Here is a 230,686-nt window from a genome sequence, read left to right as displayed (position 1 = left end):
TATGAACAGCTCCAAGGTACGGAAAATCACCTTTACCGGCTCCACCAATGTTGGGAAGAAACTGATTGAAGGTTCAGCAAAAACAGTTAAACGCGTCTCCATGGAACTGGGAGGCCATGCTCCATTTATCGTGTTTGATGATGCAGATATAGATGACGCCATTGACGGACTGCTGCGCACAAAATTCCGTTGTTCCGGTCAAATGTGTACATCCACAAACAGAGTTTATGTCCAGTCTTCCATTGAAGAGACTTTTTCAAAAAAACTGGCTGAACGGGTATCAGCGTTGAAGGCGGGCAATGGATTTGATGAAAATAATACCGTTGGTCCTTTAGTGGATGTACAGGCGATAGAAAAAGTGTCTTCCCAAGTGGAAGATGCCAAAAAGAAAGGTGCGAAGGTCCTGGCAGGCGGCGAGCGGTTAACAGGGGAAGGGTATGATCATGGAAACTTCTTCATGCCTACTGTTCTTGGCGGCATCTCTGAAGACATGCAGATCTATGAAGAGGAAACCTTTGGCCCAGTAGCACCGATTATCACCTTCGATTCAGAGGAGGAGCTGCTGGAGAAGGTAAATCATGAAAACTACGGTTTGGCTTCTTATGCCTACACGAATGACATGTCACGGATTATTCGTATAACTGAAGCCATGGAATACGGCATGGTTGGCGTGAATGACACACTGCCATTTACGGTCCAGGTACCATTTGGCGGAGTGAAGGAAAGTGGCATGGGAAGAGAAGGCGGACATCACGGGCTGAATGAATATTTGGAAGAGAAGATGGTATCGGTGAGGTTTAAGGTAAAATAATGAGGTATATACATTTTTGATTACTGGCTTTCCTAAGGGAAGTCAGTATTTTTTTTATGATCTTTGAAAACCCCCGGCTATGCCGGGGGTTCCAGAGAGCTTCTAGCGTGGGGTCAAAAAAAGCCTCGCTTCATGGTAAGATTAGGTAGGTTTCCCGACCACCAAAATCTCACCATAGAAGGAGGCACGTCCAATGAAGGACAAGAATAGTTTAGCACACACGCAGTGGAGATGTAAGTACCATATAGTTTTTGCACCAAAATATAGAAGACAAATCATATATGGAAAATATAAAAGAAGTATAGGAGAAATAATCAGAGAACTCTGCGAAAGAAAAGGCGTTGAAATACACGAAGCAAATGCATGCAAAGACCACATTCATATGTTAGTTAGTATACCACCAAAATTGAGTGTGTCTCAATTCATGGGATACTTAAAAGGTAAAAGTAGTTTAATGATCTTTGACCGTCATGCGAATTTAAAGTATAGATATGGTAATCGAAAATTCTGGTGTCGAGGATTCTTTGTGGATACGGTGGGAAGAAATAAAAATCAAATTCAAGAGTATATACGAAATCAGCTTAGGGAGGATTACATGAGCGATCAATTAACATTATTTGAAGAATTTGATCCGTTCACCGGTAAGAAAAATAAAAAGAAATAAGAGATTCTTTAAGAATCAGTGAGTAAGTGTGGTGCAAAAGGGAAACCCATTCAGTGGGCCTTTTAGGCCGAGGCCGGTAACATAGGCTTTCAGCCGCAGAGCAAACCACCAGTTCACACTGGTGGTTTTGATATTTATAAAGATTACACATCCAAAAGATTAGCGAACAAGAATAATCAACTCATTTAACATTAGGAATAAATAATTAAGATGTTTAATGACTTGTTTAAGCTTACTAAGAACATATAGGTTAATAACAACTGCAACAACGAATAATTTTAAAAAGTGAAAATCAAAAAATAAAATTTTTATTGACAATTCTAAAATCAAATTGTATACTGTATTCTAAATAAGGGATACTGAATATTGAATACTCAAAATGAAGGGAGTGAAAAAGTTGAACTTAGATAAGGCAATTCAAAAAGAAACATTGGCGGAACAAGGATATCGTATTATCAAACATGCAATAATTAATAATGTTATAAAGCCAAAAGAAACATTAGTAGAAGAAAAAATTGCTAGTGAATTAGGCATAAGTCGTACACCAATACGTAAAGCTTTAGATAAACTAGCTTTTGAGGGTCTAGTAGAAATACAACCTGGAAAACGCGCTAAAGTAAGTAGTATCTCTAAAAAAGACGTAAAGGATTATCAATTGATTCGTGAATTGTTGGAACCTGCAGCAACTGAACTTGCAGTGTCTTTAGCTACTCCAAAGCAAGTTGAATTTTTAAGAAGCATATGTTTTCAACAATCACAAGCTATTAATTTGAAAGATTTTAATTTATTTTTAGACCTTGATTACCAATTCCACACAAAAATAGCAGAGTATGCTAGTAATAGAAAATTGAAAGAGTTTATTGTTAACTTGAACAGTCAAATTCAAAGATTTCTTATATTATCTAATACTCTCCATGTAAGAGCTGAGGCTGCTATCGAAGAACATTACAAGATTGTTGAAAAATTCGAAATTAATGATGGTAATGGAGCAAAAAAAATGATGGAAAAACACGTCCAAATAGTGACCAAGGGTATTATTGATTAATTTACTTTTATATTAATAAGAGGTGATTGTTTGATTGCAAGTACAACAAAAAATATTTTAGATAGTCATGTAAAAGAGGTTAAAAAGGTATGTAATGAAGATATTCATATTTTTTCAAATATCCGTGAGATTGACTATAAAGCCAAACAAAATATAGAAATATTATTAACGTACGGTAATGATTTAAATAAATCGGAAATTATGAATTTCCCCAGACTTAAATGGGTTCAACTATTAAGTGCAGGAATTGAGGAACTGCCTTTTAGTACATTAAAAAAGAAAGAAATTATTATTACAAATGCTAAAGGAATTCATTCAATTCCGATGTCTGAATATGTAATCGGGACAATGCTTTATTTTGAGAAAAACTTCACTTATTTTTTGAAAATGCAGAAGAATGCAGTTTGGAAGCAAAAGACTGTCGGTGAGTTATATGGAAAAAAAGTATTGATTTTTGGTACTGGAGCTATAGGCAAAGAAATCGCTAAAAAGGCAAATCTGATGGGGATGCATGTAGATGGAGTAAACACAAAAGGGCAAACTCATCCACCATTTAGTCAAGTGTTTACACTAAGTGAATCATTTACTCATATTGGAAACTATTCATATATTGTGATTGTCTTACCCTTGACACCAACTACAAAAGGGATTTTTTCAGAGAGAGTTTTACAAAAAATAAATAAATCAGCTGTTCTTATAAACATAGGCAGAGGAGAAATAATTGATGAAAAGTACTTATATAAAATTTTAAAAGAAGAGAAAATCCGGGGAGCCGTTTTAGACGTTTTTCAAAAAGAACCTTTACCTGAAGAGCATCCCTTTTGGGGGCTAGAAAACGTCTTAATCACACCACACGTATCTTCTGAATCGGATAAATACATAGATCGATGTATTAAAATATTTAAAGAAAACCTTATAGCTTATAGAGGAGGAGCAATAAAGAAACTCATTAATAGAGTTGATTTAAATCGTTATTACTAAAAAAATGTATTTGCATGATTAGAAAGACTGTAATTTCTATCCTTATAATTATGAATTGAGTGAAAAACAAACAGATGCATTCACTAGTGATTATATATTCGGTTGAAAATCGGGTAGTATATAAAATCAATTACTTGTATCAATGAATAGGAGTTAATAATACTTTGAAAAACGTTAGAAATGAAAGCGTCATCATAACAATTATTAACAATTAATTTAAAGTTATGTCTGAAAACATGTAATAATCTGTACATTTTGATGAAAAGTACACGGAAATTAAATTTATTAAATTTCCAATATAGCGAAACTTAATTTTATATTGAAAAATATCCTTCATTGATGTACTAGCTGTCGATTTTGCTAATTAAAGTAAGATTGGTATTCGAGAGTGGAAAAGATTAAATCTAAGCCATTAATAGATAAAAAGATCATAAGTTGTTAACTGCAAAGGTTAATGGTAATTCAAAGAGGTTATTTAGGAGAATTAATTTGATAGGTTGTTTCAGAAGATATGATGATTAACTAGAACATTTTATCTAAAGGGGGGGGATGCTTATTATCCTATAAGACAGTAATATTTAGCACTATATAAACTATTAAAACATGGAGGGATGAAGTGTGAGAGTTAAGATATTGTTAATAGCGGTATTCAGTCTTCTTCTTATATTTACAGCAGCATGTGGTGATGAAAATGCTGGTGCAGATGAAAATGATGAATTAGTAATAGTAAGCTGGGGAGGAGCAGGTACTGAGGCCCAAACAGAAGCTTGGTTTGAACCGTTTTCAGAAGAAACAGGAATTGAAATAAATGTTGTAACACCTCCTTCAGCATCACAGATTAAAGCGCAAGTAGACAGTGGAAACGTAGAATGGGACATCGTTCTTTTTGATACACCAAATATAGATACACTAATTAATGATGGAGATTATTTGGAACCAATTCCGTATGAGGAAATGGATCAAAGCCTATTAGAAGGAATGCCTGAAAATTCAATGATGGAGCATGGAATCGGTGCTTATTATTGGGGTTGGGCATTAACATATAGATCTGATAGATTCGATGATCCTCCGCAAAATTGGGGTGATTTTTGGGATACAGAACAATTCCCGGGTCCAAGAACTATGCCAGACCAAGCCCATTCAAATATGGAAGTTGCATTAATGGCTATGGGTGAAGATGAAGAGAATATTTATCCTATTGATGAAGCAAAAGCTCAAAGGGCACTAGATAAAATTAGTGAGATTGAACCAGAGATCAGTACTTTTTGGAATGCCGGTGCAGAGGGTGTTCAAGCGTTAGCTGATGAAGAAGCTATTATGGGGAATGTATTTACGGTTCAAGCTGCTTCTTTAATACAAGATGGTGTACCTGTGGAAATTCAATGGAATGATGGAATCTATGCAATGGACTACTGGGTTGTACCTAAAGGACAGATGAGCGATGCAGTTATCCAGTTTTTTGAGTTCATCTCTAATCCTGAAAGACAAGCTGCTTTATCAAATATCCTACCTTACGGCCCTGTGCATACTGAGGCATTAGATTATGTTGATGAAGATATCAAGGAGAATTTAGTAACATACCCAGAAAACATTGAACAAATGATGGAATATAATAATGATGGTTCTTGGGGAGCCGTTTATAATGACTATGCTGAATGGTGGGAAGAATGGAAACTAGAACTAGACTAATACCAAGGAGGATATTTTATGAAACTAGTACATGAATTATTTGACGCTAATATTGTTCCGACTGATGATGAAGCATACCAAAAAAAGACTTGGGGAAATGTATGGGGATTAAATAATGATGTAGGTCAAATCAAAAAGGTTTTGATGAAGCGACCGGGAAAAGAGATTATAGAGAATATTAATAATGAAAATTGTGTGTTTGAAGAAGATTATGGTTCTTGGGTAAACAAAGATAAAAAGGGATATTGGATTTCCCCTGATAAATCTCTTCCAGATATAGAGCTCATGCAAGCACAACATGATCAACTTGCTCAAATCTTAAAGGATGAGGGGGCAGAGGTTATTTATGTAGATTACGATAATGAAGAAAGTAATTTTAGTAAGGCTGTCAATGTTCGTGATGTAATCTCGGTGACACCTGGTGGTGCTATTTTGAATCGAATGGCCCCAGCAATGAGACAAGGAGAGGAAAAATTTGTAACAAGAACATTGGCTGATATCGGTATGCCTATCAATGGCAGTATTATTGGAAAAGGGGTGTTCGAGGGGGGGAGCTTTGGTTTTTTAACTCCTAATTTAGCTTTCGCAGGTCATTCAAAAAGAGGTAATAGGGAAGCTATTAGTCAGTTGGAATCTATTCTTTCAACACAAAACATTGATTTAGTTACAATTCCTTTGGTTGGTCACTCATTGCACACAGACAGTGCTTTTACGATGGTTGATATTGATAAAGCAGTCATTATAAAAGAAAAATTACCTTACTGGTTTTTAGAAATGCTTGATGAACTTGGGATTAAAGGAATTGATATTGAACCTAATGAAAAGTGGGCAGTGAACTGTTTGGCTATTAAGCCTGGAAAAGTGGTAGTTGCGAAAGAAGCGAGCAACTCTATTGAAAATATGATCAAAGCAGGAATTGAAGTTATACCATTGGATTACTCAGAAGTTCAAAAAAATGGAGGGGGAATTCATTGTACGACAAACCCCATTATTCGAGATAGCGTTATATAGGATATCTGAAGGTTCACCATTGTAAGTAAAACAGTGGTGAACCCTCAGAATACGTAACTAGAGGGGAGCTTACAGTATGTTGAAAAAAAAGTTTTCAGTTGAGTTTTTACTTATCATTCCAGTTTTTCTATTTATGATTGTTTTTTATATTTACCCACTTATGAATATGTTAACAATGAGTTTTTGGGACGGTGGTTTTACGTTTAAAGAGTATTTAAACATTTTTCAAACTAATTTATATTACAATGTTTTTTTTAGAAGCTTACAGATTGCGGCATTAGTTACAATTTTTTCCTTATTGATTGGTTATCCTTTAGCCTATTATATTACATACTCTAAAAAGAAACTTTTATTATTCGGTATAGTTGCTATTTCAATGTTTTTAGGGATTATTATTCGGAGCTATGGCTGGATGGGGGTTTTAGGTGAAAATGGTGTTTTAAATTATATTATCAGTTCTTTGGGTCTGTCTACTCAATCTATGTTGTATAACAAAGGTGCTGTTATTGTAGGAATGATTCATATATTAATGCCATATATGGTGCTTCCAATTTTTGCTGTGATGTCGAATATCCCCGATAATGTTTTAAAAGCATCAAAAAGTCTAGGAGCCACTAATCCCTATACATTTATTAAAGTTTATTTCCCTTTAAGTTTACCCGGAATATTAGCTGGTAGTTTATTAGTGTTTATTCAGGCAATTGGCTTTTATATTACTCCTGCCCTAATTGGTGGAAGAAGTGAAGTAATGATTGCTCAGCTTATAGAATTACAGGTTAATGAGTTATTAAATTGGCCATTTGCCGCTGCATTGGCAACATCTTTAGTTTTAATTACCACCCTTTCGTTAATTATTGTCTCAAGAATTGTACCTCTAAACTTATTGTGGGGAGGGAAATAAAATGCTAATTGAAAATAAATACTTAAAACTCTTATTTACTTTATTAATAGTTTTGATTTTGATTTTTATTTTGTTGCCAATTATCACCATTATTATTATGTCATTTAATGCAAGTCGTTCATTATCATTTCCCTTGCAGGATTTTACGTTAGATTGGTACTTTAACTACTTTGAGTCTAAAACATGGCTAACAGCAACTGTTTATAGTTTGCAAATTGGATTTTTAACTGCTTGTTCTACTACTGTTTTAGGAATAATGGCTGCTTATGCATTAGTAAGAGGGAAATTTAGGGGAAAAGATATTTCTTACATTTTATTGGTAACCCCTTTAGTAGTACCGCCAATGGTATTGGCTATAGCTCTTTACTTTTTCTTTGTTAACTTACAAATGATAGGCTCCGTCTTTCCAATTGTAATAGGTCATACTATTATCACTTTTCCTATTGTATTAGTAACAGTGTCGAGCAGTCTTCAAGGTATTAATCCAAATTTAGAGAAGGCATCAATGAGCCTTGGAGCATCAAGATTTAAAACGTTTTATAAAATAGTTCTTCCACTTATTTTGCCTGGGGTTATAAGTGGGGCACTCTTTAGCTTTTTACTATCTTTTGATGAATTGTTAATTCCAATGTTTTTAGGTGGTGTACAAATATCAACCCTTCCAACTCAAATCTGGGGAAGTTTAACATATTCGGTGGATCCTACAGTATCAGCTGTTTCATCACTAATTATATTTACCATAATAATATTACTTTTAACAATTCAATATTTCACAAGAAAGAAGGAGGATGAATATGAAGCCAAATAATGCACCAATTTTAGAAATTAGAAATGCAACAAAAACATATGGTGATTTTCAAGCTGTTACGTCTGTTAACCTATCTATTTATGAAGGAGAGTTTATAACCTTATTAGGGCCTAGTGGATCTGGTAAAACCACAATTCTTCAAATGATTGCAGGGTTTGTTCAACCTACAGAAGGAGAAATATTACTAAGAGAAAAAAATATATTAAACACACCTTCACATAAACGAAACATGGGGTTTGTGTTTCAAGATTATGCTTTATTTCCTCATATGAATGTTTTTCAAAATATAGCTTATCCACTTAAGATCAGAAAATGGGACAAGAAAAAAATTGAGGAAGCTGTAAATGAAACAATGAATTTAGTGCAATTACAAGAATTTGGACATCGAAAGCCAAATGAATTAAGTGGAGGGCAGCAACAGAGAGTCGCATTGGCAAGGGCTTTAGTGTTTAAACCTGATTTGATATTAATGGATGAACCCTTAGGAGCATTAGATAAAAAACTTAGAGAGTACTTTCAACTTGAAATAAAAAAAATACAGAGTATTACAGGAGTCACTATTATTTTTGTAACACACGATCAAGAGGAAGCACTTGTTATGTCTGATAGAATCGCAGTAATGAATAGATCTAAAATGGTTCAACTCGGAAATGCTGAGGAATTGTATGAAAACCCAATAGATTATTTCGTGGCAGATTTTATTGGTCAAAACAACTTTATTAAAGGGTATATTTTTGAGGATGAGGATGAAAAACAAAAAGTAAAGCTACTGCAGGGTACAGTTATTGATTTAGATCCATCCGTGGCTACTACCGACAATAGTGAGGGAAGAGTTTACCTTTCTATACGTCCAGAAAATATTAGACTACTGGATATGGTCGAGGAAACTAAAAATAATAAAAATGTCACACTTAAAGGTCAGATAAAAAACAAAGTTTACTTGGGAAATAGCTATAAATATATTGTAGAAATAGAAGAAATGGACGAATCAGTGCACTTAACTACTATTAAAAGTAATGAACAAGAGTGGAATACTGGTGAAAAAGTACTAGTTAGTTTTTCATGGGAAGCCCTTAGAGTTTTGAACCAGTAAGTGTTTATGTATTTGTAGATAAATAAGTACAATCCTTGATAAAGGCAAGGTCAGAATTTATTTAACGGAAAACAACTTAGGTTTATATTTTAAATAACAACGAAAAGGATGATTATTTTGAATAAGAAAGAGCTAGAAAATCAATTCAGTGAAGAAGATATTATTACCCTGTGTCAGAAGCTTGTTCGGATTCCAAGTGAGAACCCACCAGGAGATACAAGAGAAATTGCAGAGTTTGTTTATGAATATCTTGTTTCCCGTGGGTTGCCAGCTAAGAAGATTGCTCCCCAATCGAAAATGCCAAATGTTGTTTGTACTGTTGAAGGGGAAGGTGAGGGACCGCATTTAGTGTTTAATGGTCATTTAGATACATATCCTGCAGGGGAAAAAACGAATTGGGATTACCATCCATATGAGGCAACCATAGATAATGGACGTATATATGGTAGAGGAGTAGCTGATATGAAAGCTGGTGTGGCATGTTCACTTTACGCTTTTACAATGCTAGCGAAAAGTGGGGGGTGGTCAGGCAAACTATCTATTACACTTGTCTCAGATGAAGAAACTGGAGGAACCTGGGGAACGGAATATTTATTAAGGGAATACCCAGAACTGAGAGGAGATGCATTATTAAATGGTGAACCTACGTCTTGTCAAATGGTATCAATGGGAGAAAAAGGTAATTATTGGATAAAACTTATTGCGCAGAATAAGGGAGGACATGGAGCATATATTTTCCAGAAGCAAAGTGCTGTTGATTCAATGTTGAATTGTTTAATAGATTTTAGAAAATATGAAACTTTGAAAGCGGAACTTCCAAGAGAGGTAAAGAAAGAAATGGAACAATCTGAGCAAGTATTTGATGCATTGAGAGGACAAGGTAGTACTAAGGCAGCACAAGAGTTTTCTATGAATATCGGTATGATAAATGGAGGGACAAATGTTAACACTCAAGCTGAATCATGTGAAGCTTACATTGACTTGAGAATTCCACCTGGGGGTACACTCGGCCAAGCTCAAGATTTTGTGAAAAAAACTTTAAAAGAACATCCGAATGTTAGTATGGAACTTATTAAAGAAACTAAACCGACTCTTTCTTCACCTAATAATAAATTATTTCAGGTAGTAAAGGAAAATGCTGAGTTAATTCGACAAAAACAAAGTATGTCTTGCTTTACTTTTGGTCTAACTGATGCTCGCTATTGGAGACTGTATAATATTCCAGCTGCCGTATATGGTCCCAACCATTATAATATGGGTTCAGCCAACGAATATATTGAAGTTAATGATTTAATTCAAGCAGGGAAAGTGCATCTATTAGCTTCATGGGATTACTTAACAAATTAGATTAGGTCTTCTCGAAGATAATCAACGTAATTGAAAGATACTGCAAAAAGGTAATTTGTGGCCAATTATTTAAACAAAACACTCATTATTTTCTCTTTGGCAGAAATGTAGTTCACTTGTATACCATGTATTTTAGCTTTGTAATACACATTTCAAGGTTAATGTTTGTGTATTTAAAAAGTTTTTGAAGGTATTTTAATTAGAGAGAGGGAGTAGTTAGCAATGGATTATAATAAATATAGGATTAATTTTTCAAGATTAAAGTCTGGAATAGAGAAGAGTTCCAAAGTTGGTGCCACAGAAAATGGTGGATTACACAGGCTTGCATTAACAAAAGAAGACAAAAAAATTAGAGATATTTTTGTTGATTGGATGCAAGAAGAAGATCTAGAAATTCGGGTAGATGATTTAGGGAATATATATGGAAGAAGAGAGGGTAAACAAAAAGATCTCCCAATTGTTATGGTTGGTTCTCATCTTGATACACAACCAAACGGCGGAAGATTTGATGGTGTATTGGGAGTTTTGGCAGGTCTAGAGATAATACGAGTGTTAAATGAGAACAATATTTCAACTGAGAGAACCATTGAACTTGTAAATTTCACAAATGAGGAAGGTGAGAGATTTACTCCACCTTTAGTTGGATCTGGTGTTGTCACAAAAAATTATACAAAAGAATTTGCCTACAGCCTTCAGGATGAACTAGGAATTACATATGAACAAGCATTAGAAACAATTGGGTATAAAGGACAGGAGAAAAATCGGTTACAAAATGTAGGTTATTTTCTTGAACTTCATGTCGAACAAGGACCAATTCTTGAACAAAGTAAAAAAGATATTGGTCTTGTCCGTGGAGTGAAAGGAATGACTAGATTTAATGTTGAGGTAAAGGGACAAGCCTCTCACGCAGCCCACCCGGTCGAAAATAGAAGGGATGCATTGGTAGCTGCTTCTGAAATGGTTCTTGCAATTGATGCTATAACGGATAACTATGAAAACTTGTCTACAACAGTTGGTGTATTTGATGTTAACCCTTCTGTTTATAATATTTTTGCTGGAAAAGTTAATTTTACATTTGATGCTAGAGATATAAACGATAAGCAAAGAAGAGAAGCGTTAAGTATAATTCATCAAAAGATAAACGATATTGCTACAAAGCGTCAAGTAGATATAACAATTGAGGAAACTTGGAATATTAATGGTACATTCTTTTCCAAAGAAGTGCTTGAAGTCATTGAAACATGCACTAAAGAATTAAATTATTCCTATCAGACAATTGATAGTGGAGCAGGCCATGATGCGAAATTTATGAATGACATTGCGGAAACAGCAATGATTTTTGCGCCAAGTGTAGGAGGTTTAAGTCATTGTGAAGAAGAACTAACACTTGATGAAGATTTAGAACAAACCTCAAATGTGCTACTTCAATCAGTTCTAAAACTGGCAAATAAAAAAACGTGAAATGTAACAGCTGAGGCTTTGCTTTTTTATCGAGGTATGAATTTACTAAACCATTAACTTTATTTTAAAGATAGTGCTGAGAAATTTCAATCACTATAATTAAGAAGAGGTTATAACTTAAATAAAATGTGTTCGCAGTAAGATTATATGATAAAGGGATTATTTTCTGTTTTACTATTACAATCCTTAGGTACCAACATTGTTGTAACTGAAACAACTTTTTTAAACAAAAATATATATTTGACTCTAACATTAATAAATAGTCATAACAACCTTAGATTAAGATATATGATCTCAGTAATAACTAGCTCTAAGAGAGAGAGGATGCTTGTATGGCTAGAAATAAAATTATAGTACTATTAGAAGGTCATGAAAACATAGCAAGCGAAGGGATTAAGTTATTAGAAAAAAAGAAATACGAATTATTATTTTCTAATAATGTAGAAGAAATACTTTCTGATGATGAATTAAGAACAAGTAAAGCTATATTAGTAAGAGGAGCGCTTATTGATCAAATACTAATTGAGAGTATGCCTAACCTTAAAGTTATTGCTAGAAGTGGGGTCGGGACAGATAACATTGATATTAAAGTAGCGACACGCCAAAAAGTTTTCGTGTGTAATGTTCCTGAGGCAAATTTTATATCTGTTGCAGAACATGTAATCGGTATGCTTGTTTCTTTATCACATCAAATTGTTAACGGAGACAAAGCAATTCGGAAAGAACAATTCAATAATAGGCATAGGTATGTGGGTTCAGAATTAAAGGGAAAAACCATTGGTATAATAGGATTCGGAAGAATTGGGCAGTTAGTAGCTAAGAAATGTGTACATGGACTTGATATGAATGTTTTGGCTTATGACCCATATGTGAAAAAAGTTGATCAAGAAGGTGTCCGGTTGTTAAACTCACTTGATTATATATTAGAAAATTCTGATTTCATTACTCTTCATTTACCATATACCCAATCCCTTCATCATTTTATCAATCAAGAGGCTTTTAATAAGATGAAAAAAACCTCTTATATAATAAATTGTGCAAGAGGTGGTTTAATCGATGAAGTTGCTCTTGTAGAAGCAATTGAACAAGGAGAGATTGCAGGAGCTGGTTTAGATGTATTTCAAAGTGAACCACCAGCAGCAGATCATATAATATGGAATGCTAAAAATGTTATTTTGACACCACATATAGGGGCCTCAACACATGAATCGCTAACTCGTATGGCTGTTGGCGCGGCAAAAGAAATTATTCGGGTACTAGATGGTGAACAACCAATAAATGCAATAAATAAATTTGAATAAAATTGTGGTCTGCGGATTTTAGGGCGATTGGTAGATTTTGTAATATCATCATAAAGGTCATAAGATATAGCCGCCAAAGTCGGCAAAAATATTGATGATTTTTCTTTTTAACTTTTCTTATATACCCAAATCTATCTTAAGCTTTGGCTAGTTTGGTAACTAAAGAATTATTTAGTGATTTATAAGAAATAAAAATGTATAGAAATGGAGAGATCAACATGGAAAAAACGCAAAATAAAAAAGCAGAACTCGTAGAGCTGGATAAAAAACATTTTTTACACCCGACCTCATCGATCCAAGCGCAGCAAGAAAGTGGTGCACCGCTTGTTTTCACTGAAGGAGAAGGGATTTATTTGAAAGACATGGACGGGGATACTTATATAGATGGCATGTCTTCCTTATGGAATGTGAATATGGGCCACGGAAGAAAAGAATTATCCGAGGTGGCAAGCGAGCAGATGACGAATCTTGCCTTCAGTTCCACTTTTTCCGGCTTCACTCAAGAGCCGGCGATCCGTCTGTCCAAAAAGCTGGCAGACTTGGCTCCCGATAGTTTAAATGTCAGCTTCTTTACTTCCGGAGGCTCTGAAGCAAATGACTCTGCGATTAAGCTTGTGCGGCACTACTGGAAAGTAAAAGGCTTTCCGGAAAGAAAGAAAGTCATTACTCGTAAACGGGGGTATCATGGTGTATCTATGGGATCGACTAGTGCCACGGGTATTCCGGAATTTCATGCGATGACGACATCGCTGGCACCGGATTTCCTTTACGCACCAACACCGTATATTGTGGAAGGTCCTTATACAGATGAAGACCTGATGGCAGCTGCCCGGGAAGTTCGCAGCATGATTGAAGCAGAAGGTCCGGAAACTATTGCCGCCTTTATGGCTGAACCAATTCAGGGAGCCGGCGGAATTATTATCCCGCCTGAGGGGTATATGCAGGAAATCCGCAATATTTGTGATGAATACGGCATTATTTTTATTGCCGATGAAGTGATTACCGGATTTGGCAGAACAGGAAAAATGTTCGGCCTGGAAAACTGGAATGTCGTCCCGGATGTTATGACACTGGCAAAGGGTATTACCAGCGGCTATGTTCCATTAGGCGCAGTCATGATCAATGACCATATTCACGAGGAGCTCATTAAATACTCAGAGGGGATTCTATTTCACGGGTTTACTTATAGCGGGCATCCGGTTGCCTGTGCGGTGGCACTGAAAAATATTGAACTGATGGAAGAAGAACATATAGTAGAGAATGCCGCCAACATGGGTGAAGTGCTGGCTAAAGGATTGAGAGAACTGGAAGATAAACATTGGTCTGTCGGCAGAGTCCGTAATGTAGGTCTATTAGGTGCATTTGAATTATTGGCTGATAAGGAAAAGAATCAGCGATTTGATGCTTCCCAGGGAGTAGCCGGCAAAGTAGTCAAGGAATGTTTGAAAAGAAAACTGATTGTACGTCCCGTTACTTACGAGGGAACGGATATCATCGGCATCGCCCCGCCATTAATTATTAATAAGGAAGAAATAGAAAAAATGATTTCCATTTTTGATGAAGCGGTTACGGCAGTAGAAGCAGCATTAAGCTAATTTTTAAGGAGAGGGAGTAGATAAGTATGTATATTAATGGAAAATGGATTAAGACAAATGACACATTAAAGGTAAAAAGCCCGGCCACACATGAAATCGTCTCCGAAGTTCCCCTCGGAGATGCCTCTCATGTACAGCAGGCGATCGATGCAGCAGATGCAAGTTTTCCGGCTTGGTCGAAAACGACTGCCCAGGAACGTTCCGATTATTTATTCGGCATTGCCGAGAAAATGACAGAAAAGAAGGAAGAACTTGCTTCCATGATAACGAGGGAAATGGGCAAGCCAATTGGAGATGCGCGCGGAGAGGTTCAGCAATCGATAGATTATTATCGCTGGTTCGGTGAAGAAGCCAAAAGAGTTTACGGGGAAACGATCCCTTCAAGCAGTATGGATAAGCGGATTATGGTAATCAAACAGCCAATTGGTGTGGTTGGTGCCATTACGCCTTGGAATTTTCCGATCTCCATGCTTGCAAGAAAACTTGGGCCGGCGCTGGCCGTTGGTTGTACGGTTGTCGTAAAACCGGCTTCCCAGACGCCCCAGTGTGCCATTGAACTGTTTAAAATATTTGAAGCGGTCGGGCTGCCGGCGGGTGTGTTGAATTTAGTTATCGCCAAAGCTTCCGACGTCTCGGACACATTCATGAACAGTGCGAAAGTGAAGAAGCTTACTTTCACCGGTTCCACAGCTGTAGGAAAGAAATTGATAGAAGGATCAGCTAAAACAGTGAAACGTGTCTCTATGGAACTCGGCGGCCATGCCCCATTTATTGTTTTCGACGATGCCGATATAGATGACGCGATTGACGGGCTGCTGCGTACAAAATTCCGCTGTTCCGGTCAAATGTGTACTTCCTCAAATAGAGTGTATGTGCAGTCTACCATAGCGGAAACCTTTTCCAGCAAACTGGCTGAGAGTGTATCTGAGTTAAAAGCGGGCAATGGATTTGATGAAAATAATACGGTTGGTCCCCTGGTGGACGAACAGGCTATTGAAAAAGTGGCATCCCAGGTGGAGGACGCCAAAAAGAAAGGTGCACATGTGCTGGTAGGCGGAGAACGGCTTTCCGGTGAAGGATACGACAATGGGAATTTCTTTATGCCAACCGTTCTCAGCGGCGTTTCCGAGGACATGCTGATCTATGAAGATGAAACCTTTGGCCCTGTAGCACCTATTATCTCATTTGATACAGAGGACGAACTCCTGGAAAAAGTGAACCATGAAAAGTATGGATTGGCTTCTTATGCTTATACGAATGATGTGGGAAGGATTATTCGGATCACAGAAGCAATGGAGTATGGCATGGTAGGTGTGAACGATCCGCTTCCATTTACCGTTCAGGCTCCATTTGGCGGAGTGAAGGAGAGCGGCATGGGCAGAGAAGGTGGGCATCATGGATTGAATGATTATTTGGAGGAGAAGATGGTGTCGGTGAGGTTTAGGGTGTAGTGATATATAATTTATCTGAGATTATAAGATTAAGATTCCTTTATGGGGGGATCTTAATCTTTTTCTTGTAAACTTGTATTTCCCCGAAGTGAAAACCAGTAAAAGGTGAAATATTTAACAAGCAACCAGTTATATTTGAATTTATACAAAATGTACAAAAAGCCTATAAACATTATGATAAAATGGATAATGACTCTGCTATCGAAATATTGTTAATATATAATTGAATTATTAATTTTAGATTTATTTTATGTCAAAGTGAAAAATCATTCATCCAATGTACATCGTTTTGGCCTTTAAAAAAACAAGTGGGAGGTAATAAATGTTTCAGATTTTTATTTGATCATCCAACCAGGTATAGCCATATACAAAAACTCAATAGAAAAGCTACTTTAGAAAACTCATTTTGTAAGCGCTTTAAAACGCGTATTACGGACCAATGAAGACTGATTTTGTGTAAGCATATGAGATGTAATGCTTATTGTGCCCACAAACTCAGTGCACACTTCTTTTTCTCATTAAAAACTGGTAAGTCAGGGAGGTTTGTTCATGTCCTTTTGGGAACTTTTTACCGAAACGTTGCCAGGGTATTATGACGCTATTTGGGCAACAATCCAAATTACATTATTAGGTATAGTAATAGGGGTCCTCATTGGATTAATATTTGCTTTTATGAAGGTTTCCAAGTATAAAATATTAATATTTATTGCAGATCTATATATTAATATTATTCGTGGAACGCCGCTTGTCGTTCAGATTTTTGTCTTGTACTTTGGTCTTGTTCAATTTGTGGATTTAGGCAGATTTTTATCCGGGGGGATTGCTTTAGGTGTGCATAATGGTGCATATATTGCCGAGATTTTCAGAGGATCAATACAATCGGTGGATCGAGGACAATCCGAAGCTGCCCGGAGTCTGGGTATGAATTATAGTTTGTCGATGCGGAGAATTGTGTTGCCTCAGGCGTTAAGACGCTCCATCCCACCGCTTGGAAACCAGTTTATCATTGCGCTCAAAGATTCTTCTCTTGTTGCATTTATCGGATTTCAGGAATTATTTAACCGTGCGCAAAGAATTCAATCTTCAACAGGGTTAGCGATGGAGTCGTATCTCATTGTCGGTATTTATTACTTAGTGCTTGTTTTAATATTAACTTTTATTGTAAATCGGGTTGAACGGTATTTATCAAGAAGTGAAAGAGGTGCGAAGGAATGAGTGAAGAAAACATGATGATTGAGGTGAAAAAGTTAAACAAATATTTTGGAAAGCTGCATGTATTAAAAGATGTTGATTTTGACGTAAAGGAAAAAGAAGTAGTCTGCCTGATTGGAGCAAGTGGTTCCGGGAAAAGTACACTCCTCAGATGCTTAAACTTTCTGGAAATCAAACAAAGTGGATCTATTGCTTTGGAAGGCAAAGAAATAGATTTAAAGAAAGATGATTTAAATAAAATTCGCACGCGTACCGGGATGGTGTTCCAGCATTTTAATCTATTTCCGCATATGACCGTTATGGAAAATGTGATAGAAGCGCCTGTCTATGTGAAAAAAATAAAGAAGGAAGAGGCAATAAAGATAGGTGAGGAGTACCTGGAAAAAGTAGGTCTGTCAGATAAGGCCAATGTCTATCCGAATACATTATCGGGTGGTCAGCAGCAGCGTGTGGCCATTGCACGGGCACTTGCGATGAAACCGAGAATTATGCTGTTTGATGAACCGACATCAGGCCTTGACCCTGAACTAGTTGGGGAAGTACTTGGTGTCATGAAAGGACTTGCGGAAGAAGGAATGACAATGGTGATCGTTACGCATGAAATGGGTTTTGCCCGGGAAGTGGCTGATCGTGTAGCCTTTCTGGATAAGGGCAAGATTGCTGAAGTAGGTTCACCAGAAGAAATATTTAATAATCCAAAGGAGGAGCGGACGAAGGAATTTTTAAGTAAAGTGTTATAGCTTTCGGGGTGATTTTCGTAAAGATCCCCGAACCGGACATTTCAAGAGTCTCTTATCTCAAAGGTAAGAGACTCCTCCGTTCACTCCAATACCCCCACTAATCTATAAGCCATAACACCCAATTCCAATTTAAGTCTATCGTCTGCCGATTTAATATTTAATCCTGTTCTCTCTTCAATTTGATTCAGCCTGTATCTCAATGTATGACGGTGGATGAACAGTTCTTCCGCCGTCTGCTGGATGCTTTGATTATTTTTAAAATATATCTGGATGGTATCAATTAAATCAATTTCCTTATCCGATTTTTTCAGCAAACCGCTAATATTTTTTTCGTAAAAATCCTTTAGATTAATGCCGTTTTGTTTCATTTCCAGAAGTAAGTCATACATGCCGAGGTCTTCATAGTGGATAATATTTTCTCTTGGAGCGATTAAATCGCATAATTGAATGGCATATTGTGCTTCGCTTTCACTCTGCCCCAACTTATCAATTTGATCGTAATACTGTCCAATCCCGATCATGATACCGTTATCCGGAAAATGGAAGTCCCATTCTTTCATTAACTCCTTTGCCAGCGAAATACAATGATGATATTTCTGCTTACTTGTGGAGCCAACGACACTCGTTAGAAAGGTGATCGCATTATACTTTATTTGAATCAAATGTTGTTTGTCCTTTTGAATAAGCAACTGTTCTGTAATATAGTAGAGTCTATCGATTAGTTTTGTATCCGTATCTTTTGCTTCATTCAATGTAATGTGAAAAACAGCCTGGTTCAGGGAAAGATCATAGTTCAGTTTTAGCGCACGGTCTGTAATGATTTGCTCGTTGGCATAATTTTTATTAAAAATATCATCGAGAATGCTGCTGTGGATCCGGATTTGCGTTTCCTCTATGGCTGCTTTTTTCAAAAATTCCATCGCATAAATGGTTGACGCCCGTTCTATCGCCATGTCATTCAGTTTCCGCCAATCTTCTACCGGCTTAACCATCACAATCCAGCCAAAGCATGTCCGCCTTGCAAGAATTGGATAGATGGTGAGCACGTAATGATCCAGATTGAGAACTACTTTGGTTTCCTTTTCTAAACTGGATTTTAAGTGAGGCGCCAGATTCGATACATGCTGATTAACTTTAATGCTGGTGTGGGATATTTCGATATAGCTGTTTTTATTTTGATCGTAGTGCGAGTGAATAATATCGTACAGTTCATTGTAGATAAAAATGGTTGAGGCGGTTAACTCAGACAATCGTTCTGTTACTTCTTTTAAACTTTGGTCATTTAATATTAAATCGGTCAGTTCGCTGTGAATCTTATCCGATTGCTCCAATAAATGTAATTGACTATTGATGATTTGCTCCAAAATCGCCTTTGTTATTTGGGAAAAATTAATATCTGTCGGAATTTCAATGAGCGGCAAGTCGTTTTCTTCTGCCAGCTCAATAAAACTGTCTGGAATACGCTCCATATAGAAACTTGTATAAATAGCTACGCCGGATAGAAAATTGGACTTGAGCAAATCATGGAATATTTCCAGTCTCTCTTGATCTTCCAGCAATTTAAATCCTGTTGTAAGCAGAAATTCTCCTTTTTGCAGTCGCTTAATATCTTCGAGCACTTCAATAACGGTTACCCATTTTATATGATTGTCGATACCAGCATGTCCGGCTCTTAATTTCGTATTTTTCATAATCGGCAGCTGCAACGCATTTTTTACAGAAATAGCCATTCTTTTCCCCCTTAACAGCAAATTTGGATAACACCACTATACATGTTGTATAAAAAATCATCTCCTTTTTTAAAAGTTAGGAGAATGGATTGCCATAATTATATTCGGTATAATCTCAGTATACAGAATTTTTTATTAATCGTACAGACTCTTTTAAATTATGAAGTTGGATTTTAGTTTTTCAGAATGAAAACGCTGTCACTATTTTAAAAGTATTGTAAAGTAGGGAGTAAAGATGAATTTGTCGTTGGAATAGCTACTGTTTCAAATTTTCCTCAAGGAGGTGGCTTTCACTGCATTTTAATTGGAAACAGAAATTATTTTACAAAGGGGAGTAAATAGGATGAAAAAATATTACTTTTATATTTTCGTAGGGTTACTTTTAGTGGGTTTACTGGCTGCTTGCGGAGAAGATGGAGAGACCGGAGCGGGTGATCCAGTTGATGCAGAAGGTGAAGAGACGGGGGCTGAAGAATCAGAGGGTGCAGCGGTTACGACGATAGAAGAAGGCGTATTGACATTTGGTGCCAGTGGTCTTTACAAGCCATTTAATTTTGAAGGTTTGGATGGGGAAGAAACCGGGTTTGAAGTCGATCTTGGAATAGCGATTGCAGAAGAAATGGGGCTGGAACCCAACCCTGTTTTTACGCAGGATTTTGGTGCCTTGATGGAAGAAGTGAACACAGACAGAATTGATATCATTATGGGAAGCTTAACTATTACGGAAGAAAGAGCGGAAGCGGTAGATTTTTCAGAGCCATATTATACATCAGGTCCTGTCTTTTATGTCCATGAAGACACGGATGATATTGAGACGTGGGATGATTTGGACGGCAGGGAAGTAGGGGTAATTGCCAGCAGTGTTTATGAGGATACGGTGCTTGAGCATATTCCGGAGGATCAATTATCCACGTATCAATCGGATACGGTAGCACTTCAGGATCTGGCTGCCGGAACGGATCGCCTTCACATGGTGTTAACGGATTATATCGTAGGACTCGTGCAAATCGATGAAAGTGATTTAGATATTAAACCTGTAGGCGACCTTCTTTTTGAAGAGAAAATTGGTGCGGCAGTGAGGAAAGGAAATCAGGAGCTGCTGGATGAATTTAATCGTGCGCTGGAGGCAGTTATTGAAAATGGGACGTATGAGGAAATAAGCATGGAATGGTTTGGAGAAAATATTTTGGAGTAATTGATGTGGAAGTGTATGTGCGCATGGCTGTCGTGCGCACATATTTTTGATTATGCAGAAGAAATATTATCTTAATACCGGGATTTTTAGTCGTTTCTAATAAAAGACCTTCTTCAGTTAATTTCACTTTCATCTATTTTGAAGTTCCACCTATTCTGCTTCATATTATTTATACACAAAGTACAATAAAACGCGCCAATTTTTAATACTTAGTCGAATAGATCCTGAATCATGCACTCGATATAATTTAATTAAACAAACACTTTGTAATCGCTTACGTATCGTTTTTAAAATTAATATTATATTGAGGTGACATAAATGACAGTATCCTATCTTATAAAACCAATGCTGGATCACGAATACAAGACGATTACCCATGGAGAAGGGATTTATTTATACGACGAAAACGGAAAGGAATATATCGATGGTTCTTCCGGAGCGGTAACGGCCAGTATTGGTCACGGTGTACAAGAAATTATGGAGGCGATGGAGGCGCAGTCCAGGAAAGTATCCTTCGTTTACCGTTCACAGTTTACGAACAGTCCTGCGGAAAAGCTGGCAAAAAAGATGCGTGATATCGCACCAGGTGATTTGAATTGGTCGTTTTTTGTAAACAGCGGGTCTGAAGCGACGGAAACAGCGATGAAAATTGCACTGCAATATTGGCAGGAAAAAGGGATGGAAACAAAAAATAAAATTATTTCCCGGCGGATGAGTTATCACGGCATGACCATGGGCGCCTTAGCGATGTCAGGGCATTTCGAAAGGCGGGAGCGGTTTGAAAGGTTACTGGAAAAATATCCATCTGTCTCCACGCCTTATTATTACCGCCATGCCCATGGCAGGACAGTAGATCAATGTGATGATTTTTATGCGGCGGAATTGGAAAAAGAAATCAACCAGGTTGGGAGTGAAAATATTGGTGCATTCATTGCAGAACCAATCATTGGTGCAGCAGGTGGCGTTATAACCCCGTCGGATCATTATTTTAAGAAGATAAAAGCGGTTTGCGATCATTACGATATTTTGTTCATTGCCGATGAAGTGATGACAGGGCTTGGCCGAACAGGGAAAATGTTTGCGATGGAACATTTCGGCGTCGTTCCGGATTTAATGGCAACAGGTAAAGGGATGAGTGCCGGCTATACGCCCATAGCAGCAACCGTCATCAGTGATAAAATCATGGAGCCTTTTTTTAAAGGATCAAAACAAATATTAACCGGGCATACGTTTAGTGCAAATCCCCAGTCCACAGCTACGGCACTGGCCGTTATAGAGTATATCGAAAAACATAACCTTGTAAAAAGTTCTGCGGAAAACGGTATTTATCTAAAAGAGAGAATGGAAGACTTGGCGCAGCATAGTGAAATTATCGGTGATGTACGAGGGAAAGGGCTATTCATTGGAATTGAATTTGTAAAAGATAAACAGACGAAGGAACCTTTTTCCCGCTCATCAAACGTTGTGAAAAAAGTAGTTCAGGCAAATTTTGAAGAATGCCTGCTTGTTTATCCGGCAAAAGCTGGTGTCGATGACTTGAATAGCGATGCGGTTATTTTGGCACCCCCGCTAACCATTACAAAATCGGAAATGGATGAGCTGGTGACACGGTTCACTAAGAGCCTCGCCAAAGTTGAAAAATTATTAGGAAAGGAGTTGACCCCATGACAAAGGTTCAATCCGTTGCAAAAGCAGTTTCCTATATAAAAAATGGTTCCTCCCTGATGTACGGCGGGTTTGGAGGTATCGGAAATCCGCCGACATTAATCAAATCACTGCTCGATAATGGAACGAAGGATTTAACGCTGATTGGAAATGATGCAGGGTTCCCGCAAGTGGGGATCGGCCAGCTCATTTCTGCCGGAAGAGCGAAGAATCTGATTGCCTCGCATATTGGATCGAATCCAAATGCCGGAAAACAGATGCATGATGGGACGTTAAATATCGAATTTTCCCCACAGGGAACGCTGGTAGAGCGGATTCGTGCAGGAGGTGCAGGGCTTGGCGGCATATTAACAGATATCGGCATTGACGGACTGGTTGCAGAGAAGAAGCAGAAAGTTGATGTCGATGGCAATGTTTTCTTACTCGAAAAGCCGCTTACAGCTGATGTAGCCATTGTATATGCAAAAAAAGCGGATACATTTGGCAATTTAATTTTTGATAAAAGTGCCCGTAACACAAGTCCGTTGGTAGCGATGGCAGGTGAGGTGACAATCGCGGAAGCAGAGGAAATTGTTCCTGCAGGAGAGCTTGATCCAGAAGAAATTGTAACCCCCGGGGCATTTGTGGATATCGTGGTACAAAGTGAAGGAGTGAATTGGAAATGGGTGTGGGAGTAGATGTTCGTCATTTGATCGCCAAAAGGGCAGCAAAAGAAATTAAAGACGGTATGATTGTCAATCTGGGAATAGGGATGCCGACATTGGTTGCCGATTATCTTCCGGAAGATATGCATGTTATTTTCCATGCAGAAAACGGCGTACTGGGAACTGGGCCTACGCCAGCCAAAGGAGCGGAAGACGAGAACCTTTGTAATGCCGGCGGACTGCCGATTACCGTCGTGCCGGGAGCATCCTATTTTGACAGTACGTATGCATTTAACATTATTCGTCGCGGGCTGCTTGATGTCACGATACTGGGCGCATTTGAAGTAAGTCAATTCGGGGACCTGGCAAACTGGATTGTGCCTAATAAGGTTGTTTCCGGTATGGGTGGTGCGATTGAGCTTGCGCAAAAAGCAAGAAAAGTGATTGTACTGATGAATCATACGGATAAATACGGGAATGCAAAAATTGTCCATGAGTGTGCGTTGCCGCTGACAGCAAAACGCTGTGTCGAACTAATTATTACGGATATGGCGGTAATGGAAGTTTCTACGGAAGGTTTACATTTAATTGAAGTTATGGACGGCTATACGGTGGAGGAAGTGATACAGGCAACCGAAGCACCACTTATCAATAATATTAGCGAGGCGCTAAACGGAAAGGAGTAATGAATGATGTCAATAAAAGAGCAAATAAACGAATGGATTGACGAAAATAAACAAAAAAATATTGACCGTTTAAAAGAAATGGTACAACAAGCCAGCACACAAGGTCATGAAAAAGGTGTCCAGGAAGTGGTGGCCGGCATTTTGAAGGAATTGAACCTGGAAGTGGATGTATGGGATTTGGATGGTGACAGACTGAAAAAGCATCCGTATTTTTATTCCACTCGTGAAACTTTTAAAAACAGCCCGAATGTTGTCGGCGTGTTAAAAGGTTCTGGTGGCGGCAAGTCTATCATCTTAAATGGCCATGTCGATGTCGTTCCGGAAGGGGATCATGCGCAATGGAATCATGGGCCGTACAGTGGGGAAATCATAGATGGAAAAATGTATGGACGCGGTGCAACCGACATGAAGGGTGGGAATGTAGCTTTACTGATGGCGATTGAGGCAATTCAATCCCTTGGAGTTCGTCTAAAAGGGGATGTGATTTTTCAAAGTGTAATAGAAGAAGAGAGTGGGGGAGCCGGGACACTTGATGCTATATTGCAAGGGTATAAAGCAGATGCAGCGATTATTCCCGAGCCGACGAGCATGAAAATTTTCCCGAAACAACAAGGCTCCAAATGGTTCCGCTTAATTGTGACCGGACAGACTGCACATGGCGGAACACCGTATCTTGGCGTCAATGCCATTGATAAAGCAATCCTTGTTAATCAACATTTGAAGGAACTGGAAAAGATACGGAATGACCGGATTACCGATCCACTTTACGACAATGTACCGGTTCCGGTTCCAATCAATATCGGAAGTATCAACGGAGGTGACTGGCCGTCTTCGGTTCCGGATATTGTAAAGCTTGAAGGACGCATCGGCATCGCACCGGGTGAAACAATAGATGAAGTTCAATTGGAGCTCGAAAGGTGGATTGGCGCGTTGGGCGAAAAAGATAGCTGGTTTAAGGAACATCCGGTAAAAGTAGCGTGGTTTGGTGCCAGGTGGATCCCGGGAGAGATTGATACCAACCATCCATTGTTAGGAGCGCTGACGCATAATTTTACGGAGATTATGGGAGAAGCGCCTGAAGTTGTAGCATCACCGTGGGGGACGGATGGCGGATTGCTGACGCAGGTAGCGGGAACGCCGACCGTCGTTTTTGGTCCGGGGATCACACATCTTGCCCATTTTCCGAATGAAGCGATTGAGGTGGAGAAGATATTTGAGGCTGCGAAGGTTATTGCTGGGAGTGTTGTGGATTGGTGTGGGGTGGAATTAAATGAGAATGAGGACTTTTCCTCTAATTTCTTTGATCTTAAAACTCAGTGAATAACTTATTTATATTGATTATATTTAATCACTTTGTAGACAGTCTGAAGATGATAACAACATTCATACGAAACTTTACGGTAAAATCCTCTTAGTGATTGCTGTATTCATTTCTTAATAAAAAACTGAACTATGAAGGAATCCACCTTCATAGTTCAGTTAACAATTCAACCCAGACGGTCTTTCCCAACTCATCGAATTACCCGTTCTTCCTCTTCATTCTCATACCTAATAACTCTACTCATTTCCCGCTCCATATGCGCATCCGTATTTTTCTTCCCATATTTAGACATAGATACCATATATAAAATGGCTCCTAATACCGTCCAGCCAAAGATAATCATCCATTCGTAAGGCCAGACAAGTGAGGAAGGCATACCCGGGAAGTATAAAACAGCTACTCCTATCGACATAAATGTAGCAATCCAGCCAATTGTTGTGCCGCCTTTCAACTTGAATGGGCGATCCATATGAGGTTCTTTTTTGCGTAAAATAATAAAAGAAATGGCAACCATCAGCCATGCGACAACCAGCCCTAATCCACCTGCATCAACAAACCAAACCAGTGCAGGCCGACCCAGTAATGGAGCCAATGTGGATAAAACGGCTATCAATAATATGGCTTTATGTGGTGTATTATATTTCGGGTGCAGTTCACCTAAAGCCTTCGGAAGCATACCTGCCTTTGCAAGTGCATAGATCGCACGGCTTCCCCCTACATAAAATCCGATCCAACTAGTTAAAATACCTCCAATTCCTCCAAGTACAAGAATGTTCCCCATCATCTGACTGCCTCCAAATGCTTTGGCCATGGCGTCTGCTGTTACAAGGTTTGATACAGCCATTTCTGAAGGAGTCATTACCATGGAAACGCCAAAAATAATGGCTATATACCATATGACCGCAAGCATGACCGATAAAATGAGCAGCTGGCCTATTCTTTTTTTGGGCAGATTTATTTCTTCAGCCGCCTGAGGGATGACATCAAATCCAACAAACATGAAAGGTGTCATGATTACCACGACTAAAATTCCGGAAATGCCAGTTGCAAATAGCGGATCCATTGTTTGAATGTTGCCGGAAACCCCGCTTCCGGTAATCAGCAATATACCGGCTATAATAATTAATGCTGTTAAAATAAAATTAATTGCTGTTGAGAGTTTAATTCCTCTGTAATTAATCCAGGCAATTAAAATCGATCCCAGCATACCCACGCCAGCCCAAGTGATTGTTACATCCCAGCCTGAAATAGTATATAAGTATCCTACGCTGTAATTCGGAATTAAGTATTCAAATACAGTAGGAAGCGCAACTGCTTCAAAGGCTATAACAGAAACATATCCAAGAATTACTGCCCATGTGGCAATGAATGAGGCAACCCTTCCCATTGCTTTAAAAGTATAAAATAATTCGCCCCCGGCAAGCGGGATAGACGAAGCTAATTCGGAATAGGTAAGACCTACTAAAATTACCAAAGTACCACCGATTGCAAATGCAACAATTGCTCCTAACGAACCTGCTTCAGAGATCCAAAGTCCTGTTGTAACTACCCATCCCCAGCCAATCATAGCACCAAAGGCAAGAGCCAAAACATCTCTGTTTCCGAGTATTTTTAATAAATTTTGATTTTTCACCAGTTCTCCCCCTTGTTTAATTTAGTTTTACAAGTGATGTTTAGACCAATATGCTGTTGATGTTTTTTTCTACCTCTGTTAACGCATCGTGCAACCTTTCTATCAATGTATTAATCTGCAATGCATTTATTACTAAAGGAGGTGCAAAACAAATGATATTAGACCCTTCATAGGTTACCGCCCTGCAAATCACACCACGCTGATGAAGTGCTTCAATTGCTTTAGGTGCTACTTGTAATTCAGATGGAAATGGTGTATTTGCTTTGTGGTCTTTTACAAGTTCAACGGCTCCCAGGAGACCAAGCGTACGAACATCTCCAACTATATTCACATCATTCTTCATGTCTTGAAAACCTTGCAGTAATTTTTCTCCCATTTTTTTGGAGTTTTCCACTAAATTGTCACGTTCCATAATTTCAATATTTTTCATTGCTACAGCTGCTGCGGCAGGGTGGCCGCTGTATGTATAGCCGTGGAATAAAGTACCTTCCGACTTCTCCTTAAAAACTTCATGTATTTGATCAGATACGATTACACCGCCAAGTGGGATATATCCACTCGTAACTCCTTTGGCAAAGGTGATTAAGTCGGGTGTTACTTCCCAATGTTCCACTCCGAACATTTTCCCTGTTCGTCCAAACCCAGTGATCACCTCATCGGCAATATATAAGATGCCAAACTCATCGCATAGTTTACGTATTTCCTGAAGAAAGTCTTTTGGTGGGATTAGTACTCCCCCTGCGCCTTGCACTGGCTCTGCAATAAAAGCTGCGATCGTTTCGGATCCTTCTTCTGCAATCAAATTGCGAAGAGAATCAATGGTTGCCTGAGTATCATGCATGTAGGGTGACTCAGCATGATACATGTCTTTCATCATATGTCCGGCCATTTTCCAAAATTCCGGTATCCCTGTAGCGCTTGTTGATCCTGCAGCAACCCCGTGGTAACCCCGTTTCAATGCAATGATTTTCTTCCTTTCCGGTTTGCCTTGTATTCTCCAGTAATGCCGAACCAGCTTAATTGCAGTATCATTCGACTCCGAACCACCAGAAGTGAAAAATACTGCATTCAATTTGGCTGGTGATAAGGAAGAAATCTTTTCAGCTAGTTTAATTGCAGGTTCATGACTAAACGTTGAAAATGTTGAGCTGAATGCAAGCTTTTTCATTTGGGCTGCAGCTGTGTCAGCAAGCTCTTCACTGCCATGACCAATATTCACATTCCATAATGAAGACATAGCATCAATGAAAACGTTACCATTATTATCAGTTAAATATATACCATCTCCTTTTTCTGCAATTATTTTTGGCCCCATCTTCTGTTGTTGTTGAATCGATGAAGTAGGATGGATAAAATGCTTTTTGTCTAATTCGATTAGATTTTCCATAAAAACTGCCTCCTTAATCAGTTAATTAAAAAAACCAGCAATATATACAGGAGAGTAAGAAATATGGTTCTCCTGTAAATACTACTGGTTTCATCTAAGGTTTGCTCTATTGCGGGTAAAGTGAATAGAGTCAATTAGATAAAGAGCTTTATATTTTTCAGTTATTTCTAAATTTAGCATAAGTAAAGATTTCTGTCAATGACTTTTATAATTGGAGAGCTTAATATAATCACTCATCACAAAAATAAGAATTCTAATTACAATTCTTTATTAGACGAATTAAATCATATGAATTCACCTGTTAAGAAAAAATCAACAGCCTCTAAGTATGTCTGTAAATATTAGTATTTTTCTCAAGATCTATATTATTGGAGGAACAGGGCCCTCTAATTATATATAAAGTCATCTAATCTTGTAACCTTATTTATATTCAATCTATAATCCAATAATTGCAACAGGTCGGGCCCAAGCTCCACTTGCTTGTGAGATATTAACCGGAAATGCTGCAATTTTAAAACCATTCGGAGATGGCAAGCGATCTAAGTTTGCTAGTTTTTCAATTTGACAATATTCTAATTCTTTTCCAACATAATGTGCAGCCCATATTATGTTAGGGTCACCTGTCTTCTTATACTGCTCGGCTTGAACTTTGAAAGGAGTGTCCCATCCATAAGCATCAGTTCCCATCACTTTTATTCCTTGGTGAATCAGAAACCTTGTTGCAGCTGCAGACATGCCCGGGTGAGTCTCTGCATAGTCAGGGCTATATAGGTTTTTATCACTACCAGTACGGATTAATACTATTTCCTTAGGTTTAAGTTTATGATTAATCCTTTTCAGCTCTTGAATAATTTCATCCATAGTTATTTCCGTTCCAGGCTCTTTCCAAGTAAAGTCCAATACTACCCCGTTTCCAAAAAACCAATCCAAAGGTAATTGATCCACAGTCTTTGCAGGTTTATTGCCTGTATTAAACCAATAATGATAAGGAGCATCAATATGAGTACCGGTATGCGTTGAGAGGGTTATCTTTTCTGTAGCCCAAGCCTTTCCCTCTGGCCAATTTTCTGGTGCTATACCAAAAGCATTTGCTGCTCTATTTACTGATTCACTATGATTCATATAAGAAATGTCTGGTGGAAATGGTTCTTGTGAATTATTGTCCATAGGTACGCTCAGATCAATGATTTGAATTGTCATACAATCACCTCATTTTAATTATTAGATATTAAATCCATTAGCATATAGTATGCTCTTGTTTTATGTTCAACCATTATATCTTTTGCTAGTAAAGCATCGCGTTTTTCAAGTGCCTTAAATATTTTCTTATGTTCTTTAATAGATTTTTTATAATCCTCTACGGTTTGAAATATGGCCGGGTAGCGTTTTGAATTATCCCATAAATCTGAGATAATCGTAAACATTCTCTTATTATTTGCATGGAGATAGATATACTCGTGAAACTCTCGGTTTAGTTTGTCATATTCTTCTAAATTATTAATACCCTCGCTTCTTAATAAGATTTCTTGTAGGTGTTTTAAATTTGAGTTAGATAAGTTGTCAACTGCTAATTCGGTAGCAAGGCCTTCTAGATTAATACGTAATTCAAATATTTCTCTTACATCTTCTGGAGAAATTGATTTTACCATCGCTCCTACATGCGGGAGGGATTCTAAGTATCCTTCTGAAACTAACTGTTGTATTGCTTCCCGGACAGGTATTTCACTAACGTTATATCGTTGAGCTAATTTAGTGATAATTAAACGTTCATTGGGTTTTAGTATCCCTTCCATAATATCTTTCCTTAACAGCTCATAGGCTAATACTTTTTTAGTTATCTTTTTTTTAACGGTCATAAAAAGGTCCTCCATATCAAGATCTAATTTATATTATATACACATCTTTAAAAAGTTATCAATTAATAAATTACAATTTTTTAAAAAAACTAATTATATATTATTGACAAAATAATATATTACGTTTAATATACATCACAAGGTGAGGTGTATAAAAATTGAAATTTGTAAGATTTATTCTAAGGGAAGATGTCTATAAAAATGAACGTCTAGGGATATTAACAGAGGAGGGGGTAGTTGATTTACAGTCTGCCTATAAAAATTGGTTGGAATTAAACAAAAACTGTTCTGCCAAATCTGCTAGAACAATCTCTGAAATTATCTTTTCAGATGATTTGGTTAACTTTTTAAATTATGGTGATCTTTCTCTAGAATACACAAGAATAATTTTAGAAGACAAATTTCTATGTGAAAAGTTTTCTTTCTCAGAGGATAAGATCATTTTATTGGCTCCCATAACCAATCCACCGGGAATACGTGATTTCATATCTTTTGAAGAACATATTAAAAATACAAGAAAGAAAAGAAATTTAGAAGTGCCACCTAAGTGGTATGAGATACCAGCTTACTACAAAGGAAGTACAGCAACCATAAAAGGACCTGATGAGAATATTATTTGGCCTAATTACACAAGAAAGTTGGATTATGAGCTAGAAATTGCTTGTATTATTGGTAAAAAAGCTGAAAGTATATCAAGAGAACAGGCAGGTGAGTACATATTTGGTTATACAATCATGAATGATTTTAGCGCAAGAGATATTCAAATGGAAGAAGTGTCAATTGGATTGGGACCAGCTAAAGGAAAAGATTTTGCTACATCTTTAGGTCCGTATATAGTAACCAAAGATGAGTTTTCCAATCTTTATGACCTAAAAATGTCTGCTTTTGTTAATGGAGAAAAATGGAGTGAAGGTTCTACCAAAACTATGTTCAGAAAATTCGATGAATTAATTGAGTATGCCTCAAAATCTGAAAAGTTACTGCCAGGAGATATTTTAGGATCGGGAACAGTCGGATTAGGGTGTGGCTTAGAACTTGATCGTTTTCTAAAACCCGGGGATGTTGTTGAATTAGAAATTGAAAATATTGGGAAGTTGAAGAACAAAATTATAAAAACATAAACGGAGGAAAAAGCTATGCGAAAGTATTTGATTTTATTGAAACTATTGTTAGTTACTTTGATTTTCATGGTTGCATGTGGTTCAACAGAAAATTCAGGTGCAGAAAAAGATGTACTAGTTTTAAAGACCAGTTCTCAAGCTCCGCCTTCTTCTCCTTTCTCTGAGGGCTTTGATGCGTTATTAGATGAAGTGGAAGAGCGGTCTGACGGGAAAATAGAGTTTGAAAGGTATTATTCAGAGTCCTTGGCTAAAGCAGACAATAAATTGAATGCGCTTTCTACAGGGGTGGCTGATGTTGCTGTATTTGTGCCTACTTATTCCCCAGGTAAGACGCCATTAGCAACAATTTCATCCAACCCAGCTGTATGGGAGGATTCCTGGGTAGGCGCAAAAGCAATAAATGAACTTTACCGAAATACACCTGAAATGCAAGAAGAATTAGAGAAGGAAAACGTAAAATGGATAGGCCAATATGCTTTACCTAGTTATTACGTGATTTCTACTACAGATGTGTCTAGTTATGACGATTTAGAAGGGTTAAGATTGATTGCAACAGGTCAGATGTCGATTCTTGCTGAAGAACTCGGAGCTACATCTGTAGGAATGCCAATTACAGATGCGTATGATGCTATGCAAAGGGGAACAATTGACGGTGCAATCTATGGTTATACCTCGTCAGTAACTTATGGATTAGAGGAAGCAGCTGAATCAGTATGGGAACTACCTGTAGGTAGTACTGGTGGATTAATAGGAATGAATATGGATTCGTGGAATGAATTACCCGAAGATATTCAAGAATTATTTCAAGAGGTAGCTTCAAATACCCACCCAGAAGCATATCATGAGATATATCAAATAGAAGGAGATCAGGAAGCAATAGCACAGTTTGAGTCACAAAATGTGAAATTTAATAATGCTTCTCAAGAAGATATAGAAACGTTAAATAAAATTGCTGAAGAAGCAGTCTGGGAAACATGGATTAAAGAACAGGAAGAGAGAGGCTTGCCTGGCCGAGAAATTATGGATAGTCTCATAGAATTAGTTGAAAAATATAGTGAGGAAAATCCATATGAACAGTAAAGTATAGGTGGTATCAGGGTTTCAACCCTGATTCCCACTTTATAATAGAACCAGGGAGGAAAGAAAATGGAGAAGAAAGTGTCTTTTTTCTCAGCAATTCTTAGAAAAGTAGAGATTATTTTGGCACTATTAGCAGGGGGAATAGTTATTTTTACAATGATTCTAGTTTCCCTTGATGTTTTCTTGCGTAATTTCTTTAACAGTCCTATACCTGGAGTTTATGAAATGGTTGGTTTTCTCTTTGTATCGGCTGTTGCCTTAGGTTTATCTTATACCCAGGCAGAAAGGGCACATATAAACATAAATATAGTAACAAGATATTTTTCAGGGAAGTTTCAAAAGTTTATTGTTTCTTTCGGTTATTTGATAGGGATAATAGTTCTAGTTATTCTTGTGTGGCAAAATGCCACAGAATCTTGGGGTTCTTTTGTGGTCCAAGACTTTACAATGGGGATAGTTCGTTTTCCTCTTTGGCCTGCAAAGGCGACTTTAACCCTTGGGTTAGGGGTTTTATTAATTAGATTTGTTTATGATTTTATCACTATTATAAAAGATAAAAAATTTGAAGAAGACCACTTTTAATATATGGATTAGGGAGGGAAGATATTGAGTTCAGAGATGATTGGTTGGATAGGAATCATTGTAATGTTAATATTACTCTTTGCAAGAGTTCATGTTGCCTTTGTGCTTGCATTTGTGGGCTTCTTAGGTTATTGGTATATTAATGATCTAAATTCAGCATTGAGTATTATGGGTGATACACTTTATTCAGTTATAAATAATTATAATTTTAGCGTTGTACCTTTATTTTTGCTTATGGGATACTTTGCTTTTTATTCTGGTATTGTTAGTCAATTATTTAATTCTTCAAAGAAATGGGTTGGCCATTTTCCTGGTGGCTTAGCTCAAGCTACAGTTGTAGGGGGGGCGGGTTTTGGAGCTGCCTCAGGTTCAGGTTTTGCTTCAACTGCCACCTTAGCACGAATAACAATTCCTGAAATGATAAAGTCTGGAGTAGATCCTAAATTGGCATATGGGGTAGTGGCATCTGTTGGACCGTTAGCTCAAATGATCCCACCTAGCATTATGATGATTATGTTTGCAATTATTGCAGAACAACCTATCTCAAGCCTACTAATTGGTGGTATTTTCCCCGGGTTATTGGCTGCTGGAATTTATATGTTAGTAATAATAATCTTAGTAAAAAGGAAACCGAGCTTAGCACCTGTAATGAAAAAAGCGTCAATAAAAGAACGGTTTGTTTCTCTGAAAAATATTTGGGGCTTTGTATTATTGGCGTTAATAATCATAGTAGGTATATATTCAGGGATATTTACAGCTACAGAAGCAGGAGCCATTGGAGCTTTAGCAGCTTTAATTTTAACTTTAGTAACAAAACGGTTTAATACAAGTGTGCTTAAAGATTCCATTTTACAAACGATTAAAACCTCCAGTATGGTATTTCTTATTGTTGGGAGTGCCTTTATATTTGGTTATTTTTTAGGTATTACAAGAATACCCGTAAATTTATCGGAATTTTTAGTTTCATTGGATGTTCCCAGGATTTATATATTGATAGGAATTATCATTATGTATCTAATTTTAGGGATGTTTATGGACATGCTTGCAGCTATGTTTTTGACTTTACCAATTATACTCCCCTCTGTAATCGCTTTGGGGTATGATCCAATATGGTTCGGTGTATTATTGGTATTTATTGCAGAAGTTTCTTTAGTTACACCACCTTTTGGCTTAAGTCTTTTTATTATTAAAGGAAGTGTCCCAAACGCTGACATAAGTGATGTAATACGAGGCAGTATACCTTTTATTTTGGGTGGCTTTTTGGTGATAATATTATTAATAATTTTTCCGGAAATAGTCACATTTTTACCTAGTATGATGAATTAAATTGCTTCTTCACTATTTAGTCTAATGTTTCATAAAGCTGCCTATAAGGTAATGCTATTTAATTTCTTGGGACCTGACTGCGTTATGAAAACTTATCAAGATTAGTATGAATATTCCAGTTTGCCTTAGAAATATCTGATAAGTAAACAGCCTCCTAAAAGAGGCTGTTTACAATTGAAATTATTTATGATTCTACCTAAAAATAGAATTAGGCAAAAACGCAGACACCAAACAATTCGGCTGATTTACAATTTCACTGATCCGCAAGTCCACAGCAAGACTGCAAAGCATATAAGCCTCCACTTCACTCATCCGATACGTGTCCACCAAATGCTCAATCATATACCGAATGGCATTTTGAGCGGCTTTATACAGATTTTCCCCGTGTCCTGTCGTTACATAATATCCTCTGCTGTCTGCTTCAGGCGTAGGCGGCCCTGGGATCTCGTACCTTGGTTCCGCGATGGATTTTCCTTTATGCAGCTTAAAACGCACTGTCGTTTCCATCGAAGCTTCCACAGCAGTACCGCAAACTTCGCCGTCCCCCATGACAGCATGGGTATCCCCAATGGAAAATAATGCGCCCTCTACCCAAACCGGGAGATACAGCTTCGTACCACGGGTCAGGTGGCGGGTATCCATATTTCCACCGTTTTTTCTGGGAGGGACGATGCTATGGTTGCCAGGTTCCGGCAAAGCAACGCCAACCGTTCCCGGGAAAGGCTTCATGAACAGGTCGATGCCATCAAGGAATTCCATTTTATTTTTTCCGGTGAGATCGAACGTCTTAATGGCAGGTTCTTTAAAGTCATCTGCAAGCAGCCCAAACCCCGGGATTAGTGCAGTCCATCCCCAATCGAGCTGGGTAAAATTGAGCATTTCAACTTCCAAAGTGTCCCCGGGCTCAGCTCCTTTTATATAGATGGGGCCTGCTACAGGATTAATTTTCCCGAAATCCAGGTTTTCGACATCTTTTTTTGTGGATTGCTTTGTAAATTGTCCGCCGGAAGCTTCTGTCAGTTCATACGTAATGGTCTGGCCAGAATCCACTTCAGCAATCGGTTTTAAAGAATTATCCCAACCGACGTGGCTGTGGGATTCAAAATCGTGAATGGTCATATACGGGTGATTGTGTTGGTGAATGCTCATGTTTACATGTCTCCTTTACAATAAAGTAATAATATTTGGTATAATGAAATGACTCAGTAATAAAAATTGCCAGAAACTAAAGTGCAATAAAACGATGAAACTATGTTTTTTTATAACTTTTCTTATAATGATAGTCTACTGTTTACCAGGCTTATAATCAAATAAACATATACACGTGAAAGGCGCCGAAAAAATGACCAACACCACAACAAGCAAAACAAAACAACCATTTCAATCAAACAGTAAAACCGTCTATCCAATTCTATTCATCATCGGAATATGCCACCTATTGAATGACACGCTTCAGGCTGTCATTCCTGCGATGTTTCCCATCCTGGAAAATTCACTGGGTCTGACATTTACGCAGCTGGGCTTTATCGCATTCACGTTAAATATGGTAGCTTCTGTCATGCAGCCTGTCGTTGGCATGTATACGGACAAGCGGCCGATGCCTTATGCTTTGCCGATCGGTCTTGCCAGCAGCATGGTTGGCATGTTCGGTTTGGCTTTGGCGCCGAATTTTTGGGCCATCCTCGTGAGTGTATTATTTATCGGCCTCGGTTCTGCCGTATTTCATCCGGAAGGCTCAAGGGTGGCATATCTCGCAGCAGGTCCGCGCAGAGGATTGGCTCAATCAATCTATCAGGTTGGCGGCAATTCGGGCCAGGCACTGGCACCGGTCATTACTGCACTTGTCCTGGTGCCGCTTGGTCAGTTTGGTGCGATATGGTTTACGCTGATTGCCGGGTTGGCAGTGGTTTTCTTAATGTATATTGCCAGGTGGTATCAGACACAGGTCGGTCATCCGGTAAAAGTGAAAGCACCAAAGGCTGGTAATGAACGGGATAAAAATCTGTCGAAAGCAATAAAAGCTGCACTCATTGTCCTTATATTTATCGTTTTTGCCCGCTCCTGGTACCATAGTGTTATTGCCAATTTCTATGCATTTTTTGCGATTGATAACTACGGAGCAACGATAGCCCAATCTCAGGGGTATATCTTTACTTTCCTGCTGGCGGGGGCGGTCGGAACGTTTCTTGGCGGTCCGTTTGCGGATCGGTTCGGCAAGCGGAATGTCATTTTATTTTCCCTGCTGGCTGCTGCTCCACTGGCGCTTATTCTGCCATTTGCCGGGCCGGTAATGGGGATTGTTTTACTTGCATTGATTGGTGTCATTGTGCTGTCCAGTTTTTCGGTAACTGTCGTCTACGCCCAGGAATTAATTCCCGGGAAAATCGGGACGATGTCCGGGCTCATCGTCGGTTTGGCGTTTGGTATGGGGGCCATCGGTTCTGTCGTGCTCGGTACTTTGATTGATTTCATCGGTCTTACGCCTACGATGATTGCTACTGCATTTCTTCCGCTTTTTGGGCTGCTGGCATTCTTATTACCGACGGATGAGAAGATCAGGGAGTGGTACAGGTGATGGGGGGCGATCACCCTCCCCCTTAAAACGCCTGCTCCATTTCTCTGATTCTCCGGTAAAGTTCATCATTCACCGGCGTCTCCACGCCATGTTTTTTGCCCATTTCGATCACCGTTCCCGCAAATAATTCCAGCTCACTTTTTCGTTTAGCTTCGGTGTCCTGGCGCATCGATGGTTTGCCTTGCGGGCTGAGTTTTCCAATTACATCAAGCCAATACTGTACATCCTCTTCGCCTAAATTTATCACTTCATACCTGGAAAGTGTCATGACCTCCCGCATGGCGGAAATCATCATATCCCGCGCTTTTCCTTCTTTTTGAATTTCCCCGTAATCACTTGCAAATACAGCGACCGTCTGATTCACTCCAACATTGAGCATAAATTTGCCCCATTGGCGTTTGATCATATTTTCATCCAGCTCATATGGCATATCCATTGCTTTGAAAAAGTCGGCAATCCGCTTTACTTTTGGTGTATCAATTCCTTCTTTTTCACCAAAAACAAGTGTGCCGAAATTATGATAGCTCTGGCGGTTTCCTTCTTTCACCGCATCCATTCCCTGTGCCACGCAATATAATAGTTTATCAAAACCAAAATATGTACCAATTGCCTCTTCACTGGTAATGCCATTTAACGTGGACAGAAAGACCGTATTTTCCCCAACATGGTTTTTCGCAGCATGGATGGCATCCTGCAGTCCATTGTACTTTACGGCAAAAATAATTAAGTCCGCAGGCTCCACGTTCTGTTCAGGAGTGACATATTGAAAATCGCAAAGCTCCCCGTTGCAGTAAATTCCTTCGCGCTCATACTTTTCAATACGCTCCTGATCCGCAATAATCCGCAAGTTTTCTTTCGGCATCTTTTTCGATAAATGGTGTCCATATAAAACACCCAACGCACCCAATCCAATAATAGATACATTTTTCACTTCCATAAAAAATCCTCCCCTTTGTGCCGTTATGTAAAAAAGACTCTCTATTCCTGAGAGTCTTTTAAGCCTTTTCTGATGAGCATCCTGATAGCTTCATTATGTGATTGAATATTGTTTTCTTCCTGAAAGGCTTTGATTTCCTCCACTAAATCGTTGGGGAACATAACGAATGCACTGATTGTCCGATTTTTCGCAGGCATTTCTTCACCTCATATTAATTATGGACCAAAAAGGTTTAAATAGCAAGGGAACAGGGTTTGCGGCTGATAAAACAAATAGGAAGTTTGCAGATCACCCTGCAGACTATTATAATTTAACATAGATTACATAAAACAATATAGAAAGGTATTTTGCCATGAAAATAACAATCGCAGGAACCGGCTATGTCGGTCTGTCCAATGCTGTTCTTCTGGCACAGCAGAATGAAGTTATTGCGCTGGATGTTGATGAAGAAAAAGTAAAGATGATCAATGATAAAATTTCTCCCATTGTTGATGAGGAAATTCAGCAATTTTTAAAGGAAAAAGATTTGAACCTGACAGCTACGACGGATACAAAACAGGCGTATAAAGAAGCGGAGTATGTTGTCATTTCCACGCCAACGAATTATGATCCCGACCAGGATTACTTTGATACAAGTACAGTGGAAAATGTGATTGAAACTGTTCTATCCATAAATCCGGATGCGGTCATGGTCATTAAGTCGACGATCCCGGTTGGATATACGGAATCGGTGAGGGAAAAATACAATACGGAAAATATCATTTTCTCTCCGGAATTCTTAAGGGAAGGTAAAGCACTTCATGATAATCTGTATCCATCCCGGATCATTGTCGGTGAGCAGTCGGAAAGAGCAAAGACATTTGCGGGTTTGCTGGCCCGGGGGGCGGTAAAAGAGGGTATACCTGTTCTTTTCACTGACTCCACAGAAGCCGAGGCAATTAAACTATTTGCGAATACATATCTTGCCATGCGGGTGTCTTTCTTTAATGAACTGGATACATATGCGGAAATGAAAGGGTTGAATGCACAGCAGATTGTCGAAGGAATCGGACACGACCCAAGAATTGGGGATCATTACAACAATCCATCCTTTGGCTACGGCGGGTATTGTCTGCCGAAAGATACGAAGCAGCTCCTCGCCAATTTTGACGGCGTGCCGAATAACATCATCCAGGCGATTGTGGATGCAAACAGCACCAGGAAAGATCATGTTGCCGAACAAATTATGAAACAAAACCCAAAAACTGTTGGCATCTACCGGCTCACGATGAAAACTGATTCCGATAATTTCAGGCAATCCGCTATTCAGGGTGTCATCGAACGGCTTAAAGAAAACAGGGTGGACATTGTTATATATGAACCGTCGCTGAAGGAAGATACTTTTGAAGGGTTTAAAGTAATACAGGATTTTGAAGCATTTAAAAATACAGCCGATGTCATCGTAGCCAATCGTCTGTCCGATGAGTTAAAAGAAGTGAGGGAAAAAGTGTACACAAGAGATCTGTTCAGCAGGGATTAGTAAAATAGAGGGTGCAGGTAACTTGTCTCCGTAATTGTATTTTGCGAATTTGGGACGCGGTACCTGGGGCTGCGCTAAATGCCCGCCCACCGAAAAAAATGTCTCTCCTTCCCTCTTGTTTATTAAATAGTATCTTATGGAATAATAATCCTAAGAGGTGGATAAAAATGTTGAATTCAAAATCCCTGTTAATGGTGCTGTTTCTTTTAAGTTTTACCTTCATACTGGCAGCTTGTGCAGACGAGACATCTACAGAGAATGGAACGGATGAAAATGGCTCAGGAGAAAATGAAGAGGAAAGTACAGGAGAGGAGGCGGCCGAAATTTCAAAAGATGGGTTGGTTTATGCGTTAACACCTGTATCCGTGTCAGCCGAAAATACTGTGTATGAATTTACGATCACCAATGAAAGTGACGAAGAAAAAGAACTTTCTTTCAATACAAGCCAGCGTTATGAATATGAACTGCGGGATCAGGATCAGGAACTGGTCAAACGTTTTTCCGACGGGATGGCATTTATGCAGGTGCTGGAGGATATTGATCTGCCTGCCGGAGAATCGCTGAGCTATGAACTGAAGCTTCCCGAACTGGAGCCCGGGGAATACACGTTGACAGCTTATTCAGTAGCGAAGAGTTTAAGCGGGAATCAGGTAAATGTGACATTTACGGTTGATGAGTAACAAATCAAAAAAATTCAGATTAGGCTCACCTGCGTAAAGGTGGGCTTTTTGTAATGCATAAAATAGGTAAAAAGAATCACCGGTCATTTATAAAACGGTACTTTTTTACCTTAGGAAAAACTGGAAATTATTTTACAATAGTTGGTAATTGGTTTAACTTAATGAGGTGAAAGAGTGGGTGAACGGTCTGTATCCAATGGATGCACAGAACGGTACTACTTTGAAGAATGTAAAAAATACAAGGCAGATATCAATCTATTAAGCAGAGAGAAAGAGATTTGCAGACCGTGATTACCAGCATGGAAACCAAAGTAGAGAAAAAAACTGGGTAATTTTTCTGGAAAATAACCTGACATCTCAACAATGAAGATGAAAGATTTTATATAACAAAGAAGAAAGGAACTGCTGAATAATGAGTAAAGAGATTAAACTGGAAGACGCACCTGTTCAACAATCACTAAACGAATTAAAAAATAAGATTGAAACAATGGAAACTGCTATTTCCAAGAACAATTCGGGAGACAGTTCTATAGACGTAGCGGTTAAGCTTCAGCAGATGAAACAGCAGCTGGAACTTATTAATATGACCTATCAAACTGCACTTCGGGAAAATACGGAATCGGCAAATCTTGTAAAAGAAAAGCTGAAGGAAACAGATCAAACTGCGGCTTCTTCTTTTCAGCTTTTAAAATAAGGACAGATGGAAGGAGCGGGAGTGGTGAATGTATGAATCTATAAAACAGGATAGGGGATATCATTTCCCGGTTTTCATCGAGGAGAGCAATGAGGTCGAAAAGTTTATAAGGAATGAATTGTATAAGGGATCCATTATCTGTAAAAAATTTTTGGCTAAGTGAAAATTACGTTAAAGCTTGTCTAGATATAAAGTGATCGTAATAAAGTCTTACGGAAAACCGATACCTGAATCTAAGGTATCGATTTTTCCTGTTTAATCATTTTGTAGGCGTCTTATAATCCTGAATATTTAAAATACCTATAATCGTCGGGTATTTTTTTGGTTGTGGGGACTATACAATTAGGTAAATATATAACATCAGGAAGCTGGTTTAGTAAGGATCAGCTGAAAAGGGGGTTTTGCTCAATAGATTTGAAATTATGGGTGGCTGCCCTGGGAATTACAGATCACTGCATACACGTATATCAAAGAATGAATAGCCATTCATTTTTATAATTTTAAATGTGGAGGGGTATTATGAATGCAATCCGATTGTTTATGGAAGAACTGAGAGCCTTGCTCAAAGGAAGAGCTGTCATCATATCGGTTCTTGCTGTTATTCTTGTCCCATTGGTTTTTGTTGGAATTCTGTTATCTCCAAAATGGGGACCTTATGATAATTTGGACAATCTGCCGGTTGCTGTTGTAAACAACGATCTTGGTGGAGAGTCTTTTGGTGAACCATTGAATGCCGGCGATGATTTAGTTGCCAACTTGAAAAGTAATAGGGAATTAGGTTGGGATTTTGTTACATCGGAGGAAGCACAAAGAGGATTAGACAATATGGAATATTTTATGGTTATTGAAATCCCGGAAAACTTCTCTGAAAATGTCACTACTGTATTGGATGACTCCCCTCAGAGAGCGGAACTTAATTATATTCAGAATGAAGGCTTGCACTTTATGGCCAGACAGGTTACGGATAGTGCAATTGAGACTGTTCATTCGCAATTATCTACAGAAGTGACACAAACATATGTTGAAAGTCTCTTTTCTCAACTTGGTGAAGTAACAGACGGATTTGATGAAGCAGCTGATGGATCAGGCCAAATACATGATGGTACGATTCAACTGAAAGACGGTACAACAGAAATATTGGATTCTTTGAATGAAAGTTCTGATGATATTTCAGAGCTGGCTGATGGTTCTAAAGAATTGGAAGATGGTACACAGGAAATCCTTAATTCTTTAACTGAAAGCGAAGGGGACATTGCAAGACTGGCTGAAGGCGCCATCGAATTAAATGATGGGACAGGAGAAATACTGCAAAACCTGACCGGTAATGCAGGTGATGTATCTGAACTGGCTTCAGGCGCTGAAGAAGTGAATGATGGGACAGCGCTCTTATTAAGTACACTTCGCGAGCAGTCCGGTGATATTCAGGAGCTTGCTGATGGAGCGCAGGAGCTGGAAAGTGGTACAGAGGATTTACAAGCTGGAGCTGAGCAAATATCTCAGGGACTGGCATCGGCTGAAGATGGAAGTGGAGAACTCGTTAATGGTCTCGAAGATCTTTCAGAAGGTGCCCAAGATCTTGCCCACGGAGTTAACAGAGCACTTGACGAATTGGATCCTTTACTTGATCTGTTAGAATTACTACCAGAACCGCCGGATGGTTTAGATGAGTTGGATAATCTGAGAGCAGGTGCCAATGAGTTAAATGAATATTTACAACCAGGAGGCAGTTTCTATGATGGTTTGCATGAATTGGACAGTGGTATAGAAGAATTAGTTGCCGGACACTCCGAATTACAAGCAGGTGTAAACGATCTCAACGACGGTGCCGGACAAATTACAGATGGTACTGCTGCTGTCAACAGCGGCTGGAATGAGCTGGAAGAAAATGTTGCGATATTACATGATGGTACTACTCAAATTGCTGATGGAACGGCCACAATAGAAACGGGCTGGTATGAACTGACTGATGGGGCAAACCAACTGCATGCCGGTGCCTCGGAAATTAATGAAGGAAATCAAACGGTGAATCAAGGCTGGCAGGAACTTACCGCAGGTGCAACCCAACTGCATGATGGGGCAGTACAGATAAGTGATGGGAATGAAACAGTTGAAACAGGCTGGAATGATTTGACTGATGGCGTTGTACAAGTAGATGATGGAGTAAGTGAACTGCAAACCGGAAGCAATGAATTACTTACAGGGTTAACAGAAGGTGCAGAAAGTGCAACTCAGCTGGATGTGAATAATGATAATATGACGATGTTTGCTTCCCCTGTAAATTTAAGTGGGGAAGCAATAAATGAATTTCAATATTACCGTGATTCAACGGTGCCATATATCATGTCATTAGCATTATTTGCAGGTGTTATTGCCATGTCCTTTATTGTTCACTTCAGAAGGCCAGCTGTTATGCCGGCGTCGGGTGCAGCATGGTTCCTAGGAAAAATATTGAACCTTTCAGCACTGGCCGTTTTACAAGCTGTCGTCATTTCCCTATTTGCATTACTCGTTTTACGGGTGCAGGTAGAGAGCAGTATTTTATTTATTCTATTCTCCATTGGAGTTAGCCTGACGTTTTTAATGATTGTCACTTTTCTGGTTGTTCTTGCAGGAAATATTGGCCGATTCATTGCACTGGCTGTAATCGTCCTGCAATTATCGATCACCGGGTCGGAGCTTCCCATTGCGATGCTGCCGGAAGGATTCCGTACCTTAAGCACTTACTTGCCATTGACCTATTCCATTGATGGTTACACAAGTATTGTCTCACTTGGCAATTTCTCTAATGTGTGGGCAAATGCTGGTATATTATTTATCTACTTTGCCGTATTTGCCATCTTAACCATGATAGTATTTCTGGCCAAATACAAGAAGGGCTTGCCTGAAAACGAAGTATTAACAACAAATGAAGAAGTGAGTTAATGGAATAGATTTTTTCCTATCCAAAGGAGGGGGAAGAGCTGCATAAAGTTCTTCGTCCTCTTTTTTAAACTTTCTTACTGCAAAAGATGAACTAAGGTTGTCACCTAAATGCTTGGTAATAATATGTATCATGTTTTTTACCTTACACTTCATACAATCTTCGTCATTCGTTGTAAGGCTACAGCGAATACCCGACATATTACGGACTATATTTTCTGTGTTGTAAAATTTATTCTGTATATATACGAATCAATTTCATAATAGAGAAGTTAGTATAGAAATCCGAACAAAGTTGATTTCCGCTCCAGACGGACGCTTTCCACGGGCTCTGCCTCAGCCTCCTCGCTACGCTGCGGGGTCTTCGGCTATCGCTGTTCCCGCTGGAGTCGCCGTCTTCCGCTCCAATCAACAGGCTAGCGTTCTGTATTATCAAATGATAACATATTTTTATTAATTAACGTTCGGATACTTAGTAAAAATAAGCAATTATGAAATTTACTAATACCATTAAAAATTTTTAAATTATTTGAGGAGGAAGAAGTAATGGCAGAACTAAGAGAAATTTTCCGGGAGATTGATACAGCGATTAATGCTGATCCAAGTTATGCAAAAGGGGTTGAAGCAATTTATCAATTTAACTTAGACGGGGATGAGTCTGGCACGTATCAACTCGTTTTAAAAGATGAAAATAGTTATGCAGCAGAAGGGGATGCTGAGACGCCTGACTGCACATTGAATATGAAAGCAGATGATTTCAAAAAGATGGTAAATGGTGAACTGAATGGGACGCAGGCATTTATGAGCGGACGTCTTAAAATTAAAGGTAATATGGGTCTCGCCTTAAAACTGCAGGATATTCTTACATCTTACAATCAGGCAGCAAAGTAATCAAGACATGGTTTTTCCAGAAGTCAGAGGAAAGGTTGGAAGAAATCGGCGAAACAGCCGATGATCTATACTTCTGCCTTGATTCGTAGAAAGATTGTATAGATACTTTCTTTTTAAAAGGAGGAACATCTGTGATTTCATTTCGTGCTACAGAGGACGAGGCTACATTTACGGAAGTAGCAAAAAATATTGCTAAAGACAGGGTGCGCCCGATGGCTCGTGAATGTGAAAGTGCCCGGCAAGTAGATAAAAAACTTATAGAAGATGTACAGGATTTAGGCTTCTTGTCGCTTGAGCTCCCAGAGAATTGGGGCGGACTAAATTTGCCATTGATTACACAGGTTCAGGTTTTGCAGGCGCTTAGTTATGGAGATCTTGGAATAATACAAGGATTACCGGGGACTGGTGATACAGCCTCTTTCATACGATTGAGTACGGACCATTCATCCCTTGAATTGTGTAAAGAAGATCTAATGAAAAAAGCAGCTGGTGCATTTATCGATATGAATGAGGATTGGGGAGAGAACCTGACGCTCCGGCCCAACGATGGTGGGTATATTTTGCAGGGTGAATCAAAACCGGTACGGATGGCATTATTTGCTGATTATGTCATCGTTGCGGGGAAGGATACCCATGGAAAATATGTGGTTCTCCTGTTGGATCACCCCAATGATTGGAAGATCGAAAAAGGAGATTATCGTCTGGGATTACTTGCATCAGGTCTTGGGCGATTTTTATTTGATGATGTTCAAATTTCGAAGCGTAAGGTGCTGTCTGAAGGGGAAAGTGCCGAGGATTGGATTCGTCACGCCCGTACGCGTATTTATCTATTGGAAGCAGCGAAAGAAGTCGGCTTAATGGAAGCAGCACTGGATTATGCAACAGCATATACAGCGGAACGAAAAGCTTTTGGACAGGAAATTGCGAAATTTCAAGGTGTGTCATTTCGTATCGCTAAAATGGCGATAGAAACAAAAGTTGCCAGAAACCTGATATGGGAAGCAGCTATCAAAGCAGATGAACAGGATACAGTTTCAGAAGGACTTGCGCTAAGAGCACTTTACCGAGCGCATCGGTCTGTTCGTTATGTTACCGATTCAGCTGTGCAATTGCTTGGAGGTCATGGATTTGTACAGGAGTTCCCGGTAGAAAAATGGATGCGCGATGCGCAAGCTCAAGTAGCCTTATACGGCAGGGAAAAAGATTTTCTTACGCAACGCGGTAAACAAATTATTGCTGAAGCAAAGGAGGTGGCTGCCACATGATTTCATTTGAATTATCTGAGCAACAAAAACAGATTAAAGAAATGACCCATTGGTTTGCGGAAAATGAAATACGTCCAATTGCCATGGAAGCAGACAAAATGGAAAAAGTGCCGGATGATTGGCTGGATCAAGTGAATAAAATGGGCATTCATTTAAATACTTCTGCTTTCGGTGGGGGTGGAAGTGAAAAGAAAAGTACATCAAGCAGGAAAAAAGAGCGGGAAGGGAACCGGATGGGCGTACTCGCAACAGAAGAGATGGCGTGGGGAGACCCTGCGATTACATTATCCCTTCCTGGTGCCGGTCTTGGCGGACCTCCTGTACAGAGCAGTGGTACACCGGAACAAAAGGAACGCTTTCTATCCATTTTCACTAAAGATAAGCCTCGTTGGGGAGCTTACGCCTTAACAGAGCCTGAAGCAGGATCGGACGCCTCAGGTGTTCAAACCACCGCAAAGAAAATAGACGATGGGTATATTTTAAATGGGCAAAAAATATTTATAACAAATGGAGGGCGTGCCTCCTGGGTTGTCGTATTTGCAACGGTTGACCCTAAGCTTGGTAAGGCTGGACAGCGTGCTTTCGTTATTGAAAAAGGAACGCCCGGTTTTCGGTGCAGCAGAATATCAGAAAAAATGGGACTGCGGGCAAATGAGACAGCTGAATTGGTCATGGAGGACTGTTTTGTACCTGATGAAAACTTGCTTGGTGGCGAAGCACTCTATCAGTCCAGTGACTCTAAACGTTCGGGCTTTCAAGTTGCGATGAAAACATTTGATAGTACACGCCCGATAGTAGCTGCGATGGCAATTGGGATTGCACGTGCAGCTTATGAATACACGCTGGATATCGTAAAGCGGGAATTTCCGAAACAGGGAAACATGTACCGACTGGCGACTGAATTACTGGCAGAGGCGGAACAGGATATTGCTGGAGCCCGGCTATTAACCTGGGAAGCAGCATGGAAAGCAGATCTTGGTTTAGCCAATGCAAAGGAAGCTGCTATGTGCAAGGCTTATGCAGGTCAAATGGCACTCGATGTGTGTGCGAAATGTCTGGAGCTTCTCGGGCCGATTGGCTTAAATGGGCATTTGGTGGAAAAGTTGTATCGTGATGTAAAAGTATTCGATATTTTTGAAGGCACGAACGAGATACAGCATCTGATCATTGCCCGTCGACAATACGAACCGTATGGAATCAAAGTATAAAAGGAGGGATAGGGTGTCCTATCAAACGATTACGATAGAAAAACGAAATAAAGGAGTTGCTTGGATTACGGTGGATCACCCACCAGCCAATGCCATTGGGGAAGAACTCATGCTGGAGCTGGAGGCAGCTGTAGATGAGCTTGGTAAGGATGATGAAGTAAGAGTAGTCGTGCTCACTTCCAGTCATCCCAAAATATTTCTGGCTGGAGCGGATTTAAAAGGCATGATTCAAAATAGCGGTGATTATGCGGAAGAAGAAAATATGATCGCCAAGCAAAGCGCCAGGATGCAGGCATGTTTTAACAGATTTGCTGAATTGCCAAAGCCGGTTATTGCTGCCATAAACGGGCATGCCCTTGGAGGCGGGTGTGAACTCGCATTGGCATGTGATTTCAGGATTATGGGAAGGGGTAAAATCGGCTTGACTGAATTATCGCTTGGACTGATCCCGGGTGCTGGAGGAACCCAGCGGATGACGAGATTATTGGGACGTGCGAAAGCAACGGAATTAATTTTCAAGGCAAAAAAGCTGGAAGCAAAAGAAGCAGAAAACGCAGGACTTATACATCAGGCTGTGGAACCGGAAAATTTGGAAGCGGATACAACGGCGTTTGCCGAAGAACTTGCAGAGGGTGCTGTCCATGCCATGGGACTGGCAAAACGTGCAATGAATGCTGCAGAGGGATCATTGGAAGAGGGATTGAACGTGGAGGCTCAAGCATTTAGTGAAACATTTCTAACAGATGAGCCGAGTATTGGGCTTGCCGCATTTTTTCAAAAAGAAAAGGCAAAATTTATTAATTAATAGTATGTGAAAAGGGAGGGGATTTCATTGTCATCATGGAACGAACTGTTAAAAGGTAAAGTAGCTGTTGTCACCGGTGCTTCCCGTGGGTTAGGACGTGCAGATGCACTTGCTTTGGCGGATGCCGGAGCAGATGTGGTGATTACAGATATTTTAATAGAATCAGATGAAACAAACGAACAAGAGGCAGCACGATTTGGGCCCATTGCCCAAGTCATGCAAAGTACAAATGTCATGTATGCAGAAGAAACGGCACAGGAGATACAAGCAATGGGACGCCGGTCTTTTGCCATGAAAATGGACGTTACGAATCGAGAGCAGGTGCAGGAAGTTTTTGCAAAAGTAAAAGAGGAATTCGGCAGCATTGATATTTTAGTCAATAATGCCGGCACACTCGATCATGTATCACAATTGGAAAACCAAAATGATGAATTTTGGGAACGTGATTTAAATGTGAACTTAACCGGTTCCTATAATTGTACAAAAGCAGTTTGGCCGTATATGAAGGAGCAGCAGTACGGGCGTATTATTAATATGGCTTCGGTAGCCGGTACCCTAGGCGGCTTTGGTCAGGCAAGCTATTCCGCTACAAAAGGGGGGCTGTTAAGTTTTTCAAAAAGTATGGCGCTGGAAGGGGCAAAACACGGTATTAATGTGAATGCAATTGTACCTGGAATCATTGGCACAGAGGCATTTAAAATGGGGAACCCGAAGATGAATGATCGTATGATTAATCGAACAGCATTTAAACAACCTGGTGAGCCGGAAGATATAGCAAACGCCATTACATTTCTTGTTTCGGATAAGGCGAAATATATTACAGGAATTGGTCTGAATGTGTCCGGAGGTATTGAACTGTTTACATTTTAAAGGGAAGGAGGTCTATCCATGAGAGAAGTAGTGATCATAGACGCATTACGCACGGCTGCGGGACGGAGGAAAGGAGCATTATCTGAGACACATCCGGTTGATATACTTGTGCCGGTTTTAAAAGCATTGGTACACCGGAATGATCTGGATGCCACAGTTATAGAGGATGTTGTTACAGGCTGTGTCACGATGACGGATGAACAGGGCGGGAATATTGGGAGAATGGCAGTCCTTGCTGCGGGATTTCCTGTAGAAGTGCCTGCCTTTTCATTAAATCGGATGTGTGGATCAAGCCAGCAGGCGATCCATAATGCCGCGCAAACGATTTTAGCAGGGGATGCGGATGTAGCGATAGCCTGCGGCGTGGAAAATATGACACGTGTGCCAATGGGAAGTGACATGGGTGGTTTTAGTAATGATTTGCTTGAGAGATTCAATATTATACCCCAAGGTTTTTCTGCTGAAATGATTGCCCAACAATGGGCGCTTTCCCGGGAAGAATTGGACGAATTTTCACTGGAAAGTCATCAACGTGCAGCAGAAGCAGCAGATAACGGTTTTTTTGACAGGGAAATTTTGCCGATTGATGTTGAAATAGAAAAAGGAAAAGAAACTTTTCGGCTCGATGAAGGGATACGACGGACGACTTCGATGGAAAAATTGGCAGGCTTAACGCCTTCTTTTCAGCCGGATAATGGGGTGATAACCGCCGGTAATTCAAGTCAGATCAGTGACGGAGCAGCAGGATTACTGCTGATGTCCGGTGAAAAGGCAAAAGAACTTGGGATAAAGCCAAGGGCACGTATTATTACTCGTGTGGTGGTTGGTGAGGATCCTGTCATGATGTTGACCGGGGTAATTCCTGCCACGAAAAAAGCCTTGAAAAAAGCAGGTTTAACGCTGGATCAAATGGATGCGATTGAAATTAACGAAGCATTTGCCTCTGTCGTAAAAGCGTGGGAAAAAGAACTGCAGCCTGATATGTCCAAAGTGAATCAACGGGGCGGTGCCATCGCTCTGGGTCACCCGCTTGGCGCAAGCGGCGCAAAGCTTGCAACAACACTACTTCATACGTTGGAAGACGAAGGTGGAAGGTACGGACTCCAAGTCATGTGTATTGGCTTTGGAATGGCAACGGCAACGATTATAGAGCGTTTGTAAAACTATTCTTTTTCCTTTTCTAGAGGAAATAGGGAGAAATCCGGGGGTTTTAAAATGAAATCAAATAATTTGGTGGAAATGCTTAATCGCACAGTAAATAAGTTTCCGAAAAAAGATGCCTTTATGTGGAAAGAGGGAGGGAAGTATATAAGCATTACCTATGAAAAATTTTGGGGCCGAATATTCAATGCAGCATCTGGGTTTGCTCAATTAGGCATGGGAGAAAATGACAAAATAGCCATATTGTCAAATAGTAACCCAATGTGGGGAATCACGGATTTTGCCTCCGCAAGTATTGGAGCAGTGAGTGTACCTGTATATCCGACAGTACCTGTAGAGCAGGCTGCATATGTATTGAAAAATGCAGACGTCCGAACCGTAGTGGTGGAAAATGAAGAGCAACGGCAAAAAGTGTTGGCTGGTGATGCCGATGTGGAATACATTATCACCATGTATCCGGATGATTCCTTTTCATCATCCGAGAATGACTTGTCCTTTGAACAGTTGGAAGCGATTGGCAAAGATAACCCGATCTCCGGCTGGGGAGCGTATTGGAAGCAAATCGACCGTGATCAACTGGCAACTATTATTCACACCTCGGGCACAACCGGCAAACCGAATGGCGTTATGCTCTCCCATGGGAACTTCCTGGCTAATGTGGAAGCGGTACAATTTTGGTTAATTGAACTGGTACCGGAGGACCTGGCGCTTTCCTATTTGCCATTATCCCATGTTTTCGAGCGGATGGCAGGTCATTATACCCCGTTGTCTGTAGGGGTGACGATTGCTTACGCGGAAAGTATTGAAACGATACAGGATAATCTGCAGGAAATCCGTCCAACGATTATGACAAGTGTGCCGAGACTGTTTGAAAAAGTATACGCCAAAGTGCGTGAAGAGATAGAAAACGGTTCACCGGTAAAACGAAAAATATTTAATTGGGCAGTGGAAGTGGGCCGGGAGCGTTATGAACGCTACTTGAATGCTTCAGTAAATGAATTGGTGCTTGGGAAAGCAATGCCGAAAAAATTTTTAAGAAAATGGAATCTGGCTGATCGGCTCGTCTATCAAAAGATTAAAGCAAAGCTGGGAGGCAGATTACGCGGTATGGTGTCCGGAGGCGGAACATTAAATTCGGAAATAGCCAAATTTTTCTGGGCACTGGATGTACCAATTCTGGAAGGTTACGGTTTGACGGAAACCTCTCCAGTAGTGACAACAAATCCGATGTTGCGGGCTAAAGCCGGGACAGTTGGAAAAATAATGCCGAATCTGGATGTCCGGATTGCTGAAGATGGAGAAATACTCGTAAAAGGTCCGAGTGTCATGCAGGGATATTATAATAATGAAGAGGCAACAGCAAGCGCTTTTGACGGTGATTGGTTGTTTACTGGGGATATCGGTGAATTGGACAATGAGAATTACCTGAGGATCATTGACCGCAAAAAACGTATTTTGGTATTATCCACCGGGAAAAACGTGGCTCCGCAATTGATAGAAAATGCTATGAATGAAAGCAGTTTTATCGAGTATTCTCTTGTAATCGGAGAAAATCAAAAGTATATTATTGCACTGATTAAACCGGATGCTGAAAATGTGATGGACTGGGCAAAACATCATGGAATTACCTCTAATTCCCTTCAGGAAGTTTACCGTAACAAGAAAGTGCAGGAATTAATTCAGCAGGAAGTGAAAAACCAGACAAAAACTTTTGCCGGCTTTGAAATACCGAAAAAAATAGTGATTGCAGAAGATGAATGGAGTGTGGAAAACGGTGAGTTAACCCCTAAATTGTCGATGCGGATTAACTTTATACAAGACAAATATAAGCGGCTAATCCAGGAAACTTACGGCGAGGATTATGCTGGTGCACAAGTCGGTTCGGAAGCAGTGGTGGAGAGCGGATAATAAGAAGAAAGAGTTGGGATGCAAGTGGGATATTTACTCCCGAAACAATGTTGATTTATTAACTCCGGCAAGATAGTGAGCCTGCTGGGCCTTACACACCCTGAGAGGGTAATCAATTTCACCAGAGAGGGCAATGTTGCCGGAGCAGGCGTGTTTGCTTATCATTCGGCTTTCCTTTTGAGTATATACTATTGTCCCTGACTCTTTCTTTGTCCGTATTAAATTAATCCTTCACGAATAGCTCTGGCAACAGCTTCCGTTCTATTGCGAGCTTCCATTTTCTGCATAATGGCAGATACATAATCACGAACGGTATATTCACTTAAATTTAACTTGCCCGCAGCCTCGTTTGTGGAGGCTCCTTCTGCCATAAGTTTAAGTACATCAATCTCCCTTGGCGATAAATGCAGCCCAGGGGATTTCTTATGTTCATCAAGATAGCCTGCCAGTATTTCACCGGCACTTTGTCCGAATTTCTTCAATGCAGAAAACGTTTCTTCTGTAACTTTGAAATATCTTCCTGGTCCCTGATCTAAAATAGCGGCTCCCAAAAATGTATTGCATGCTGCCAGAAAGATGGGTGCCACGACGATGGAACGCAGGTTGAATTGTTGCACATATTGGTCGGGGAGCCCGTCTGCTGCATTTTTCATGTACATCGGTTGCAGGTAATCCATGCTTTTTCCAAAAAAATTTAAGAGCTGCATGTTATTCTGAATTAACGGTAAATGGTTCATATCTGCTGTTATACTTTGAATCGCTTTATTATCAAGCTGATGTCCGTATAGTCCAAAGCTCATCTGTTCATTCACAGAATAAGAGAATAATGCACATCGTTCGAAAGGTAAATAATCCACAAATCCAGCAGTTATACTTTCCACGGCCTCATGGTAATTCCGTGATTGGATTATTTTTTCATTAAACATAATTACCGAATCCTTCCAATGCTGTTCCTGCTTTGTAACTTCAAACGTATCTTTTCCATTCTGGAAGATCTGCAATGCATGCGTGATAAATGGCATGATATAAGAAGTATCTTCCTGACGGCTGCAAAACAGCAGGGTAAAGTCATCATGGGGGACAGGCAATACATTATATTTTCTTCTGTTTTCTTCGGAAGTCCGGCTGAGCAGCAGTTCGGACAACGCATATATTGTATCCGCTTTCAAAACGTCATTACCTAATATGGAAGTCTGATTCAAATGATTAAACCATTTTTTCACCATGTAGTAATCGTTGTTTTTGCTGACGACAGCAGCCCATTCAATTGGTAATTGATTGGAGAACACGAGATTTTTTAAAAAGGAATCTATGGAAAAATATTGCTCATACGGCTGTGTCAATAAATCATCACTGATGGTTGAAAAGAGATATTGCACTGCCTGCCGTTCATGGTATGTATGGTCTGAATTTGTCTGTATAACTTTATGTACGGCGTTTTCAAGCAATGTAATAATAAATTGATTTGTTTGAAAGGATGTATTGTGCCGGGATGCTGCCAGCCGGTCTTCCATATCTTCTTTTTCCTCTGATAAAAGGACGTTGGAAAAGTATGTGATTGTTTTCTGCAAATTGTCTGCTGTTCTGCGGCCTGAGTTTTTTAAATGCGTATATATATTTTCCCACTCCTGCAAAACTGCTTTTTCATGCAACTTGATTGTCTTCAAACCATTTTGAAACAGGGTATCCATTTGCCGGTCCAACGTGAGAGACATGATTTTCTCCTTTCTTAAATAGGTTGAAAATTGTTAAACGATTAAAACTGGTTATGTCTTCGGATCAATTTATTATATAACAGAAGCTTATTTGAATTTACCCACCTCTTTACATTCTTTCGTTATAAATTAAATGTTTATGTGTGTACTGGAAATATATTCAACAATTAGATCGATAATCCTTTCTGCATTCAATATTGAAAGAATCCTTTAAAGATAATGTTATTATAAGTCATATTCTGACAAAACACAAATAAATACGAATTATAAAATTATTTATATGCAACACGTTTCTTCTTTTATTACTCTCTTTTGAAGTGTAGTTGTAAGGCTATATCAATAGAAACATACAAATGTCGGTAGTAAAAAATGAGTTTAAAAATATTCCTATAATTATAGGAATTGGTACAAGTAAGCAACTATTTTACACTGTATGATAACAGCAAAATAGCTGAACTGACATCATGGATGAATACTTATTCAGTTGTTGTGGGGAGGTGGAACCTAACAGAGCATAGATCTTTGTCAGAAAGAAAGAAGTAGAAAACTAAAGAATGGAGGCGTTTACAATTAGTGAGTTATTTAAAAAAGTAGCAGCTGCCATGCTGGTGGTTCCGATGTTTATGATGTATGCAACCGGTATGGGGGTTAGTGCGGCAGAGGGTAGTTTTAGTTATACATGTGAATTACCTCCAGAATTAGCCGGTTTTGTTGATCCCCTAGATATGCAAATTGAAACTAATAGTGTTGTGCCAGACTCTGTAGAACCTAATGAGGAATTTAATCTACAGGGATTTTATTCAGAAGTTAATTTGGAAATTCCTTCAATTTTGACTACACTACTTGATGAACTTGAAGGAGAAGTTAGCGATTTTAATATAACAACTACAAATACGGACTCAGATGATCCAAATATAACGGACCAAGGGGATTTTTCGTTTTATGAACCCTTTGATGAAAATACGGAAGAAATCAATTTCATTGTACCAGCTGAAGAAGGTGGAATTGACGTTAATTTCACTGCTGCTGACGAAGGTGAAGTAGTAATATCTGCTGGTCAAGTTGTAACAACGATAGCAACACCTTCATTTGGTGAAATTCCTGTTACTTGTGATCCTGATGAAGATGTTAATGTTATAGCAACCATCCCAATTGAAGAACAAGAAGAGGATACCGAAGCACCAGTAATCACGTTAAACGGTGAAAACCCAATGGAGTTGGAAGTTGGCCAAGAATATGATGAGCCAGGTGCAACAGCAGAAGATAATGTAGACGGAGATTTAACAGATGAAATTGAAATTGATAACAGTGAGGTAAATACAGACGAACCAGGCGAATATACTGTTACTTACACTGTATCCGATGCTGCAGGAAATGAAGCTGAAAAAACACGCACGGTACATGTTGTCGATCCGGATGAAGATGGAGAGGACACCGAAGCACCGGTGATTACACTTAACGGAGATAATCCAATGGAACTGGAAGTTGGAGAAGTATATGAAGAGCCGGGTGCAACAGCGGAAGATAATGTAGATGGAGACCTGACAGATGAAATTGAAATTAGTGGCGAAGTAAATACAGAAGAACCTGGAGAATATACTGTAACTTACACTGTATCCGACGCTGCAGGAAATGAAGCAACAGAAACACGTACGGTACATGTTGTCGAACCTGATGAAAATGGGGAAGAACAAGTACCAGTTACCCCAGGTGAGGAAACAGAGGTTAATAGTGGAGATACTGTGATTATAGAAGAATCCGGTACTGTTGTAACATTGCCATCTGATTTGCCGGAGGGCACTACTTTGACGGTTACGGATGCAAGTGATACAGACGCTGAAGGATTAGCGCTTGCTGGAGACATATATAATTTTAGTTTTACTTATCCGGATGGTGCAGAGCCTGCCGAATCATTTACATTGGAAATGGAATATGATTCAGAAAGCTATGAAGCGGATGAAGTAGCCATCTATTATTATAATGAAGAAGAAGGTGTTTGGCTTGCTCAGGAAGGTACTGTTGATGAGCAGTCCGGAACGATCACCATTGAAATAACCCACTTTTCCACTTATGGGGTTTTTGCTGAATCAGAGGAAAGTGAAGAACCCGGAGAAGAAACCGGAGGAACTTGGTTTGCAGGTGAAGGTGAACCAGCTGCTGAACTAGGCGAAGAAGGTGATCTTTATCTTGACACAGCTACATTCAATGTGTACGGAAAAGATGAAGATGGCTGGGAACTCCTTGGTACATTAAGAGGAGAAGATGGTGTTGATGGAGCAACTTGGCTGACAGGAGAAGGAGCACCGGAAGAAGTTGAAGGTAACTATGGGGACCTCTATCTTGATACAGTGTCCGGTGATGTGTATCTTTATTCCGTGGAAGCAGACGGGTGGGAAGTAGTAGCTAATCTGCAGGGACCACCTGGTGAAGGTGTAGAGGAGGACGTACAAGAAGAAGAGGCTGAGAACGGAAACGGCGCTCAGGAAGATAATGGAACCACCGATGAAGATGAATCCGAAAATGGAACAGCAACGTCCGGTAGCGGAGGACAACTGCCTGATACGGCAACAAACAATCCACTGCTTATGTTAATTGGTTCCCTCCTGGCAGTTGCCGGTGGAGCAATCGCTTTTGTACGAAAAAGAGTGTTAAGCTAGGGTGACTTTTTAATGAGAAAGTTAGGGATCGTATGCATGATTGCCGGTATCGTGATGACAAGCTGGTATGGGTATCAATTTTGGAGTAGTGTACAATCTGTAGAAAATGTGGATGGCCATGTTGTCAAAGCATTGGATCATGATAGCAGTGAAAATATTTCCTATAAAGATGAGCCGGAAGTTTTTGAACAGATTTTTCATCAGTCCCAGTTGGATCTGATAGATTACCATGATGGAGATGAAATTGCCAAACTCATTATACCGGCAGTAGATTTAGCTTTTGATGTATTCTGGGGCACTGGTGATGAGGCATTGGCAAAAGGTGTCGGCATGTATGAAAGTGAGTGGACTGCTCCGCCGGATCATGGCCGACATACGGTATTATCAGGACATAGGGATAGTGTATTCCGTCCGGTAGGGGATTTACAGGAAGGTGACTCTATATATGTCAATTACCAGGGTGAAGACTATGAATATCAAATTAATAAAACCTGGATTACCGATGCCGATGATCATAGTGTGATCGTTGATAAAGAGGAACCAACCTTAACATTATCCACTTGCTATCCATTTCAGTTTATCGGCAGTGCGCCTGACAGATATATTGTACAGGCAGAGCTGATCAGAAAAGGCGATCTCTTAAATATGAATTAATCTTTGATTAAAAGGCACGAATACCATGGTATTTGTGCCTTTTCTTAGTAAATATTCAGTTTTTCAATTGAGGGGGAATATAAAATATGCAATTTATGCAAAGGTCTATAAATATACTTATACTTCTTTTACTTGCTCTATTTACTTTATCACCGCTAAGTGTGATGGCAGAGTCAGAAGAACAGAAAACATTAGAATATACAGCACTTGGCGATTCTTTGGCAGCAGGTTATTTAAATGAACCGGATGAATCGGGGAACAGGCTTGGTAATGGTTATCCAGTATTTATTCAGCAAGGTATTGAGGATGAACATGACTATGAAGTTAATTTGACAAATGCAGGTGTGGGCGGATTTACTACAGAAGATGTTTTAGATCAGTTATTAAACAATACAAATAATATTTTACAATCAATAGAGGAAGCTGATCTTATCACAATTGGAGCAGGAGCCAATGATTTATTACAGGCCGTCGACTTGGAAAACCTTGACCCGGAAAATTTAGAAGAAATTATAGGGGATGCCCAAGAAGCAATAGTTCAAGTTGAAACAAATATGACGGAAATATTTGAGGAAATAAACAATAAAAATCAGGATGCACCAGTTTATGTGCTTGGTTATTATAATGCTTTGCCTTATTTGGAAGACATGCAGGATCCTATCGTTTTGATGATAGACTTATTGAATGAAACGATTAAAGGAATTGCAATAGAAAATGGAGCAATATACATTCCAACATTTGAAGCTTTTGATGGAAAACATGAATTATATTTACCAAACCCTGATGATATCCATCCAACCGAAGAAGGCTACGAAGTAATTGCTGATCTTTTTCTTGAGGAAATTTTACCCATTGAACCTATAGATCGGGAGGAACCTGTTATCACGCTAAATGGTGATAACGAGATGGAACTGGAAGCAGGTGAAGACTATATTGAACCAGGTGCAGCGGCGGCAGATAATGTAGACGGTGATTTGACAGATGCTATTGAAATTGACGGTGAGGTACATACAGATGTGCCCGGGGAGTACATAGTGACTTACACCGTTTCCGATGCTGCAGGGAATAATGCTGAAGTAAAACGCACAGTTGTAGTAGTGGACACTGAAGCCCCGGTGATTACGTTAAACGGCGATGAAGAATTGCAGTTGGAAGCAGGCGAAGAATATGTTGAGCCAGGTGCGACTGCAGAAGATATAGTAGATGGAGATCTGACAGAGCAGATTACAATAAGCTCGGATGTAAACACTGAGAAAGCCGGGGAATATATGGTTACTTATTCAGTCTCTGATACTGCAGGAAATGAAGCAATCAGGATACGTACTGTAAATGTAATAGAACCGGAAGGGGAACAGCGTGACCCTGGAGAAAACCTGGAAGAAGAGGAAAAAGACAAAGATAAAGAAGGTCAGATAAGTCAGCATGATAAAAATGGAGATCACGAAAAAATGAAGGATGGGGATGTACAAGCAGTTGATACTTACAAATCAGGTGGAGGCGGTGAACTGCCTGATACGGCTACAAACCATCCATTATTTATGGTGATTGGTACATTGATGGTCTTCGTTGGTGGTGCAATAGCTTTTATTAGCAGAAAAATTGTATCTTAATTAGGATCAAGGAGTGTACCTGATTAAGCTGCTTTGTATATTGTTTCAGATACAAAGCAGCTTTTAATTTAGAGATCATCCTTTAAAAGATTTCCAAATAAATATTTACTCGGCTAAAAATTGCTCCACCAAAGCTTTAAATTGATCTCCATACTCCCAAAACATCATATGCCCGCCAAGTACTTCTATTTGTGAATCCGGGTAATTTTTATTAATATAGGACGTCGCTGTATCAGCCCAGTGTTCCGCTACTACGGTTAGAGTCGGAACGGCTTTGCTTGCCGCCCTGGCTTCTTCGCGATAATCGGAAAACATGCCTGATGCAAAAAGGTTTCCGGCTATATAGTATGGAGTTTTCAGCGATTGCTCAACAAGCCAGGTTAATTCCACGGGCTGCAATTCCCGTTGCACCATCACCTGGGTGATATAGTCAGTAATGAAGGCCCGCTGCCCTTTCGGCTCACGCAAATAAGTGGTGTAAATACCGGCAATGTCATTCAGCGAACCTTCCACCCAATCTTCCTGATCGACGGAAAGGGATTTCGGCGGCATATCTATCATAACCATGGCTTTTATATTGGAAGCACCATGCTGTTTGAAGTATTCCCAGACAGTCAGACAACCGAAAGACCAACCAACGAGCGTGACATTGTTCAGGTTCAGCTGCGCTAATACGCCTGCGAGATCTGCACCATGGGTGACATAATCATTTCCGTGTAAAACCTTGGTGGATCTCCCGTGGCTCCTTGGATCTATTACAATCACCCGATTTGTTTTTGAAAAAAATTCCACCTGTTTAGAAAAGACTTCTGTAGTGAAAGTAAAACCCGGGATAAATACGATAGGATCTCCGTCCCCGGCTTCCTGAACAAATAATTCCACGCCGCTGTCGACTTCCACATACAATTCCTTCATTGATACCAAATGTTTCAGCTCCTTTGTGAAAATAATAATTAATTATTTATATTCCCAAACGCATTGAGAGAGAATCTGGGCTGATTTTTCCTGGATTAGAAGCGGCTCCTGGAACATAGTAGGTTAGCTCTTAAAGATTTCTTCTACGTCAACTTCAAATCCTTCTATAACTTTTGATTTTACGATACCCTGTTTTTCGTTCTCAGCTAACCGGTAGTGCTGATTATCTCCCATGGTGTAAACCATAATGTTGGAAAGCATCGGATTAATAATCCAGTATTCTTTCACCCCAAACGTTTGATATAGATTTGTTTTATAGATAAGATCATGGGATTGATTGGAAGGGCTCAGTATTTCTATAATAATTTCAGGCGGACCAACATATCTGTTCGCTGTAAAGCTGTTTTTATCACAAATGACGGATAGGTCAGGAATTACAATATTTTTTTCATCCTGCCGGTCATCAGATAATTCGATATCATAAGGAGCGGCAATTACTTCACAATCTTTATTTTCCAATATACGGTACAAAATTGCTGACAATTTCATTGAAATTCGTTGATGTATGGTGTTTGGGGGTGCTGACATAAAAACAGTACCGTTTATATATTCCAGACGTTGAGCCGTTTCCTCACGCAACCTTTGGTACTCTTCGAATGTTTTATTTTGTTCTTCCGGTGTATTCAAATTAAACACCACCCTTAAATCATATTTATCTTTATTATAATTTATTTGTTGGAATTAACAAATTATTTTCGATGCAATATATGTTTTAAACCATATAAGGTGATCTATAAAATAAAACGGTAGAGGGATAGAGAGATGTGAGCCATCTCCCCATAAACATCATCATGTTCACACTTCCTTCGACGAAACAGGCAAAAACAGCTTAATTCCCCGTTTATTAAAAGGCAGGAATTTACTGTCCGTCACAAGGTGGCTGATATAAGCGGCAAGACAGGTATAAAAGACACCCTCCATGCCGATGGAAGTTTCAAGTCTGGATACAATCATGCCAAAAAATATAACCCCTAAGATCGAATGCGTGTAACCGCGATGGGAAACGACAGATGCAATTAAAATATAAACGGCAAAAAGAGTGAGCCAGCTTTCCTGGAGTGAAATACCTCCGGCCAAGACGCCGATCCCTGTCAGTGTGAGCATATGTTTTTGTTTGAGTCGTGAAGAGAACAACAGGATCGCCAGCCCGATTCCTGCTCCCACAAATGTGGTAGCTTCCGTCCCTTCATAAAAGCTGTAAAAGATCATAAACACACCAATAAACTGAGCTATTGTTCTCAGCAATTTATGTGATATAGTGATTCTTCCACGAAGCTTTCCATCAATGTCTAAATCAGGAACCAATGCGGAAACGGCACCAAGTCCTATCAATAAAACGGTTGCTGATGGGGGAGATCCCATGTTATTTGCTGCTATGTAACCGATCGCCCCTCCCACTGCCGCATGAAGTGTGCCATTCATGATATCTAACTCCTCTAATCTACTGGTTTTGCTATTTTATCTCATATAAATATAAAGGGGGTGTTGAGAGCAACTGTGACAAGGGAATCCTGTATTTTCATCTAATAACAGAATGGACCAAAAATAAGCTGCTTAGCTATTCGTATTTTATTCAGCAGAGTTCGCTATACACTAACTTTCTCCGGATCTTTTCTCACAAAACAAAGAATGCCTGCTGCCAAATAAAAGAGAGATTGAAAGAGCATGCCGGAGAACATGAGCCAGCTGCTTATGACAGCAGCCGCAATAAACAGTCCGCCTGAAAGTTTCGGGCTGCCGGAAACCTTAATGACAGCAATCAGTCCGAGGACAAAGCTGACAAAAGAACTAATGACGGGAATCCATAAAGCACCCAAAAGCACTAATAAAAAGCTGCTCAACACATCATCCAGATATCTTTCCATTCCTGACCAGCCAACACCAATATTAATAAGCAAAAGTAAAATACCGAGACCGATAAAAAAGATAAAATCAATCGCCGTTCCAATAATCCCCAACACCAATTCAGCGGTACGTTTCATACAGCAGCCTCCTCGAATTTTCTCTTCTTAATAATATAGCAAAAAATTAAAAGGTATGAGTCATAGAATTTTCATCAAAATAAAACCCACTGCATAAAAAAGCCAGCTTCCCTGCAATAAAGCCGGCTTATTCTATCTTTCGCAATGTACTGTAAGAAATATTACAATTTCCCAAGTTCATCAAGCAACTCATCTTCCCCCACCCATAAATGAAAATGTTCTTGTACATAGGCAATCGCTTCACTGTCGTCACCGATGCCAATATACGCTGGTTGTTCTTCGGGAAGTTCTTTTTTGGATAACAGGTAGTCTTTCACGTAAGGATTTTGTTTATCTGCTTCCTTTAATAGCGTCTTCGTTTTATTTGTCATTCCTTTTGTCATGTAATGAATGAGGGCTTGACTGAATTTAAAAGCTGCTGCATTGTCTTTTTCGTATTTATGCATTAATTGCTTTGCTTTTTTAAATTGTTCTTCTTCCATATAAATGAGTAATAGCGTGTACCGAATTCCCTGATTATCGTTCGGATTAAGTTCGAGCATTTCCTCAAATTCACTTGCCGCTTCTTCAACCAATTCCATGTTATGCAATACAGATCCATAAGCAGCTTTGGCCCGCATGAATGGTCGTGTTTCAGGTAATCCCCAGAAATAGCCTTTATTTTCCCGGAAAAATTCCTCCCCCAAATCTTTTTTCCCTGCAATGATGGCTTGATGGATGAGATGATGATATTCCCGAAATGATTTCGCATCATTTGCCAGCAGGAGAAAGGCATCCGGGCTGTTCGGGTGAATTCTCAATGCTTCTTTAATTAGTTTTTCCCTTTTCCTGGCATATTGCGGACCTTTCATTCTCTCTGCCTCTTTCAACTTTTCCCTGGCCTTATAGCGGGGATCATTCGAGGGAGGTGAAGGAATTTCCCCGCTTGATAATATTTGATCCAAAAATGCATTCATTTCTTCCTCTGATTGAAAATCCTGTTCTTGCATGACTTTTTGGATATCGTGTAATATATCTTCCATATTTTCATTTTGACCTATCAAAGTGCCATTTTCTTCCGACGGTTCTTCCATTTCATTCATGATCAATTCCATTTTCTCATCCATGACTGCGTTTATGTTCCGTACGGTTTTTGAGATGGTGCCAGGGTTTGTATCATAATCCTTTGCAAGCTGGTTTTGCGTAATATAATCTTCGCCGCCCCATTTATTGCGCACCAAATATTCGAGGGAAGCGGCATAGGGTCCAATTTTCTTTATGGAAGGATTTTTAAGCTGGCAGTAATAATACCAGAGTAAAACGCCTGCTTCAATCATATCTTCTTCTAACTCGCCCAGCTCATTCATCCTGTTGGAAAAATGGGCTGCCACCATTTCATGTGCAGGGTTGCTCCACTCCAATGCTTTGGCTGGAGGAAGTAAAGTCAGTGCTTCCACTAAAAAATCGGAATAGTATTCTGTCAGATTGCCATCCTGGGCAATGTAAGCCTCAGCTAACTCTATAAGTTTCTCTTTCATCATACTGTCAAATTCAATTGTTTCAAAAAGAAATTGGTGATTATTAGTATAAGGTAGCAGCATGGCAATTAGGATATTCCCCTTGCTCCATTCAGTTTCACCTTCCACGGGAACTTCAAATGTTTCTTCGTTTATGACATCTTGCAATAAGACTTTACCAGGTGATTCTCCAGTAACGGATACAATTTCATATATAGCGGGAGCGCTGTTTGCCCACGCTTCAAATATTTTTTTCGTTCTCGTACGCTTGATTTTGGGGTGCTGTGTTTGAAAAAATGCATCGAAAATTGTTTGATTTGTGCCGGGCATGGTTTCATGGAAAACGATGTATGGAAGCAATCCCGCCATATACGTATCTATTAAATCTTCGTTATCGTATAATTCCGGGAGAGTGTTTTCCATGTAAATATCCTTTATTTCTTTCTCGTAGTTTACAATTGCAAACTCTGCCAGCATTTCCTGGAGATTTTCCAATTCCCTATCGTACAGCACGGGGCTTAATTCAACCACATTTGAAGCTCCGCAACATTTTTTATATTTTTTTCCGCTGCCGCATGGACAAGGATCATTTCGTTTAGGCTTGCTCATCATCATACACTCCGCATTAAGATTTGATAGTTTTAGTATGCAGGATTTCGTTGATTTTCACAAGGGATGGGGCGTCCGCTGTCCCAACTGCTCTTCTTTACCAAGACGAACGAAATTGCGACCTTGATGGTGGAAACAGTAATCTGCGTGGTTTACCCGGTCATATTTTCATTAGCACTCATATAAACTCAAAAACCGCTAATATCAATAGAAAAGAAACGCGGACAGGTGAGCTGCGCCCAGCCCCAGTGTGGGAAAGCTCACCTGTCCCTTTGTTCCAAATTTTTACGGTGGGACGAGCATTTAGCGCAGTCCCAGTTCTTCCAGGATCTCTTGATTATGCTGGCCGAGCAGGGGAGCGGGTTTTGTCAGCTTGCCTGGGGTGGCTGAGAATTTGGCGGGGAAGCCAAGTGTTTTCATATTGCCGCCGATGGGGTGTTGATATTCAAGCACCATATCCCGGCTTTGGATATGTTCATTGGCCAGTGCTTCATCATAGGGTAAAATAGGCCCGGAAGGAATCTGATGTTCTTCCAGCAATGCCAGCCAATAGTCGCTCGTTTCCTGTTGAAATTCAAGTTCAATTTCCTCTTCCAGTGCTTCTCTGTTTTCTGCGCGCAGAATGTTGGTAAGAAAACGGTTGTCCTCGATCCATTCCGGTTTCTTCACGACATGCCGGCAAAACTTCTCCCAAAGTTTTTGATTGCCTGCTCCTACTAAAATATACCCGTCTTTGGTGGCAAATCCCTGATAGGGGGCAGACACCCGGTGAGCTGTTCCGTTTCGGGAGGGAACTTCTCCTTTACCGAAATAGGCAGCAGCTTCCCACACCGTCCAGGCGAGCCCGGCTTCCACAAGGGATACATCAATAAACTGTCCTTCTCCGTTTTTCAGGCGATGAATATAGGCGGATAAAATCGATTGAATGGCTGTCTGGGCAGCAGCAATGTCATGAATGGCTATGCCGGTTTTCACCGGTTTCCCGTCCTTTTCCCCGGTCATATCCATCATGCCGGATAGTCCCTGAGCCATAATGTCAAACCCGCCTTTATTTCTGTACGGGCCTGTCTGCCCATAGCCGGAGATGGAACAATAAATGAGTTTCGGGTTAATCTCTTTTAATGTGTCATAATCAATGCCGAGTTTTTTTACTACACCCGGACGGTAGTTTTCCACGAAAACATCTGCTGTTTCCACTAATTTATATAAAATATCCAGTTGTTCTTTTTCTTTTAGATTCAGCTGCATGCCGCGTTTGTTGCGGTTTACCATCATGTACATATAGCTTTCCTCATCGATATAGGGTCCCATGGTGCGGGTGTCATCTCCGTTGGGGTGCTTCTCTATTTTAATGACATCTGCACCCATGTCTCCGAGTACCATCGTGCAATAAGGTCCCGCCAAAACCTGGGATAGATCAATGACTCTCATGCCTTCCAATGCCTGATTCATTTGTGTATGCTCCTTTCTGTTGCTGTCGATTGCAAAAAAGATGGCAGTCATCTGCCATCATCAATCCCTTACTACACGCACCTGTTTTGCTGTTTGAATGCTTGTTGCTCCCGCCAGTGCGAGGGATACCCGTGTTTCCTGAATGAAGTTGGAAAGTACCTGATCGACGCCTTCCTGGCCTGCTATCGCCAAACCGTAGACATACGGCCGGCCGAGCAGCACAGCATCCGCACCCAATGCCAGGGACTTAACCACATCCGCTCCACGGCGTATGCCACTGTCCAGAATTATTGGAAGCCTGCCGTTTACTTCATTTGCAATTACCGGCAGGGCATCCAGACTGGATAAGACTCCGTCCAATTGGCGTCCGCCATGATTGGAGACAATAATGCCATCAATACCCGCATCGATTGCTTTTTTGGCATCATGCGGGTTAAGAATGCCTTTTAACAAAATAGGCAGCGAAGTTCTCTCTTTCAACGCAGTCACGTCCTGCCAATGTAATGACGGGTGATGTATATTTTGTAAAATTTCCTGGATGACCGTCTCATCCTTTTCATCGGCGACAGAAGCCCGGAAGGCGTCATCCGTGACATAGTTTGCTTTTCCGTAGCCTTCCTTTAATGGAGAGAATTTATTTGTCATATCGGTTTCCCGCCAGCCGAACATGGGTGTATCAATCGTTAAAACAATCGCTTTATATCCGGCTTTTTCCGCCCGTTCCACCATGCTGTAGGATATGTCTTTATGATTGGACCAATAGAGTTGGAACCAGTTCCGGTTTTCCCCGGAAGCAGCAGCGACTTCCTCGATGGAATAGCTGGATACCGTGCTTTGGATAAAAGGTACCTGATGGTTTGCAGCAGCTCTGGCTACCGCAAGATCCCCCTCCGGATGTCCGAGCTTCATCATTCCGACTGGTGCAAGTAAAAATGGATGGGGATAAGTTTCACCAAATAAGTCTACACGCGTATCGAGTTGGGAGACGTCCTGCAAATAGGAAGGCAGGATGGAATATTTTTCAAAAGCAGCTGTGTTTTTGCGCAGGGTTTCCTCCGCTCCTGCACCTGACTGAATATAGCCGAATGCTGCTTCATTTATGCTCTTTTCAGCTGCCTTTTCCAGGTCTTCATAACGAAAGGGAACGGCAGAGGTTGTTGCCATGCTGCCGATCAACGCATCCTTGTTGTTGGTTGTGGACAAATGAATCACTCCTCGTAATGGTTAAACGAATTTCGGTTTTCTTTTTTCCAAAAAGGCCTGGATGCCTTCCTCATAATCCTCCGAGCTGTAAGAGTCAAGAATTACTTTTTCAATTTCTTTTGTTTCCTCATTTTCACCGTCAATAATGGACTGGATGACCTGCTTGATTCCTGCGTTGGCAACAGGAGACTTTTCAAGAATTTGTGCTGCAAATTCCAACCCTTTCTCCTCCAGTTTTTCCGGAGGATGTACTTGATCAATCAAGCCGATTTCATTGCCTTCTTCGACAGAAATCAGTTTGGCTGTATATAAAAGTTCTTTTGTTTTTGCCGGGCCGATCAGATTGTACAACCGCTTGGTGCTGGACAAATTATAAACAATCCCGATGTTTGCGGAAGTAATACCGACTTTGCTGCCGGATGCGGCAAAGCGGAAATCACAGGCATTGGCAAGTTCCAGTCCGCCGCCGATAGCCAGAGAGTGGATAAGGGCAATGGTCGGCCGTGGAAAACGGTATAATTTTTCTATCGCGCCAAGGGCAAAATCGTTGTATGCTTTCGCTTTTTCCGCGTGCCAGCGCACTTCAAGAAATTCCGTAATATCCGCACCGGCAGAGAAGGCGGATTGGTCCACTCCCTTTACAATGAGAAGTTTTACAGTGTCATCTGCTTTCAATTCATCGAGCAGTTTTTCCAGCTGCTGAAACATGGAAAGGGTAAAGGAATTCTTTTTCTCCGGGCGATTGATAATAATGGCAGCGATGGCGCCGTCTTTTTCTACATACAGTTCATGGGACATATGTTCACTCCTCCGTTAATCTTTCTTTAATCTTGCTGCAAGCCTGTTTCCAATGGACTGAACCCCTTGGACTAAAATAATTAAAATAATGACCGTGGCGTACATGACTTCTGCTTCATATCGTAAATGACCATAACGGTAGGCAAGATCCCCGAGACCGCCTGCGCCGACCAGACCGGCCATGGCTGTCGCACCGATCAGGCTGACGGTTGCGATCGTAAGGCCAAGGATAATCGATGGGCGGGCTTCCCTGAGCATTACACTCCAAATAATCTGGCGCTTTTTAATCCCCATCGCTTTATAAGCTTCCACCACACCGCCATCGACTTCGAGCAGTGATGTTTCCATTAATCTCGCTATATATGGGGCCGTATAGAGGACAAGCGGAACAATGGCACCCTGCACGCCAATCGTAGTACCGACAATAAATTTCGTAAAAGGCAAAATGAAAAAGAGTAAAATAATAAATGGAATCGACCGTACAATATTAATAATGAGATTAAGGATCTGGTACACCCATTTATTTTCCAGGGCCTGCCCCGGACGTGTCAGTACGACCAGTATTCCCAGGGGGATACCAATCAACGTTGCCAGCAAAAGAGCGATGCTTACCATTTGAAATGTTTGGATGGTTGCTTCCCATATAATCGGGAACCAATCTTCAATAAATTGATTCATGTCAGTTAGCCTCCACTTCTTCCGTTCGCACGCCTTTTTCCTTTAAAAAGATAATTGCTTCTCTTGTTTTCTCCTGTTCCCCGACAAGGTGAATAACCAGGTTTCCAATGATGCCGTTCTTCAGTTCCATAATATTGGCCGTTAATATATTCGGCTGAACATTAAACCGCTGACTAACCTCTGCCAGGAGCGGTTCTCCCGCATTCTCCCCGACAAAGGTAAGTCGGGAAACTGTCCCCTCCAGCTGTAGCTGCTCAATGAGGGAGGACGATAATTTTCGCTGGGATATCGTATTTAAAAACCGCTTTGTCGTCGGTTCAACAGGATGTGTAAATAAATCAACCGCGGTTCCATCTTCAATAATCCGCCCATCTTCCAGGACGTACACATAATCGCATATCTTTTGAATCACATTCATTTCGTGCGTAATGAGGAGAATCGTAATACCGAGCTCCTGATTTATTTTCAGAAGCAAGTCAAGAATGGAATTGGTCGTTTCCGGATCGAGTGCGCTGGTTGCTTCATCACTTAAAAGAACTTCCGGTTCCTGTGACAAAGCCCTCGCGATGGCGACCCGCTGTTTCTGTCCGCCTGACAATTGGGCGGGATAGGCATCTTTTTTATCGGACAGATCCACAATCTGCAAATATTTATCGACCTTTTCCTGCACTTCCTGTTTACTGTAGCCCAATAGTTTTAGAGGAATAGCCACATTATCAAAAACCGTGGCTGTTTTCAGCAGGTTAAAATGCTGAAAAATCATGCCGACCTTTTGCCGGGTAACCCTAAGCTCCTCATCGGACAGGGCAGTCACTTCTTTTCCGGCGACATGCACTTTCCCGTCTGTTGGCTTCTCCAGTGCATTCACAAGCCGGATCAACGTACTTTTCCCGGCACCACTGTAGCCAATTACACCATGGATCTCTCCCTTGGGAACATGAAGGCTCACCTCATCGACCGCCTTCACGCCACCACTTTTAGAAGAAAAAACTTTAGAAACACCCTCTAACCTTATCATCTCAACATGACATCCTTTCACTGCAACACCGGGACGGTTCTCCAGTTGCAAAATTTACTTCAACGTCTGGCAGTGGCGGGCATGCGGTTGGCAGGACAACGAGCTGTCACTATAGAATAGATGCCCATCCTTTCCACACAATGTGCGGGCTGAATCGCGGGGTGGAGTCGTGAAATGCTGATGTCCGGGAACACCTTCAAGATTCGTAACCCCGCCTCATGCACAGAAGTTAGTGCACATTCCCGCATGCTCGCCACATATTAACATTTACTCATCCCAGCTCGGAATAATAGAACCTTCAAATTCTTCTTCAATAAAATCTCTGACTTCTTCAGATTGGTAGGCATTGATAAAACGTTCCACTGTCGGATCATCTTCGTTCCCCTCGCGAACAACGATGTAATTCACATATGGGGAATTGGTGGATTCCAGTAAAATAGAATCATCCCTCGGGCTCATACCCGCTCCCAGTGCAAAGTTTGTGTTGATGGCCGCCGCGTCCACTTCACTTAATTGATTTGGAATTTGTGCGGCATCCAGTTCGATGAATTCCAGGTTTTTCGGATTTTCCACTACATCGTGAATGGACGCTGTTTCTGCTTTATCTTCATCAAGCTTGATAAATCCTGCTTCCTCCAATATGAAAAGTGCCCGTGATCCATTCGTCGGATCATTCGGCAATCCAAACTGCGCGCCATCCGGCAAGTCTTCAACGCTCTCATACGTATCGGAATAAACCCCCATTGGATTCAAAATAGTTTCCCCGACAGGTACCAGATTAGTGCCATGGTCATCATTAAATGCATCAAGAAACGGTTTGTGCTGATAGCTGTTTACATCCAGATCTCCTTCATCAAGTGAAGTGTTTGGTAAAACATAATCGGAAAATACTTTCAAATCAATTTCCAGTCCGTCTTCCGCGGCTATTTCTGCTGCAACCTCAACGATCTGTTCATGCGGTCCGGCTGTAACCCCGACCACTAGTTTATCTTCATCCACTGCATCGCCCCCATCTGCAGAACCTGTTCCACAAGCACCAAGCAACCCGATAATTAAAATGAGACTAAAAATAAATACTGCTTTCTTCATTTTCCATTCCTCCCAATTTTGTATTTTCTAGTTGATAAATAGAAAAAGCCTCTCTTTTTAAAAGAAAGAGAGGCTTGTAATCCATACAATTTCCTCTCTTATCTTCCAAAACATGACGTTTTGCAGGAATTAGCACCTTTTTATGCCGAACGCATAAAGGTTGCCGAGCTTCATCGGGCCAGTCCCTCAGCTACTCTCGATAAGAGATTTGCTTATTCGTTTATCAAACATAATGTATACAATATATCATAATGGTAATTCCGTCAACCGTTAAATTAAAAAAATCAGGGGAGAATGTGTTGCTAAAGGTGCTCAGCCTGGCAACAACTTTTTGATATTGAAATGATCAGTTAGAGGGGAGGCGCGTTATTCTGTGCCTGAGCGGCAGTATGAGTCTCGTTCATTGTTTGATCGGGTGGTGAAGATTGAAAGTGGATAAAAGTTGAGTAAAGCGATCTTCATAAAGGTGATGAAGAACGAAAATATAAGAAAGTCGAGGGGAAACGATCTTCATCCAGGCGATGAAGGTCAAAAATGTAAGAAAGTCGAGTAAAGTGATCTTCATAAAAGCGATGAAGATCGAAAATGTATAGAAGTCGAGTAAAGCGATCTTCACCTAGGCGATGAAGATCGAAAATGTATAAAAATCGAATAAACCGATGTTCAACCAGACGATGAAGATCAAAAATGTATAGAAGTCGAGGGGAAACGATCTTCAACCAGACGATGAAGATCGAAAATGTATAGAAGTTGAGTAAACCGATCTTCACAAGCGTGATGAAGATCAAAAATGTATAGAAGTTGAGTAAAGCGATCTTCATAAAGGCGATGAAGATCAAAAATGTAAAAAAGTTGAGTAAACCGATCTTCACAAAGGCGATGAAGATCAAAACTATATAAAAATCGAATAAACCGATGTTCACCCAGACGATGAAGATCGAAACTGCAAAAAAATTCGAGGAATCCGATCTTCATATCGTCTGCATCATTGAACGAATGAAAGAACAACCATCTCGTTCACTACCAGATCGACTGTATCAGTAAATAAACGAGAGGAAAACTCCATCCTTCATTGACTTAAAGCATCCCCTGTCCCATCATCTTAAATACACCCTAGATTAACTATCCCCATCAACCGCACCCTCATTTATATTCTTTTACCCCGCACACCAAAGCCATAACCTGCTTTGTCTGCTTCGTTAAAAGTTCCGCGGCGTTTTCCATGCATTCCTCCAGTGTGAGCGGCCTATTCGTAATGGAAAAACAACCGGAAAAACTCTCCAGCAAAGCATCTGCATTCCCACCCAGACTGCCGGAAAGGAGAACAGTCGGCACCCGATGTTTTTTCGCCAATGAAGCAACATATCCCGGGGCTTTTCCATATAGTGTCTGCTCATCACTTTGCCCTTCTCCGGTGAAGACCAGGTCTGCCTTCTCAATGGTTTTCTCCAATTGACTTGCCTCTGCAACCAGTTTGGCGCCTGACATGAGCTCACCACCCAAGGCCAGCAATGCAAATCCAAGTCCGCCGGCCGCGCCCGCGCCTGGTGAATCCATAAATTTCCCCGCAGTTTCCTTCTCTACCAGTTGCCCAAAATGTGCCATGGCTTGATCATACGCTTCCAGCTGCCGGGGAGTTGCTCCTTTTTGCGGTCCGTACACATAGGTGGCTCCGTGCTTTCCGCAAAGTGGATTGTCAACATCAGCCGCCACTTTAATGGAGATATGCTGAATTCGCGGATCCATCCCGGAAAAATCAACTGCCTTCACTCGTTGTAGGTCTTTCCCAAAAAAACCGACATTTTCCCCATTGCTGTCAGTTGCTTTCATTCCCAATGCCTGCAGCATCCCCAGCCCGCCGTCATTCACAGCGCTTCCGCCAAGTCCGATAATGAGTTCCGTGCAGCCTTGGTCCATCGCATCCAGGATAGCTTCTCCGAGTCCAAAAGAGGTGGTGTGATCCGGGTTTCGCTGAGGCGCCGGAACCTGTGTCAGCCCAGCAATGGCTGCACATTCGATAACCGCTGTTTTTCCACCGGTAATGGCATAGGCGGTACTGATTTTAGTCCCCAAAGGTCCGGTTACCTCCAAAGGTATTCGTTTTCCCCCAGATGCCATAAGTAAAGCGTCCACTGTACCTTCACCGCCATCTGCCATTGGTTTCTGCATTACCTCTGCTTCCGGTATTTTTTTATGTATGCCATTTGCCATGCACTGTGCTGCCTCCACAGATGTCAGGCTGCCTTTAAATGAATCAGGTGCGACAACAATTTTCATTGCGTTCTCCTTTCAAAATTTTAAAATGTTATCCATACTATACCGCATAAATGTAATTATTCCTATACTCCTAGATACATAACCGGGACATGCTGAGACATAATAAAATTGAAGAATGACAAGGAGGTTTTTAAAATGGGTGAAATCAGTCAATTTAAGGGCGGGGAAAAAGCACCAAATAACGGAATTTATATTGAAGTAGGCAGGGAAGGCGGTGGAGTGGAAGAGCCGAGGCAAGTGGAAATGTCAAAAGGGGATAAGTTTCCCGAAACCTCAAATAATGACCGTTTTTGGAAGTCCAAACGGAGTCTGTCACGTCCAAGCCCGAACAACAGCAGGCATACATCGAATTAAAAAAGTGGGGGCATGAAAGACAGCATGCCCCCTGGTCCAGCTTATCTTTTTTCAACGACAGCTACCGTACATCTGGAGACACAGATCAGTTTGTTTTCCTCATCTGTAATTTTAATATCCCAAACCATGTTGGTTCTTCCTTTATGCAAAGGAGTGGCAGTGGCGGTCACCACACCATCCCTCTTTCCTCTTACATGATTGGCATTAATTTCTATACCGGCCGGAAAATGTGTTTCCGGATTAATATTTAATGCCGTCCCAATACTGGCAGCTGTTTCGGCAAGGGCAACAGAAGCACCTCCGTGCAAAAGCCCCATTGGCTGAATGGTTTTCGGCCCCACCGGCATTATACAGACAACCCGATCCGGTGTTAATTCTTCATGGGTAATTCCCAGCGCACCTACCAGTGTTTCACTGGAATCGATTCCATTTAACAGACTGGTATACTCCATTATTCTCCCCCTCAAGTATTTTAAAAAGGAGGACCACGATCATCCGCGGTCCACAACCCTAATCAAAAAGATATATTTTTGCTTGTTCTTGTTCCTGATTAATTAAATGAAGTTCCTGCATATGAAAATCCAACGCTGCCAGCTGCAGCACATTTTCAAAATCACTAATATCAGTTTGGGCATCAGGTGAATTGTAGTGAACCTCTGCAATTGCATCATGTACGCTCACATCGATAATTTCGATTCCTTCACTAATCCCGGAGTGGTAAGCGGCACTATCCTGCACGCTTTGCATCTTGTTCACCGTTTCCGCAAAGTCCATTAAATCTCCATCATCATTTGTCATGACTTCCTCAGCTGCAACGCCGCTAATATACCTTCTTGTACCGTCGATGTCACCATATACGTAAAAGCCCCTGCTTTTCGGTGCCTCGACTTCAAGGGTTTCAATTCTGCCTGTTTGTCCAAAGTCAATCCCCGGTTCATCTCCCACATAGAAGTGTAATGTATCAATGCCATACAGCGAACTGATATCATAGAGCATATCCGTAAAATATAACTGCTCTGCGGAAGCCATCGATTTCAGTTGCTCATTTTCCGTAAAATAAAGGGAGGCGGCAGTTCCCTCCGCGGAAATGCGTTCCAGTTCCTCGAGCTTGTCCGTTTCAACACTTTCTTTCAGCGAAGCCATAAATCTGTCTTCCAATGGAAGTTGCTGCTCCGATCGTTGAAATGAGAAAACAATTAACTCTTCATCGGCATCGAAATCCCTGTGCCCATACACTTCATATGAGCCATCGATAATTTCTTCTGTCATGACTGCTTCTTCTTCATTTGCGTCTTCTGAAGCGGATGGTTGTTCCTCTTCACTTTCTGCTTCTTCGGTTTCTGTATTTTCATTCTCTGATGCTTCGTCTTCAGGTTCTTCCTCGACAGCCGTCTCTTCCGTGTCCGTCCCGTTTTCTGTTTCCTCTAACTCCTCATCCGTTTCGGTCTGCCCGCATGCCATAAGTAAAGATAGCATCCCAACGATGATTAGCAGCCAAAATGTTTTCTTCATGTGTAAAGACCCCCTCTTGCAGAATAATGCTTCCTGTCTGAATGACAAATATAAATAAGCCAATCACTATCTACAGTATAACATTGGGAAGCAATATAATCTTGTCAGGGAATATCGAAATGTCTGCTGGCATGCAAATGTGGAGGAGAAAACCGCAGAGAAGCTGGTGGAATTCTATTTGTAAATAGAAAATTATATATGCAAATAAGCAGCTGCCAAAGATAAAATGCGGAAACTGTTAATCTTTGGCAACCTAGAAAAAGATGTCATTAAAAAGCTGCTACTGTAATTTATGGTGCGATTTCCGACGAATAAACTCCTGTACTTCCTGTATGCTAAGACCGATAGACTTTGCCTGTGTAATTAATATGATCCATTCAGGATCCAATTTTTTCATTACCGGAGCATGAACATCAGTCAATATCTGAAGCCTCCTTATATTTCATCATGTATTGTTGTTTTATAATACAACATATATAAGGATTACTTCTGTTAACTACTTAACGAAATCGGATTTTTTATAGCATTTTGATTTACTTGGATCGTTTTCCGGCCGCTACTCCGGATAAATCCTTCTCGTTTCAGCTGGTGGATATTGGTTGATACGGATTCCCTTGTGACACCAAGCATATTTGCTATTTCCTGATGGGATAATGGAATAGGTATCGTTACAAAAGTACATTCTTCCTTTCCGTAGGTGTCTGCCATGGAGAAAAGTAAATGCTTCAACTGTTCTTTCACATTTTCAGTCGCAATGATTTCAAGCATTTTTTCACGTTTTTTCAGCCGGTCGCTTAAAAGCTGCATTGCTTTTGTCAACAGCTCAGGATAGGTCTGAAGTAAGGTGGTAAAATCCTTCTCGGAGATGGAGCAAAGATGCACTTGGGAAAGGGTCTCTGCATAAACCTGCTCGGTCCCCAATGAAAAGAGGCTGATTGATCCGTACGTACTGTAAGGGCCGAGTAAGCTAAGGGTAAAAATGCTCCCATCCTCTTTCATATCATATATTCGGATCGCTCCGGTTTTTACAAAGTAAAGCTTTTTCTCGGCTGAATCTGGTGTTTGGATGATGGAATTCTTCGCGATATTATTATGTACAATCATAGGGGCTATTTTTTTCACTTCATGCAAAGGTAAGAAATCAAAAAAACCAATTTTGGAAAGATACCACATTTTATCTAATGGACAATCTGCAGCCATAGGATCACCTGTCTTAATATAGTTGTTTTAATTTTAGCATTATTTTTAAATGTTTTCTATAGAATTAAGCTATTTTTTTCAAGTTATGCCCCTGCTAAACCAACTCCCGAAACGGATGAAAGGCCAGTCTTACAAACAATACGAGGAAAATCAAGGCGGAAAATATAAATAAAACTGGAATTGGCAGCCACTCTGCCCACAACCCCGCGATAAATAATCCAAGGGGCAATGTCAACTTCATGAACATGGAGGAAGTTCCTGCTACACGTCCGAGCAGATGGTTTGGTGTAAACTCCTGTCTGATCGTAAAGTAAACGATATTTGAAAGTGTTGTTGAAAAGGTTCTTACAGCAAGTGAGATTCCAATCAACCACCATGTTGGAGCGAAAATTAAAGCTGTCATTGCCAGTACATCTATAAAAAGACAAGCTGTAAAAATAATCCCCCTGCCAACATGCTGTCTAATCCGGCTGATGACCAAAGCACCAACCAAACCTCCTATTGCGGAAATGGAAAACATAAGCCCGACCTGGGATTCTGTAGCATGAAGCTGATCGGTAACATAGAAAACAAGGACGCCAATTACCAGACTGGATGCAAAATTAATAAATAAAATGGTGATCGTTGGCACCAACAACGTTTTATTTTGAAAAAGTTCCGCCAGCCCTTCTTTCATTTCATTCTTAAAATTATGCTCTTTTTTTACACGGATCTTTCCATTAGAAGGCAACTGCACAAAATGGATACAAAGAAACATTGCAAATAAGCACACTGTATATATCGTTAAAATGGATGAATAACTAAAAACAGCAAGCAGTATCCCTGCAATACCTGGTCCGGCAGTCTGAATCAATGTACCGACAAAGCTCATTTTTGCATTGGCAGAAGTTAATTGTTGCTTCGGTACTATCTGCGGCAATACAGAGTGGTGTGCATTGCCAAACGTGTAACCGGCAGAAGATAAAATAAAACCCAATAAATATAAATGCCAAAGCTGCAGTTCATGTGAAATAAGAAGCAAAACGATGCCTGAAGCTGAGATTGCCTGGATCAGACTTGTCCACTGCATCATTTTTTTCCGGTTAAAGCGATCAACAAATACACCGGCAATTATCCCCAACAAAATATTTGGAAAAAAATCTATCGCCCGCATCGTACTCATCGCCAGAGCCGATTGACTCATACTGTAAATAAGTAAGGGAATTGCAATAATATACATTTGCATGCCGAAACTGGAAATGGCAGACCCTCCCCAAATCAGCATAAAGTTTCTGTTTTTCCAAAGTATTTGTTCACTGTTGTTTGTTTCATTTACTGCATTTACCGCCATTTACACACACCTCATTTTGAATTGCTGCTGGCTAAAGTGTAGAATAAAAAAAGAGGAAGAAAAAGTGATGATATCATTTATGGAAACTTCACCTTTTTCATGGGAGGAAATCAACGATGAAATATATGGAATACGCACGGATATTGATTAACTCCTTTCATAAAAATCAACAATCGAAAACAACAATTGCCGAACTTGCCAATTTGTTTCATTGTTCGGATAGACATACAAAAACAATCATTCATTATTTGAAAGATAAAAAGTGGGTTAAATGGAAGGTGCAGCAGGGTAGGGGAAAGAAGCCTCAACTTACGCTTCTTTATAGTATGGATGATCTTTTATATGAGGAAGCATTATATAAAGCGAAACTGGAACAGTATCAGGAAGCGTTTCTGATTATTAATCGGTTGGATACTGCCCACCGGGAAAAATTTCAATCAATGTTCCAGCATTCTATGGGAATATCTACAGTAAGGACAGAAGCTGAAACATCGATTGATGTGCTCAGATATCCCTTTTATGATACGGATCTGAATATGGATCCCTTATATTCCAGGTCCAGACATGATTCTCATATGATTAAGCAGATTTTTGACCGGCTGGTTGAATTTAATTCGGAAACCGGTGAGTTGGAACCATGTCTTGCCCATTATTGGGAAAGCATTGATGGTAAACGCTGGATCTTTTATCTTCGTAAAGGTGTCATGTTTCATCACGGAAGAGTGATGACCAGTGAAGATGTAAAATTAACTATCCTCCGATTCTCCAAAAACAGCCCGATAAGACGGAATTTGATGACAATCGAGGTGGTGGATGATACGACTATTGTATTTCATCTTGAAAATAAGGATTATTTATTTCCGGAATTACTGGCGGGGTTGGGAGGGTCCATTGTGCCCATGGAGGTAGTTGAACAGGAAGAGAAAGCATTTCAAACAAAACCGGTAGGAACCGGGCCGTATATGCTGACTGCCTATAATGAAGAGATGATTCGATTGGATATATTCCCTGACTATTATGGTTTTCGCCCCTGGCTGGATCGTATAGAGATAATCATTACGCCTGAGGAAATCTCAAAAAAACAAGACCATCCTTTACTGTTGGATAAGCCGGATACAACCTGGCTGGAAATAAAGGTGCGTGAGGAGGGAGCAGATTATATTACCTTTAATTGCAGAAAGTCAGGTCCTTTACAGGAATGGGAGAATCGACAATGGATAAGTTCGGTTATTGAGCCACGGGAATTTTGCCTCAAAGAGAGGGATGAGACAGTTGCGCACAGTTTTATATCTGAAAAGTCCAGTAAATTATCCGAAAAAAAGAAGCTTAAGGATCCGAAAGGAAATAAATGGGACCTAAAGATTGCCGCACAGCAAATTCGTGCAGGGGTTAATCATGAAAGAGAAGCACTTATATTGCAGAAACAGCTGAAAAGGGCAGATGTTGAAACGACAGTGGATATTGTGGATGTTGAAAATCTCCAAAATCAAAACATAGTAAATCAATATGACCTGGTAGTGGCAGGGATTGCCCTGTCTGAAAACAAGCTGCTGTCTGCAGTTACCAGCATGATTTCCAATCAACTTACCATCTATCGTTCTTTAACAGACGAAATGAGGGAGTCAGTGGATGCGCATATTGCAGCCATTAAAGAAACCCCTGACCCTGAGAAGCAGTGGGCGCTTTATTTTCAACTGGAGGAATTTTTAAAGGGAAACGCCTGTATTTTCTTTTTAAACCACCGAACCCATACGATTTATGAACCGAAGAATAGTGATTATGAAAATATCGCGCTTGACAGTAATGGAAGAGTGGACTACCGCAGGGTGTGGAAGCGAAAAACAGAATGTTATAAATGAAAGTGGATTTGATCATTCAGAATGGCCATGTACTGATAGTGAAAGGAAAATGGGCAGGCTTGCAAAACATGCCAATCCAGGGGGAGAGGGGATATGGAATGCGGATAGTGATATGCTGGAGATCAGGAAGGAGGAGACGCTTTAAGTATTCATTTTGCAGTGTAAGCAGCTTTTAAATTTCCGCTCGATTTTGATAAAATATAATCATTCATGCGTACGCGCAGTGGTAAAGTCAATCATTTTATGCTATTAAATGCAGTAATTTTTATGATATACTTAATATTGCGATAGTTAAGGATTACTCATGGGTGGTCAGCATGCTCCCGAAAGGGGGTGATGCTGTGACAGTTTTTGAAGCTTTAATGATTGCAATTGCTTTTGCAAGTCTCATTTTAGCACTGTCAAATGACCAAAAAAAATAACCCACCCCTGAGTTAGCCACTCGGTGGATTATTTATACACTGCTGCCGGCCCCCTTGAAGGGATCCAGGCTATTGTATGCCGTTAGTGTTGGTAGCACTAGCGGCCTTTTATATTATATGATTTTCTCCTTTAATTATACCCTAAACCACTTCTTTTGAAAACCACATACGTTATATTTTTGCAGATGAAAGCAAAAACCTATTAAAGAAACGCCGGCAGTGAGAGCGAAAAGTTGACTAAGTCAAAGAACGGAGATGAAAAAAGGTTTTCCTGAAATAAGCTAAACAACATTTTTGCGTTCTTATACCCCTTTACGCAGCAGCTTTAGCTTCTCTCTTCCTTCCAAAATAAACGATCAGATAGGCAATCGGGGTATCAATCAACGCAATCAATAACTTAAATACATACTGTGTTGCGATCATGCCGAGTAATACACCGCCCGGAACCGTTCCCCAAAAAGCGATGGTAATAAAAATAGTTGTATCCACAAGCTGGCTCGTCATGGTGGAAAGATTATTCCGCAGCCAAAGCTTGCCTTCCCCATGTTTGGACTTCAGGCGGTGAAATATGGTCACATCCAAGTTTTGGCTTGCAAAATAGGAAAGCAAACTGGCCAGAATGACACGGAAGCTTCCGCCTAAAATTTCTTCAAACTGTAATTGGGATTCAAATACCGGGGCTGGCGGCAGCTGAATGGCAATGAATATAAAAATGAGCGCTGCAATTTGTGTAATAAATCCAGCCTGCACGGTTTTCCTGGCAGCATCTTTTCCGTATAATTCTCCAATCACATCCGTAATCAAATACGTCACAACGTACACTATGACAGCGGCGGGTAAAATAAATCCCCAGATGCTGATGAGTTTGACGGCCAGCACATTCGAAATGATTAAAAGACCGACAAACATGGCACTTAAATAAATATACATTTTTACTTCTCCTCTTCCTTCCAAGTCAGCTGTGTGCTGCACGGTGTAAATACAGACAGAAAAGGATTAAGCAGACCCTCTAAGGTTAGCGATTATCTATTTTTTCCGGATACAGATCATGGTTCATCATCCGATGATCTGCCATTTTTTCAAATTTCGTTCCCGGTTTTCCGTAATTGCAGTACGGATCAATGGAAATGCCGCCACGTGGCGTAAACTTTCCCCACACTTCAATATAGCGCGGATCCATCAATTCAATTAAATCGTTCATAATCGTATTGATGCTGTCTTCATGGAAACCACCGTGATTTCTGAAACTGAACATATATAATTTCAATGATTTGCTTTCTACCATTTTTATGTCCGGGATATAGCTGATATAAATCGTGCCGAAATCAGGCTGCTTTGTCATCGGGCAAAGCGTGGTAAATTCAGGTATGTTGAATTTCACAAAGTAGTCTCTGTCCGGATGCTGGTTTTCAAATGTTTCCAGCACTTCCGGTGTATAGTTAAAATGATATTCCGTGTTCTGGTTGCCAAGTAAGGTAATATCAGTGAGTTCTTCCTCTTTTCTTCCGGCCATTGGTAATCCTCCTTACCATATTTTTCAGGTTTGTGATAGGATGAATCTATCAGAAAATAAAAAAACCATGGCCCTAAGGCACATGGTTATAATCGCATCATCTGTCCTTAGTTTTTTATAGAGGGTTGAAGCTAAGAACCTCTTCTGTCAGTCATTAACAGATATTAAATTCACTTGATCTATTATATAAGGGGGCTGTTGGATTGTCAATGGTTCGCTCGACCTCCAGGGGGAGTGGTTGATCCCGTGAAAAAATCGCTCGATCTCTCATGGAACTCGCTCGACCATCTTCAACTTTCGCTCGAACTCCAGCAAAATCGCTCGACCTCTTCAAAATTCGCTAGAGCCCCTTCAATTTCTCATCCCTTCCCGTATCACATTCATCCCTGCGTTAACTATCTTTTAAAATAGCACTTCCTGCTCATTGACTTGTATATGTAAAACAAATATACTTTAATGAATATATGTGAAAAACATATACACTTGCAATGTATATCCGAAACCATATACAAAACCATTCTGGAGGTGACTAAAATGTCCGAAACATTTGCATGTATTGCTCTTGATATCGTTGATTCACGCAAGATGGAAACAGCAAAATTGGAAAAGCAGCTTAACGCACTGACGGAGGAGTTAAATGATCATTATTCCAACGACATGCTTCTTCCTTTCACCATTCGCAATGGCGATGAAGTCATAGGAATATTTTACCGTTATACCACCGGTTATCAGGCAATGGACTATCTCCTGGAAAAAACCGGAAGCTTAACTGTTTACGCAGGATGCGGGTTTGGTGAAATCCATAAATCAAAGTCGATTGATGTGCACAGGTCCAACAGCCCTGCAATTATTTATGCCATGGAAGCAAGGGATCAGTTCCTGAAAAATAACAGGAAGGAAGCGGCCATATGGAATAAGGAGTTTTCCAATAAAGCATTTTTTTATGGGAGCCGACCTTTTCCTTATCAGGCCATCAACAGCCAGTTTTATATGATTCGTTCCTATAAGCGGAAACGCAGTGACAAGCAGCGTCAGATCATTAAGGAAATAAATAGGCATCCACGGAAAACATATGAGGAAATCGGCAGGCTTTTTCACTACAAAAATCCGCGGGCAAGTATAAGCAATCATCTGACTGCTGCCAATTATGATCTGGTCAACGAGATGGAAAACAGTTTGGCTCAATTGCTAAATGTGTTGCAGGATGAAGTGGAGGGAAAACCATGACGTATTTTCTATTATTCAGCTTTGCGCATGTCATTGCCGATTTCCTTTTGCAACCAACTCAGCTTGTGGAACAGAAAAAAGAAAAATCAACGAGGATAAAAGCGTTGGCGATCCACGCAGGCATTCATTTGCTGCTGTATGTTTTATTATTGCTGCCTTGGTTTATATGGGAAAACCCATTGGACATGTCCTCTGTACTTGTTTACATCGGAGTTATTTTATCGGTCACAGTCATTCATTTTATCATTGATTATTTCAAAGAGGTAAGTTCAGAGAAGGCGACATCCCAAAAGCAGCATGCATTCATTTTTGCAGTAGACCAGTTGTTGCATGTCATCTCAATAGTAATGGTTCTGCGCATGTTTCAAGTGGTTAATTTTACATTCACTGAGCTGGCGGGAGATATATATGATTATCTTTTTCATGGCATTTCCCTGACGGAGCTGGAGACCGTGCTGGGACTTGCTGTTCTGTTGGTGATCGCCACCTATGGCACTTCCTACTTTCTTGCCATCGTCCTTAAAAATCTGGCACCGGGGGATTCGGTGATCAATACAAAACAGGAAAGGCAGAAAAAAGAAGCGTTTAATAGAGTTACGAGTACGACGATAACTACACAAGTGTCCCTGGCATACCCTAGGCAAAATAAAAGTATAGGACGATATATTGGCATGCTGGAGCGTATGTTAATCATTATTCTGGTTGTAAACGAGGCGCTTACCGGTATTACAATTCTGGTAGCAATTAAATCCATTACCAGGTTCAAGCAATTTGAAGACAAGCGGTTTGCCGAGTATTATTTGATTGGAACGCTATTCAGTATCGTGATCGCTGTTTGTCTTGGATTTTTGGCATTGCGCATCATTTAAAGACTGCAGTATGAAGGTTCGTACAGTCATTTCATCTAAAGATTAAGTTTTCCCATTTGCAATCCGGTAGGTTTTCCAAACATAATAAAAAGGAACGATAAAGATAATAATGGTCAGCATCATGATGCCCGTACCAAGGCCGTCACCGTCCCCCATCGCGGTTTGGATGGTTCCAAACAGGATCCAGCTGAACATGATACTTATAATCAGGTTAATCACTGCCATCATTCTGGCCATGTTTTGTTTAATCAATTTTAATTGCCTTTTTGTTAATTCTTCTTTCTTAATAAAAGGCATATTGACAAATTGAATCATGTCTTTTTTATCTTTTTTTATAATTAAAAAGTAGTTAATCATAAATGCCTGGAATAAAATAAAACCATAGATGACAAGCAATCCAATGAGGAATCCTTTTCCTCCCCAGGCATCGGGCTCACCGGCGATATTATAATGCCTCGGAATCTCTTCCGGCAGCCGGCCATATTGCGAAATAACGTAAAACACACTCAAAACGAGAAGCGAAAAAGAAATCACATCCACAAACGGAGAATAATACTTACTAATCCTGCCCCACAAATCCCATCACCTCTGCATGGGGTCTGACCCCTCAATTCGGACAATTCTGTTTTTTTGGTTGCCAGGTTTATTATAACATGTTGGTTTTGTTTTTGGGGTGGGGAAATTTGATTTTTTTAATAAATGCAAAGAGGAAGAGAGGGACGATAATGAAGCTTTCGGTAATATATGGCATGATCGTACTCACACTGACTTTAAAAACACCGCTCGTTACGATAATGGATGAGCAGGAGTGGATACCGGCAGCCGGAGATGAAAATATAATTATCGTTGACAGTCATATTGATACGTTAATGAAGGTAGCGGATGATGAAACAGGCATGCCAGCAGTGGACATTGGAGAAAATACCGATTTTGAAGTAGATATTCCGAAACTGCAGGAAGCCGGGCTGCAAGTACCATTCATGGCTGCCTTTACTGCCGGCTTTCATGACGACCATGCAAAAAATATAAGTGATACGCTGGCTTCGATCCATGCTTTATACTGGACAGCAGAAAATAATAGGGAGACTTTCGCCATCACTTCCACATGGCAGGATATCCTTCAGACGGTCCAGGAGGAGAAAATTGCCGCAGTACCTGCCATTGAAGGTGCCTACTCCCTGGCAGATGACCATGCCGTGGAATTGTTGCATCAATACCATGACCTTGGCATTACATCAATCGGTTTTACATGGAATTACTCCAATGCACTTGGGGAAGGGGCAAACCGGGTATATAATGATGGAATTAATACACCCTCTGATGGTGGTCTGACGGAGCTGGGGGCAACGATTGTAAGGGAGATGAACCGGCTTGGCATGCTCGTGGATGTTTCCCATATAGATGAAGGAACGTTTTGGGATGTGCTGGACGTAACTGTAATGCCGATTATTGCCACCCATTCCGGTGTGGACGCATTACGTTCCCACCCAAGAAATTTAACCGATGAACAGCTGGAAGCATTGGCTGATAACGGCGGGGTGATCGGCATAGTATTTTACCCGGAGTTTTTAACCGATACCGGGGAGGCAACCGTGGCCGATATTGTGGATCATATTGATCACGCCGTGCAGGTAATGGGGGTGGACCATGTGGCGATCGGTTCTGATTTTGATGGAGCAACCTTGCCTGCGGATATGCAGGATGCGACTGATATTTCCAAAATAACCGAAGAACTAAGAAATCGCGGTTATTCCCAAGCAGACATTATAAAGATCATGGGAGCAAATACACTGCGGCTGCTGCATGAAGTGCAGGCTGGTGCCGCCCCGGATGCGGTAACACAGGCAGACGGGATCGAGCTTTATCCCAACCTGGAAATGGGGGAGGGAGTGGAAAGCAGGACTCCCGAATTAAGCGCCAAAATAGAAACAGCGGCAGTCGATGAAAATGCACTCCGGATGATTATTGATGGCCGGGCGTATGAGCCGGAATATGATGAAGAATCCCAAACGATGACTGTCCAGGTGGAGGAAGCATTGGAAGAAAAATTTCATGTCGTCACCTTTGAAGTCCGTAATGAAGATGGTGAAATAAAAAGAGAGACAAGAATATTTCATATAAACAATTAGGATGATGGAACCATTTGTATAAAAAAGTGGCCATACGCAAGGAAATAACAGTCGCCATGACGAAAAAACACAGTAAACTGGCCATATTCCAAAAAACTGTTTTGTTTCAGCTTATGTTGAAACAAAACAGTTTTTTATTTCCTTCTTGACGCATACAGGCATTACTTCATCTTTCATGTGCCAGTATTCCCATACATATCCATTCTGCAACAAAAGAACTGCACGGTGTTACAAGGGTATGCATGATTTTGTCGTTTAGTAGAAAAGTCTCTTTTATTATGGGAACATATGTTCTATAATTGGTGTAAGGTTTTTGGACAGCCTGTTTTTTATTTCACGTTAAGAAAGCTGGGAAGTCAATTTGAGCAAGTTAAAATTTTTAAGTATTAATTGTAAGAAAAACTGATGCATTCACTAAAAGATAAGCGGATGCGAGTTTTTCTAATATGCCACCTGGGAGGGACGTGTTTCGAATAGTAATTACAAAAGCTGGTGGGGGTAGTATCAATGACGGAAAAGAAAAAGAAACGCATAACTTTTGAGGAGATTTTCGAACAGAATGAAAGAAGGATTTACTACCATATGCATAAGCTGCGGGTGAGAGATCCGGAGCGTGAGTTTTACCAGGAAGGTTTGGTTGCCATGTGGAATGCCTATGAAAAGTATGAGCCTGACAAAGGACCGATGGCAACTTATTTTAATTTTACGATCCGTAATCGAATGATTGACTTGATACGGAAAAAAGAAAGGGAAAAGGAGGGGTTTCAGAAATTTTCACAGGAAATGATGGTGAAGGAAACAGATGGAAATTATTATAAAGCTGGTGGCATTTCCAATCCAATCGTCCAGGGAACGGAACTACACACTTATGACGGGGAATTTTGGCGTGAAATCAGGTCAGGTTTAAGTGAGAATCAATGGAAATGGGTGAAGCTGTTTGTGATGGAAGGCATGCCGATGAAAGAAATTGCCGACCAGGAGGGTGTTTCACCGGATGCCGTGAAAAGCTGGGGAAGGGAAGCGAGGAAAAAACTGAAGAAAAAATCGGATAAATTAGCTTCTTATTAGATGTGAAAAGGGAAGCCGGCTGCAAGCCCAACTTCCCTTTTCATGTTACCATTACGGCCCTCATGGATGGTGCAGCAGGAATTTATTCAGACACTGTTTTTTCTTTTATTTTTTCAAAAGTAAATTCATCACCTATGGCTAATTGGTCTGTAACAATATTAACGTTAGCCTGATGGCCTTTGTGAAAGGAAGGACCATAATTGATGGATGCACCGCCTGAGACTTTGTTTATCTTTTTAAAGGCGATCCGGTTTACGTGACCAAACTTCTTCATGCTGAGCCTCCTTTCCCTATAGTTTATGTACCCGGGACAAGCTGCGTATGGATGGTTAACCGGGTGATGCAGGAAATGTGTGCCTGTGCAAAGGCGGCATTTATTAAACACTTCGAATCTAGTATAATTGATTCATAGATAACATATTGAAAAGAAGTTCATTCCTGAGGAGGAGAAAGACAGATGAAATTTTTCCACACGGCTGACTGGCACTTGGGAAAACTGGTGCAAGGGGTCTATATGACAGAAGATCAGGATTACATACTCAAGCAATTTATGCAGGATATAGAAAAAGAAAAGCCGGACGCGGTTATTATTGCAGGTGATCTATATGACCGGGCCGTACCGCCGATCGAAGCAGTTCATTTGCTCGATTCATTTTTGGATAAGGTGGTCATGCAGCTGGGAATACCGGTGCTGGCCATTGCCGGGAACCATGACAGCCCTAGCAGGCTCAATTTTGGCAGCAAAATTATGAAGGACAGGGCGTGTCACATTACCGGTACGCTTTCCAAAAAGATGGAACCGGTGAAATTGCAGGATGCGCATGGGGAAGTTCATTTTCATCTTGTACCCTATTGTGATCCGAGCATGGTGCGACATGTGCTGGAGGATGATGAAATATGCTCGCATAACGATGCGATGAAAAAAATAACAGAGCAAATCCGTGAAAAAATGGATCCGGAAGCAAGACATGTATTTGTCGGACATGCTTTTGTCACGCCTTACGGAGAAGAAAAAGCAAACACAAGTGAATCGGAGCGTCCGTTGTCGATTGGCGGGTCCGAATACGTGGATGCAGGACATTTTTCTCCGTTTCATTACACGGCACTCGGGCATTTGCACCAGGCGCATTTTGTAACGGAGGAAGCGATCCGCTATGCCGGTTCGCTGCTGAAATATTCGGTATCCGAGGAGCACCATAAAAAAGGTTATTTCATTGTGGAGATGGATGAAAAAGGGGATGTGGAAATAGAGAAACGTCTGCTGGAGCCGAGAAGGGATATGCGGACGGTGGAGGGAACGCTCAATGAACTACTCACGCATCCGGTGAATGAAGATTATGTATTTGTCCGCCTTACAGATGATAAGCCGGTTTTATCCCCGATGGAAAAGGTGAGGTCCGTCTATCCGAATACGATGCATATCGAACAGACGATGAACAGTCTGCCCTTTCAAAAGGAGGAAGGTTTCGCCTCCCCGGCCCGCACGGAAATTAATGATCTTGAACGCTTCCAGGAATTTTACCGAAAAGTAAAAGGGGTGGAAGCAACAGAAGAAACAGAGGAGATTTTTAAAGAGGTGCTGGAAGATTTGTTAAAAGATAAAAATGAAACCGGGGAAAAAATACTTCACGTTTAGAATAGGGGGGAACAAGTGGTGAAGCCAATTACACTGACGATGACAGCTTTCGGTCCGTATAAAGACAAAGAAACGATTGATTTTAATAACTTGGACGGGCACAGTCTGTTTGTCATATCCGGAAATACGGGAGCCGGAAAAACGACAATATTTGATGGAATCTGTTTTGCATTATACGGAACGGCAAGCGGGCAGGACAGGGAAAATAATACGATGCTCCGGAGTGATTTTGCAGCAGATGACGTAAATACATCTGTTGAGCTAATTTTTGAGCTGAAGGGGAGAACATACCGGGTACTCCGCCAGCTGGGTCATGTGAAACAGGGGAATAAGACGAAAACGGGGGAGCGTTACGAGTTTTTTGAAATCACCCGGGATGGGGAAGTTCCATGTGTGGACAGGCAAATGGTTTCCGAAATTGATAAAAAAGTGGAAGAATTAATCGGCTTAACGAAAGACCAGTTTAAGCAAATCGTCATGCTGCCACAGGGTGAATTCCGGAAATTGCTCACTTCCAAAACGGAAAATAAAGAAGAAATTTTACGGCGGCTGTTCAAGACAGAACCGTATAAACAGATTACCGAGCGGCTGCGTGAAAAGAAAAATGCAGCAGATGATGCGTTCAACCAAGCAGCACAAATGAAAGATAATTTTATCCGTGAAATTAAGAATACATTGCCGGAAAGGGAAAATTCGATTATTTACCAAGTGCTTTCCGGGGAATTTCACAATGTAAGGCAGATTACAGATGGTCTTACTGAAGAAGTGGCTTTTTATGAAAAAGAGATGGAACAGGACCAGCAAAGCTATCAAAAGGCATATAAGGAACATGATGATAAACAAAAAGAATATCATCAGGCAGTGGCATTGAACGAGCAATTCGATGATTTGGAGAAAAAAGAGTTCCATTTAAACCAATTGAATGAGCAGGTACCTGTGTTTAATGAAAAAGAGAAACAGCTGACAGCTGCGGAACAGGCCGGGTTGATTTTGCCCTATGAAAAGCAGCTGGATGACTGGGTTCAGGATGAAAAACAGAAGCAAACAGACCTCGAGCAGGCAAAGCAAGCCATGAAATCAGCAGAAGAGAAGCTGGGAAAAGTGCAGCAGCGTTATGTGCAGGAGGAAGCGAAGCAGAACGAACGGGAAAATGTAAGTAATACGCTTGATCGTCTGCAAAGTTTTTTGCCGGTGGTCGAGGAAATAGATGAACTAAAAAAGGAACTGAATGAGCTCATCACCAAAGGAAAAAAGGCAAATCAGCAACTGGATAAAGCAGATGTGGAGCTGAAAAGAAAAACGGAAGAAACAGAACAATTCGATGCCGAAGTTAAAAAGATGGATGCGTTGGTCGGAGAATTGCCGGACAAACAGGAAAAATTTGAGCGCATCCGTGAACAGAAGCGAATTTTCAAGGAGTATATAGACTTAACACGTCAGCAAAACAGCCTGGAAAAAAAGCTTCAAACAAGCAAAACCCAGGCGGAAGAGACGAAGGCTGCATATGCCAAACTGGAAAGCTCCTGGCTGGCAAATCAGGCGGTTGTTCTGGCAAGCCATCTGCATGACGGGGAAGCGTGTCCGGTTTGCGGGAGCCATGATCACCCGAATAAGGCGGTCCATCAGGAAGAAAGTGTTTCAAAAGAACAGCTGGAGAGCCTGAAGAAAGAGCTGGATGAAAAGGACACTACATACCGGGAGACGCTGGCAAAATACAATGAGATACAGCGGCAGCTCCAAAAAGCCGAACAGGAAGCTGCGGGATATGCTGTTTCCCCGGAAAAATGGGAAGAAACGTATAAAGAAGTTTTACAGGAAGAAAGGGCCCTGGAAACGGAAGTAAACAGGTTGAAAAACATGCGCCAGCAGCTGCATTCCTTAAAAAAGAAATATGAACAGGAAAGGGAAGCTTTAAAGCAGTTTGAAAAAACACGGGAAGAATACAGGGAAAAGCGTGATCAATTGCGTACTAAATATAAAGAAAAGCAGGGAGAATATAAAGGAAAAGTACAGCCAGTTCCTGAAGAAATGCGTGAACTAACAGCCCTGAAAAATGAAATAAACAAAACTGAGAAATGGAAAGAAGAGCTGGGGAAGGCATGGGAACAGATCCAACAAGAACTGGAACAAGTAAAAGATCAGCATAGGAAGTGCGAGGTCAACCTGGATCATGCTTTTAAGCAAATGAAAGAATCTGCGGAAAAGAAGGAAAAAGCTGCGCAACAATTTGAAGAAGCGTGGAAAGGGCATGACTTTGCTTCCAGAGAAGCCTACGAACAGGCAAAAATGAATGAGCAAGAGCAGCAGAAAGTCAAGAAGGAAATAGAAAGCTTTAAAGAGGAAAGAGCAGCATTAGTCCGTCATGTGGAAGAAATGAAAACGAATCTGCAGGATAAGCGCAGAATGGATGTAACGGCTTTGGCTGCACAATTGAAACAATTAAAGGATGCTTACGAAGCTGCTTTGGAAAAATGGAACCGATCTGAGCGCTATTATAAAGATGCCAGCAAATTGAAAAAGAATATAGCTGATGCAGAGGAAGCAGTAATGGAAAAGGAAGAAGCATTACGAACGATTACTGATTTATATGATGTGATCCGCGGGCAAAACCATCAAAAAATCTCTTTTGAACGTTATTTGCAAATCGATTATTTGGAGCAAATTATTGCTGCAGCCAATCAGCGGCTGAAGCGGCTTTCCAACGGTCAATTTTATCTCATGCGCAGTGACCGGCAGGAATCCCACGGAAGACAGAGTGGATTGGCACTTGATGTCTATGATGCATACACGGGCCAGACCCGGGATGTGAAAACACTCTCCGGCGGCGAAAAGTTTAATGCTTCGTTATGTCTGGCGCTCGGCATGTCTGATGTCATTCAAAGTTTCCAGGGAAGTATTTCGATTGAAACAATGTTTATAGATGAAGGGTTTGGCACACTGGATGAAGAATCACTGAACAAAGCGATAGATACGCTGGTTGAATTGCAGCAATCCGGCCGCATGATCGGCGTCATCTCCCACGTCCAGGAATTAAAAACCGTATTTCCTGCGGTTCTGGAAGTGCAAAAGCAGAAATCAGGTTCCAGCACAACGAGATTTATAACGAAATAAATTTGCTCATCTTACTCATACTATTTACCAAGGAGGGTGAATAGTATGAGTAAAGGCAAAAAGAAAAAGAACAAGTCCAAAGAAGAATTGAATGATATGAAGGATAATAAAAAGTATCCACAAAACAGACCGCCGAGATAATAAAAACCGCCTTTTGTAAAGGCGGTTTTTTCCTGGCGAGGTTGGAACATAACTCTCGTATGATAGCGATTCTATTGGACAAGTCACACATTATTATAACGTGTTAAGTCAAATAGAATTGTTCTCAAGGCCGACTCATCTGAAAAAAGGTTAAGTTAAGTCCAATAGACCGCTTCTCAAGGCCAATTCAAATGAAAAAAGGTTAAGTTAAGTCCAATAGACCGCTTCTCAAGTCCGATTTAGCTGAAAAAAGGTTAAGTTAAGTCCAATAGACCGCTTCTCAAGTCCGATTTAGCTGAAAAAAGGTTAAGTTAAGTCCAATAGACCGCTTCTCAAGGCCAATTCAAATGAAAAAAGGTTATGTTAAGTCGAATAGACCGGTTCTCAAGTCCGCTTCACTTGAAAAAAGGTTATGTTAAGTCGAATAGACCGGTTCTCAAGTCCGTTTCACTTGAAAAAAGGTAAGGTTAAGTCCAATAGAGTGGTTCTCAAGTCCGCTTCACTTGAAAAAAGGTTAAGTTAAGTCCAATAGACCACGCCTCAAGGCCATACACCAGAACAATGGTTAGTTAATGTCCAATAGAACACCTCAATAGACCTGAAAGAAAAGGTTATTTTTGGTTAATTGAACGCTTCTGTTATGCAATAGCTCATTTATATCCAGAACGTTATGATAGGTCCTAATTCTAAAAGAGAACCCCTTACTCTGTCAACTGGCTTTTTTCCTTCACTTCCCGGCCATCCTTCACATAAACCCGGGGAATCCGCTTTCCAATCAGGCAGGTGGTCTCATAATGAATGGTGCCCATCAGATCAGCCACTTCCGCCATGGGGATATGGCCTGCTTTTTCATCTCCAAAAATACTGAATACTGTTTCGTGGTCTACATGATCAATCCCTGTAACATCTATCATCGATTGGTCCATGCACACACGGCCGACGATGCGGGAACGCTCTCCATTTACCATGACATCTCCGCGGTTGGACAGGAGGCGGGAAAAACCGTCTGCATACCCTATGGGGATCGTGGCAATTTTGGAATCCTGTTCGGTAGTAAAAGTACAGCCGTAACTAATGGATTCCTGCGGCCGCAAATTCTTAATAAAGACAGGCTTTGTTTTTAACGTCATGGCCTGTGTCAGATCAATGATTTCTTTCATAAAATCTTCCGGATATAATCCATACATGGCGATGCCGACCCGGACCATATCCAGATGCTTGGATGGATGGGCAATGGTGCCGGCACTATTACAGCAATGCCTGATAGGAACATCGACCCCATGATCCTTTAAATAATCTGTTATTTCCATAAAGCTTTCAAATTGTTTATCCGTATAGGATGTGTCTTTATTATCGGCATCAGCAAAATGGGTAAATATTCCTTCGATAATAACATACTCCGATGACAGGGAGCGGGCGAGATCGAGTACATGGTTTTTATCTCTCAGACCGATCCGGTTCATCCCCGTTTCTGCTTTAATATGAACACGGGTCTGTTTTTCCAGTTTTCTTGCCATATCTTTCACCGCTTCTGCAGCTTCCGGTGTGAAGACAGTCAGAGTAATATCATTTTTAATGGCTGTTTCGATTGCTTCCGGAGGGGTATATCCCATAACCAGGATCGGTGCCTGAATCCCGGCCTCCCGGAGTAAAATCGCTTCATCCAAAATGGCGACAGCAATATAATCCGCTCCGGCCAATAATGCTTCATTGGCAATTTCTGCTGCTCCATGTCCATAGCCGTCAGCTTTGACAACTGCCATATATTTTGTGTTATTTCCAATATGCTCCTTGAACGCTTTTACGTTATGGTGAATAGCATCCAATGAGATTTCCGTCCAGGTTTCCCGGTAACTTCCATGATGCATGCCTGTGACTCCTCCTTTATGATGGAAAAACTGTTTTGTTGGTACAGAATAGATTGCCCATCCAACTTCAAAAAGTACCCTTCCAGTCAGGCTTAAGAAGGGTACTTGAAAGAATTGCACTGTTCCATTTTATAAAAAGATTAATGGAAAGTTATACAAACCATATTATTTCCATGCATCTTTTACAGCAACATAAGGGTAATCCAAATCATTTGCAACCGCTTCGTAAGTTACATGACCGTTCATGACGTTGATCCCGCTTTCGATGGCCGGGTTATCCTGCACTGCTTTTTCCACGCCTTTGGAAGCGATCTGTACGGCATATGGTACCGTTACATTTGTCAGTCCGACAGTTGCAGTTCTTGGGACGGCACCCGGGATGTTGGCAACCGCATAATGCAATACATCATGTTTTTCATAAATAGGATCAGCATGTGAAGTTGGATGATCCACTGTTTCAAAGTTTCCGCCCTGGTCGATGGCCACATCAACGATAACACTGCCGGGCTGCATGGATTTTACCATTTCCTCGGAAACCAGTTTCGGTGCTTTTCTTCCTGGGATCAATACGGAACCGACAACAAGGTCAGAATTTTTTACTGCCTCGGCTATGTTAAATGGATTGGACATAAGCGTTTGCACTTTTGATCCAAAAATATCTTCCAGTTCGCGAAGTCTTGCCGGATTCAAGTCAATAATATTTACATTTGCTCCAAGGCCAAGTGCCATTTTTGCAGCGTTCGTTCCAACGACACCACCGCCGATAACTGTAACAGTACCACGGCTTACTCCCGGAATACCGCCAAGGAGGATACCTTTGCCGCCTTTGGATTTCTCGAGGTATTGTGCACCAAGCTGCGTAGCCATTCTACCGGCTACTTCACTCATTGGTGTAAGCAATGGCAATGTGCCGTTTACTGTGATCGTTTCATAAGCAATAGCAGTTACTTCATTTTCCACAAGTGCTTTCGTAAGTTTTGGCTCAGCTGCTAGATGTAGGTAAGTAAATAAAATTAATCCTTTACGGAAATAATCGAATTCAGATGGCAGCGGTTCCTTTACTTTCATGACCATGTCTGCTCTTTTCCAAACATCGGCAGCATCTTCCACAAGTTCCGCTCCTGCTTCTTTGTATTCTTCATCCGGGAAGCTGCTTCCAAGTCCTGCACCTTTTTCCACAAGAACGGTATGGTTGGCGTTGCGTAAATTTACCACACCGGCCGGCGTCATGGCAACACGGTTTTCGTTGTTCTTTATTTCCTTTGGTACACCGATAATCATGTACATCTCTCCTTTAAACGTATTTATCCCTATCGTATCTCTTATAAAACAATTTTACCTTATGAAAAAACATAAAAATAGTCGGAAGGCTTTGTAGTTTTACACAAAGCCCTCTTAATTCATTTTTTCCATAATCAGTTCAATGTAAACGGCTGTTTTTTGTACAGGATCTTTTAAATCCAACCCGCTTACCTCACTGATCCGCTTCAGCCTGTAATTCATCGTATTCTGATGAATAAACAATTGCTTTGCGGCCCGGTGAACATTGGAATCGGCCTGTAAAAAATAGTAGAGCGTCTTCAACAGGGAAGTCTGATTTTTACCATCATATTCTTGCAGCCTCCTTATATATTTGTTTTTCTTGCTTTGTTGTTTCCATATTTTATATAGATCATCGATAAACTTATATATACCGAGATCTTCATAAAGGAAGGTATGCTCTAATTCATCGGGAATATAGCTTTGCAGATGAATCGTGTGCATGGCTTCTTTATAGGAATGGTTCATATGTGTCGCTGCATCGTAAACGAGGCCGGCCGCGCCATTTATTTTCTGCAGTTTCAATTGGGTGCTGATTCTGTGTATAAACTGTTCTATGAATTCATTCAGCCGATCGGTAACTTCTTCGCTTTTGATGATGCGAACAAGCAGGATAAACTCATTTTCATCAAAAAGCCGGAATATGACCTGTACCTGTGTTTGTGTTTCCGCTAAATAGTAGGCATGCTTTTCCATTTGCTCGGTAATTTTATCGGAAAAACGGAAAACAACGACAGTGAGATTGTCTTTGAGGGTGACATTAAAGTGTCTTGCCTGTTTGTGAATTTCATTCGGGTCTTTTTGGCTGCCTGTCAGCAGCTGCCAAAAGAAATCCTTGTAATTTTCTTCTGCATTTCTTTTCCCCGATTGTTTTGCCAGCAACAGTTTCTTCACTTGTTCCGATGCTTCTTTTAAAAGAGACAGGGCTTCTTGAGTAAGTGTTTTATCACTTGTATGAATCCAAATAAACCCAAGCACTTCACTCTTTTTCCAAATGGAAATCGCTACCCGATTACCCAGGCCGATTTCTGTTATTTCGGGTATAAGGACAGGTTCATTACTATCTATTAATTTTGGCATGACGCCATTTTTCCACAGACCATTCAATACTTTATCCGGTACTTTTCGGTTCATGATCGTGGCTATTCTCGCTTCATCAACATTCTCCTTATGTTTGCTGTAGGCAACGACATGATGGTTGGCATCTTCAATCGTGATGGGGCAATCAAAAAAATCACCAATATAATCGGCGAGCTCATCCAGTGAATCGAAAGTCTGGTTCAGGTGCATATGATGTCCTTGAACATTCGGGGTGTGCTTCATTTAATCTAACCCTTTCATTTATAATACATCCAGGTTTTTTGCAGATAATAAGGTAAATCAGTACGGTTATCTATCGTTCGACAGATTTCTATATGTGGTATACACTCATGAGGGAGTATTTATTTGGAAAAAAACACAAACATACCACTTCCTATTTTAGTATAATCACAAACAGATTTCATCCTTTAGCATGTATAATGAGTAATGACATAAAGGAGGAAGACATGATGAAAGCAACAAGTAAAAGAACATGGAAGATTGCAAGCGCTTTTACCGGAATTATTGTCGGGGCAGGTTTGGCATCAGGGCAGGAAATACTGCAATACTTTACAAGCTTCGGACTTCTCGGTATTTTGGGCGCTATTGTTACTACCGCTTTATTTGCGTTTACAGGAATGATGCTTGTCTATCTTGGCAGCCGTTTGCAAACGAATTCACATAAAGATGTGATTTATAAAATCAGTGGAAAGTATCTTGGAACAATTATTGACTATGTACTTATTTTTACTACATTCGGCGTCGGGGTCGTCATGATTGCTGGAGCCGGTGCTAACTTAAATCAGCAGTTTGGTGTGCCGCATGTCGTTGGAACCGCCCTGATGACGATTATTGTTTTACTTGTCGGCATGTTAAAAGTGAATCGTGTCGTTGGGGCAATAAGCAGTGTGACACCATTTCTCATTTTATTCGTCGTTATTGTTTCTATTTATAGTTTCTTTACGATGGATAGCTCATATGCAGAACTGAACGAAATTGCACAGGGTCATGAAAGTACTTTGCCAAACTGGTTTGTTGCTGCGCTGAATTATGTCTCATTTAATATTTCAGTTGGGGCAGCCATGGCTATTGTCATGGGAGGCGATGAGAAAAATACAAAGGTTGCAGCAAGAGGTGGACTGATCGGTGGTTTAATGCTTGGTATCATTATTATGATGAGTCATCTGGCCATTTTCTCCAAGGTTGAAGAAGTCGGTCATCTGGAGATGCCTACGCTGGGTATTGTAAACGATATCTCTCCGGTACTGGGTGTCATCATGGCGATCGTTCTATTCGGTATGATATTTAATACTGCAATCAGTATGTTCTACTCTTTCACAGCAAGATTCGTTACAGTGGAGACGAAGAACTTTAAAATCTTCCTGGCAATAACATTGGCCGTTGGATTCCTGCTGAGCTTTGTTGGTTTCACGGGGTTAGTTGCTTATTTCTACCCGCTTATCGGTTATCTTGGACTCGTACTGATTGGTGTGCTGATCGTTACACCATTTAGAATAAAAAGACTCAATGCATTAAAAGAAAGAGAACAGGAGTAAATGGGAGAGGAGAACAGGTCTACTGTCCCTACCGTTTATTCTGAGGGGTTGTGCAGTGCTGACTATGGACACTGATGATCCCGGCCGAACTCGAACATATCATAATAATCACTGATTAAATATAATTAATAAGCTGAGCTGTCAGCGGAAACGGCTGTTTTAAGCAATTAAAAAAGATTCCTTCTCAGAAATGAGGAGGAATCTTTTTATCTGGGTGAAAGTTGTCTGCCGGGTTTACAAAATAAGATGTAATAGAATCAAAAAAATGAGGACAATTCCTAATCGTAAATGTGCCATTCTCTTTTTGCCTGTTGGTTTAAATCGACGCATCCAGCCGGTAATTACAACACTTGCGAGAACAATAACTGCGAACAACCCACTGATCATTTTCCAGTTTCCCCAGTGAAAACCTAATTGTTGTATGACTGTGGAAGCATGGAATAGAACGACAAACAATGCAGCTGTACCGGTCCACCGGTGAAAAGGCATATCTTTCTTTATCAGCTGGGCAATTTTTATTTTCTTCTTGCGATCATGGGAGTTACGGATCGTTGAATACATAGCATGGCGTGTCCAATTAAAAAGAATAAGCATCAGCCCCAGCATTCCAAGGCTGATATGAAGCCTTAAATTCGGAAAAGAAAAGTGGGTCAAAACATTCCAGAAGGCCAATATCAAAACAAACAGATTAATATAAAACCACTTATTCATCATGATCCTCCAAAATAGGGGTAATTTTACTCCACGGGGAATTATACCATGTTTTAAGAGTACGGGCAGTGAGATAAAGCATGATATTATATTAATTGGAAGCTGAGCGGGGGAAGGCAGTGGAAGTATATAAAGGGATGGGGGAGACGGATCGGGCAATGATATTGCCCGGTTTACCGTCATCCTGATGGTGGTATGTAGCACAGTCCTGATCAGTGCCCTTCCCGGTATGAAACCTGAGAGCTGTATTTACTAAAAACGGAGAAACTATTCCTTATGCCAATCTGTTGTTACGTCGACGCCTGCGTCCTTCAAAAGATTGTAAATTGGACAACGCTTTTCTACTGTTTCCTTTAATGCCAGGATATTTTCATTGCTTTCTTCGGTTTCCAGAATAACGTTTATATTGACTGTTTGGAAGTACGTAGTTACGCCTTCTACCCCTTTAAATCCCCTTGGGTCCAAGGTGCCTTCAGCTGAAAAGCGAACACCGTCATACCGGAAATCCTGCTCTTTGGCAGCATAGTTAATAATAATGGAAGTGCAAGCCGAAACTGCCCCTAGTAAATATTCCAATGGATTTGGTCCTTCGTTTGTACCACCAAGTCGTTCAGGCTCATCTACGATAAATGGGGAGAGGTCCCTTACCTGAATTTCACTTTTCAGATCACCTGCAGATTTTCCTTCTACTTTTAATGTTGCCAGATTTTGTTGTGTCATTGCTGTTCCTCCTGTAGTATAGTTCGTACACTTTTACTTTAGGGAAGCAAAGTGAATTTGTAAAATAAAACATACCAGAGGAAAGCATGAATTTTGAATCAGAAAGGTACGCCTTTGGATAGGAAACATATGGAAATTAAAAAAAGGCTGGGACATAACTTTAATGTCTAGAAGAAAATCCGAACAAATCATGGTGATAGAGTATCATCGGCCGCTCCGGGAATACACTTCGCTTTCACCACGGGCACAAGTGCGACATCTGGGACTGCGCGTAAATGCTCGTCCCACCGAAAAGCATTAATCAAACTCCCGTTGGTCGTTTTCTCAGTGTCTTCTTTGCCGCAGGCGGCTGATGAGCCTCCTTGCCCCGACAAGAGGTATGCCGACGTTGCCCGCAAAGGGCGTTTTTAGTCGGCCTTCATTAATGTTGCCCTGCAGGGTCTCATCGATGCCTTTTATCCTGCTGGACAAGCAGCATTACATCTTCGTGAGAAAATGCATAGCATTTTCAAGGAGTCTCCGTATATTCCCGGAGCTGGGTAAGTGGTTTGTTTGGCTTTTTCTCCAATACAATTAGTTATGTCCCAGCCTCTTGGCACATACTTATTTATAAAACTTCGGCACTCTGCTGGAGAATACCGGCACATCCTCCCGTATTTTCGGAACAATGGAAAGGTCAATGGAAACGGTAAGGGTTTCTTTTTTACTTGGATCACCAAAGGCCAGTTCATTTCCCCAAGGATCAATCACCATGGAATTTCCGGCAAATTCCGTGTTGTCACAGTAACCCACTGTGTTGGAGGAAATGATGAATTGCTGGTTCTCAATGGCTCTGGCCAGCTGCAAATGCCTCCAGTGGTCTTTTCGTGCTTTTGGCCATTGAGCTACAATATGCAGGACAGTCGCTCCATCCAGCGCAAGCTGCCTTGCCAATTCCGGAAAGCGGAGGTCATAACAGGTGATCAACCCCATTTTAATTCCGTCCAGTTCAAAAACTTCCGCCTGACGTTCGCCGCCATTGAGGAAATGATGCTCATTCAGCATGGGAACGAGATGGATTTTATCGTATTCATACACCAATTCGCCATCACGGTTAAAAACGAAGCTGCTGTTAAATAATTTTCCGTCCTTTTTATTGCCGACGGAACCGCCGATAATATGGATGCCATGCTTTTTGGCAAGAGCCCCCAAAAATGCTTTGGTACGTTCTCCGTTAATATCCGCTTTTTCTGCCAGCGTATCAAGAGCATAACCCGAATTCCACAGCTCCGGAAGCACAATCGTATCCGGTTTTTCAGCCTTGACAGTATCCTCTGTCCATTGACGGATCTGTGCTTCATTGGCCGCCGGGTCTGCAGGAATAATTTCAGTTTGGAAAATAGCATATTTCATTATAGAATCCTCCTTCGCACCGGAAAGATGGGTGTCCGGTTTAATTCTTCTTAAACTTACTGCCACTGCTTTTGTTTCTTAATTTCTTCATCAGCGCCGATGATTTCTGTGCCTGCTCCTCCGTTGTCGTCTCATCTATCGCTATGATATTATAATCCTTATTATTTTTTTTCATAGTGAAATAGGTGTTTACGTCACTCCCGGGAGGCAGGTTCTCACGATACGTGACCCATTCTTCCTTTGTTTCTTCAATCAGAATAACTGCTTTATTTCCTTCAAATCTGTCCAGTATGCCTTTCATTTCAGTCCTCCTCCACACAGGCGATTCCCTCGGAAATGATCTCATCCAGCCTGGCCGGTCCGATGCCATTAATTTTATCAAGTTCTTTTACTTGATTGTATGGTCTTCCATCGATAACATCCTGCGCCCGCTCCGGACCAATATGAATGATTTCCTGCAAGTTTTCCGCAGATGCAGAATTGATGTTGACACAACCGGTTGCTTCAGTTGATGACTGGGCATCGGAATCCTGCTTGGACTGTTGTTCCGAATGTCCGGAACTTCCCGTGCTTTCCGGACTGATGGTTCCATCTTTGCTTGTATCTATTCTATAAGATTCCCCATCTGATGTCACAATAATTGTTCCGTGTGTATCTGTTCCCATTAGCATTGCATTAATTTATCAACCATTTTGTCAAGCATTACATCTAGTAAAAAATATTCCCAATATAGGTAATAATACTTACAATTGCATAAAAAAAGCCTTATAATTAGGGTAGTAGTTCTTGTCCAAATCCCTAATTATAAGGAGCATCACATGGACAAGGATAACACAAAAACAACAATAAATGAATTATTAAAGATAATAAACGAACAAACTTTTACGAAATTAATCAATGTGATCGATCTTGATAAGTACGTTAAAAAACTGACAGCTCATAAATTTTTACAGTTGCTTATCATAGCCCACATAAATGAGGTTGATAGTTTAGCGCACCTTACCCAAAAGGTGAAAGATGATGACAAATTAAACCGCCATATGGGATTTGATATTAGCACCTCTCAACTTTCAAGGAAGCTGGGAGCTTTATCACCAAAAGTTTTTGAGAAGGTCTTTCACCATCTTGTTTTTAACATCCATGCTCGGCAGAAAGGGCAGCCTATTTCTCAACAAATCTCAAGACTTCATGTCATTGATTCGACAACGATGAGTATGTCCCTGACGCAATATCCATGGGCAACATTCCGTAAAACAAAAGCCGGCGTTCGGCTTCATCTTCAGGTAGTTGTTACAAAAGACATGGTATTGCCTGATAGTGGTGTACTTACACCAGCCAAGCATGCAGATCGAACACAGATGAATGAACTTATTGAAATCGTACCTGATGCTGTCTATCTATTTGATCGGGGTTACAACGATTACAAACAATTTGATAAGCTTTGCATGGAAAAAGTTCGTTTTATTACACGGTTGAAAAAGAACGCTGAAGTAAAAGTACTTCAAGAATATGAGGCAAATCCAGACTCTCTCATATTTAAGGACCAGAAAGTTATCTTAGGAAAAGGAAAAAACCAAATGACTAGATCATTAAGGTTAATTGAAACAGAAGATAGTGAAGGTAATACGGTTATCATTATCACAAACTGCTTCCATCTTTCCGCTAATGAGATTGGTGACTTGTATCGCTACCGATGGAAAATAGAGACCTTTTTCAAATGGATGAAACAGCATTTACACCTGAAAACATTCTACGGAAAAAGCGAGAATGCCGTTTACAATCAAATCTGGATTGCGCTCATTACATACTGTTTAGAACTTTTAATGCAGCGAAACTTACATCATAAAGGATCATTATTAGACGTACACCGAAAGTTGCAAACCAACTTATTTGAAGGACTGGATAAATTCATTCGTTCCCTCTTTAGAAAGCCTGAACGCACGTCAAAAGGACGGCGAGCAAATCGTTGGGAGAGAGAATTTAAGTTCATAGAGCGTCAATTTGCACTTGAGGAGGTGAGTCATTTAAACGATTTAACGTTTGATCCTTTATTTTAATTACTTTTTAATATAATTCAAATTATCTGACAAGGACTACACTTATTCCTGTATTAACTTTTTTTCACTGTTCGGAATGAGGTGCAGTCAGAATATTGCATCATATTAATGTTACTTATGAAATCTTTGCTTGACTTTAATTTTTAGGTTTTATGCAATGCTAATGATCTGTTCCATATAAATCAATACCGAAATCCTGGACAAGTGTAACGACTTCCGCGTGTGGATGGCCGTAGCTGTTGTCTTTTCCGGCACTGTATATGGCCACTTCCGGATCTATTGCTTCCAGAAAGGCTGGATCAGTGGACGTATTGGAACCGTGATGGCCAAGCTGTAAAACAGTTGCGGATAAATCCCCTGCATGTTGTACCATTTGCCGTTCTTCCCGTTTCCCGGCATCCCCGGTAAGAATAAAATCATGACTGCCATAGGAAAAATGCAGTGCCACTGATTCTTCATTGCTTTTTCCGGTAATGTTTTCCGGATATAATACGGTAATCTCCATGGGACCGATGGAAAATTCCTCCCCGGTTCTTGGTTCGTGATAATCAGCCTCACTTGCCAGAATGGCTTCAATGGACCGCTGGAATGTCTGGGAGGAGCTTTCATTTCCTGACATCCACACTTCCCCGACCTCAAAGGTAGAGACAATTTCAGCCAGTTGGCCGATATGGTCTGCATCCGGATGGCTGGCGATGACCAAATCGATTGAAGATACATCCATTAGACTTAAGTAATTTACGACATCATTTCTTTGCCAGTCTCCTGTATCATACAGTATGGTATAGCTGTCTTCTTCATCCGCGTAAAGAAAAAGAGTTGCATCAGCCTGCCCGGCATCAATATAATGGACTTCCAGTTCTCCAGATGGTGTTTGATCTCCATAATCCTCTTCCTCGTTTAATGGCGGATCGCTTGCCGATGCTTCAGTTTCCTGGTCAGAGGAATCCTCTCTTTCCCCGTCATCTATGGTTTCCTTTTCCGCCTGGGCCGTTTCTGCTGTGCCATGTTCCCCTGGTGTTACTTCCTCCTGATCAAAACTCTGACCGCAGCCTGTAAGTACAAAAAGAAGTATAATAACATGTAAAAATCTGTGTTTCAATTTCTTTCCCCCAAAGTCTTCTATTCTATGATGTAAAGATGTTCACTTTTAAATCGTATCAGATTGAAAGAAGCAAATCTATATGATAAAGGTGTGAAATGATATTTTGCGAAGTATTTTCTGTATGAAAAACTAAATTTACTGTATGGGAAATTCAGTTTCAGGGAGTGATTTATCCGCAGATTTTGCATTTTGGCGATGTGCATTTCTTTTGGAAGCCTGTCATACTTGGGAAAAAAGAAGGAGGAAGGGTTGTGTATTATTATGTTCCCATTGTATTAGGCATGTTTGTCGCAGGTTTTGGCATGTATATGTATATCGTTGCAGAACCAGATATAGGGGAAAGCATGTATACCACCGGAGTTTTTGATCGCATAGAGGATGGGGGCCAGGCCGTTATTCTCTTGGAAGCATGGAAAAAAGAGTACAAGGTGCCAATAGAGACACTTCCGCCCGGCAGTCAAGTCCATATGTGGTTTGATGTTTGTGTAAAAGAAGATAATATTAAGATGCTCAGAATCAATTACCGTGAAACAAAAAATGCGCGGGATAAGATAAGCAAGGGGCAGGAGAAGTTAAGAAAATAATACGCACAGACTTCTTAAATTACCTGCCCTTCAAAAAATTTAGTCCTGAAAGTATTCTTTCAGTCCATTTATTAAACCATCTGCTACTTTTTCTTCGAATCCGGATGTCTGAATTGCTTCCAGATCGTTTGCATTGGTGATAAATCCAAGTTCCAACAGGATGGCCGGTTTGTTATTATGCCGCAGCACATAATACCCATTCTGTTTGGCTCCACGGTCTGCCAGATTCAATTTTTCATGAACCGAAGACTGGACGGTACGGGCCAAATCCTTTGCCACACTTGAACTGTAAAATGTGGTCAGCCCATTGGCTCCAGAGTCTTCATGTCCATCATAATGAATGCTGATAAAGACGTTTGCGTTACTTGAATTGCTCATATGCACCCGTTCATCCAAAGAAATAAAGGAGTCATCCTCTCTGGTAAGGGATACAGTCGCCCCTTCTCCTTCCAGTTTTTCAGTAATAACCTCTGTTGTGGAAAGGGTCAAGTCTTTTTCTTTCACACTGTTTAACCCAAGCGCACCTGCATCCTTTCCGCCATGACCGGCATCAATCATAAAATGGTAATCAGCCAGGGTTTGGCCGATTTCATGATTGGCAATCTCGGTAGACCCTGATAATTTTCTATTGTTTTCTATACTTTTCCATTCTGTTGAAATAGTAATCTCTTTCCCATTTTCATCAAGAACGGTAACTGGATTTGCAGATTGTACTTCTTCTTTATCTTTATGTTTGTCGTCTATTTCTTCTCGATCGACTTGATCGACCGGAATGAGAAAATACAGTGCCACCCAAATTGGCTCTCCCTTAAAATAGGACTTCCCCCAGCCGTTTTTTTCTTCAAAAATAGTAATCCTGTCGCCTCTATTTAAGTAACCAATGTGGTTGCTCTCCTGGTATGGTGCCTCTTTCATGACCAGAGAGTCCGTTCCGACTATAAAGGTTTCCCCGCTGCCTGCCTGCAGTGCTGTCGGGAAAACAGACAGGATGAGCAATAAGCCGGATAGTGCAATACCTATTTTTATGAGTTTCATAATCACTCTCTCCTAAATTAGTAGATTGTTAATATACAAGCTAACCAGGATTCATAGAAAATATACTTGATTATGGGAAAATTAATAGATTAACCGGGTGAAAAATTTTTGACAGTACAATTGTGCTAGTACTATAGAGTTGAAAAAGGTCATTAAATAAGAAGGATATTTTCAATAAACCCGAAGTAATGGTACATGATTACTCGTTTACAAATAGGAATTTGTATATGTGTTGAAAGATCTCCATATTGAGAGGCCTATTTTACTTTCTGTTGAAGAGGATTTTTCTCATCGGTTAAAATCGTTTACAGAAGAGGAAAAAAGTGAGGCAGATCGATGAGCAGATAAATGGGGGTTGGACTCGCTGGAAGTACCTGTTTCATTCATAGGAACAAGTACTGATCAGAATGAAGCTAATACTAATGGGATGGCGTTCGCAGCTGAATTATTGGGCATTACTGTGCCGGAAGTAGTGAATAGGGCAGCAAGTATGGAAGTCAGACGTCACGCAGGCATCGTAAAGGTAAACATTCCAGGCACTAATGACATACCGTGAGAAATAAGATTACAAGTTAAAAGGCTGTCCCTATTGTTTTGGACAGCCTATATATTTGGTATTTGATTTTCAAGTGATTATTGTTTACGTACTATTTACATATGTTTATACGAGGATGTACATGTAAATGAAATTACTCATATTGCTTTTTATGCTGGAGCATTTATTATTTGGAAGGTGTATATTCTGCAGGTCTCATATTTCTTATTTTCCCTTCTTGCTCAATGGAGCGAATCGAGAGTGTTTCCATTATTTTTTCCAATCTATCATTTTTTGTATTATATTCCTGGAGTTTCTCAGAGTTGGCTGCTATTTGTTTGAAGTTGCGGTCAATTTTACCATCGTGGTCGTCCAACTTTGTTTCAAGCCGTTGTATATCATCTTTCGTAGCCATGTTATCGAAGTCATATTTGGAAGCCATGCCGGCTAAGTCATCTTTGGTGGCCATGTTTTTGATGTCATCTTTGGTGGCCATGTTTTTAATGTCGTCTTTCGTAGCCATGGTGGAATTTATAACTTCTACCTGTTTCGCTAATCCTTCCACACTTTTAATTAGGTTCATTAATATTTTCTCTATATCCATCTTGCTTCCTCCTTTCTTTTAAATGTTTGGATTGCTAATAATATACCATTACTTTAATGTACAGGCAAATAGGTAAAAATGGCATTTGCTGCTTCATTTTATGCTTTTTTATACATAGATTTTTGTTTTTATATTAGAAAAATGCATTTTCCCAATTAAAATTATGGGAAAATGCAAAATTACGTTATTTAAATTTTATTGTAAAACTCATTCTAAAATTTTCTCATGCGTGAGTTTAACTGAAAGAAAAATGCACCTCTACTGCATTTATTTTCTATTTACCGGTGGTACAACCTCTTGTGGAATTGGTGAAACATAGCTTTTGCCGCCGAGCTTTTCGTTCAGTTCCTGTTTTGCCTGTTCGATCAGTTCAGGGTCCTGCATGACTTCCACGGCTGTAGCTGCGATGACTTTTGCTGCGTGAAGCATTCCTTTTTCGCCAATGGAAGAGCCGCCTTGTGCCACAACCTGCCAAGTATGAAGGGAAGTACCATTTGCCATGGTGACTGCATGTGCCTGGCTGGTAGGTGTTACATTGCTTACATCTGCAACATCGGTAGAAGCAAAGGCTTCTTCATCGGTTAATGGTAAAATAATGTCGGAAAGAATTTGGCCCTTCATACGGTCATCCCACAGCGTGTTTAATTCATCTTCAGTTAACGTATCCTGAATTTTCTTGGCAAATTGGATTTCTTCCTCGGTAAAAACGGGTGTGCCCAGTTTATGAAAATTATCCAGCATGACACGGTCGATGGTTCGATTTTTAATTAAATCCGATGTGCCGCTGTCAAATTCCACTTCCATCTCTGTTTCCGTCATAAGGGCTGCCCCTTCTGCAATTTTAATTATGCGCTGGTAGATTTGTTCCACCTGATCCACTTTGGGAGCACGGATTAAATAAAGCACTTCCGCATCCGACTGTACCACGTTTGGCGAATAACCACCCGTGTTTGTGACAGCGTAATGGACTTTTGCCTGGGGAATAATATGTTCGCGCAAGTAATTGACACCGACATTCATCAGTTCCACAGCATCTAGTGCACTTCTGCCAAGATGGGGAGCTGCTGCTGCATGTGCGGAACGTCCTTTAAAACGGAAATAAACCTGATATGTTGCCAGGGCATTCATGGCACTTACCGCATTTGCCGGTGCCGGATGCCATGTAAGGGAAAAATCAACATCATCAAATGCGCCATCACGGACCATAAATGCTTTAGCATCCCCATTTTCTTCTGCAGGACAACCATAATACCGGACAGTACCGGGAAGATTATTTTCCTGCATATATTCCTTGACGGCTACCGCAGCAGCGAAAGCTCCAGTACCGAGCAGATTGTGTCCGCAGCCATGGCCATTTCCGTTTTTTTCGATCGGTTTTTGTTCCGCCACACCTGCTTCCTGGCTGAGCCCGGCAAGTGCATCGTATTCACCCATAATGGCAACTACCGGTTTCCCGTTGCCAAAGGAACCAATAAAAGCTGTAGGAATATCCGCCACACCACGTTCCACTGTAAAGCCTTCCTCTTCCAGATTCTTACAAAGCAGGTCAGCAGATGCCGTTTCTTCATAACTCTTTTCAGCAAGCTCCCAAATCCGCTGGCTGACAGAAATAAACTTAGCCCGTTTTTCTTCAATCAGCACATTCATTCTCTCCGAATGATGCATTCTAACCACTCCTTTCATTAAAACAACGGGACGGTACTCCCGTTGCTGCAAACTACATTTTAAGGCGAAGAAATAAAGTTACATTTTATTTTTCGTATATAGTTTTAGAATATCATCTTGAGGATTTCAGGTTATTACATTAATATACATTTCCTTCCATGTTACTGGAAGGGGAATACGGAGTGAACATAGTTTATCATATTCAGCATGGAAGTGAAAATACTGTGCTGCATTCTATTGGACGTATTATTTTAATATGGAGGTAATGATATGCCTTGAATTCCATTGACCAAATGAAAGAGTGGTGATTGGATATTTTTTTGGGAAGAAGTGACGATGAATTTCGTCAACAGACAAGCCTTGCTGATGCAATTCAAGCACTTCGCCGTTCAGCTGCTGCAAATAATCCAATTTTTCCTGCAGCTTTTTTCTCCCGTCTTTTAGGTAACCTGCGTGCTGGCAAAATACTTCATCGAAATCATAGGTCAACACATGCTTCAGGGATTGTATGATTTGCGGAATGGACTCATCTTCCATGACAACTTTTGTTTTCCGCTGTACATACAGATCACCGGAAAACAGTTGTCCGGTTGTGCTGTTTAACAGAGCCATATGGTCATAGGAATGCCCGGGTGTGTAAATACTGATCCAATCTCCGTTTCGTGAAGTGAATTTTTTTGGCATGGGAGATGGGTGGAAGGCTTTTCGTTTTCCCCAAAACATCCTGCGGTAGATTGGATATTTGCCATTCTTTCCAGCTTCAGTGATGGATTTTTCATGTATATAAACTGGCACACCCACTTTTTCGCTAAACCAATTTGCATTACCTGTATGGTCTTCATGTATATGCGTGCAATAGAGTGCATCAATTTCATGCTTTTCCCAAAATGGGATTAGTGCTTTTTTTAATGTGTTAGGTCCTGCGTCCACGGCGATGCCATCGGAAATAAAACTGTATACATTCATACGGACAGATTGAAATCTGATGGTGCCGTTGGCCATGTGAACGTTATTTACTGTGTTATAATCTATATGTTTCTTGAAAAGCATAGTATTCCCCCGTAGAACATGAATGAATAGTCATTCACTTTTATTTTCTATTTTATACGAGTCCTGCCCGCAAATGCAATATATATTTGCAGGTAAAAAAAGAATGCTCCATTAAGTAGCATTCTTTGCACTTGTGCCTGCTGTCACTTTCGTATTTTCTTCCTGCCAGCCTTTACAAATGTCCACCCACTCTGTGGCAAATGAATACTCAAATAGTTCATCACATGTTAATTTAATTGCCGAGTTTGTACTGCCGCAAGCCGGAAAAACCAGATCAAATCTCTTCATGGAAATATCCAGGTAGACATCAAGGTCATTTGCCAATCCAAATGGACAAACACCGCCGACTTCATGTCCCGTTTGCTCAAGCACTTCTTCGGGACGGAGCATCCGGGCTTTAAAACCAAATGTACGCCGGAACTTTTTATTGTCAATTTTAGCATCACCTGCAGCGACTATGAGAATCGCTTCATCTTCCTTTCCTCTGAAAGAAAGCGTCTTTGCAATTTGTGCCGGGGCAACGCCGATCGTGTCAGCTGCTTGCTGTACCGTGGCACTGGAGCTGTCAAACTCCATCACATCCGATTCCCGGTTCCATTGCTTAAAATGTTCCTTCACACTTTTAATAGACATGTTTATCCCCAACCCTTTCCTATGTATTTTAATATGCATCATAACATGCTTTAGCACGATAAAGCAAAAGAGCATACATCACTTTTGCGCAGCACAGACGAATAAGCAGAACGATTTCTGGCACAATATAAGTAGAAAAGCAGCAAAAGGGCGGATCGTAATGAAAATAATAATGACGATTACTTTTATGATGTTCATATTCCCTTTGTCTCTTGCCATCCCGACGAGTGCAGCAGTGGATCATATAGCATCGGAAACGAACGGTTCTACCCATAATTGGGAAGAATACAGCACAAGCCACGAAACAATTGAAGTAGGTACCCATGAATATTCGTACTGGAAAAATTTAATCCGGCATACGCGTACCTGTCATATTTCCCACGTCATTAAAACGGTTGTATATTATTGTGATGAACATGACCATACAAAAATTGAAACAGAAGTGGTCGAAACGATTCACAGCGGAAATCATAATTAACTGGAGGGTTTTCAGTTATTCCCGTGGCCCCATGGGATAAGGACAAACGGTAGTTATTTATAACTTCATAATGGAAATGGAAAGGTGATGAAAATGGAAAGGAACCATTATGATCCGGCCAACCTGTCGGATGAAACACTGCAGCAAGTTCGTTCATTGGAAAAAACACTCAGCAAAGAAAAAGGAGAAGAGATAATCCTTATTGCATATGAAAATAATATGAAAGACATGGGGGAAAGCATATACAAAGGGTAGCTGTTCAGCTGCCTTTTATTTTGGAAACCAACAGGTAGCATATGCTTTCCCATGTTCATATTCTCTTTTTTCTCCGTTCGATCAACCAAGCCTCCAGACCGCCGGAGCCGAAAAGGACACCGGAAACAATAAAGATAAGCCCGATAAAATGTGAAAATAAGATAACCTCATTTAAGAAAATGGCAGCTCCAATGATGGAAAAGAATGTATTTAAATTCAGGAAAATAGATGTTTCCGCCGGTCCTAATTGACTGATGGCATAATTATATGCCATATGACCGACACCGGTTGCGATGACAGCAGAAAATAGAAATACAAACCATACGGTAGAATCAACATTACTTAAAGAATTGATCCCATTTGGTTCTCTCCACAAACTGATGAGAAACAGGGCGACGGATCCAATTATTAACATGTACCCGGTAAGCAGTCTCGGATCCATGGTTTGCGCTGCCTGCTTGATGACTATAAAACTTAGTGCCTGGGAAAGAATCGATAATAAAATATAAAAGTCACCCATATTAATGGCATCAACCCCGCCACTGCCGGCCAAAACGGTAAAACTTACCCCAATAAATCCGAAAATAAAACCGGTGAGTTGAAGCTTCGTAGGTTTTCTTTTTAAAATAACCGTAGCAAATATTACGGTCAACACCGGGCCCATTCCTAAAATCAATCCTGTGTTGGCGGCGCTTGTCATCGTCAGGCCGGATGCTAAAAAGTAGTGGTGCAATACAACACTGAAGACTGCTCCTCCAGTTACATAGAACCATTCTTTATTTTTGGGAAGCCGCACTTTTCCCGAAAAAGCCAGAATGATAAATACAACCAAACCGGCCGTGAGAATTCGAAGGGAAGTAATCGTAATGGGCATGAAGTTTTCCACGATCACTTTTAGAGCAGATACATTCATTCCCCACATAAGCATAACGAATATAACGATAAGATAAATATTGCGTGTGTTTTTGTTCAACTTAAAAAAGCACCACCTGTATATACTGCTGAATCTATGAAAAGGCTTGTTTGCCGTTAACTATAGTATAGTAATGTAAGTAAGTCTATCATATTTTTTGTAGCGGGTGAATAAACATGACTTTCTATTATTGGAGGCTGTGAAATGAATAAATAGAAATGAAAGTTGACGGAAAAAATTCTGTCGATTATAATATAGGTAATTGAATACGGAAAAACAGGTTGATTTACACAGACTGCTGTAAATCATCAATAGGGAAGTCCGGTGCAAATCCGGCGCGGTCCCGCCACTGTAAATGGGAGTTTTCTATTCATATACCACTGTCCATCGATGGGAAGGTGATAGAAAACGAGGAACATGAGCCAGGAGACCTGCCTGTTTTTTACGCCATTCAACCTACGAGGATAGGGAGGTGTGTCAGCGCATGATATCATAATGTTTTTAATTCGTACATATATGCCGTGAACACATAGTTAAGTAAACATCTTCTCGTTGTTGAGAGGATGTTTTTTTGTTGTGGAAATTCTATTGATATGGAGGAAACGCAGTGATTAGATGTAAAGGAATCAAAAGTTCATTTATTGTTTTAATAGCAACCATTTTATTAATTGCACAATCCAGTATATATACTATTCCAACAGTTTTGGCGGAGACCTTGACAAATGGAGTTACCATTACGGCAATTGATGAAGAAGGGGAATATGTAGTTGAAACGGAAGCTGTTTCATTTGATGAAGGGGATACAGCGTTAGATGTACTGGAAGAAGCAGCAGATGTTGATTATGAGGAAACGGATCATGGTCAGTTGATAGCAGGCATAAATGACTTAAAACCCGAAGCCGGATATTACTGGGGATTTTTTGTCAATGGTTCATCAGCTGACGTGGGCGCAGATGGATATGGGCTGACTCATGGAGATAATCTATTATTTAAGGTGGTCGATGAAGATATACGGCCACATGCCACGATAGACGTAAAAGTATCTGCTGTTGGCTTGGATGATGAAGAAGTTCTGCCGGAAACGAATGTGGATATAGTTGAATTTGCTACTGCTTATGATGCATTGGTTCAAGCCACAAATAAAACGGGGATAGACCTCGACGTTACAGTTGATTCCGCGTGGCTGACTTTTATCAATGATCTTGACGATAGATTGGATGATTCAGCCTACTGGGGCATGTACTTAAATAAAGATTATATGGAAACAGGTCTTGTTGGACAACAAATGCAGGAAGGGTACCACCTGGAATTAATCGCAGAGCGCTTGGATGATGGAGAGCCCGAAGAAGAACAAAACAATGATGAAGATGCAACAGAAGAACAAGAAAGTAATGGAGATAATGAAGACGATCAGGGAAGCAATGGTCAAACAGAAGAAGAACCAACAAAAGACTTCCTGATCGATGACTCTGAAAGTGAGAATCTGCAAGAAGTAACTTCTGCGTCTATTGAAAAATCTGCTGATTACCTGATAACAACCGACAATCTGGGTTGGTATGGTTTTATTGCATTGAACGCTTTGGATAAAGAAGTTTCTCAGGAAATAGCCAAAAACTCGGTTGACAGTGTTGTAAGCAATGAAGGGGACTTTCGAAATGTAACGGATACAGCCAGAAACATTTTAATTCTCACTGCAGCAGGTAAAGATGCTACGGATATTGAAGGGTATAACCTGATTGAAAAGTTAACCAATCATGAAAGAATGGAAAGTCAAGGGAATAATGGACCCATTTATTCACTGCTGGCACTGAATAGCGGTAATTATGAGGTGGCAGATGATGCAATATGGACAAGAGACCGTTTGATTGAACGCTTGTTTGATGAACAATTGAATAATGGCGGATGGGCATTGTTTGGCACCGCCACCAGTGTGGATTTAACAGGGATGGCTCTGGCTGCACTGGCTCCGCATCAGGAAAATGAAGATGTTAAAGATGCTATTGACCAAGCGGTAAACTACTTATCTAATCGTTTTGTTGAGGAAGGGGGATACCCGGACCAATGGCATGGGGGGGACTCCAGTCCGTCAGTAGCCATGGCGCTGATCGGTATGGCATCTGTTGGAATGGATCCTGCCGGTGCTGAGTTAACGACAGAAGAAGGCGTTCATTTAGTGGAGCACTTGCTGAAATTCCAAAAAGAAGATGGAGGTTTCAGCCAAAACCTTGATGGTTCTTCCAATGGTCCAGCTTCCAATCAGGGGTTACTCGGTCTTGCAGCATATGATAAATACGTGAATAATGATGGAACAGTATTTGATTTTAGCGTTGCAGAGGAAGAAGACAAGCCGGAAAATGACGGGGAAAAAGCAGATGAAGAAGAAAAACCGGAAGAAGAGAAATTAAGCGGTAAAACAGAAAAAATTATTAACCCAACTATCACAATAAACGAAGAGAAAAACGAAATGTTTACCCGCATAGGTGCTGATGATATTTCCGGAATAACTGAAAATGAAGTAATCATTCAGTCCGAAAATGCTCCTGAACAGTTGGTATTTGATGTGGAAATAAGTAATGAAGCATTAAATATATTAGTTGATACGAATAGTGATTTAACAATTGACAAAGGAGATGTTAATTTACACATCCCGAACCTGGTGTTACAACAAATCCTTAAAGAAGCAGGAGATCATCCTGTAAATATTAAATTGGTAAAATATGAAGCCAGTCATGCTTTGGGACCTGTTTATGATTTCACTATTACTTCAGGGGGCAAATCCATTACCGAATTTAATGGAAATAAAATTACATTAACTTTCCAGGTGGATCAGGAGCTGGCAGCAAATGTGGATCCCGACAGTATAAAAGTATTTTATTTTAATGAGGAAACGAGTGGATGGGAAGTATTGGAAAATAGTGTTTACGACCCAGAGACGGGTTTGGCTACTGCAAAAACAACACATTTTAGTATATTTGGTGTATTTGAACTCGGTACAACGACAGATGTTGAACCGACTGTTACTGAACCAGTTTCAACTGTTGTTGAAGATGAAACGGATGAAAACGGGGAGACAACGGACCGTCCTTCTGATGACAATTCAAAAGAACAAAGTGAAGCAGAGGCTGCAACAGATAAAGCCGGAAGCAAACTGCCGGATACAGCTACCAATCTATTTAACTTGATGTTAATCGGAGCAGTTCTGTTTTTAACCGGAGTCATTATCTTCATTGTAAAAAGAAGAATGGAGGTCCATTCATAAAATGAACAGGGTAATCCGGCTCTTTCCGGATTACCCGATATTTGCGTTATAGAGGAGGTTTACAATCATGAAACGCACAATTTGTCTGCTTGCTTTAGGGGTTTTTCTTATATTTTCAGCAGGATGCAGCATGGGGGAACCACAGCATGACCAGGAAGCCATAACGGAAACAGAAGAATCCGCAGAATTTGATGAAGCAGAAAATCACCGATCAAGGGCACATGACATTATAGATAAAATTTTAAAAGATTACGAAGGGAAACAGGAAGAACAAACGGAAGAAACCGAAGAGACAAGTGCGTCTGAAGATGTTACGGAAGAAAATGAAAGTGATGTAAATGAAGCAGAAAATGATCGTAACGATGAAGATGAAAAATCTACTGCTTCGAATGAAACAGCAAGCCAATCAAATACTTCAAATAATGCTTCAAATGATAATTTTTCAAGTAATAATGATTCAGGTAATTCATCCAAAACATCCTCTTCCAATGGGAACTCAGCGCAATCAAAAAACACCAGTAAAGAAACCAATGAAAAATCAAATAAGAACAGCGATGAGAAATCCAATGAAAAACCAAAGGAAGAGCAAAAGAAGGAACCAAAAGAACCGGAAAAAACAGTGACTGTTTCCATAAAAACCGGGGATGTAAAAGGAACCATACTATCTGAAACTGAAGTTCCGTGGAATGATGGAGATACTGTATTGGATGTCACTCAAAGAATTGTACAGGAAAGAGGTATACAAATTAGTGTCCGTGGTTCGGGAGCCAATGCTTATGTGGAAGGAATGGATAATTTATATGAATTTGATGAAGGTCCATTAAGTGGCTGGCATATACTTGTCGATGGGGCGATGATTGACAGAAGTGCCGGAGCATACCCGGTCAGCGAAGGGCAGTCCATTGACTGGAACTATACCGTAAATTATCTGGAAGATTCCCAATGATAAGAGGCATTCGTTCTTTCCACCCATTTGTATTATCTGTATATTATGTGTTTGTCATCATTGGTATCATGCTGTACCAGCACCCTGTATATCTGGCTGCAGCTGTATTGCTGATTCTTTTCTTTCATTTCATGTTGGATAAAGGAAAAAGGTTGAAAAAATGGGGTTGGATGATTGCGCTTATGTGCACACTGATCATCCTTTTAACCCCGCTATTCAATCGCAGAGGGAATCATATTCTATTTTATTTCATGGATAATCAAATTATGCTTGAAGCAGTGATCCAAGGTATCATGATAGCTCTTACACTTGCTGGTATTTTAAGTGTTTTCGTTACTTTTAATATTGTGTTAACAGCTGATAAATTTTTGTTTTTATTTTCAAAGGTTTTTCCTCAATGGGCACTGCTTACCATGCTTTCGATGAGATTTGTTCCATTACTGATGCGGAAAATTCAAGATATGCAAAGTATCCAGCAGGTTAAAGGACTGTCATTAAGCCAAGGTTCGATACGGAGACGTGCCAATAATGGAATGCAGCTAGTACAAATGTTGTTAACCGGTGCCTTGGAAGATTCCATTCAGGCGGCGGATTCCATGTCAGCGAGGGGCTATGGTCTGCAAAAAAGAAGTAATTACCAAGCCTATTATATGAAGCGGAGGGATTGGAGTGCACTCTGCTGTTTGCTTTTCGCTGGTCTTTTTCTTTTTTATGGCTGGACGCGTGGTAATGGCGTATTGCAATTATTGCCTGTATTGGAACCATTAGCCTTGAATGGAGGAGATCCGTTTTATTTTATGATCTGGCTGTTATTTATTGGGTTTCCAATCCTGGCGGAAGGGAAGGAGGTTCTTCATTGGAAATTATATCAGCGAAGAATATAACGTTTTCTTATCCCGATTCGAAAGAACCAGCATTAAAAAATGTTGAACTGTCCATAGAAAAAGGTGACTTTACTGTACTTTGCGGGACATCGGGGAGTGGAAAATCCACGTTACTTCGGTTACTTAAATATGATATAGCCCCGCATGGAAAAAGGCAGGGGGAGATATTTTATAAGGGAGTAAACGTGCAAGAAATTTTACCACTCACCAGGGCAAAGGAAATCGGGATGGTTTTTCAGGACCCTGATTATCAAATTGTTATGGATACAGTAATGGATGAATTGTTATTCGGCATGGAAAACCTCGGTTTCTCCACAGAGGACATGCGCAAGAAGATGGCAGAAATGGTTCATTTCTTTGGGTTGAATAACCTATTAAGAAAGAAGACAGAGGATCTGTCAGGAGGGGAAAAACAACTGGTCAATCTTGCCTCTGTATTACTGCTTGACCCGGAAGTCCTGTTGCTGGATGAACCAACGGCACAGCTGGATCCCATTGCTGCTAAAGAATTTATCCATACGCTGGAACGGTTAAATGATGAATTTGGGATAACCATTATCTTGGTCGAACATCGGTTGGAAGAGCTTTTTGCCATTGCCGATCGTGTGTTCATTTTGGAAGAGGGTAGTATTTCTTACATGGGTTCTCCGAAAGAAGTGACAGAAGTTCTAGTCAATCATCCAACACTGCATTGTTTTTTACCAAGTGCAGCCCAAATGTATTTACATTTTAACGGATTTACTAATTACAAACAAATTCCGGTAACCGTAAAAGAAGCAAAACGTTGGCTGGATGAACAGAAAATCCACAAGGAAATTTTGCCGGAAAGAGTTGCATTAGAAAAAGAAGTACTTCTTGAGCTGAAGGAAATTGATTTTCAATATGATAAAGGTGCTTCCCCCGTATTACATAATTTATCTCTTAAAGTGAACAGGGGAGAATGGCATGCCATTCTTGGGGCGAATGGAACCGGGAAATCCACCCTTTTAAAGGCCATTGCGGGGATAGAAAAACCACTGCATGGTACCTTGAAATATGAGGGCAAAAAAATGAAGAAGATTGATCTTACAGAAATAAGCTATCTTCCACAAAATCCTGCCTTGTATTTTGCAAGAGACACACTAATGGAGGAATATACAGCCATTGCGAATCATTTTAACATTGAAAAAGCAGATAGCAGGATTGATAAGCTACTCGATTTATTGCAAATAAGTCATTTAAAGAACAGACACCCGTATGACTTGAGTGGAGGGCAACTGCAAAAGGCAGCACTGCTTGGAACGCTGCTGACAAACCCATCTCTTTTACTGATTGATGAACCGACGAAAGGATTGGATGCTGATTCGAAAAGCAAGCTGGCAAATATTCTAAAGGGGTTAATGGAAGATGGGTTAACAATCCTGATGGTATCCCATGATGTTGAATTTGCTGCAAGCAATGCCACTACATGCAGTATGCTGTTTGAGGGACAAATAACAGTAACAGAAAAAACAAGGCCGTTTTTTTATGAGAATATGTATTACACTACGGTGATGAACCGGATTACGAGAAAATCCCATGTTTCCTCCGTAGTAACGCTGCAGGAGGCAAAACACAAATGGCGCATGCAAAAGGATTTATAATTACATTAAGTATCATTGTTTTTATTCTGCTTGTAAGTATGCCGTTATTAAGTGCTCGTCATTATATGATCTTCAGTTTACTGATGATGCTCGCCACTTTTTTACCTTTTATGATTCGCTTTGCGCAGCAGAAGCTGTCCAGCCGGGAGTTGGTCATGCTGGCAATACTTGGAGCCATTGCAGCGGTAAGCAGAGTTCCGTTTGCTTCTTTACCCAGTGTCCAGCCGACTACCTTTGTCGTGATCATCACAGGAATAGCGCTTGGTCCCCAAAGCGGATTTGTTGTCGGTGTACTGGCAGCTATTGTGTCCAACCTGTTTTTGGGCCAAGGTCCCTGGACACCATGGCAAATGTATTGCTGGGGAATGATTGGTTTAATTGCCGGGCTTTTGAAGAATAGATGGCTGATGAAAAATAGGCTCGGACGATGTACATACGGCTTTATCGCCGGCATATTGTTTGGCTGGGTGATGAATTTATGGTTTGTTGTTGCAGTCATCCAGGAGTTTGATTGGAACGCAATTCTGCTTTATTACAGTGCCAGTCTTTGGTTCGATGTTGCTCATGCTCTTTCAAATGTTTTCTTTCTCTTCTTTTTTAGTTACGCTTGGATTAAAATATTGGAACGATTTAAGCAGAAATATGGTTTATTTGAAGGAACATAGAGTAAATATATTGGGATGACAATGACACTGGTCCGTGCCGGTGTCATTATTTTTTGTGTTTGATATTGTTTGTTGATTTTTTATCGTCAATATATATAGTATCTTTATCTGAGTTCGGACACTGTATATCGTGGTTTAGGGGTGTTAGATTGGTTGACTGACCATCATATGTCGAACTTAGTCGAACGAAATGCAAAAATTCAATTTTGGCATGCAAATAGCACCGGATTTTGCTAAAATAGCCGCAAAAACGTATGATTTGCTGGTAGAATTTTGTCGAAACCACAGCAGAAATTCAAAAATGGTAATTAGACTTTTTCTTGGCTTGCTGATATAAATAGGATAATAGTACTAGAGAGTGGACCGAATACATGAAAAAACAGGGCTTAAGTATGAAAGTGTATAGAAATGAAGAAGAGGATAAACCGGTTCACTCTCTGCACTATCATTCTCGCACTTGAAAAGGCTTTAACTTTTCAAATGTTTCCTCGTTGTCCTCATCCAAAGAGCAGCTCATCCCCGGGCTGCTCTTTATAATTCTTTAGAATAGGTATAGATTAGAATAAAACCAAACACGGTCTGATTTTGTTTTGCCCACAAGAATGTTATATAATATCGAGAAATAGTTGTTATCAGGGTGATGAAAATGGATTTAGAGAGGATAAACTATTGGATAGAACTTGCAGATTACGATTTAAATACAGCAAAAGTGATGTTAGATTCAAAACGATTTTTATATGTGGGATTCATGTGCCATCAGGTGATTGAAAAATTGCTGAAAGGGTATTATGTTTCATTTAAGAATGAGGTTCCACCATACACGCATAACCTTGCTTACTTAAGTTAGCTTACAAAGCTCAATGAAGAATTCACAGATGAACAGAACAATTTTATTGATTTATTGGTACCATTAAATATACAATCCCGATATCCGGAAGCAAAAGATAAGGTTTTCAAAAGCTTGAATGATGAAAAATGCTCCCAAATCTATTTGGGAACAAAGGAGTTGCCTGAATGGATAAAGTGCGGTTGAGAAATTAGTTGAACAATATGCGCAAATTGTACTACAGGAGTTTCGTGTGGAAATGATTGTTTTATTCGGTTCCTATGCCAAAGATCTAGCCCATAAACACAGTGATATTGATGTTGCTGTTAGTGGACCATATTGAAGGGGATTACCTTGAGCAAAGCACAAGGTTATTTCAATTAACGAGGAAGGTTAATGTACTTATTGAACCCGTTCTTATAGAAAAAGATTCGTACAGAGGTGGGTTTTTGGAAGAAATCATGAAGACCGGCAAAATTATTTATCAACATCCAGCTTCTGCTTAATTTTCTGAGAGAAGATAAAAAAGCAGGTTCCTTAGATCATCTTAGCAGTGGTATATATCACCTCCTGTTTTTCACAGCCCCGTCTTTCTATAACTCAGCAAGAAAACCCAACCTGTCGAACTTAGTCGAACGAAATGCAAAAATTCAATTTCAGCATGCAAAAAGAACCGATTTTTGCTAAAATAGCCGCAAAAATGCATGATTCCCTAGTAGAATTTTGTCGAAACCACAGCAGAAATTCAAAAATGGCAATTAGACTTATTCTTGGCTTGCTGATATAAATAGGATAATAGTACTGGAAAGTGGGCCGGGTACATGAAAAACAGGGCTTAAGTATGAAGGTTTGTATAAATGAAGAAGAGGATAAACCGGTTCACTTTCTGCACTATCATTCTCGCACTTGAAAAGGCTTTAACTTTTCAAATGCTTCCTCGTTGTCCTCATCCAAAGAGCAGCTCATCCCCGGGCTGCTCTTATATTTTTAAAGCATCATCTTTACATATTGCCTTTGACAATACATTTCCCGGGAAATACATATGTTCCTTTTGTGTTCCAATAGCTATGATAACAGTTGTTGTCATACTCGCCATTATACATGCATGTCCTTACTACCTGAATTATGGTAAAGTTAATGGTAGAATTCCACTTTAAACTTAATTCATAAGCAAGTCTTATATAATCTAGTGATCTGTCATTCTCGTTTTTAACACATCAGCTGGGCAAGCTGGAATATCAAACATAAAACATAAGCAGACAAGAAAGGAAGGGTAGCCAATGAACCAAACATTGAAACCGATTCATGTGTACCGTGGGGACTATGTGGAAAGCGCACATGATGTACATATCGCTGTTGTTTCACCACAGGAGGATTTGCTGGCTTACTATGGTGATCCAAACAGACTTACCTTTGCCCGTTCATCCATGAAACCATTTCAAGCGGTACCCATTGTGGAGTCCGGAGCGATGGAAGCGTATAACTTAACAGACAGGGAGCTGTCCCTTTTTTGTGCCAGTCACAGCGGGGAAGCTTTTCACCGAAATGGGGCAGCGGAAGTTTTACGGAAAATTGGTTTAAAAGAAAGTGATTTGCAGTGTGGAACCCACATACCAAGGGATATAGAAAGCTATAATCAGCTTATGCGGGAAGGGAAACAGCTAACCCCGTTTTTCAGCAACTGTTCCGGAAAGCATGCCGGGATGCTTGCGGGAGTGAAGAAACAGGACATGGATGTTGCTTCCTACCGGGAGTTATCGCATCCGTACCAGCAGCAGATTTTGGAGGTTATAGCCGACGTCTCTGATTTTGCCAAAGAGGAAATTAAAATCTCTGTGGATGGATGCGGCGTGCCAGTTCACCGAATTCCGCTGAACCAGCTGGCACTCGCTTTCAGCAGGCTTGCTGCTCCGCAGAAGTGGACGCGTGGTTCCGAAAAAAGAAAGGAAGCGCTCAAACATATTAGAGATGCTATGGTGAATTATCCGGAAATGGTTGCCGGGACAAAGCGCTTCGATACGGATTTGATGAATGTTTTTCAAGGCAGAATAGTGGCAAAAGGCGGGGCAGAAGGTGTTCACTGTTTTGGCGATCGGGAAACAGGGGTAGGAGTTGCTGTAAAGATAGACGATGGCAATGCGAGAGGGACGAGCGTTGCATCCATGGAAGTTTTAAGGCAGCTGAACATAGGAGATCCATCCGCCTGGGATCAATTGGATACTTATTATCGTGCTCCGGTGCTGAATGCCAGAGATGAAAAAATCGGAGTGGTCCGCTCAGCCTTTGAATTAAATGTTTTACAGCAAATGAAAGTTGAAAAATGATTATCGCGCAAAAGATGATGCGCCAGTCTGCATAGAAAACTGTCAACGAAGAGGTGATGGAATGCTGAAACAAGCCAGGATGGTACTTGCCATGGTCGTAATTGTTTTATCTTTAATCAGTTTGCTGACAAATAATATGAATATATTTCCGTTTACATTACTGGCCGTTTCATTGTTAATGCTGGTGCTTGGCATTATTGAATTTCAGAAGGGAAAAACATGGCTGGGGATTGCATGTGTGGTGATATTCGTATTTTTGGTTTTTGTCGTAATTCAGGGTTTTATTATTAATTAGCAAAGCTGCAGTATAGGAAAACAATAGGCTGAAAACCGAGAGGATGGATAACATGTTAATTCTTTCCGAAAAAGATATACAGGAAAATTACTTCATGAAGGACGCCATAGCAGATGTGAAACAGTCATTGAAGTCGAAGAAAGCAGGAAAGATTACGAATCCGCACAGAACCGTAATTGATGTGCCGAAATATCAGGCATCCGCTTTGTACATGCCCAGTGCAGACCTCGCGCAGGAGATTGCTTCTGTGAAGCTCGTGTCCATATTTCCGGAAAATCCGGCAAAAGGAAAGCCGACCACACAGGGTGTGATCATGCTGACGGATGCTGCAACCGGGGTGCATATTTGCATGATGAATGCTTCTTTTTTAACACGGTTGCGTACAGGTGCTTTAAGTGCGATTGGAACAGAAAAACTGGCTCGGAAAAACGCAAGCAGGCTTGGGGTAATAGGAACCGGCGGCATGGCGTTTGAGCAGGTGCTGGGGATGCTGGCAGCAAGAGATGTCGACCATATTATGCTATTTAACCGGACGAAGGAAAAAGCGGAACGGTTCAAGGAAAAAATAGTGGATAGTGGAGTGGGACAATCTGTTGAAGTAGTGGAAAGTGCCAAAGAAGTAGTACAGGAATCTGACATTATATGCTGCAGTACAAGGTCAAATGATCCAGTATTCAATGGCAATGATTTAAGAGCAGGTACCCATATAAACGGAGTGGGATCCTACTTGCCTGATATGAGAGAAGTGGATGAAACCACGATTCAAAGAGCAGCAAAAATTGTGGTGGATGATTTAGCCAGCGTGAAAGAGGAAGCGGGAGAACTTATTCATGCAGACAGGCAAGGTGCTTGGCGTTTTTCAGAGGTGTACGGGGAACTCAGTGATTTGAAAGTGGATGAAGCTAAGCCCGTTCGTGAATCTGATGAGGAAATTACCTTTTTTAAATCAGTTGGAGCAGCCTATTTTGATCTTGCAGTGGCGAAGGGGATTTTTGAAAAAGCAATGGAGAAAGGGTTTGGAAGGCGGATAGAGCTGTAGTTGAAATGAACAGTTTAAAGTGCAGTTAACCTGATGACATCTGCATTTTTTCGCGCCTTGGGAAAATGTTTTAGCTGAGAGGTGGATTAAAGTTTTTTAGGAAGAACTAACGTATTCACTAAAAGATAACTAAATGTGAATTTTCTATAATTCCGTCGCATTCGTTGCTGAAATAAGGAACACCTTTAAAATCGAAACCTTTCTAAATCTATAAATTTAGTTTATCCTTATAGGAGAGAAAGTTAACTGCAGGGAGAAACTGATTCATGAGCAAATGGGGAGTAAGTATTGGCATAAGTGTTTATGCACTTTTGCATTTTATTACATATTTTTATTATAACGACATTTTGTTGTTTTTCTTAATGGCCAGCGGTTTGGTCATATTGGTCTTTGCACTTTTCAATTATAAACCCGGCCGTTTTAAATTGCCTTTGCTGTTATTTTTGAGTGGATTTATTATTTTCCTGGTCTCGGATACAGAGCTGCTTTACGGTTTTACAGGCGGTCTTTTGCAAATGCGTGATGTGATCGGACTGCTCGTTATTGTGCCGATGATCAGCTGGGTCCTAAAAGAAGAGTTTTATATGGAAGCAATTGTTGCTTTTGGGCATAAATTGCTTGATTCAAGCCGGAAATTTTACGCTGGAATGGTATCCTTTACCCAGATTATTGCCTATTTCCTTTTATTTGGTGCCATACCTATGATGTATCAGTTTGTGACAATGATACTGAAGGATGAAAAAGGAGAAGCATGGGAGAATTTTAAAGGAACAGCACTTTTGCGCGGATTTGCCTTATCGACGCTATGGGTAATTAGTATCCCAAGCTTTGTATTTGTAGTCGATGTCATGGAGGCATCGTTGTTCATTTCCATTTTACAGGGTATGGGGATGGCTGGTGTTGGTGTAGTTCTGGCAGTAATTTTTTCTTACTTTGAGGAGAAGCGTTACGGTGTCGATTTGACAGCCGGACTGCAAAATGAAATAGAGGAAGTGCTGCGGGAATCGGAGAATCAGGAGGAAACAAATAAAAATGTCATTGAATTTGTGATTTTGTTTATATCTTTGTTCGGAACGATCTTTCTATTATACAGTCTGATTGATATAGAATTGTTAATCCTGATTCCTTTAACCATTATTGTTTGGACCATCGTTTACTTCATGGCAAAAGGGAGAATGAACCACTTTTTTGCTGATGGAAAAGCCCATATGAAGCAACACATCGTCGGGCAGTCCTATCAGCTCTGTGTCATGCTTGGTGCAGGCATGCTGATTTTTTCTTTGAACCAGACAGCTTTTGCACAAACTGTGGTGGATGGTATTTATTCGTTGCAGGAAATGGTGCCATTTTTAAATCTGCTTTATTTTCTTCCTTTTATTATTATCATTCTTGGCTTTTTCGGGCTTGGCCCGTTGACCGTGCTTGTACTGGTTGGCGGAATATTGGGAAGTATTCATCTGCCCTATCCGCCTGAATTAATCGTGCTCGCAGTCACTTCGGGGAGTGCGATTTCCATTCTGCTTTCCCCGTTGATTATGCCGGTTATTACACTGAGTGGATCCAATGGGTTGAACGGGTTTACGAATGGGATACGGTTTAACTGGAAATATGCGCTCTCGTTGTACGTATTCGTGCAAATATATGTGCAGTTACGCATTTTTATAGGGTGACTTCAGGACATAAGTGTGCTGTAGTCACCTTTGTATTTTGTATGTGATTTAATCCCGCAACACTTCCTCCAGATCTTCCATGTTATCGTCCGGCACAAGGATATACAGAATATCTTTTTTTTGCAGCACTGTACCGGCAGTCGGCGGAATGGTTTTTCCGTCACGAATAATGAGGATAATATTCGCTTTATCAGGAAGGTTAATCTCTTCAATGTTTTTGCCAACGACACTGTATTTCTCGTTAATAACATATTCCACGATTTCCAGATCTTTTTTCCCTACAGACAGTAAATCCATCGTATGCAGGGGAATCACATCATCCGAGGTCACAAGTCCGAGCTTACTTGCCACAGGCTGCATCGTTGTTCCCTGAATCACGACGGATGTTAAAACAACGAAGAAAATAACGTTAAAATAGAGCTGGCTGTACTCAAGGCCGGCAAGCATCGGGAAGAGCGCCAATACAATTGGCACAGCACCACGTAAACCTGCCCAGGAAAGAAAAATCTTTTCTTTTATACTGAATTTCATGCCAGCTACAGAAATAAATGCAGCAATTGGACGGGCGATAAACATTAATATTATCGACAGCAGCACTCCCTGTAAAATAACAGTCATGGAAAATAAATCACCGGGAATCACAATAAGTCCCAGAATGAAAAATAAGCCAATTTGAGCAATCCAGGTAAAACCTTAATTAAAACGAAGAATCGCATTTCTCTGTTTTAACCCTGAATTACCGATCACCAGTGCACTTACATAAACTGCGAGCAACCCACTGGCATTTGCCAGTTCACTTATACTGAAGGCCAAAAAGGCAAAGGAAATGGCAAGCAAAGGATATAGTCCACTGGAGGACAGGTCAATCCGGTATAATGCTTTACTGCCAATTTTTCCAATTACTAAGCCGAGAATCAGTGCAACTCCCATTTGCCAGAAGAAGTCTCCGATAAATCCCATAATGCCAGTTCCGTCTGCCGTGATCATTGCGATAAAGGAAGTGGTTAAAAATACGGCCATCGGATCATTTGCACCGGATTCTGCTTCCAACGTTGCTTCAAGCCGCTTTGTAATATTCTTTCCCTGAAGCATTGCAAATACGGCTGCAGCATCTGTTGAACCGACGATCGCCCCCATGAGAAGTGCTTCCGGCCAGGTGAAATTAAATATAAATTTAGCAGCCATTCCGAGAATAATGCTTGTAATAAGTACACCCAAAGTGGCAAGGGACAGTGCAGGGAAAGCTACCGGCCGAATGGTTTGCCAATTTGTTTTTATTCCCCCGTCAAAAAGGATGATAACAAGTGCCATCATCCCTATCAGCTGCGCAATCTGCGGATCGTCAAACGTTACGAGATCAAGCAGATCCCCACCGACAATCATACCTAAAGCGATAAAGAAAATGAGTGAAGGTGCATTGATACGTATGGAAAATTGGACGCTGAGAATGCTGATGATAAGTATAATAGAAATAGCGAGAATAATTAGATTGGAATCAAGTAGCTCGTCCAGCGTCACTCACCCCTTTAAATAACATACTAAAAATATATATACCCATAAATAATCAATCGTACACACTAACGGGGGTCAGACCCCTAAATTCTGAATAATTTGGTATAAGACGCTAAACTTGGGGTCTGACCCCTCAATTCTAAATAATGAAAAAGTTGTCGTGAACCAGGGGGAAGATTTTCTTGGGGTTTTTTTATTTAGGGGCGGGTATGTATAATATAGGTGTTAAGATAGATAATTTCGGATGGAGGATTGAAAAATGATTAAGCATCTGCAGGATACGCTGACGTTGAATAATGGGGTCAAAATGCCGGGCTTTGGTCTCGGTGTGTACAAGGTGAAAGATGGTGATGTCGTATACCAGGCGGTGGAGGATGCATTGGAAACAGGGTACAGAAGTATTGATACCGCCTCCTTTTATTTCAATGAAAAAGGCGTTGGCCGGGCTGTTAAGGACTCACGTGTACCGCGGGAAGATATTTTTATTACTTCTAAGGTGTGGAATGATCAGCAGGGATATGAAGGCACATTAAAGGCATTTGATGAAACACTGGAAAACCTGCAGACCGACTATTTGGATCTTTATTTAATTCACTGGCCGGTAAAAGAAAAATATAAAGACACGTGGCGCGCCATGGAAAAACTTTATAAAGAAGAAAGAGTAAAGGCAATTGGGGTAAGCAATTTCCATATCCACCATCTGGAACATTTGCTGGATGGCTGTGACGTGAAGCCTGCGGTTAATCAGGTGGAATATCATCCCCATTTGACACAGGAGAAACTGCATGCTTTTTGCAAACAGCACGGTATTCAACTGGAAGCGTGGTCTCCATTAAAAAGAGGACAACTTCTGGATGACCCATTGTTAAATGAGATCGGAAGAAAGTATAACAAAACTGCGGCACAGGTGATTCTGCGCTGGGATGTCCAAAATGAAGTGATTACAATACCGAAATCAATAACGGATAAACGGATAAAAGAAAACGCGGATATTTTTGATTTTTCTCTGACAGCGGAGGAAATGAAACGCATTCACGGGTTGAATAAAAATGATCGGGCAGGCACAAACCCTGACAGCTTTGATTAATGTACAAACATGCCGAATCAATGGATAAATTTCTTTAAATAACGATGTTTCTGAAACACACGGATTTATTGAGTGATGTGCACCCCTGAAGTTAGACCAAAATCTAACCTCGGGGGTGTTTTTTAAACAAGTATTATGGGAATAAGATAATAACAGAAGCTAATATTCTTATAGATAACGTAATTTTTTCAAAAAAGTTAAAAAAAGATTGACAGCAAAAATTTCTATAGACTATAATAAATATACTTGAATGCATGTCGACAATCGACAATAAGAAAAAATAGCGACATTGCATGTGCCACAGCATAAAATATAATAACAGCAATTATCATTAAATTCTTCCAATTTTCACTTCTTTATTTGTCCTGAAGCAATAGTCACCATTTACGCAGTAAGTATATGACCAATACCTTCACTTCCTATTTTGCAATCGATTTCAAAAAAATATAAAAAGAGATATGAGAGGAGAGGATTTCCATGTTGGCCTTTTCCATTACTGAGTATAAGGAAAGACTAGCTAAAACAAAAAAGAGAATGCAGGATAAAGGGATTGATGTCCTTCTTGTGACAGATCCTGCAAACATGAATTATTTAACAGGATATGATGCATGGTCTTTCTATGTGCATCAGGTGCTAGTAGTTAACCTGGAGGATGAACAGCCCTATTGGATAGGAAGGGGGCTGGACGCCAATGCAGCCAGGCATACGACATGGTTGGACGATATGCATGTTTTACCTTATCCCGATCACTATGTACAATCTGATGTAAGACATCCCATGGACTTTGTAAGTGGATTTTTAAGACAGCAGCAATTGCATAATATAACGATCGCCGTTGAAATGGATGCTTATTATTTTACTGCCCGAAGCTATATCCATTTAACGAAGGGGTTGCCGGATGCAACGTTTAAAGACGGTACCAATTTGGTTAACTGGATAAGAATAATAAAATCCGATCAGGAAATTGAATATATTAAAAAAGCAGCAGCTATTTCCGAAAAGGCAATGGAAGTAGCGTATGAGCGGCTGAATGAAGGTGTGAGGGAATGCGATGTAGCAGCAGCCATTTCCCATGCTCAAATCAGCGGCACCGAGGATTACGGCGGTGATTATCCGTCAATTGTTCCTTTATTGCCAACCGGGGAGAAAACGTCAGCATGTCATCTTACGTGGACAGATGAAACTTTCCAGGAAGGTCAGCCTGTCATTATTGAGTTATCCGGCTGCTACAGAAGGTACCACTCACCTCTGGCAAGGACAGCAGTTATTGGAAGAGCAAATGAAGAAATTCAAAGGTTAAGCGAAATAGTTATGGAAGGAGTAAGTGCAGCGCTGGATACGGTGAGACCGGGTGTCAGCTGTGAGGAAATAGAGTTGGCCTGGAGGGCATCCATTGACAGGAACGGGATACGAAAGGAATCCCGGATCGGTTATTCAGCCGGACTGAATTATCCGCCTGACTGGGGAGAGCACACAGCAAGCCTGCGCCCGGGGGACAAAACCGTCCTGGAACCAAATATGGTCTTCCATATGATACCAACTATTGATCTTGGTCATGTCGGAATGGAAATCAGCGAATCCTTCCGCGTCACTGAAACAGGTGTAGAAGTTCTTGCAGACTTTCCGAGAGAACTGTATGTAAAACCAAATATTCGTTTAGCATGAATAAAAAAGGGACGGTTCTGCTGTTACAGTACAAAAGCAAAACCGTCCCGCTGTCTTTATCTTTACCAAATTAAACTTGGCGGTGTTTTTCCATTTAAGCCGGCTTCAAGATTTTCGGCGGCCAACTGTGACATTTTTAATTCGGTTTCGTGGGTGGAAGAGCCGATATGCGGGGTTGTTACCACATTTTCCATCTGAAGTAACGGGTTATCCGGGTCGGTCGGCTCATTTTCAAAAACATCCAGGGCTGCACCTGCAATTTCTCCCTGCTGCAGGGCCTGTATTAAGTCATTTTCCACAATTGTTTTTCCCCGGGAAGCATTAATAAAAATAGCCGAATCCTTCATTTGTTTAAATTCTTCCCGGCTGATCATTCCTTCTGTTTCCTTCGTCAGGGGAGTCATCATGCAAACAAAGTCAGCCTCCCGCAACAGTTCGGGGAGTGTGCAATATGTGGCTCCATAAGTTTCTTCCGCCTCTTTCTTTCTGCTCCTCGTATGATATAAAACATCCATATGAAAACCAAAATGCGCTCTGTTGGCAATGGCCATTCCTATATTTCCAAGACCAATGATGCCGATCTTCTTATGGTGCACATCCAAACCGAAATACTCCGGACCGATGGCCTCTTCTTTCCATTCTCCATTTTTGACAAACCGGTCCAGTTCCGTAATTCTTCTGGCAGCAGCAAGCAGAATGCCGAACACGACATCAGCCACCGTATCATTTAATACATCCGGCGTATTGGTAGCCATGATATTTCTCTTTTTCAGTTCATCGATATCGAGGTTGTTGTAGCCGACAGATACATTACTGACTATTTTCAGGTTGGGAGCATGCTCCAGCAGTTCTTTATTCACGGGAAGCTCCAGCCCGATAATCCCTTCCGCTTCTTTTAAATGCTCCCGAAAAGCAGGATCATTCAACGGTTCAGCACTGTTAAAAAAACGCACATCATATTTCTGTTTTAAATTATCCAATACAGGTTTTTCCACGCGGTTATAGGCAATTATCTTCTTTTTCATGCCGACACTCCTTTGATCATAGTAACACTCTCATCTTCTGTGCCCTTATTCTAAATAACAATTTAAAATTATGCAAATCTTTCAGGGGCAAGGTGCTATTGTACCGCAGCTGTAAATTATCATTGACATTGGAGAAATTCTGAATTATGATTAGGGAAATGGTGATTGTCGACAATCGACATCAAATATTGTGTAAAGGTTTAACTGCAGCAAAAGTCGGGATGGTATTTTTCAGAGAGCTGTATGGGAATACCTAATCTGTCCCATAAAAAACGTAATGAAACAGTAGAACGGTCCCCTTGTTGCAAAAGAAGGAGAGAGTTGATGGGAAATAATGAGTATGCGATTATGCAGAAGCCGTTGAGTGAGTTAATTGCGGAGCAGTTGCGGTCGCGGATTTGGGATAAGGATATTGCATTCGGTGAACGTTTGCTGGAAACGGATCTTGCGGAGGAATATGCGGTCAGCAGGAGTACGATTCGGGAAGCGTTAAAGATATTGGAAGCGGAAGAGCTGGTTGTCAGTCAAGCAAGAAAAGGAACGTATGTCTCCGATTTTACGGCGGAGGATTTCAATGAAATGATTGAACTGAGGACGCTGCTGGAGACAACAGCCTTCAAAAAAGCACTCCCGGAACTTGATGATGAGCACTTGTTGAAGCTGGAAAAGATCATTGAAAACATGAGGCAAAAAGCAAAGGACAAAGATTGGCATGGATTATTTGATCTGGATACAAAGTTCCATAGCTATGTCGTTGATTTATGCGGGAACTCCCGTATTGTAAAAATCTATCAGTCTCTTCAAGTACAAATCCGTACTTTTCTCATGCACCTTGATAAATATTATACCAGTCATCAATCCTTTTACGAAGAGCATAAGGATTTATATGAGGCATTGGCATCCAAGGATGTAAAAAAAGTACAGGAAAAAGTGCGTACACACATTGAATATGTGGAAGAGAAACTATTGGATGGAAATTACAAGTAAATTTTCAAGGAGGTTCTTATGATGACAAAACAATTTGCACGCATTCAGACCGAACTGCCGGGACCAAGAGCAAAGGAATTACTGGAAAGAAGGCATGCCACAGTGCCGCACGGATCGGGCTATGGTGTACCTACATTTGCCGAATCTGCCAAAGGTGCACTGATCAGGGACGTGGACGGCAATCAGTTTATTGATTTTGCCGGAGCCATCGGCGTAATTAATGTGGGCCACAGCCATGATGAAGTTGTAAACGCTTTACATGACCAGGTGGATAAATTTATTCATACCGGTTTTAATGTCATGATGTATGACTCCTACATCGAGTTGTCGGAAAGGATTGCGGCACTCGCACCAGGGAGTTTTGATAAAAAAGCAATGTTTTTCAACAGTGGAGCAGAAGCGGTGGAGAACGCCGTTAAAATAGCCCGGAAGTATACCGGAAGAAAATCCATTGTTTCTTTTTCCGGCGGGTTTCATGGACGCACTTTAATGGGAATGTCATTAACAGGGAAGATTCACCCATATAAATATGAATATGGACCATTTGCGCCTGAGGTTTATCATGCCCCGTTCCCGTACCATTACCGCCGTCCAAAAGAAATGTCCAGAGACGCCTACAATGAATATATTTTGCAGCAAATTGAAAATTTCTTTATTACGGAAGTTGACCCAAATCTTATCGCGGCGTTTGTTATGGAACCGGTGCAGGGAGAAAGCGGTTTTATCGTACCGGATAAGGAGTTTGTGCAGGGCGTGTATGACCTTTGCAAAAAGCACGGCATTTTATTTATCGCTGATGAAATACAGACCGGATTTGGCCGAACGGGAAAGTATTTTGCCATGGAACATTACGGGGTGGAACCTGACTTGATAACCATTTCCAAATCAATGGCAGCTGGAATACCAATCAGCGGTGTCATCGGCCGGGGTGAAGTTATGGACAGCGCCAATGCCGGTGAACTTGGCGGGACGTATAATGGAAGCCCTCTCGGGTGCAGAGCGGGACTCGCAGTACTGGATGTGATGGAAAAAGAAAATCTTAATGAGCGGGCGGAACACATCGGGCAAAAGGTATTGAAACGTTTTGAAAGCATGTATGACCGCTTTCATGTTATCGGCGATTACCGGGGACTGGGCGCCATGTGCGCATTGGAGTTTGTGGAAGACCGTGATAAGAAAACCCCTGCAAAGGATGTTACCGGCCAGGTGCTACAGGCCGCACATAAGCGGGGACTTATCGCACTTAAAGCAGGTATGCATGATAATGTTGTCCGCCTGCTTATGCCGCTTGTCATAACAGATGAGCAGCTGGAGGAAGGCCTCACCATCCTTGAGGAAGCGATTGAAGAGGTTGTTGCCGGCGTAAAGGCATAATGGCACCCGTTTAGATGAAGTATGTAGAGTAAGCTGATCCATGCAGGAAGAAATAAAGATGGGAGTGAACGGAAGATGAGCGAAGCAAAAAGATATTTGATAAACATTAACGGAGAATGGACGGGGGAGGACCTCGATACAAAAGAAGTAATCAACCCGGCAAACCAGGAAGTGGTCGGTACCGTCCCGCATGGCGGTGCCAAAGAGGCGGAACAGGCCATAGAAGCGGCAAATGCAGCATTTTATTCATGGTCCCGCCTTACTCCCTATGACAGGGCAGGATATTTGAAAAAATTTCACCAGCTGATGCTGGACAACAAAGAAGAACTTGCCGAAATGATGACACTGGAAATGGGAAAGCCAATTGAAGAATCGAGAGGGGAAGTTGTTTATGCAGCTTCTTTTGTGGAATGGTTTGCAGAAGAAGGAAAACGGATTTATGGATCTGTAACTCCAACCCATGCCAATGATAAGCGGCTGCAAACATGGAAAAAACCAGTGGGAGTAGTAGGTGCAATCACCCCATGGAATTTTCCCGCTGCCATGCTGACAAGAAAACTGGCACCGGCACTTGCCGCAGGATGTACGGTTATCATGAAGCCTTCCGGAGACAGTCCGCTGACTGCGGTGAAAATGATGGAGCTGTTTGAAGAGGCAGGTTTTCCAAAAGGAGTCGTTAATTTATTGACCGGCTCATCTTCTGAAATAGCCGAAACGATGATGAAAAACGAAAAAGTAAGCAAAATTACATTCACCGGTTCCACAGAGGTTGGAAAACTATTAATCAAGCAAAGTGCCGACCAGGTAAAAAAACTATCACTTGAACTTGGCGGCCACGCTCCATTTATTGTATTGGAGGATGCCAATATTGATCAGGCGGTAAAAGGTCTGATTGCTTCGAAATTCAGAAATTCCGGCCAGACATGCATTTGCGCAAACCGTGTCTATGTTCATGAAAAAATCTACGATGAATTTGCCGATAAATTTGCGGAAGAAGTAGAAAAGCTGAAAGTAGGCAACGGCATGAATGAGGATGTAAAGATCGGTCCATTAATTAATAAGGACGGCTATGATAAAGTAAAACGCCATGTCGATGATGCACTGGAAAAAGGGGCGGAAGCTGTGACAGGGGCAAAACCTTATGAAAGTGATACGGATGGGTTCTTCTACACCCCAACCGTGCTGAAAAATATTGATCCTTCCATGGTGGTCATGCAGGAGGAAACCTTTGGCCCTGTGGCACCGATCCAGAAAATAAGCTCGGATGAAGAAGGTGTGAAATATGCCAATGACACACCTTACGGATTGGCGGCATATGTTTATACAGACAATGTAGCCAGGGGAACCAAATTCATTGAGCAATTAAACTTTGGCATCGTCGGCTGGAACAGTGGAGCTCCATCTGCTGCACAAGTGCCGTTTGGCGGCATGAAGGAAAGCGGACTCGGCAGGGAAGGCGGTCATGAAGGAATAGAGGCATTTGTTGAATCGCAATATGTAGCTATTGGAATGGAATAGAGAGGAAATAGAAACAGGCTGTGACGCAAGTACGTTTAAGCGAATGTTTCAGACATCAGCTCCGGTAACATACGGACACTTTTGCGGGAGGGGAAGCACCGGTGAAATGACTTGGGCGCTATGCGTCTAAGGGGATTCACCAGCCGCCTGCAGAATGTGGAGGATCTTGCCGGAGCCGATGGTGTCTGCTAAGTTTCATCGTTATTTTTCAGGCTCTTTCTTCCCACATGAATGTAAAGCGGTTACATACCTTTTAAAAGGGGGGGGTTGCATGGCAAGTGAAGCGGTAAGCCTGCAGGATATTTGGCAGGCAAAAAAGCGTATATCAGCCAGTGTGCATAAAACGCCGCTCCTGTATTCACCCGTTCTGTCGAAAGTGGCGAAAGCAAATATTTATTTAAAACTGGAAAACATCCACCCGAGTGATTCCTTCAAAATCCGCGGGGCAGCAAATAAACTGTTAACACTGACACCTGATGAAAAGGAGAAAGGAGTGGCCACTTTTTCAACCGGAAATTTTGGGAGAAGTGTTGCATATATAGCGAACAAACTGGGAATCGCCTCCACCATTTGTATTTCAAAAAGGGTTCCTGAAGCTAAAGTAAAGGCACTTCAAAAAACCGGGGCAAACATAGAAATTGCCGGTAATTCACAGGATGAAGCGGAACAGCGATGCTACGAATTGCAGAAAAAACATGGATTAACGGTAGTGCATCCGTTTGACGACCCCTACATGATTGCGGGAAATGGAACGATTGGCCTGGAAATATTAGAAGAACTGCCGGAGGCGAATATGATTATTTCCGGATTATCAGGCGGAGGCCTGCTTTCAGGTGCAGGCATTGCCATGCGGGCAGCAGACAGAGACATGAGAATAATCGGTGTATCCACGGAGCAGGGAGCTGCTATGTACGAAAGCATTCAGGCAGGCAAGCCCGTCCTGGTAGAAGAAGCGGATACGTTGGCAGATAGTCTGCTTGGAGGCATTGGTCTTGAGAACCGGTATACGTTTGAACTCGTACAAAAATATGCGGATGATATCCTGCTCATCAATGAAGAGGAAATAGCAGATGGTATCGGCTTCATACAGGATGAACATCGTATGGCTATAGAAGGAGCGGCAGCGGCAGGTGTCGGTGCCATTCTTCACGGAAAAGTGTCTGCCGGTTCCCATACCGTCATTATAATCAGTGGTTCCAGCATTAATACCGAGGTGCTGCTGGATGTAACAAATCATTATTTGTTGCGGAAATCCAATATTTTGAGGGGAGGATTTTTACATGAATAAAATATTGTTCAATGATGAAGTTGTGGACAGGGATTATGTCGTCGATATTGAAGACAGAGCCTATCAATTCGGGGATGGGATCTATGAAGTTATAGGCGTTTATGATGGAAAACCGCTTATGATGAAAGAACATCTCATTCGATTGGAAAGAAGTGCAAGGGAGCTGCAACTGAACCTTCCACTGTCGGCGGAGGAGCTGAAAGAAAAACTGGAGAAGTTAGTAGAAGCCAATGAATTGAACGAAGGAATCATTTATTTGCAGGTTTCCAGGGGCACTTCGCCAAGGTGGCATGAGTTTCCTCCTGCCGAAACTACACCGGTGACAATCGGCTATACAAGAGAGGAGCCCCGGATGAGTGAGGTGGAGGATAAAGGAGGCACTGCGGTGCTGACCGAGGATATCCGCTGGCTGCGCTGTGACATTAAAACATTAAACCTCCTGCCGAATGTGCTTGCAAAGCAAAAAGCGGTCGAACATGATGCGGTGGAAGCAATTTTGCATCGCGGGGACATAGTTACGGAAGCGAGCGCATCCAATGTGTTCATCGTGCGTGATGGTGCCTTATACACACATCCGGCAAATAATTATATTTTAAATGGGATTACAAGACAGAAAATCATTGAGTTATGCGAAAAACTCCAACTGGATGTTCATGAAGAAACTTACACAGTTGAAGAATTACTGCAGGCGGATGAAGTATTTATCTCAGCAACAAAGTCGGATATTATTCCCATTTTAAAAGTGGATGATCATACGATTGGCAACGGAAAGCCCGGTGAGGTCACCAAGTCGATTATTCAGGAATTCCGTAAACTTTATAGCTAGGGCGTTTGTATTTTTCAAATTCCATTTTATGAGGAAGGGAGTGTGTGTGTTGCAAATAAAAGCAAATCAATTAACCACCCACCACCCTACGGTAGCTGTCATTGATTTACAGGCATACCGGGAAAATATCGCCAAGTTGAAATCGCTGACGAAGCACAGTGAATTCATGGCAGTTATTAAGACGAATGCATATGGGCATGGCATTGTAAAGATGGGTTTTGAAGCAGTGCAGGCAGGCGCTCACAGGCTTGGTGTGACCAGTATAGAGGAGGGAGTATTGCTCAGGGAAAATGGCATTACTGTTCCCATTCACTTATTAAGTGCCGTCATGCCGGAGCGTGCTGTGGATATTGTGGCACATAACCTGGTCGCTTCCATTTCTTCCAAGAAACTGGCAACAGCAATAAGTGAAGAGGCTGTAAAGCAGGGGCGGACCGCTGCGGTTCATCTGAAAATTGATACGGGACTGCACCGTTTTGGGCTTCACCCGCAAGAAGCTGTGTCATTTTGCAGAGATGTTTATCATTTGCCTGGACTGTTATGGGAAGGAATCTATACCCATTTTTCCAGTGCGGATGAAGGAGAGTGGGATAAAACGGAAAAGGAATTCACGTTATTTAAAGAAACGGTTTCCAAACTGAAAGAACATGACTTTTATTTCCCTGTGCAGCATGTGGGCGGTTCCACGATAACGATGGAAAAACCGGAAATGCATCTTGATATGGTGCGGCCCGGGATCGCGCTTTTTGGCTATCCGCCAGATGTCCGGCAGAATGAACTGATTGATTTGAAACCGGTCATGACATTAAAGACAAAAGTTCTCCTTGTCAGAGAATTGCCGCCAAACATGCCCATCGGCTATGGCGGGAGCTACATTACTTCCGGAACGGAAAAAATAGCTGTGATTGCCATTGGCCACGGAGATGGTTACCAACGTACCTTTTCCAATAATGGAGAGATGCTGATTGGTGGAAAACGGGCCAATATTATTGGCACGATATCTTTGGATCAGACAATGGTGGATGTTACACACGTCCCAGATGTTCAGGAAGGGGATGAGGTTATTATTATTGGCAGACAAAACAAGGATGAAATTCATGCACGGGAAGTAGCCGGCTGGGCACATACCATTGTCGATGAAGTACTGGCGAGTCTGCTGGAGCGGATTAAACGGATCTACATTTAATACAGTATTACCGGGCATGGAAGTGCGATGGGCGGCGTTTGGAGTCATACACTCATGCAGCACGGGAGAGCAACTGCTAAAAGTGTATTTTTTCTAGATGTCGAGAATGGGATGATTTTATATAATATTTTTAAAAAAAGCCAAACTTCCGTACTCATAACCCGCCAGCCTGCTACGCTTTCACGCCTCCGGGTACAAAGGGACATGTCTTCAAACTCTATTTGGGGGAGTGAAGTCATGTTTACTCTGTTTTGACGTGCAGCTGGTGAGTCTCCTCATGCTGTAGCACTTGCTAGGACTCACTGATATCTTCCATCCAGAATGAGTTACCGTATCTTGCCGTGCCCAATGTGTAAATGACTGCTTGAGTAAATCATCTTATATGTATTCCAACTAATCATTTCGTTGTTTACAGCCTGGCTCCCCGTAGCCATTTACTATGATACGTCATTTTGTTATTTTTACATGATGCCAGCGTATAGAGTTCTTCAATGGTATGTCATCTAAGAGTAAGCACATGATGACAGCACATAGAGTCCTTCAATGGTATGTCATTTAAGAGTAAGCACATGATGACAGCGCATAGAGCCCTCCAACGGTATGTCATTAAAGAGAAAGCACAAAATGCCAGCGCATAGAGCCCTCCAATGGTATGTCATTAAAGAGAAAACACAAAATGCCAGCGCATAGAGCCCTCCAATGGTATGTCATTAAAGAGAAAGCACAAAATGACACCCCATAGAGGCGCCCAATAGTATGTCATTCGCCAGTTATATAAAACGACCACCGCGTACAGCTGTGCCATTTTATAAACAGCATATACAGCAACATTTATAAAGTGTACCGTAACGAAATATGATAAAAGCTGCAACTCTTGCATGACCAGTCCATATGTCATTAAGTGTTCACTTGTAATATACAATACCTGCGAATTACTGTTACAAGTTCTCATTTTCTAGATTTTCCTCTCACTTTTTCGAGTCAAAATACAATAATTCATTGAATTATTTAAAAAAGAAGCATATAATATTTCGTTAAAGAAAGGTGGGGATTTTAAGATGAGTAAGGATACAGATGTGAAAGAAAAAGATTTGCGTGTGAAAAGTCAGGTTTATGACACGTCGGAAGCCATGCGGGCACCAAACCGGGCGATGCTGCGTGCGGTTGGACTGACGGATGAGGATTTTACAAAGCCGATGATTGGAGTTGCCAGTACGTGGAGTGAAGTAACGCCTTGCAACGTACATATTGATGATCTGGCGCTTCAATCAAAGAAAGGCGCACAGCAGGCAGGGGGTGTCCCGCTCGTTTTCAATACAATTACCGTTTCTGACGGGATTTCCATGGGTACACAGGGAATGCGTTACTCTCTGCCAAGCCGTGATGTTATTGCTGACTCGATTGAAACTGTTGTAGGTGCAGAGAATCTGGATGGTCTGGTGACGATTGGCGGCTGTGATAAAAATATTCCCGGCTGTATGATTGCTATCGCCAATGCAGAGGTCCCCGCTGTATTTGTTTACGGCGGTACGATTGCTCCCGGTTCTCATCGTGGAAAAGATATCGACATCGTTTCCGTGTTTGAAGGGGTCGGAAAGCATAATAACGGATTGATTGATGATAAAGAACTGAACGCCATCGAATGCCATGCCTGTCCAGGAGCAGGTTCCTGCGGCGGCATGTACACAGCAAATACCATGGCTTCTGCTGTAGAAGCGATGGGGATGAGCCTGCCGGGCAGCTCTTCGAATCCCGCGGAATCAAAAGAAAAGGCGGAGGACTGTGCAGCAGCAGGTGAAGCTGTTTATCATTTGCTGGAAAAAGGTATTTTTCCAAAAGATATTATGACAAAAGAAGCTTTTGAAAATGCAATCACTGTTGTCATGGCACTTGGCGGATCCACCAATGCCATCTTGCATCTTCTGTCGATTGCTCATGCATTGGAAGTAGATTTAACGATAGATGATTTTAATAGAATGCAGGAGAAAGTCCCGCATCTGGCTGATCTGAAACCAAGCGGGAAATATGTTATGCAGGACCTGCACCGTGTCGGAGGGGTACAAGCTGTCATGAAATTGTTGTATGAAGCGGGATACCTTCACGGGGACTGCATGACGGTTACAGGGAAAACAGTAGCTGAAAACCTGGCGGAAGCTCCATCCCTTACAGAGGGACAGGATGTCATTATGCCGTTTGATAATCCGAAACGTAAGGATGGTCCTTTAATCGTGCTGAAAGGAAACCTGGCACCAAGCGGGGCCGTTGCTAAAGTATCCGGTGTCAAAGTAAGCAGGCATACCGGCCCGGCCAGGGTGTTTGATACGGAAAAAGAAGCGACTGCAGCGGTGATGGATAATCAAATTAATGAAGGCGATGTGCTCATCATCCGCTATGTCGGACCAAAAGGCGGACCGGGCATGCCGGAAATGCTTTCGGTCTCATCCATCCTTGTCGGGAAAGGACTTGGAGAAAAAGTTGCCCTATTAACCGATGGCAGATTTTCAGGCGGGACGCATGGACTGGTTGTCGGCCATATTGCACCGGAAGCCCAATCCGGCGGACCGATCGCTTTTGTGAAAGAAGGAGACATGGTAACAATCGACTCTGATAAAAAAGAAATATCTTTTGAAATTAGTGAGGAAGAACTGGAAGAACGGAAAAAAGCATGGACGGCACCACCGCTTTATAAAAAGGGTGTGCTCGGAAAATATGCCCATAATGTTTCCTGTTCATCAAAAGGAGCAGTTACTGACTACCTGGATTCAAAATAGACTTATAGTTTAAATCGACGGTAGCGACCCACGAAAGTTAGAGTAGAAAACTAACTTTCGTGGGTGTTTTTTATATCAAGTAATATATTGTCACTTTTGCAATCTTATAAGTAAAAATAACCCTATTTATGGCACTATCGCAGAGGGTAATATATTTGTCGGGTATGAACCAGTTTTTATTTTTAGATTTGTTTGCTGCAAAAATAATTCTACTCAGGTTAATCCCCACCATATACAATAAAACTTTAAATTAAAAGTAATAAATTGGAAATAAATACGCAAAAACCTATGCGATATATCGCAGGAATAAATTGTAATCAAACTGTAATATAAAAATAGAAAGGTTTATCTGACAACAATGTAAACGCATACAATTTTATTGACTTATCTAAAGTGTCAAAAAAATAAAAAATAGCTGTTGACTACTTGGAAAAAACGTTATATGATTATCGGCAATATCAAAGATTCATAAAAAAGCAATAAAATAAAAAGTAATGAAGCCAATACAAATGAACTCGATGACGGGAATAAAGAAACAATAATAATGCAGCTTACAGAGATCCGGGGTTGCTGGAAGCCCGGAAGTGCACATTGTTTCGACATCATCCCTGAGTGCTGGGATCGAACGGTATACCAATTAGACCCAGCCAGGTGCATCCAAGTTGTACCTGTTATCCATTCAAGCTGATACGTCAGCTTGCAAGACAGTATTCGCGAGGATGCTGTAAACCTGGGTGGTACCGTGAAAAGAGGACTCTTTTCTCCCCAACAATTCTGTAAACATGTGCGCAGATAGGGAGAAGAGGGTCCTTTTTTATTCAGTAAAGTAGAGTATTCCGTTGGGTAAACCCGGTGTTGGCAATTAAAGTCAGGGTTTAACATATCAATTTTTAGCATTAAGGAGGCATGTAGTAGTGAAGGTTGAAGCGAAGCGAGAGATGGAAAGCAAGACAAAAATGATAACGGGGGCCGATCTGCTTATTGAGTCTTTGACTGACGAAGGAGTGGATACGATTTTTGGTTACCCTGGTGGGGCTGTGCTGCCTATTTACGATGCACTATACCGGAACGAGACACCGTTTGAACACGTGCTTACCCGCCATGAACAGGGTTCTATTCATGCAGCGGAAGGCTACGCCCGGGTCACGGGGAAAGCAGGTGTGGTGCTTGCCACATCAGGTCCGGGAGCAACCAACTTAATTACCGGGTTAACCGATGCCATGATGGATTCCATTCCCCTTGTTGTTTTTACCGGTCAGGTTGCCGATAGTGTCATCGGTACAGATGCTTTCCAGGAGGCAGATGTTATGGGGATCACCACGCCGGTCACGAAGTACAATTACCAAGTTCATCATACAGAGGAATTGCCGAGTATTGTGAAAGAGGCTTTTCATATAGCTACTACAGGCAGACCGGGTCCGGTAGTAATTGATATCCCGAAAAATATATCTGCAGAGACAGCAGAGGTAAACGTAAAGAAGGACTTTTACTTGCCGGGTTACCAGCCGAATAAACATCCAAACCCGTTGCAGATTACGAAATTGGCGCAAGCAATCAGCCGCTCGAAAAAACCAATTATTTTAGCAGGTGCCGGTGTACTATTTGCGGATGCAACAGAAGAGCTAAAGAAATTTGCTGTTAGATATAATCTTCAGGTAACGAATACGCTTCTTGGTTTGGGAAGCTTTCCCGGAACCCACCCATTATCGCTTGGAATGGCGGGGATGCATGGAAGCTATGCCGCAAATACAGCATTATATGAATGCGATCTGCTCATCAATATCGGTGCCAGATTCGATGATCGGCTGACAGGCAATTTACAATCTTTTGCACCGGATGCAAAGGTAGCTCATATTGATATAGATCCTGCAGAGATTGGGAAAAACGTGACGACAGAAATCCCGGTGGTAGCTGATGCAAAAGAAGCATTAAGCAGATTGCTTGAAATTGATATGGAGCCTCCAAAACAGGAAGCATGGCAAAAAACATTGGAGCAAAACAAACAAAATTTTCCGTTTTGGTATGATAAGCCGGAGCAATTACTATCACCGCAATGGCTGATCGAAGAGATCTATAAGTCTTCAAAAGGGGAAGCGATTGTTACAACGGATGTAGGTCAGCATCAGATGTGGGCAGCCCAGTACTATGCATTTGATAAACCGAATCGCTGGGTAACCTCAGGCGGACTCGGAACGATGGGCTTTGGGTTCCCGGCAGCAATCGGCGCCCAATTGGCATTCCCTGAAGATCTCGTTATCGCATTGGTCGGTGACGGCGGCTTTCAAATGACATTGCAGGAACTATCGGTTATTCAGGAAAGGAACCTGCCCGTAAAAGTGATCATTGTAAATAATGAGGCGCTCGGTATGGTGAGACAATGGCAGGAGACCTTTTATGAAGAAAGATACTCTGAATCTATCCTTTCTTCCAATCCGGATTTCGTAAAACTTGCAGAAAGTTACGGAATCCGGGGGATGAAGGTGGATAAGGAATCGGAAGCAAGCGAAATGCTGAAGGATGTATTTTCCTCTAGAGAACCGGTAGTGGTGGATTGCCGGATTGCCCAGCTGGAAAAGGTTTATCCGATGATCGCCCCTGGAAAAGGGCTGAACGAAATGATAGGGGTGAAGAAATGAAACGGATTATCATCGCAACGGTGCAGGACAGAAGCGGGGTATTAAACCGGATTACCGGCATGCTGTATAAACGGCAATTCAACATTGAGAGTATTTCCGTCGGTACATCTGAAACCCCGGGTGTTTCCAAAATGACTTTTGTTGTCGACGTGGATGATGAGCATAAGCTTGAACAATTAACAAAGCAGCTGAATAAGCAAATTGACGTGCTGAAGGTACAGGATATTACAGATAAAGCCATTGTAGCGAGGGAACTTGCACTGATTAAAGTGGGTGGCAGCGGCGGGTTAAGGGCCGAAATACAAGGAATCATTACACCGTTTCGTGCTTCCGTCATTGATGTCAGTAAAGACAGCCTGACGATTCAGGTAACCGGCAAGCCGGATAAGGTGGAAGCACTGATTTCCCTGCTTAAACCATATGGCATTAAAGAGTTGACAAAAACTGGTGTGACCGCATTCCTGCGAGGCCAGCAGCCGGAGAGAGTTGCAGAAATTAATTCACATATCATTTAGGAACAATCAGAGCATAAAGTCGGTTCATCCAACCGGCATAACAATGAAATGGAAACAAAACGGGCACAACAATATTTTAAATATATTTAAATTTATAACTTTACTTGTGGAAATTAACAAAAATAGGAGGAATGGAAAATGACAAAAGTATTGTATGAGAAGGATATTCAAACAGAGGTATTGAAAAACAAAAAAATTGCTGTAATCGGATATGGTTCCCAGGGTCATGCGCATGCACAGAATTTAAGAGAAAGCGGATATGATGTGGTGATTGGTCTGCGTCAGGGCAACTCGCAAAAAAAGGCAGAGGCAGATGGGTTCACGGTTGTTTCCGTAGCAGAAGCAACAAAACAGGCGGATATCGTTATGGTGCTCCTGCCGGATGAACAGCAGACTCACGTGTATAACGAAAGTATTAAGGACAATTTGGATGCAGGAAATGCACTTGCATTTGCTCACGGATTTAACATTCATTTCAGCCAGATTGTACCGCCGTCCGATGTGGATGTATTCCTTGTAGCACCAAAAGGGCCTGGACATCTGGTAAGAAGAACGTATGAAGAAGGAGAGGGAGTTCCTGCTTTATACGGTGTATACCAGGATGTGACCGGGGAAGCGGCGAAAGTGGCACTGGCTTATGCACAGGGCATCGGGGCAGCCAGAGCGGGCGTGCTGGAAACAAGCTTCCAGGAAGAAACCGAAACCGACTTGTTTGGAGAGCAGGCGGTGCTTTGCGGCGGTGTGACCAGCTTGATCAAAGCAGGGTTTGAAACATTGACAGAAGCAGGCTATCAGCCGGAAGTGGCATATTTCGAGTGTTTGCATGAAATGAAACTGATCGTAGACCTTCTTTATGAGGGTGGTCTCGAAAACATGCGTTATTCCATTTCCGATACAGCCCAGTGGGGAGACTTTGTATCCGGGCCGAAAGTGATTAATGATGAAACGAAAGCTCGTATGAAGGAAGTGCTGGAGGATGTGCAATCAGGTAAATTTGCACAAGGGTGGATCCTGGAAAATCAGGCGAACCGTCCACAATTTAACGCCATTAATGCAAGAGAAAACAAACACCAAATTGAAAATGTGGGAAGGGAGTTACGTGAATTAATGCCTTTTGTCAAACAACCATTGCAAAAACAACCATCAAAACAAAAGGATGTGAAAGTTCATGTCACAAATTAAGATATTCGATACAACACTTAGAGACGGGGAACAATCACCCGGTGTAAATCTGAATCAGATAGAAAAACTGGAAATTGCAAAACAGCTGGAGCGGCTTGGGGTGGACCGGATGGAAGCAGGATTCCCTGCTTCCTCCAAAGGAGATTTCCAGGCGGTGAAAGCTATTGCCGACACAATCAAAGACACTTCCGTCATAGGGTTGGCCAGAACAACAAAACAGGACGTGGATATTGCCTGGGAAGCGTTGAAAGGAGCAGCATCACCAAGCCTGCACCTTTTCCTGGCAACGTCCCCGATCCACATGACATATAAGCTGAAAAAAACGCCTGATCAAGTGATAGATACAGCAGTATCAATGGTGCGATATGCCAAGCAGAAATTTTCCGAGGTGGAATGGTCTGCAGAAGATGCTTCAAGATCTGACTGGAAGTTCCTGGCTCAGATTATCGAACAGGTAATTGACGCTGGCGCAACAGTCATTAACCTGCCGGATACAGTCGGCTATACGACACCGAAGGAATATGGCGACATGTTCAGGTATATGAGAGAGAACGTGCCGAATATCGATAAAGTTCAGCTTTCCTGCCATTGTCATAATGACCTTGGAATGGCGGTTGCCAACTCCATTGCTGCCGTGGAAAACGGGGCTACCCAAGTGGAGGGCACGATTAACGGAATTGGAGAAAGAGCGGGAAATGCCTCTTTGGAAGAAGTGGCATTGGCTTTGAAAATACGTTCTGATTTTTATCCTTATCATACGAATCTTCAATTAAATGAAATTAAACGGACGAGTGACATGGTTGCCAAATTTACAGGTATGTCCGTACCCGGCAATAAGGCAGTGGTAGGTCGCAATGCTTTTGCCCATGAATCAGGAATTCACCAGGACGGCGTTTTAAAAAATACGGAAACCTATGAAATTATTACACCGGAAATGGTAGGTGTGAAGTCCAACACCCTATTTTTAGGAAAGCACTCCGGCCGTCACGCTTTTAAAGATAAAGTGGAAGAATTCGGCTATGAACTGTCGGAGGAAAAATTGAAAGAAGCGTTTGATGCATTTAAACAATTGACGGACCGTAAAAAAGAAGTGACAGATGACGATATTTTCACCTTGCTGACTGATATTCAAACAGATACAGTTGCTGCGAGAAAATATGAAATGCAAATGTTCCAGGTCCAGTACGGAACAGTGAACATACCAACAGCCACTGTCTCCATGAAAACACCTGAAGGGGAGATCGTCCAGACAGCATGTACCGGGCAGGGAAGTGTGGAGGCACTGTATAAAACACTGGATGAACTGATTGAAGAAGATGTCAAACTGGTAGATTACCAGATCAGTTCTGTCGGAGGTGGAAAGGATGCGCTGGCAGAATCCCATGTACAGATGATGGTCGATGGTGAAGTGGTCAATGGCCGCGGTTCGGCGCAGGACGTGGTGGAAGCTTCAGCAAATGCCTTTATTAATGCGGTTAACCGGCACATTGTCCAGCAAACCAATCGTAAAAAAGAAGTTGTCCGTTCCTAGTTTTTTTAAAAAGAAAAGTTATAGCGTATGAAAAATAAACAGCGAAAGAAAAATCCTGGAGGAGGAAGCGTGATGAATAAGCAGATAGTTTTATTGGCGGGAGACGGCGTAGGAAAAGAAATTATGGAATCGGCGAAAATTGTCTTAAATTCCATTGCAAATGAATATGGACACCGTTTTTCATATCACGAGCATGAAATTGGGGGGGAAGCCCTGGATAAATATGGCACACCGTTGCCTGAGGAAACATTAGACGCATGCAGGGATGCAGACGCAGTTTTACTTGGCGCGGTCGGTGGACCAAAATGGGATAATTATCCGAGTCATCTGCGTCCGGAAAAAGGATTGCTTGGTATCCGCAAAGAACTCGGCCTATTCGCCAATTTGCGCCCTGTAAAAAGTTTCCGTCCACTGCTTCACGCTTCCCCTTTAAAAGAGGAAACGGTAATAAACAGTGATATTATGATTATCAGGGAGCTTACCGGCGGCTTGTATTTCGGGGAGCCGAGTGAAAGAAGAAACAATGGAAAATCAGTCGTGGACACACTTGCATACTCAAGGGAAGAAATGGAACAGATTGTGGATAAAGCCTTTGAAAGTGCAAGCGTAAGAAGAAAGCATCTTACTTCCGTGGATAAAGCAAATGTCCTTGAATCCAGCAGGATGTGGAGAGAAGTAGTGGATGAAAAGGCAAAAGATTATCCGGATGTACAGGTAGAACACTTGCTTGTGGATGCAGCAGCGATGAAGCTGATTACCAATCCATCCGATTTTGACGTGATGGTGACGGAAAATTTATTTGGGGACATTTTAAGTGATGAAGCATCTGTATTAACTGGATCTATCGGAATGCTGCCATCAGCCAGTGTCCGTGCTGACGGTTTCGGTATGTATGAACCGGTTCATGGTTCCGCACCGGACATAGCCGGAAAGGGAGTTGCCAATCCGCTTGGCATGATATTATCCGCTGCCATGATGCTGAAATATTCATTTGGCATGGAGGAAGAAGCCTGCGAAATGGAAGAAGCAGTTAATCAAGTGCTGGAACAGGGATATCACACGCCGGATTTGCACGTAAAAGGTGGCAAGACAGTAGGGACAAAAGAAATGACAGAAGTTGTACTGGATACGTTAACTACGAGAAGTGTTTCAGACAGTATTTGCAGTATGTACGCGTAAACGGGGGGATTTATCATGGGGAAACCTGAGACGATAGTTGAAAAAATATGGAAAAGGCATGTAGTGCATGCAGAGGAAGGCAGGCCTGATTTATTATATATTGATCTGCATTTAGTGCATGAAGTAACCTCTCCCCAGGCTTTCGAGGGACTGCGGCTGAATAATCGCAAAGTGCGCCGGCCTGATTTGACCTATGCAACGGTGGATCATAATGTGCCAACCAGAAACAGGGATGTCATTAAAGATGAAATCGCAAAGAAACAGATGGAAACATTGAAACAGAATTGTGAGGAATATGGAATTCCGTTGGCAGACATGTACCATCCGGATCAGGGAATCGTTCATGTTATTGGTCCGCAGCTTGGTCTGACTCAGCCCGGCAAAACGATCGTCTGCGGGGACAGTCATACTTCCACCCACGGTGCATTTGGTGCACTGGCTTTTGGGATTGGAACGAGTGAAGTAGAGCATGTGCTTGCCACTCAATCCATCTGGCAGGAACGTCCAAAAACGTTAAATGTGAAAGTGGAAGGGAATCTTGGTCCGGGTGTTACTGCCAAGGATTTAATTTTGGCGATCATTGCCAAGTTCGGCGTAAGGTTCGGTACCGGCCATGTGATTGAATATACCGGAGAAGCGATTCGCAATTTATCCATGGAAGAACGGATGACGGTTTGTAATATGTCAATCGAAGCAGGAGCAAGAGCCGGCTTAATCAGTCCCGATGAAACGACAGTGGAGTTTTTAAAAGGAAAAGAATATGTACCGGAAGGAGCTGCTTTTGAGGATGCTGCAAAATCCTGGCTGGACTTGGCAACGGATGATGGTGCAGCATACGACAAAACAGTCGTTATTCATGCAGATGAAATTGAGCCGCAGGTTTCCTGGGGAACGAACCCGGGCATGTGTCTCCCGGTAAGTGCTGCAACTCCTTCCCTGGATGAAAGTGAAAACCGGGAAGATGTGAAACGCGCCCTGGAGTATATGGGGTTGGAAGAGAATCAGCCGATCAGTTCGATTAAAATTGATCATGTGTTTATCGGATCCTGCACAAACTCCAGATTAAGCGATCTGCAAAAGGCAGCAGCCATTGTGAAAGGGAAAAAAGTTAATGACAATGTGAGAGCCATCGTAGTTCCCGGGTCCTTCAGCATTAAGCTGCAGGCAGAAAAAGAAGGGCTGGATCAAATATTTAAGGAAGCCGGATTTGAATGGCGGGATGCCGGATGCAGCATGTGTCTGGCGATGAATGACGACGTCGTGCCTCCCGGCGGCAGATGTGCCTCCACTTCCAACAGGAACTTTGAAGGAAGACAGGGAAATGGAGCGAGAACTCATTTGGTGAGTCCGGAAATGGCCGCAGCGGCAGCCATTGAAGGACATTTTGTCGATGTTCGTCAGTTTGCCGGTGCAGTCAGTTAAAGGGTGACGGCAAAGAGAGAGGGACGCTTTCTGTTATCAAAGGTAAAACGATGATGATAGGAGGTGGTTTCTCAAAGTGTCAACACGGATGGTAAGGAGGAACGCTAACGATGGAAGCAATTGAAAGTCACAGAGGAAGTGCTTATCCACTGGACCGGAGTAATGTGGATACAGATCAAATTATTCCAAAGCAGTTTTTAAAAAGAATCGAACGTACAGGATTTGGTCAATTTCTTTTTTACCATTGGCGATTCGATGATAAGGGAAAAATGAGAGAAACGTTCAGCTTAAATGAGGAAAAATATAAGGATGCGACAATTCTGTTGGCGGGAGAGAATTTCGGCTGCGGCTCTTCCCGGGAACACGCGCCTTGGGCATTGCATGATTATGGATTTAAAGTAATTATCGCCCCGAGCTTTGCAGATATTTTTTATAATAATGCCCTGAAAAATGGATTGCTGCTCGTAAAAATGGATGAGGCACAGGTAAAGCACTGGATGAGTAGGGCAGAGGATGGCGCATTGGAATTATTTGTTGATTTAAAAGCGCAGCAAATTACAGATGAAAAGGACCATGCAGTAGCTTTTGATATTCCCGAATATCATAAACAAAAGCTGTTGAATGGCTGGGATGATATTTCACTGACATTGCATCATGAAGCGAAAATTGAGGCATATGAAAATGGAAACTAAACTAAAGGTACAGGGAGAGTGAACCTTTTGGGGATTGCTTAACAGGCGAAAAAGTGCATACGGCAATGGGTCGATTAAGACCGATTGTCCATCGCACTCCTTTACTGACATCAGAAACGACCAATCGAATAGTAGGTAAAAACGTTTATTTTAAAATGGAAAATCAGCAGAAGACAGGTGCATTTAAATTTCGGGGAGCAACGTTTAAACTGATGCAGCTGCCGAAAAAACAGTTAAAAAGAGGTGTGATCACTGCCTCAGCAGGCAATCACGCCCAGGGTGTAGCCTATGCATCAGCCAAATTGGGTGTAAAAGCTACAATTTATATGGCTGAAAAAACACCTGCTGCCAAAGTGGATGCTACCCGAAATTACGGAGCTGAAGTAATTTTAACGGGAGAAACTTTTCAGGAAGCATATGAGGCATCATTGAAAAAGCAAATGCAGACCGGTGCTGTGTATATCCACCCGTTTGATGACCATGATGTTATGGCCGGGCAAGGTTCAATTGCCATGGAGATGCTGCGCCAGGAAGACCGCATGGATACGATGATCGTTCCCATTGGCGGAGGAGGACTTATCAGTGGAATTGCCGTTGGTGCCAAGCACGTCAACCGGAATATGAAGATTATTGGCGTGCAGGCAGAGGGTGCTCCGGCCATGTATAAAAGTTTTCATCAAAATCGCATGAAGGATATTTCATCCGTGGACACCATTGCGGAAGGTATAGCCGTGAAAAAACCAGGTGAGCGTACACTGCCGATCATCCAGGAATACGTAGATGATATTGTTACCGTATCGGATGCGGAAATTGCATCAGCTATTCTTTACATGCTCGAGCGGAATAAAACATTAATTGAAGGAGCAGGTGCGGCGGCAATCGCAGCATTATTTGCTTATAAAGATGAGATTAAATCAAGGCATTGCGGAATCGTGGTCAGCGGGGGCAACATGGATATCAGCATGATGCCAAAAATCCAGAATCTTGCAAAAAGTTTTCATCATTCGGCTTGATTGAATGTATTGCATGTAAATGGTGATACGATATGAAACGAAGCTGGGACATAACAAAAAAGTTTATAAAAAAGCCGAACAATGCACCACATTAGCTCCGGCAATATACGTAGACTCCTTGAAAATGCTGTGCATTTTCTGCGTGCGATGTAATGCTGTCGAAGCTTTACTTGTCCTGCGGGAGAAAAGGCATCTGTGAGACCCCACAATGCGACATTAATGAGGGCCGACTAAAAACGCCCTTTGCGGGCAACGTCGGCATACCCCTTGCCGGGGCAAGGAGGCTCACCAGCCGCCCGCGGCAAAGAAGACACTAAGAAAACGACCAACGGGAGTTTGATTAGATGTCGCACTTGTGCCCGTGGTGAAAGCGTTGTATATTGCCGGAGCGGGTTATGTGCGCTTAAGTTCGGCTTTTCCTTTGAATATTATGTTATTGTCCCAGCTCGTTTTTTTAAGTTTTGTCCATCCTTCATTTAGTTTGTGAATACTGATAAAGCTATGGTCCAGTAACGGCCATATGTATCACTTCGTTATGATCCTGATGTGCTGAATGAAGCTAAATTAAGAACTGTAAGCGTCAGAAAGAAGACTCATAATTTCTGTCCGTAATACTTGTCCAACGTAAAACCACGGCCGAGAATTTCTGATGCATTAATAAAAATAACGAAGGAATCCGGTTCTTCTTTTTGCAATATCTTCCTTAACTGCACAGCTTCCTGATTTTCGGTGACACATAGGATCATTGTTTTATCTTTATTGGAATATCCGCCAACGGATCGGACTTTCGTTAGACCCCGATCTATTTCGTTATTGATGATCCGCTGGATTTTTTCTTCATTTTCGGTAATGATCATAATAAGTTTGGTGGCTGACGTGCGCAGTTGCACTACATCAATGGTTTTACTTGTAATATAGATACACATTAGCGCGAATAAGGTCAGCTCCAGGTTAAATACAATAATAGAAGAAATGACAACTATGCCATCTACAAACAGTTGGGAATAACCGCTGGACAGGCCGGTAAATCTTTTCACAATCTGTGCAATGGCTGCCGTACCCCCGGTTGACCCGTTGCCTTTATAAACAATTCCAAGGCCTGCTCCCAAAATAATCCCTCCGTAAATAGCTCCGAGGAGCGGATTAGTGACGGTGAATGGCACATCGGCGGTAAGCCAGATAACAAAAGGTACCCAAAAGGTTCCTAGCAATGTTTTCCAGCTGAAATCTGATCCCAATGCAAGCCAGCCGATAATGAAAATTGGAATATTGATCATAAATTGCGTGAAAGCAGGGCTCAGTGCGTACAATTCGAATAATATCGTGCTTATACCTGAAATGCCCCCGGCTGCCAGTCTGGATGGCAATAGGAACAGGTTATAGGAAAAGCCTACAAGGGTGGCACCAATAATAATCTGTCCATATTCAATTGTTGGTTTATGCAGTTTATCCGTTATTTTCGTCATGTGGTGAAATCCTTTCAAAAGAGTAAACTATGTATTTTTATCATGTGAAATTAAAAAAAGTTGCCTGCTTTATTCTATCACTCCAGGTTGCTGGAGTAAACAGGATCAGTCTGCTGGCATTGTTTACATAAAAAGACTCTTCACCTTGTTTTGTGAAGAGCCATCACTAATATGAAATTAACTTACTCCTGCTGTTTTTTGTCTCATCATATTATCTGCCACTCTTTCAGTAAACCGTTTAATTGTTTTTGGGAGCAGGGTTTTTAATATTGGGTTGATCATTGGCCCGGCAATACCTTTTGCGGAAATTTGCAAGTACCCTGTCATTTTAATGGATTTATTACTAAGTGTGCGGGCTTCAAAATAGCCGTCCCCGGACACGTTTTCGTTGATGCCTCTTACCGAAAAAGAAACTTTTGTCGGTTCTGTCCACTCCTTAATATCAATTCTCAAATGAACCGTTTTTTGCACAATCCCCGCATCACCTGAGAAGGTCCATGTCGATTGTCTCTCATTCAGCTGTTGATGCCCGGCATATCCGGGGACAAGGGGAGCCCAGTTGTTCATATCTTTTACAAAATCCCAGGCGTGGTGGACAGGGATGTTTAAATCCATTTCATGAAGAGCACTTGGCATACTGCTACCTCCTCTTATGTATGCTTTTTCACATTCTTCATTATATGCAGCGAACCCATTTATAGAATCACCTTACATTATATTTTAAAGGATTTTTTCCTTCGGGTGTCGAATAAATACATGTAGAGAATTTTAGGAGGTTGACATACATGAATCAGAAAGCAACTATCTTGAACGAAGGGGATAAGCTGATCCAGGAGAAAGCATCAGTAAAACAGTATGTGGAGTGTGCAGCGGGAGATTTTTGCACGCTGCTGATCGATGAGGCTTTTACGGTTGTTGTCAAGGGAATAAAAGAAAAAGATCAGACCGGTGAAAAAGTAAGGATGCTTGCCGGAGATATCGCACGTACATTAGGAAAAAACAAGGTGGAAGCAGCCACTGTAAATGCAACTGTTTTACAGGAGCTGTTTCCTGAAATAAACATAGACAAGGCCGTGACAGCATTTGCAGAAGGGTGGCATTTGGGGCAGTACCAATTTTCACCGTATAAATCTGAAAAAAATCATCATCATACTGTATTACATGTAACAGGGGATGGAGGAACAGATACCCTTTTGGAAAAGGGGAAAATCCGCGCCGAAGCTACAGCTTTTTCCCGGGATTTAATGAATGAAATTCCGAGCGCGCTGAATCCTTCTACCTTTCCTGGCGTGCTGGAGGAAGCATTTTCAGGTACAGATGTACAGATTAATGTATGGGATAAAAAAATGCTCGAGCAAAATGAAATGAATGGCGTGTTGACTGTTGGCCGGGGAAGTATCCATGAGCCGGCATTTGTGGAAATGACATATCGCGGCGATGATACAAAACCGCTGATTGCGCTGGTAGGGAAAGGTGTGACTTTTGATACCGGGGGAATCAGTCTGAAGAAAGGCCGGGATTTAAGCAGCATGCGGCATGATATGGGTGGAGCAGCAGCTGTTGCAGGAGCCATGAAACTGTTATCTGCATCCAAAGCAAAAGTAAATGTGGTTGCCCTCATTCCTATTGTGGAAAATATGCCTGACAGCAAATCCGTTATTCCGGGTGATGTTATCCGCTATAAAAACGGGCTTCATGTCCAGGTGGGAAATACAGATGCGGAAGGAAGGTTGATCCTGGCAGACGGATTAATCAGGGCAGGAGAGCTGCAGGCGGAATATGTGGTAGATATCGCTACATTAACCGGTGCCATCATAGGTGCACTGGGAACAAAGCTGGCCGGTGTTTTTGGAGATGAGCAGCTTTCCTGGGAAATGAAGCAAATTGGCGATGAAAACGGCGACTTTAACTGGCCGATGCCGCTGGTTGATGCCTATGAAAGCTATATTGCCAGTGATTACGCAGATTTTAATAATACCACTTCGAAAGTTGAAGGTGCCTCCATTGTTGCAGGCCTGTTTTTGCGCCGTTTTGTACCTGAAAATGTAAAATGGCTGCATGTGGACATGGCCGGCAGAATGCGCAGTGAAGAGGGTGGTTATTATGCAACTTCGGCAACCGGATTCGGAGCGAGGTTGCTGGCTGATTTTACCGAGAAAGTTTCGAAATAATTTTTGGTAAGATTTAAAATATAAGAACCTCTTACTTCATCCTGAAAAGGGAGGAAGTAAGAGGTTTTTTGGCACTGAAAAACATAATAACGTTCATACCGTATAAGTCCATGGAGAGCGGAGGAAATTATTCTGTTCACTTATCTCGGCATAAGGTCACGAATGGCGGGGGATTCTCTCCATTCGTGAACAGATGAAAGGAAAACAACGTCACTCGTTGCCTGACAGGCCAGATGAGTGAACGAATGGAAGAAAATCAGCGTCATTCATTGCCTGATAGGCTTGATGAGTGAATGAATGAAAGAATAATAACGTCATTCGTTGCCTGACAGGCCAGATGAGTGAGCGAATGAAAGAAAATCAACGTCATTCGTTGCCTGATAGGCTTGATGAGTGAATGAATGGAAGAAAATCAGCGTCATTCGTTGCCTGATAGGCCAGATGAGTGAATGGAAGAAAATCAGCGTCATTCGTTGCCTGATAGGCTAGATGAGTGAACGAATGGAAGAAAATCAGCGTCATTCATTGCCTGATAGGCCAGATGAGTGAGCGAATGAAAGAAAATCAACGTCATTCGTTGCCTGATAGGCTAGATGAGTGAATGAATGGAAGAAAATCAGCGTCATTCGTTGCCTGATATGCCAGATGAGTGAGCGAATGAAAGAAAATCAACGTCATTCGTTGCCTGATAGGCTAGATGAGTGAATGAATGGAAGAAAATCAGCGTCATTCATTGCCTGATAGGCCAGATGAGTGAACGAATGAAAGGAAATCAACGTCATTCGTTTACTGATATGCCAGATGAGTGAGCGAATGGAAGAAAATCAGCGCCATTCGTTGCCTGATATGCCAGATGAGTGAGCGAATGAAAGAATAATAACGTCATTCGTTTACTGATATGCCAGATGAGTGAGCGAATGGAAGAAAATCAGCGTCATTCGTTGCCTGACAGGCCAGATGAGTGAGCGAATGAAAGAAAATCAACGTCATTCGTTGCCTGATAGGCCAGATGAGTGAATGAATGAAAGAATAATAACGTCATTCGTTGCCTGACAGGCCAGATGAGTGAGCGAATGAAAGAAAATCAACGTCATTCGTTGCCTGATAGGCTTGATGAGTGAATGAATGGAAGAAAATCAGCGTCATTCGTTGCCTGATAGGCCAGATGAGTGAACGAATGAAAGAAAATCAGCATCATTCGTTGACTCATCTCATCAGGCTTAATAAACGCAGAACCCAACAGAATCCGTCGCCTTTCTTCACTTATGGGATTAATAAGATCCCGAACCAACATCTTCTTTCACAACCCACCAGGCGTGTTGCTTGTACTTAAGAACGCCCGACTATACCACTTCATATAGCCGAATGCGAAAAGGTGAATCCCTGTGCTCAAATGTTTCTTGCAGTTCCAGCCCTGTCTCTTCACTGTTTTCAATTGGCACGGCTGAGAGAATGTAATCCCCGCCGAGTTCCTTCAAAGCATCGGTGTTAATATCCAGTTCTTCAATGGTCCCTTCTTCTTCCCGGTCTTTCGTAAACATATAATCCTGCCCGTGTTCGGCGACATACATGTAAAGCCTGCCGCCCCACGTGTCAAAATAGTTTTTCAACGAAGGACTTTTTTCCAGTTCCCCTGCGATCACTTCCCTGAAATCATGCTTGTATTCCAGTGGAAAACTATTGTTGTACGTATCCAATGTGTAAAATCCATTATACTGGGCGATGGTTGGATGCATGCCGATGCTCACCACCCTGTATTCTGAAGGATCCATACCGATATAATCCTGTACTTCTGCAAACAATTCCTCCGAATAAAACTCCTGAAAGGTCGAGCTCCCGGCAACGCTGTATTTTGATTCTTCATTCAGACCAAACAGGATGGCACATTGCAGGATGAGAAGGGAAATAACAATCACTTTTCCATACCTGAATGACATCCATAGTATAACTAACGCCAATGCGAAACTGATATACCATATGGGAGGGTCGAAAAAGTGAATCCGTGCAAAATTAAAGGTGTTCGCTATCGAAAAGTTATCTTTTACAACGCGCCAGCCTTCCCAATACCAGAAAGCATACCAGACAGAAAGGGCGAAATTAAATATAAATAGGCCGAACAGCAGCTTGACGTTTAATTTTCGAATAGCGGCAACAATGAAAGCAACCCCGATGACAGGAACAATCACCCAAATATGTTCAGCCAAATCATGGGTATGATCAAACAAAAAATTTTCAAAAGAGAGCTCAATGCTGCGCTGAAAAGAATTATGGCCAAGACTCATTTCCTCCCGGTGGGAAACAAAGCCATCATCGAGAAACATGGAAAAGATGAGCAAGTATTCTTTCACCACGTAAATGGCTGTCATCGAAGCTACGGCAGTGAAGAAAATCCAGTCCGGACGCTTCCTGCGTATCCAGTCGAACAGCCAGAAACCCCCCATCATCGCCAAAAAGAATACAAATGTTAAAACAAAATTCGAAAAGAAAGGGATCAGTAAAAGCGTAAGCCAATAATACCATGGCGTTTCTCTTCCACGCTTTTTAATCGTCAAAAAGATATGCAATGCAAGGGGAAGCCCCGCAATGGACAACATTCCAGATGGCCAGTAAGGAAGCATGGCAAAGGCCACAGAAGCACCGACGACGATCATATGGTATTTTCCCTCGCGGATGATATGGCGTTTCAGCAATAAATACATTCCGATAAATGCGGCAAAACGCATGATCGTCTGTCCAATCGTATAGGCAGTCATCGGTTCAAAAAGCACGTACAGCCAAACCATCGCATCCAGCCCGGAAGGAAGGGTGCTTCTCGGCAGGCCATTAATGACATTCGGCAATGTCGTGTCCGTTAAAGTGAAAATCTGTCCGCTTTCTGCGAGCAGTTTATACCAGACGATATTGGAATCCAAATTATCATGTTCGCGGATATGGGTGTCCACTCCCAATATATAATAGGGCATCAAGTATAAAATAATAATAAATAGTCCAATACCAATGATGATATTATGCTTTGTAAAAAGCTTTAATCTGATCGATGACATCATGAACAGCCTCTTCTCCCATGTCATAATACAACGGCAGGCGAAGTAATCTCGCGCTATCTTTCGTCGTATATTTATCCTCGCCTATAAATCTTCCGTATTTTTTGCCCGCTTTTGAATCGTGCAGCGGAACATAATGTGAGGTGGCCTGCACCTGGTTTTTGCGTAAAAACTCCATCAGCTGATGGCGTGTTTCTTCATCTTTTGTTTTAAGAAAAAACATGTGTGCATTATGACCGGATTCATCAGGTATATAGGGAATTTCGAACAGGCCTTTTTCAGCAAGACCTTCCAAACCCTCGTGGTATAGTTCCCAGGATGTCATTCTGTCCTCGAGAATAACATCTGCATGCTCCAGCTGCACGGATAAATAAGCTGCATTTATTTCACTTAATAAATAGGAAGAGCCGAGATCCTGCCACGTGTATTTATCGACCTCCCCGCGTACAAACTGGGAACGATTGGTTCCTTTTTCCTGTAAGATTTCCGCCCGCTCCGTAAAAGCGGCATCATTAACGATCAGGGCCCCGCCCTCCCCACAAGTATAATTTTTTGTATCATGAAAACTGAACGTGGCAAAATGCCCGATGGCGCCCAAATGTTTATCCTTATATGTACTCATTAACGCCTGGGCAGCATCTTCAATTACATACAGACCATGACGGCCGGCAATGTCCATAATCTTATCCATATCACAGGCTATACCAGCATAATGGACAGCCACGATCGCTTTCGTCCGATCAGTGATTGCATCCTCGATAAGTGCTGGATCAAGGTTCATGGTCCGGGGGTCCACGTCGATAAAACGAATGTCTGCACCCTGTAATACATACGCATTGGCGGTGGACACAAATGTATAGGAAGGCATGATTACTTCATCACCATCCTGAATATCCATTAATAGCGCGGTCATCTCCAAAGCATCCGTGCAAGAAGGCGTCAGTATTGCTTTTTCACATGTCAATTGCTCTTCCAGCCACTTTGTACATCGATTTCCAAAGGATCCGTTTCCGGAAAGCTTGCCATTTGTCAATGTCTGCTGAATCGCAACGGATTCCTTTCCGGTTACACATGGTTTGTAAAATGGTATCAAAACTAATCACCTCATTATGATAATTCCTAGCACGATAAGTGAAAAACCAGCTATTTTCTGAAATGAAACTGGTTCACCGAATAGAAATGCCGATAAAATAAATACAAGGACAAAGGACAAACTCATAAACGGATATGCATAGCTGATATCAAATTTGGTCATTGCAGCCATCCAGCTCAGGGCAGCCAGAAATGCAGCAAAAAACCCCGAGATGATCCAGGGATTTAAAAGCAGCTGCAAAAGAAATGTAATCCGGTCCCAAAACTCCTCAGGCAGGCTTCCATATTGATCAATTTTCCATTTTAAGATTAATTGTCCATACACGGTAAAAATTATGGTGCCAAAGATATAAAAATAGCCCATCATGCCCCTCCGACCGGTAATGAACCATTCAATTTATGGTATACATCCACTGCGTTTTGCGGGCGGAAACCAAGGGTTAAAAATAAATTTAATGATGTTATATTGGAAGCCGAGATGGAAGTGGTAAGCATATCGTAATCTCCCTGTTCAAACTGGTTCAGCACAGCCTGGCTGGTAAACGGTTTGGCCAATCCCTTGTGCCTGAACTCTTTTTTTATCGCAAGCAGCAGTACTTTGTTATTTGCCTGGCCGTAAAACCCGGCAAGCGTTCCATTAAAATACAGTCCGATAATCATATCTTTCATTATCAAATCATTGACCCAGTTCATGTATCGCTGGTCCGCCATAAAATCGGGAATATGGAAGTCCCGGTGAAAGCGCCCGCCTTTAAAGGCTTCTTTTGCAATCTTGAGCACTTCATCTTTATCAAAATCGGTGGAAATTTGTATTCCTTCTTTGCTGAATAAGTTCAGCTTTTCTCTTTTGCAGGCTGGTTCTAATAATGTATCAACATAATAGAAACCATATTTATTCAGATTTTCTGTATTGGTGGAAGGATCCACTTTAAGTGTAAAATGTCCTTCCGTCTCATTGGTGGACTGTAATGCAGCCTCGGTAGCTTCAGCCAATTCAAATGTTTCCACATGGAAATTTCGTTTATCCCATGGGGTTGGTCGCAGATACCCATCTATTAATTCCATTTTCCATTCCTCCACTTTCCTGTGATATATTATGTGTTCTAAGATTTTTCCTCATCGTCCGTTGTTTCCCTGATTAAGTATAGAGGCCGGCTCTTTGTTTCATTAAATACCTTTCCAATATATAAGCCGAGCACGCCGAAATTAAAGAAAACAAGCCCTCCGATAAAATAGATGGAAACCATGACACTGGTCCATCCCTGTACGGGTTCGTCAAGAAAAAAATACCGGCCGAACAAATACAGACCATAAATGAATGATACGGAAGCAATCAGGAAGCCGAATTGAATGGACAGTCGGAGCGGCTTGTTTGACTGGGAAATAATCACATCTGTTCCAAGTGTAATCAGTTTCCTAATGTTATAGGCAGACTTGCCCTGTTTTCGTTCACTGTGATTGATTTCCACGGAAGCAGTCTTATATCCCATCCATTGAATGAACAGTGGATAAAAGCGATTCTGCTCCCCGATGCGTCTAAATCCCCGTACTACTTTTTTGGAAATAATGCTGAAATTGGCTACGGTATAATCTGTGGAAGCACCGGTAAAATAATCATAGATACGGTAAAAGAACTGGGAGGATTTCTTCTTCAGCCAGTTATCCTTCCGTTCTGCACGTTTGCCAAAAACAACTTCATAGCCTTCAAGTGCCTTTTCGTAGAGCTTAGGTATTTCCTCCGGCTGGTCCTGCAAGTCACAATCCATGACGACGGTCCAATCACCCTCCGCAAGATCCAGACCGGCTGTAATAGCGTAATGCTGCCCGAAATTCCGGGCTAAATCAATTCCTTTAATCCGTTTGTTTTTTTTATAGAGATCTTTAATTGTTGTCCAAGCATCGTCCGGGCTGCCATCGTTTACCAGGATGATCTCATAATCGGCTGGAATGGATGTTAACGTTTCGTCCAAACGGCTGCACAATTCTTGCAGACAGGTTTCGCAGCCGTAAACAGGGACGACGACGGAAATTAGCGGGTGAGCTGCGGCAGCCATTTGCTCACATACCAGTCTACTGTTTTTTGCAGCCCTGCAGTCAGGCTTTCCTGCGGTGTCCAGCCTAAATGATTTCTCAATTTGGTAGCATCAATGGCATATCTCCTGTCATGTCCCAACCGATCTTCCGTAAATGAGATTAATTCGCTAAAACTTGTCAGTCCTTTTTCCCGCCTAATACTTTCCTGCTTTTCATCCAATATATTGCATATGGTGTTGGCAATTTCTATGTTTGTTTTTTCATTGTTGCCGCCAATATTATATGTTTCCATTGGGTCCGATTGATGGAAAATAACATCCAGTGCCTGGCAATGGTCCGCGACATACAGCCAGTCGCGAACATTTTGCCCATCCCCGTAAATTGGAATCGGTTTTCCTTTTAATGCATGAGATATAATAGTAGGAATCAGTTTTTCTTCATGCTGTCTGGGCCCGTAATTGTTCGAACAGCTCGTGATAATGACGTCCATTCCATACGTATGTCCAAAGCTTTTAACGAGCATGTCCGAACCGGCTTTGGAAGCACTGTACGGGTTGCGTGGATCATAAGGTGTTTTTTCCGTAAACTTTCCGGATCCTCCGAGGGAGCCATATACTTCATCTGTGGAAATATGATGAAAACGCCTTTCTTTGAGGACACCGTCTTTTTCCCATGCATTTTTGGCAGCCTGGAGCAGTGTCATTGTTCCAACGAGATTTGTTTCCGTGAAGACTGCCGCATCCTCGATGGATCTGTCCACATGTGACTCAGCAGCAAAATGGACGACACCGGATATATCGTATTCGTTGAAAATGGCGTTTACTAATGTACTATTTTTAATATCTCCCTGGATAAAAAGGTAGTTATCGTTACCCTCAGCCTCCAGTAAATTTGACTTAGAACCGGCATAGGTTAATTTATCCATATTAATAATCTGGTATTCCGGGTAATGATGCAGTATATAGTGTATAAAATTGGAGCCGATGAATCCTGCTCCCCCGGTAATGAGCAGTGTTGGATGTTGTTTCTTCATTATTTAACCATTCCTATCATTGGATGTTGATCAGTATGATCCCAGTATTGCTGTGTGTGCTTTCTTTTAGCTATTTCCAGTAAATATTGGCCATAATCATTTTTTTCCATGGATTTTCCTCTTCTGTATAACTCATGCTGAGATATATAGCCGAGGTAATAAGCGATCTCTTCCAGACATGCCAGTTTAAAGCCTTGTCTCTGCTGGGTAATTTTAACAAACTCCGATGCCTCAAACAGAGACTCATGAGTGCCGGCATCCATCCAGGCAAAACCTCTCCCAAGAAGCTCCACATCCAGTTGTCCCCGTTTTAAATATTCTTTGTTCAAGTCGGTGATTTCCAGTTCCCCTCGGTCAGAAGGCTCCAGATTTTTTGCGATCCGTGCTGCTTGATTATCATAAATATAGAGACCGGTTACAGCGAAGTCAGATTTTGGATTTTTTGGTTTCTCTTCAATGGACATTACCTTCTGGCTTTCATCAAACTCGACTACGCCAAAACGTCTCGGATCTTTCACCCGATAGCCAAAAACAGTAGCATGCCTATGGGTTTTCAGCGCATTTCTGAGAATGGTCGTGAATCCCTGTCCGTAAAAAATATTGTCTCCCAGTATGAGGGCAACATCATCCGAGCCGATAAAATCTTCTGATAGTGTCAGCGCTTCCGGAATCCCGTTTGGGTCCGCTTGTTCCTTGTATTCGAGAGAGATTCCCAGTGATGATCCATCACCAAGCAGCTCTCTAAATCTTGATTTATCTTCAGGTGTACTAATAATCATAATTTCTCTTATACCACCAAGCATAAGAACGGAAAGGGGATAATAAATCATTGGCTTGTCATACACCGCAAGCAAATGTTTATTAATGCTGTCCGTACTTGGGGCAAGTCTCGTGCCGCTGCCGCCAGCCAATATAATCCCTTTCATAAACAACACCTCTTTTCAAAAGTTAACAAAACTGCTTAAGACAGAAGACAGGAAGTAGTTCCTGTGCCGTAAGCGCCTGTTATTCCACAAAATTCGGGGAGTGGCAATTTTTTCGGTGGGACGAGCATTTAGCAAAGTCCCGGATATTTCTTTCGGCGCAGCTTAGGGCACTCCTCGTGCAACCTACTTCTACAGTATAGCCTAATTGGTTACTTCCCTTTTTATGCTGAGTTAATCTTACAATTTTATTTCAAGTTTATTTCGGATTTTACAAAAAATGGTCTTATTTAACGACACGCTGGGTGGACTGGTGGGAAAGTAGTGGTTTACAGCGCAATAGTTTGGGGTGCAGACTTGATCAATCAGGGAGACATTTACTAGTGTTTTTTAAGTTATCCTTAAGGCTTTTGACCTGTAATTAAAATAATAATTCCCTTATCACAGCATTCCAAAACCCCTATGAGATTAACACATATAAGGAAAATAGTAGCAGAATAGGGCAAAAATATTAAAAAACGTATTGCTTTTTCACTGCACTACGCCTTATAATTACAAGTACATATTACAATTTTGTTAAATTTTTATTTTATTTCAACTATGAAGCAAATATCGATTTACAGGGATAATAGTTGTAATTTCATTACATATCATTTGAAATCTATAAAACCTGGCTTAAACTCTGCCTGTATTTTTCAGAAGAAATAAAAAAACGGATTAAAAATTTTAGCGAAAATAATTTGAAACTTCACAGGATAATTTTAATTTGTAACCTTTAGTGAAGACGGAATTAGGGGGATTACTTTGAGTGAAGAATTAGTAAAAATACAAAATCTGAAAACATCGTTCAGAATAAAAGATGATTATTATGCTGCTGTGGACGATGTATCATTAACCGTCAATAAAAATGAAGTACTAGGCATTGTGGGGGAGTCCGGTTCCGGGAAAAGTGCGCTCGCTTTTTCGGTAATGGGGTTGCACAACCGGGCAAAAATAGATGGTGACATCTATTTCAAGGATCATAATATACCAAAGCTCTCCCCTGCCAAACTGAATAGATTGCGCGGAGACGACATGGCTATGATCTTTCAGGATCCTTTAACGGCATTAAACCCATTAATGACCATTGGCGATCAAATTTCCGAAACATTATTGCTGCATAATAAAAAACTATCAAAAGAAAAGCGCAGGCAGCGGGTGATAGATTTATTGAATGAGGTCGGAATTCCGCGCCCTGAGTATATTTATGATCAGTATCCTCATGAGCTGTCAGGGGGAATGCGCCAGCGGGTCGTAATTGCCATTGCGATTGCCAATCAGCCGGAACTGTTAATTGCTGATGAACCGACTACGGCGCTCGATGTGACCATTCAGGCACAAATTCTTGATCTGATCAGAGACTTAAAGAATGATATGAATGCCGGAATTATCCTCATCACCCATGACCTTGGCGTGGTGGCGGAAATGGCGGACCGGGTAGCGGTGATGTATGCAGGGCAGATTGTGGAAATTGCTGATGTGCATTCCCTGTTTGAAAATCCGCTGCACCCTTATACGAGATCCTTGCTGAATTCTGTTCCCAATACCGACGAAGCTCAGGATAGACTGCATGTGATTCAGGGTATTGTACCATCCCTGCAATATCTGCCAAGGGAAGGATGCCGTTTTGCGCCGCGAATACCGTGGATTGAAGAATCAGCGCATGAGGAACATCCTGAACTTCATGAAGTAACACCGGGTCATTTTGTGCGCTGCACATGCCACAGTCAATTTTACTTCCCGGAAGAGAAGGAGGAGCAAACTGATGGCATTTCTTGATGTAAAGGATTTAAGAGTACATTTCCCGATTAAAGGCGGGGTATTGCAACGAACTGTCGGACATGTCAGGGCCGTCGATGGGGTGTCCTTATCCATTGAACAGGGGAAGACATATGGACTTGTTGGAGAGTCAGGCTCCGGAAAAACAACGACGGGCAGGGCCATTATCGGCTTAAATAAAATAACATCGGGTGAGATTACTTTTGACGGCCGGGACCTTACTGCGGTCAGCAGAAAAAAGTCAAAGGAAGTCCGCCGGGATATACAAATGATCTTTCAGGACCCTTATTCTTCCTTAAATCCCAAAAAGCGTGTCATCGATATTGTGGCTGAGCCGATACGAAACTATGAAAAGCTGACCAAGCTGGAATTAAAAAAGCGGGTACAGGAACTTATGGAACAGGTAGGCCTAAGTCCCGAGAGCATTTTAAAATATCCTCATGAGTTTTCAGGGGGGCAGCGCCAGCGTATCGGTGTGGCCCGGGCGCTTGCTCTGAAGCCAAAGCTGATTATTGCCGATGAGCCTGTTTCGGCGCTCGACGTTTCCGTCCAAGCTCAAGTTCTGAATTTTATGAAGGATATCCAAAAGGATTTGGGACTCACATATTTATTCATCAGCCATGATCTCGGTATTATTAAGCATATGTGTGATGATATAGGAATTATGTATCAGGGACGCTATGTGGAAGAAGGGACGAGAGATGAAATATTTAACAGTCCCCAGCACATTTATACGAAACGGCTGGTCGCAGCGATACCTGATATAGACCCGAAAAAGCGGGAAGAACACCAGAAGTTCAGACAGGAAGTAAAAGAAGAATATGAGAAATCATATAATGATTATTTTGACAACGATGGATTAGCGTATAAGCTGCAGAACATATCAGATACACATAAAGTAGCTTTACCGGAGAAAGGTTGAATGGGATATGTGGAAGTTTATTGTAAGAAGAATTTTTATAACATTTCCTCAAATAGTTGTTTTAAGTATATTGGTTTTTCTCATGGCGGAAATGATGCCCGGGGATGCGCTGACAGGGCTGATTGATCCGAACATTGACCCGGCTGCGATTGAAGCGCAGAGGGAAAGGTTGGGCTTAAATGATCCATGGCATATTAAATACGCTGATTGGGTAAGCGGGCTGGTTCAAGGAGACCTGGGGCAGTCCTTCAGATATAAAATGGATGTCAGTGCTTTGGTCTGGGATAGATTAGTTAATACATTCTGGCTTTCGGTGGCAGCGTTAATATTTACATATGCACTCGCACTTCCACTTGGGATCATAAGCGGACGATGGAATGATACCTGGGGAGACAGGTTAATAACAGGATATACATATGTTGGTTTTGCCGCACCATTATTTATTACGGCACTGGTCATGCTTTGGGTATTTGGTTTCCAGTTGGGCTGGTTCCCAACCGGAGGCAGTGTTGCACCAGGGCTGGAACCGGGGACATTTGATTATTTTGTCAGTAAAGTACAGCATTTATTATTGCCTGCATTTTCCATGGCAGTTATTACGACCGTCTCCACCGTTCAATATTTGCGAAGCGAGATCATTGATACGAAACAAAAGGATTTCATTATTACTGCCAGGGCCAAGGGTGCTCCTGAATCGCGGGTGTATAACCGCCATATTTTCAGGAATTCCCTCGTTCCGATTGCCGCCTTTTTTGGCTATGAAATCACCGGTTTAATCGGAGGATCTATTTTTGTTGAAAATATATACAGTTATCCGGGCATGGGGCAGTTGTTCCTTGAATCAGTGCTGCAGCGGGATTTCAGTACCGTAACAGCCGTCGTATTAATTTTTGGAATTGCGGCGATATTGGGTGCATTAATCTCCGATATTATATTAAGCATAGTGGATCCTCGTATACGGATTAAATAGAATTGAAAGACGCTGAGGTGAAATAAAATGGAAACGACCAAGGTAAATGCAGAGCTCCAAACACAGGATTCAACCAGCAGTCCTTCCGGGTTAAGGATATTGTGGCGGGAAATAATCAGGGATAAGATTGCATTAATATCGCTCATATTTCTAATTCTTATCAGTGCTTTTGTATTTGGTACTTCTATATTTCTTGATCAGGATGAAATAGTAACTGTTGATTTATTTGCGATTCATGAACCGCCGGGTGATGACTTTATATTGGGTACGGATTATGGCGGCCGTGATGTATTCGGGCAGCTGATCATTGGAACAAGAAATTCCTTATCTATCGGTATCCTTGTCACACTTATGGCAGGTTTTGCAGGAATATTAATTGGGCTGCTTTCAGGTTATTTTGGCGGCCATATCGATAATGCGTTAATGCGTGTGGTGGACTTCTTTATGGTACTGCCTACCTTAATGATTGTTATTGTATTTGTTACGATTACGCCGGATTACAGTATATGGGGATTCTCTATTATTATGGCTGCGTTTCTGTGGATGGGGGTTGCCAGGCTGATAAGATCCAAGGCATTAGCCGAGAGGGAACTTGATTATGTGCAGGCTTCCAAGACATTGGGTTCTTCCAATTTCAAAATTATGTTTACCCAAGTGCTGCCAAATTTAACTTCTATTATTATCGTAACGATGACATTGCAACTGGCAGCAAACATCGGGATTGAATCGGGCCTCTCTTTCCTTGGCTTTGGTTTTCCGGAGAGTACACCGAGCTTGGGAACTTTAATCAGTTATGCGACCAATCCGCAAACACTGGAATACAGATGGTGGATCTGGGTGCCGGCTGCTGTATTAATTCTTTTGTTGATGCTTGCGGTAAATAATGTCGGGCAGGCCTTGAAACGCGCTACCGACGCGAGACAACGCAGAGGTTAACTTTAAGGAGGTGAGGCAAAGGGGAAATTGTTATAATATTTTAATACCTGCATTGATAAGCTATAGTAATAGCGATATTAATGCTGAGTATAAACACCGGTCCCTGGAAGGACTGGCAAAAGAAAGGGAATAAAAAAGGGAGGTTAAATGAATGGGAAAGACAAAATGGTCTAGAGCGCTATTTGCGCTGCTGCTCGTATTGTTGCTTGCACTTGCTGCATGTAACGGGGGAGATGAGGAGGACGCGGATACCGGTACAGATGACGGGGCGGACTCCGAAGAGACAGAAGAAGCTACAGAGGAAGAAGATGACGGGGAAGATGCAGGAGAAGACGATGGATTATATTCCATTGAAGATTTTGATCAAATTAAAAACAATGAAGGAGAAGCCATTGATGGAGGTACACTGAATTTCGGTCTTGTATCTGATACACCATTTGAAGGTACATTAAACTTCGTTTTTTATTCCGGAAATCCCGATGCACAAATTCTTGAATGGTTTAATGACCCTTCATTATTAACCTGGGATGAAAACTATGTGTACACAAATGATGGGGCAGCAACGTATGAAGTAAATGATGAAGGAAATGTGTTTACATTTACGATTAGAGATAATGTGAACTGGCATGACGGAGAGCCGGTAACAGCGGAAGATTGGCTGTTTGCCCATGAAGTTATTGGACATCCGGATTATGACGGGCCGCGTTATGGTTCCGATTTTACGATTATTGAAGGTATGGAAGAATATAGAGCTCAATTCCTGGATGAGGACGGCGAGACGATTGATTTAGCAATAGAAGACGCGGAACCCATTTCCGGTATTGAAGTGATTGATGATAAAACATTGGAAATCACGTATAAACAAGCCAATCCATCTCTTTTGACAGGAACTGTCTGGACACATCCATTGGCTAAGCATATCTTTGGCGATATGGAAGTGGCCGATATGTCTTCCTCACCGGAAGTACGTGAAAACCCTATTGGGTATGGACCATTTAAAGTAGAAAGCATTGTGCCGGGTGAGTCTGTAACAATGAGTAAAAATGAAGACTACTGGAGAGGGGAACCAAACCTTGATGAAGTAGTTGTAAGAGTAATCGATCCAAGTGTAGTTGTTAATGAACTGGAGACCGGCGGTGTGGACACTGTTAGTTCCTTCCCGGTTGATCAATTCCCGGATAATGCTGATATGTCCAATGTGGAATATCTGGGCGTAATTGATCGTGCTTACACATATATCGGTTTTAAATTGGGAACGTGGGATGCCGATGCTGCTGAAGTAGCTACGGATCCAGATAAGAAAATGGCGGATCCGGCCCTGCGTCAAGCTATGTGGCATGCGGTGGATAATGACGCAGTCGGCGAGCGTTTCTATCATGGACTTCGCTGGAATGCGACAACACTTATTCCGCCATCCCATCCGGAATTTCATGATGAAACAAATCCGGGAAGGACCTATGACCCTGATGAAGCAAATCGTCTTTTGGATGAAGCAGGATATGAAGATGTAGATGGAGACGGGTTCCGTGAAGATCCGGATGGAGAAGAGCTTGTGATTAACTTTGCTTCCATGTCCGGTGGAGATACGGCAGAACCATTGGCACAATATTACATTCAATCATGGGCAGAGGTTGGTTTAAATGTTCAGCTTATTGATGGGCGTTTGCTTGAGTTTAACCAATTTTACGATCGTGTAGGGGAAAGCGGAGATGATGACCCTGAAATTGATATTTACCAGGGTGCCTGGAGTGTAGGTATCGATGTTGATCCTAGAGGTCTGTATGGAAGAGACGCTATCTTCAACTTCTCCCGCTACTCCAGCGACAGAAATGACGAATTGTTGGAAGAAGCGGTATCTGAAGAGGCATTCGATGTAGAATATCGTCAGCAAGTTTATAATGAGTGGCAAGAGTTTATGGTAGAAGAAGTACCAGTATTCCCTACGGTATACCGTGCTGAATTGGTACCTGTTAACAACCGGGTTCACAATTACTATATCGGTGACGGAACAGGCATGTACCGCTGGGAAATTGCTGTAACGGAAGAAGAAGCACCTGCAGCTGATTAATTAATGAAGCAAAAAAAAGACCCGCCATTTTCGGATGGCAGGTCTTTTTTGCTATTAAGGCAGTCGGTGAATATGCTCAATATATGGTTAGTGAGGATATATATTTTTTCAAAACATTTATCTCCATGGTCGCCTCCCAAATTGGTACCATAGGAATCTTTTTGATATTTTGGAACTATTGCGGATCCTGTTTTTTATAAAAGGATTGAAAAGATATGATTAATGGCTGTTGCTGTATTCAGGAGTTCAACAAGTGTGCGCCAACAGGAGATTAGCTCGACTTTCTATAGGTTTTTTTAAAATGTACAAGATCTTGTGGAATGATATAATGGAGTCAAATTAGCTGAAAAGAGGGACAGAAAATGAAGTATTTTGCAGTATTTCTGCCAATGGCCGATGAAGAAAAAAGCCAAAAATGGAGGCCGGATCATCTCGATTATTTAAAACAAAAAGCAGAAGAGGGAAAGGTTTTTGCCAAAGGCAGGTTTACGGATGGTGCCGGCGGTCTGGTGATTTATAAAAGTGAGAGCCTGGCTGCAGTGGAAGCATTGGTGGAAAAGGATCCTTATGTTATTCATGGTGCCAGAACCTATGAAATTCATGAATGGGATATGACTTTGAGTGAATAATCCTGGAGTACAGATGAAAAACAGGGGGGAATTTGATGAGTAAATATATTTTATCCATTGATCAGGGGACAACAAGTTCCAGAGCCATTCTTTTTAATCATGACGGGGAAATTGTTGAAACGGCGCAAAGAGAGTTTGAACAGTTTTTTCCAAATCCGGGCTGGGTGGAGCATGATGCGGAGGAGATTTGGACCTCGGTTTTAAGTTGTATTGCTGATGTATTGAGGAAAGCGGATATCTCGCCGCAACAGGTAGCGGGAATCGGCATCACGAACCAGCGGGAAACAACGGTGGTGTGGGATAAAAATACAGGGAAACCAGTATATAAAGCGATTGTCTGGCAATCCCGGCAAACGGACCCTATTTGCAAAGATCTGATTGAAGCCGGCTATAACGATATTTTCAAGAAAAAGACAGGGCTGCTGCTGGACCCTTATTTCTCCGGAACAAAGGTGAAATGGATCCTGGACAATGTGGATGGTGCGAGGGAAAAAGCGGAAAAGGGAGAATTGTTATTTGGAACAATTGATACCTGGCTCGTACATAAACTCACCGGGGGAGAAACACATATTACCGATTACTCCAATGCCTCCCGTACATTGATGTTTAATATTTACGATTTGCAGTGGGATGACGAGCTGCTGGATATTTTACAAGTACCTAAATCGATGCTGCCTGATGTCCGTCCGTCATCAGAAATTTACGGAAAAACGGTCAGCTACCATTTCTTTGGAGAGGAAGTACCCATCGCCGGCATTGCGGGTGACCAGCAGGCGGCATTATTTGGGCAGGCTTGCTTTGAAGAAGGAATGGCAAAAAATACGTACGGTACCGGCTGCTTTATGCTGATGAATACAGGAGAAAAAGGAGTCACTTCAGATCATGGGTTATTGACAACGCTTGCCTGGGGCATTGACGGAAAAGTGGAGTATGCCCTGGAAGGTAGTATTTTTATTGCGGGTTCTGCGGTTCAATGGCTGAGAGATGGGTTGAAGATGATTGAGGATGCGCCGCAAAGTGAATATTTTGCCACACAAGTGGATTCCACAGATGGCGTTTATATGGTGCCTGCGTTTGTTGGGCTTGGCACCCCTTACTGGGATAGTGATGCAAGAGGGGCTGTATTTGGTCTTACCCGCGGGACGACGAAAGAGCATTTTATTAGAGCAACCCTCGAATCGCTTGCATATCAGACGAAGGATATGCTGGATGCCATGACAGCGGACGCCGGCATGAATGTGAAGACATTGCGTGTGGACGGTGGAGCCGTTAAAAATAACTTCCTCATGCAATTTCAAAGTGATATGATCGGCGTGCCGGTTGAGCGTTCTGCCATTCAGGAAACAACTGCCCTTGGCTCAGCCTATTTGGCAGGGTTGGCAGTAGGTTTTTGGAAGGACAAGGAAGAAATATCCAGGCAATGGAAAAATGAGCGCATATTTCAGGCGGAGATGGATGAACATAAGCGGAAAGAACTGTATACCGGCTGGAAAAAAGCAGTGGAAGCTACTCGGGTGTTTAAATAATGATGAAGAGCTGCTTTTATAAAACACAGGAAGCGGGGGATATAGGATGGTAACCATAGAGGATATCCAAAAAGCACATGTGGTCATTGCCGATACGATTAATGAAACGCCCATATTATCTTCCACCCAGCTTTCGGGACTGGCAGGCAACCGGATGTTTTTTAAGGGAGAGCATTTGCAGCGGACCGGGGCATTTAAAATCAGAGGTGCGACAAATAAAGTAAAACAGGTAGTGAACGAGGGAGCAACATATGTTACCGCTGCTTCCTCCGGCAACCATGGGCAGGCTGTTGCCTATATTGCAAATCAACTGGGGATTAATGCCACAATTGTGATTCCTGAGGATGCTACCGAGAGCAAAGTGAATGCAATTCAGGCATATAATGGTGAAATCGAGAAATGTGGCACCACTTCTGCAGAAAGATTGCCACGTGCTGAAGAATTGGCGGAGGAGCATAACGGTGTTTATATCCCACCATATGATGACCCTTGGATTATTGCCGGACAGGGAACCGTCGGGCTGGAAATTTTGCAGCAGTTGGATGATGTTGATGTGGTCGTTGTACCGATTGGAGGCGGGGGACTTATTTCGGGGATTTTGACGGCGATTAAGGAAACAAAACCCGCTGTACGCGTAGTAGGTGTAGAGCCGGAAAGTGCAAACGATACCTTATTATCCTGGCAGAAAGGGGAAGTTGTGCAAATTCGGGAAACGAAGACGATGGCAGACGGCTTACGGACAAGTGAACCGGGCTCCATGACTTTTCCGATTGTACAAAAATATGTGGATGATATCGTAACTGTCAGTGAGGATGAAATCCGGCAGGCATTGTTCTTTGTACTGGAGAGAATGAAACAGCTGATTGAGCCATCCAGTGCTGTTGCAGTTGCAGCCGCTATGTTTGGAAAGCTGGGAGTAAAGGATAAAAATGTGGTGTGTGTTCTATCCGGCGGGAATGTGGATGTGCGGAAGCTGGGAGAATTGGTTTAACTGACGTGGTAAGGAATTGAGTGTGAATACATTGGAAAAGCCTCGCTTAGTATTAAAGCGTTGATACTGCAATAAATATAAAGTGTACAAAATTTTTATTCGTGGTATAATAAACATAGAAAACGCATCAAGGCATATAATAATAAAGACCGCCCATGCGGTAACATGGAGCGGCCGCAACAGACCGAACCCCGTCAAGAGGGGTAGGCAGCTTGGGGAAATAATCCCTCACTAACCTGCTAAAGTGCATGAGGGATTATTTTTTATGGTTATGATCAGAAACGATAAACGCCACTAACATACCGAAGGAAATCATAAGCGTCAGCGCACTGACAATGTCCATAGGCAAACACCTCCCTCCCCGGGAAGTCTCCCACCGAAGACTACCGACGAGCGACAGCGCTGCCAAACCCCTCATGCGAAGCCAGTCTATTGTACTTTTATTATAGCATAATTAACTCCAATTCTTTTTAAAATTCCAATTTTTTATTATAATTATTTTTTGATTCCAATGAATCTGAATGTTTATCTGAAGCTTCTTTAACCCCACTCAGCTCCTGTGTTTGCAATCATGATCATACATAAAATCAGTATGGCTCCTTCTAAATGTCTATATCGGTTACCACTATCCCTAAAAATTTTTTGACAAAGCTCCAAGACTGCAGGCAGACTTTAAAGCTTATAACCCGTCCGGCTTTTAAACCGCTTCAATATAACAGAACTTTCCACCCTGGTAATCCCTTCCACTGAATAAAGTTCATCATTAATAAAGGCTTCAAGCTTAGTAAAATCTTCCACGAGTACATGGGTGTGCAGCGTACTTGGTCCCGTCATTTGATAAATGCTGGCCACATTTGGATTGTCAGCAAGGTTCTGGGCTACTTCCTGCAGCATCATTGGTTCTACATCAACTTCAAAGAAAGCAGATACTTTCTTGCCGATCTTCTCCGAATTAATTACCACACTGAATTTTTCAATGATCCCCTTCTCTTTTAAACTTTGAATCCTGTCCTTCACAGCAACACGTGATAATCCCACTTTTTCTGCTAGCTCCACGTAGGATAGTCTGCCATCTTCTGTTAATTCTTCGAGCAGTTTTTTATCTACATTATCAAATTTCATATACTATTATCTCCTATTCGTAGTTTATATTTCTTGAAAAATGCATTAAGTAAGCAATAATTACTTGTGAACGATAAAATGTAAGTATGTTTATTTTATCACTTTACTCTTGTGTTGACAAAATGCTGATTTTTTTGTACCATATGAAATAATTCAGAAAATATATGTAAGGAGTGTGTCTAATGAACTTTCTAAAAAATCAATCCTACCCTTATTCTAATACAAGGCATGCTACATATGCAAAAAATGGAATGGTGTCAACTTCCCAACCTCTGGCATCCCAGGCAGGGCTGGAAATTTTAAAAAAAGGCGGCAATGCGATTGATGCTGCTATCGCTACAGCGGCTTGTCTGACCGTGGTGGAACCTACATCAAATGGTATTGGCGGAGATGCGTTTGCACTTGTTTGGACGAAGGGAAAACTGCATGGGTTAAACGCCAGCGGCAGGTCACCAAAAGGGATATCCATTGAGGCGGTAAAAGAGAAAGGATATGAGGAAATCCCGACATATGGGTGGATCCCGGTTACTGTACCCGGCGCGCCGGGGGCGTGGGCGGAGCTTTCTGAAAAATTCGGTAAGCTGCCATTGACGGAAGTATTACAGCCGGCAATTACATATGCGGAGGAAGGCTATCCTGTCTCACCGACACTTGGTAAATTTTGGGATAAAGCTTATCGGAATTTTAAAGAGAAATTAACTGATGCACAATTCGAAAACTGGTTTAAAACCTTTGCTCCTGAAGGCAGGGCGCCACGAGCAGGCGAAGTATGGTCTTCCCGGGAGCATGCAAATACATTGCGTGAAATTGCTGAAACGAATGCGAAATCATTTTACGAAGGTAATTTGGCTGATAAAATTGATGCATTTTCCAGGGAGCATGGCGGATTTTTGCGAAAAGAAGATTTGGCAGCTTATCAAGCGGACTGGGTTGATCCAATTCATGTCAATTACCGCGGGTATGATGTTTGGGAAATTCCTCCGAACGGACAGGGAATTGCAGCGCTTGAGGCGCTCAATATTTTAAAAGGCTTTGATTTCCCGGATAAAGAATCTGTCCATACGTATCATAAACAAATTGAAGCTATGAAACTGGCATTTGCTGATGCGGAAAAACATGTGACGGAAGAAAAGCATATGCGTCATACAGTGGATGACATACTCAGTGATGCGTACGGAGAAACCAGAAGAAAGCTTATTACGGATACGGCATTGACTCCGGAAGCTGGGGAACCGTCAGCCGGAGGAACGGTTTATCTGGCAGCCGCGGACAATGAGGGCAATATGGTGTCGTTTATCCAGAGTAACTATATGGGCTTTGGCTCCGGCTTAGTTGTACCGGGCACAGGTATTGCGCTGCAAAACCGCGGGCATAACTTCTCAATGGATCCAAATCATGTAAATGCATTGAGTGGAGGAAAAAGAACGTATCATACGATCATCCCGGGATTTTTGACGAAAGGGAACCAGCCTGTGGGTCCTTTTGGGGTGATGGGTGGATTCATGCAGCCGCAGGGACATATGCAGGTCATCATGAATACAGTGGACTTTGGATTGAATCCGCAGGCAGCTTTAGATGCACCGAGATGGCAATGGAAGAAAGATAAACGAGTGGACGTGGAAAACCGTTTTCCTCATCATCTGGCACAGGGGCTTTCGGCAAAAGGCCATGACATTCAAATTGCGCTGGAACCAAATGAATTCGGGCGTGGCCAGATCATTTGGAGAGATCCGCAAAGTGGCGTGCTTGTAGGTGGCACTGAGTCAAGAACAGATGGAACGGTAGCTGCCTGGTAAATGAACAGGTTTTGTGAATAACTGGCTAAAATGGTCGCTTCACTCAGCGTGGAGCGATCTCTCTCTTATAAAGGACTTTCATGTAACCAATTTGGTTAGGTGAGCAAAACGAAATGCAAGTTAAAGGAGGAGGGAAGGTCGCATTCCTCACCACGCTTACAAGCAGGGGTTTCCAGCGACCGTGTTATGAAAAAACACTGGTATATTTTCCTCGCTTTTTTTCGGGTTGGCATGCTCGGATATGGCGGGGGACCGAGTTCCATCCCGCTCGTTCATAAAGAAGTTGTTGATAAATACAAGTGGATGGATGATGAAGAATTTGGAGATATATTAGCCCTTGGAAATGCACTTCCGGGTCCGATTGCAACAAAAATGGCAGGGTATATCGGCTACCGTGTTTCCGGGATCATGGGCATGCTGAACGCGCTTTTATCTTCTATTTTGCCAACGATCATTTTGATGATTATTTTGCTTACGACACTATCGAATTTCAGGGAATTTGATTGGGTGCAGGGAATGACAGCAGCAGTATTGCCTGTCGTAGGTATGATGATGGCCGTGTTAACCTGGCAGTTTTTTGAAAAAGCAGGAAAAGGTATGGGCTGGACTACCACAATTATTGTTTGTGCTGTTGTTTTTGTGTTACTTCAATTATTAGGCGTTCATCCCGGTATTTTGATTGCTGCATTCATCATTTTTGCTTTCATTAAAAAAGATAAAAAGTCACCTGAGAAAGAAGGTGATGGTGCATGATGAAATATTGGGAAATATTTCAAGCGTTTTTTATTCCCGGTATTCTTGGGTATGGTGGAGGACCTGCCTCGATCCCGCTCATCGAGAATGAAGTTGTGATCCGTTTTGAATGGATGACAGTTCAGGAGTTCAGTGAGGTTTTGGCACTGGGGAATGCGCTGCCCGGCCCGATTGCAACGAAAATGGCTGGCTATATTGGTTATGAAGTGGGTGGCGTGCTGGGCGCGGCCGTTGGTGTGTTTGCTACTGTAGCACCTTCGCTTATATTAATGATTGGACTATTAAGTATTCTATTAAAATACAAAGATTCCCCGAAGGTCAAAAGATTAACATTATACGTGCGGCCGATTATCGCCATTCTGCTCGGCTTAATGGCGTGGCGTTTCTTCTTTGAATCCTATGAAGGCATCGGTATCTGGCAGACCGTGATATTGACCGTTATCAGTTACTTACTGATTGAAAGGGTCAAGGTTCATCCTGCCTACATTATTGCCGGCGCATTGGTATATGGTGGATTCTTTCTGTAAAGTAAGAATAGCGTTGGAGAAAGCCTGTATCACCATTGGTGTTACAGGCTTTTTGAGATGTTTCAGAGCTTATACCAAAGACGATATTGAGTGAAAACGCTCAAACCCCCGGTTATTCGCTCATAATGCGTGAAAAAACGCTCAAACCTTCAGGTATTCGCTCATACTGCGTGAAAAAACGCTCAAAACCCCAAGTGTTCGCTCATATCTAGTGAGAAGCGCTCAAATCCCCAGGTGTTCGCTCATACCTAGTGAAAAGCGCTCATATCTTCAAGTATTCGCTCATACTGCGTGAAAAAACGCTCAAAACCCCAAGTATTCGCCCATATCTAATGAAAAACGCTCAAAACCCCAAGTATTCGCCCATACCTAGTGAAAAGCGCTCAAATCCTCATGTATTCGCTCATATATTGTAAATTTAAGAGTGTGCTGATCTCCGTGATTCAGGCCTTCAAACATAGGGTGAAGGACATTTATAATGGATATTTACAATTAAAAGTCCATTATAAGCTAGCTGACGGCCATAAACATAAGACCTCTGCTCGCTGACCTCATCAACCACGCTTGCTTCACATAGTCAGAAATTCTCGTTACTTTTATATCTCTATTTCACTAATCCAAGCTGCTGCAATCCATTGTAAATTCCTGATTCATCCACCGAAGTTGTTTTATGCTTGGCATAACGAAAAAGAGAAGGGTGGGCATTTTCCATGGCAAAGCTTTCACCGACTGCACCCAGCATTTCTTTGTCATTCATTCCGTCACCGAATGCGATAGCCTGCCCCTTTTCAATGCCCATCTGCTTCAGAATGTTTTCGACAGCGATTCCCTTATTTACATTTTTTCTAATGATATCAAAGTTGTTGTCCATACCGTATACATTCACAGGGGAGAGGTGGACATCCGATCTAAACTCGTATAGCGTTTCTTCGGATTTCTGCAAATTCATGACAGTGGCACCAAGAATGGAATCAATGACATCGTTGGTTAATTTGTCGTTTTTCACCAGGTTAAATGCCTGGATAAATTTTTTAACATCCGGATTTGATAAGGAAGTAAAATAATTTTTCCCGCTTGTGTAACAGACCAATTCATGCCCTTTTTCTTCGGCAATATTTAAAAATTCCTCCATAACGGAAGTGTCCATTGGTTCATCTACAATGGTTTCATTTTGATAAACAGCATAGGCACCGTTATAGCCGATAAAGGACTCTATCTGAAGTTCAGCTGCAAGATCCTTTACTTCATGCAGCGGCCGTCCCGTTGCCAGGAAAACTTCAATATCCTGTTCTTTTAGCTGCAGAATGGCATCTTTTGTTGATTCGGTATAAGTGTGATCCGGTTTTAATATAGTTCCGTCTATATCAAGAAAAATGGCTCGGTAATTCATGGTGATCTCCTTTTTTAATATAGTATATCACCATCTTATCATAGATACATACTTACAGCAGGTTCCTTTGTGTGTACAACTGCAGTTACAGAGTTGGGATGGCGTTATGGTGGAGGAGTATTAATGTAGGTGGAAGGATAGTATATTTCTGAGACAAGGAGAAGGAGACGCTCAGTGGTATAGTGAAAAACTGGAGAGAAATAATGAGGGCTGATAAGATTGCTGAACTGAACTCTGCATTTACCATTGGTTTGTCCGCAAATACAGCCAGTACATAAAAAAGACGGGGGAGCAGCCCCGCCGTCTTTTTTACCTGGACGGGGAGCGTGATCCCCCTTTCCCCGTGCAAGGCCCCGGATTGTAGGGCTCCGCTAAATGCTAACCCCACCGTTATGACCTGCCCCTATGTCCCTAGTCCACTGCGATGGATAGGCTTTTGATTTTTAGGGATGGGGAGCCTATATTGCCTGCCATGCTCATTGGTGTAAATTTCAGGTCATCTCCTACTTGTTCCACACTTTTTAGCAGTTCAAAGAAGTTGCCTGCGACCGTCATCAGCTTGGTGGGACCGACAATTTTGCCATCCATTACATAGTAGCCATTGGCTGCAAGGGAGAAATCGCCGGAGACCGCACTCGCACCTGAATGCAAACCGGCCAGGTTAGTAATAATGATTCCTTCATCCAAATCCTCGTACAATTGCTCGTAGGAAGTTTTTCCTGGTTCGATGAAAAGGTTGGACGGGCTAATGCTAATGGTGTCCTTATGGGATGGTTTGTATCCATGTCCCGTGGAAGCAATACCGTCTTTTTTAGCTGTTTTCAAGTTATGGAAAAAAGTTTTCAGTCTGCCTGCATTGACAATAGCTGTCTTTCTCGTGGAAACTCCATCTGAATCAAACGTACGGCTTTCAATGCTTTCCTTCATAAATGGATCATCAGTCAGCGTAACAAGTTCGGAAGCTATTGTTTCGCCAAGTTTTCCTTTTAACAGTGATTGCCCCTGTTGTACTGACTCTGCAGAAAAGGAAGAAGTGAATACATCCAGCAGGGAAGCAGCTGCCACATTTTCAAAGATAACAGGGTAACTTTTCGTTTCATACGTTTTGCCGCCTAAATAACTAAGTGCTTTTTCCACGGCTTTTTTTGCAAAGTCATCTGCGTCCAGTGATTGGAAATCCTGTGTGTTCTCCATATGATAATCGGATTTAATTTCTTCGTTTTCTTTGACGGACACTGAAAAAATAACCATGACAAGATTTTTCTTATCCTTCAGGGATAGTCCTTTACTATTAAATATTGCTTTTTCTACGGTAATGTCCTTTATTCCAGCCGTCCCTGTCTGCACCACCCGGTTGTCATAAGCATATATTTTTTTCTCAATTTCCTTTAACAATGCAATTTTTTCCTCTGTTGCCACTTTTTCGAGAGAGGGGGCGTAAAAGTCAATATCTTCATAGTGGTCATCACCGGCATATATTTCTTCCGGCTCACCTTCTATTAATGCAGCGTTCTCCTTTAAACTATTTAACAAAAACGGTATGGATTCATCATCCAGCTTTTCTGTATAGGCATAGCCCATTTTATTTTCTGATAGACCACGAACAGAGACACCGTTTACCGTAGAAGATGTATAATCATCTATTTCCCCTTTGAAAATTTCACAGGAGAATAGATCTTCTTTTTCATAGTAGAGCTCCAAATCGGAAATTCCCATTTTTTTAGCTTCTGTAAAAAGTTTGTCTCGAAAATTATTTAACTCCATGACTATGCCTCCCTTCCGCCAACAGTGATTTCGGATACACGCAGCATTGGCTGGCCAACATTGACAGGAACCATACCACTGGATGCACCACACATGCCGGCGCCATGTCCAAGGTTATTTCCAACCATATCTACTTTTTGAATCGTTTCCGCACCATTGCCGATCAGCGTGGCACCACGCAATGGCTTGTCAATTTTGCCGTCCTTTACCAAGTAGGCTTCCAAAGCTGCAAAATTATAATCTGCGGTTACAGGATCTACTGAGCCGCCGCCCATGTATTTTGCATAGATACCGTATTCCGTATTGGCTATAATTTCTTCGGGTGTAGATTCGCCGGGCGCAATATACGTGTTGGTCATCCGGGAAGTGGGAGCAAACTTATAGGATTCCCTTCTGCTGGAACCGGTTGGTTCGGCATTCATCCTCCTGCCGTTCAATTTATCAATTAAATACCCTTTTAAAACACCATCTTCTATAAGGACATTTTTCCTTGCTTTTTCTCCTTCATCATCCATGTTAATGGAACCCCATTCATTCTTCAGGGTGCCGTCATCTATGTAGGTAACGAGGTCTGAAGCTACTTTTTCTCCTTCTTTATTGGCGAAAACGGAATTATTTTTAGCAACTGCTGCAGCTTCCAAGCCGTGCCCGCAGGCTTCATGAAAAATTACGCCGCCAAATTCATTATCAATCACCACGGGATATTTGCCGCTCGGTGCAGGGTCAGCATGCAGCATGGTTACTGCCATCCGGGCTGCTTCTTTTGCGTAATGATCCAAATCCATTCCTTCCAAAAATTCAAACCCCTGCAATGCGCCGGGTCCATAAAACCCGGTTTGCATATCGGTTCCGCTGCTGGCGATGGCCATGTTGGCAAGGCGGGTCCGGATTCTTTGATCCTCGATAAAGGTGCCTTCCGAGTTGGCAACTAAAACATTTTGTTCCTCATCCAACAGCCGGATGACGGCTTGTGAAATAGCCGGGTCATAATTCGTAATGATGTCGTTTGCTTTTTTTAGTACATTTAATTTACGTGTTTTTTCCACTGCATTTGGTGCAAATGTAATAGGATGGCTTGTCTCTGCGACCCTTTTTTCTGCAGGAAGTACAATATTCCTTTCCTTTTTTTCACTTTGAATTGCTTTCGCGGCAGTGTTTGCCGCTTTCATAAGACCTTCTCTGGAAAAATCATTCGTATAGGCATAAACACTTTGCAATCCTTTAAAAATACGAATGCCGACACCAAAATCCCGGCCTGAAATACTCTTTTCCAGCCGGTTGCTCTGATAGGTCATGTTGTTCGTGTATCTGTCTTCTACAAATACTTCGGAAAAATCACCGCCGGTAACTAAAGCGGCAGATAAAACGTCCTCAACAAGTGACTTATTTAACATCATTTACCCCCTGTTTATAAATTTGAAAATAAAAGAAAACTCTACCTGCTTCAATGCTTTGAAGCCCAGGAGCAGGCAAACGTCCTTGTGTTTTAGTATAACAGATTTTAGGAAAGTCGATAATGTATTTTATCCGAAAATTTTTGCATAATGTACTCCAAGTTAGATTGGAATAGAGAGCCAGGGAAGCTCGTCAAGTTCACCATGAAATTGTAGTAGCCTGGGACAAGGAATAGAATCCTCGTCCCTTTGTTCAGTTTGTTATAGGGGCAGTCTATGTCCCTGTATGATGTTTTCTTTCACTGGATTCAATAACAACAGCTGCCGATGCATCACCGGTAACATTAACGGCGGTACGCATCATGTCCAGTATACGATCAACGCTGGCAACAAGCGCAATGCCTGCCAATGGAAGATTGATGGCGGTCAGTACCATCGTCAGCATAATCATTCCGGCACCTGGTACACCGGCTGTTCCGATGGAAGCCAGGGTTGCAATAAGAACGACGGTAATGATTTGGGTGAAGGTCAGCTCGATCCCATAGTATTGTGCGATAAACATAACGGCCACACCCTGGTAAAGCGCAGTCCCATCCATATTAATGGTTGCACCGAGCGGCAGGGAAAAGCTGCTCGTTTGCTTGGACACCCCCAGGCTTTCCTGTGTACTTTTCATGGTGACGGGAAGTGTTCCGGCACTGCTTGCCGTACTAAAGGCCACGGTGGTTGCCGGGAAGATACCTTTAAAAAATGCAAGCGGATTCATCTTTCCCAAAGTTTTTACCGCAATGGAATAGGTAACTGCGGCATGAATAATACAGCCAATGAATACAGCGGCAATCAGCTTTATAAGTGGAAGCAGTACATCGAGACCATACTGGCCTACGATTGGTGCAAGCAATCCAAATATACCTATTGGAACAAGCAGCATCACTATGTTTGTAATTTTATACATGACTTCCGCGAGGCCGTCAAAAAAGCGCCGTACCGGGACAGCTTTTTCCCCAACGAGTGTAATGCCAATACCGAGAAACACCGCAAAAAAGATGATTTGCAATATGTTCCCAGCGGATAACGCTTCGACAGGGTTTGTTGGTACGATATTCAGCAATGTGTCGACGATACCAACTGTTTCCGCAACTTCCTCTCCGGACGTATCCGGTGTAATATCCAAACCTGTGCCTGGAGAAAGAGCAAATCCGGCAAGCAGGCCAATGGAGATGGCGAGAAAGCTTGTCAGCAAATAATAACTGATCATCTTGCCGCCTAGCCGGCCTAACTTTTTTATATTGCCGGCACTTGTCACACCGACTATGATTGTAGCTAAAATTAAAGGTACAATGATAAACTGAATAAGACGTAAGAATAAATCACCGAGCGGTTCCACCACACTTGCATTTTCCCCAAATAACAATCCCACTATAATGGCAAGGGTAAATGCAATCAGAATTTGCCATAGGAACCTTTTCTTCATACATATCCTCCTTATTTTTGGTATAAAATAGATGCAACCCTCCTTTCCTCTATTTATAATTAGTCTATTTACACATGTGTAGAAGAATTACAAATATCTTATAGGAATGCCTGAAAGAAAAGTGATCGTTCAAATTGACTTTATAGAGGTTCGATTGTAGACTATAAATATATATCTTTGTATGAGGTGAAGGCATGATACAATCAGTATTAATTATTGGTATTATTTTATCGGTAATCAGCATTGCTGTTGGAATTGCCGTTTTAAAAGCAACCGGCAAAGAAAAATTCACAGCCTATTATCCAATTTGTGTATTAGGAATTATTGGAATTTTACTGGCCTGTGCTGCAGCAATTGTTGGAAAAGTGGAGATCATGGGAGCCGGACTTGGCGGCTGGGGAATTGCAGCGATGTTCGCAGCAGCAATTGGTTTTATTGCTACTTCCCTTGTTGACACATACGCAAATGCAGAAGCATAAAAAAAGAGCGGAGGACCGCTCTTTTTTTATGCCTTAAAGTTACTGAGAGATGGATGGAAAACTGCCAAAAGATCTGACTTATTTAACCTCTTTATTGATATATGTTTTCCCATTATGCTGTTCAATTTTACCTTCTTTCATCAGTTTTCCCAAGGCACGCTTGAAAGCAGCTTTGCTGATATGGAAGGTTGCCCTGATATCCTCCGGGTCACTTTTATCGCTGAAAGGGATGACTCCACCATGATCTTCCAGGTGTTCCAAAATCGCCTCGGCATCATCTCCCATGCTGTGCTGTTTCAGTGGACGAAGGGAAACATTGATGGATCCATCCTCTTTCACTTCGATGACCCGCCCATGAACCAACTCGCCTAAGCGTGGTTCTTTTTTACGTTCGGTATGGTGAATAAAGCCACGGTGATTTCCTTCCGTGAAAATGGCTGAACCTTCCCTGCTTGTGTGATATACCCTTCCTGTAATTTGCTGCTGATATAGGCTCTCCGGTGCTGCTTCCATCTCATCGATAAGCACGTCTTCATTCCCGGGAATGGCCAAAAGACGTCCTTTCCTGTCCTCTCCCAATGTTACGTAAAGTTTGTCTCCCGCTGCAGGCCATACACTTTCAAATAACGGAAGGTCATCCTTGGAAACAAGCATTTCTTTATTTGTTCCTATATCAACAAAGACACCTAAATTAGGGATCATCTCCCTGACCTCCACCCAATCATACGTTCCTTTTTGAATAGCAGGGAGATTTAATGTGGCAATCCATCTGCCTTTCTTATCCGAATATAAAAATACTTCCACCATGGCCCCAGGTTCCAACTCTGTGTCAGTTTCCCCGTGATGAAGGAGTATCTCACTTCCTGCATGTTTTAACATATAACCTGTGTTTATTTTACTGTCGACCTTTATGGTTTGGATCGTACCTAAAACTGAATGCACTGTAACACCTTCTTTACTTTTCTGTTAAACGTCTGATAAATCGTGATAATAATCGCATATTGGTTGATTCATGTCAAATGAATAAAGAAGAAACGGTACCAAAAATGAAAAATGATTAAAATTTTGTAGGCTAAAGGGATTAGTGGATATTACAAAAGAACCAGACAAAATAAAGGAGATTTCTGGAAAAAGATTAAAAAAAGAGAGTAAACCATGATAATATACCTGCTTTACCTTATCGATTTTCATAAGTTATTGTCGAAACCAAAACTTTACTACTAGTTTAAAAATTGGGCAATTATTCCGATTCACTGTTTAAAATTTTTTGATAATGTAGGTAATGAGAGTCAGGAACGAAATTTTTATGGGTGCAAATTCTTAAGACGAAAGGATAGGTGATAGTGAAAAAACTTGGAATTTCAGTAATCTTAATATTGATGCTTATGTTTCCCGCCACCATGTATGTACAAGCTTATAAAGTGGATCACCAGGTAAATGACTATTTGGTATTTATAGAGCATTTTTTAACGGAAAAACAAGAAAAAGCTGAACAAACCTTAAGTGCGGAAATAAAGCAATCAACTGATACAGGTAAAAAAGAATTAAGCGAATTTTATCTGGACAAGCTGTTCGGAGTAAAGAAAAATGTGGAGCAGCATCAGCAGGATTATCTTTTCCAACTGAAAGAGACGGTGGACGTCTTAAGGGAAAGAGATTTAAAGGAATATGAAGAGAAAAAAGCAGAAGAACTGCGAAATGAAATTGGACAAGATGTAGAGAATTATTTGGAAGAAATTTTATCAGACAAATAAAAATATGAGGGAGTCGTTAAATATGAAATTCGGATTAAAAGGTAAGATTGCTGCAGGAGTACTAGTAGTAGGAGTTGTATCGGGTTCAAGTTTTGCATTTGCGAATACGGATGCGGGTGACCAACTTCGCGCGTGGTATGATGGAATGTTTGGTCAGTCAGTAGATACGATTGAAGCGGAAACTGAAGCGTATATTGAAGGACAGTTGCCTGATTTGAATGATGAGTATGAAGCATTGAAAGAGCAAGCGGGGGTAGATATTGATTTAACAAGAGAGACAGAGACTGGGGAGTCCATTGCTGAAATAATCGCTGCCAAAACTAGTCATTTAGAATCTTTGGATGGGGAATTGGAAGCGATTTTAGAAGGAATGGGATTAGAATATAACGATGTATTTATTGCTGCATATACCGAGATTTTAAATCTACAAGATGATGCTCTTGATTATGCAACAAATGATCTAACGGCATTTACCGGAGAAGCAGGAGAAGCAGCAGTGACAGAAATGACAAGTGATCTGAACGAAGCCCGTGATGGTGCGGTGCAAGAGTTAGAGGCTGCAATACAAAACGCTCAGGATGTATTGGTAGAAGCTATTGACGATCAAGAAGAAATTACAACTCGTAATATAAGAAATCAAGTTGACTGGGCAATTGAAGACTTACGCGACGACGTAGAAACACTTTTAGCCGGGCTTGTTGAAGAACAGCAAACCATCATTGCTGATGCAGCACAAGATTTGGAAGACGATGCCATCGATGCATTGGATGATGTTGTAAATGATATAAATAACTAATTAACAAGTTAGGACTTCCGGGAATGGCGGGTTCCTTGCTTTCATAGAGGGAACCCGATTTTAGGAGCTGAATGAAATGAAAGCAAAATGGCGGAAAATCATCGTAGGCGCACTGTTCGTAATCATGGTTGCAGGCAGCAGCATGACCATTGCTTTTGCCGATCAAAATATAAGCGGTATGCTGACGGAATGGTTTGACCGGAAGACAGAAGAATCGGTAGAGGAAATAGAGGATGCCATTGCAAAAGAACAGGAAAAACAAACAGATAAATTAAAAGAAGAAATCCGAATGGCCATTGAAGAAGCTGAACAGGAAATGAAAGAGTTCGTGGAAGCGGAAAAAAACAGCCGGGTGGAAGAAATCAAGCAACATGCTAATCATTTAATGGAAGAGATAGAAGTCGATGAATCAGAAATAAGAGAAGCAAAGTTGGGGGAATTAGAGCGGATCCTGCATGAAGCAATGGAAGAAATGAACCAGGTACTCGAGGAGGAAGAAACACCAACAGCAGAGACAAAAACAGAAGAACCTGAGGGGGAAACAGATGAGTAATACAGCACCAACGCAAGAAACAGAAAATGAAATGAACTCCAAGTCCGGCAAGAATACAAAAAAATCCAGCAAATCCGGTGTGATGAGCTGGGTTATTTTCATCATTTTTCTTTTAGGCATTATTATTTTTTTTAGATATGTCATCCAGTTTACGGTTGTTTCCGGAGATTCCATGAACCCTACCCTGGAAGATGGAGATATTTTGCTGACCAGCAGTTTGTTTTATGAAATAGACCGCTATGAGGTGATTATTTATCAGGATGACAATGGATACGATGTAATTAAGCGGGTGATCGGAATGCCCAATGAATCGGTGGAAATAAGCGATGGCGTGGTTTACATAGATGGCGTGCCCATTGAAGAAAGCTATACTGCCGGCATATCCAATGATATGGATGAAGTAATTCTCGGGGAGGACAGTTATTTTGTCATCGGGGACTACAGGCAGCCCGGGGCAAGCTATGACAGCAGAAATAGCGATGTCGGGCCGATCCACGAAAGCCGGATAAAAGGAGAAACCTTGTTTTCTATATTTCCACCTAAATCAATAAAGTAGCATGGTACCTAATTGGCTGCCGGTCCTGAATGATCAGGGCCGGCAGTTTTTTGCCTGGAGAGGATTTTTAAGGGAAAAGCAGCTGCTCCACACGGTGACATGCAGAAGGTGACAGTGTGCAGCCAATCCATTATAATGGTAAAAAAGGCGGGTGATGATCGTGGTGCGAATAGAAGCATACGGGGATTCAGGTCTTCGTATTCAGTTTGGAGAAGATATTTCCAAAACGACGAATGAAAAGATTCGTTGTTTTTGTCTTCTGCTGAGAGAAAAAAACATTCCTGGTTTAATAGAATGGATTCCTACTTATACTGCGGTTTCTCTCATTTACGATCCGTATATTTTATTTTATGAGGATTTGGAAAAAAATATGGAGCATATACTTTCAGAGATGAAAGAGGTAGAGCTTCCACCTGCCAAAATATTTGAAATCCCTGTTTTGTATGGAGGAAATCATGGACCTGATCTCCCGGCGGTTGCGGAGAAAAATAAACTGGATGAACAGAGAATCATAGAATTGCATACTTCAGGAGATTACTTGATTTATATGATGGGATTTATTCCCGGGTTCACCTATTTAGGAGGAATGCCTGAGGCAATTGCTATGCCAAGAAAGGCAACCCCCCGGTCTGAAATTCCGGCAGGGTCAGTGGGGATTGCGGGAAAACAAACAGGAATTTATCCGGTGAAATCACCTGGAGGATGGCAAATTATCGGTAAAACTCCGGTGAAGCTTTATGATGAAACAAAAGATTCACCTATTTTACTGGAGGCCGGCAATTATATTCGTTTTGTGCCGGTAACAGAAAAAGAATTCTTGGAAATAGAGAAGAAAGTGGAAGCTGGAATCTATGTTCCGCGAACAAGATTATTGCAGGAAGGGGTGGAGGAACATGAAGTATCAAGTGGATTTGAACAGTGACTTGGGTGAGAGTTTTGGCACGTATAAAATTGGGCAGGACGATTTGATCATGAATTATATTTCCTCTGCCAATATTGCCTGTGGTTATCATGCCGGCGACCATAATGTGATTGCATCAACCGTAAAAGCAGCTTCAAAAAAAGATGTTGGTATCGGCGCACACCCCGGGCTTCAGGATTTAATCGGGTTTGGAAGAAGACCAATGGAAATAGACCCGGAAGAAGCGTATAATCTCATTTTGTATCAGATTGGTGCGGTACAGACTTTTGCCAGGGCCCATCAAAAAAAGTTGAGTCATGTGAAACCTCACGGCGCTTTATATAATATGGCGTGCAGAGATGCTGAACTCGCGCATGCAATTGCAGAAGCCGTATATGCCAGTGATAAAAATCTTGTTTTATTTGGTTTGGCTGGAAGCGAACTTGTGAAAAAGGGAAAGCAAGCAGGCTTGCGTACAGCGGAGGAAGTTTTTGCCGACCGGACATATCAGCCTGATGGCACGCTTACTCCACGAACGAAAGAGAATGCATTAATTCACGATGAAGATGAAGCTGTTGACCGTGTGATCCGAATGATTAAAGACGGAAAAGTGGAAGCAACTGATGGTTCCGATATTGCGATTCAGGCTGACACGATTTGTATTCACGGTGACGGACAGAAGGCAGTTACCTTTGCAGAGAATTTATTTGGGGAATTGGCCCGTCATGAGATCATGATTAAAAGAGTTGGGACGACATGAAGGAAACCATGAAAATAATTAAACCCGGTCTGGCCACCTCGGTACAGGATTTGGGGAGAAGGGGATATCAGCAATACGGAGTAGTTGTGGCAGGTGCGATGGATGATTTTGCCTTGCAGGTGGGGAATCTGCTTGTAGGCAACCGTCGAAATGAGGCTGGATTGGAAATAGCCATGATGGGACCTGAAATTCTCATGCTGGAAGACACAGTAATATCCATTTGCGGAGCTGATTTATCCCCGCAACTGGACGGAAAAGCAATTTCAGGATGGAAGTCCCACCTGGTGGAAAAGGGACAAAGATTAACTTTTGGCCAGCCAAAGAATGGCGGGTATGCATATATCGCCGTGGCAGGCGGCGTGAAAACCCCAGAAGTGATGGGAAGTAAATCTACATATGTGATGACGGAAATGGGCGGGTATAAAGGCCGTTTTTTAAAAAAAGGGGATTATTTGGAGACCGGTTCACCGTCCTATCAGCTGAAACAATTGACAGGAAGAGGCATCAAAGTAACGAGCGATATGGATTATCACTCCCATCGTAAAATTAGGGTTGTCCTAGGTCCGGATAGTCATGGCTTTTCCAAAGATTCGATACATCGGTTTTTGAACTCAGATTACCAGGTTTCTCCGCAATCTGATCGAATGGGATACAGGCTGGAGGGACCGGCTCTGGATGGGGAGGCAGATATTATTTCCGACGCCGTTTTGCCGGGAACGGTCCAGGTGCCTGCAAACGGAAAGCCGATCGTTTTGCTGGCAGACAGACAAACAACTGGCGGTTATGCCAGGATTGCTTCTGTTATTTCCGTGGATCTTCCTTACGTAGCCCAGCAGCGTACAGGTAACGAACTGCAATTTGTGGAAGTGAGTGTCAAAGAAGCCCAGCAGCTTTATATTAATAGAGAGTTATTATTGAAAAGACTGAGTATCGGGGCAGGGAGGTTGTAAATCCCTGTCTTTCCCGGCTGTTTTTTCAAGGAGGATTATAGTAGTGGTGATATTAACTGGATTTCGTTGTGTTATGTGGCTATGGAACAGTTGCATGGGATAATTAATATTGGAATTATCTCTGATAAGCTTGTTCGGGGACATTTTACTTTGGGAGACCACCGTAATTTCATTTGAAAGAACTCCTCAAGGCCATTTCTTCAGAAGTACCCTTGGAAGGGGGCGTTGACAGTGGTTTTCAAGGACAATTCTGAAGAGAATCCTCTGAAAAAGTCCTTGACAGTGCTTCTCAAGGACATTATCGCTGAAAATCCTCTGAAAAAGTCCTCGACAGTTGTTCTCAAGGACAATTCTGGAGAAAATCCCCTGAAAAAGTCCTCGACAGTTGTTCTCAAGGACATTATCGCTGAAAATCCTCTGAAAAAGTCCGTGACAGTTGTTCTCAAGGACAATTCTGGAGAAAATCCCCTGAAAAAGTCCTCGACAGTGTTTCTCAAGGACAATTCTGGAGAAAATCCCCTGAAAAAGTCCTCGACAGTTGTTCTCAAGGACAATTCTGGAGAAAACCCTCTGAAAAAGTCCTCGACAGCGCCTCTCAAGGACACTTCCTGCAGAAAATCCTCTGAAAAAGTCCTCGACAGCGCCTCTCAAGGACATTATCGCTGAAAATCCTCTGAAAAAGTCCTCGACAGTGTTTCTCAAGGACAATTCTGAAGAGAATCCTCTGAAAAAGTCCTTGATAGTGTTTCTCAAGGACAATTCTGGAGAAAATCCTCTGAAAAAGTCCTCGACAGCGCCTCTCAAGGACAATTCTGGAGAAAATCCCCTGAAAAAGTCCTCGACAGCGCCTCTCAAGGACATCTTCACCGAAAACCCTGTCCCTTGCAAAGCAAATCACAAAGCATCGCTCTATTTAATCCAGGACTGGAACGCCATCAACTATCCCTCCCGTTGTCACAAGCAACAAAAAGTATGATAGACTAATAGGCATGATTACTAACTGGAGATGTCACAATGTTTTTGTTCTTAAATGTTATATTACCAATTATCGCCGTATTTGCTGCAGGATTTATTTTGCAGCGTATTCGGCTACTTGATGTAAAATCTGTTTCTGCCGTATCTATATACATACTGATGCCTGCCCTTGTATTTATTGGCTTATACGATGCTGAATTTGACAGCAGTTATTTTATCATACTTATTTATATGTTCGTTTTGTTTTTTCTAATGGTTTTTCTAAATAAAATGCTGGCTCGCATATTGAAATGGTCACCTTCCACGGAAAGTGCTTCGATTTTATCTACCGGCTTTATGAATTCGGGAAATTACGGGCTACCCGTAGTTTTATTCAGTATTGGGGAAGCGGCATTGCCTTTTGCGGTGTTTATTATGGTTATCCAGTCGCTGCAAAATAACTTTTTCGGAGTCTATTATGCATCAAGAAGTACGAGTGGCATGAAGCGGGCCTGGCTGAATGTATGTAAAATGCCGACTACATATGCAGCTATCCTGGCGATTCTGCTTCAGCCGTTAAATGTCGAGGTGCCGGAAGCCGTGTATTCCACACTGTCCATGGTCGGGGAAGCAGGAATTCCGGTCATGATGATTGTACTTGGCATGCAGCTTGCTTCCATCAAATCCGTCAAAATTAATTGGCAGGTCATCAGTGCTGCCGTTATTTTAAAAACGGCTGTGGCTCCTTTATTTGCGTTTTTATTTGTATGGATGCTTGATGTGGATCCGCTGATCGGTGTTATTCTTATCGTCATTTCGGCGATGCCGACCGCTGCGACGACAACGATGTATGCCATTGAATTTGATACAGAACCTGATCTTGTATCCAGTATCACTTTCATTTCCACAGCGGTAAGTATAGTAAGTTTGACGATTCTGCTAAACCTGGTTTCGTAGAAGATTTCCATTTAACAGTAGAAACAGATGGCATGTTTTCGTCCTATTTTTTTAGGGTAACTAAAAGATGACGCTTTGTTATTATTACTCTGTTATCCATGAAAGGATGATGTTCATGCTGCGGACCATATTAATGATTATTGGTGCTATTGTAGTAATTGGCTGGATTATTTCCATGTTATAAATGAAATGTTAGCACAACGGCAGACCATATGAAAATAAGGCTATAAGAAAAGCAGGAAAATACTTCTTTCTTCGGAGAGAAGTATTTTTTTTATTGCAAGATAAGTTTAAATTTTGGTAAACCTGTACTGAATTGGATAGAATACTAGTATATATTATTTTCGCAGAGGGGGATTCAAATGGATTTACACTTGGAAGGAAAGTCTGTGATTGTCACCGCAGCAAGTAAAGGACTTGGCAAAGCGACAGCAATGGCATTTGCAGGGGAAAGGGCACATGTTCTACTGTCCAGCCGAAACGAAACGGCTTTACAGAATGCAGTGAAAGAAATTAAAGAAGAAACGGGTAACGAACATGTGGATTATGCTGTTTGTGATATGAAAAAAGAAGCGGACATACGGGAACTCGTTAATAAAGCTGTTGGGTGGAACGGCACGGTGGATGTGCTGATCAATAATGCCGGCGGGCCTCCTGCAGGAAGTTTTATGGAAATGAGTGATGAGGACTGGTATCATGCCTTTGAATTAAACCTGCTCAGTTTTGTACGTACGATAAGGGCTGTCTTTCCTTATATGAAGGAGCAGCAAAGCGGGCATATTGTAAATCTTGCTTCTTCATCCATCAAACAAAGTATTGATCATTTGGTTCTTTCCAATACGATGAGACCGGGTATTGTGGGACTGGCAAAAACACTTGCCCAGGAGCTGAGTGAAGACAATATTTTAGTTAATACGGTAGGTCCGGGAACAATCAAAACCGGTCGGGTTCAGGAACTTAATAAAATTAAAGCGGAACAAGCGCAGGTTTCAGTGGAAGAGGTAAACCGAAAAGCAGAAGAAAGTATTCCGATGGGGCGTTTTGGCAAGCCGGAAGAGTTTGCTAAAGCGGTTGTATTTTTGGCATCCGGGGCGAATACATATATTACCGGTCAGTCGTTGATTGTGGATGGCGGCCAGGTTAAAGCGTTATAGGTAAAGCTGTCTCATCCGCACAGGTTAAGGCCACCGCAGCTGAATTATGGAGGTATTAGGTTGAGGATCATTGATACATTTTTTTCTTTTCCCAAACAACCCAATATCGAAGGGTTAAGCGCATATTACGATAGATACCCTGATATATTCCATTACTATTTTTCGTATCACTGTAAATATACAGAGGAAAGACTGGCACGGGCAATTGAAAAATATGCTGTGGACTGGGAAGAAATAAAAAAAGTTCATCATACAATTAAACCGCTTGTCACAGATGTGGCCCGCACATTTTATGAAAATTACCATCTCGAATTTCCGATTAACGTAAATTTAATTGTTGGTGCATATGGCTCCAACGCCTATGCAATGCGGGAAATCGCAGCTGATATTACCTTTTCAATAGAACGGCTAACATATGAAAAAGACCCATTGAAGGTAATCATTGCGCATGAATTTGGACATGTGGCCCATCATATGATTTCCGACAACCATCAAATGGATTGGACACAGGTGCAGTGGGATCACCCATATGTTTGGCTGTTACAGGAAGGTGCGGCAACACATTTTTCGAAGCAGATTACACCGGATCTGAGGGAATCCATTTATTTTTCTTATGATTACGATGGGGAGGCATGGCTTTCGTTTGCGAAGGATAATAAAGAGGAAATCATCAGACATTTTACAAATGACATACATGCTGGGAAAAGTAGTGCAGAGATTTTCAGGGAATGGTTTTCCATTAATGGCGGTTCAACGTTCGGTTTGGCCCGTCTGGCTTATTTTGTAGCGGATTGCTTGTTTGAGGATTTCGCTAGTGAAATAGGGGAAGTAAATACGTTGCTTTTATGGAAACAGGAAGACTTTTTCCAGGTAATGGATAACTGGTTAAAAAACAAAGCAGCACGCTGAGTATACACCATGTGCTGCTGTTGGATTAAGCAAGAATATTAAAAATACCTAGTGCGATTAATAGAATTGGCGGAACAAAGGACATTTTTTGCAAAACCCTATTTTTGGAAAGAAGCACTCCCATTTTAATACCGCAAAAAAGAAACAAACCACTCATACAGGCAATCAATAATGCAGTAATCATAGGAGAATAACCAAGCATGGAAGCACCAATTCCCGCTCCAAATGCATCCATGGCAAGTGCTGTGCCAAGCAAAAGTGCTTCATTTGCCGAGATGGAACCCGATTGGTCCAAGTCTGCTTTATCCGGCGTGTTCAGCACGGTGGCCAAAATATTTTGTTTCCTGGGTTCGGGCGCCTCTTCCCTTTTTGAAAGTAATACATTATATAACGAAAAGACACCAAGAGCGATTAATATTCCACCACCCAGTACTTCAGCCATAGAAGGGGATATAAACGATCTTAAGGAGTTTCCGATCGTCATGGCCAGTAAAACCATAATTCCGGAGCATAGCATGATAATTAATAATCCGGTCAATGGTACCCGGATTTTCCGCATTCCATAGGTGACCCCTACGCCGAAACTATCCAGACTTACAGCAATTACTAAAAAAAATAACCCTGTATACAATAGCATAGCACCAGATCCTTTTTTAATTTCCTAGGTTCAGTGTATGGAAATGGTGTTATGGGTGTGCGTGGACATAATCAGGCTTATTCGTATCGTGCATCACCGTCGACTGATCTTATTAGCGGTGTTGTTTTAATCAAAAAATCCTTCATGCAGATGATGAAGGATTTTTTGATTAAAATTCAGTTATTGTGTGTGGGAGGACCTGTTGAGCAGTAAAATTCATTTGAAGCGTCCATCATAAAAGTTATGATGGACGCTTCACCAACAATTTTTATTTGAAATTTTCTTCATAGTGGGTATGAAGAAAATTACGGCGGGGAGCGAGAGATCAAAGTCTGTCATGCAAGGTATGAAAGACATTTTGGCAGGGAGATAGGAAATTAAAATCCTTCATGCGATGAATGAAGGGCATTTCAGCAGGATAACCTCATAGAAATGTCCTTCATCCAAACAATCGAATCCACTTCTCTACTTATTTCTTTTTTTCGCCAGTTTATCCCGATTTTTTATCGCAGGAGGCTGTTCAAGCCAGCGATGTTTAATCATGATGTCCGCTCCGCTTTTTGCTATTCGGGATACCTCCAATGACAGGCGTTCGTAGTTTACCATTAAGTCGCTCCGTTGACTGGCAGCTCCAGCTGTTGCATAATTCCCGACTCCCGCTGACATAATGAGTGACATATGAAACATCATTAATTTATCGGAAAATGTCCGGGTGGTTGAATTGCTGACTGCAACATCCGGTATATGCGGCGCTTCAATTTCATCCTTCAGAAGTGTATCCACAAATACCTTGGTATGTTTTTTGGAAACTTCTTTCGAACGCAGCATGAAATCCTGTACCTCTTCATTTGTAGAAGTTTGTGCGAAGGCCAGACAGAGGTTAATGCCAATTGTATTGGTTACGATATTCAAATATAAATGGGAAATTTCCACAGCGTTTAATGACCGTTTATCGTTTAAAGGGTTTAAGCCGCTTAAATACTTTTTGTCGGTTACAAAGTCTGTTTCCTTGGGTGTCTCAATGTACGGATGTCGGTAGTTTACACCTTTAATCATAGCTACTTCACTGGAGTTGTTATATAGCTGAGATGATTTTGTTAATGCTTTAGTATAAAATTGCCTCATGTCATCTCTTGCACACATGGAAAGAAGCCCACTGTAAGTCAGCATTCCTACTTTTGCCATGTGATTTACATAGGACAGGCAAAATACATCCGTGAACAGCCATGGGGCGTTCATATTTACGTCCTGCTCACTAAAGCCATTTGGTATGGCGTAGTCCTCCTTTCTAAAAATCTTATGTTGCTCATCGATATGATTACAGGAAATGTCATATGCATATTGTACGACAGGTTTTATTTCATCATCTTGAATATGTTTAATCATAAAATCCAGCATATATTTGGACATACTATTATTCATATAACTTGTCCAAAGGGATGTGATTTCCCCGGATGACAGAGGGACGGTGTTACCCGGCATAATGAGCCTCCTTAAATATGGGTTTTCTATTAGTTTTTCCAGTATGCATGTTGTTATGCATACGGCTTCATACCAGTGAAAAATGGTACCCAGTTTTTTTAAGTTTTAGATCTCAATATTAAAAAAGGAATACCCCATGAAAAAGAACCTGGAGATTAAATTTTCTCCAGACCTGTGATAAAGTAGAGAGAGATGCAAAAAAGAAAGGAATTTTTCTGATGAGTAAAACGGTAGTACTGGCTGAAAAGCCTTCTGTCGGCCGTGATATTGCACGCGTGCTGCAGTGCAACAAAAAAGGAAACGGCTTTATGGAAGGCAGTAAATATATTGTTACCTGGGCACTTGGGCATTTGGTTACCCTGGCTGATCCCGAAGTGTATGATGATAAATATAAAACATGGAAGCTGGATGATTTGCCTATGCTTCCAAAGGACTTAAAGCTGGTCGTCATTAAAAAAACCGGTAAACAGTTTAATGCGGTAAAAGCACAGTTAACCCGTAAAGATGTGCAAGAAGTAGTTATTGCCACAGATGCCGGCAGGGAAGGGGAGCTTGTTGCCCGCTGGATTTTGGAAAAAGCAAGGGTAAAAAAACCGGTAAAAAGGCTTTGGATTTCCTCCGTGACGGATAAAGCCATTCGGGAAGGGTTCAGATCTTTAAAACCGGGCAAGCAGTATGAAAATCTCTATGCATCGGCAGTGGCCCGGTCGGAAGCGGACTGGTATGTCGGCCTGAATGCAACACGCGCCCTTACGACTAAATTTAATGCTCAGCTGTCGAGCGGTCGGGTGCAAACCCCCACGCTTGCCATGATTGCGGCAAGAGAGCGGGAAATAAAAGAATTCAAACCGCAAAAATATTACGGTCTGCAAGCAAAAACACAGAAGGGCTTTACATTGAGCTGGAGTGACGCCAAAAATAATAAACGGATCTTTAATAAAGAAAAAGCGGATGCGCTGCTTAAAAAAGTAAAAGGGAAGCAAGCGAAAATAACGGATATTCAAAAGTCCTACAAGAAAAAGCATGCCCCGCAGCTATACGATTTAACAGAACTGCAAAGGGATGCGAACCGGATCTTCAACTTCTCGGGAAAAGAGACATTGTCCATTATGCAGCGGCTGTATGAGCAGCATAAAGTGTTAACCTATCCGAGAACCGATTCCAGGGTGATCTCCACCGATATCGTCCCTACTTTAAAGGATCGTGTGAAGGCATGCGGGGTGGACCAGTATTCCCGTTTTGCGAATAAGTTGCTTGGGAAGGAATGGAAGTTGCCCAAATCCGTCGTGGATAATAAAAAAGTATCCGATCACCATGCGATCATCCCGACAGAGCAGCGGGTGCTGCTTGCGGATTTGTCAGATAAGGAAAGAAAAATTTATGATCTCGTTGTCAAACGCTTCCTGGCTGTACTGGCCGATCCATTTGAATATGAGCAGACAACGATGACAGCGGAAATTAATGGGGAAAAGTTTTCCGCAAAGGGAAAAGTCGTAAAGAAACAAGGCTGGAAAGAACTATATGATAACAGGCAGGATGATGACGAAGAAGATCAGCAGTTACCTGTGGTGAACAAGGGTGATACGCTGAGTCAACTTCGTGTTTCCTTGAAGGAAGGGGAAACGAAACCACCGGAGCGCTTTACAGAAGGTGCGCTGCTTCAGGCGATGGAAAACCCTGCACGTTATATGAAAACCGAAGATAAACATTTAACGAAAACGATGAGTCAAACAGGCGGCCTCGGTACCGTGGCAACGAGAGCGGATATTATTGAAAAATTATTTAACACCATGTATATGGAAATGAAGGGCAAGCATATTTTTATTACTTCCAAAGGCAGGCAGCTGCTTGAACTGGTACCGAAAGACCTGCGTTCACCGGCATTAACAGCTGAGTGGGAGCAAAAGCTTGCACTGATTGCAGACGGACGTCTGGATAAAAATAAATTTATTTCCGAAATGAAAGCTTATACGAAGGAAGTCGTTCAGGAGATCAAGGAAAGCGATGAAAAATTCAAGCATGACAACATGACCGGTACGAAATGTCCGGATTGCGGCAAATTAATGCTTGAAATTAAAAACAAACACGGCAGAATGCTCGTGTGCCAGGATCGCTCCTGCGGCCATAAGAAAAACATTGCCAAATTCACAAATGCACGCTGCCCGAACTGTCATAAGCGGTTGGAACTGCGCGGGGAAGGCGAAGGAAAGATGTTCATGTGCAAATGTGGACACCGGGAAAAGCTCTCTGCGTTTAATAAACGTAAAGAAAAAGAGAAAAAGCATAAAGTATCCAAAAAAGATGTAAATAAGTATTTGAAAAAACAGGACGATGACTTTAAAAACAACGCACTGGCCGAGCAACTGGCCAAACTGAAAAAGTGAAGCACCGGGAAGGTTTCCCTGTAGTAAAACTGTCCTGAAAGTGGTAAGTAGAAAAGGGGGGGCAGTTTTAGGAGGGAAAAGTGCGGATCTCAGGTTGAAATGCTCCCTTTAAGGTAGACAGGAAACAGAAAAAATCCGTTTACTTTAAGGGAGTTTTTTATTATTATCTTTTTCTTCTTTAAGAGAAAGCTCCCGATAGCTTATTATACTAGCTTTTTTCTTTTTTAAAGAACTTCTTTAACCCAAATCCAATCAGTATTCCTATAAATCCAGCAATACTAAAATGAACAATGCCTTCCCAATCCATTACTTCGTTTTGCCATTGACTTTTTATAAATTCATATATGATTACTCCCACAATCCAACCAAAAGTGATTTTTATTAAACGCAAATTTTAGCCTCTTCCAATTATAAATCGTTTGCACCATATATTTTTAGGATAATATTTCACATTATCATTACATTATAGTCAAAAATTTATATAGTAATTTCCATCAATTTCATAAAAATACCCATGTAATTCTCCAAGCCCCTTAATAAAAATAATATCATTTTGAATGACTGGTTTTTGATCTAAAACAATATGTAATTTATTTATTGTATTGATTTTGTCAATACAATGAACAATAACAGGTTGGTTAATATGGTATTCTCTTTTGTTTATTGAAACAGTAATAAAATTTTTATGTAATTGCTTATTAGCATCTACAATGACATTCATTGGATCGAATGCTTTACAATTTATATCACCTGAAATATAAAGGTGATGACCATTTTCATGTTCAAATTGATGGAAAATTTCATCCTTCTTTTCATTTATTCCATTAATAATGGAAATGGTCTCCTTACTAATTTTAATATTATGTATATTATTAAATTCCCATTCAACTTTTTCTTTTAACATATCGTATAACAGTATTTTAGAATCAAAAAACGTCTCTTTCCAATTTGCAAAAAGTTCATCTAACAATAAACAGATAACTAAACCAGAACTATAGCAACTTTTTCTAAGGTGATAGGTTGATTCTCGGTTATCTTTTAAATCCTTGCTATATTTATTTAATACTTCCTCGTATGATTTATTGCTATATTGATTATAAGCATGTAATTCCACATAAAATGCTGGTCCTTCTACTGTTTCGACAGAGAGTTCGTAATCCAAATATCTATCTATGTAAACTCGTCTATTCTCTCTTAAATTAATAAAACTCATTAAGTTCTTGACTTTTTCTTCTTTGACAGAAGATATGACTGCGTTGTAAAGATAAGCTCTTTCTCTATTACGCAATTCTACATTTTCCTTCAATAATGGATAGTTCATTCCTAACATTTCATCAGGAAACCTTGTCTCTTCTTGAAGATGTTGAAAACCGTGAAATAGTTCATGAATTATTATGGAGTAGATACTTTCCATATCTTTATAGTGATCTAAATTTACTATAGCAGTAGGATAGTCTCCATATAATATGATCGTATCTGCCCCATTGAATTGCTCGTTCCATTTCAAATAGGAGTAAGATTTATTTTGGGATGAAAAATTGGGATGATTATACAAATAAACCCCTTCTTTATCATATAAAGCAAATGCGACTAATTTAAAGTTTGGCCAATATAAATTTACTTCTTGTTTTATTTTCTCATGGAGATAATCTAAATTTAACATCACAACACCTCAATTCATAAATTTCATTTTCCATGATTTAATTATAATTCTTCTTAAACAATCCTGCTTCGTTAGTCCAATAACTCCCTCAATTCTAACATTAAGTTCGGTTTAACTCACATTAATATTTTAAAAACCTAATTTATTTGGAATATACATTCAAGTATAAAGAAATTTTGTTATGACAACAAAAGAAGTCTTCTATGTTGGATGTATTCTATAGCATATGTAAAAAATGCCGAATGAGGATCCTGCACCCTCATTCGGCATTTTTAACCTGTTTAATATCGTAAGCGTCAAATAAAACACACATAGAATCAGAAAGTCATCCATGCGATAATCTTCTTAGAAATGAATTCAGGAGGTTATGCGATGACTCTAAAAGACAAGAGAATAGAATGGGAAGCGCGGTATGATGCTTGGAAAGATAGCGGGCAAAGTGTAGCCGAATGGTGTCGGGATCATGAAATCAAAGCCCACCAGATGTATTATTGGATCCAGCGATTCGAGAACCAGGAAAATCTTTCTGAACAGGAACCAACACAATGGCTCGCCGTCCAGGTGGAAGAGGAAAATATTTCTTCCAAAGGAGAAGGACCTATCTTTATCCACTTTGATGCTCTTTCTGTCGAAGTGCGACCAGGAGCCAATGTTGGATTACTATCCGATATCATCCATGTCCTGCGAAATCAATGTTGACAAACTTACAATTTGAGCGTGTCTACCTGGCCCGCGGAAGCACAGATCTTCGTAAGTCTATTGACGGTCTGGCGGTGATTGTTCAAGAATGCTTTGACCTCGATCCCTTTTCTCCTTGTTTGTTCGTGTTCTGTAATCGGAAACGTGACAAGTTAAAAATCCTGCAGTGGGAGCACAATGGGTTTTGGCTGCATTATCGCAGGTTGGAAAAGGGAACATTCCATTGGCCATCAGAAAAGGACACAGCACCTATGAATATCAGTCCTCGTCAGCTTCGCTGGCTGCTGGATGGTTTGCCAATTGAACAAAGGCAGGCACACCGTGAGGTGAAAGCGCGTACCATTATTTAAAAGATTGAAATATAGGAATACGGGAATTCGACTAGGCAAGTCGAATTCTTTATCGTATACTTATTTTATGGAAAAAACAGCGCATACATCAACCCAGTCAATTGAATATTATAAAGCGCAAAATGAAAAGCTTGAGATGGAAAAAGAAGCGTTGGAGGCAAAATTAAAATGGTACGAAGAACAATTTCGTTTGAGCCAACAACGCAGATTTGGATCTTCCAGTGAGAAGACCGATTCAGGTCAGCTCTCTCTTTTCAATGAGGCCGAAGATACTACTGACACGACGGTGGAAGAACCAACTGTCGAAACGATTACATATAAACGCAAGAAACAGCGTGGTCAGCGTGAACAAAAGCTGGAAAACCTGCCTACGGAAACGATCGAATATCGTTTATCCGATGAGGAACAGGTCTGTTCGTGCTGTGGAGGAAATCTTCACGATATGAGCACGGAAGTGCGTAAAGAATTAAAAATCATTCCTGCGCAAGTAAAAGTCGTTGAACACGTGCGCCACGTATATAGCTGCCGGCATTGCGAACGCCATGAAATTGAAACACCTATTGTGACAGCGAAGATGCCGGAGCCAGTATTTCCTGGGAGCCTCGCCTCTCCATCCGCCATGGCTTACACCATGACACAAAAATATGTAGAGGGCATGCCACTTTACCGGCAAGAGAAACACCTGGAACGCTTCGGTGTATCCATTCCACGGCAGACACTGGCCAATTGGATGGTATACGGTGCCATCACATGGCTGGAGCTCATTTATAACAAAATGCACGCCCAACTATTGGAATTGGATACGATGCACGCGGATGAGACGACACTGCAAGTTTTATCCGAGCCGGAACGGCCGGCAACATCCACCTCCTACATGTGGCTATATCGCTCAGGGCATACTGATGTACCCATCGTTCTTTACGATTATCAGCAAACACGGGCGGCCAAACATCCACGCCGATTTCTGAAAGGCTTCCAGGGCTACCTGCATGTAGACGGTTATCCCGGCTACAATGGGCTTCCTGACGTTGTCCTTGTTGGGTGTTGGGCGCACGCACGGCGCAAATTCACAGAAGCACTCAAGGCTCTTCCTGAATCCGCAGCCACTACGGCTGTGAAGGCAAACGAAGGCTTGGACTTCTGTAATAAGCTTTTTGATATTGAACGAGATTTAAAGGACAAAAGTCCGCAAGAACGCTATGAAAAGCGTTTGGAACGCAGCCAGCCAGTGCTGGAGGCTTTTTTGGCATGGTTGAAAGAGCAAACACCACGCGTACTGCCAAAAAGTGCGCTTGGTCAAGCCATCAAATATTGTCGTAACCAATGGGAACGTTTAGAGGCATTTTTGGAGGATGGCCGATTGGAGATTGATAACAATCGAGCTGAACGGTCCATCAAGCCTTTTGTGATCGGAAGGAAAAATTGGCTTTTTAGCAATACCGCAAAAGGAGCAAAATCCAGTGCGATCATTTATAGTGTTGTGGAGACGGCCAAGGAAAATGGACTGAATCCATTTAACTACCTCAGCTACCTGTTTGAGGAACTTCCCAATATAGATACGACAGATGAAGTGCAGTTGACTCGACTTCTGCCGTGGTCCGCTTCACTCCCTGATGAATGCCGCGTTCCTAATAAATCTAAATAAATTATAACAGTAGTCCACATCTGAAAAATAGGTGTGGACTATTTTACGCTTACGTTTAATATCTTTTTTCTTCAATTACATTATGATTTTTATCCAGAATCTCCACCATACTTGGACTGTTTTCCTGTGCCATTCTCTCTGCTTCGGCAATCGCCTCATCTTTGGCATCGAACACTTCCTCCGGTGCCACATCCTCCAGTTTAACAAACCATGCTGAAGCATCAACATTTGGTGTTACGGTGTATGTTCTCATGACGCAAATCTCCTTTATTCTTTTATATCCTATATAGGGTTTACATTCCCTTCCTTTTTAAAAATAAAACGCAAGCAGTATAATAGACAGATAGAAGAAGGGAGAGAACGGTTATGAGAATACATGGGTGGACGGTTAAAGGTGCTATTGATCAGGAAACCCGCTGCACTCATTATCATCAGGAAAATGATCGGATTGCGATTAAATTTTACTGCTGCGGGCAATATTTTCCGTGCTATCAATGCCATCAGGAGCATGGATGCGGAAAACGTTCTGTCTGGCCGCGGCATTTGTTCTCCGAAAAAGCCATCCTGTGCGGGAGCTGCGGGAAGGAGTTAACCATCAGCGAATATTTATTCAGCAAAAATACTTGTCCCAGCTGTCAAAATTCATTTAATCCCGGCTGTGCTTTTCATTATCATTTATATTTCGAGCGAAAATAGCTGGAGTCAAACTGTTTACTTCACCCTCATTTGTCTTGTATGATGGAAGCGTAGCTAGTATTATATCTTTGGTGAAGTATATAAGGGAGGTTAATATACATGGCATTTGTCATATTGGATCCATGCAGCACGGAAAAATCCGCCGAATGTGTAAGCGTGTGTCCTGTTGATTGTATAGAGGAAGGTCCTGATCAGTTTTACATAGATCCGGATGTTTGTATCGACTGTGCCGCTTGCAAGGCTGTTTGCCCGGTAGATGCAATCGAGGAAGAATATGATCTAACCGCTGAACAGGAAGTATTTCTCGAGAAAGCGGAAGAATTCTTTGCAAATAGATGACCTATCATTTACTACTGATAGAAATAATAAGGCTGCCTTCTGAGGCGGTCTTATTTTATATTATGTATAAAGCGTGTTTGACCCGAAGCTGTGCATCTTTACGGTCATTTGGTTGATAAATTAAAATCCCCATTATGTCCTGAAATGAAGGATGTAACGGGGATTTAGATTTAATTGGGAAAAATTGCGTGTGAGGATATTTGAAGAGATGTATCGTTATTATTTCCCCATAAATTGGCCTTTTATTTTGGCTATTTCTCGCTCATTTTGTACGGCTTTTTTCCATGTGAATTCCTGATCTGCATTAATGGATTTAAATTCTCTCATGATCTCTGTATGACGGTTGCTATTTTCCATAAGCATATCCTGATAATTCTCTTTTAGAGGGGAATATTCTTTTTCATATCAGTCTGTTCCTGTTTCATTTCACTCTGCTCTTGTTTCATTACTTCTTGTTCTTCTCTCATTTTGCCGACCATCGTAATTAATTTTGACAGCATCCCTTCCATGTGGTCAAAACGTGCCTCCAAACGGTCAAATCGTTCCTCGCTCAAATGATCTCACCTCCTTAACTACCCTTTATAACGGATCTATTAAAACAGTGCAATAAAACTTATGCCCTAAATGGTTATTCTGCATCTGCCCTTACTGCTATTTTACTTGCAATCCATCGTTTTGCAGTTGGTTCATCAATTTCATATATTTTCCCGGCACGGAGTAATTCTCCATGGTATGCGGTTTGTACGTTCATTTTTACTTTGATCATTTTGCTGGCTCCTTTATGGAATAATACAATAAGTATACAAGAAATTGCCGGAAAATATAAGTGTCCGTTTTATTGTGGTGTTCTATTTGACTGTCTTTTTCTATCAATCCCAGTCGAGAGTACCCCATCCTCAAGGAACCCATGTGAGTAGGGTGGGGATGAATCGACTACGGATCAGGACTGGCTTATGCCATTTCAAATGATCCGACTTTCCAATGAAGAACGTACATGCTATAATAAAAAAGAACAAATATTCCTTTCGGGAGGTGAGTTTATGTCAAAAAAGAATCCAACGTTTTATTATAAAACAGACCAAATCTGGATCAAGCCGGGGCATCGCATGCATCCATACTTCAACCAGATGTGCCAAAACGCAAAAAACATGTATAATGTAGTTAATTTTTACATCAGGCAGGTATTTACTGGATTAAGAACAGAAAACCCGCATCCCTTACAACAAGAAGTGTTGGAAACCATTCGTCAAAACCTGGAACCAATGAACGACGGACAACGACAGGCATATGTGCGAAGGCTGGAAAAAGAAAGGCAAAAGCCTGTTGAAAAGCGAAAAGAAGTCACATGCAACCTGTTTGAAGCACCAACAAAAGAAAAACCGTATCTTCATTATAACTTTCTAAACAGCTTATTTCATATGATCAAGCAACCCGATTATGTTTCCCTACCAATACAGAGCAGCCAATGGGTAATGAAAACCGTTTTTCAAAACTGGAAAAGTTTTTACTCGAGTTTAAAAGATTACAAAGATCAACCGGAAAAATACAACGCAAGCCCCCGCATCCCAGGATATTCCCGTACCTCAGAGAAAGAAATTATTTTCACCAACCAGGATTGCTGCATCAAAGAACAGAAATATTTAAAGTTCCCGAAGACAAAGCTGAAGCTTAATATTGGCAAATTGGGATTGGCAGAAGGAAAATTAATGCAAGTACGCATCATCCCCAAGTATGGTCATTATGTGGTGGAATTAGTAAGAAAAGTGGAATATGATGCGATAGAACCAACGGACAGCAACAGATGCATGGCACTGGATTTAGGCATAAACAATCTTGTTTCCGGAGTGACAAACACAGGCGCATCCCCTTTTATAATAAAAGGCGGAAATGTCAAATCCATCAACCAATATTACAACAAACAAAAAGCGCATTTACTAGGGATTCTACGTCATGGAAAGCATCAAATGAAGGGCCTTTCACATCAAAACGGTTGGAAAGGCTTCATCACGTTAGACACCGAAAGCTAAAGGACATCTTTCATAAAGCCAGCCATAAAATTGTGAATCTTGCCTTGGAAGAAAAGGTAGACACAGTAATTATTGGAAAAAATGAAGGATGGAAACAGGAAGTGAATATGGGTAAAAAAGGTAATCAAACATTTGTCAGCATTCCGCATGCCATGTTGATCAACATGATTACATACAAGGCGGAAAAATGCGGGATTCGTGTTATAACAACAGAAGAATCGTACACATCAAAAGCGAGTTTTATAGATGGGGATGATATTCCTGTATTTGATGAAAAGAAGGATAAACCTGTATTCACTGGAAAACGAGTGAAACGTGGGCTTTATCGTACTTGTGAAGGATTACTGTTAAATGCCGATATAAACGGAGCAGCCAACATATTAAGGAAATTTGTGAGCAAGTTACCACAAAAACAAGCGTTGACTGCAGACTCCGTGAATGTTTGGCAACCCAAGGTTATTTAAAAGAAGTACCAAAGGCGAGACCGATGGTATAGAGGGGCTGGGTGTAAATAGATCACCAATGTGACAGCTCCACTGACGTTAAGCGGCGAATATGTCGTCACGTTAGAAACCCCTACTTCAAATTTTCAATCAGAAAATTAAGTGGTGGGAGTATTCATGGTAAAATATGTGCAGGAGGGAACAGCATGATTTATATCGGATTAACCGGCTGAGGGGATCACGATTCGATCTATTCCGGGAATGTGAAACCAAAGGACAAACTATCGGAATACAGCAGTCATTTTCCGCTCGTGGAAGTCGATACTGCCTTTTATGCAATTCAGCAGGAGAAAAATGTGAAAAAGTGGGTCACTGATACACCGGATAATTTCCGCTTTATTGTGAAGGCATACCAGGGAATGACCGGACATCAGCGCAGGGAAGATCAGCCTTTTGATTCCGTACAGGAAATGTTTACTGCATATAAAAAATCCTTAATACCATACATAGAAGCCGGTAAATTAGCATGTGTCCTTTTTCAGTTTTCACCTTGGTTTACTTGTAAGAAAGAAAGTGTAAATTATTTGCGCTATTGTCGGAAAATGATGGGGGATATCCCGATTGCACTGGAATTCAGACATCAATCTTGGTTTTCGGAAAAGTATCGGGAAAGTACATTGCAATTTATGAAAGCGGAAGGGTGGATTCATTCAATTGTGGATGAACCAAATGCGGGCAGCAGCACGATTCCTACCGTGCCTATTGTAACCCACCCTGGAAAAACCATGATTCGCATGCATGGGAGAAATGTTCATGGATGGAATAAACCAAACAGTGCGGATACCAACTGGCGTGAAGTGCGCTACTTATATGACTATAACGGCGAAGAATTATCGGAATGGAAAAAAAGAATTTTAGAACTGAAAAAGAATACCGAGGATCTGTATATCGTATTTAATAACAATTCCGGCGGACATGCTGCAGGAAATGCGAAGGAATTGCAGGAGATGCTGGGGATTACTTATGAGGGGCTTTCACCGAAGCAGCTGGGTTTTTCTAAGAGGGGGATCAGGGGAATGATTCATACGGAATACATAGAATTGGATAAAACAAAGAGAATCATAGTAATTTCGGATATTCATGGAAGCTTAAAGCTTTTTCGGCGCCTTTTGGAGAAAGTCAATTACACAAAAGATGATTATTTATTCATCAATGGAGATCTATGCGAAAAAGGAAAGAATAGTTTAGAAACAGTGGAGTTTGTGCAAAAACTGACGGAACAATCCGCCAAAGTCTTTGTAACAAAAGGAAATTGCGATGTGTTGTTTCGGCATGTGTTTAATGGAAATGAAGGAATCATTCCCTATATGAAGAAGCGGGAACACTCGATATTAAATGAAATGCTGCAAAATCAAGAAAAATCCGTAGATGATTTTTCCAGTTTAGAAGAAATTGCTGCTCATTATCGTACGCACTATCACAAGGAAATACAATGGCTGGAATCCTTGCCAATTGCCTTTGAAACAGATGAGCACATAATTATTCACGCAGGCATAGAACATAGGAAAGACTGGAAGCAGACAGGTGAAATGTCGGCACTCCAGATGCAGGCATTCTATGAAAAAGGACATCAGGCCGACAAAACCGTTATTGTCGGACATTGGCCTGTAGTCAATTATCGATCAAATATAATCAGTTCCCATAACCCCCTGATTGATAAGGAAAAAAGAATGATTGCATTGGATGGCGGAAATCAAATAAAAAAAGAAGGACAGTTAAATGCATTAATTATTGAAAACGGCAATTATGATTTTGCATATGTGGATGAGTTAACAGATGAAAGAATTGTTCTAAAAGATTACATAGACACTACCAATAGCGCCGGCACAGTTACATATCCCAATTACGAAATGCGCAAGATCAAAGAAGATAAATATTTCACCCTTTGTGAAAATAGAAAATTAGGGTTGCGGCAATGGGTTAAAAATGAATATTTGATTACCGAAAATGATGTGACATGGTGCAGGAATGACTTAAGTACAACATTTTTATCGGTTGAAAAAGGTGATCACGTGTGGGTTGTTGATGACGCATGTGAAGGTTTTACACTGATTAAGAAGGCTGACGGAGAAATAGGTTGGGTACCTAAGAAAGTATTTGTATAATGGGCTTATTACATGGGACTCTGCATTTCATGCAGGAGTCTAATAAGTTATGCCTGATTTTTACAATACATAAAAATACAACCATGCTAAAATGTAATTCCATTGTTCATGAAAGTGATTGCCAAAATGAAGCATTAAACAGGGGGATAATATAAAATGAAACTGGATAATACTCGATTACTTGTTTCCAACTTCGATGACTGCCTCCATTTTTATCAGGAAATCCTGGGTCTAAAACTGACTTGGGGTGAGCGTGGCGGAAATTATGCAAACTTTGATGCAGGAGGGGGAAAAGTGCTTGGAATATTTAAAAAAGAATTAATGGCAGAGGCGGCAGGAACTGCAGATTTACCAAATAATAGATCGACACAGGACAATTTTGCCCTCATATTTGAAGTGGATAATCTAGAAAAAACAGTGAAAAAGATGAAGGAAAGAGGGGGCTACATGGAAACTGCCATTCAAAACAGACCGCTATGGGGAATACGTACTGCACATATACGTGACCCGGATGATAATCTGATAGAGCTGATCACGAAGATGGATGAGAAGGAATGGGATGAATCCTTAAAAAAAGAGCATCAAAAATATGAATCTTAATGAAATAATAATCTGCATAAGACCTGGAATACAGGTTAAAAAATGATGTGAGTGATTTGCATACTCACATCATTTTTTTAACTACTGGATTTACATCTGTTGTCCCCAATCAGTTTCTATATAATCGGATTGATTTTACTAATAGTTGTGTGGGTACTCGCTATTCATAGCGATCATGATGACGCCACCATTCATATGTTTTCGTTTGAACAGTCCCCTGTGGGGAGTCCTCCCACATCTCCTGCCTGCCATAAGGGGTAATATCCAGGTAACTCCAATTGCTTCCCAAATATTCTACGCCGCGTGCCCAAGTGGAATAGGTATGATATATTCGATTATTTTCCAGAAGAAAAACACTGTACCCATGTATTTCTCCGGCTTCTGTTGTTGCACCGAAGTCCTGGTTAAAATCAGTTGAATAGGAAGAATACCATGGAACTTCCCATCCCATACGTGCTTTAAACGGTTCTATTTTTTCCATAGGTGCCCTTGAAATTAGGATAAGTTTCGTGTTGCGAGCCTCTAAATGTGAAGGGTGTCCCATATTGTCCACTACCATTGAGCAACCATCGCAGCCTTCCTCCCATTCCGGGTCAAACATGAAATGGTATACTATGAGCTGCTTATAACCGGCAAATAAATCATGCAGGCTGATTTCTCCGTTTATTCCTTGAAATATATAATTCTTTGTTACTTCCACCATTGGCAAGCGGCGCCGCTTGGCATTTAGTTTATCCCGTAATCGGGTAAATGCTTTTTCTTCTTTTAGAAAAGCCTGATGGGATTCATTCCATTCTTCTCTTGATACGATTTTTCGGCTTGCTGTTTCTTCGGTATTTACCGTTATATTAGGTTTTGTATTGGATGAACAGCAGCTTTCATTCAGGTTATCAACCATTCATTGGTCTCCCTCCTAAAGATTCATTGTAATCATCCCATACATGGATTATAAAAATTTTCCCCTCCCTAAGCTTGGAAATTACATGGAAGAAAAACGACGAATCTGTTATAACGTTTTTAAAGGGCATACTTTTCCAGTCTTTAAGCAAATATAAGTTAAAGCAAAAAACGTAAATATCCTTCACTTCTTTTAACAAACAATGAATTTTCAATTATAAGTTAACATTTTTGAGAAAATTCCGCAAGTAGATAATGGGGAAATTTGAAACAATTGTTCACCTTAGACAAAGCTATATGGTTTTAATATTCTCATTCTATTAACCAATAAAAATAATGTTTGTTATAATGAACTAAATTAACTTATACTAATATGCACAACAAGTATAAGTGAATAGTACGTACAGAAGATCAGGTGATGGAATTGACCGATTTACATAAGCTTTTCAGTCCGAAAATAATGACAAATAAATACACAACCTACCGGGAGTATGAGCCAACGCATGCCTTAAAACCCTATATCCATTGCTTTTGGAGTTCAGAGGCGGGAAAGTATCCCACATCGTCACGTTATACCGATACGGTTATTCCCGATGGATGCAGCGACATCATTGTGGAATATAATACTGTCACAAAAGAATTCGACATGGTCTACTGCGGCATTTTTGATCATTATTTTCAGACCGGAGTAGCTTATAATCCATACCGTGCATACTTTGGCATACGATTTTTCCCGGGCGGTGCCCTTCCGTTTTTAGATCATAACCAAAAGGAATTTTCCAATGATATTATGGATATTTCCGTAATAAATGGATCGTTTGCCAAACTCATTGGCGAAAAATTGGTACATGCTTCGTATAATGCCGAAAGAGTGCAGATGGCTGAATCTTTCCTGCTCAAGAAATTGAGCAATAAAATTGGAAAAACGATATCCAATAGTGTTCTGAATAATATGCTTTACAGGATCTTCAGAAGTCATGGAAATATTTCTGTTCACCAGCTTTGCAGCATGGAATATACAGATATGAGGACTGCCAATCGCTTGTTTGATAGATGGATAGGTTTGAGTCCGAAGAAATTTTCCCAGATTGTCCGTTTTCAGTTAACCGTTCAAGCAGTGGTAAATAAAACAGATCCTTTAAGTGTGGTCAACCAATTTGGTTATTATGATCAAGCGCATTTCATTAAAGATTTTAAAAAGCGTCTGGGAGAAACACCATCTGCTGTGAAATTGTCCGATTTTTACAATACAGAAAATGAAAAGTAGAGTAATGTCCATTGTAGAAATATTAAAAAGGAGCTGTTTAAATGAATCGGCTAAATCTAATCACACTTGGCGTAAAAGATATGCTGGAATCACTGCAATTTTACCGGGAAGGACTGGGGTTTAATGTCCAGGTTTACGGGGATGAGAATGATCCGGATATCATCTTTTTCAACAACGGAGGGACAAAAATCTCTTTATATCCCATTAATGAATTGACAAAGGATATAAATGAAGAAAATCCGCCTGCAACTGGAAATGACTTTTCAGGGATCACCCTTGCCTATAACGCCAAGACAAAAGAGGAGGTAGATAATATCTTTGAGATTGCTGAAAAAACCGGGGCTAGTATCATTAAAATGCCCGAAATCGTTTCATGGGGAGGCTACAGCGGTTATTTTCAGGATCCAAATGGTTATTACTGGGAAGTGGCGTACGGGGAGAATTGGAAGTTTGATGAGAATGATATGCTGATTATTGAATAGCAAACCATAATAAAGAGGCTGGGACATTTCTAAAGTAATTTATTCTAAATACGAACAATAAATTAATCTAGCGGAGGAAATATACGTAGACTCCTGCGGGAAGCAGGAGATCGGTGAGACCCCACAGGGCGTCAGCCCGAGGAGGCTCACCACTCCCCCGCGGAAAGCGAAGTATATTTCCGGAGCGGGGTATAGGCGCTAATTATTATTGTTCGGCTTTTACCTTGATAAAAATACTTTTGTCCCAGCCCCTTTTAAAATATTATCAATAATTGATTACATTCTCCCATGTAAGCCTTATTCGTCGTTTTCTCTCTTTTTATCTGATCAACCAGCCAGTATTCCTGTTCATTTTTGATAACATTAAACAGCTTTCTCCTGCTCATGCTTCAGCAGCCATTCCTTCCTCCATAATCCGCCGCCATACCCTGTCAACTTGCCATTAGTCCCAATAACCCGGTGGCAGGGGATGATGATGCTGATTTTATTTTTTCCGTTCGCACTGCCGACTGCCCGTACGGCTTTTTCACTGTTTACTGCGATGGCGATATCCCGGTAGCTTCCAGTTTTTCCGTAGGGGATTTCCGTCAGGGCGTTCCATACTTTTTTCTGAAAAGCAGTTCCCTCCAATACATAGGGAATAGAAAAGGTTTTTCGTTTCCCTTGAAAATAATCATCCAATTGGGAGCTGCATTCATGCAATAAAGCTGGATGGCTTTCATCCAAAGTTGTTTCAATTTGCTGCTTGTCCGTAAAATTTAATTCATAAATGGCATCGGCTGTGCCATGAATTTCCAAAATCCCAACCGGAGAATCATAATCAAATGTGAAAAATGTTTCTTTCATCTCGATCACTCCCATGCTATAAAAATGTTATACTTATTTTAGCAGATTTCACATAACAATGAATGTAAATTTCAACAAAATATCATTATAATGAAGTAAAAGTAGGGGGAAAGCCCCAATGGTTGGCTTTTCACCGTGAACAGCTAAAATCAGTTTGTGTTTGCCACGGGTAAACCGGAGTACGGCGGGAGACAGTTATTGCTTCTCACTGGTTTTTTGCATATTCCCTTTAAATAATAAAAAGCCACGTTCCTTATTAAGGAAATACGTGACTGTACTTTATCTCCGTTAGGACAGGCTTAACCAAACATAATTGATTCTAAAATTCCCATTACCTGATCGGTCACTTCCTGTGGTGCTTCTTCAACAAATTTGTACCTTCTCGCTTTCAAATCAAAGGTTTTTACTTGATCTGTAAAAACCTTTCCGTGTGTTTGCATTCCTTCAGGCAGTTCAACAAAGAAGGCCCAATCTCTGGATGTACTTGTAATAGGACAAACCATGGTTACGGTGGAAATCTCATTATAAATCTGTTTGGATACTACGATTGCCGGTCGTCTTCCAGCTTGTTCGTGACCACTTTGAGGATCAAAATCACATATAATGATATCCCCCTGCTTTAAAGATACACCCATTTTAAAATTGTTCATCTCCTGCCCTGCCTGTTTGAATTTCTGCTGGAGAATACTGTGTTTTTGCTTCAGCAACCAGTTCATCCAGCGAATATTTTTCTCTGGTTATTTTTTTCGGTTCAATGATTAAACGCTGATTCATGTAATCTACAGTTACTTCCAGAGGTGATCCGTTCTCAATATTGAGGGCTTTTTTCCATTCGCTTCGAATAGTCACAGCTGAACTATTCCCTTGCTTTTTCAAGGTTGTTTCCATTATTTCTTTCCTCCCTCTAAATCGTTTCTTCTCTTTCATTATATCATCACCTTTTGTTAATGTACATACGAATGTTCATACATATTATACGTAATTTTCACCATTTGATGAACGTTTTATCAATAAAATACACCAGCAATGTGCAGATTTTCGTGTTGCTTTTGGATATTGTTAAAAATTAGGTTAGATTTACCGAAGTATAATGAATATGCGAATTTCATTTTTTAAATGAAAAAAACCGATGAAGATAGCCATAATTTTCACCGGTTTTTTTGCATTTTTATTTACCGTTCAGTTCTGATAAACCTAAACTGCATCTCAGGTACATGACTTCGTTAATTTCCTCAGGTTCCATACCATAGGAGCTTTCTCAGGAACAGACATGATGATTTCTGCAAGCTTAGATACAAAAGACACAAATTCTCAGGTAACCGACTTACCTTAAAATCCTTTCTAAACAACTTCTGCAGGCCGTATCCACTTCCCGATCATCCCATGTTTCGGTGCACATATAAAACTCACCAGGAATATCAGGCCTGTGGCAAACGCCATGGATCCGGAAATGGAGGTATCTATCCAGGCTGCAATATAATAACCGGCCACCGCAGCCATTACACCAAATGAGCCACTGAGCACAAGCATCAAGGATAGCCTATCTGTCCATAGGTAGGCTGAGGCAGCCGGGGTAATCAGCATCGCAACCACCATAATGGCACCGACAGCGTCAAAGGAAGCCACCGTCGTAACGGAGACGAGACTCATAAATAGATAATGCATGAACATGACCGGGATTCCCAGGCTTGCTGCCAGTTTTGGGTCAAAAGAGGTTATTTTCCATTCTTTATAAAAAGCAATAATGAAAAACAGCACGACGATAAAAGCGAATCCCAGCATGGCAGTAGCCTGCGGGACCTGGCCGACGACCGGCAGTACCACGGTATTCCACGGAATAAAAGTTATTTCACCCATTAAGGCATGCTGGACATCCAGATGGGCATTTCCAACACTGGTGGCTATCAGAATGACGCCAATCGCAAACAGCGTCGTGAAAACAATTCCCATGGAAGCGTGATGTTCAACGCCAAGGGAGTGCAGCCATTGTACCAGAAACGCCGTAACCAGACCGGCCACAATAGCACCAATTAATATGGGGGGGCCGCTCAGCTGCCTGGTAATAAGAAAGGCAATGACGATCCCGAGCAGCACGGTATGACTAATAGCATCCGCCATCATCGCCATTTTCCTCAAAATGAGAAACACACCGATCAGGCCGCAGGTGAGTCCTACCAGAGAAGCTGTTAATATAATCCAACCTGCATACGTCATTTAATTCACTCCCTTAGATGAAACATGGGTGTTAACCTTTTTATAGCCCATGTGCTTTTGATAATGCTTAAACTGCAGAAACCTGATCAATATACCCTTTTCCTTCCCAAAAAGAAGGGAGATCGTAAATATGGATGCAGCAGTAACAACGATAAATGGACCTGTCGGCCAGCTGCTTCCCATGGAGCTGATCAATGTGCCGCCAGCCCCTGCAATTCCGCCGAAAGCAGCAGACAATAACAGCATCCAGTGAAATGTTTTGCTCCAATAACGGGCGCTGACCGGCGGAATAATCAAAAGTGCTGCAATCAGTATCACACCCACTGCCTGAATACCGATGACAATAACAGTTACGAGGAGCAACATATACAGGCTGTTCAGGGTTTTCAGGGAAAACCCGGATCCTTTAGCAAAGGAAGGATCAAATAAAAATACCTTCCACTCCTTAAAAAGCAGATAAATAAGAAAAATAACGACGATACTGAGACCGATCATCGTATACATATCACTTCGCACCATGGAAGCAGCCTGACCGAAAATAAAATTGTCCAGTCCGCTCTGGTTTCCACCTGCTGTCCGGTTTGCGATCGTCAACAGCATAATGCCCAACCCGTAAAATACGGATAAAATAATTCCCATGGAAGTATCTTCGGTAATTCTAGTGGAAGCACGGATGGTTTGGATGAACCAGGCACCAATAAATGAACTCACAGCAGCCCCACTGATAAGAACGAAAGTTTGTTTTTCACCGGCCAGTAAAAATGCGAGAACAACTCCCGGCAGTGCAGCGTGGGCAAGCGCATCACTCATCAAGCTGTGTTTTTTCCAGTAGGATAGACAGCCGACGAGCCCTGCTGCAATTCCCAGCACCAATGTACTTATAAGAACCCATTGTAAGTTACTGCTTAACAACAGTGCGCTCATCAGCCTGCTCCTTTCCCATCCAGCGCATATTGCCTCCATATGTCCGGGCAATGTTGTCCCTGGTGAATACTTCCTCTGTTTTTCCATAATGCATAACGGTCCTGTTCAATAAGAGAACCGAATCAAAATAATCCTCTACTGTCTGCAAATCATGATGAACGACCATTACCGTTTTTCCGCGGCTTTTCAATTCTTTCAAGATGTTCATGATGGCCCGCTCGGTCTGCGCATCCACACCGGCAAGGGGTTCATCCATGATGTAAAGGTCTGCATCCTGTACAAGGGCCCGCGCCAGAAATACCCGCTGGCGCTGTCCCCCGGAGAGCTGACTGATTTGCCTGTCAGCATACATCTCCATTCCCATTTTTTTTAATGCTTCATATGCTTTCTCTTTATGATGCCGGCGGGGACGTCTGAGCCAGCCGATTTGCCCATACAGCCCCATGGTGACGACATCGATAGCGGTTGTAGGGAAATCCCAGTCGACCGATCCACGCTGTGGAACATAACCAACCCTTTTTTTAACTTTTTTAAAAGGTTTTCCGAAGAACTTCACTTCACCGGAAAGACGGGGGTGAAGTTCCAGTATCGTATTTAAAAGGGTGGATTTTCCCGCCCCGTTTGGTCCAACGATTCCCGTCAGTGTTCCTTTTTCTATTTCAAACGTGACATCGTAAAGGGCGGTATTTTTACGGTAAGCCGCAGCGAGATTCTTTACCTGGACGACTTTGTTCTCCACTTTAATCAGCCTCTTTTCCTGTTAGTGCTTCATAAATAGTATCGACATTATATTTATACATACCTATATACGTTCCTTCTTCTGTACCTTCTTCACCCATGGCATCAGAATACAATTCTCCGCCAAGCTCCACTTCAATCCCCCCGTCCTGGGCTCCTTCAACGACTGCCTGTATGGCATTGTCATTCACACTTGTTTCCACGAAAATAGCTGGAACTTCATGTTCTTTAATAATATCAATCGTATCATTAATATCGGAAATGCCAACTTCTGAATCTGTACTCAAACCCTGGAGACCGATGACTTCAATATCATGAAGTTCTCCGAAATAGCCAAAAGCATCATGGGCAGTTACCAGCACCCGCTGCTCCTCGGGAATGTCCGAGATTTTTTCAGCGTGCTCCCTCAACTCTTCCAATTGCGAAGTATAGTCGTTCCAATTTTCCTCAAAATAATCCGCATCATCCGGAGCGTATGCTTTTAATTCTTCCACCGCATGATATAATGCTTCCTCCCACAGGTTATAATCAAACCAAATATGCGGATCGGTCACGCCCTCTTCCTCTTCCAGAAGTTGGTCCCGGGGGATAGTTTCTCCCAATGCAAGCACAGGTTTACTTTCGGATATTTCATTAAAGATTTCTACCATATTTTCCTCTAAATTCAATCCATTATAAAATATCAGGTCAGCCTGATCGATTGTGCTGATATCTCCCTGTGTTGCCTGATATAAATGTGGGTCCACGGAAGGTCCCATCAGGCTGGTTACCTCCACCCGGTCACCACCAACAACGGAGAGCGGCTCACCAATTTGAGCAATTGTCGTAACAATATTGATTTTTTCTTTGTCATTCTGGTCTGCCGGATCAGACTCTGTTTCGTCTTCAGCACCGCATGCTGCAAACAAGAAGATCAAACTAAGTATAAAAATATTCCCCAATGTTTTACCGAATACGTTCATTTTTCCTTCCTCCTCAATTGTTTCCCTGGGGCAAATTATTCGTTAGTACTAAATTTAAAGGTTTTGTTTTCTTCTGTCAAGTGTTTTTTACAAAGAACAATATTTTTCCCCGGGTAAACTTTATGGTTATATGTGTATGAAATGAATGCGTGGGTGTTACCACAAATTTTTAGGAGGAAACCGGGGATTCAAGATTGACTTATTTTGACCAATATGGTATTTAAAATAGTGGAAGCTAATTTAAATCGGAGTAAGGAGAGTAGAAATAATGGAGAAAAAAGCGTTTCAGGCAGAGTCCAAACGATTATTGGAAATGATGATTAACTCGATTTATACGAAGCATGAAGTATTTTTGCGCGAGCTGATTTCCAATGCCAGTGATGCGATTGACAAAATATATTACCGGGCATTGACAGATGACGCAATCAGCTTTGACCAAAGCAAGTACTACATTAAAATAGAGCCGAATAAAACGAACCGTACGCTTACGATTTCTGATGCAGGTATCGGGATGACCAAAGAGGAAATGGAAGAAAACCTCGGTACGATCGCTCAAAGCGGCTCTTTTGCATTTAAGAAAGAAAATGAAATTAAAGACGGTCATGATATCATCGGCCAATTCGGTGTTGGTTTTTATGCTGCTTTTATGGTGGCGGATGTTGTCACGGTAATCAGTAAAGCACTGGATTCGGATCAGGCGTATAAGTGGGAGTCGGAAGGTACGGAAGGTTATACGATTGAACCATATGACAAGCAGGAGACAGGGACAGAAATCATACTGAAGATCAGAGAGAATGAAGAAGATGTTGATTTTGACCAGTTTTTGGAGGAGCACCGCCTGCAGGAAATCGTCAAAAAGTATTCCGATTTTATCCGCTACCCAATTCGGATGAACGTCACGAAAAGCAAGCCAAAAGATGATGACAGCGATGAATATGTGGATTATACAGAAGAAGAAACAATTAACAGTATGGTTCCGATTTGGAAGAAAAACAAGAGCGAGCTGACAGATGAGGATTATGAGAATTTTTACCGTGAAAAGAACTATGGGTTTGACAAGCCGCTCAAACATATGCATATCAACGTGGATGGAACCGTCCGCTATAACGCTATTTTATACATCCCGGAGAATGCGCCTTTTGATTTTTATTCCGCGGAATATGAAAAAGGGCTGGAACTGTATTCCAGCGGCGTGCTGATTATGGATAAATGTGCGGAGCTGTTGCCCGACCATTTCAGTTTTGTCAAAGGAATGGTTGATTCGGAAGATCTGTCATTAAATATTTCGAGGGAAATGCTGCAGCATGACAGACAGCTGAAAGTGATCGCCAAGAATATCCAGAAGAAAATTAAGAGCCAGCTGGAAGGCATGCTGAAGAATGAAAGAGAGAAATATGAGAAGTTTTTCGATGCATTTGGCAGACAAATCAAGTTCGGTGTTTACAATGAGTTTGGTGCCAATAAAGATGTGCTGAAGGATCTGCTGATTTTTTATTCGTCCACAGAAAAGAAATTGGTATCCTTAAAAGAGTATGTTTCCAGAATGCCGGAGGATCAGAAATATATTTACTATGCAGCAGGGGAGTCCAATGAGAAAATTGAGCGCCTGCCGCAAACGGAACTGGTAGCCGATAAAGGATACGAAATTTTGTATTTTACCGATGAAATTGATGAATTCGCGATCCGAATGCTTATGGAGTATGACGGGAAGGAATTCAAATCGGTATCAAGCAGTGATTTGGGCATAGACGAAGATGAGGAAAAGGAAAGCAAGGAGCAGGAAGAAGAGAATAAAGAATTATTCAGCCATATGAAGGATGCATTAAAAGGAAAAGTAACTGACGTTGTAGTATCCAAGCGGTTGAAGTCTCACCCGGTATGCTTGTCTGCAGCAGGCGATGTGTCCGTGGAAATGGAAAAAGTGCTGAGTGCGATGCCGAATAATCAGAACATCCAGGCGGATAAAGTATTGGAAATCAATACAGATCACGACATTTTTCCATCGTTGCAAAAAGCATTTGAAGAGGATAAGGAAAAATTGGATCTGTATGCTAATCTGCTCTATAACCAGGCCATGTTAATCGAAGGATTGTCCATCGATGATCCGGTGGCATTTACGAATGATATGTGCAAGGTGATGGTGGAAGCAAAATAAATTAATAGGGGGGAGCAGCGATGTGCGTTTGCTCCTCTTTTTTAATTTAGCCGGGTAGATTTATATACCATACAGCTCACCAATGGTATGTGATTGATCGGGAAAGTAAAAATGACGTACCATACGGGCCGCCAATGGTGCGCCATTGAGCATGAAAGCTAAAATGACGTACCATACGGCTCGCCAATGGTGTGCCATTGAGTAGGAAAGCTAAAATGACGTACCATACGGGCCGCCAATGGTGTGCCATTGAGCATGAAAGTAAAAATGACGTACCATACAGCTCGCCAATGGTGTTTGATTGAGTAGGAAAGCTAAAATGACATACCATACGGGCTGCCAATGGTATGTGATTGAGCATGAAAGTAAAAATGACATACCATACGGGCCGCCAATGGTGTGCCATTGAGTAGGAAAGCTAAAATGACTCGCCAATGGTATGTGATTGAGAAGAAAAGCTAAAAAGACATACAATATGGAATCCATGCCATGTTTGCAGATCCCGGGTCCCATCGGTCAAGTCTTGAGCATTTTCACGAAGGTAAATTCTCACTTTGTCTTCTGTTTATAATATGTTTGTTAAAATCCCAGGTTTCCATAAATGTGGCAGCTGCAGCGTAACCTGCTTTATAAAGCGTATCAATTTGGCTTTTATTCAGGTCGAAATCGGTAGCGGCGATGTCACCGGCAGGTATCTGAACAGTCCTTTCTTTGGAAATGGCATCCAAATGTCTCAAATCATGGGCCTGCAGCATTGTTCGGAAGATATTTTCAAATAAATGCAGGGGAGATGGAATGATGGTGTTACCGATGATTTTTTCTTTCGTAAAATGAAATCCAATGGTTGGGTAGCGGGGATTTTTCTCATCAAATATCCATATAGGAAAATTACTGAGCAGACCGCCGTCCAATATATAGGATTTTTTTCCGTTTTTCCCCTTCCATATAACAGGTCTGTAGAAAAAGGGCATGGAGGTGCTCATCATTACTGCGTTGGAAATAGGAACGTCTGACGGGGACATACCATATCGTGGCAGATCATCAGGGAAGATAAGCATCTTACCATAGGAAATGTCGGACGCAATTATTTTTAATTTGCCTTCAGGGAGGTCAGCAAAGGTTTCAATTCCTTTATCTGCAAGAAGTTCATCAACTAATGACGCAAGATAATTATTTTTATACATTCCCAGAGAGAAAATCAGCTGTACAAGGTTTCCAATTAAAGGGATCCGGTTGACAAATGTCCTCCCGCGGAATCGGGAAAAATCCATTTGTTCCAAAACCTGTCTGATTTCATGGCTTTTATAACCTGCAGCCAATAGTGTCGCAACGACAGCGCCTGCTGAAGTTCCGGCAATCCGCATCCATTCAATATTATTTTTTTCCATTGCTTCAATCGCTCCCGCAAATGCCACACCTCTTATTCCGCCTCCTTCAAACACTGCATCAGCCTTCATTTTGATCATCCCTTATTTGTAGTTTTTAAGCATTTTAGTGTTAACAGGTATACTCTATTATATCATTGAGGTTATAGATTACACATGGGGCTGCCGGCCTGTTTTTCATCATATAAACGATTCGTTTATATCTGTACCATGCAGCCAGTTTGATCTACATATGTAAAGGTGATGAAACTATTATCCCAAATAAAAAGGATCCCCGGTTAGGGAGGATCCACACCCATCTTTTTTTCTTACGTGTAGGGGGCCATAGAAACACTTCTGCATATCCAATGGTCAATGGGTCTGTTGATTGTAATGGTGGAATGTATCCAATGCCAGTGTAGCACCTTGTGCCAACGCCGCACCACCGCCTAAAGCTGAGCTGATGGCAACGACTTCCATAAATTCTTCCTCTGTCGCCCCATTTTCCACAGCGCCTTTTGCATGGTACATAATACAATACTCATCCTGGGCATAAATACTAATACCAAGTGCCGTCAGCTGCTTTTGTTTTTTATCCAGGGTGCCTTCCTCAAAGCATGCCTCCGTAAATTCAAAGTAACCCTGCATCACCTTAGGTAATTTTTTGCTTAGCTGGCTGCTCCCCTGTTTATAATCCATAATAGACTGGTCGAAATAATTTACCTCTTCTTCATGGAATTCCATACGTAACACTCCAATTCTTGTTAATTTTTCCTAGTTCTTATCCTTTATTATTATTGTGAAATATATACATGAAAAAACCGGGGAAGTGAATGGTGTAAAAAATAGTATGGTAAAGCTATAAGTTTGACTTTAGCTTATTGTCGTAGTTAGAATAGATAAGGTTGATTAATCATATATACTTAGTAGGGTTAAAGGAGGATTTCTATGAAAAAATATATGCTTGGCCCCGTTTTTCTTGTCATATTACTCATTTTAGCGGCTTGTGCAGATGAGCCGGAACCGGTGGAAGAAGATGAAGTTGATAATGGTGAAACAGAAACCGTGGAAGATCATTTGGTCGTTGATATTGCATCAGATCCCGTTTCGCTTGATCCGCACGCAGCAAACGACGGCAATTCCCTGTATGTGATGAACGCGATGTATGATACTTTGGTTACACTCGATACCGATTTGGAATTGCAGCCTGCCTTGGCCGAAAGCTTCGAACAGCTGGAGGACACTGTGTGGGAAGCGAAAATCAGAGAAGATGTGACATTTCATGATGGATCCGAATTAAATGCAGAAGTGGTAAAAGCTAATTTGGATCGTGTTTTGGATCCGGAAATGGGCTCACCGCTTGCATTCCTTTTCGACATGATTGAAGCCGTTGAAGTAACCGATGAATATACCGTGGAAATCACGACAGCCTATCCTTTTTCTGCGCTGCCGCTTCATCTGGCACATCCAGGCGGACATATGATCAGCCTCGAGTCCATTGAAGCTGATTATGAAGCCGTGGAAAATGGAGAAGAACCTTTTGCTTCCGTCAATGAAAATCCCGTTGGTACCGGTTATTTTAAATTTGATGAACGCTCTTCCGGAGCACATGTCACCCTGGTAAAAAATGAGGACTACTGGGGGGAAGAAGCCCAGGTGGATTCCGTTACTTTTCAAGTGGTACCGGAGGATTTAACAAGAGTTGCTGAGCTCGAAACCGGTGATGCAGATATTATTTATCCGGTGAACGCCAATGATATGGAGCAAATTGATAACAATGAAGGAACCCATGTTCACCAATCCGACAGTTCCAATCTGACTTATATCGGAATGGATACACAGCGGGAGCCCTTTAACGATGACCGTGTGCGTCGTGCCGTAGCCATGACCATAGATAACGAGGAAATCATTGAGGGAGTAACCGACGGTGTTGCTTTAACCGCAGAAGGACCGTTGGCACCGACAGTGATTGGTTATAGTGATGCCATAACACCAATGGAGCATGATTTGGAGACAGCAAGAGAATTGTTGGCTGAAGCAGGCTATGAGGATGGATTTACGGCAAGTATTGCAGTGAATGACCGGACAACTTCAGATATAGCTACCATTGTCCAGGCTCAATTAAGTGAAATAGGTATTGATCTTGATATAGAAATGATGGAGACAGGAGCCTACCTGGAAGTAACAGCCAATGGGGAAATAGATATGCATGTCGGCAGTTGGGGAACGGTAACCCTTGATGCCGATTACGGGTTGTACCCGATGTTCCACTCGGAAAATGCCGGCGCTCCAGGGAACAGGTCGTTTTTCAGCAACACGGAAGTAGATGATTTGCTGGATCAGGCAAGACAGGAGACAGAGGAAGAAGTAAGAATGGAATTATATGAAGAAGCACAGCAAATTATTATTGATGAAGCTCCGATCGTACCAGTTTATCATTCCGTACTTCTGGCAGGTTTACGGGATGAAGTAAATGGATTTTATCAATACCCGAGCAGTTTTCCATTTTTGAGAGATGTTTCTTTGGAAGAAAATTAATCTTTTTAAGTAAGCTTGATATAAAGGCTGACAGGACATCGAACTGGGGATGTCCTGTCAGTCTTTTTTTACGAAATTATTTCTAATCTCTTTTGACAAACCGATAAATCGAAACAGCCATGACGAACATTAATAGTAAAAAAGGTAAGGCGGAAATGATGGCCATTGCTTCCAGACCGTCCAGTCCTCCGCTGAAAAGGAAGGAAGCGGCAATTCCGGCAATAAGCAGCCCCCAGGTAATGAGGACAGAATTTTTTGGGTAAAGATCCCCTTTGCTTGCAAATACACCTAGCACATATGTGGCTGAGTTTGCTGAGGTGACAAAGAAAATTGTTATAATGATCAGGGTTGCTATATTTAATATCAGGCTGAATGGCAGGCTGTCCAGTACCATGAACAGGCCGGCTTCCGGAAGATCGGCAACTGTTCCGGCTATCCCGGCCTCCTGCTCATGTTCCAAGTGCAGACCGGTTCCTCCGAAAGTAACAATCCAGACGAGGGAAGCGAGGGCTGGAACAAACAATACACCGAATACAAATTCCCTCAATGTTCTTCCTCGGGAAACACGGGCAATAAATGTACCAACGAACGGGCTCCAGGAAATAAGCCATGCCCAGTAAAAGAAGGTCCACTCGCCCAGCCATTCATTATTCGTATATGGTGTGGTTTCAAAGGTTAGCGAAACAAAGCTGGATACATATTGGCCAGTCATTTTAATAATGTTTTCGCCTAAAAACACTGTTGGTCCGAGCAGAAATACGACAATCATTATAATAGCTGACATGGTTAAACCAATTATACTTAAATAAAGCATTCCCCGATTAATTCCCGTGACGACCGATGTTAAGTAGAAGGCGGTAATGACTGCAATGATGATTAATTGTAGAGAGATGTTATTTTCCAAGCCAAACACTTCGGATAAACCACCGGCCAGCTGAACAGTGCTTAAACCAAGAGTAGTAGCCACACCAATTGTCGTAATAATAATGGCAAGTATGTCGATGGTATGTCCGAGGCGGCCATACACCCGGTCTCCGATCAACGGATAAAATACGGAACTGATCAGCCCCGGTAAATCCTTTTTGAATTTAGCAATAGCCAATCCCAATGCAATAGTGGCATAGATCGCCCATGGATGGACGCCCCAATGAAAAATACTATACAGTAAGCCGGCTTCCGCACCTTCCCTGGTTTCTGCTTCAACACCGGGAGGGGGTTCCACATAATGGGATAATGGTTCTGCCACTGCCCAAAACAAAAGGCCCACCCCCATGCCGGCACCAAATAACAAGCCAATCCATGAATAGTAATTATACTCCGGCTCATCTTCATGCTTTCCCAGTTTCACATTTTTATATGGTCCAAAACCGAGGTATAAGCAGAAAATCACAAAGATAGCCGTTCCAAGCACATAGATGGAACCGACTGTTTCATTGATGAACGTAACCAGACCTGTCAGTGTTTCCACCAAAGGTCCCGGAAAAACAAAACCCCAAACAGTAAAAATCAATATAATGATAACAGGAATTTTATTTACCAAATTTAATTTTCGCAAAATACTTCTTATACCCGCATCCCTCCTGCAAGTAAGCTATATACTCTTTCTACTCTACCCCGTATCGACATAAACAAAACAGACATATTATTGAAAATTTAGAATTGAGGGGTCAGACCCCATTTGCGGCATGGGAGAGAATATTCGGAATTGAGGGGTCTGACCCCTTTGCCATTACTTTGTCACATATGCTTGTGTTGATGCGTTGAAATCGGTTGTTGTTATCCTTTAAAATGAAAGGAGGCAGTCTATGATAGTCTGTTTCTTATGGAGGGAATCGTATGATGAATAAAATTCTCGTTGTTTATGCCAGCCAGACGGGTAATACCGAGTTAATGGCTGAATCGATGATTGCATTGCTGGAACATAATAAGATAGATGTCACAACGAAAACGTTTGATTTCGATCCAATAGATGTGGAAGAACTTGCAGCATACGATGCTGTGCTGATTGGAACCCACACATGGGATGACGGGGATCTGCCCTATGAAGTGGAAGATTTCTATGAAGAACTGGAAGATGTGAATATAGAGAATCATTTATTTGCCGTCTTTGGCTCCTGTGATTCCTTTTACGACACGTACGGTGGAGCCATTGATCTAATGGGGGAAAGGCTGGAGGAGCTTGGTGCCAGGGTTGTCAGCCCGTGGCTGAAGGTGGACCTGGAACCAAATCAGAACGATATAAAAGCTTGTGAGAACCTGGCCGAAAGGGTTATGCTTCATATCGCCGAAAAAGTTTAGAAGCTGGTATCATCAAGCCAATTAAGAGAAACGTTATATATTTTTATATATAACGTTTTTTAATTAAAATTTAATTTCAGAAAATACTTGTAGTATGCTTGAAAAATCTATATTCTATATAGTAACAGATGATCCGAATGAGGAGGAGCGGGGAATGGAATATGTCATCGGCATTGACGGCGGGGGCACGAAGACAAAGGGGTTGCTTGCAGATGAATACGGTAATGTCTTGGCCGGTGCAACTGTCGGGCCGAGTAATCCGAATGTAGTGAAAGAAAAAAAGCTTGCGCATGTGTTTCAACGTTTATTTTCTGCCCTGAGACAAAACAGTAACAAACTGGAGAAAATAAATATTACCCTGTTTGCAGGTATTTCCGGTGCGGGTAACAGTGAAAACGAAAAAATATTATTGGAGATAATAAAAAAGCATGTACCCGCACAGACGGCCATCAAAGTTGAAACCGATGCAATTAACGCGCTTTATGCCGGCACCTGGGGAAGACCCGGCATTGTGCAAATCTCCGGCACAGGGTCGATTACCTTTGGCAGAAATGGCTTGGAAAAGGAAGCCCGGGTTGGCGGCTGGGGCTACTTATTCGGGGATGAAGGAAGCGGGTATGATATCGGAAGAAGAGGGGTAGCTGCTGCACTGAAGGCTTTTGACGGCCGTGGGGACCGGGATACGAAGCTGCTGGATATGCTGTATGCCCATTTTCAGGTGGATCACCCGCAGGACCTAATCCGCCAGGTATATACTTCACCATCACCGAAAAATGAAATTTCCCCCCTTGCTGAAATTGTTTTTCAAGCCTATAAACAAAATGACAGGACAGCCCGGAAAATTATTGCCCAAACAGTAGATGACTTAGCTTTAAACATAACTACATTAATGGAAAAACTTTTCTCGCCGGATGAAAAAACGATTGTCGTTTTGTCGGGCGGCATCTTTCAGGAAAAAGAAATCATTCCTGCACTGCTGCAAAATAAATTGGATGCCTGGACAAACCTGACTTTATGTCGGCCTCAAATGTCTCCGGCCGGTGGAGCTTTAATCGGGGCATATCTGATGAAAGAAAAACGAATCAATGAAACTATGATTAACAATATAATCCATACTGAATGAGAAGGTGATCGTATGTCATATGTAAAAGGCGGTCTGGTTATTTTAAAGGAAATGATCAACAGTTTGCCACCGTCAGAAAGAAAAATAGCCCAATATATTTTGGACAATCCGGAAGAAGCGATATTGCAAACAGCTTTAACTCTGGGGGAAAACAGTAATACAAGCAGTGCTGCAGTCATCCGCCTCTGTAAATCCCTCGGGTTGAGCGGTTTTCAGGAATTGAAAATACGGGTAGCGGGAGATCTCCAGGCAGAAGAGGATACAGAATACCGTGATATTGAACCTAACGAAAACTTCAAGAACATTATGAATAAAGTGACGTCAAATACCATTCAAACATTAAGGGAAACGATGGACTTGATGAGTGAAAAAAATCTTGCCGATGCTGTTTTCGCCTTATCCAAGGCAAAATCCATCCTGTTTATCGGTGTGGGTGCATCGTTTATCGCAGCAAATGATGCAGAACAAAAGTTTTTACGGATAAATAAGAATGCCTATGCTTTTTCCGATGTTCATATGGCTGCTACTTCAATTGCAAATAAAGGGGAAGAAGACGTGATCGTCGGTATTTCGTTTTCCGGAAATACCCGGGAAATTGCCAGATTGCTGGAGTTGGCCAAACAAAAAAATTGTACAACCATCAGTATTACTAAGTATGGAAATTCACTTGTCAGCAAGTGGACTGATATTTTATTACATACATCGGCTGCCAAGGAAGCAACTGTAAGAAGCGGTGCTACATCATCCCGGATTGCCCAGCTTCATATCATTGATATTTTACTGATGAGTCTTGCTTCGATGGAATATGAGCAAACAATTGAGCACTTGGATGAAACGAGAAAGGCAGTCAACTTCCTGAAAGGAGAAAAAATGAATGAATAACATCCATGGCTGGAATACATTAAAACTGAAATATTATTACTAAAATGTAAATACTATGTTGACAAAAAAATTCATAAAGTCTATAATAAAATCAAATTTCACATAGTATAATAGTATGAATGAAAACGCTTTCTATTGAGGGAAAAGTAGGTATTTTAGTATGAGGAGCCAAACTTGCATATGAAATTATCTAAGCTGATGACTGAACAGAGAAATCCGAATAGTATGAACATGGATGAGATGTCCACGATGGAAATGTTAACGATGATTAATAAGGAGGACAAAAAAGTTGCCCATGCAGTGGAAGTGGTGCTTCCCCAGGTAAAAATCGCCGTGGAATCCATTCAATTTGCTTTACAGAATGGTGGAAGATTGTTTTACGTTGGAGCCGGTACGAGTGGAAGAGTCGGTGTGATGGACGCATCGGAATGTCCTCCTACATTTATGACACCGCCGGAGATGGTTCAAACGGTGATGGCCGGAGGAAAAGGCGCTTTTTTCCAGGCAGTGGAAGGTTCTGAAGATCATGAAGTGAAGGGGGAAATGGATGCTAAGGAAAAAGGGGTGACCAATAAGGATGTCGTAATCGGAATAACTGCAAGCGGAAGGACACCTTATCCAATAGGCGCTTTAAAGTACGCCCGAAAATTGGGAGCATATACCGTGGCTTTGTCTTGTAACAAGGATGCTGAAATCAGTCAAGTTGCCGACTGTCCCATCGAAGTGATAGTCGGGCCGGAAATTTTAACCGGTTCCACAAGAATGAAAGCTGCTACGGCGCATAAAATGATATTAAACATGATTAGTACAGCCACCATGGTGAAACTTGGCAAAGTTTATGAAAATCTAATGGTGGATGTTCATGCAAGTAACTACAAACTGAAAGAACGGGCAAAAAGAAATATTATGGAGATTACTAAAGTGTCTTATAAAAAAGCAGAAGAAGTGCTGGAGCAGACAAATCATGAAGTAAAACCGGCCATCGTTATGATTGAAGCGGGTGTTTCCGTGGAGGAAGCTAAAATCGCCATTGCCAAAAATAACGGCTATGTAAGAAAAGCAATAGCTTTTTTAACGTAGAAGCACCATTAATAGTTTAATAGCGAGACGGGATATTCGTCCCGGTTGGATAAACCGGCGGAGAATCTCTGCTTTAAACAGCTATTAATGTGTTTCATATATTTTTTCGAGTGAAAAAGTTTCAAATTTCAAACTTTATCACTTGTTCTGCAGCAAAGGCTCTTCGCCTGGAAGGGGCGAGGCCGTCAATTTGCTGAATAATTCAAAGGGGGAAAATAAAGTGAAGAGAATGTTTGATGGCAAACTATTATTATTGTTCATTGCCATGTTTTTGCTGGCATTTGTCGTTGCTTGTGGGGGTAACGGAGACACGGAGGAAGCAGGAACAGACGCAGGAGATACAGAGGGTACGGAAGACACGGAAGATACAGATGATTCCTCTGATGAAGGAGAGGAAGCATCCGGGGATGGAGAGATCTCAGGTGACCTGGAGATCCAGTACTTTGTAGGAGGATATGGAGACTCCTGGTGGAAGGAAGTTATCGCAGACTTTCAGGAGGAATATCCGGATGTAAATATTATTGAACATGCCGGGCCGAATATTAACGATGAAATGAGGTCCCGTTGGGTTGCCAATGATCCGCCTGATGTTGTTTACATTGATGGTGCCGGTTCCAGTGAGACCCAGATGGTGGAAGATGGACAATTAATGAATCTGGATGAATTTGTTCAGGATATAGAACTGGAAAATGGAGATGCCTTGTTGGACAGCTTCATTGTCGAGCCAGCCACCTACGACGGAGAGATTTATTCATTGCCATTGGTATTCGATACTTGGGGCACATGGTATGACCGTGCATTGTTTGAAGCGGAAGGATATGAAGTGCCTACCGATTTTGAAAGCTTCATGAATTCCATGGAAGAAATTAAAGAAGCAGAGGGTATTGATCCATTTGTAACTTCCGGACAACACCCCTATTATTTCCTGCGCGGCATGCTGAATCCAGCATTCGGTGCTGCAGGGGGAGATGAATTGCTGGCCGATGTTACTACCGGTGCAGAAGGTGCCTGGACAAGTGAGCCTGTGGTGGAAATTATGGAAAAAGTAGAGCGGATGGCGCAGGAAGGAATGTTTGATTCCGGGCTTGGTGCATTGAACCATACGCAATCCCAAATGAACTTCCTGTTACATGATAATGCGTTTGTTACGGTTGGATTCTGGCTGCCAAATGAAATGGAAGGTGACATTCCGGATGGATTTGAATTTGGTTTTATCCCTTCCCCAATGCAGAATCCGGGCGAACCATATGCCATTGTTCCGGATTTACGTCCGTTGGCGATAGCAGAAAATGCGGAGAACCCGGAAGCGGCAAAGGCTTTTGTGGAATTTGTCTTCACCAGGGATTATGCGATGTCGTTCTCTGAACATACTGGGGCTATTATGAATCTTACAGATGTTGATTTATCGCAAAGTGATGATGTTCCGGTCTATTTGACAGAAGCAAATGAAATGATTAATGATCCGGATCAAGTGCAAATTTACCATATGCCTCATCCGATGAGTGCAGACCTGGAACAGCCGATTGGGGATGCATTAATGTCTTTAATGCTTGGAAATATTACAGCCGAGGAGTTTGTGGAAGCTGCAGAAGAAGCAGCAGCAAATTATCGCAATTAGAACATGTGTGAGTAGAATGAAAAATGGTGTACGGGACATAGCCAGGCCAAAACAGTTACGCTATGTCCTGTACAGTTATTTTATCTTTTACGGGTAAAGGAAGCAAAAGCTTTCTTCCCTGAAATATATTAGGGGATGCGGGTCTGACCTTGAGACTGTTGAAGTTTTGCCGCTAAAGCTTGCCCTTAAAAGGAAGTAAAGAAAGTGAAATACGCTTTTAAGGCGACAAGCCAAGTTTTCTAAGAAAGAGTGATTGGATGGTACAATCAAAGAAACAAAAATACATATTCCTGGCATTTTGTTTAGTGCCGACATTTGTGATGTTTTCTATATTTACATTATACCCATTGTTCAGTGGCTTGTACTATTCATTTTTTGACTGGTCCGGTGCATCACATAACCGGGAATTTGTCGGATTTGACAATTATGTACGCCTATTTAATGATGCAATTATTCCCCGTACGATTATTCATGATTATTTTCTGGTCGTAACCAAAATTATTGGAATTATGGCAATGGCCTTGTTTTTTGCTGTTGCATTAACACAATTGAAAATTAAGGAAGCACCATTTTACCGCATTGTCTTTTTCTTTCCCAACATTATGTCTGTAGTGGTCATTGGTATTCTATGGACATTCATCTATAATCCTTCCATGGGTCTCGTGAACTCCGGTTTGGAATTCCTTGGTCTGGAAGCTTTGGCGCGTCCGTGGCTGGGAAGTGAAACATGGGCATTGCCAAGCCTGGTTTTGCCGTCCATCTGGGCAGGGATTGGTTTGTTTCTCCTCATGCTTATGGGAGGGATCTCCAATATTTCCAAGAGCTATTATGAGGCAGCTGAAATTGATGGAGCGACGGAATGGCAGCAGTTTTGGAGGGTTACCCTGCCGCTTATATGGCCGCAAATCAAAATTTCCGTGCTGTATATTATCATTACGACATTAAATGGTTCCTTTATCCTTGTGCAGGTGATGACCGGCGGTGGACCGAATAATGCCACCCACGTGATGGGGTCCTATCTGTATCAGCAGGCATTTGAACAATATAATTTCGGATATGGAGCAACCATCGGTGTCATGATTCTGGTACTATCCTTAATCACTGTCCTGTTCTTCCAGTTTCTGATGCGCAGGGAAAAAGTGGAGTACTAGTTTTTAAAGAAAGGGTTTTTTCTGAAAGATTATTGCTTTTTATTCTCTCGGTTGAAGTAACTTTAAATATTATTAGAGCACGGAAATACCGCTCCGGAAATACACTACGCTTTCCGCGGGTGGCTGGTGAGCCTCCTCGTGCTGACGCACTGCGGGGTCTCACCTATGCCATTCCTCCCGCAGGAGTCTCCGTGTATTTCCTCCGCTAGCGATGGAATTCCGGTTTGGGTACTGATAGCCTTGACCCGGGGACATAAAGTAATGAAAGCATCGCCTTGTCCGCCACGGGAGCTCTTGACCAGCTACTGAATCACATCAATTTTTTACAACTGGGCCAATCATAGGCAGTGGGCAAGGAACAATTTACAGTATACTTTCAAGACGTATGTACCTTTTAACAAGGCCTTCTATCTGGAAGTGTAGTTTTCACGGTCTTCTAAAGGTTCAATAAGTCACACCAGTTACATCGCAGTTTACATTAGTTCAGTCACATATAAGCGTGGTCAGTTACCGAACGGCAATAATTTTCCTGCGTTTGGTCAATCATTTCCGTGGGGCTGGAATTAATGTGCAGCATTGTTATTGTAATAGAAAGGAGGAAACAATAGTGAGACGAACTGTCGGCCAGATGCTTGGCAGAACCGGAATTAGGATACCGTTAATCCTTTGGACAATTGCCGTATTGTATCCAATTATTTGGATGTTTATCGGCTCCTTTAAGTCGAATGCGGAAATATACAGAAATCCATGGGGGCTGCCGGAAACATTTAATTGGCAAAACTTTGTTGATGCCTGGACAAATTATAATATAGATACGAGTGTATTCAACAGTTTAATAGTTACAGTATTAGGTGCGATCTTAACATTGATTATGGCTATACCCACCGCATATGCCATTGAACGTATAAACTTTCGCGGCAGCAGTTTTTTATTTACATTATACATCTCTGCCATGATGATCCCGATGGTGCTCGGATGGATTCCATTGTTTTTCCTGTTGATGGAATTGAATTTATTGGATAATATTTATGGGCTGGCTATTGTATATGCTGTCAGTCAGCTGCCGTTTACTATATTTGTGCTGACAAGTTTTATGAGCACCATTCCAAAATCACTGGAGGAATCAGCTGCTATGGACGGCATGTCCCCTTATATGGTGTTATGGAAAATCATTACACCGCTCAGCATGTCGGGAATTATTACCGTTACCATCATGAACACAATTCAATTTTGGAACGAATATTTCATGGCACTGATTTTCCTGCAATCATCGGAAAATTATACATTGGCGCTTGCCATTGATTTTATTGCCAGTGAAGCTCAGTATACGAATGCATGGGGCACACTATTTGCAAGTCTCGTGATTGCTATCGTACCCGTCATCATCCTTTACGCCATTTTCCAACGCCGAATCGCCAAAGGCATGACAGAAGGGGCGATAAAAGGATGAAACAGCATGAAGGAACTCCGATTGCGGTATGACGATGTAAACAAAAAATAATAAGTTAGGTATTTATTCCTGTGGAGGAAGTATTGATCCACAGGAATTTTTTGTGAAGGCAATAGAAATATCCGAACTTTATCCTGGAAATAACTGTA

205 protein-coding genes, 5 pseudogenes and 3 riboswitches (1 of these 213 cut by a window edge) are annotated in these 230,686 nt (G+C 41.5%); of the genes and pseudogenes, 127 read left to right on the top strand and 83 right to left on the bottom strand.

The genetic code is table 11. The features are described from left to right. The 16 genes from ACZ42C_RS09725 to ACZ42C_RS09650 all read left to right on the top strand — a co-directional run. On the top strand, positions 1-811 hold the 3' portion of the coding sequence (locus ACZ42C_RS09725) for an NAD-dependent succinate-semialdehyde dehydrogenase (protein WP_461183301.1). 617 nt of this gene lie to the left of the window's left edge; 811 of the gene's 1,428 nt are visible here — the last part of the coding sequence; the start codon falls outside the window, past its left edge; its stop codon occupies positions 809-811. A gap of 193 nt (positions 812-1,004) precedes the next feature. After that, positions 1,005-1,475 (top strand): IS200/IS605 family transposase, encoded by a 471-nt coding sequence (gene tnpA, locus ACZ42C_RS09720; RefSeq protein WP_461183836.1) that lies wholly within the window; start codon positions 1,005-1,007, stop codon positions 1,473-1,475. Positions 1,476-1,872: 397 nt separating this feature from the next. Continuing rightward, on the top strand, positions 1,873-2,520 hold the full coding sequence (locus tag ACZ42C_RS09715; protein ID WP_461181098.1) for a GntR family transcriptional regulator: 648 nt from the start codon (positions 1,873-1,875) through the stop codon (positions 2,518-2,520). A gap of 30 nt (positions 2,521-2,550) precedes the next feature. Further along, positions 2,551-3,501 (top strand): D-2-hydroxyacid dehydrogenase, encoded by a 951-nt coding sequence (locus tag ACZ42C_RS09710; protein WP_461181099.1) that lies wholly within the window; start codon positions 2,551-2,553, stop codon positions 3,499-3,501. Positions 3,502-4,119: 618 nt separating this feature from the next. Next, positions 4,120-5,190 (top strand): ABC transporter substrate-binding protein, encoded by a 1,071-nt coding sequence (locus ACZ42C_RS09705; protein WP_461181100.1) that lies wholly within the window; start codon positions 4,120-4,122, stop codon positions 5,188-5,190. Between the two features lie 18 nt (positions 5,191-5,208). Beyond that, on the top strand, positions 5,209-6,201 hold the full coding sequence (locus tag ACZ42C_RS09700) for a dimethylarginine dimethylaminohydrolase family protein (protein ID WP_461181101.1): 993 nt from the start codon (positions 5,209-5,211) through the stop codon (positions 6,199-6,201). 76 nt (positions 6,202-6,277) lie between these two features. Continuing rightward, positions 6,278-7,102 carry an ABC transporter permease gene (locus ACZ42C_RS09695; protein WP_461181102.1) on the top strand — a complete coding sequence of 275 codons (825 nt, stop codon included), beginning with the start codon at positions 6,278-6,280 and terminating at the stop codon, positions 7,100-7,102. Position 7,103: 1 nt separating this feature from the next. After that, the gene (locus ACZ42C_RS09690) at positions 7,104-7,910 is read left to right on the top strand and encodes an ABC transporter permease (RefSeq protein WP_461181103.1); all 807 of its coding nucleotides are present in this window, start codon (positions 7,104-7,106) and stop codon (positions 7,908-7,910) included. Then, a complete protein-coding gene (locus ACZ42C_RS09685) occupies positions 7,897-9,003 on the top strand; it encodes an ABC transporter ATP-binding protein (protein ID WP_461181104.1) in 1,107 nt (368 codons plus the stop codon). The genes ACZ42C_RS09690 and ACZ42C_RS09685 overlap by 14 nt, the downstream gene beginning before the upstream one ends. A gap of 117 nt (positions 9,004-9,120) precedes the next feature. Next, positions 9,121-10,350, top strand: a complete 1,230-nt coding sequence (locus tag ACZ42C_RS09680; RefSeq protein WP_461181105.1) for an ArgE/DapE family deacylase — start codon at positions 9,121-9,123, stop codon at positions 10,348-10,350. A 222-nt stretch (positions 10,351-10,572) separates the two neighbouring features. After that, the gene (locus ACZ42C_RS09675; RefSeq protein ID WP_461181106.1) at positions 10,573-11,811 is read left to right on the top strand and encodes a Zn-dependent hydrolase; all 1,239 of its coding nucleotides are present in this window, start codon (positions 10,573-10,575) and stop codon (positions 11,809-11,811) included. A gap of 332 nt (positions 11,812-12,143) precedes the next feature. After that, a complete protein-coding gene (locus ACZ42C_RS09670; protein ID WP_461181107.1) occupies positions 12,144-13,112 on the top strand; it encodes a hydroxyacid dehydrogenase in 969 nt (322 codons plus the stop codon). 218 nt (positions 13,113-13,330) lie between these two features. Beyond that, positions 13,331-14,707 carry an aminotransferase family protein gene (locus ACZ42C_RS09665; RefSeq protein ID WP_461181108.1) on the top strand — a complete coding sequence of 459 codons (1,377 nt, stop codon included), beginning with the start codon at positions 13,331-13,333 and terminating at the stop codon, positions 14,705-14,707. A gap of 26 nt (positions 14,708-14,733) precedes the next feature. Continuing rightward, positions 14,734-16,158, top strand: coding sequence for an NAD-dependent succinate-semialdehyde dehydrogenase (locus ACZ42C_RS09660; RefSeq protein WP_461181109.1), 1,425 nt, complete (start codon positions 14,734-14,736; stop codon positions 16,156-16,158). Between the two features lie 549 nt (positions 16,159-16,707). Further along, entirely contained in the window at positions 16,708-17,373 is a 666-nt protein-coding gene (locus ACZ42C_RS09655; protein ID WP_461181110.1) for an amino acid ABC transporter permease, read from the top strand. 14 nt (positions 17,374-17,387) lie between these two features. Further along, a complete protein-coding gene (locus ACZ42C_RS09650; protein ID WP_461181180.1) occupies positions 17,388-18,110 on the top strand; it encodes an amino acid ABC transporter ATP-binding protein in 723 nt (240 codons plus the stop codon). Positions 18,111-18,190: 80 nt separating this feature from the next. On the opposite strand, the gene ACZ42C_RS09645 is transcribed toward ACZ42C_RS09650, so the two are convergent. Then, positions 18,191-19,840 carry a PucR family transcriptional regulator gene (locus tag ACZ42C_RS09645; protein ID WP_461181111.1) on the bottom strand — a complete coding sequence of 550 codons (1,650 nt, stop codon included), beginning with the start codon at positions 19,838-19,840 and terminating at the stop codon, positions 18,191-18,193. 343 nt (positions 19,841-20,183) lie between these two features. On the opposite strand from ACZ42C_RS09645, the gene ACZ42C_RS09640 reads away from it, so the two are divergent. The 5 genes from ACZ42C_RS09640 to ACZ42C_RS09620 all read left to right on the top strand — a co-directional run bounded on the left by ACZ42C_RS09640 (position 20,184) and on the right by ACZ42C_RS09620 (position 25,350). Continuing rightward, positions 20,184-21,035 carry a transporter substrate-binding domain-containing protein gene (locus ACZ42C_RS09640; protein WP_461181112.1) on the top strand — a complete coding sequence of 284 codons (852 nt, stop codon included), beginning with the start codon at positions 20,184-20,186 and terminating at the stop codon, positions 21,033-21,035. A 318-nt stretch (positions 21,036-21,353) separates the two neighbouring features. Further along, positions 21,354-22,703 carry an aspartate aminotransferase family protein gene (locus tag ACZ42C_RS09635; protein ID WP_461181113.1) on the top strand — a complete coding sequence of 450 codons (1,350 nt, stop codon included), beginning with the start codon at positions 21,354-21,356 and terminating at the stop codon, positions 22,701-22,703. Beyond that, positions 22,700-23,377 carry a CoA transferase subunit A gene (locus tag ACZ42C_RS09630; RefSeq protein ID WP_461181114.1) on the top strand — a complete coding sequence of 226 codons (678 nt, stop codon included), beginning with the start codon at positions 22,700-22,702 and terminating at the stop codon, positions 23,375-23,377. Before ACZ42C_RS09635 ends, ACZ42C_RS09630 begins: the two co-directional genes overlap by 4 nt. Next, complete coding sequence (locus tag ACZ42C_RS09625) at positions 23,362-24,030, top strand: 3-oxoacid CoA-transferase subunit B (RefSeq protein ID WP_461181115.1); 669 nt, start codon at positions 23,362-23,364, stop codon at positions 24,028-24,030. The genes ACZ42C_RS09630 and ACZ42C_RS09625 overlap by 16 nt, the downstream gene beginning before the upstream one ends. 6 nt (positions 24,031-24,036) lie before the next feature. Continuing rightward, a complete protein-coding gene (locus tag ACZ42C_RS09620; protein WP_461181116.1) occupies positions 24,037-25,350 on the top strand; it encodes a peptidase in 1,314 nt (437 codons plus the stop codon). Between the two features lie 191 nt (positions 25,351-25,541). Here ACZ42C_RS09620 and ACZ42C_RS09615 read toward each other — a convergent pair whose 3' ends face one another. The 4 genes from ACZ42C_RS09615 to ACZ42C_RS09600 form a co-directional block, all read right to left on the bottom strand. Then, positions 25,542-26,984 (bottom strand): APC family permease, encoded by a 1,443-nt coding sequence (locus ACZ42C_RS09615; RefSeq protein WP_461181117.1) that lies wholly within the window; start codon positions 26,982-26,984, stop codon positions 25,542-25,544. 40 nt (positions 26,985-27,024) lie between these two features. Next, positions 27,025-28,371 carry an aminotransferase family protein gene (locus ACZ42C_RS09610; protein WP_461181118.1) on the bottom strand — a complete coding sequence of 449 codons (1,347 nt, stop codon included), beginning with the start codon at positions 28,369-28,371 and terminating at the stop codon, positions 27,025-27,027. A 435-nt stretch (positions 28,372-28,806) separates the two neighbouring features. Then, on the bottom strand, positions 28,807-29,571 hold the full coding sequence (locus tag ACZ42C_RS09605; protein ID WP_461181119.1) for a cyclase family protein: 765 nt from the start codon (positions 29,569-29,571) through the stop codon (positions 28,807-28,809). Positions 29,572-29,585: 14 nt separating this feature from the next. Next, positions 29,586-30,227 (bottom strand): GntR family transcriptional regulator, encoded by a 642-nt coding sequence (locus ACZ42C_RS09600; RefSeq protein WP_461181120.1) that lies wholly within the window; start codon positions 30,225-30,227, stop codon positions 29,586-29,588. A gap of 158 nt (positions 30,228-30,385) precedes the next feature. Here ACZ42C_RS09600 and ACZ42C_RS09595 point away from each other — a divergent pair, with 158 nt between their 5' ends. From ACZ42C_RS09595 to ACZ42C_RS09580, 4 genes are all read left to right on the top strand, one after another. After that, positions 30,386-31,348 (top strand): fumarylacetoacetate hydrolase family protein, encoded by a 963-nt coding sequence (locus ACZ42C_RS09595; protein ID WP_461181121.1) that lies wholly within the window; start codon positions 30,386-30,388, stop codon positions 31,346-31,348. A 15-nt stretch (positions 31,349-31,363) separates the two neighbouring features. Next, positions 31,364-32,428 carry a C4-dicarboxylate TRAP transporter substrate-binding protein gene (locus ACZ42C_RS09590; RefSeq protein WP_461181122.1) on the top strand — a complete coding sequence of 355 codons (1,065 nt, stop codon included), beginning with the start codon at positions 31,364-31,366 and terminating at the stop codon, positions 32,426-32,428. 66 nt (positions 32,429-32,494) lie between these two features. Continuing rightward, complete coding sequence (locus tag ACZ42C_RS09585) at positions 32,495-33,010, top strand: TRAP transporter small permease (protein WP_461181123.1); 516 nt, start codon at positions 32,495-32,497, stop codon at positions 33,008-33,010. Between the two features lie 24 nt (positions 33,011-33,034). Continuing rightward, a complete protein-coding gene (locus ACZ42C_RS09580; RefSeq protein WP_461181124.1) occupies positions 33,035-34,336 on the top strand; it encodes a TRAP transporter large permease in 1,302 nt (433 codons plus the stop codon). Between the two features lie 192 nt (positions 34,337-34,528). On the opposite strand, the gene ACZ42C_RS09575 is transcribed toward ACZ42C_RS09580, so the two are convergent. Beyond that, positions 34,529-35,485: an acetamidase/formamidase family protein gene (locus ACZ42C_RS09575; RefSeq protein WP_461181125.1), complete on the bottom strand. Its 957-nt coding sequence runs from the start codon at positions 35,483-35,485 to the stop codon at positions 34,529-34,531. A gap of 193 nt (positions 35,486-35,678) precedes the next feature. Here ACZ42C_RS09575 and ACZ42C_RS09570 point away from each other — a divergent pair, with 193 nt between their 5' ends. Then, entirely contained in the window at positions 35,679-36,911 is a 1,233-nt protein-coding gene (locus ACZ42C_RS09570; protein WP_461181126.1) for an MFS transporter, read from the top strand. Between the two features lie 22 nt (positions 36,912-36,933). On the opposite strand, the gene ACZ42C_RS09565 is transcribed toward ACZ42C_RS09570, so the two are convergent. Together ACZ42C_RS09565 and ACZ42C_RS09560 are read right to left on the bottom strand one after the other, a co-directional pair. Continuing rightward, the gene (locus ACZ42C_RS09565) at positions 36,934-37,848 is read right to left on the bottom strand and encodes a ketopantoate reductase family protein (RefSeq protein WP_461181127.1); all 915 of its coding nucleotides are present in this window, start codon (positions 37,846-37,848) and stop codon (positions 36,934-36,936) included. 41 nt (positions 37,849-37,889) lie between these two features. After that, positions 37,890-38,045, bottom strand: coding sequence for a ribbon-helix-helix domain-containing protein (locus ACZ42C_RS09560; protein WP_461181128.1), 156 nt, complete (start codon positions 38,043-38,045; stop codon positions 37,890-37,892). Positions 38,046-38,200: 155 nt separating this feature from the next. Between ACZ42C_RS09560 and ACZ42C_RS09555 the strand changes: the two genes are divergently transcribed. The 11 genes from ACZ42C_RS09555 to ACZ42C_RS09505 all read left to right on the top strand — a co-directional run bounded on the left by ACZ42C_RS09555 (position 38,201) and on the right by ACZ42C_RS09505 (position 51,768). Next, complete coding sequence (locus tag ACZ42C_RS09555; protein WP_461181129.1) at positions 38,201-39,367, top strand: nucleotide sugar dehydrogenase; 1,167 nt, start codon at positions 38,201-38,203, stop codon at positions 39,365-39,367. Positions 39,368-39,534: 167 nt separating this feature from the next. Next, a complete protein-coding gene (locus ACZ42C_RS09550) occupies positions 39,535-40,047 on the top strand; it encodes a BsuPI-related putative proteinase inhibitor (RefSeq protein WP_461181130.1) in 513 nt (170 codons plus the stop codon). Between the two features lie 412 nt (positions 40,048-40,459). Beyond that, the gene (locus ACZ42C_RS09545; RefSeq protein WP_461181131.1) at positions 40,460-40,741 is read left to right on the top strand and encodes a DUF5344 family protein; all 282 of its coding nucleotides are present in this window, start codon (positions 40,460-40,462) and stop codon (positions 40,739-40,741) included. 519 nt (positions 40,742-41,260) lie between these two features. Further along, positions 41,261-43,663: a YhgE/Pip family protein gene (locus ACZ42C_RS09540; RefSeq protein ID WP_461181132.1), complete on the top strand. Its 2,403-nt coding sequence runs from the start codon at positions 41,261-41,263 to the stop codon at positions 43,661-43,663. Between the two features lie 543 nt (positions 43,664-44,206). After that, a complete protein-coding gene (locus ACZ42C_RS09535; protein WP_461181133.1) occupies positions 44,207-44,551 on the top strand; it encodes an SCP2 sterol-binding domain-containing protein in 345 nt (114 codons plus the stop codon). Between the two features lie 131 nt (positions 44,552-44,682). Continuing rightward, positions 44,683-45,816 (top strand): acyl-CoA dehydrogenase family protein, encoded by a 1,134-nt coding sequence (locus ACZ42C_RS09530; protein ID WP_461181134.1) that lies wholly within the window; start codon positions 44,683-44,685, stop codon positions 45,814-45,816. Beyond that, positions 45,813-47,024 carry an acyl-CoA dehydrogenase family protein gene (locus tag ACZ42C_RS09525; protein ID WP_461181135.1) on the top strand — a complete coding sequence of 404 codons (1,212 nt, stop codon included), beginning with the start codon at positions 45,813-45,815 and terminating at the stop codon, positions 47,022-47,024. Before ACZ42C_RS09530 ends, ACZ42C_RS09525 begins: the two co-directional genes overlap by 4 nt. Before the next feature lie 13 nt (positions 47,025-47,037). Continuing rightward, entirely contained in the window at positions 47,038-47,829 is a 792-nt protein-coding gene (locus ACZ42C_RS09520; protein ID WP_461181136.1) for an enoyl-CoA hydratase/isomerase family protein, read from the top strand. A gap of 27 nt (positions 47,830-47,856) precedes the next feature. Beyond that, on the top strand, positions 47,857-48,699 hold the full coding sequence (locus ACZ42C_RS09515) for an SDR family NAD(P)-dependent oxidoreductase (protein WP_461181137.1): 843 nt from the start codon (positions 47,857-47,859) through the stop codon (positions 48,697-48,699). Between the two features lie 18 nt (positions 48,700-48,717). Continuing rightward, positions 48,718-49,860: a thiolase family protein gene (locus tag ACZ42C_RS09510; protein ID WP_461181138.1), complete on the top strand. Its 1,143-nt coding sequence runs from the start codon at positions 48,718-48,720 to the stop codon at positions 49,858-49,860. Positions 49,861-49,914: 54 nt separating this feature from the next. Further along, on the top strand, positions 49,915-51,768 hold the full coding sequence (locus ACZ42C_RS09505) for an AMP-dependent synthetase/ligase (protein WP_461181139.1): 1,854 nt from the start codon (positions 49,915-49,917) through the stop codon (positions 51,766-51,768). A 218-nt stretch (positions 51,769-51,986) separates the two neighbouring features. Here ACZ42C_RS09505 and ACZ42C_RS09500 read toward each other — a convergent pair whose 3' ends face one another. Beyond that, positions 51,987-53,483, bottom strand: a complete 1,497-nt coding sequence (locus ACZ42C_RS09500) for a response regulator transcription factor (protein WP_461181140.1) — start codon at positions 53,481-53,483, stop codon at positions 51,987-51,989. A gap of 554 nt (positions 53,484-54,037) precedes the next feature. Between ACZ42C_RS09500 and ACZ42C_RS09495 the strand changes: the two genes are divergently transcribed. The 3 genes from ACZ42C_RS09495 to ACZ42C_RS09485 all read left to right on the top strand — a co-directional run bounded on the left by ACZ42C_RS09495 (position 54,038) and on the right by ACZ42C_RS09485 (position 58,404). Next, positions 54,038-56,140, top strand: a complete 2,103-nt coding sequence (locus ACZ42C_RS09495) for an immunoglobulin-like domain-containing protein (protein WP_461181141.1) — start codon at positions 54,038-54,040, stop codon at positions 56,138-56,140. A gap of 12 nt (positions 56,141-56,152) precedes the next feature. Beyond that, a complete protein-coding gene (locus ACZ42C_RS09490) occupies positions 56,153-56,794 on the top strand; it encodes a class D sortase (RefSeq protein ID WP_461181142.1) in 642 nt (213 codons plus the stop codon). A gap of 86 nt (positions 56,795-56,880) precedes the next feature. After that, on the top strand, positions 56,881-58,404 hold the full coding sequence (locus tag ACZ42C_RS09485) for an immunoglobulin-like domain-containing protein (RefSeq protein ID WP_461181143.1): 1,524 nt from the start codon (positions 56,881-56,883) through the stop codon (positions 58,402-58,404). Positions 58,405-58,509: 105 nt separating this feature from the next. Here the strand turns inward: ACZ42C_RS09485 and ACZ42C_RS09480 are convergent, their stop codons facing one another. The 13 genes and pseudogenes from ACZ42C_RS09480 to ACZ42C_RS09420 form a co-directional block, all read right to left on the bottom strand. Further along, positions 58,510-59,319 (bottom strand): alpha/beta fold hydrolase, encoded by an 810-nt coding sequence (locus ACZ42C_RS09480; RefSeq protein WP_461181181.1) that lies wholly within the window; start codon positions 59,317-59,319, stop codon positions 58,510-58,512. A 123-nt stretch (positions 59,320-59,442) separates the two neighbouring features. After that, on the bottom strand, positions 59,443-60,015 hold the full coding sequence (locus ACZ42C_RS09475; RefSeq protein WP_464891354.1) for a Uma2 family endonuclease: 573 nt from the start codon (positions 60,013-60,015) through the stop codon (positions 59,443-59,445). Positions 60,016-60,174: 159 nt separating this feature from the next. Then, complete coding sequence (locus tag ACZ42C_RS09470; RefSeq protein WP_461181145.1) at positions 60,175-60,801, bottom strand: metal-dependent hydrolase; 627 nt, start codon at positions 60,799-60,801, stop codon at positions 60,175-60,177. A gap of 164 nt (positions 60,802-60,965) precedes the next feature. Continuing rightward, entirely contained in the window at positions 60,966-61,361 is a 396-nt protein-coding gene (locus tag ACZ42C_RS09465; protein WP_461181146.1) for a DUF4064 domain-containing protein, read from the bottom strand. Positions 61,362-61,522: 161 nt separating this feature from the next. Beyond that, a complete protein-coding gene (locus tag ACZ42C_RS09460) occupies positions 61,523-63,388 on the bottom strand; it encodes a tetratricopeptide repeat protein (RefSeq protein ID WP_461181182.1) in 1,866 nt (621 codons plus the stop codon). A gap of 9 nt (positions 63,389-63,397) precedes the next feature. Next, a pseudogene (locus ACZ42C_RS09455) lies at positions 63,398-63,466 on the bottom strand (SEC-C metal-binding domain-containing protein); the annotation flags it as partial. A 303-nt stretch (positions 63,467-63,769) separates the two neighbouring features. Next, on the bottom strand, positions 63,770-64,918 hold the full coding sequence (locus tag ACZ42C_RS09450) for a CaiB/BaiF CoA transferase family protein (RefSeq protein WP_461181147.1): 1,149 nt from the start codon (positions 64,916-64,918) through the stop codon (positions 63,770-63,772). A 60-nt stretch (positions 64,919-64,978) separates the two neighbouring features. Next, positions 64,979-66,121 (bottom strand): alpha-hydroxy-acid oxidizing protein, encoded by a 1,143-nt coding sequence (locus tag ACZ42C_RS09445; RefSeq protein ID WP_461181148.1) that lies wholly within the window; start codon positions 66,119-66,121, stop codon positions 64,979-64,981. Between the two features lie 21 nt (positions 66,122-66,142). Continuing rightward, on the bottom strand, positions 66,143-66,919 hold the full coding sequence (locus tag ACZ42C_RS09440; RefSeq protein ID WP_461181149.1) for an enoyl-CoA hydratase/isomerase family protein: 777 nt from the start codon (positions 66,917-66,919) through the stop codon (positions 66,143-66,145). Positions 66,920-66,934: 15 nt separating this feature from the next. Further along, positions 66,935-67,597 carry a methionine ABC transporter permease gene (locus ACZ42C_RS09435; RefSeq protein ID WP_461181150.1) on the bottom strand — a complete coding sequence of 221 codons (663 nt, stop codon included), beginning with the start codon at positions 67,595-67,597 and terminating at the stop codon, positions 66,935-66,937. Position 67,598: 1 nt separating this feature from the next. Then, positions 67,599-68,615: a methionine ABC transporter ATP-binding protein gene (locus ACZ42C_RS09430; RefSeq protein WP_461181151.1), complete on the bottom strand. Its 1,017-nt coding sequence runs from the start codon at positions 68,613-68,615 to the stop codon at positions 67,599-67,601. A 267-nt stretch (positions 68,616-68,882) separates the two neighbouring features. Beyond that, positions 68,883-69,704, bottom strand: coding sequence for a MetQ/NlpA family ABC transporter substrate-binding protein (locus ACZ42C_RS09425; RefSeq protein WP_461181152.1), 822 nt, complete (start codon positions 69,702-69,704; stop codon positions 68,883-68,885). A 95-nt stretch (positions 69,705-69,799) separates the two neighbouring features. Beyond that, a riboswitch (SAM riboswitch) is annotated at positions 69,800-69,910 on the bottom strand. A 937-nt stretch (positions 69,911-70,847) separates the two neighbouring features. Continuing rightward, a complete protein-coding gene (locus ACZ42C_RS09420) occupies positions 70,848-71,981 on the bottom strand; it encodes a glycerate kinase (protein WP_461181153.1) in 1,134 nt (377 codons plus the stop codon). 135 nt (positions 71,982-72,116) lie between these two features. Between ACZ42C_RS09420 and ACZ42C_RS09415 the strand changes: the two genes are divergently transcribed. Continuing rightward, complete coding sequence (locus tag ACZ42C_RS09415; RefSeq protein WP_461181154.1) at positions 72,117-72,335, top strand: YjzC family protein; 219 nt, start codon at positions 72,117-72,119, stop codon at positions 72,333-72,335. A 41-nt stretch (positions 72,336-72,376) separates the two neighbouring features. Here ACZ42C_RS09415 and ACZ42C_RS09410 read toward each other — a convergent pair whose 3' ends face one another. From ACZ42C_RS09410 to ACZ42C_RS09390, 5 genes are all read right to left on the bottom strand, one after another. Further along, positions 72,377-72,787, bottom strand: a complete 411-nt coding sequence (locus ACZ42C_RS09410; protein ID WP_461181155.1) for a PaaI family thioesterase — start codon at positions 72,785-72,787, stop codon at positions 72,377-72,379. A 58-nt stretch (positions 72,788-72,845) separates the two neighbouring features. Then, entirely contained in the window at positions 72,846-73,847 is a 1,002-nt protein-coding gene (locus ACZ42C_RS09405; RefSeq protein ID WP_461181156.1) for a hypothetical protein, read from the bottom strand. A 280-nt stretch (positions 73,848-74,127) separates the two neighbouring features. Further along, positions 74,128-74,268, bottom strand: a complete 141-nt coding sequence (locus ACZ42C_RS09400) for an anti-repressor SinI family protein (RefSeq protein ID WP_461181157.1) — start codon at positions 74,266-74,268, stop codon at positions 74,128-74,130. 71 nt (positions 74,269-74,339) lie between these two features. Beyond that, entirely contained in the window at positions 74,340-75,047 is a 708-nt protein-coding gene (locus tag ACZ42C_RS09395) for a Crp/Fnr family transcriptional regulator (protein WP_461181158.1), read from the bottom strand. Between the two features lie 94 nt (positions 75,048-75,141). Continuing rightward, on the bottom strand, positions 75,142-76,377 hold the full coding sequence (locus ACZ42C_RS09390) for an MFS transporter (protein WP_461181159.1): 1,236 nt from the start codon (positions 76,375-76,377) through the stop codon (positions 75,142-75,144). Between the two features lie 116 nt (positions 76,378-76,493). Between ACZ42C_RS09390 and ACZ42C_RS09385 the strand changes: the two genes are divergently transcribed. Next, entirely contained in the window at positions 76,494-78,236 is a 1,743-nt protein-coding gene (locus tag ACZ42C_RS09385; protein ID WP_461181160.1) for an ABC transporter substrate-binding protein, read from the top strand. Positions 78,237-78,970: 734 nt separating this feature from the next. On the opposite strand, the gene ACZ42C_RS09380 is transcribed toward ACZ42C_RS09385, so the two are convergent. Together ACZ42C_RS09380 and queF are read right to left on the bottom strand one after the other, a co-directional pair. Next, a complete protein-coding gene (locus ACZ42C_RS09380; RefSeq protein ID WP_461181161.1) occupies positions 78,971-79,588 on the bottom strand; it encodes a queuosine precursor transporter in 618 nt (205 codons plus the stop codon). 85 nt (positions 79,589-79,673) lie between these two features. Further along, a complete protein-coding gene (gene queF / locus ACZ42C_RS09375) occupies positions 79,674-80,171 on the bottom strand; it encodes a preQ(1) synthase (RefSeq protein WP_461181162.1) in 498 nt (165 codons plus the stop codon). A gap of 101 nt (positions 80,172-80,272) precedes the next feature. Then, positions 80,273-80,319, bottom strand: a riboswitch (PreQ1 riboswitch). Positions 80,320-80,705: 386 nt separating this feature from the next. Between queF and ACZ42C_RS09370 the strand changes: the two genes are divergently transcribed. Further along, positions 80,706-81,398: a SatD family protein gene (locus ACZ42C_RS09370; protein ID WP_461181163.1), complete on the top strand. Its 693-nt coding sequence runs from the start codon at positions 80,706-80,708 to the stop codon at positions 81,396-81,398. Next, the gene (locus ACZ42C_RS09365) at positions 81,395-82,267 is read left to right on the top strand and encodes a DUF3307 domain-containing protein (protein ID WP_461181164.1); all 873 of its coding nucleotides are present in this window, start codon (positions 81,395-81,397) and stop codon (positions 82,265-82,267) included. The genes ACZ42C_RS09370 and ACZ42C_RS09365 overlap by 4 nt, the downstream gene beginning before the upstream one ends. Positions 82,268-82,309: 42 nt before the next feature. Here the strand turns inward: ACZ42C_RS09365 and ACZ42C_RS09360 are convergent, their stop codons facing one another. Next, positions 82,310-82,843: a DUF1648 domain-containing protein gene (locus tag ACZ42C_RS09360; RefSeq protein ID WP_461181165.1), complete on the bottom strand. Its 534-nt coding sequence runs from the start codon at positions 82,841-82,843 to the stop codon at positions 82,310-82,312. A gap of 149 nt (positions 82,844-82,992) precedes the next feature. On the opposite strand from ACZ42C_RS09360, the gene ACZ42C_RS09355 reads away from it, so the two are divergent. Continuing rightward, positions 82,993-84,396, top strand: coding sequence for a dipeptidase (locus ACZ42C_RS09355; protein WP_461181166.1), 1,404 nt, complete (start codon positions 82,993-82,995; stop codon positions 84,394-84,396). Between the two features lie 507 nt (positions 84,397-84,903). Beyond that, complete coding sequence (locus ACZ42C_RS09350) at positions 84,904-85,464, top strand: sigma-70 family RNA polymerase sigma factor (RefSeq protein ID WP_461181167.1); 561 nt, start codon at positions 84,904-84,906, stop codon at positions 85,462-85,464. 82 nt (positions 85,465-85,546) lie between these two features. On the opposite strand, the gene ACZ42C_RS09345 is transcribed toward ACZ42C_RS09350, so the two are convergent. Further along, a complete protein-coding gene (locus ACZ42C_RS09345) occupies positions 85,547-85,738 on the bottom strand; it encodes a hypothetical protein (protein ID WP_461181168.1) in 192 nt (63 codons plus the stop codon). Positions 85,739-85,921: 183 nt separating this feature from the next. Here ACZ42C_RS09345 and ACZ42C_RS09340 point away from each other — a divergent pair, with 183 nt between their 5' ends. After that, a complete protein-coding gene (locus ACZ42C_RS09340) occupies positions 85,922-87,100 on the top strand; it encodes an exonuclease SbcCD subunit D (protein ID WP_461181169.1) in 1,179 nt (392 codons plus the stop codon). A gap of 18 nt (positions 87,101-87,118) precedes the next feature. Next, the gene (locus tag ACZ42C_RS09335) at positions 87,119-90,211 is read left to right on the top strand and encodes an AAA family ATPase (RefSeq protein WP_461181170.1); all 3,093 of its coding nucleotides are present in this window, start codon (positions 87,119-87,121) and stop codon (positions 90,209-90,211) included. A gap of 842 nt (positions 90,212-91,053) precedes the next feature. Here ACZ42C_RS09335 and alr (ACZ42C_RS09330) read toward each other — a convergent pair. From alr (ACZ42C_RS09330) to ACZ42C_RS09320, 3 genes are all read right to left on the bottom strand, one after another. Continuing rightward, entirely contained in the window at positions 91,054-92,220 is a 1,167-nt protein-coding gene (gene alr, locus ACZ42C_RS09330) for an alanine racemase (protein ID WP_461181171.1), read from the bottom strand. Between the two features lie 165 nt (positions 92,221-92,385). Beyond that, entirely contained in the window at positions 92,386-93,501 is a 1,116-nt protein-coding gene (gene ald, locus ACZ42C_RS09325; protein ID WP_461181172.1) for an alanine dehydrogenase, read from the bottom strand. A gap of 114 nt (positions 93,502-93,615) precedes the next feature. Continuing rightward, the gene (locus ACZ42C_RS09320; RefSeq protein ID WP_461181173.1) at positions 93,616-94,863 is read right to left on the bottom strand and encodes a PucR family transcriptional regulator; all 1,248 of its coding nucleotides are present in this window, start codon (positions 94,861-94,863) and stop codon (positions 93,616-93,618) included. Positions 94,864-95,087: 224 nt separating this feature from the next. On the opposite strand from ACZ42C_RS09320, the gene ACZ42C_RS09315 reads away from it, so the two are divergent. After that, positions 95,088-96,176 carry a YkvI family membrane protein gene (locus ACZ42C_RS09315; protein WP_464891353.1) on the top strand — a complete coding sequence of 363 codons (1,089 nt, stop codon included), beginning with the start codon at positions 95,088-95,090 and terminating at the stop codon, positions 96,174-96,176. 234 nt (positions 96,177-96,410) lie between these two features. On the opposite strand, the gene ACZ42C_RS09310 is transcribed toward ACZ42C_RS09315, so the two are convergent. The 5 genes from ACZ42C_RS09310 to ACZ42C_RS09290 form a co-directional block, all read right to left on the bottom strand. After that, positions 96,411-96,890 carry a hypothetical protein gene (locus ACZ42C_RS09310; protein WP_464891352.1) on the bottom strand — a complete coding sequence of 160 codons (480 nt, stop codon included), beginning with the start codon at positions 96,888-96,890 and terminating at the stop codon, positions 96,411-96,413. 264 nt (positions 96,891-97,154) lie between these two features. Continuing rightward, positions 97,155-97,607, bottom strand: a complete 453-nt coding sequence (locus ACZ42C_RS09305) for an OsmC family protein (RefSeq protein ID WP_461181176.1) — start codon at positions 97,605-97,607, stop codon at positions 97,155-97,157. 603 nt (positions 97,608-98,210) lie between these two features. Then, positions 98,211-98,999: a carbon-nitrogen family hydrolase gene (locus ACZ42C_RS09300; RefSeq protein WP_461181177.1), complete on the bottom strand. Its 789-nt coding sequence runs from the start codon at positions 98,997-98,999 to the stop codon at positions 98,211-98,213. 40 nt (positions 99,000-99,039) lie between these two features. Beyond that, positions 99,040-99,300, bottom strand: coding sequence for a DUF3006 domain-containing protein (locus tag ACZ42C_RS09295; protein ID WP_461181178.1), 261 nt, complete (start codon positions 99,298-99,300; stop codon positions 99,040-99,042). Position 99,301: 1 nt separating this feature from the next. After that, complete coding sequence (locus tag ACZ42C_RS09290) at positions 99,302-99,670, bottom strand: ComEA family DNA-binding protein (RefSeq protein ID WP_461181179.1); 369 nt, start codon at positions 99,668-99,670, stop codon at positions 99,302-99,304. 147 nt (positions 99,671-99,817) lie between these two features. Here ACZ42C_RS09290 and ACZ42C_RS09285 point away from each other — a divergent pair, with 147 nt between their 5' ends. Then, positions 99,818-101,056, top strand: a complete 1,239-nt coding sequence (locus ACZ42C_RS09285) for an IS4 family transposase (protein WP_461183818.1) — start codon at positions 99,818-99,820, stop codon at positions 101,054-101,056. A 160-nt stretch (positions 101,057-101,216) separates the two neighbouring features. Here ACZ42C_RS09285 and ACZ42C_RS09280 read toward each other — a convergent pair whose 3' ends face one another. Continuing rightward, on the bottom strand, positions 101,217-102,158 hold the full coding sequence (locus ACZ42C_RS09280) for a ComEC/Rec2 family competence protein (protein WP_461181183.1): 942 nt from the start codon (positions 102,156-102,158) through the stop codon (positions 101,217-101,219). Positions 102,159-102,412: 254 nt separating this feature from the next. Here ACZ42C_RS09280 and ACZ42C_RS09275 point away from each other — a divergent pair, with 254 nt between their 5' ends. After that, positions 102,413-102,745, top strand: a complete 333-nt coding sequence (locus ACZ42C_RS09275) for a DUF3006 domain-containing protein (protein ID WP_461181184.1) — start codon at positions 102,413-102,415, stop codon at positions 102,743-102,745. Between the two features lie 39 nt (positions 102,746-102,784). Here ACZ42C_RS09275 and ACZ42C_RS09270 read toward each other — a convergent pair whose 3' ends face one another. Then, a complete protein-coding gene (locus ACZ42C_RS09270) occupies positions 102,785-103,780 on the bottom strand; it encodes an N-acetylmuramoyl-L-alanine amidase (RefSeq protein WP_461181185.1) in 996 nt (331 codons plus the stop codon). A gap of 355 nt (positions 103,781-104,135) precedes the next feature. Here ACZ42C_RS09270 and ACZ42C_RS09265 point away from each other — a divergent pair, with 355 nt between their 5' ends. After that, on the top strand, positions 104,136-104,336 hold the full coding sequence (locus ACZ42C_RS09265; RefSeq protein ID WP_461181186.1) for a hypothetical protein: 201 nt from the start codon (positions 104,136-104,138) through the stop codon (positions 104,334-104,336). 166 nt (positions 104,337-104,502) lie between these two features. Here ACZ42C_RS09265 and ACZ42C_RS09260 read toward each other — a convergent pair whose 3' ends face one another. From ACZ42C_RS09260 to ACZ42C_RS09245, 4 genes are all read right to left on the bottom strand, one after another. Continuing rightward, entirely contained in the window at positions 104,503-104,919 is a 417-nt protein-coding gene (locus tag ACZ42C_RS09260; RefSeq protein WP_461181187.1) for a hypothetical protein, read from the bottom strand. A gap of 267 nt (positions 104,920-105,186) precedes the next feature. Continuing rightward, positions 105,187-106,584 (bottom strand): M20 family metallopeptidase, encoded by a 1,398-nt coding sequence (locus ACZ42C_RS09255; protein WP_461181188.1) that lies wholly within the window; start codon positions 106,582-106,584, stop codon positions 105,187-105,189. A 246-nt stretch (positions 106,585-106,830) separates the two neighbouring features. Continuing rightward, complete coding sequence (locus ACZ42C_RS09250; RefSeq protein ID WP_461181189.1) at positions 106,831-107,634, bottom strand: MBL fold metallo-hydrolase; 804 nt, start codon at positions 107,632-107,634, stop codon at positions 106,831-106,833. Between the two features lie 111 nt (positions 107,635-107,745). Beyond that, entirely contained in the window at positions 107,746-108,267 is a 522-nt protein-coding gene (locus ACZ42C_RS09245) for a YbaK/EbsC family protein (protein WP_461181190.1), read from the bottom strand. 160 nt (positions 108,268-108,427) lie between these two features. Between ACZ42C_RS09245 and ACZ42C_RS09240 the strand changes: the two genes are divergently transcribed. After that, positions 108,428-108,745, top strand: coding sequence for a hypothetical protein (locus ACZ42C_RS09240; protein ID WP_461181191.1), 318 nt, complete (start codon positions 108,428-108,430; stop codon positions 108,743-108,745). 93 nt (positions 108,746-108,838) lie between these two features. Continuing rightward, complete coding sequence (locus tag ACZ42C_RS09235) at positions 108,839-109,000, top strand: hypothetical protein (protein ID WP_461181192.1); 162 nt, start codon at positions 108,839-108,841, stop codon at positions 108,998-109,000. Positions 109,001-109,055: 55 nt separating this feature from the next. Here ACZ42C_RS09235 and ACZ42C_RS09230 read toward each other — a convergent pair whose 3' ends face one another. Beyond that, positions 109,056-109,973 (bottom strand): DMT family transporter, encoded by a 918-nt coding sequence (locus ACZ42C_RS09230; RefSeq protein ID WP_461181193.1) that lies wholly within the window; start codon positions 109,971-109,973, stop codon positions 109,056-109,058. A gap of 201 nt (positions 109,974-110,174) precedes the next feature. Continuing rightward, a riboswitch (cobalamin riboswitch) is annotated at positions 110,175-110,366 on the top strand. A 154-nt stretch (positions 110,367-110,520) separates the two neighbouring features. Here ACZ42C_RS09230 and ACZ42C_RS09225 point away from each other — a divergent pair. The 11 genes and pseudogenes from ACZ42C_RS09225 (at position 110,521) to ACZ42C_RS09175 (ending at position 123,443) form a co-directional block, all read left to right on the top strand. Next, positions 110,521-113,172, top strand: a complete 2,652-nt coding sequence (locus ACZ42C_RS09225; protein ID WP_461181194.1) for a DUF4430 domain-containing protein — start codon at positions 110,521-110,523, stop codon at positions 113,170-113,172. 67 nt (positions 113,173-113,239) lie between these two features. Beyond that, positions 113,240-114,118 carry a DUF4430 domain-containing protein gene (locus ACZ42C_RS09220; RefSeq protein ID WP_461181195.1) on the top strand — a complete coding sequence of 293 codons (879 nt, stop codon included), beginning with the start codon at positions 113,240-113,242 and terminating at the stop codon, positions 114,116-114,118. Then, positions 114,115-115,002 (top strand): energy-coupling factor transporter transmembrane component T, encoded by an 888-nt coding sequence (locus ACZ42C_RS09215; RefSeq protein WP_461181196.1) that lies wholly within the window; start codon positions 114,115-114,117, stop codon positions 115,000-115,002. The genes ACZ42C_RS09220 and ACZ42C_RS09215 overlap by 4 nt, the downstream gene beginning before the upstream one ends. After that, a complete protein-coding gene (locus ACZ42C_RS09210; RefSeq protein ID WP_461181197.1) occupies positions 114,975-116,624 on the top strand; it encodes an ABC transporter ATP-binding protein in 1,650 nt (549 codons plus the stop codon). Before ACZ42C_RS09215 ends, ACZ42C_RS09210 begins: the two co-directional genes overlap by 28 nt. Then, on the top strand, positions 116,600-117,289 hold the full coding sequence (locus ACZ42C_RS09205; RefSeq protein WP_461181198.1) for an ECF transporter S component: 690 nt from the start codon (positions 116,600-116,602) through the stop codon (positions 117,287-117,289). Before ACZ42C_RS09210 ends, ACZ42C_RS09205 begins: the two co-directional genes overlap by 25 nt. A 646-nt stretch (positions 117,290-117,935) precedes the next feature. Continuing rightward, positions 117,936-118,136: a HEPN domain-containing protein gene (locus ACZ42C_RS09200; RefSeq protein WP_461181199.1), complete on the top strand. Its 201-nt coding sequence runs from the start codon at positions 117,936-117,938 to the stop codon at positions 118,134-118,136. Positions 118,137-118,344: 208 nt separating this feature from the next. After that, positions 118,345-118,458 (top strand): annotated as a pseudogene (locus ACZ42C_RS09195) (nucleotidyltransferase family protein); the annotation flags it as partial. Between the two features lie 937 nt (positions 118,459-119,395). After that, the gene (locus tag ACZ42C_RS09190; RefSeq protein WP_461181200.1) at positions 119,396-120,439 is read left to right on the top strand and encodes an asparaginase; all 1,044 of its coding nucleotides are present in this window, start codon (positions 119,396-119,398) and stop codon (positions 120,437-120,439) included. A gap of 61 nt (positions 120,440-120,500) precedes the next feature. Continuing rightward, complete coding sequence (locus tag ACZ42C_RS09185) at positions 120,501-120,734, top strand: hypothetical protein (protein ID WP_461181201.1); 234 nt, start codon at positions 120,501-120,503, stop codon at positions 120,732-120,734. 52 nt (positions 120,735-120,786) lie between these two features. Beyond that, positions 120,787-121,773 carry an ornithine cyclodeaminase family protein gene (locus ACZ42C_RS09180; RefSeq protein WP_461181202.1) on the top strand — a complete coding sequence of 329 codons (987 nt, stop codon included), beginning with the start codon at positions 120,787-120,789 and terminating at the stop codon, positions 121,771-121,773. Between the two features lie 266 nt (positions 121,774-122,039). Then, entirely contained in the window at positions 122,040-123,443 is a 1,404-nt protein-coding gene (locus tag ACZ42C_RS09175; RefSeq protein ID WP_461181203.1) for a hypothetical protein, read from the top strand. Between the two features lie 48 nt (positions 123,444-123,491). On the opposite strand, the gene ACZ42C_RS09170 is transcribed toward ACZ42C_RS09175, so the two are convergent. Further along, positions 123,492-123,740, bottom strand: a complete 249-nt coding sequence (locus ACZ42C_RS09170; RefSeq protein ID WP_464891363.1) for a TrkA C-terminal domain-containing protein — start codon at positions 123,738-123,740, stop codon at positions 123,492-123,494. Positions 123,741-123,797: 57 nt separating this feature from the next. Next, positions 123,798-124,961: pseudogene (locus ACZ42C_RS09165) on the bottom strand (potassium/proton antiporter); the annotation flags it as partial. A 253-nt stretch (positions 124,962-125,214) separates the two neighbouring features. Between ACZ42C_RS09165 and ACZ42C_RS09160 the strand changes: the two are divergent. Both ACZ42C_RS09160 and ACZ42C_RS09155 read left to right on the top strand, forming a co-directional pair. Then, positions 125,215-126,042, top strand: a complete 828-nt coding sequence (locus tag ACZ42C_RS09160; protein WP_461181204.1) for an aldo/keto reductase — start codon at positions 125,215-125,217, stop codon at positions 126,040-126,042. A gap of 477 nt (positions 126,043-126,519) precedes the next feature. Then, positions 126,520-127,707, top strand: coding sequence for a M24 family metallopeptidase (locus ACZ42C_RS09155; RefSeq protein WP_461181205.1), 1,188 nt, complete (start codon positions 126,520-126,522; stop codon positions 127,705-127,707). 62 nt (positions 127,708-127,769) lie between these two features. Here the strand turns inward: ACZ42C_RS09155 and ACZ42C_RS09150 are convergent, their stop codons facing one another. Next, on the bottom strand, positions 127,770-128,732 hold the full coding sequence (locus ACZ42C_RS09150; protein WP_461181206.1) for a 2-hydroxyacid dehydrogenase: 963 nt from the start codon (positions 128,730-128,732) through the stop codon (positions 127,770-127,772). Between the two features lie 324 nt (positions 128,733-129,056). Here ACZ42C_RS09150 and ACZ42C_RS09145 point away from each other — a divergent pair, with 324 nt between their 5' ends. The 15 genes from ACZ42C_RS09145 (at position 129,057) to ilvA (ending at position 148,852) form a co-directional block, all read left to right on the top strand. Continuing rightward, the gene (locus ACZ42C_RS09145; protein ID WP_461181207.1) at positions 129,057-129,719 is read left to right on the top strand and encodes a GntR family transcriptional regulator; all 663 of its coding nucleotides are present in this window, start codon (positions 129,057-129,059) and stop codon (positions 129,717-129,719) included. An 18-nt stretch (positions 129,720-129,737) separates the two neighbouring features. Further along, positions 129,738-131,093 carry a 4-aminobutyrate--2-oxoglutarate transaminase gene (gene gabT, locus ACZ42C_RS09140; RefSeq protein ID WP_461181208.1) on the top strand — a complete coding sequence of 452 codons (1,356 nt, stop codon included), beginning with the start codon at positions 129,738-129,740 and terminating at the stop codon, positions 131,091-131,093. A gap of 75 nt (positions 131,094-131,168) precedes the next feature. Then, positions 131,169-132,611, top strand: a complete 1,443-nt coding sequence (locus ACZ42C_RS09135; RefSeq protein WP_461181209.1) for an NAD-dependent succinate-semialdehyde dehydrogenase — start codon at positions 131,169-131,171, stop codon at positions 132,609-132,611. A gap of 271 nt (positions 132,612-132,882) precedes the next feature. After that, positions 132,883-133,899: a pyridoxal-phosphate dependent enzyme gene (locus ACZ42C_RS09130; protein WP_461181210.1), complete on the top strand. Its 1,017-nt coding sequence runs from the start codon at positions 132,883-132,885 to the stop codon at positions 133,897-133,899. After that, entirely contained in the window at positions 133,892-134,725 is an 834-nt protein-coding gene (gene dat / locus ACZ42C_RS09125; RefSeq protein ID WP_461181211.1) for a D-amino-acid transaminase, read from the top strand. Before ACZ42C_RS09130 ends, dat begins: the two co-directional genes overlap by 8 nt. Before the next feature lie 49 nt (positions 134,726-134,774). Next, positions 134,775-135,911: an alanine racemase gene (gene alr, locus ACZ42C_RS09120; protein WP_461181212.1), complete on the top strand. Its 1,137-nt coding sequence runs from the start codon at positions 134,775-134,777 to the stop codon at positions 135,909-135,911. A gap of 1,058 nt (positions 135,912-136,969) precedes the next feature. Then, the gene (gene ilvD, locus ACZ42C_RS09115; RefSeq protein ID WP_461181213.1) at positions 136,970-138,682 is read left to right on the top strand and encodes a dihydroxy-acid dehydratase; all 1,713 of its coding nucleotides are present in this window, start codon (positions 136,970-136,972) and stop codon (positions 138,680-138,682) included. A 914-nt stretch (positions 138,683-139,596) separates the two neighbouring features. After that, entirely contained in the window at positions 139,597-141,318 is a 1,722-nt protein-coding gene (ilvB, locus tag ACZ42C_RS09110; protein ID WP_461181214.1) for an acetolactate synthase large subunit, read from the top strand. Further along, positions 141,315-141,833, top strand: coding sequence for an acetolactate synthase small subunit (gene ilvN / locus ACZ42C_RS09105; RefSeq protein ID WP_461181215.1), 519 nt, complete (start codon positions 141,315-141,317; stop codon positions 141,831-141,833). The genes ilvB and ilvN overlap by 4 nt, the downstream gene beginning before the upstream one ends. A 138-nt stretch (positions 141,834-141,971) precedes the next feature. After that, positions 141,972-143,015 (top strand): ketol-acid reductoisomerase, encoded by a 1,044-nt coding sequence (gene ilvC, locus ACZ42C_RS09100; RefSeq protein ID WP_461181216.1) that lies wholly within the window; start codon positions 141,972-141,974, stop codon positions 143,013-143,015. After that, a complete protein-coding gene (locus ACZ42C_RS09095; RefSeq protein ID WP_461181217.1) occupies positions 143,002-144,546 on the top strand; it encodes a 2-isopropylmalate synthase in 1,545 nt (514 codons plus the stop codon). The genes ilvC and ACZ42C_RS09095 overlap by 14 nt, the downstream gene beginning before the upstream one ends. 72 nt (positions 144,547-144,618) lie before the next feature. Further along, entirely contained in the window at positions 144,619-145,725 is a 1,107-nt protein-coding gene (leuB, locus tag ACZ42C_RS09090; protein WP_461181218.1) for a 3-isopropylmalate dehydrogenase, read from the top strand. A 15-nt stretch (positions 145,726-145,740) separates the two neighbouring features. Further along, a complete protein-coding gene (gene leuC / locus ACZ42C_RS09085) occupies positions 145,741-147,147 on the top strand; it encodes a 3-isopropylmalate dehydratase large subunit (RefSeq protein WP_461181219.1) in 1,407 nt (468 codons plus the stop codon). A gap of 110 nt (positions 147,148-147,257) precedes the next feature. Beyond that, entirely contained in the window at positions 147,258-147,839 is a 582-nt protein-coding gene (gene leuD, locus ACZ42C_RS09080; protein WP_461181220.1) for a 3-isopropylmalate dehydratase small subunit, read from the top strand. 65 nt (positions 147,840-147,904) lie between these two features. Further along, positions 147,905-148,852 (top strand): threonine ammonia-lyase, encoded by a 948-nt coding sequence (gene ilvA, locus ACZ42C_RS09075; RefSeq protein WP_461181221.1) that lies wholly within the window; start codon positions 147,905-147,907, stop codon positions 148,850-148,852. A 593-nt stretch (positions 148,853-149,445) separates the two neighbouring features. Here ilvA and ACZ42C_RS09070 read toward each other — a convergent pair. Both ACZ42C_RS09070 and ACZ42C_RS09065 read right to left on the bottom strand, forming a co-directional pair. Continuing rightward, the gene (locus tag ACZ42C_RS09070) at positions 149,446-150,318 is read right to left on the bottom strand and encodes a YitT family protein (RefSeq protein ID WP_461181222.1); all 873 of its coding nucleotides are present in this window, start codon (positions 150,316-150,318) and stop codon (positions 149,446-149,448) included. Positions 150,319-150,495: 177 nt separating this feature from the next. Beyond that, positions 150,496-150,954: a CoxG family protein gene (locus tag ACZ42C_RS09065; RefSeq protein WP_461181223.1), complete on the bottom strand. Its 459-nt coding sequence runs from the start codon at positions 150,952-150,954 to the stop codon at positions 150,496-150,498. A gap of 149 nt (positions 150,955-151,103) precedes the next feature. Between ACZ42C_RS09065 and ACZ42C_RS09060 the strand changes: the two genes are divergently transcribed. Then, entirely contained in the window at positions 151,104-152,489 is a 1,386-nt protein-coding gene (locus ACZ42C_RS09060) for a leucyl aminopeptidase family protein (protein WP_461181224.1), read from the top strand. A gap of 1,343 nt (positions 152,490-153,832) precedes the next feature. On the opposite strand, the gene ACZ42C_RS09055 is transcribed toward ACZ42C_RS09060, so the two are convergent. Genes ACZ42C_RS09055 through rfbA form a run of 7 tightly spaced genes read right to left on the bottom strand, consistent with a single transcriptional unit; the run spans position 153,833 to position 160,618 of the window. Continuing rightward, the gene (locus ACZ42C_RS09055; protein WP_461181226.1) at positions 153,833-155,536 is read right to left on the bottom strand and encodes a DUF6044 family protein; all 1,704 of its coding nucleotides are present in this window, start codon (positions 155,534-155,536) and stop codon (positions 153,833-153,835) included. Further along, positions 155,496-156,626: a dTDP-4-amino-4,6-dideoxygalactose transaminase gene (rffA, locus tag ACZ42C_RS09050; RefSeq protein ID WP_461181227.1), complete on the bottom strand. Its 1,131-nt coding sequence runs from the start codon at positions 156,624-156,626 to the stop codon at positions 155,496-155,498. The genes ACZ42C_RS09055 and rffA overlap by 41 nt, the downstream gene beginning before the upstream one ends. 6 nt (positions 156,627-156,632) lie before the next feature. Beyond that, a complete protein-coding gene (locus tag ACZ42C_RS09045) occupies positions 156,633-156,992 on the bottom strand; it encodes an EamA family transporter (protein WP_464891351.1) in 360 nt (119 codons plus the stop codon). Then, positions 156,989-157,690, bottom strand: coding sequence for a GNAT family N-acetyltransferase (locus ACZ42C_RS09040; RefSeq protein WP_461181229.1), 702 nt, complete (start codon positions 157,688-157,690; stop codon positions 156,989-156,991). Before ACZ42C_RS09040 ends, ACZ42C_RS09045 begins: the two co-directional genes overlap by 4 nt. Positions 157,691-157,728: 38 nt before the next feature. Next, the gene (locus tag ACZ42C_RS09035) at positions 157,729-158,679 is read right to left on the bottom strand and encodes a glycosyltransferase family 2 protein (protein ID WP_461181230.1); all 951 of its coding nucleotides are present in this window, start codon (positions 158,677-158,679) and stop codon (positions 157,729-157,731) included. Beyond that, on the bottom strand, positions 158,655-159,692 hold the full coding sequence (gene rfbB / locus ACZ42C_RS09030) for a dTDP-glucose 4,6-dehydratase (RefSeq protein WP_461181231.1): 1,038 nt from the start codon (positions 159,690-159,692) through the stop codon (positions 158,655-158,657). The genes ACZ42C_RS09035 and rfbB overlap by 25 nt, the downstream gene beginning before the upstream one ends. Then, the gene (gene rfbA / locus ACZ42C_RS09025; protein ID WP_461181232.1) at positions 159,692-160,618 is read right to left on the bottom strand and encodes a glucose-1-phosphate thymidylyltransferase RfbA; all 927 of its coding nucleotides are present in this window, start codon (positions 160,616-160,618) and stop codon (positions 159,692-159,694) included. Before rfbA ends, rfbB begins: the two co-directional genes overlap by 1 nt. An 801-nt stretch (positions 160,619-161,419) precedes the next feature. On the opposite strand from rfbA, the gene ACZ42C_RS09020 reads away from it, so the two are divergent. The 8 genes from ACZ42C_RS09020 to ACZ42C_RS08985 all read left to right on the top strand — a co-directional run bounded on the left by ACZ42C_RS09020 (position 161,420) and on the right by ACZ42C_RS08985 (position 170,475). Continuing rightward, the gene (locus ACZ42C_RS09020) at positions 161,420-162,433 is read left to right on the top strand and encodes an ABC transporter ATP-binding protein (RefSeq protein ID WP_461181233.1); all 1,014 of its coding nucleotides are present in this window, start codon (positions 161,420-161,422) and stop codon (positions 162,431-162,433) included. Then, entirely contained in the window at positions 162,420-163,355 is a 936-nt protein-coding gene (locus ACZ42C_RS09015; RefSeq protein WP_461181234.1) for an ABC transporter ATP-binding protein, read from the top strand. The genes ACZ42C_RS09020 and ACZ42C_RS09015 overlap by 14 nt, the downstream gene beginning before the upstream one ends. Positions 163,356-163,362: 7 nt before the next feature. Further along, complete coding sequence (gene opp4B, locus ACZ42C_RS09010; RefSeq protein ID WP_461181235.1) at positions 163,363-164,325, top strand: oligopeptide ABC transporter permease; 963 nt, start codon at positions 163,363-163,365, stop codon at positions 164,323-164,325. Between the two features lie 27 nt (positions 164,326-164,352). After that, on the top strand, positions 164,353-165,261 hold the full coding sequence (locus tag ACZ42C_RS09005; RefSeq protein WP_461181236.1) for an ABC transporter permease: 909 nt from the start codon (positions 164,353-164,355) through the stop codon (positions 165,259-165,261). A 151-nt stretch (positions 165,262-165,412) separates the two neighbouring features. Next, entirely contained in the window at positions 165,413-167,329 is a 1,917-nt protein-coding gene (locus ACZ42C_RS09000) for an oligopeptide ABC transporter substrate-binding protein (RefSeq protein WP_461181237.1), read from the top strand. Positions 167,330-167,691: 362 nt separating this feature from the next. After that, complete coding sequence (locus ACZ42C_RS08995) at positions 167,692-167,958, top strand: YciI family protein (RefSeq protein WP_461181238.1); 267 nt, start codon at positions 167,692-167,694, stop codon at positions 167,956-167,958. A 35-nt stretch (positions 167,959-167,993) separates the two neighbouring features. After that, a complete protein-coding gene (gene glpK, locus ACZ42C_RS08990; protein WP_461181239.1) occupies positions 167,994-169,484 on the top strand; it encodes a glycerol kinase GlpK in 1,491 nt (496 codons plus the stop codon). Between the two features lie 46 nt (positions 169,485-169,530). Then, positions 169,531-170,475: a threonine ammonia-lyase gene (locus ACZ42C_RS08985; protein ID WP_461181240.1), complete on the top strand. Its 945-nt coding sequence runs from the start codon at positions 169,531-169,533 to the stop codon at positions 170,473-170,475. A 672-nt stretch (positions 170,476-171,147) separates the two neighbouring features. Here ACZ42C_RS08985 and ACZ42C_RS08980 read toward each other — a convergent pair. Continuing rightward, positions 171,148-171,597, bottom strand: a complete 450-nt coding sequence (locus tag ACZ42C_RS08980) for an Lrp/AsnC family transcriptional regulator (protein WP_461181241.1) — start codon at positions 171,595-171,597, stop codon at positions 171,148-171,150. A 182-nt stretch (positions 171,598-171,779) separates the two neighbouring features. Here ACZ42C_RS08980 and ggt point away from each other — a divergent pair, with 182 nt between their 5' ends. The 3 genes from ggt (at position 171,780) to ACZ42C_RS08965 (ending at position 174,673) form a co-directional block, all read left to right on the top strand. Further along, the gene (gene ggt, locus ACZ42C_RS08975) at positions 171,780-173,393 is read left to right on the top strand and encodes a gamma-glutamyltransferase (protein WP_461181242.1); all 1,614 of its coding nucleotides are present in this window, start codon (positions 171,780-171,782) and stop codon (positions 173,391-173,393) included. A gap of 186 nt (positions 173,394-173,579) precedes the next feature. Further along, the gene (locus ACZ42C_RS08970) at positions 173,580-174,146 is read left to right on the top strand and encodes a chromate transporter (protein WP_461181243.1); all 567 of its coding nucleotides are present in this window, start codon (positions 173,580-173,582) and stop codon (positions 174,144-174,146) included. After that, positions 174,146-174,673, top strand: coding sequence for a chromate transporter (locus tag ACZ42C_RS08965; RefSeq protein WP_461181267.1), 528 nt, complete (start codon positions 174,146-174,148; stop codon positions 174,671-174,673). Before ACZ42C_RS08970 ends, ACZ42C_RS08965 begins: the two co-directional genes overlap by 1 nt. 604 nt (positions 174,674-175,277) lie before the next feature. Here the strand turns inward: ACZ42C_RS08965 and ACZ42C_RS08960 are convergent. The 4 genes from ACZ42C_RS08960 to ACZ42C_RS08945 all read right to left on the bottom strand — a co-directional run bounded on the left by ACZ42C_RS08960 (position 175,278) and on the right by ACZ42C_RS08945 (position 180,695). Next, entirely contained in the window at positions 175,278-176,063 is a 786-nt protein-coding gene (locus tag ACZ42C_RS08960) for an HAD family hydrolase (RefSeq protein ID WP_461181244.1), read from the bottom strand. 411 nt (positions 176,064-176,474) lie between these two features. Further along, positions 176,475-177,827, bottom strand: a complete 1,353-nt coding sequence (locus tag ACZ42C_RS08955; RefSeq protein WP_461181245.1) for a TldD/PmbA family protein — start codon at positions 177,825-177,827, stop codon at positions 176,475-176,477. Between the two features lie 2 nt (positions 177,828-177,829). After that, positions 177,830-179,221 carry a TldD/PmbA family protein gene (locus ACZ42C_RS08950; protein ID WP_461181246.1) on the bottom strand — a complete coding sequence of 464 codons (1,392 nt, stop codon included), beginning with the start codon at positions 179,219-179,221 and terminating at the stop codon, positions 177,830-177,832. A 274-nt stretch (positions 179,222-179,495) separates the two neighbouring features. After that, a complete protein-coding gene (locus tag ACZ42C_RS08945; RefSeq protein WP_461181247.1) occupies positions 179,496-180,695 on the bottom strand; it encodes a dicarboxylate/amino acid:cation symporter in 1,200 nt (399 codons plus the stop codon). Between the two features lie 194 nt (positions 180,696-180,889). On the opposite strand from ACZ42C_RS08945, the gene ACZ42C_RS08940 reads away from it, so the two are divergent. After that, on the top strand, positions 180,890-181,174 hold the full coding sequence (locus tag ACZ42C_RS08940; RefSeq protein ID WP_461181248.1) for a hypothetical protein: 285 nt from the start codon (positions 180,890-180,892) through the stop codon (positions 181,172-181,174). A 78-nt stretch (positions 181,175-181,252) separates the two neighbouring features. On the opposite strand, the gene ACZ42C_RS08935 is transcribed toward ACZ42C_RS08940, so the two are convergent. Then, on the bottom strand, positions 181,253-182,116 hold the full coding sequence (locus ACZ42C_RS08935) for a CvfB family protein (protein WP_461181249.1): 864 nt from the start codon (positions 182,114-182,116) through the stop codon (positions 181,253-181,255). Positions 182,117-182,517: 401 nt separating this feature from the next. Between ACZ42C_RS08935 and ACZ42C_RS08930 the strand changes: the two genes are divergently transcribed. The 11 genes from ACZ42C_RS08930 to ACZ42C_RS08880 all read left to right on the top strand — a co-directional run bounded on the left by ACZ42C_RS08930 (position 182,518) and on the right by ACZ42C_RS08880 (position 191,418). Continuing rightward, positions 182,518-182,928, top strand: coding sequence for a hypothetical protein (locus ACZ42C_RS08930; RefSeq protein ID WP_461181250.1), 411 nt, complete (start codon positions 182,518-182,520; stop codon positions 182,926-182,928). 4 nt (positions 182,929-182,932) lie between these two features. Continuing rightward, positions 182,933-183,724 carry a hypothetical protein gene (locus ACZ42C_RS08925; protein WP_464891350.1) on the top strand — a complete coding sequence of 264 codons (792 nt, stop codon included), beginning with the start codon at positions 182,933-182,935 and terminating at the stop codon, positions 183,722-183,724. 76 nt (positions 183,725-183,800) lie between these two features. Further along, positions 183,801-184,277: a hypothetical protein gene (locus ACZ42C_RS08920; RefSeq protein WP_461181252.1), complete on the top strand. Its 477-nt coding sequence runs from the start codon at positions 183,801-183,803 to the stop codon at positions 184,275-184,277. After that, entirely contained in the window at positions 184,270-184,833 is a 564-nt protein-coding gene (lepB, locus tag ACZ42C_RS08915) for a signal peptidase I (protein WP_461181253.1), read from the top strand. Before ACZ42C_RS08920 ends, lepB begins: the two co-directional genes overlap by 8 nt. Before the next feature lie 154 nt (positions 184,834-184,987). Next, the gene (gene pxpB, locus ACZ42C_RS08910) at positions 184,988-185,755 is read left to right on the top strand and encodes a 5-oxoprolinase subunit PxpB (RefSeq protein ID WP_461181254.1); all 768 of its coding nucleotides are present in this window, start codon (positions 184,988-184,990) and stop codon (positions 185,753-185,755) included. Beyond that, on the top strand, positions 185,727-186,494 hold the full coding sequence (locus tag ACZ42C_RS08905) for a LamB/YcsF family protein (protein WP_461181255.1): 768 nt from the start codon (positions 185,727-185,729) through the stop codon (positions 186,492-186,494). Before pxpB ends, ACZ42C_RS08905 begins: the two co-directional genes overlap by 29 nt. Continuing rightward, positions 186,491-187,444: a 5-oxoprolinase subunit C family protein gene (locus tag ACZ42C_RS08900; protein ID WP_461181256.1), complete on the top strand. Its 954-nt coding sequence runs from the start codon at positions 186,491-186,493 to the stop codon at positions 187,442-187,444. The genes ACZ42C_RS08905 and ACZ42C_RS08900 overlap by 4 nt, the downstream gene beginning before the upstream one ends. Positions 187,445-187,675: 231 nt before the next feature. Further along, positions 187,676-188,110, top strand: coding sequence for a hypothetical protein (locus tag ACZ42C_RS08895; RefSeq protein WP_461181257.1), 435 nt, complete (start codon positions 187,676-187,678; stop codon positions 188,108-188,110). Positions 188,111-188,458: 348 nt separating this feature from the next. After that, a complete protein-coding gene (locus ACZ42C_RS08890) occupies positions 188,459-189,355 on the top strand; it encodes an AEC family transporter (RefSeq protein WP_461181258.1) in 897 nt (298 codons plus the stop codon). A gap of 362 nt (positions 189,356-189,717) precedes the next feature. Further along, positions 189,718-190,509 (top strand): SDR family oxidoreductase, encoded by a 792-nt coding sequence (locus tag ACZ42C_RS08885; protein ID WP_461181259.1) that lies wholly within the window; start codon positions 189,718-189,720, stop codon positions 190,507-190,509. Between the two features lie 60 nt (positions 190,510-190,569). After that, a complete protein-coding gene (locus ACZ42C_RS08880) occupies positions 190,570-191,418 on the top strand; it encodes a hypothetical protein (RefSeq protein ID WP_461181260.1) in 849 nt (282 codons plus the stop codon). A 25-nt stretch (positions 191,419-191,443) separates the two neighbouring features. On the opposite strand, the gene ytaF is transcribed toward ACZ42C_RS08880, so the two are convergent. Beyond that, entirely contained in the window at positions 191,444-192,055 is a 612-nt protein-coding gene (gene ytaF / locus ACZ42C_RS08875; RefSeq protein WP_461181261.1) for a sporulation membrane protein YtaF, read from the bottom strand. Between the two features lie 465 nt (positions 192,056-192,520). Next, complete coding sequence (locus ACZ42C_RS08870; RefSeq protein ID WP_461181262.1) at positions 192,521-193,537, bottom strand: DUF3231 family protein; 1,017 nt, start codon at positions 193,535-193,537, stop codon at positions 192,521-192,523. A 218-nt stretch (positions 193,538-193,755) separates the two neighbouring features. Here ACZ42C_RS08870 and ACZ42C_RS08865 point away from each other — a divergent pair, with 218 nt between their 5' ends. Further along, a complete protein-coding gene (locus ACZ42C_RS08865) occupies positions 193,756-195,921 on the top strand; it encodes a DNA topoisomerase III (RefSeq protein ID WP_461181263.1) in 2,166 nt (721 codons plus the stop codon). Positions 195,922-196,129: 208 nt separating this feature from the next. Here ACZ42C_RS08865 and ACZ42C_RS08860 read toward each other — a convergent pair whose 3' ends face one another. Together ACZ42C_RS08860 and ACZ42C_RS08855 are read right to left on the bottom strand one after the other, a co-directional pair. Further along, the gene (locus ACZ42C_RS08860) at positions 196,130-196,312 is read right to left on the bottom strand and encodes a hypothetical protein (protein ID WP_461181264.1); all 183 of its coding nucleotides are present in this window, start codon (positions 196,310-196,312) and stop codon (positions 196,130-196,132) included. Positions 196,313-196,390: 78 nt separating this feature from the next. Then, positions 196,391-197,584 carry a hypothetical protein gene (locus ACZ42C_RS08855; protein ID WP_461181265.1) on the bottom strand — a complete coding sequence of 398 codons (1,194 nt, stop codon included), beginning with the start codon at positions 197,582-197,584 and terminating at the stop codon, positions 196,391-196,393. Positions 197,585-197,956: 372 nt separating this feature from the next. Here ACZ42C_RS08855 and tnpA (ACZ42C_RS08850) point away from each other — a divergent pair, with 372 nt between their 5' ends. From tnpA (ACZ42C_RS08850) to tnpC, 3 genes are all read left to right on the top strand, one after another. After that, positions 197,957-198,283, top strand: coding sequence for an IS66 family insertion sequence element accessory protein TnpA (tnpA, locus tag ACZ42C_RS08850; RefSeq protein WP_461183807.1), 327 nt, complete (start codon positions 197,957-197,959; stop codon positions 198,281-198,283). Continuing rightward, the gene (tnpB, locus tag ACZ42C_RS08845) at positions 198,277-198,633 is read left to right on the top strand and encodes an IS66 family insertion sequence element accessory protein TnpB (protein WP_461183806.1); all 357 of its coding nucleotides are present in this window, start codon (positions 198,277-198,279) and stop codon (positions 198,631-198,633) included. The genes tnpA (ACZ42C_RS08850) and tnpB overlap by 7 nt, the downstream gene beginning before the upstream one ends. 136 nt (positions 198,634-198,769) lie before the next feature. Further along, a complete protein-coding gene (gene tnpC / locus ACZ42C_RS08840) occupies positions 198,770-200,278 on the top strand; it encodes an IS66 family transposase (RefSeq protein ID WP_461183808.1) in 1,509 nt (502 codons plus the stop codon). A gap of 55 nt (positions 200,279-200,333) precedes the next feature. Here the strand turns inward: tnpC and ACZ42C_RS08835 are convergent, their stop codons facing one another. Next, positions 200,334-200,531, bottom strand: coding sequence for a DUF2188 domain-containing protein (locus tag ACZ42C_RS08835; RefSeq protein ID WP_461182221.1), 198 nt, complete (start codon positions 200,529-200,531; stop codon positions 200,334-200,336). Positions 200,532-200,644: 113 nt separating this feature from the next. On the opposite strand from ACZ42C_RS08835, the gene ACZ42C_RS08830 reads away from it, so the two are divergent. Beyond that, positions 200,645-200,974 (top strand): CHY zinc finger protein, encoded by a 330-nt coding sequence (locus tag ACZ42C_RS08830; RefSeq protein ID WP_461182220.1) that lies wholly within the window; start codon positions 200,645-200,647, stop codon positions 200,972-200,974. Between the two features lie 99 nt (positions 200,975-201,073). Beyond that, positions 201,074-201,313, top strand: coding sequence for an indolepyruvate ferredoxin oxidoreductase subunit alpha (locus tag ACZ42C_RS08825; protein ID WP_164219489.1), 240 nt, complete (start codon positions 201,074-201,076; stop codon positions 201,311-201,313). Positions 201,314-201,532: 219 nt separating this feature from the next. Here the strand turns inward: ACZ42C_RS08825 and ACZ42C_RS08820 are convergent, their stop codons facing one another. From ACZ42C_RS08820 to ACZ42C_RS08810, 3 genes are all read right to left on the bottom strand, one after another. Then, entirely contained in the window at positions 201,533-201,670 is a 138-nt protein-coding gene (locus ACZ42C_RS08820) for a hypothetical protein (RefSeq protein ID WP_461182219.1), read from the bottom strand. 23 nt (positions 201,671-201,693) lie between these two features. Further along, complete coding sequence (locus ACZ42C_RS08815; protein ID WP_461182218.1) at positions 201,694-201,867, bottom strand: hypothetical protein; 174 nt, start codon at positions 201,865-201,867, stop codon at positions 201,694-201,696. Between the two features lie 74 nt (positions 201,868-201,941). Beyond that, a complete protein-coding gene (locus ACZ42C_RS08810) occupies positions 201,942-202,079 on the bottom strand; it encodes a hypothetical protein (RefSeq protein ID WP_461182217.1) in 138 nt (45 codons plus the stop codon). A 274-nt stretch (positions 202,080-202,353) separates the two neighbouring features. Here ACZ42C_RS08810 and ACZ42C_RS08805 point away from each other — a divergent pair. From ACZ42C_RS08805 to ACZ42C_RS08790, 4 genes and pseudogenes are all read left to right on the top strand, one after another. Then, positions 202,354-203,804 (top strand): annotated as a pseudogene (locus ACZ42C_RS08805) (RNA-guided endonuclease InsQ/TnpB family protein). A 227-nt stretch (positions 203,805-204,031) separates the two neighbouring features. Next, positions 204,032-204,832, top strand: a pseudogene (locus ACZ42C_RS08800) (DUF72 domain-containing protein); the annotation flags it as partial. A gap of 27 nt (positions 204,833-204,859) precedes the next feature. Continuing rightward, the gene (locus ACZ42C_RS08795) at positions 204,860-205,948 is read left to right on the top strand and encodes a metallophosphoesterase (protein ID WP_461182224.1); all 1,089 of its coding nucleotides are present in this window, start codon (positions 204,860-204,862) and stop codon (positions 205,946-205,948) included. Between the two features lie 156 nt (positions 205,949-206,104). After that, positions 206,105-206,548 carry a VOC family protein gene (locus ACZ42C_RS08790; RefSeq protein WP_461182216.1) on the top strand — a complete coding sequence of 148 codons (444 nt, stop codon included), beginning with the start codon at positions 206,105-206,107 and terminating at the stop codon, positions 206,546-206,548. 160 nt (positions 206,549-206,708) lie between these two features. Here the strand turns inward: ACZ42C_RS08790 and ACZ42C_RS08785 are convergent, their stop codons facing one another. Next, complete coding sequence (locus ACZ42C_RS08785; RefSeq protein ID WP_461182215.1) at positions 206,709-207,446, bottom strand: DUF899 domain-containing protein; 738 nt, start codon at positions 207,444-207,446, stop codon at positions 206,709-206,711. 417 nt (positions 207,447-207,863) lie between these two features. Between ACZ42C_RS08785 and ACZ42C_RS08780 the strand changes: the two genes are divergently transcribed. After that, positions 207,864-208,712, top strand: coding sequence for a DUF6597 domain-containing transcriptional factor (locus tag ACZ42C_RS08780; protein ID WP_461182214.1), 849 nt, complete (start codon positions 207,864-207,866; stop codon positions 208,710-208,712). A 41-nt stretch (positions 208,713-208,753) separates the two neighbouring features. Continuing rightward, on the top strand, positions 208,754-209,194 hold the full coding sequence (locus tag ACZ42C_RS08775) for a VOC family protein (protein ID WP_461182213.1): 441 nt from the start codon (positions 208,754-208,756) through the stop codon (positions 209,192-209,194). Between the two features lie 363 nt (positions 209,195-209,557). Here the strand turns inward: ACZ42C_RS08775 and ACZ42C_RS08770 are convergent, their stop codons facing one another. The 7 genes from ACZ42C_RS08770 to ACZ42C_RS08740 form a co-directional block, all read right to left on the bottom strand. Next, positions 209,558-210,040 carry a methylated-DNA--[protein]-cysteine S-methyltransferase gene (locus ACZ42C_RS08770; RefSeq protein WP_461182212.1) on the bottom strand — a complete coding sequence of 161 codons (483 nt, stop codon included), beginning with the start codon at positions 210,038-210,040 and terminating at the stop codon, positions 209,558-209,560. Positions 210,041-210,339: 299 nt separating this feature from the next. Beyond that, positions 210,340-210,690, bottom strand: a complete 351-nt coding sequence (locus tag ACZ42C_RS08765; protein WP_461182211.1) for a type II toxin-antitoxin system PemK/MazF family toxin — start codon at positions 210,688-210,690, stop codon at positions 210,340-210,342. After that, positions 210,677-210,928 carry an AbrB/MazE/SpoVT family DNA-binding domain-containing protein gene (locus ACZ42C_RS08760; protein ID WP_461182210.1) on the bottom strand — a complete coding sequence of 84 codons (252 nt, stop codon included), beginning with the start codon at positions 210,926-210,928 and terminating at the stop codon, positions 210,677-210,679. Before ACZ42C_RS08760 ends, ACZ42C_RS08765 begins: the two co-directional genes overlap by 14 nt. Before the next feature lie 453 nt (positions 210,929-211,381). Continuing rightward, positions 211,382-212,254: a metal ABC transporter permease gene (locus ACZ42C_RS08755; protein ID WP_461182209.1), complete on the bottom strand. Its 873-nt coding sequence runs from the start codon at positions 212,252-212,254 to the stop codon at positions 211,382-211,384. Continuing rightward, a complete protein-coding gene (locus ACZ42C_RS08750) occupies positions 212,255-213,178 on the bottom strand; it encodes a metal ABC transporter permease (protein ID WP_461182208.1) in 924 nt (307 codons plus the stop codon). After that, the gene (locus tag ACZ42C_RS08745; protein ID WP_461182207.1) at positions 213,153-213,917 is read right to left on the bottom strand and encodes a metal ABC transporter ATP-binding protein; all 765 of its coding nucleotides are present in this window, start codon (positions 213,915-213,917) and stop codon (positions 213,153-213,155) included. The genes ACZ42C_RS08750 and ACZ42C_RS08745 overlap by 26 nt, the downstream gene beginning before the upstream one ends. A 1-nt stretch (position 213,918) precedes the next feature. Next, a complete protein-coding gene (locus ACZ42C_RS08740) occupies positions 213,919-214,878 on the bottom strand; it encodes a metal ABC transporter solute-binding protein, Zn/Mn family (RefSeq protein ID WP_461182206.1) in 960 nt (319 codons plus the stop codon). A gap of 268 nt (positions 214,879-215,146) precedes the next feature. Here ACZ42C_RS08740 and htpG point away from each other — a divergent pair, with 268 nt between their 5' ends. Next, complete coding sequence (htpG, locus tag ACZ42C_RS08735) at positions 215,147-217,033, top strand: molecular chaperone HtpG (protein ID WP_461182205.1); 1,887 nt, start codon at positions 215,147-215,149, stop codon at positions 217,031-217,033. Positions 217,034-217,566: 533 nt separating this feature from the next. On the opposite strand, the gene ACZ42C_RS08730 is transcribed toward htpG, so the two are convergent. Next, positions 217,567-218,490, bottom strand: coding sequence for a patatin-like phospholipase family protein (locus tag ACZ42C_RS08730; RefSeq protein ID WP_461182204.1), 924 nt, complete (start codon positions 218,488-218,490; stop codon positions 217,567-217,569). Positions 218,491-218,769: 279 nt separating this feature from the next. Further along, positions 218,770-219,141 carry a carboxymuconolactone decarboxylase family protein gene (locus ACZ42C_RS08725; protein WP_461182203.1) on the bottom strand — a complete coding sequence of 124 codons (372 nt, stop codon included), beginning with the start codon at positions 219,139-219,141 and terminating at the stop codon, positions 218,770-218,772. Positions 219,142-219,345: 204 nt separating this feature from the next. Between ACZ42C_RS08725 and ACZ42C_RS08720 the strand changes: the two genes are divergently transcribed. After that, positions 219,346-220,935, top strand: a complete 1,590-nt coding sequence (locus tag ACZ42C_RS08720) for a glutathione ABC transporter substrate-binding protein (protein ID WP_461182202.1) — start codon at positions 219,346-219,348, stop codon at positions 220,933-220,935. An 82-nt stretch (positions 220,936-221,017) separates the two neighbouring features. On the opposite strand, the gene ACZ42C_RS08715 is transcribed toward ACZ42C_RS08720, so the two are convergent. Continuing rightward, positions 221,018-222,490: a BCCT family transporter gene (locus ACZ42C_RS08715; RefSeq protein WP_461182201.1), complete on the bottom strand. Its 1,473-nt coding sequence runs from the start codon at positions 222,488-222,490 to the stop codon at positions 221,018-221,020. 281 nt (positions 222,491-222,771) lie between these two features. On the opposite strand from ACZ42C_RS08715, the gene ACZ42C_RS08710 reads away from it, so the two are divergent. The 7 genes from ACZ42C_RS08710 to ACZ42C_RS08680 all read left to right on the top strand — a co-directional run bounded on the left by ACZ42C_RS08710 (position 222,772) and on the right by ACZ42C_RS08680 (position 230,537). Beyond that, positions 222,772-223,233 (top strand): flavodoxin, encoded by a 462-nt coding sequence (locus tag ACZ42C_RS08710; protein ID WP_461182200.1) that lies wholly within the window; start codon positions 222,772-222,774, stop codon positions 223,231-223,233. Between the two features lie 154 nt (positions 223,234-223,387). Next, entirely contained in the window at positions 223,388-224,356 is a 969-nt protein-coding gene (locus ACZ42C_RS08705; protein WP_461182199.1) for an N-acetylglucosamine kinase, read from the top strand. 12 nt (positions 224,357-224,368) lie between these two features. Beyond that, positions 224,369-225,238 (top strand): MurR/RpiR family transcriptional regulator, encoded by an 870-nt coding sequence (locus ACZ42C_RS08700; protein ID WP_461182198.1) that lies wholly within the window; start codon positions 224,369-224,371, stop codon positions 225,236-225,238. A gap of 180 nt (positions 225,239-225,418) precedes the next feature. After that, positions 225,419-226,318, top strand: coding sequence for an N-acetylmuramic acid 6-phosphate etherase (gene murQ / locus ACZ42C_RS08695; RefSeq protein ID WP_461182197.1), 900 nt, complete (start codon positions 225,419-225,421; stop codon positions 226,316-226,318). A gap of 220 nt (positions 226,319-226,538) precedes the next feature. Continuing rightward, positions 226,539-227,936: an ABC transporter substrate-binding protein gene (locus ACZ42C_RS08690; RefSeq protein WP_461182196.1), complete on the top strand. Its 1,398-nt coding sequence runs from the start codon at positions 226,539-226,541 to the stop codon at positions 227,934-227,936. 257 nt (positions 227,937-228,193) lie between these two features. Continuing rightward, entirely contained in the window at positions 228,194-229,087 is an 894-nt protein-coding gene (locus ACZ42C_RS08685) for a carbohydrate ABC transporter permease (RefSeq protein WP_461182195.1), read from the top strand. A gap of 607 nt (positions 229,088-229,694) precedes the next feature. Beyond that, positions 229,695-230,537, top strand: coding sequence for a carbohydrate ABC transporter permease (locus ACZ42C_RS08680; RefSeq protein ID WP_461182194.1), 843 nt, complete (start codon positions 229,695-229,697; stop codon positions 230,535-230,537). Positions 230,538-230,686: the final 149 nt, after the last annotated feature.

It is taken from the genome of Virgibacillus kimchii (assembly GCF_055379185.1).
The sequence above is the reverse complement of the archived record's forward strand: the minus strand, read 5'-3'. Positions and strand labels throughout refer to the sequence as shown.

Bases quoted from the DNA above. Each gene is read 5' to 3' on its own strand.
- tnpA (WP_461183836.1), top strand. From the start codon at position 1,005: ATGAAGGACAAGAATAGTTTAGCACACACGCAGTGGAGATGTAAGTAC.
- ACZ42C_RS09700 (WP_461181101.1), top strand. From the start codon at position 5,209: ATGAAACTAGTACATGAATTATTTGACGCTAATATTGTTCCGACTGAT.
- ACZ42C_RS09695 (WP_461181102.1), top strand. From the start codon at position 6,278: ATGTTGAAAAAAAAGTTTTCAGTTGAGTTTTTACTTATCATTCCAGTT.
- ACZ42C_RS09690 (WP_461181103.1), top strand. From the start codon at position 7,104: ATGCTAATTGAAAATAAATACTTAAAACTCTTATTTACTTTATTAATA.
- ACZ42C_RS09685 (WP_461181104.1), top strand. From the start codon at position 7,897: ATGAAGCCAAATAATGCACCAATTTTAGAAATTAGAAATGCAACAAAA.
- ACZ42C_RS09675 (WP_461181106.1), top strand. From the start codon at position 10,573: ATGGATTATAATAAATATAGGATTAATTTTTCAAGATTAAAGTCTGGA.
- ACZ42C_RS09670 (WP_461181107.1), top strand. From the start codon at position 12,144: ATGGCTAGAAATAAAATTATAGTACTATTAGAAGGTCATGAAAACATA.
- ACZ42C_RS09665 (WP_461181108.1), top strand. From the start codon at position 13,331: ATGGAAAAAACGCAAAATAAAAAAGCAGAACTCGTAGAGCTGGATAAA.
- ACZ42C_RS09660 (WP_461181109.1), top strand. From the start codon at position 14,734: ATGTATATTAATGGAAAATGGATTAAGACAAATGACACATTAAAGGTA.
- ACZ42C_RS09655 (WP_461181110.1), top strand. From the start codon at position 16,708: ATGTCCTTTTGGGAACTTTTTACCGAAACGTTGCCAGGGTATTATGAC.
- ACZ42C_RS09650 (WP_461181180.1), top strand. From the start codon at position 17,388: ATGATTGAGGTGAAAAAGTTAAACAAATATTTTGGAAAGCTGCATGTA.
- ACZ42C_RS09645 (WP_461181111.1), bottom strand. From the start codon at position 19,840: ATGGCTATTTCTGTAAAAAATGCGTTGCAGCTGCCGATTATGAAAAAT.
- ACZ42C_RS09640 (WP_461181112.1), top strand. From the start codon at position 20,184: ATGAAAAAATATTACTTTTATATTTTCGTAGGGTTACTTTTAGTGGGT.
- ACZ42C_RS09635 (WP_461181113.1), top strand. From the start codon at position 21,354: ATGACAGTATCCTATCTTATAAAACCAATGCTGGATCACGAATACAAG.
- ACZ42C_RS09630 (WP_461181114.1), top strand. From the start codon at position 22,700: ATGACAAAGGTTCAATCCGTTGCAAAAGCAGTTTCCTATATAAAAAAT.
- ACZ42C_RS09625 (WP_461181115.1), top strand. From the start codon at position 23,362: ATGGGTGTGGGAGTAGATGTTCGTCATTTGATCGCCAAAAGGGCAGCA.
- ACZ42C_RS09620 (WP_461181116.1), top strand. From the start codon at position 24,037: ATGTCAATAAAAGAGCAAATAAACGAATGGATTGACGAAAATAAACAA.
- ACZ42C_RS09610 (WP_461181118.1), bottom strand. From the start codon at position 28,371: ATGGAAAATCTAATCGAATTAGACAAAAAGCATTTTATCCATCCTACT.
- ACZ42C_RS09605 (WP_461181119.1), bottom strand. From the start codon at position 29,571: ATGACAATTCAAATCATTGATCTGAGCGTACCTATGGACAATAATTCA.
- ACZ42C_RS09600 (WP_461181120.1), bottom strand. From the start codon at position 30,227: ATGACCGTTAAAAAAAAGATAACTAAAAAAGTATTAGCCTATGAGCTG.
- ACZ42C_RS09590 (WP_461181122.1), top strand. From the start codon at position 31,364: ATGCGAAAGTATTTGATTTTATTGAAACTATTGTTAGTTACTTTGATT.
- ACZ42C_RS09585 (WP_461181123.1), top strand. From the start codon at position 32,495: ATGGAGAAGAAAGTGTCTTTTTTCTCAGCAATTCTTAGAAAAGTAGAG.
- ACZ42C_RS09575 (WP_461181125.1), bottom strand. From the start codon at position 35,485: ATGAGCATTCACCAACACAATCACCCGTATATGACCATTCACGATTTT.
- ACZ42C_RS09570 (WP_461181126.1), top strand. From the start codon at position 35,679: ATGACCAACACCACAACAAGCAAAACAAAACAACCATTTCAATCAAAC.
- ACZ42C_RS09565 (WP_461181127.1), bottom strand. From the start codon at position 37,848: ATGGAAGTGAAAAATGTATCTATTATTGGATTGGGTGCGTTGGGTGTT.
- ACZ42C_RS09560 (WP_461181128.1), bottom strand. From the start codon at position 38,045: ATGCCTGCGAAAAATCGGACAATCAGTGCATTCGTTATGTTCCCCAAC.
- ACZ42C_RS09555 (WP_461181129.1), top strand. From the start codon at position 38,201: ATGAAAATAACAATCGCAGGAACCGGCTATGTCGGTCTGTCCAATGCT.
- ACZ42C_RS09550 (WP_461181130.1), top strand. From the start codon at position 39,535: ATGTTGAATTCAAAATCCCTGTTAATGGTGCTGTTTCTTTTAAGTTTT.
- ACZ42C_RS09545 (WP_461181131.1), top strand. From the start codon at position 40,460: ATGAGTAAAGAGATTAAACTGGAAGACGCACCTGTTCAACAATCACTA.
- ACZ42C_RS09540 (WP_461181132.1), top strand. From the start codon at position 41,261: ATGAATGCAATCCGATTGTTTATGGAAGAACTGAGAGCCTTGCTCAAA.
- ACZ42C_RS09535 (WP_461181133.1), top strand. From the start codon at position 44,207: ATGGCAGAACTAAGAGAAATTTTCCGGGAGATTGATACAGCGATTAAT.
- ACZ42C_RS09525 (WP_461181135.1), top strand. From the start codon at position 45,813: ATGATTTCATTTGAATTATCTGAGCAACAAAAACAGATTAAAGAAATG.
- ACZ42C_RS09510 (WP_461181138.1), top strand. From the start codon at position 48,718: ATGAGAGAAGTAGTGATCATAGACGCATTACGCACGGCTGCGGGACGG.
- ACZ42C_RS09505 (WP_461181139.1), top strand. From the start codon at position 49,915: ATGAAATCAAATAATTTGGTGGAAATGCTTAATCGCACAGTAAATAAG.
- ACZ42C_RS09500 (WP_461181140.1), bottom strand. From the start codon at position 53,483: ATGTCTCTCACGTTGGACCGGCAAATGGATACCCTGTTTCAAAATGGT.
- ACZ42C_RS09495 (WP_461181141.1), top strand. From the start codon at position 54,038: ATGGAGGCGTTTACAATTAGTGAGTTATTTAAAAAAGTAGCAGCTGCC.
- ACZ42C_RS09490 (WP_461181142.1), top strand. From the start codon at position 56,153: ATGAGAAAGTTAGGGATCGTATGCATGATTGCCGGTATCGTGATGACA.
- ACZ42C_RS09485 (WP_461181143.1), top strand. From the start codon at position 56,881: ATGCAATTTATGCAAAGGTCTATAAATATACTTATACTTCTTTTACTT.
- ACZ42C_RS09480 (WP_461181181.1), bottom strand. From the start codon at position 59,319: ATGAAGGAATTGTATGTGGAAGTCGACAGCGGCGTGGAATTATTTGTT.
- ACZ42C_RS09470 (WP_461181145.1), bottom strand. From the start codon at position 60,801: ATGAATGGCACACTTCATGCGGCAGTGGGAGGGGCGATCGGTTACATA.
- ACZ42C_RS09465 (WP_461181146.1), bottom strand. From the start codon at position 61,361: ATGAAACGTACCGCTGAATTGGTGTTGGGGATTATTGGAACGGCGATT.
- ACZ42C_RS09450 (WP_461181147.1), bottom strand. From the start codon at position 64,918: ATGAATCAGGCATTGGAAGGCATGAGAGTCATTGATCTATCCCAGGTT.
- ACZ42C_RS09440 (WP_461181149.1), bottom strand. From the start codon at position 66,919: ATGTCCCATGAACTGTATGTAGAAAAAGACGGCGCCATCGCTGCCATT.
- ACZ42C_RS09435 (WP_461181150.1), bottom strand. From the start codon at position 67,597: ATGAATCAATTTATTGAAGATTGGTTCCCGATTATATGGGAAGCAACC.
- ACZ42C_RS09430 (WP_461181151.1), bottom strand. From the start codon at position 68,615: ATGATAAGGTTAGAGGGTGTTTCTAAAGTTTTTTCTTCTAAAAGTGGT.
- ACZ42C_RS09425 (WP_461181152.1), bottom strand. From the start codon at position 69,704: ATGAAGAAAGCAGTATTTATTTTTAGTCTCATTTTAATTATCGGGTTG.
- ACZ42C_RS09420 (WP_461181153.1), bottom strand. From the start codon at position 71,981: ATGAAAATTGTTGTCGCACCTGATTCATTTAAAGGCAGCCTGACATCT.
- ACZ42C_RS09415 (WP_461181154.1), top strand. From the start codon at position 72,117: ATGGGTGAAATCAGTCAATTTAAGGGCGGGGAAAAAGCACCAAATAAC.
- ACZ42C_RS09410 (WP_461181155.1), bottom strand. From the start codon at position 72,787: ATGGAGTATACCAGTCTGTTAAATGGAATCGATTCCAGTGAAACACTG.
- ACZ42C_RS09405 (WP_461181156.1), bottom strand. From the start codon at position 73,847: ATGAAGAAAACATTTTGGCTGCTAATCATCGTTGGGATGCTATCTTTA.
- ACZ42C_RS09395 (WP_461181158.1), bottom strand. From the start codon at position 75,047: ATGGCTGCAGATTGTCCATTAGATAAAATGTGGTATCTTTCCAAAATT.
- ACZ42C_RS09390 (WP_461181159.1), bottom strand. From the start codon at position 76,377: ATGGCGGTAAATGCAGTAAATGAAACAAACAACAGTGAACAAATACTT.
- ACZ42C_RS09385 (WP_461181160.1), top strand. From the start codon at position 76,494: ATGAAATATATGGAATACGCACGGATATTGATTAACTCCTTTCATAAA.
- ACZ42C_RS09380 (WP_461181161.1), bottom strand. From the start codon at position 79,588: ATGTATATTTATTTAAGTGCCATGTTTGTCGGTCTTTTAATCATTTCG.
- queF (WP_461181162.1), bottom strand. From the start codon at position 80,171: ATGGCCGGAAGAAAAGAGGAAGAACTCACTGATATTACCTTACTTGGC.
- ACZ42C_RS09370 (WP_461181163.1), top strand. From the start codon at position 80,706: ATGTCCGAAACATTTGCATGTATTGCTCTTGATATCGTTGATTCACGC.
- ACZ42C_RS09365 (WP_461181164.1), top strand. From the start codon at position 81,395: ATGACGTATTTTCTATTATTCAGCTTTGCGCATGTCATTGCCGATTTC.
- ACZ42C_RS09355 (WP_461181166.1), top strand. From the start codon at position 82,993: ATGAAGCTTTCGGTAATATATGGCATGATCGTACTCACACTGACTTTA.
- ACZ42C_RS09350 (WP_461181167.1), top strand. From the start codon at position 84,904: ATGACGGAAAAGAAAAAGAAACGCATAACTTTTGAGGAGATTTTCGAA.
- ACZ42C_RS09345 (WP_461181168.1), bottom strand. From the start codon at position 85,738: ATGAAGAAGTTTGGTCACGTAAACCGGATCGCCTTTAAAAAGATAAAC.
- ACZ42C_RS09340 (WP_461181169.1), top strand. From the start codon at position 85,922: ATGAAATTTTTCCACACGGCTGACTGGCACTTGGGAAAACTGGTGCAA.
- alr (WP_461181171.1), bottom strand. From the start codon at position 92,220: ATGCATCATGGAAGTTACCGGGAAACCTGGACGGAAATCTCATTGGAT.
- ald (WP_461181172.1), bottom strand. From the start codon at position 93,501: ATGATTATCGGTGTACCAAAGGAAATAAAGAACAACGAAAACCGTGTT.
- ACZ42C_RS09320 (WP_461181173.1), bottom strand. From the start codon at position 94,863: ATGAAGCACACCCCGAATGTTCAAGGACATCATATGCACCTGAACCAG.
- ACZ42C_RS09315 (WP_464891353.1), top strand. From the start codon at position 95,088: ATGATGAAAGCAACAAGTAAAAGAACATGGAAGATTGCAAGCGCTTTT.
- ACZ42C_RS09310 (WP_464891352.1), bottom strand. From the start codon at position 96,890: ATGATGAATAAGTGGTTTTATATTAATCTGTTTGTTTTGATATTGGCC.
- ACZ42C_RS09305 (WP_461181176.1), bottom strand. From the start codon at position 97,607: ATGACACAACAAAATCTGGCAACATTAAAAGTAGAAGGAAAATCTGCA.
- ACZ42C_RS09300 (WP_461181177.1), bottom strand. From the start codon at position 98,999: ATGAAATATGCTATTTTCCAAACTGAAATTATTCCTGCAGACCCGGCG.
- ACZ42C_RS09295 (WP_461181178.1), bottom strand. From the start codon at position 99,300: ATGAAAGGCATACTGGACAGATTTGAAGGAAATAAAGCAGTTATTCTG.
- ACZ42C_RS09290 (WP_461181179.1), bottom strand. From the start codon at position 99,670: ATGCTAATGGGAACAGATACACACGGAACAATTATTGTGACATCAGAT.
- ACZ42C_RS09285 (WP_461183818.1), top strand. From the start codon at position 99,818: ATGGACAAGGATAACACAAAAACAACAATAAATGAATTATTAAAGATA.
- ACZ42C_RS09270 (WP_461181185.1), bottom strand. From the start codon at position 103,780: ATGAAACTCATAAAAATAGGTATTGCACTATCCGGCTTATTGCTCATC.
- ACZ42C_RS09260 (WP_461181187.1), bottom strand. From the start codon at position 104,919: ATGGATATAGAGAAAATATTAATGAACCTAATTAAAAGTGTGGAAGGA.
- ACZ42C_RS09255 (WP_461181188.1), bottom strand. From the start codon at position 106,584: ATGCATCATTCGGAGAGAATGAATGTGCTGATTGAAGAAAAACGGGCT.
- ACZ42C_RS09250 (WP_461181189.1), bottom strand. From the start codon at position 107,634: ATGCTTTTCAAGAAACATATAGATTATAACACAGTAAATAACGTTCAC.
- ACZ42C_RS09245 (WP_461181190.1), bottom strand. From the start codon at position 108,267: ATGTCTATTAAAAGTGTGAAGGAACATTTTAAGCAATGGAACCGGGAA.
- ACZ42C_RS09240 (WP_461181191.1), top strand. From the start codon at position 108,428: ATGAAAATAATAATGACGATTACTTTTATGATGTTCATATTCCCTTTG.
- ACZ42C_RS09235 (WP_461181192.1), top strand. From the start codon at position 108,839: ATGGAAAGGAACCATTATGATCCGGCCAACCTGTCGGATGAAACACTG.
- ACZ42C_RS09220 (WP_461181195.1), top strand. From the start codon at position 113,240: ATGAAACGCACAATTTGTCTGCTTGCTTTAGGGGTTTTTCTTATATTT.
- ACZ42C_RS09215 (WP_461181196.1), top strand. From the start codon at position 114,115: ATGATAAGAGGCATTCGTTCTTTCCACCCATTTGTATTATCTGTATAT.
- ACZ42C_RS09205 (WP_461181198.1), top strand. From the start codon at position 116,600: ATGGCGCATGCAAAAGGATTTATAATTACATTAAGTATCATTGTTTTT.
- ACZ42C_RS09200 (WP_461181199.1), top strand. From the start codon at position 117,936: ATGGATTTAGAGAGGATAAACTATTGGATAGAACTTGCAGATTACGAT.
- ACZ42C_RS09190 (WP_461181200.1), top strand. From the start codon at position 119,396: ATGAACCAAACATTGAAACCGATTCATGTGTACCGTGGGGACTATGTG.
- ACZ42C_RS09185 (WP_461181201.1), top strand. From the start codon at position 120,501: ATGCTGAAACAAGCCAGGATGGTACTTGCCATGGTCGTAATTGTTTTA.
- ACZ42C_RS09180 (WP_461181202.1), top strand. From the start codon at position 120,787: ATGTTAATTCTTTCCGAAAAAGATATACAGGAAAATTACTTCATGAAG.
- ACZ42C_RS09175 (WP_461181203.1), top strand. From the start codon at position 122,040: ATGAGCAAATGGGGAGTAAGTATTGGCATAAGTGTTTATGCACTTTTG.
- ACZ42C_RS09170 (WP_464891363.1), bottom strand. From the start codon at position 123,740: ATGGATTTACTGTCTGTAGGGAAAAAAGATCTGGAAATCGTGGAATAT.
- ACZ42C_RS09160 (WP_461181204.1), top strand. From the start codon at position 125,215: ATGATTAAGCATCTGCAGGATACGCTGACGTTGAATAATGGGGTCAAA.
- ACZ42C_RS09155 (WP_461181205.1), top strand. From the start codon at position 126,520: ATGTTGGCCTTTTCCATTACTGAGTATAAGGAAAGACTAGCTAAAACA.
- ACZ42C_RS09150 (WP_461181206.1), bottom strand. From the start codon at position 128,732: ATGAAAAAGAAGATAATTGCCTATAACCGCGTGGAAAAACCTGTATTG.
- ACZ42C_RS09145 (WP_461181207.1), top strand. From the start codon at position 129,057: ATGGGAAATAATGAGTATGCGATTATGCAGAAGCCGTTGAGTGAGTTA.
- gabT (WP_461181208.1), top strand. From the start codon at position 129,738: ATGATGACAAAACAATTTGCACGCATTCAGACCGAACTGCCGGGACCA.
- ACZ42C_RS09135 (WP_461181209.1), top strand. From the start codon at position 131,169: ATGAGCGAAGCAAAAAGATATTTGATAAACATTAACGGAGAATGGACG.
- ACZ42C_RS09130 (WP_461181210.1), top strand. From the start codon at position 132,883: ATGGCAAGTGAAGCGGTAAGCCTGCAGGATATTTGGCAGGCAAAAAAG.
- dat (WP_461181211.1), top strand. From the start codon at position 133,892: ATGAATAAAATATTGTTCAATGATGAAGTTGTGGACAGGGATTATGTC.
- ilvD (WP_461181213.1), top strand. From the start codon at position 136,970: ATGAGTAAGGATACAGATGTGAAAGAAAAAGATTTGCGTGTGAAAAGT.
- ilvN (WP_461181215.1), top strand. From the start codon at position 141,315: ATGAAACGGATTATCATCGCAACGGTGCAGGACAGAAGCGGGGTATTA.
- ilvC (WP_461181216.1), top strand. From the start codon at position 141,972: ATGACAAAAGTATTGTATGAGAAGGATATTCAAACAGAGGTATTGAAA.
- ACZ42C_RS09095 (WP_461181217.1), top strand. From the start codon at position 143,002: ATGTCACAAATTAAGATATTCGATACAACACTTAGAGACGGGGAACAA.
- leuB (WP_461181218.1), top strand. From the start codon at position 144,619: ATGAATAAGCAGATAGTTTTATTGGCGGGAGACGGCGTAGGAAAAGAA.
- leuC (WP_461181219.1), top strand. From the start codon at position 145,741: ATGGGGAAACCTGAGACGATAGTTGAAAAAATATGGAAAAGGCATGTA.
- leuD (WP_461181220.1), top strand. From the start codon at position 147,258: ATGGAAGCAATTGAAAGTCACAGAGGAAGTGCTTATCCACTGGACCGG.
- ilvA (WP_461181221.1), top strand. From the start codon at position 147,905: ATGGGTCGATTAAGACCGATTGTCCATCGCACTCCTTTACTGACATCA.
- ACZ42C_RS09070 (WP_461181222.1), bottom strand. From the start codon at position 150,318: ATGACGAAAATAACGGATAAACTGCATAAACCAACAATTGAATATGGA.
- ACZ42C_RS09065 (WP_461181223.1), bottom strand. From the start codon at position 150,954: ATGCCAAGTGCTCTTCATGAAATGGATTTAAACATCCCTGTCCACCAC.
- ACZ42C_RS09060 (WP_461181224.1), top strand. From the start codon at position 151,104: ATGAATCAGAAAGCAACTATCTTGAACGAAGGGGATAAGCTGATCCAG.
- ACZ42C_RS09055 (WP_461181226.1), bottom strand. From the start codon at position 155,536: ATGATGTCATCGATCAGATTAAAGCTTTTTACAAAGCATAATATCATC.
- ACZ42C_RS09045 (WP_464891351.1), bottom strand. From the start codon at position 156,992: ATGATGGGCTATTTTTATATCTTTGGCACCATAATTTTTACCGTGTAT.
- ACZ42C_RS09040 (WP_461181229.1), bottom strand. From the start codon at position 157,690: ATGGAATTAATAGATGGGTATCTGCGACCAACCCCATGGGATAAACGA.
- ACZ42C_RS09035 (WP_461181230.1), bottom strand. From the start codon at position 158,679: ATGGCTGCCGCAGCTCACCCGCTAATTTCCGTCGTCGTCCCTGTTTAC.
- rfbB (WP_461181231.1), bottom strand. From the start codon at position 159,692: ATGAAGAAACAACATCCAACACTGCTCATTACCGGGGGAGCAGGATTC.
- rfbA (WP_461181232.1), bottom strand. From the start codon at position 160,618: ATGAAAGGGATTATATTGGCTGGCGGCAGCGGCACGAGACTTGCCCCA.
- ACZ42C_RS09015 (WP_461181234.1), top strand. From the start codon at position 162,420: ATGGCATTTCTTGATGTAAAGGATTTAAGAGTACATTTCCCGATTAAA.
- opp4B (WP_461181235.1), top strand. From the start codon at position 163,363: ATGTGGAAGTTTATTGTAAGAAGAATTTTTATAACATTTCCTCAAATA.
- ACZ42C_RS09005 (WP_461181236.1), top strand. From the start codon at position 164,353: ATGGAAACGACCAAGGTAAATGCAGAGCTCCAAACACAGGATTCAACC.
- ACZ42C_RS09000 (WP_461181237.1), top strand. From the start codon at position 165,413: ATGGGAAAGACAAAATGGTCTAGAGCGCTATTTGCGCTGCTGCTCGTA.
- ACZ42C_RS08995 (WP_461181238.1), top strand. From the start codon at position 167,692: ATGAAGTATTTTGCAGTATTTCTGCCAATGGCCGATGAAGAAAAAAGC.
- glpK (WP_461181239.1), top strand. From the start codon at position 167,994: ATGAGTAAATATATTTTATCCATTGATCAGGGGACAACAAGTTCCAGA.
- ACZ42C_RS08985 (WP_461181240.1), top strand. From the start codon at position 169,531: ATGGTAACCATAGAGGATATCCAAAAAGCACATGTGGTCATTGCCGAT.
- ACZ42C_RS08980 (WP_461181241.1), bottom strand. From the start codon at position 171,597: ATGAAATTTGATAATGTAGATAAAAAACTGCTCGAAGAATTAACAGAA.
- ggt (WP_461181242.1), top strand. From the start codon at position 171,780: ATGAACTTTCTAAAAAATCAATCCTACCCTTATTCTAATACAAGGCAT.
- ACZ42C_RS08970 (WP_461181243.1), top strand. From the start codon at position 173,580: ATGAAAAAACACTGGTATATTTTCCTCGCTTTTTTTCGGGTTGGCATG.
- ACZ42C_RS08965 (WP_461181267.1), top strand. From the start codon at position 174,146: ATGAAATATTGGGAAATATTTCAAGCGTTTTTTATTCCCGGTATTCTT.
- ACZ42C_RS08960 (WP_461181244.1), bottom strand. From the start codon at position 176,063: ATGAATTACCGAGCCATTTTTCTTGATATAGACGGAACTATATTAAAA.
- ACZ42C_RS08955 (WP_461181245.1), bottom strand. From the start codon at position 177,827: ATGGAGTTAAATAATTTTCGAGACAAACTTTTTACAGAAGCTAAAAAA.
- ACZ42C_RS08950 (WP_461181246.1), bottom strand. From the start codon at position 179,221: ATGTTAAATAAGTCACTTGTTGAGGACGTTTTATCTGCCGCTTTAGTT.
- ACZ42C_RS08945 (WP_461181247.1), bottom strand. From the start codon at position 180,695: ATGAAGAAAAGGTTCCTATGGCAAATTCTGATTGCATTTACCCTTGCC.
- ACZ42C_RS08940 (WP_461181248.1), top strand. From the start codon at position 180,890: ATGATACAATCAGTATTAATTATTGGTATTATTTTATCGGTAATCAGC.
- ACZ42C_RS08925 (WP_464891350.1), top strand. From the start codon at position 182,933: ATGAGGGAGTCGTTAAATATGAAATTCGGATTAAAAGGTAAGATTGCT.
- ACZ42C_RS08920 (WP_461181252.1), top strand. From the start codon at position 183,801: ATGAAAGCAAAATGGCGGAAAATCATCGTAGGCGCACTGTTCGTAATC.
- lepB (WP_461181253.1), top strand. From the start codon at position 184,270: ATGAGTAATACAGCACCAACGCAAGAAACAGAAAATGAAATGAACTCC.
- pxpB (WP_461181254.1), top strand. From the start codon at position 184,988: ATGATCGTGGTGCGAATAGAAGCATACGGGGATTCAGGTCTTCGTATT.
- ACZ42C_RS08905 (WP_461181255.1), top strand. From the start codon at position 185,727: ATGAAGTATCAAGTGGATTTGAACAGTGACTTGGGTGAGAGTTTTGGC.
- ACZ42C_RS08900 (WP_461181256.1), top strand. From the start codon at position 186,491: ATGAAGGAAACCATGAAAATAATTAAACCCGGTCTGGCCACCTCGGTA.
- ACZ42C_RS08890 (WP_461181258.1), top strand. From the start codon at position 188,459: ATGTTTTTGTTCTTAAATGTTATATTACCAATTATCGCCGTATTTGCT.
- ACZ42C_RS08885 (WP_461181259.1), top strand. From the start codon at position 189,718: ATGGATTTACACTTGGAAGGAAAGTCTGTGATTGTCACCGCAGCAAGT.
- ytaF (WP_461181261.1), bottom strand. From the start codon at position 192,055: ATGCTATTGTATACAGGGTTATTTTTTTTAGTAATTGCTGTAAGTCTG.
- ACZ42C_RS08870 (WP_461181262.1), bottom strand. From the start codon at position 193,537: ATGCCGGGTAACACCGTCCCTCTGTCATCCGGGGAAATCACATCCCTT.
- ACZ42C_RS08865 (WP_461181263.1), top strand. From the start codon at position 193,756: ATGAGTAAAACGGTAGTACTGGCTGAAAAGCCTTCTGTCGGCCGTGAT.
- ACZ42C_RS08855 (WP_461181265.1), bottom strand. From the start codon at position 197,584: ATGTTAAATTTAGATTATCTCCATGAGAAAATAAAACAAGAAGTAAAT.
- tnpA (WP_461183807.1), top strand. From the start codon at position 197,957: ATGACTCTAAAAGACAAGAGAATAGAATGGGAAGCGCGGTATGATGCT.
- tnpB (WP_461183806.1), top strand. From the start codon at position 198,277: ATGTTGACAAACTTACAATTTGAGCGTGTCTACCTGGCCCGCGGAAGC.
- tnpC (WP_461183808.1), top strand. From the start codon at position 198,770: ATGGAAAAAGAAGCGTTGGAGGCAAAATTAAAATGGTACGAAGAACAA.
- ACZ42C_RS08835 (WP_461182221.1), bottom strand. From the start codon at position 200,531: ATGAGAACATACACCGTAACACCAAATGTTGATGCTTCAGCATGGTTT.
- ACZ42C_RS08830 (WP_461182220.1), top strand. From the start codon at position 200,645: ATGAGAATACATGGGTGGACGGTTAAAGGTGCTATTGATCAGGAAACC.
- ACZ42C_RS08825 (WP_164219489.1), top strand. From the start codon at position 201,074: ATGGCATTTGTCATATTGGATCCATGCAGCACGGAAAAATCCGCCGAA.
- ACZ42C_RS08820 (WP_461182219.1), bottom strand. From the start codon at position 201,670: ATGGAAAATAGCAACCGTCATACAGAGATCATGAGAGAATTTAAATCC.
- ACZ42C_RS08810 (WP_461182217.1), bottom strand. From the start codon at position 202,079: ATGATCAAAGTAAAAATGAACGTACAAACCGCATACCATGGAGAATTA.
- ACZ42C_RS08795 (WP_461182224.1), top strand. From the start codon at position 204,860: ATGATTCATACGGAATACATAGAATTGGATAAAACAAAGAGAATCATA.
- ACZ42C_RS08790 (WP_461182216.1), top strand. From the start codon at position 206,105: ATGAAACTGGATAATACTCGATTACTTGTTTCCAACTTCGATGACTGC.
- ACZ42C_RS08785 (WP_461182215.1), bottom strand. From the start codon at position 207,446: ATGGTTGATAACCTGAATGAAAGCTGCTGTTCATCCAATACAAAACCT.
- ACZ42C_RS08780 (WP_461182214.1), top strand. From the start codon at position 207,864: ATGGAATTGACCGATTTACATAAGCTTTTCAGTCCGAAAATAATGACA.
- ACZ42C_RS08775 (WP_461182213.1), top strand. From the start codon at position 208,754: ATGAATCGGCTAAATCTAATCACACTTGGCGTAAAAGATATGCTGGAA.
- ACZ42C_RS08770 (WP_461182212.1), bottom strand. From the start codon at position 210,040: ATGAAAGAAACATTTTTCACATTTGATTATGATTCTCCGGTTGGGATT.
- ACZ42C_RS08765 (WP_461182211.1), bottom strand. From the start codon at position 210,690: ATGAACAATTTTAAAATGGGTGTATCTTTAAAGCAGGGGGATATCATT.
- ACZ42C_RS08760 (WP_461182210.1), bottom strand. From the start codon at position 210,928: ATGGAAACAACCTTGAAAAAGCAAGGGAATAGTTCAGCTGTGACTATT.
- ACZ42C_RS08755 (WP_461182209.1), bottom strand. From the start codon at position 212,254: ATGACGTATGCAGGTTGGATTATATTAACAGCTTCTCTGGTAGGACTC.
- ACZ42C_RS08750 (WP_461182208.1), bottom strand. From the start codon at position 213,178: ATGAGCGCACTGTTGTTAAGCAGTAACTTACAATGGGTTCTTATAAGT.
- ACZ42C_RS08740 (WP_461182206.1), bottom strand. From the start codon at position 214,878: ATGAACGTATTCGGTAAAACATTGGGGAATATTTTTATACTTAGTTTG.
- htpG (WP_461182205.1), top strand. From the start codon at position 215,147: ATGGAGAAAAAAGCGTTTCAGGCAGAGTCCAAACGATTATTGGAAATG.
- ACZ42C_RS08730 (WP_461182204.1), bottom strand. From the start codon at position 218,490: ATGAAGGCTGATGCAGTGTTTGAAGGAGGCGGAATAAGAGGTGTGGCA.
- ACZ42C_RS08725 (WP_461182203.1), bottom strand. From the start codon at position 219,141: ATGGAATTCCATGAAGAAGAGGTAAATTATTTCGACCAGTCTATTATG.
- ACZ42C_RS08720 (WP_461182202.1), top strand. From the start codon at position 219,346: ATGAAAAAATATATGCTTGGCCCCGTTTTTCTTGTCATATTACTCATT.
- ACZ42C_RS08710 (WP_461182200.1), top strand. From the start codon at position 222,772: ATGATGAATAAAATTCTCGTTGTTTATGCCAGCCAGACGGGTAATACC.
- ACZ42C_RS08705 (WP_461182199.1), top strand. From the start codon at position 223,388: ATGGAATATGTCATCGGCATTGACGGCGGGGGCACGAAGACAAAGGGG.
- ACZ42C_RS08700 (WP_461182198.1), top strand. From the start codon at position 224,369: ATGTCATATGTAAAAGGCGGTCTGGTTATTTTAAAGGAAATGATCAAC.
- murQ (WP_461182197.1), top strand. From the start codon at position 225,419: ATGAAATTATCTAAGCTGATGACTGAACAGAGAAATCCGAATAGTATG.
- ACZ42C_RS08685 (WP_461182195.1), top strand. From the start codon at position 228,194: ATGGTACAATCAAAGAAACAAAAATACATATTCCTGGCATTTTGTTTA.